The organism is Paenibacillus sp. 1A_MP2 (assembly GCF_052244825.1).
GTDB lineage: Bacteria > Bacillota > Bacilli > Paenibacillales > Paenibacillaceae > Paenibacillus > Paenibacillus vandeheii.
In genome coordinates, this window is the sequence record NZ_JBQQCS010000001.1 from 3,919,304 (window position 1) to 4,149,989 (window position 230,686).

The 230,686-nt window shown below is 45.4% G+C and carries 188 protein-coding genes, 22 pseudogenes and 3 riboswitches (2 of these 213 cut by a window edge); of the genes and pseudogenes, 47 read left to right on the plus strand and 163 right to left on the minus strand.

Translation table 11 applies throughout. The annotated features are described in order from the left end of the window. From ACTWJ7_RS19280 to ACTWJ7_RS19300, 5 genes are all read right to left on the minus strand, one after another. Nucleotides 1-1,349 carry the 5' end (the start) of a CHASE3 domain-containing protein gene (locus ACTWJ7_RS19280; protein ID WP_301878553.1) on the minus strand. 1,396 nt of this gene lie to the left of the window's left edge, so the window shows 1,349 of its 2,745 coding nt (coding positions 1-1,349); it begins with the start codon at nt 1,347-1,349; its stop codon lies beyond the left edge, outside the window. Between the two features lie 178 nt (nt 1,350-1,527). Then, complete coding sequence (gene fumC / locus ACTWJ7_RS19285; RefSeq protein WP_301878554.1) at nt 1,528-2,916, minus strand: class II fumarate hydratase; 1,389 nt, start codon at nt 2,914-2,916, stop codon at nt 1,528-1,530. A 231-nt stretch (nt 2,917-3,147) separates the two neighbouring features. Next, a complete protein-coding gene (locus tag ACTWJ7_RS19290; protein ID WP_079344590.1) occupies nt 3,148-4,152 on the minus strand; it encodes an aldose 1-epimerase in 1,005 nt (334 codons plus the stop codon). 213 nt (nt 4,153-4,365) lie between these two features. Next, nucleotides 4,366-5,175, minus strand: coding sequence for an MBL fold metallo-hydrolase (locus tag ACTWJ7_RS19295; RefSeq protein WP_024632020.1), 810 nt, complete (start codon nt 5,173-5,175; stop codon nt 4,366-4,368). A 184-nt stretch (nt 5,176-5,359) separates the two neighbouring features. Continuing rightward, nucleotides 5,360-5,626, minus strand: coding sequence for a hypothetical protein (locus ACTWJ7_RS19300; protein ID WP_024632021.1), 267 nt, complete (start codon nt 5,624-5,626; stop codon nt 5,360-5,362). A 214-nt stretch (nt 5,627-5,840) separates the two neighbouring features. On the opposite strand from ACTWJ7_RS19300, the gene ACTWJ7_RS19305 reads away from it, so the two are divergent. The 5 genes and pseudogenes from ACTWJ7_RS19305 to ACTWJ7_RS19325 all read left to right on the plus strand — a co-directional run bounded on the left by ACTWJ7_RS19305 (nt 5,841) and on the right by ACTWJ7_RS19325 (nt 10,148). Continuing rightward, the gene (locus ACTWJ7_RS19305; protein ID WP_301878557.1) at nt 5,841-7,073 is read left to right on the plus strand and encodes an aminopeptidase; all 1,233 of its coding nucleotides are present in this window, start codon (nt 5,841-5,843) and stop codon (nt 7,071-7,073) included. Nucleotides 7,074-7,171: 98 nt separating this feature from the next. Beyond that, nucleotides 7,172-8,403: pseudogene (locus ACTWJ7_RS19310) on the plus strand (aminopeptidase). Between the two features lie 212 nt (nt 8,404-8,615). Beyond that, nucleotides 8,616-9,206 carry an RNA polymerase sigma factor gene (locus tag ACTWJ7_RS19315; protein WP_024632024.1) on the plus strand — a complete coding sequence of 197 codons (591 nt, stop codon included), beginning with the start codon at nt 8,616-8,618 and terminating at the stop codon, nt 9,204-9,206. After that, entirely contained in the window at nt 9,184-9,705 is a 522-nt protein-coding gene (locus tag ACTWJ7_RS19320) for a hypothetical protein (protein WP_443145777.1), read from the plus strand. Before ACTWJ7_RS19315 ends, ACTWJ7_RS19320 begins: the two co-directional genes overlap by 23 nt. Beyond that, nucleotides 9,687-10,148, plus strand: a complete 462-nt coding sequence (locus tag ACTWJ7_RS19325) for a hypothetical protein (protein ID WP_443145778.1) — start codon at nt 9,687-9,689, stop codon at nt 10,146-10,148. The genes ACTWJ7_RS19320 and ACTWJ7_RS19325 overlap by 19 nt, the downstream gene beginning before the upstream one ends. Before the next feature lies 1 nt (nt 10,149). Here ACTWJ7_RS19325 and ACTWJ7_RS19330 read toward each other — a convergent pair whose 3' ends face one another. Together ACTWJ7_RS19330 and ACTWJ7_RS19335 are read right to left on the minus strand one after the other, a co-directional pair. Beyond that, nucleotides 10,150-10,644: a hypothetical protein gene (locus ACTWJ7_RS19330; RefSeq protein ID WP_079344586.1), complete on the minus strand. Its 495-nt coding sequence runs from the start codon at nt 10,642-10,644 to the stop codon at nt 10,150-10,152. Nucleotides 10,645-11,052: 408 nt separating this feature from the next. Continuing rightward, nucleotides 11,053-12,369, minus strand: a complete 1,317-nt coding sequence (locus tag ACTWJ7_RS19335; protein WP_443145779.1) for a hemolysin family protein — start codon at nt 12,367-12,369, stop codon at nt 11,053-11,055. 871 nt (nt 12,370-13,240) lie between these two features. On the opposite strand from ACTWJ7_RS19335, the pseudogene ACTWJ7_RS19340 reads away from it, so the two are divergent. Continuing rightward, nucleotides 13,241-14,604 (plus strand): annotated as a pseudogene (locus ACTWJ7_RS19340) (alkaline phosphatase). A 162-nt stretch (nt 14,605-14,766) separates the two neighbouring features. Here the strand turns inward: ACTWJ7_RS19340 and ACTWJ7_RS19345 are convergent. From ACTWJ7_RS19345 to ACTWJ7_RS19380, 8 genes are all read right to left on the minus strand, one after another. Next, nucleotides 14,767-16,281, minus strand: a complete 1,515-nt coding sequence (locus tag ACTWJ7_RS19345; RefSeq protein ID WP_443145780.1) for a sigma-70 family RNA polymerase sigma factor — start codon at nt 16,279-16,281, stop codon at nt 14,767-14,769. 272 nt (nt 16,282-16,553) lie between these two features. Beyond that, the gene (gerQ, locus tag ACTWJ7_RS19350) at nt 16,554-17,075 is read right to left on the minus strand and encodes a spore coat protein GerQ (RefSeq protein WP_443145781.1); all 522 of its coding nucleotides are present in this window, start codon (nt 17,073-17,075) and stop codon (nt 16,554-16,556) included. Nucleotides 17,076-17,093: 18 nt separating this feature from the next. Beyond that, nucleotides 17,094-17,516, minus strand: a complete 423-nt coding sequence (locus tag ACTWJ7_RS19355) for a cell wall hydrolase (protein ID WP_063563952.1) — start codon at nt 17,514-17,516, stop codon at nt 17,094-17,096. A 158-nt stretch (nt 17,517-17,674) separates the two neighbouring features. Further along, entirely contained in the window at nt 17,675-19,360 is a 1,686-nt protein-coding gene (locus ACTWJ7_RS19360; protein ID WP_301878567.1) for a hypothetical protein, read from the minus strand. Between the two features lie 203 nt (nt 19,361-19,563). Beyond that, entirely contained in the window at nt 19,564-20,313 is a 750-nt protein-coding gene (locus ACTWJ7_RS19365) for an SDR family NAD(P)-dependent oxidoreductase (RefSeq protein ID WP_301879531.1), read from the minus strand. A 184-nt stretch (nt 20,314-20,497) separates the two neighbouring features. Next, nucleotides 20,498-20,890, minus strand: a complete 393-nt coding sequence (locus tag ACTWJ7_RS19370) for a DUF2500 domain-containing protein (protein ID WP_024632039.1) — start codon at nt 20,888-20,890, stop codon at nt 20,498-20,500. 218 nt (nt 20,891-21,108) lie between these two features. Beyond that, entirely contained in the window at nt 21,109-22,344 is a 1,236-nt protein-coding gene (locus ACTWJ7_RS19375) for an exo-alpha-sialidase (RefSeq protein WP_301878568.1), read from the minus strand. A 19-nt stretch (nt 22,345-22,363) separates the two neighbouring features. Further along, nucleotides 22,364-22,732, minus strand: a complete 369-nt coding sequence (locus tag ACTWJ7_RS19380) for a hypothetical protein (RefSeq protein ID WP_301878569.1) — start codon at nt 22,730-22,732, stop codon at nt 22,364-22,366. Nucleotides 22,733-22,989: 257 nt separating this feature from the next. Between ACTWJ7_RS19380 and ACTWJ7_RS19385 the strand changes: the two genes are divergently transcribed. Continuing rightward, complete coding sequence (locus ACTWJ7_RS19385; protein WP_301878570.1) at nt 22,990-23,436, plus strand: hypothetical protein; 447 nt, start codon at nt 22,990-22,992, stop codon at nt 23,434-23,436. Nucleotides 23,437-23,479: 43 nt separating this feature from the next. Further along, entirely contained in the window at nt 23,480-23,932 is a 453-nt protein-coding gene (locus ACTWJ7_RS19390; RefSeq protein ID WP_079344579.1) for a hypothetical protein, read from the plus strand. Between the two features lie 488 nt (nt 23,933-24,420). Here ACTWJ7_RS19390 and ACTWJ7_RS19395 read toward each other — a convergent pair whose 3' ends face one another. Beyond that, nucleotides 24,421-24,915 (minus strand): RrF2 family transcriptional regulator, encoded by a 495-nt coding sequence (locus tag ACTWJ7_RS19395; protein ID WP_079344578.1) that lies wholly within the window; start codon nt 24,913-24,915, stop codon nt 24,421-24,423. A 200-nt stretch (nt 24,916-25,115) separates the two neighbouring features. Between ACTWJ7_RS19395 and ACTWJ7_RS19400 the strand changes: the two are divergent. Next, nucleotides 25,116-25,756: pseudogene (locus tag ACTWJ7_RS19400) on the plus strand (FMN-dependent NADH-azoreductase). Between the two features lie 382 nt (nt 25,757-26,138). Here the strand turns inward: ACTWJ7_RS19400 and ACTWJ7_RS19405 are convergent. The 5 genes from ACTWJ7_RS19405 to ACTWJ7_RS19425 all read right to left on the minus strand — a co-directional run bounded on the left by ACTWJ7_RS19405 (nt 26,139) and on the right by ACTWJ7_RS19425 (nt 29,022). Further along, nucleotides 26,139-27,011 carry an IS3 family transposase gene (locus tag ACTWJ7_RS19405; RefSeq protein ID WP_301878573.1) on the minus strand — a complete coding sequence of 291 codons (873 nt, stop codon included), beginning with the start codon at nt 27,009-27,011 and terminating at the stop codon, nt 26,139-26,141. Nucleotides 27,012-27,112: 101 nt separating this feature from the next. Continuing rightward, complete coding sequence (locus ACTWJ7_RS19410; RefSeq protein WP_443145782.1) at nt 27,113-27,277, minus strand: hypothetical protein; 165 nt, start codon at nt 27,275-27,277, stop codon at nt 27,113-27,115. A 123-nt stretch (nt 27,278-27,400) separates the two neighbouring features. Further along, nucleotides 27,401-27,610 carry a hypothetical protein gene (locus ACTWJ7_RS19415; RefSeq protein ID WP_301878576.1) on the minus strand — a complete coding sequence of 70 codons (210 nt, stop codon included), beginning with the start codon at nt 27,608-27,610 and terminating at the stop codon, nt 27,401-27,403. Nucleotides 27,611-27,745: 135 nt separating this feature from the next. Beyond that, nucleotides 27,746-28,759: a WD40/YVTN/BNR-like repeat-containing protein gene (locus ACTWJ7_RS19420; protein WP_443145783.1), complete on the minus strand. Its 1,014-nt coding sequence runs from the start codon at nt 28,757-28,759 to the stop codon at nt 27,746-27,748. Nucleotides 28,760-28,803: 44 nt separating this feature from the next. Continuing rightward, nucleotides 28,804-29,022 (minus strand): hypothetical protein, encoded by a 219-nt coding sequence (locus ACTWJ7_RS19425; protein WP_443145784.1) that lies wholly within the window; start codon nt 29,020-29,022, stop codon nt 28,804-28,806. Between the two features lie 312 nt (nt 29,023-29,334). Between ACTWJ7_RS19425 and ACTWJ7_RS19430 the strand changes: the two genes are divergently transcribed. After that, entirely contained in the window at nt 29,335-30,264 is a 930-nt protein-coding gene (locus tag ACTWJ7_RS19430) for an L-lactate dehydrogenase (RefSeq protein ID WP_094939858.1), read from the plus strand. Between the two features lie 346 nt (nt 30,265-30,610). On the opposite strand, the gene ACTWJ7_RS19435 is transcribed toward ACTWJ7_RS19430, so the two are convergent. The 5 genes from ACTWJ7_RS19435 to ACTWJ7_RS19455 form a co-directional block, all read right to left on the minus strand. Then, the gene (locus tag ACTWJ7_RS19435) at nt 30,611-31,543 is read right to left on the minus strand and encodes a tyrosine-type recombinase/integrase (RefSeq protein ID WP_301878580.1); all 933 of its coding nucleotides are present in this window, start codon (nt 31,541-31,543) and stop codon (nt 30,611-30,613) included. 27 nt (nt 31,544-31,570) lie between these two features. After that, on the minus strand, nt 31,571-32,644 hold the full coding sequence (locus ACTWJ7_RS19440; RefSeq protein WP_301878581.1) for a hypothetical protein: 1,074 nt from the start codon (nt 32,642-32,644) through the stop codon (nt 31,571-31,573). Between the two features lie 323 nt (nt 32,645-32,967). Continuing rightward, nucleotides 32,968-34,407, minus strand: a complete 1,440-nt coding sequence (locus tag ACTWJ7_RS19445) for an amino acid permease (RefSeq protein ID WP_079344571.1) — start codon at nt 34,405-34,407, stop codon at nt 32,968-32,970. Nucleotides 34,408-34,943: 536 nt separating this feature from the next. Continuing rightward, nucleotides 34,944-36,311, minus strand: coding sequence for an amidohydrolase family protein (locus ACTWJ7_RS19450; protein WP_301878582.1), 1,368 nt, complete (start codon nt 36,309-36,311; stop codon nt 34,944-34,946). A 226-nt stretch (nt 36,312-36,537) separates the two neighbouring features. Next, nucleotides 36,538-37,098 carry a CGNR zinc finger domain-containing protein gene (locus tag ACTWJ7_RS19455; RefSeq protein ID WP_079344569.1) on the minus strand — a complete coding sequence of 187 codons (561 nt, stop codon included), beginning with the start codon at nt 37,096-37,098 and terminating at the stop codon, nt 36,538-36,540. A gap of 136 nt (nt 37,099-37,234) precedes the next feature. Between ACTWJ7_RS19455 and ACTWJ7_RS19460 the strand changes: the two genes are divergently transcribed. From ACTWJ7_RS19460 to ACTWJ7_RS19485, 6 genes are all read left to right on the plus strand, one after another. Beyond that, nucleotides 37,235-37,732 carry a DinB family protein gene (locus ACTWJ7_RS19460; protein WP_079344568.1) on the plus strand — a complete coding sequence of 166 codons (498 nt, stop codon included), beginning with the start codon at nt 37,235-37,237 and terminating at the stop codon, nt 37,730-37,732. A gap of 82 nt (nt 37,733-37,814) precedes the next feature. Beyond that, a riboswitch (FMN riboswitch) is annotated at nt 37,815-37,967 on the plus strand. Nucleotides 37,968-38,110: 143 nt separating this feature from the next. Continuing rightward, nucleotides 38,111-39,091: a DMT family transporter gene (locus ACTWJ7_RS19465; protein ID WP_079344567.1), complete on the plus strand. Its 981-nt coding sequence runs from the start codon at nt 38,111-38,113 to the stop codon at nt 39,089-39,091. 138 nt (nt 39,092-39,229) lie between these two features. Beyond that, complete coding sequence (locus tag ACTWJ7_RS19470) at nt 39,230-40,735, plus strand: amidase (RefSeq protein WP_301878584.1); 1,506 nt, start codon at nt 39,230-39,232, stop codon at nt 40,733-40,735. A gap of 136 nt (nt 40,736-40,871) precedes the next feature. Then, the gene (locus tag ACTWJ7_RS19475; protein WP_301878585.1) at nt 40,872-41,489 is read left to right on the plus strand and encodes an urea carboxylase-associated family protein; all 618 of its coding nucleotides are present in this window, start codon (nt 40,872-40,874) and stop codon (nt 41,487-41,489) included. 127 nt (nt 41,490-41,616) lie between these two features. After that, nucleotides 41,617-42,243 (plus strand): LysE family translocator, encoded by a 627-nt coding sequence (locus ACTWJ7_RS19480; RefSeq protein ID WP_079344564.1) that lies wholly within the window; start codon nt 41,617-41,619, stop codon nt 42,241-42,243. A gap of 82 nt (nt 42,244-42,325) precedes the next feature. Further along, a complete protein-coding gene (locus ACTWJ7_RS19485; RefSeq protein ID WP_301878587.1) occupies nt 42,326-43,087 on the plus strand; it encodes a YqcI/YcgG family protein in 762 nt (253 codons plus the stop codon). A 104-nt stretch (nt 43,088-43,191) separates the two neighbouring features. Here the strand turns inward: ACTWJ7_RS19485 and ACTWJ7_RS19490 are convergent, their stop codons facing one another. From ACTWJ7_RS19490 to ACTWJ7_RS19580, 19 genes and pseudogenes are all read right to left on the minus strand, one after another. Next, nucleotides 43,192-43,428 (minus strand): hypothetical protein, encoded by a 237-nt coding sequence (locus tag ACTWJ7_RS19490; protein ID WP_443145785.1) that lies wholly within the window; start codon nt 43,426-43,428, stop codon nt 43,192-43,194. A gap of 77 nt (nt 43,429-43,505) precedes the next feature. Further along, a complete protein-coding gene (locus ACTWJ7_RS19495; protein ID WP_443145786.1) occupies nt 43,506-44,522 on the minus strand; it encodes an amino acid permease in 1,017 nt (338 codons plus the stop codon). Nucleotides 44,523-44,735: 213 nt separating this feature from the next. Then, entirely contained in the window at nt 44,736-44,924 is a 189-nt protein-coding gene (locus ACTWJ7_RS19500) for a hypothetical protein (protein WP_443145787.1), read from the minus strand. Continuing rightward, complete coding sequence (locus tag ACTWJ7_RS19505; RefSeq protein ID WP_443145788.1) at nt 44,885-47,596, minus strand: glycoside hydrolase family 2 TIM barrel-domain containing protein; 2,712 nt, start codon at nt 47,594-47,596, stop codon at nt 44,885-44,887. Before ACTWJ7_RS19505 ends, ACTWJ7_RS19500 begins: the two co-directional genes overlap by 40 nt. Before the next feature lie 280 nt (nt 47,597-47,876). After that, on the minus strand, nt 47,877-50,306 hold the full coding sequence (gene helD / locus ACTWJ7_RS19510) for an RNA polymerase recycling motor HelD (RefSeq protein WP_301878590.1): 2,430 nt from the start codon (nt 50,304-50,306) through the stop codon (nt 47,877-47,879). 359 nt (nt 50,307-50,665) lie between these two features. After that, complete coding sequence (locus ACTWJ7_RS19515) at nt 50,666-51,097, minus strand: hypothetical protein (RefSeq protein WP_443145789.1); 432 nt, start codon at nt 51,095-51,097, stop codon at nt 50,666-50,668. A gap of 2 nt (nt 51,098-51,099) precedes the next feature. Further along, nucleotides 51,100-51,945, minus strand: a complete 846-nt coding sequence (locus ACTWJ7_RS19520; RefSeq protein WP_079344558.1) for an AraC family transcriptional regulator — start codon at nt 51,943-51,945, stop codon at nt 51,100-51,102. Nucleotides 51,946-52,282: 337 nt separating this feature from the next. Then, entirely contained in the window at nt 52,283-53,290 is a 1,008-nt protein-coding gene (locus tag ACTWJ7_RS19525) for an ABC transporter substrate-binding protein (protein ID WP_079344557.1), read from the minus strand. Nucleotides 53,291-53,431: 141 nt separating this feature from the next. Continuing rightward, nucleotides 53,432-54,622 (minus strand): glycoside hydrolase family 5 protein, encoded by a 1,191-nt coding sequence (locus ACTWJ7_RS19530; RefSeq protein ID WP_301878591.1) that lies wholly within the window; start codon nt 54,620-54,622, stop codon nt 53,432-53,434. A gap of 194 nt (nt 54,623-54,816) precedes the next feature. Continuing rightward, a pseudogene (locus ACTWJ7_RS19535) lies at nt 54,817-54,935 on the minus strand (tRNA-binding protein); the annotation flags it as partial. Between the two features lie 41 nt (nt 54,936-54,976). Next, complete coding sequence (locus ACTWJ7_RS19540) at nt 54,977-55,969, minus strand: aldo/keto reductase (protein WP_301878592.1); 993 nt, start codon at nt 55,967-55,969, stop codon at nt 54,977-54,979. 238 nt (nt 55,970-56,207) lie between these two features. After that, nucleotides 56,208-57,116, minus strand: a complete 909-nt coding sequence (locus ACTWJ7_RS19545) for an AraC family transcriptional regulator (protein ID WP_079344554.1) — start codon at nt 57,114-57,116, stop codon at nt 56,208-56,210. A gap of 16 nt (nt 57,117-57,132) precedes the next feature. Then, a complete protein-coding gene (locus ACTWJ7_RS19550; RefSeq protein WP_301878593.1) occupies nt 57,133-58,134 on the minus strand; it encodes a LacI family DNA-binding transcriptional regulator in 1,002 nt (333 codons plus the stop codon). A gap of 128 nt (nt 58,135-58,262) precedes the next feature. Then, a pseudogene (locus ACTWJ7_RS19555) lies at nt 58,263-58,397 on the minus strand (gfo/Idh/MocA family oxidoreductase); the annotation flags it as partial. A gap of 350 nt (nt 58,398-58,747) precedes the next feature. Beyond that, complete coding sequence (locus ACTWJ7_RS19560) at nt 58,748-59,464, minus strand: amino acid ABC transporter ATP-binding protein (protein ID WP_373456367.1); 717 nt, start codon at nt 59,462-59,464, stop codon at nt 58,748-58,750. Between the two features lie 4 nt (nt 59,465-59,468). After that, nucleotides 59,469-60,914 carry an amino acid ABC transporter substrate-binding protein/permease gene (locus tag ACTWJ7_RS19565; protein ID WP_301878594.1) on the minus strand — a complete coding sequence of 482 codons (1,446 nt, stop codon included), beginning with the start codon at nt 60,912-60,914 and terminating at the stop codon, nt 59,469-59,471. 351 nt (nt 60,915-61,265) lie between these two features. After that, entirely contained in the window at nt 61,266-61,973 is a 708-nt protein-coding gene (locus ACTWJ7_RS19570; protein ID WP_443145790.1) for a hypothetical protein, read from the minus strand. A gap of 8 nt (nt 61,974-61,981) precedes the next feature. Next, nucleotides 61,982-63,406, minus strand: coding sequence for a M1 family metallopeptidase (locus ACTWJ7_RS19575; RefSeq protein WP_443145791.1), 1,425 nt, complete (start codon nt 63,404-63,406; stop codon nt 61,982-61,984). Between the two features lie 271 nt (nt 63,407-63,677). Next, nucleotides 63,678-65,063, minus strand: coding sequence for an MFS transporter (locus ACTWJ7_RS19580; protein ID WP_301878596.1), 1,386 nt, complete (start codon nt 65,061-65,063; stop codon nt 63,678-63,680). A gap of 111 nt (nt 65,064-65,174) precedes the next feature. Here ACTWJ7_RS19580 and ACTWJ7_RS19585 point away from each other — a divergent pair. Further along, nucleotides 65,175-66,066: pseudogene (locus ACTWJ7_RS19585) on the plus strand (LysR family transcriptional regulator). A gap of 69 nt (nt 66,067-66,135) precedes the next feature. Here ACTWJ7_RS19585 and ACTWJ7_RS19590 read toward each other — a convergent pair. The 3 genes from ACTWJ7_RS19590 to ACTWJ7_RS19600 all read right to left on the minus strand — a co-directional run bounded on the left by ACTWJ7_RS19590 (nt 66,136) and on the right by ACTWJ7_RS19600 (nt 68,073). Continuing rightward, the gene (locus ACTWJ7_RS19590; RefSeq protein WP_079344549.1) at nt 66,136-66,507 is read right to left on the minus strand and encodes an iron chaperone; all 372 of its coding nucleotides are present in this window, start codon (nt 66,505-66,507) and stop codon (nt 66,136-66,138) included. Nucleotides 66,508-66,614: 107 nt separating this feature from the next. Further along, complete coding sequence (locus ACTWJ7_RS19595; RefSeq protein WP_301878598.1) at nt 66,615-67,208, minus strand: YdeI/OmpD-associated family protein; 594 nt, start codon at nt 67,206-67,208, stop codon at nt 66,615-66,617. Between the two features lie 184 nt (nt 67,209-67,392). Next, nucleotides 67,393-68,073: a hypothetical protein gene (locus ACTWJ7_RS19600; protein ID WP_301878599.1), complete on the minus strand. Its 681-nt coding sequence runs from the start codon at nt 68,071-68,073 to the stop codon at nt 67,393-67,395. Between the two features lie 286 nt (nt 68,074-68,359). Between ACTWJ7_RS19600 and ACTWJ7_RS19605 the strand changes: the two are divergent. Together ACTWJ7_RS19605 and ACTWJ7_RS19610 are read left to right on the plus strand one after the other, a co-directional pair. Beyond that, nucleotides 68,360-68,733 (plus strand): annotated as a pseudogene (locus ACTWJ7_RS19605) (BlaI/MecI/CopY family transcriptional regulator). 9 nt (nt 68,734-68,742) lie between these two features. Continuing rightward, nucleotides 68,743-70,095, plus strand: a complete 1,353-nt coding sequence (locus tag ACTWJ7_RS19610; RefSeq protein ID WP_301878602.1) for a M56 family metallopeptidase — start codon at nt 68,743-68,745, stop codon at nt 70,093-70,095. A gap of 198 nt (nt 70,096-70,293) precedes the next feature. Here the strand turns inward: ACTWJ7_RS19610 and ACTWJ7_RS19615 are convergent, their stop codons facing one another. From ACTWJ7_RS19615 to fba, 16 genes are all read right to left on the minus strand, one after another. Continuing rightward, entirely contained in the window at nt 70,294-71,592 is a 1,299-nt protein-coding gene (locus tag ACTWJ7_RS19615) for a glycoside hydrolase family 16 protein (RefSeq protein ID WP_443145792.1), read from the minus strand. Between the two features lie 20 nt (nt 71,593-71,612). After that, nucleotides 71,613-72,344, minus strand: coding sequence for a hypothetical protein (locus tag ACTWJ7_RS19620; protein ID WP_443145793.1), 732 nt, complete (start codon nt 72,342-72,344; stop codon nt 71,613-71,615). Between the two features lie 199 nt (nt 72,345-72,543). After that, nucleotides 72,544-74,115 carry a response regulator gene (locus ACTWJ7_RS19625; protein WP_079344544.1) on the minus strand — a complete coding sequence of 524 codons (1,572 nt, stop codon included), beginning with the start codon at nt 74,113-74,115 and terminating at the stop codon, nt 72,544-72,546. 3 nt (nt 74,116-74,118) lie between these two features. Continuing rightward, entirely contained in the window at nt 74,119-75,093 is a 975-nt protein-coding gene (locus ACTWJ7_RS19630) for a sensor histidine kinase (RefSeq protein WP_443145794.1), read from the minus strand. Nucleotides 75,094-75,146: 53 nt separating this feature from the next. Then, nucleotides 75,147-75,956 carry a hypothetical protein gene (locus ACTWJ7_RS19635; RefSeq protein WP_443145795.1) on the minus strand — a complete coding sequence of 270 codons (810 nt, stop codon included), beginning with the start codon at nt 75,954-75,956 and terminating at the stop codon, nt 75,147-75,149. 75 nt (nt 75,957-76,031) lie between these two features. Continuing rightward, entirely contained in the window at nt 76,032-77,603 is a 1,572-nt protein-coding gene (locus tag ACTWJ7_RS19640; RefSeq protein ID WP_443145796.1) for an extracellular solute-binding protein, read from the minus strand. 345 nt (nt 77,604-77,948) lie between these two features. Continuing rightward, nucleotides 77,949-79,496, minus strand: a complete 1,548-nt coding sequence (locus ACTWJ7_RS19645) for a right-handed parallel beta-helix repeat-containing protein (protein ID WP_301878607.1) — start codon at nt 79,494-79,496, stop codon at nt 77,949-77,951. Nucleotides 79,497-79,544: 48 nt separating this feature from the next. Continuing rightward, nucleotides 79,545-80,501: a carbohydrate kinase family protein gene (locus ACTWJ7_RS19650; RefSeq protein WP_301878608.1), complete on the minus strand. Its 957-nt coding sequence runs from the start codon at nt 80,499-80,501 to the stop codon at nt 79,545-79,547. Further along, nucleotides 80,498-81,802, minus strand: coding sequence for an alpha-galactosidase (gene melA, locus ACTWJ7_RS19655; RefSeq protein WP_301878609.1), 1,305 nt, complete (start codon nt 81,800-81,802; stop codon nt 80,498-80,500). The genes ACTWJ7_RS19650 and melA overlap by 4 nt, the downstream gene beginning before the upstream one ends. Before the next feature lie 18 nt (nt 81,803-81,820). Next, nucleotides 81,821-82,645 (minus strand): carbohydrate ABC transporter permease, encoded by an 825-nt coding sequence (locus ACTWJ7_RS19660; protein WP_079344538.1) that lies wholly within the window; start codon nt 82,643-82,645, stop codon nt 81,821-81,823. Between the two features lie 21 nt (nt 82,646-82,666). Then, nucleotides 82,667-83,374 carry a carbohydrate ABC transporter permease gene (locus ACTWJ7_RS19665; RefSeq protein ID WP_443145797.1) on the minus strand — a complete coding sequence of 236 codons (708 nt, stop codon included), beginning with the start codon at nt 83,372-83,374 and terminating at the stop codon, nt 82,667-82,669. Nucleotides 83,375-83,615: 241 nt separating this feature from the next. Then, nucleotides 83,616-84,500, minus strand: a complete 885-nt coding sequence (locus ACTWJ7_RS19670; RefSeq protein ID WP_443145798.1) for an extracellular solute-binding protein — start codon at nt 84,498-84,500, stop codon at nt 83,616-83,618. A gap of 56 nt (nt 84,501-84,556) precedes the next feature. Further along, a complete protein-coding gene (locus tag ACTWJ7_RS19675; protein ID WP_443145799.1) occupies nt 84,557-84,907 on the minus strand; it encodes an extracellular solute-binding protein in 351 nt (116 codons plus the stop codon). 70 nt (nt 84,908-84,977) lie between these two features. Beyond that, nucleotides 84,978-85,778, minus strand: a complete 801-nt coding sequence (locus ACTWJ7_RS19680; protein ID WP_301878616.1) for a DeoR/GlpR family DNA-binding transcription regulator — start codon at nt 85,776-85,778, stop codon at nt 84,978-84,980. Between the two features lie 184 nt (nt 85,779-85,962). Then, the gene (locus tag ACTWJ7_RS19685) at nt 85,963-86,925 is read right to left on the minus strand and encodes a 1-phosphofructokinase family hexose kinase (RefSeq protein WP_301878617.1); all 963 of its coding nucleotides are present in this window, start codon (nt 86,923-86,925) and stop codon (nt 85,963-85,965) included. Then, entirely contained in the window at nt 86,889-87,755 is an 867-nt protein-coding gene (fba, locus tag ACTWJ7_RS19690; protein ID WP_301878619.1) for a class II fructose-1,6-bisphosphate aldolase, read from the minus strand. Before fba ends, ACTWJ7_RS19685 begins: the two co-directional genes overlap by 37 nt. Before the next feature lie 326 nt (nt 87,756-88,081). On the opposite strand from fba, the gene ACTWJ7_RS19695 reads away from it, so the two are divergent. Further along, complete coding sequence (locus ACTWJ7_RS19695; protein ID WP_301878621.1) at nt 88,082-89,125, plus strand: SIS domain-containing protein; 1,044 nt, start codon at nt 88,082-88,084, stop codon at nt 89,123-89,125. A gap of 765 nt (nt 89,126-89,890) precedes the next feature. Here ACTWJ7_RS19695 and ACTWJ7_RS19700 read toward each other — a convergent pair. Next, nucleotides 89,891-90,807: pseudogene (locus tag ACTWJ7_RS19700) on the minus strand (arginase family protein). Between the two features lie 105 nt (nt 90,808-90,912). Between ACTWJ7_RS19700 and ACTWJ7_RS19705 the strand changes: the two are divergent. Beyond that, nucleotides 90,913-91,275 (plus strand): winged helix-turn-helix transcriptional regulator, encoded by a 363-nt coding sequence (locus ACTWJ7_RS19705; RefSeq protein WP_301878625.1) that lies wholly within the window; start codon nt 90,913-90,915, stop codon nt 91,273-91,275. 284 nt (nt 91,276-91,559) lie between these two features. On the opposite strand, the gene ACTWJ7_RS19710 is transcribed toward ACTWJ7_RS19705, so the two are convergent. From ACTWJ7_RS19710 to ACTWJ7_RS19720, 3 genes and pseudogenes are all read right to left on the minus strand, one after another. Then, the gene (locus ACTWJ7_RS19710) at nt 91,560-92,267 is read right to left on the minus strand and encodes an ABC transporter permease (protein ID WP_301878626.1); all 708 of its coding nucleotides are present in this window, start codon (nt 92,265-92,267) and stop codon (nt 91,560-91,562) included. Next, complete coding sequence (locus ACTWJ7_RS19715; RefSeq protein ID WP_443145800.1) at nt 92,242-93,186, minus strand: ABC transporter ATP-binding protein; 945 nt, start codon at nt 93,184-93,186, stop codon at nt 92,242-92,244. Before ACTWJ7_RS19715 ends, ACTWJ7_RS19710 begins: the two co-directional genes overlap by 26 nt. A gap of 92 nt (nt 93,187-93,278) precedes the next feature. Next, nucleotides 93,279-94,843: pseudogene (locus ACTWJ7_RS19720) on the minus strand (FAD-dependent monooxygenase). 117 nt (nt 94,844-94,960) lie between these two features. Between ACTWJ7_RS19720 and ACTWJ7_RS19725 the strand changes: the two are divergent. Further along, on the plus strand, nt 94,961-95,596 hold the full coding sequence (locus ACTWJ7_RS19725) for a TetR/AcrR family transcriptional regulator (protein WP_301878629.1): 636 nt from the start codon (nt 94,961-94,963) through the stop codon (nt 95,594-95,596). 135 nt (nt 95,597-95,731) lie between these two features. On the opposite strand, the pseudogene ACTWJ7_RS19730 reads toward ACTWJ7_RS19725, so the two are convergent. Then, nucleotides 95,732-96,570, minus strand: a pseudogene (locus ACTWJ7_RS19730) (formylglycine-generating enzyme family protein). 199 nt (nt 96,571-96,769) lie between these two features. After that, nucleotides 96,770-97,405: a glycoside hydrolase family 11 protein gene (locus ACTWJ7_RS19735; protein WP_024631692.1), complete on the minus strand. Its 636-nt coding sequence runs from the start codon at nt 97,403-97,405 to the stop codon at nt 96,770-96,772. Nucleotides 97,406-97,741: 336 nt separating this feature from the next. Between ACTWJ7_RS19735 and ACTWJ7_RS19740 the strand changes: the two genes are divergently transcribed. The 3 genes from ACTWJ7_RS19740 (at nt 97,742) to ACTWJ7_RS19750 (ending at nt 100,691) form a co-directional block, all read left to right on the plus strand. Beyond that, on the plus strand, nt 97,742-98,404 hold the full coding sequence (locus ACTWJ7_RS19740) for an MBL fold metallo-hydrolase (protein ID WP_301878634.1): 663 nt from the start codon (nt 97,742-97,744) through the stop codon (nt 98,402-98,404). 274 nt (nt 98,405-98,678) lie between these two features. Then, nucleotides 98,679-99,584 carry an ArsR/SmtB family transcription factor gene (locus tag ACTWJ7_RS19745; RefSeq protein WP_301878636.1) on the plus strand — a complete coding sequence of 302 codons (906 nt, stop codon included), beginning with the start codon at nt 98,679-98,681 and terminating at the stop codon, nt 99,582-99,584. Between the two features lie 39 nt (nt 99,585-99,623). Then, nucleotides 99,624-100,691: an MFS transporter gene (locus tag ACTWJ7_RS19750; protein ID WP_443145801.1), complete on the plus strand. Its 1,068-nt coding sequence runs from the start codon at nt 99,624-99,626 to the stop codon at nt 100,689-100,691. Nucleotides 100,692-101,051: 360 nt separating this feature from the next. Here the strand turns inward: ACTWJ7_RS19750 and ACTWJ7_RS19755 are convergent, their stop codons facing one another. From ACTWJ7_RS19755 to ACTWJ7_RS19765, 3 genes are read right to left on the minus strand one after another with little or no spacing between them, the layout of a single operon-like run. After that, nucleotides 101,052-101,537: a nitroreductase family protein gene (locus ACTWJ7_RS19755; RefSeq protein WP_301878639.1), complete on the minus strand. Its 486-nt coding sequence runs from the start codon at nt 101,535-101,537 to the stop codon at nt 101,052-101,054. Between the two features lie 21 nt (nt 101,538-101,558). Further along, a complete protein-coding gene (locus ACTWJ7_RS19760) occupies nt 101,559-102,125 on the minus strand; it encodes a nitroreductase family protein (RefSeq protein ID WP_301879533.1) in 567 nt (188 codons plus the stop codon). Nucleotides 102,126-102,154: 29 nt separating this feature from the next. Further along, nucleotides 102,155-102,478: a MarR family transcriptional regulator gene (locus ACTWJ7_RS19765; protein WP_443145802.1), complete on the minus strand. Its 324-nt coding sequence runs from the start codon at nt 102,476-102,478 to the stop codon at nt 102,155-102,157. Between the two features lie 379 nt (nt 102,479-102,857). Continuing rightward, nucleotides 102,858-102,938: riboswitch (ZMP/ZTP riboswitch) on the plus strand. A 50-nt stretch (nt 102,939-102,988) separates the two neighbouring features. On the opposite strand from ACTWJ7_RS19765, the gene ACTWJ7_RS19770 reads away from it, so the two are divergent. The 3 genes from ACTWJ7_RS19770 to ACTWJ7_RS19780 all read left to right on the plus strand — a co-directional run bounded on the left by ACTWJ7_RS19770 (nt 102,989) and on the right by ACTWJ7_RS19780 (nt 105,678). Continuing rightward, a complete protein-coding gene (locus tag ACTWJ7_RS19770) occupies nt 102,989-103,840 on the plus strand; it encodes a bifunctional 5,10-methylenetetrahydrofolate dehydrogenase/5,10-methenyltetrahydrofolate cyclohydrolase (protein ID WP_094936611.1) in 852 nt (283 codons plus the stop codon). 168 nt (nt 103,841-104,008) lie between these two features. After that, the gene (locus ACTWJ7_RS19775) at nt 104,009-104,773 is read left to right on the plus strand and encodes a DUF817 domain-containing protein (protein WP_301878643.1); all 765 of its coding nucleotides are present in this window, start codon (nt 104,009-104,011) and stop codon (nt 104,771-104,773) included. A gap of 92 nt (nt 104,774-104,865) precedes the next feature. After that, nucleotides 104,866-105,678 (plus strand): undecaprenyl-diphosphate phosphatase, encoded by an 813-nt coding sequence (locus tag ACTWJ7_RS19780; RefSeq protein ID WP_301878645.1) that lies wholly within the window; start codon nt 104,866-104,868, stop codon nt 105,676-105,678. Nucleotides 105,679-105,762: 84 nt separating this feature from the next. On the opposite strand, the gene ACTWJ7_RS19785 is transcribed toward ACTWJ7_RS19780, so the two are convergent. The 8 genes from ACTWJ7_RS19785 to ACTWJ7_RS19820 form a co-directional block, all read right to left on the minus strand. Then, nucleotides 105,763-106,467, minus strand: a complete 705-nt coding sequence (locus ACTWJ7_RS19785; protein ID WP_301878646.1) for a hypothetical protein — start codon at nt 106,465-106,467, stop codon at nt 105,763-105,765. Nucleotides 106,468-106,500: 33 nt separating this feature from the next. Beyond that, nucleotides 106,501-107,133 carry a hypothetical protein gene (locus tag ACTWJ7_RS19790; protein ID WP_301878647.1) on the minus strand — a complete coding sequence of 211 codons (633 nt, stop codon included), beginning with the start codon at nt 107,131-107,133 and terminating at the stop codon, nt 106,501-106,503. A 286-nt stretch (nt 107,134-107,419) separates the two neighbouring features. Beyond that, the gene (gene bshB2, locus ACTWJ7_RS19795) at nt 107,420-108,094 is read right to left on the minus strand and encodes a bacillithiol biosynthesis deacetylase BshB2 (protein ID WP_029881110.1); all 675 of its coding nucleotides are present in this window, start codon (nt 108,092-108,094) and stop codon (nt 107,420-107,422) included. Nucleotides 108,095-108,117: 23 nt separating this feature from the next. Continuing rightward, the gene (locus ACTWJ7_RS19800; protein ID WP_079344516.1) at nt 108,118-108,462 is read right to left on the minus strand and encodes a YojF family protein; all 345 of its coding nucleotides are present in this window, start codon (nt 108,460-108,462) and stop codon (nt 108,118-108,120) included. 101 nt (nt 108,463-108,563) lie between these two features. After that, nucleotides 108,564-109,481, minus strand: a complete 918-nt coding sequence (locus tag ACTWJ7_RS19805) for a deoxyribonuclease IV (protein ID WP_301878650.1) — start codon at nt 109,479-109,481, stop codon at nt 108,564-108,566. Between the two features lie 183 nt (nt 109,482-109,664). Beyond that, complete coding sequence (locus ACTWJ7_RS19810; protein WP_301878652.1) at nt 109,665-112,133, minus strand: family 43 glycosylhydrolase; 2,469 nt, start codon at nt 112,131-112,133, stop codon at nt 109,665-109,667. Between the two features lie 344 nt (nt 112,134-112,477). Next, complete coding sequence (locus ACTWJ7_RS19815) at nt 112,478-113,392, minus strand: poly(ethylene terephthalate) hydrolase family protein (RefSeq protein WP_301878653.1); 915 nt, start codon at nt 113,390-113,392, stop codon at nt 112,478-112,480. Nucleotides 113,393-113,413: 21 nt separating this feature from the next. Beyond that, entirely contained in the window at nt 113,414-113,833 is a 420-nt protein-coding gene (locus ACTWJ7_RS19820; RefSeq protein WP_301247146.1) for a MerR family transcriptional regulator, read from the minus strand. Between the two features lie 152 nt (nt 113,834-113,985). Between ACTWJ7_RS19820 and ACTWJ7_RS19825 the strand changes: the two genes are divergently transcribed. Further along, entirely contained in the window at nt 113,986-114,306 is a 321-nt protein-coding gene (locus ACTWJ7_RS19825) for a carboxymuconolactone decarboxylase family protein (RefSeq protein WP_079344512.1), read from the plus strand. A gap of 19 nt (nt 114,307-114,325) precedes the next feature. Then, nucleotides 114,326-114,720: pseudogene (locus tag ACTWJ7_RS19830) on the plus strand (cupin domain-containing protein). 210 nt (nt 114,721-114,930) lie between these two features. On the opposite strand, the gene ACTWJ7_RS19835 reads toward ACTWJ7_RS19830, so the two are convergent. From ACTWJ7_RS19835 to ACTWJ7_RS19855, 5 genes are all read right to left on the minus strand, one after another. Continuing rightward, nucleotides 114,931-116,154 (minus strand): RNA polymerase sigma factor, encoded by a 1,224-nt coding sequence (locus ACTWJ7_RS19835; RefSeq protein ID WP_301878654.1) that lies wholly within the window; start codon nt 116,152-116,154, stop codon nt 114,931-114,933. A 200-nt stretch (nt 116,155-116,354) separates the two neighbouring features. After that, entirely contained in the window at nt 116,355-116,909 is a 555-nt protein-coding gene (locus tag ACTWJ7_RS19840; RefSeq protein ID WP_301878655.1) for an NADPH-dependent FMN reductase, read from the minus strand. Between the two features lie 44 nt (nt 116,910-116,953). After that, a complete protein-coding gene (gene murB, locus ACTWJ7_RS19845) occupies nt 116,954-117,844 on the minus strand; it encodes a UDP-N-acetylmuramate dehydrogenase (protein ID WP_301878656.1) in 891 nt (296 codons plus the stop codon). Nucleotides 117,845-117,958: 114 nt separating this feature from the next. Beyond that, on the minus strand, nt 117,959-118,315 hold the full coding sequence (locus tag ACTWJ7_RS19850) for a HesB/IscA family protein (RefSeq protein WP_301878659.1): 357 nt from the start codon (nt 118,313-118,315) through the stop codon (nt 117,959-117,961). A 46-nt stretch (nt 118,316-118,361) separates the two neighbouring features. Beyond that, nucleotides 118,362-118,700 carry a hypothetical protein gene (locus ACTWJ7_RS19855; RefSeq protein ID WP_301878660.1) on the minus strand — a complete coding sequence of 113 codons (339 nt, stop codon included), beginning with the start codon at nt 118,698-118,700 and terminating at the stop codon, nt 118,362-118,364. A 272-nt stretch (nt 118,701-118,972) separates the two neighbouring features. On the opposite strand from ACTWJ7_RS19855, the gene ACTWJ7_RS19860 reads away from it, so the two are divergent. Next, a complete protein-coding gene (locus ACTWJ7_RS19860) occupies nt 118,973-119,632 on the plus strand; it encodes a helix-turn-helix transcriptional regulator (RefSeq protein WP_301878662.1) in 660 nt (219 codons plus the stop codon). A gap of 227 nt (nt 119,633-119,859) precedes the next feature. On the opposite strand, the gene ACTWJ7_RS19865 is transcribed toward ACTWJ7_RS19860, so the two are convergent. Further along, on the minus strand, nt 119,860-123,924 hold the full coding sequence (locus ACTWJ7_RS19865) for an S-layer homology domain-containing protein (protein WP_301878664.1): 4,065 nt from the start codon (nt 123,922-123,924) through the stop codon (nt 119,860-119,862). 296 nt (nt 123,925-124,220) lie between these two features. Here ACTWJ7_RS19865 and ACTWJ7_RS19870 point away from each other — a divergent pair, with 296 nt between their 5' ends. After that, nucleotides 124,221-124,898, plus strand: a complete 678-nt coding sequence (locus ACTWJ7_RS19870) for a MurR/RpiR family transcriptional regulator (protein WP_443145803.1) — start codon at nt 124,221-124,223, stop codon at nt 124,896-124,898. A gap of 171 nt (nt 124,899-125,069) precedes the next feature. Here ACTWJ7_RS19870 and ACTWJ7_RS19875 read toward each other — a convergent pair. The 14 genes and pseudogenes from ACTWJ7_RS19875 to ACTWJ7_RS19940 all read right to left on the minus strand — a co-directional run bounded on the left by ACTWJ7_RS19875 (nt 125,070) and on the right by ACTWJ7_RS19940 (nt 143,284). Beyond that, a pseudogene (locus ACTWJ7_RS19875) lies at nt 125,070-125,785 on the minus strand (N-acetylmannosamine-6-phosphate 2-epimerase). 5 nt (nt 125,786-125,790) lie between these two features. Next, nucleotides 125,791-127,364 (minus strand): annotated as a pseudogene (gene ptsG, locus ACTWJ7_RS19880) (glucose-specific PTS transporter subunit IIBC). A gap of 256 nt (nt 127,365-127,620) precedes the next feature. Further along, nucleotides 127,621-129,591: a hypothetical protein gene (locus ACTWJ7_RS19885; protein ID WP_443145804.1), complete on the minus strand. Its 1,971-nt coding sequence runs from the start codon at nt 129,589-129,591 to the stop codon at nt 127,621-127,623. Beyond that, complete coding sequence (locus ACTWJ7_RS19890; protein WP_443145805.1) at nt 129,573-130,877, minus strand: hypothetical protein; 1,305 nt, start codon at nt 130,875-130,877, stop codon at nt 129,573-129,575. The genes ACTWJ7_RS19885 and ACTWJ7_RS19890 overlap by 19 nt, the downstream gene beginning before the upstream one ends. A 24-nt stretch (nt 130,878-130,901) precedes the next feature. Further along, nucleotides 130,902-132,911 (minus strand): glutaminase family protein, encoded by a 2,010-nt coding sequence (locus ACTWJ7_RS19895; RefSeq protein ID WP_301878670.1) that lies wholly within the window; start codon nt 132,909-132,911, stop codon nt 130,902-130,904. Between the two features lie 142 nt (nt 132,912-133,053). Beyond that, nucleotides 133,054-134,706, minus strand: coding sequence for an extracellular solute-binding protein (locus ACTWJ7_RS19900; RefSeq protein ID WP_301878671.1), 1,653 nt, complete (start codon nt 134,704-134,706; stop codon nt 133,054-133,056). Nucleotides 134,707-134,767: 61 nt separating this feature from the next. Beyond that, a complete protein-coding gene (locus ACTWJ7_RS19905; RefSeq protein ID WP_443145806.1) occupies nt 134,768-135,001 on the minus strand; it encodes a hypothetical protein in 234 nt (77 codons plus the stop codon). A gap of 255 nt (nt 135,002-135,256) precedes the next feature. Beyond that, a complete protein-coding gene (locus tag ACTWJ7_RS19910) occupies nt 135,257-135,661 on the minus strand; it encodes a hypothetical protein (protein ID WP_443145807.1) in 405 nt (134 codons plus the stop codon). 12 nt (nt 135,662-135,673) lie between these two features. Beyond that, the gene (locus ACTWJ7_RS19915; protein WP_024631735.1) at nt 135,674-136,600 is read right to left on the minus strand and encodes an ABC transporter permease; all 927 of its coding nucleotides are present in this window, start codon (nt 136,598-136,600) and stop codon (nt 135,674-135,676) included. A gap of 44 nt (nt 136,601-136,644) precedes the next feature. Further along, complete coding sequence (locus ACTWJ7_RS19920; protein WP_301878672.1) at nt 136,645-139,728, minus strand: alpha-mannosidase; 3,084 nt, start codon at nt 139,726-139,728, stop codon at nt 136,645-136,647. A 43-nt stretch (nt 139,729-139,771) separates the two neighbouring features. Then, nucleotides 139,772-140,638 (minus strand): hypothetical protein, encoded by an 867-nt coding sequence (locus ACTWJ7_RS19925; protein ID WP_443145808.1) that lies wholly within the window; start codon nt 140,636-140,638, stop codon nt 139,772-139,774. Between the two features lie 59 nt (nt 140,639-140,697). After that, nucleotides 140,698-141,714: a hypothetical protein gene (locus ACTWJ7_RS19930; RefSeq protein ID WP_443145809.1), complete on the minus strand. Its 1,017-nt coding sequence runs from the start codon at nt 141,712-141,714 to the stop codon at nt 140,698-140,700. Further along, complete coding sequence (locus tag ACTWJ7_RS19935) at nt 141,620-141,973, minus strand: hypothetical protein (RefSeq protein ID WP_443145810.1); 354 nt, start codon at nt 141,971-141,973, stop codon at nt 141,620-141,622. Before ACTWJ7_RS19935 ends, ACTWJ7_RS19930 begins: the two co-directional genes overlap by 95 nt. A 163-nt stretch (nt 141,974-142,136) precedes the next feature. Then, nucleotides 142,137-143,284 (minus strand): annotated as a pseudogene (locus tag ACTWJ7_RS19940) (GntR family transcriptional regulator). 307 nt (nt 143,285-143,591) lie between these two features. On the opposite strand from ACTWJ7_RS19940, the gene ACTWJ7_RS19945 reads away from it, so the two are divergent. Beyond that, nucleotides 143,592-145,646: a GxGYxYP domain-containing protein gene (locus ACTWJ7_RS19945; protein WP_301878675.1), complete on the plus strand. Its 2,055-nt coding sequence runs from the start codon at nt 143,592-143,594 to the stop codon at nt 145,644-145,646. Between the two features lie 206 nt (nt 145,647-145,852). Here ACTWJ7_RS19945 and ACTWJ7_RS19950 read toward each other — a convergent pair. From ACTWJ7_RS19950 to ACTWJ7_RS20020, 15 genes and pseudogenes are all read right to left on the minus strand, one after another. Next, nucleotides 145,853-147,009: pseudogene (locus tag ACTWJ7_RS19950) on the minus strand (glycoside hydrolase family 76 protein). 163 nt (nt 147,010-147,172) lie between these two features. After that, nucleotides 147,173-148,060, minus strand: coding sequence for a carbohydrate ABC transporter permease (locus ACTWJ7_RS19955; protein ID WP_079344493.1), 888 nt, complete (start codon nt 148,058-148,060; stop codon nt 147,173-147,175). A 10-nt stretch (nt 148,061-148,070) separates the two neighbouring features. Beyond that, nucleotides 148,071-149,021, minus strand: a complete 951-nt coding sequence (locus ACTWJ7_RS19960) for an ABC transporter permease (protein ID WP_443145811.1) — start codon at nt 149,019-149,021, stop codon at nt 148,071-148,073. A 108-nt stretch (nt 149,022-149,129) separates the two neighbouring features. Continuing rightward, nucleotides 149,130-150,767, minus strand: a complete 1,638-nt coding sequence (locus ACTWJ7_RS19965) for an extracellular solute-binding protein (RefSeq protein WP_301878678.1) — start codon at nt 150,765-150,767, stop codon at nt 149,130-149,132. Nucleotides 150,768-150,985: 218 nt separating this feature from the next. Further along, on the minus strand, nt 150,986-152,638 hold the full coding sequence (locus tag ACTWJ7_RS19970; RefSeq protein WP_301878679.1) for a sensor histidine kinase: 1,653 nt from the start codon (nt 152,636-152,638) through the stop codon (nt 150,986-150,988). After that, nucleotides 152,607-152,792, minus strand: a complete 186-nt coding sequence (locus ACTWJ7_RS19975) for an AraC family transcriptional regulator (protein ID WP_443145812.1) — start codon at nt 152,790-152,792, stop codon at nt 152,607-152,609. The genes ACTWJ7_RS19970 and ACTWJ7_RS19975 overlap by 32 nt, the downstream gene beginning before the upstream one ends. Before the next feature lie 11 nt (nt 152,793-152,803). Further along, complete coding sequence (locus ACTWJ7_RS19980; RefSeq protein ID WP_443145813.1) at nt 152,804-153,361, minus strand: response regulator transcription factor; 558 nt, start codon at nt 153,359-153,361, stop codon at nt 152,804-152,806. A gap of 251 nt (nt 153,362-153,612) precedes the next feature. Next, nucleotides 153,613-154,494 (minus strand): carbohydrate ABC transporter permease, encoded by an 882-nt coding sequence (locus tag ACTWJ7_RS19985; protein ID WP_024631746.1) that lies wholly within the window; start codon nt 154,492-154,494, stop codon nt 153,613-153,615. 15 nt (nt 154,495-154,509) lie between these two features. After that, entirely contained in the window at nt 154,510-155,400 is an 891-nt protein-coding gene (locus ACTWJ7_RS19990; protein ID WP_024631747.1) for a carbohydrate ABC transporter permease, read from the minus strand. A gap of 52 nt (nt 155,401-155,452) precedes the next feature. After that, on the minus strand, nt 155,453-156,727 hold the full coding sequence (locus tag ACTWJ7_RS19995) for an ABC transporter substrate-binding protein (RefSeq protein WP_301878682.1): 1,275 nt from the start codon (nt 156,725-156,727) through the stop codon (nt 155,453-155,455). 85 nt (nt 156,728-156,812) lie between these two features. Next, a complete protein-coding gene (locus tag ACTWJ7_RS20000) occupies nt 156,813-157,469 on the minus strand; it encodes a helix-turn-helix transcriptional regulator (RefSeq protein WP_443145814.1) in 657 nt (218 codons plus the stop codon). After that, a complete protein-coding gene (locus ACTWJ7_RS20005) occupies nt 157,448-157,690 on the minus strand; it encodes a hypothetical protein (protein ID WP_443145815.1) in 243 nt (80 codons plus the stop codon). Before ACTWJ7_RS20005 ends, ACTWJ7_RS20000 begins: the two co-directional genes overlap by 22 nt. 176 nt (nt 157,691-157,866) lie before the next feature. Further along, nucleotides 157,867-158,286: a TetR/AcrR family transcriptional regulator gene (locus tag ACTWJ7_RS20010; protein WP_443145816.1), complete on the minus strand. Its 420-nt coding sequence runs from the start codon at nt 158,284-158,286 to the stop codon at nt 157,867-157,869. 205 nt (nt 158,287-158,491) lie between these two features. Continuing rightward, the gene (locus ACTWJ7_RS20015) at nt 158,492-158,785 is read right to left on the minus strand and encodes a DMT family transporter (RefSeq protein WP_443145817.1); all 294 of its coding nucleotides are present in this window, start codon (nt 158,783-158,785) and stop codon (nt 158,492-158,494) included. A 20-nt stretch (nt 158,786-158,805) separates the two neighbouring features. Further along, the gene (locus ACTWJ7_RS20020; RefSeq protein ID WP_301878687.1) at nt 158,806-159,126 is read right to left on the minus strand and encodes a DMT family transporter; all 321 of its coding nucleotides are present in this window, start codon (nt 159,124-159,126) and stop codon (nt 158,806-158,808) included. 233 nt (nt 159,127-159,359) lie between these two features. On the opposite strand from ACTWJ7_RS20020, the pseudogene metE reads away from it, so the two are divergent. After that, nucleotides 159,360-161,651: pseudogene (gene metE, locus ACTWJ7_RS20025) on the plus strand (5-methyltetrahydropteroyltriglutamate--homocysteine S-methyltransferase). 78 nt (nt 161,652-161,729) lie between these two features. Here metE and ACTWJ7_RS20030 read toward each other — a convergent pair. The 3 genes and pseudogenes from ACTWJ7_RS20030 to ACTWJ7_RS20040 all read right to left on the minus strand — a co-directional run. Beyond that, a pseudogene (locus ACTWJ7_RS20030) lies at nt 161,730-161,948 on the minus strand (alpha/beta hydrolase); the annotation flags it as partial. Between the two features lie 27 nt (nt 161,949-161,975). Then, on the minus strand, nt 161,976-162,830 hold the full coding sequence (locus ACTWJ7_RS20035) for a hypothetical protein (RefSeq protein ID WP_301878692.1): 855 nt from the start codon (nt 162,828-162,830) through the stop codon (nt 161,976-161,978). Then, nucleotides 162,827-163,333, minus strand: coding sequence for a sigma-70 family RNA polymerase sigma factor (locus tag ACTWJ7_RS20040; protein WP_328285965.1), 507 nt, complete (start codon nt 163,331-163,333; stop codon nt 162,827-162,829). The genes ACTWJ7_RS20035 and ACTWJ7_RS20040 overlap by 4 nt, the downstream gene beginning before the upstream one ends. A 673-nt stretch (nt 163,334-164,006) precedes the next feature. On the opposite strand from ACTWJ7_RS20040, the gene ACTWJ7_RS20045 reads away from it, so the two are divergent. Continuing rightward, nucleotides 164,007-164,939 carry a stalk domain-containing protein gene (locus tag ACTWJ7_RS20045; RefSeq protein WP_443145818.1) on the plus strand — a complete coding sequence of 311 codons (933 nt, stop codon included), beginning with the start codon at nt 164,007-164,009 and terminating at the stop codon, nt 164,937-164,939. A gap of 58 nt (nt 164,940-164,997) precedes the next feature. Then, a complete protein-coding gene (locus tag ACTWJ7_RS20050; protein WP_443145819.1) occupies nt 164,998-165,279 on the plus strand; it encodes a hypothetical protein in 282 nt (93 codons plus the stop codon). A 109-nt stretch (nt 165,280-165,388) separates the two neighbouring features. Here the strand turns inward: ACTWJ7_RS20050 and ACTWJ7_RS20055 are convergent, their stop codons facing one another. The 9 genes from ACTWJ7_RS20055 to ACTWJ7_RS20095 form a co-directional block, all read right to left on the minus strand. Further along, nucleotides 165,389-165,889 (minus strand): GNAT family N-acetyltransferase, encoded by a 501-nt coding sequence (locus ACTWJ7_RS20055; protein WP_301878695.1) that lies wholly within the window; start codon nt 165,887-165,889, stop codon nt 165,389-165,391. Nucleotides 165,890-166,115: 226 nt separating this feature from the next. Next, nucleotides 166,116-166,424 carry a hypothetical protein gene (locus tag ACTWJ7_RS20060; protein WP_301878697.1) on the minus strand — a complete coding sequence of 103 codons (309 nt, stop codon included), beginning with the start codon at nt 166,422-166,424 and terminating at the stop codon, nt 166,116-166,118. Between the two features lie 15 nt (nt 166,425-166,439). Continuing rightward, nucleotides 166,440-167,624, minus strand: a complete 1,185-nt coding sequence (locus tag ACTWJ7_RS20065) for an aminotransferase-like domain-containing protein (protein ID WP_301878699.1) — start codon at nt 167,622-167,624, stop codon at nt 166,440-166,442. Between the two features lie 187 nt (nt 167,625-167,811). Next, nucleotides 167,812-168,276: an NAD(P)/FAD-dependent oxidoreductase gene (locus ACTWJ7_RS20070; RefSeq protein WP_443145820.1), complete on the minus strand. Its 465-nt coding sequence runs from the start codon at nt 168,274-168,276 to the stop codon at nt 167,812-167,814. After that, complete coding sequence (locus tag ACTWJ7_RS20075; protein WP_443145821.1) at nt 168,273-168,962, minus strand: NAD(P)/FAD-dependent oxidoreductase; 690 nt, start codon at nt 168,960-168,962, stop codon at nt 168,273-168,275. The genes ACTWJ7_RS20070 and ACTWJ7_RS20075 overlap by 4 nt, the downstream gene beginning before the upstream one ends. A 56-nt stretch (nt 168,963-169,018) precedes the next feature. Then, the gene (locus ACTWJ7_RS20080) at nt 169,019-169,744 is read right to left on the minus strand and encodes a methyltransferase domain-containing protein (RefSeq protein ID WP_301878701.1); all 726 of its coding nucleotides are present in this window, start codon (nt 169,742-169,744) and stop codon (nt 169,019-169,021) included. A gap of 229 nt (nt 169,745-169,973) precedes the next feature. Beyond that, nucleotides 169,974-171,068 (minus strand): Ger(x)C family spore germination protein, encoded by a 1,095-nt coding sequence (locus tag ACTWJ7_RS20085; RefSeq protein WP_301878702.1) that lies wholly within the window; start codon nt 171,066-171,068, stop codon nt 169,974-169,976. Further along, a complete protein-coding gene (locus ACTWJ7_RS20090) occupies nt 171,065-172,135 on the minus strand; it encodes a GerAB/ArcD/ProY family transporter (RefSeq protein WP_301878703.1) in 1,071 nt (356 codons plus the stop codon). The genes ACTWJ7_RS20085 and ACTWJ7_RS20090 overlap by 4 nt, the downstream gene beginning before the upstream one ends. Next, nucleotides 172,128-173,474: a spore germination protein gene (locus ACTWJ7_RS20095; protein ID WP_443145822.1), complete on the minus strand. Its 1,347-nt coding sequence runs from the start codon at nt 173,472-173,474 to the stop codon at nt 172,128-172,130. Before ACTWJ7_RS20095 ends, ACTWJ7_RS20090 begins: the two co-directional genes overlap by 8 nt. A gap of 151 nt (nt 173,475-173,625) precedes the next feature. On the opposite strand from ACTWJ7_RS20095, the gene ACTWJ7_RS20100 reads away from it, so the two are divergent. Both ACTWJ7_RS20100 and ACTWJ7_RS20105 read left to right on the plus strand, forming a co-directional pair. Continuing rightward, nucleotides 173,626-174,102 (plus strand): MarR family winged helix-turn-helix transcriptional regulator, encoded by a 477-nt coding sequence (locus ACTWJ7_RS20100; protein ID WP_301878707.1) that lies wholly within the window; start codon nt 173,626-173,628, stop codon nt 174,100-174,102. A gap of 153 nt (nt 174,103-174,255) precedes the next feature. After that, on the plus strand, nt 174,256-175,509 hold the full coding sequence (locus ACTWJ7_RS20105) for an MFS transporter (protein ID WP_301878708.1): 1,254 nt from the start codon (nt 174,256-174,258) through the stop codon (nt 175,507-175,509). Nucleotides 175,510-175,644: 135 nt separating this feature from the next. Here the strand turns inward: ACTWJ7_RS20105 and ACTWJ7_RS20110 are convergent, their stop codons facing one another. From ACTWJ7_RS20110 to ACTWJ7_RS20140, 7 genes and pseudogenes are all read right to left on the minus strand, one after another. Further along, entirely contained in the window at nt 175,645-177,660 is a 2,016-nt protein-coding gene (locus ACTWJ7_RS20110; RefSeq protein ID WP_079344785.1) for an alpha-L-arabinofuranosidase C-terminal domain-containing protein, read from the minus strand. Nucleotides 177,661-177,693: 33 nt separating this feature from the next. Next, entirely contained in the window at nt 177,694-178,587 is an 894-nt protein-coding gene (locus tag ACTWJ7_RS20115; RefSeq protein ID WP_024631781.1) for a carbohydrate ABC transporter permease, read from the minus strand. Nucleotides 178,588-178,602: 15 nt separating this feature from the next. Further along, nucleotides 178,603-179,564, minus strand: a pseudogene (locus ACTWJ7_RS20120) (ABC transporter permease). 33 nt (nt 179,565-179,597) lie between these two features. Beyond that, nucleotides 179,598-181,166 (minus strand): extracellular solute-binding protein, encoded by a 1,569-nt coding sequence (locus ACTWJ7_RS20125; RefSeq protein WP_079344463.1) that lies wholly within the window; start codon nt 181,164-181,166, stop codon nt 179,598-179,600. A 124-nt stretch (nt 181,167-181,290) separates the two neighbouring features. After that, the gene (locus tag ACTWJ7_RS20130) at nt 181,291-183,024 is read right to left on the minus strand and encodes a response regulator (protein WP_079344462.1); all 1,734 of its coding nucleotides are present in this window, start codon (nt 183,022-183,024) and stop codon (nt 181,291-181,293) included. A 3-nt stretch (nt 183,025-183,027) separates the two neighbouring features. Then, on the minus strand, nt 183,028-184,827 hold the full coding sequence (locus ACTWJ7_RS20135) for a sensor histidine kinase (RefSeq protein ID WP_079344461.1): 1,800 nt from the start codon (nt 184,825-184,827) through the stop codon (nt 183,028-183,030). Between the two features lie 75 nt (nt 184,828-184,902). Beyond that, nucleotides 184,903-185,757 (minus strand): AraC family transcriptional regulator, encoded by an 855-nt coding sequence (locus ACTWJ7_RS20140; RefSeq protein WP_079344460.1) that lies wholly within the window; start codon nt 185,755-185,757, stop codon nt 184,903-184,905. Nucleotides 185,758-185,879: 122 nt separating this feature from the next. Here ACTWJ7_RS20140 and ACTWJ7_RS20145 point away from each other — a divergent pair. From ACTWJ7_RS20145 to ACTWJ7_RS20155, 3 genes and pseudogenes are all read left to right on the plus strand, one after another. Continuing rightward, nucleotides 185,880-187,415 (plus strand): annotated as a pseudogene (locus tag ACTWJ7_RS20145) (sulfatase family protein). Between the two features lie 43 nt (nt 187,416-187,458). Then, nucleotides 187,459-188,061 (plus strand): chromate transporter, encoded by a 603-nt coding sequence (locus ACTWJ7_RS20150; protein ID WP_301878710.1) that lies wholly within the window; start codon nt 187,459-187,461, stop codon nt 188,059-188,061. 24 nt (nt 188,062-188,085) lie between these two features. Next, nucleotides 188,086-188,616 carry a chromate transporter gene (locus tag ACTWJ7_RS20155; RefSeq protein ID WP_301878711.1) on the plus strand — a complete coding sequence of 177 codons (531 nt, stop codon included), beginning with the start codon at nt 188,086-188,088 and terminating at the stop codon, nt 188,614-188,616. Nucleotides 188,617-188,762: 146 nt separating this feature from the next. On the opposite strand, the pseudogene ACTWJ7_RS20160 reads toward ACTWJ7_RS20155, so the two are convergent. The 9 genes and pseudogenes from ACTWJ7_RS20160 to ACTWJ7_RS20200 form a co-directional block, all read right to left on the minus strand. Beyond that, nucleotides 188,763-189,742: pseudogene (locus ACTWJ7_RS20160) on the minus strand (aldose 1-epimerase). Between the two features lie 41 nt (nt 189,743-189,783). Further along, nucleotides 189,784-191,565, minus strand: coding sequence for a glycoside hydrolase family 2 protein (locus tag ACTWJ7_RS20165; RefSeq protein ID WP_301878713.1), 1,782 nt, complete (start codon nt 191,563-191,565; stop codon nt 189,784-189,786). A gap of 50 nt (nt 191,566-191,615) precedes the next feature. After that, nucleotides 191,616-193,382, minus strand: a complete 1,767-nt coding sequence (locus ACTWJ7_RS20170) for a glycoside hydrolase family 2 protein (RefSeq protein ID WP_301878715.1) — start codon at nt 193,380-193,382, stop codon at nt 191,616-191,618. Nucleotides 193,383-193,432: 50 nt separating this feature from the next. Then, complete coding sequence (locus tag ACTWJ7_RS20175; RefSeq protein ID WP_301878716.1) at nt 193,433-194,239, minus strand: carbohydrate ABC transporter permease; 807 nt, start codon at nt 194,237-194,239, stop codon at nt 193,433-193,435. A gap of 130 nt (nt 194,240-194,369) precedes the next feature. Beyond that, nucleotides 194,370-195,128, minus strand: a complete 759-nt coding sequence (locus tag ACTWJ7_RS20180; protein ID WP_443145823.1) for a carbohydrate ABC transporter permease — start codon at nt 195,126-195,128, stop codon at nt 194,370-194,372. 88 nt (nt 195,129-195,216) lie between these two features. Next, a complete protein-coding gene (locus tag ACTWJ7_RS20185) occupies nt 195,217-196,281 on the minus strand; it encodes an extracellular solute-binding protein (RefSeq protein WP_443146396.1) in 1,065 nt (354 codons plus the stop codon). Then, entirely contained in the window at nt 196,182-196,391 is a 210-nt protein-coding gene (locus tag ACTWJ7_RS20190; protein ID WP_443145824.1) for a hypothetical protein, read from the minus strand. The genes ACTWJ7_RS20185 and ACTWJ7_RS20190 overlap by 100 nt, the downstream gene beginning before the upstream one ends. Before the next feature lie 314 nt (nt 196,392-196,705). Continuing rightward, entirely contained in the window at nt 196,706-197,635 is a 930-nt protein-coding gene (locus tag ACTWJ7_RS20195) for an ArsR/SmtB family transcription factor (RefSeq protein ID WP_079344450.1), read from the minus strand. 254 nt (nt 197,636-197,889) lie between these two features. Next, entirely contained in the window at nt 197,890-199,152 is a 1,263-nt protein-coding gene (locus tag ACTWJ7_RS20200) for a cytochrome P450 family protein (RefSeq protein ID WP_301878718.1), read from the minus strand. Between the two features lie 368 nt (nt 199,153-199,520). Between ACTWJ7_RS20200 and ACTWJ7_RS20205 the strand changes: the two genes are divergently transcribed. Beyond that, complete coding sequence (locus ACTWJ7_RS20205) at nt 199,521-200,117, plus strand: TetR/AcrR family transcriptional regulator (protein WP_301878719.1); 597 nt, start codon at nt 199,521-199,523, stop codon at nt 200,115-200,117. Nucleotides 200,118-200,208: 91 nt separating this feature from the next. On the opposite strand, the gene ACTWJ7_RS20210 is transcribed toward ACTWJ7_RS20205, so the two are convergent. From ACTWJ7_RS20210 to ACTWJ7_RS20225, 4 genes are all read right to left on the minus strand, one after another. After that, nucleotides 200,209-200,679, minus strand: a complete 471-nt coding sequence (locus ACTWJ7_RS20210) for a GNAT family N-acetyltransferase (RefSeq protein ID WP_301878721.1) — start codon at nt 200,677-200,679, stop codon at nt 200,209-200,211. Between the two features lie 119 nt (nt 200,680-200,798). After that, nucleotides 200,799-201,149: an MmcQ/YjbR family DNA-binding protein gene (locus tag ACTWJ7_RS20215; RefSeq protein ID WP_094936533.1), complete on the minus strand. Its 351-nt coding sequence runs from the start codon at nt 201,147-201,149 to the stop codon at nt 200,799-200,801. A 139-nt stretch (nt 201,150-201,288) separates the two neighbouring features. Further along, a complete protein-coding gene (locus ACTWJ7_RS20220) occupies nt 201,289-201,618 on the minus strand; it encodes an antibiotic biosynthesis monooxygenase (RefSeq protein WP_024631801.1) in 330 nt (109 codons plus the stop codon). Between the two features lie 172 nt (nt 201,619-201,790). Further along, nucleotides 201,791-203,170, minus strand: a complete 1,380-nt coding sequence (locus ACTWJ7_RS20225) for a DEAD/DEAH box helicase (RefSeq protein ID WP_443145825.1) — start codon at nt 203,168-203,170, stop codon at nt 201,791-201,793. A 507-nt stretch (nt 203,171-203,677) separates the two neighbouring features. On the opposite strand from ACTWJ7_RS20225, the gene ACTWJ7_RS20230 reads away from it, so the two are divergent. Continuing rightward, nucleotides 203,678-204,046 (plus strand): hypothetical protein, encoded by a 369-nt coding sequence (locus tag ACTWJ7_RS20230; protein WP_079344444.1) that lies wholly within the window; start codon nt 203,678-203,680, stop codon nt 204,044-204,046. A gap of 85 nt (nt 204,047-204,131) precedes the next feature. Here ACTWJ7_RS20230 and ACTWJ7_RS20235 read toward each other — a convergent pair whose 3' ends face one another. From ACTWJ7_RS20235 to ACTWJ7_RS20250, 4 genes are all read right to left on the minus strand, one after another. Then, entirely contained in the window at nt 204,132-204,446 is a 315-nt protein-coding gene (locus ACTWJ7_RS20235) for a DMT family transporter (RefSeq protein WP_079344443.1), read from the minus strand. Continuing rightward, on the minus strand, nt 204,443-204,784 hold the full coding sequence (locus ACTWJ7_RS20240) for a DMT family transporter (RefSeq protein WP_079344442.1): 342 nt from the start codon (nt 204,782-204,784) through the stop codon (nt 204,443-204,445). Before ACTWJ7_RS20240 ends, ACTWJ7_RS20235 begins: the two co-directional genes overlap by 4 nt. A gap of 96 nt (nt 204,785-204,880) precedes the next feature. Then, nucleotides 204,881-204,979: riboswitch (guanidine-I (ykkC/yxkD leader) on the minus strand. Between the two features lie 77 nt (nt 204,980-205,056). Beyond that, entirely contained in the window at nt 205,057-206,034 is a 978-nt protein-coding gene (locus tag ACTWJ7_RS20245) for an aldo/keto reductase (protein WP_079344441.1), read from the minus strand. A gap of 196 nt (nt 206,035-206,230) precedes the next feature. Continuing rightward, nucleotides 206,231-207,217 (minus strand): aldo/keto reductase, encoded by a 987-nt coding sequence (locus tag ACTWJ7_RS20250; RefSeq protein ID WP_301878723.1) that lies wholly within the window; start codon nt 207,215-207,217, stop codon nt 206,231-206,233. A 182-nt stretch (nt 207,218-207,399) separates the two neighbouring features. Here ACTWJ7_RS20250 and ACTWJ7_RS20255 point away from each other — a divergent pair, with 182 nt between their 5' ends. Next, complete coding sequence (locus ACTWJ7_RS20255; protein WP_301878724.1) at nt 207,400-208,317, plus strand: AraC family transcriptional regulator; 918 nt, start codon at nt 207,400-207,402, stop codon at nt 208,315-208,317. A gap of 177 nt (nt 208,318-208,494) precedes the next feature. After that, nucleotides 208,495-208,953, plus strand: a complete 459-nt coding sequence (locus tag ACTWJ7_RS20260) for an OsmC family protein (protein WP_079344437.1) — start codon at nt 208,495-208,497, stop codon at nt 208,951-208,953. A gap of 90 nt (nt 208,954-209,043) precedes the next feature. On the opposite strand, the gene ACTWJ7_RS20265 is transcribed toward ACTWJ7_RS20260, so the two are convergent. Continuing rightward, nucleotides 209,044-213,096 carry an S-layer homology domain-containing protein gene (locus ACTWJ7_RS20265; protein ID WP_301878725.1) on the minus strand — a complete coding sequence of 1,351 codons (4,053 nt, stop codon included), beginning with the start codon at nt 213,094-213,096 and terminating at the stop codon, nt 209,044-209,046. Nucleotides 213,097-213,322: 226 nt separating this feature from the next. Next, nucleotides 213,323-214,735, minus strand: a complete 1,413-nt coding sequence (locus ACTWJ7_RS20270; RefSeq protein ID WP_443145826.1) for a glycoside hydrolase family 30 protein — start codon at nt 214,733-214,735, stop codon at nt 213,323-213,325. A 446-nt stretch (nt 214,736-215,181) separates the two neighbouring features. On the opposite strand from ACTWJ7_RS20270, the gene shc reads away from it, so the two are divergent. After that, nucleotides 215,182-217,077, plus strand: coding sequence for a squalene--hopene cyclase (gene shc / locus ACTWJ7_RS20275; RefSeq protein WP_301878727.1), 1,896 nt, complete (start codon nt 215,182-215,184; stop codon nt 217,075-217,077). 123 nt (nt 217,078-217,200) lie between these two features. Here the strand turns inward: shc and ACTWJ7_RS20280 are convergent. Together ACTWJ7_RS20280 and ACTWJ7_RS20285 are read right to left on the minus strand one after the other, a co-directional pair. After that, nucleotides 217,201-220,580 (minus strand): annotated as a pseudogene (locus tag ACTWJ7_RS20280) (discoidin domain-containing protein). A gap of 525 nt (nt 220,581-221,105) precedes the next feature. Next, complete coding sequence (locus ACTWJ7_RS20285; protein WP_079344432.1) at nt 221,106-222,161, minus strand: YeiH family protein; 1,056 nt, start codon at nt 222,159-222,161, stop codon at nt 221,106-221,108. 182 nt (nt 222,162-222,343) lie between these two features. On the opposite strand from ACTWJ7_RS20285, the gene ACTWJ7_RS20290 reads away from it, so the two are divergent. After that, entirely contained in the window at nt 222,344-223,231 is an 888-nt protein-coding gene (locus tag ACTWJ7_RS20290) for a LysR substrate-binding domain-containing protein (protein ID WP_079344431.1), read from the plus strand. A 39-nt stretch (nt 223,232-223,270) separates the two neighbouring features. Here the strand turns inward: ACTWJ7_RS20290 and ACTWJ7_RS20295 are convergent. The 7 genes and pseudogenes from ACTWJ7_RS20295 to ACTWJ7_RS20325 all read right to left on the minus strand — a co-directional run. Next, a pseudogene (locus ACTWJ7_RS20295) lies at nt 223,271-224,892 on the minus strand (glycoside hydrolase family 13 protein). A gap of 63 nt (nt 224,893-224,955) precedes the next feature. Next, nucleotides 224,956-225,849, minus strand: coding sequence for a carbohydrate ABC transporter permease (locus tag ACTWJ7_RS20300; RefSeq protein ID WP_079344428.1), 894 nt, complete (start codon nt 225,847-225,849; stop codon nt 224,956-224,958). Nucleotides 225,850-225,862: 13 nt separating this feature from the next. Then, entirely contained in the window at nt 225,863-226,777 is a 915-nt protein-coding gene (locus ACTWJ7_RS20305; RefSeq protein ID WP_079344427.1) for an ABC transporter permease, read from the minus strand. 61 nt (nt 226,778-226,838) lie between these two features. Further along, the gene (locus ACTWJ7_RS20310; RefSeq protein WP_443145827.1) at nt 226,839-227,840 is read right to left on the minus strand and encodes a hypothetical protein; all 1,002 of its coding nucleotides are present in this window, start codon (nt 227,838-227,840) and stop codon (nt 226,839-226,841) included. An 11-nt stretch (nt 227,841-227,851) separates the two neighbouring features. After that, the gene (locus ACTWJ7_RS20315) at nt 227,852-228,562 is read right to left on the minus strand and encodes a hypothetical protein (protein WP_443145828.1); all 711 of its coding nucleotides are present in this window, start codon (nt 228,560-228,562) and stop codon (nt 227,852-227,854) included. 329 nt (nt 228,563-228,891) lie between these two features. Further along, nucleotides 228,892-230,565 (minus strand): extracellular solute-binding protein, encoded by a 1,674-nt coding sequence (locus tag ACTWJ7_RS20320; RefSeq protein WP_301878732.1) that lies wholly within the window; start codon nt 230,563-230,565, stop codon nt 228,892-228,894. Between the two features lie 50 nt (nt 230,566-230,615). After that, nucleotides 230,616-230,686, minus strand: partial view of a response regulator transcription factor gene (locus tag ACTWJ7_RS20325; RefSeq protein ID WP_301878733.1) — the final stretch only. It continues 1,336 nt past the right edge of the window; 71 of the gene's 1,407 nt are visible here — the last part of the coding sequence; its start codon lies beyond the right edge, outside the window; the stop codon is at nt 230,616-230,618.

Consider the following 230,686-nt stretch of genomic DNA (forward strand, 5'->3'; position numbering starts at 1 on the left):
TGTACCTGGAGCTTCTCCGATTGTGTCTGCAATTCTTCATTCAGTACCTGGGACTCATCATACAAATGCTGTAATTCCATCCGTGTGACGGTGGAATGAAGCGACACTCCGAAGATTTCAATTAGTTCAGTTAGCAGCTTAGTCTCCGTTGATTGGATCGGCTTCATAGAAGCCAGTTCAATGACAGCTATTGTTTTACCTTCAAATACGACTGGAGCTACCGTGAGTGATGCAGCTGAAGCATCACCCAACCCCGATGAAATGCGAATATAATTTTGCGGCAAGTCGTTCATCTGCAAAACTCGCTTCTCAATCGCACTCTGCCCCACTAATCCCTCACCCGGTGCAATGGATACTTTACCGAGGGAACGCTCTTTCTCTCCATCTGCTGCATAGGCAGCCACACGAATGAGACGATTCTCTTTCATTGCATATAACACGCCATAAGGAGCTTCCAGCAGAATCGCGACCTGGTTGAGGAACAACCGTGACAGTCCCTCCAGACTTGTTGGGTTCTGAAGGAGTGTAGCTATGCTCGCAACACGATCCTTAAGCCGATTCTGTTCCTGTACTGTGTCCAGTAATAAATTCGTTTCTTGACCCAAATCACCGACTTCATCATGTGTTCGTACAACAATACGCTGTGTAAGATTGCCACCTTGAGATATATCGCTGATGGTTTGTTTAACTTCACGCAGGGTCTTCACAATATTGCCCGAAATCACAAGAGCTGCAGCAACAGATAGTCCGGCTACGACAGCCCATAAAGTATACATTATCGTCAGCAGTGTGGAACTTCGCTCTGCAAGCTCGCTTACCCGAATTTCTGTCAGGCCCATTTCCGTGTTGCGGAAGGTTTGGAACTGAGACCTCAACAAATCAATTTCGCTTTTCCCTGGATCGGACTGGAAAAATTCAATAACTTTCTCCTGATTCCCTTGCTTTTTCAGCGCTACCGAGGCTGCTCCGGCAACATCAATCCAGCGGTTAATATGTGTTTTGATGTTTTCCAGACTCATCTGCTGGGATGGGTTATCGCTGATCAGCTCGTAAAGTTCAGCATAATTGGAGTTCCACTGGGTCATTGCTTGCGTGTATGGCTCCAAATAACTTTCTTCACCAGTAAGCATGAATCCCCGTTGTCCTGTTTCCATATTCAGAACATTTTTTTCAATTGCGTTGGTCAAGTTATGCACTTCCAGGTCGTGGTGAGTGATAAAATCAATTTCCTTCTGCGAGGCATTAATTTGGGCGGACAGAATCATCAAAACAGCCCCAAATAACAGCACCACCACGAGATAGCCCAAGACGATTTTGGAGCGTATCGTAAATCTTCTCTTTTTCGACAACGCAGAAACCTCCAATGAAATAAACAATTCCGCTCGATTAATAAAATAGTTGCATATGTAGTTTATATGTATACGTATATACTGACAAGCATTAGTTCACGAACCTCCGAGCGAGAAAAACGACCTGCGGATGCAGGTCGCTTGTTTATTCGAATGAGGTTCACTTAATGAGGATGGATTAGGCTTTCGGGGCAATCATCTTCGCCGGATCAACATACTGATCGAATTGCTCTTCCGTAAGCAGACCTGTCTGCAATGTTGCTTCTTTCAGAGACAGTCCTTCCTTGTGTGCAAGCTTGGCAATTTTGGCTGCATTCTCATAACCGATATGCGGATTAAGCGCAGTAACCAGCATAAGCGAATTATTCAGATTGTGTTCAATCTGACCGAGGTTAGGCTCAATGCCCACCGCACATTTATCGTTAAACGCCACAATAGAATCAGCAAGAAGCTGAACAGATTGCAGGAAGTTATAGATAATAACCGGTTTGAACACATTCAACTCAAAGTTCCCCTGACTTGCCGCGAAGCCAATCGCTGCATCATTCCCCATTACTTGCGTAACTACCATGGTCATCGCTTCGCTCTGGGTCGGATTCACTTTACCCGGCATAATGGAACTGCCTGGTTCGTTCTCCGGAATGCGAATTTCTCCCAAACCACTGCGCGGGCCACTAGCCAGCCAGCGAACATCATTAGCAATTTTCATCAAGTCAGCTGCAAGCGCTTTAACTGCACCGTGAGCGTACACCACTTCATCATGACTTGTAAGCGCGTGGAATTTGTTTGGCGCTGATACAAAATCCTTGCCGGTATGCTTGCCAATTTCCTTGGCTGTATAATCACCAAAGTCAGGATGTGCATTAATTCCGGTACCCACAGCAGTACCGCCAATAGCAAGTTCTTTCATATAATTCACACTATCACGAATCATGCGTTCACTCTTGTCCAGCATCGCTTCCCAGCCGCTGATCTCCTGACCGAGTGTAATTGGCGTTGCATCCTGAAGATGGGTACGTCCAATTTTGATAATGTCTTTGAATTTTTCCGATTTGTCTGCAAAAGTGGCTTTCAGCACCGCAATCGCCGGCAAAAGCTGATCTTCAACAGCAAGTACGCCAGCAACATGCAGAGCCGTTGGGAATGTATCATTAGAGCTCTGGGACATGTTCACATCATCATTCGGATGCAGACGTTCTTCCTTGCCCTTCTGTTCAAGCAGCTGATTGCCCAAATTGGCAATAACTTCATTTACGTTCATGTTGGACTGCGTTCCGCTACCCGTCTGCCACACCACGAGCGGGAAATGATCATCAATCCGTCCTGCAATAATTTCATCAGCTGCATAAGCGATAGCATCCGATTTGGCAGCTGACAATTTACCCAATTTATGGTTACTTGAAGCAGCGCTTTTTTTCAAAATGGCCAGGGCACGTACGACTTCCATCGGCATATGCTCGCGACCAATCGGAAAATTCTCCTTGCTGCGCTGCGTTTGAGCTCCCCACAGCCTGTCGGCTGGAACTTTCATTTCACCTAACGTATCTCTCTCAATGCGGTATTCCACTTGCTTGTCCTCCTCCAAAAAGATGGTTTGGGTCTCTACAACATTACGTATACATTCTTTTCTACATCGCAACTTGCATCTGTTAATTCCAAAGTCGTTTTTGAAATTTATGCAAAATGCTCTTCATGAACAAAGCCTGTGTATCTCGTCATATTATACATGATTGCCTGCTAGATTTTCACCTTTTCGACAAAATTGTAAGCGTGCCGCAAAATGTGCGGACGTTTATTTTTACGGCTTGATTGGGTACAGACGACTGGTTTGTTCGAATAATTCACCCGGCTCAAGACCGATAAGACCGATCTCTTCAGCAGGAATGCCTTGTACATTCGGAGCATTAACCAGGTTCATCTGTGGCTCAGGGCAGAAGAAATCACCAGCCATGTTGTTATTCCAGATCATCCAGTGCTTGTAGGACGTCCCTACATCGTACACCAGCTTGTCACCGGTGCGATGATCGGTAAGCTCCATATAGTTACGCCCATTCTGCGGTTCTGCCGTATAGTGGTTGTCCATAGCTGCAAAAAACGGACTAACCCCTTCACCCTTTAATTGCTCTTCCTCCGGTGTAAGCGGTTGAAATTGTCCCGTAGGCAAAGAACGTTCGTTCAATTCACGACGCTGACCAATTGTTACTTTGGCCGTGTAATCGGATGCCTGGCTTTCCGGTGCAAAAGGTACGCTAATAGCTGTATGGAATGCGAACAAATTCGGCATACGTTCCTTTCCGTTATTGCGGACATTCAATTGCTGCTGAAGTCCCAGGCTGCTCAGTGAGTAACGGAGCGTCACAGTGAAAGTGAATGGCAAGTATTTGTAGAACTCATGTCCATCCTTCACTTCCTGACTAAGCAGAACGTAACTCTCCAGCTCGTCAGATCCATAGCCCTCCACCTTCCACTCGACGTTATGCAGGAATCCGTGCAAATGGTTGCCTGTAGCCGGTTCGTTTATAGGTAGTTGATAGACTTCACCATCCCAGGGGAAGCGACCATCCTCATAACGATTGGGTGGGGAAAGAATCGGAATTCCGTATACGGCAGGTGCAGCCATAAACTCGTCCATACGTTCCAGGTCTGGCTCACGCAAATACCGGAATCCTTGCTCTGTATCACGGAACGCGACAAGGTTAGCACCCACGCTCGGAAGGACTGCCGCTTCGAATTGATTAAAGCGAAGCCAGACGGCAGGTATACCTCCAAATTGTTCTTCGAAAGCTGCATTTTGCTGTGTCATCGTTATATGTACCTCCTGCATACTAAGGTTATATTATACGGCTCGACTATATCATGACCGCGCATAAAATACCAATCTATGATAGAGAACAAATTCATGATGGAATGACAAAAAAGACAGCTACGAAGCTCCGTGGCTGTCTTCATCCATGTATACTGCCATATTGGAATCACACCAGATTATACTGGAATGCCATGTCTGGCATCGGCTTTATTAATCCACATATTTGCCGTGATCCGGTACGGCGGTCTGTTCGAAATCCAGATCGAGTCTCTCCAGCGAATCCTTCAGCATTTCGCCAGTTAAGGAATGCCCGTGCCCGGTAACGGCGACTAATGGCTCCAGTCTTCGAATAATCTGAACCGATCGATGGGCTGCTTGCCAATCCGTTGTAAAATATGCGGGTGGACCGTGCAACTGTTTGTCCTGAAGCAGCACACTCCAGAGCGACTCCTGCTTCACGGTGACAATCGCGTCTCCGGCAATCAGGATACGGTCTTCTTTCCGAAATAGCGAGACATGCCCCGGTGTATGACCGGGTGTATGAAGCCATTCCCATCCAGAGACACCTGGAATTGAATGGTCTTCAGGCAGACTGAATATCCGATCATCCAGATTAATAGCTTCATTGGGATATGCAAATGACAATCGTGCCATCAAACCGCCACCTACGGAAGGATCGGCAGGAGGGTAATCCTTTACACCTGTTAAATAAGGTAATTCCAGCGGATGTGCATACACCGGAACACCCCAGAATTGTTCCAGTTCAATGACGGTCCCCACGTGATCAAAGTGACCATGTGTCAAAATAATCGCCGACGGCGGACCTGGAAAACGCTCTGATGCCACATGAAGTATCTGATCCGTGAAACTTGCCATTCCAGTGTCCACGAGCACCCAGTTCCTGCTTCCCGGCTCACCGATGAACACAACATTAACGAATAGTGTACGCAGACTGAGGATATCGTGCCCGACTGCTTCAAGTCCCGTCATTCCTGCTGTAATCAAATTGTCAGATGCCATTCACGGTTACCTCCCATTCAGGCGGATTGTCTCTCTGGTTCCATTCATCTGTCGTAGACTTCCCTTTTTCTGGAGCATCTATTCCTTCATACCAATAAAATAGACGGTGGACACCCTGTTTCAGGCATACACCGTCTAGTATAATCAGCTACATTCCATAATAGAACAACAATATCTCGGACAGTTACGCCGGATATGCTTCCAGTGCCGCATCAAGCAACTGATTGTACATATCATCATCGTTTTCCAACAGCTCGTCCATACGCAGCAATTCCTCTTCATCACCGGATTGTTCAGTGAAATGAAGACTATAGTCCCAATCCTTGCCGTTCTTGCTCATAAACGTAATTTCATAAACTGACTTTTCGCCTTCTGCACGAAAAACCGTATTCCCTACAAAATTCTTCTCATCTTCACGACGCATCTCTGCACGAATAATCTCAATATTCACAATCGTTCTCTCCTTTAAACTTTCATCTGTTGCAGGTCTCCACAATTTATGGTAAACCTAGTTTGGTAATTATTATTGGTTAATTGTACAATATATATCGTAGCAACGTATACCTTATTCAATGAGGGAACCATACTGACTCCTTACATACCTGTAATGAGGACTATAATAACAAACAGCTACGATATTATAACAAACGGGAGGAAAAAATAGCATGAACAATTTCGAAACGAATTTACAACAATATGCCGAACTGGCTGTCAAAGTTGGTGTCAATGTCCATCCTGGGCAGACTCTCGTCGTGAACGCACCAATCTCGGCAGCACATTTTGTGCGCCTGATTGTCAAAGCCGCTTATGGCACAGGTGCCAAGCTGGTCAAAGTAAACTGGAGTGATGAAGTTATCACACGTCTTCACTATGATCTCGCACCAGAGGAATCCTTCTCCATTGAACCAAAATGGTTTGCAGGCGAAATGACCGAACTCGTAGAAGAAGGTGCCGCCATTCTGCACGTTATCGCAGAAAATCCGGACCTGCTTGCGGGTGTTCCTCAAGAGCGGATCGTGACTAGTCAGAAAGTTCGCGGTAAAGCAATGGAGAAATATCGTTCCTATCAGATGGCAGATAAATTCAGCTGGTCCATTGTGGCAGTTCCTTCCCCTGAATGGGCAGCGAAAGTATTCCCTGATCTTCCGGCTGAGCAGCAAATCGATAAATTGTGGGATGTTATCTTCAAAACCGTTCGCATTGGTGAGCAGGATGCTGTCGCGGAATGGAAAACACATTTGCTGAATCTCGACTCCCGTGCTGATCTGCTCAACGAGAAGAAATACAAAAAGCTACACTATACTGCCCCTGGCACAGACCTGACTATCGAGCTTCCAGAAGGACATCTGTGGGTATCCGGTGGCAGCATTAATGAGCAGGGACATGTGTTCGTTGCCAATATGCCTACTGAGGAAGTGTTCACCGCTCCACTAAAGACCGGAGTTAACGGTACAGTTCGCAGCACCAAGCCACTGAGTTATGGCGGTAACCTGATCGACGGCTTCTCCATCACTTTCGAGAATGGTCGGATTGTTGATTATACTGCTGAACAGGGACTCGATTCACTGAAAAGCTTGATTGAAATGGATGAAGGTGCGCATTATCTCGGCGAGGTAGCTCTTGTTCCACATCAATCGCCGATTTCCGATACGAATATTTTGTTCTACAACACCCTTTTTGATGAAAATGCATCCAACCACTTGGCGATCGGTAATGCGTATGCCTTCTGTCTGGAAGGCGGCAAAACGATGTCCAAAGAGGAATTGATCAACCATGGCATGAACTCCAGTCTCACTCATGTGGATTTCATGATTGGATCAGGAGAAATGAACATTCACGGTGTCACTTCTGAAGGTAGTGAAGAGCCAATCTTCCTGCAAGGCAACTGGGCTTTCTAATTTAAACAGTACAATTAAATAAACGGTGAATTGAGAGAGAGGATCACTCCTCTCTTTTCCTGCGTATGCGGGTCATTCATGATATGGAGGAACCTGATATGTTGAGTTTTGAACAGAAACTGGATCGTTATGCTGAACTAGCCGTAAAAGTAGGCGCTAATGTTCAACCCGGACAAATCTTTGTTATCAGCGCCATGATTGATACAGCTGAATTTGTGCGTTTGTTGGTACGCAAAGGTTACGAGGCAGGAGCAAAGAAAGTCATCGTCAAGTATGGAGACGAAACAGTCAATCGGCTGCGGTTTGAAATGGCGCCCGAGGATTCGTTCCAAGACCCGCCGAAATGGCATGCCGCTGAACTTGAGGAGCTGGCAGCGAACGATGCTGCGTTCTTGACCGTTTTGTCATCCAGCCCCGACCTCTTGAAAGGCATCGATCCGGAGCGTATTTCCACCCACCAGCGTACATATGGTCAGGCCATGTCCAAATACCGTCAGTATCAGCAGGCCGACAAATGAGCTGGACAGGAGTGGCCTGTCCTTCACTGGATTGGGCCGCAAAGGTCTTCCCTGATCTTCCCCCTGCCGAGCAGATGAAACAGCTCTGGGAAGCCATTTTTGCCGCTGTAAGAGCCGATCTGGAAGATCCTGTTGCGGCTTGGGAGCAGCATATTGAACGTTTGGAGCACAAAGCAGTTGCCCTGAACAGTAAAAAATATAAAGCTCTGCATTTTGTCTCACCGGGGACCGACCTTACCGTTGATCTTCCTGAAGGGCACATTTGGGCGCAGGCGGGAAGTATTAACGAACAAGGTACCCGTTTTGTGGCCAACATTCCGACAGAGGAAGTGTTCACTGCGCCAGCCAAATATGGAGTGAACGGCACAGTTTCCAGCACCAAACCGCTTAGTTACGGCGGAAGCATCATTGATCGCTTCTCCCTTACGTTTGAGAATGGGCGCATCATTGATTTCCACGCCGAAGAAGGTCAGGATACACTAGAAAGACTCATCAATATGGATGAAGGCTCGCATTATCTCGGCGAGGTCGCTTTGGTGCCCTTCCATTCTCCAATCTCGGAAAGTGGTATTCTCTATTACACAACGCTATATGATGAGAATGCTTCTTGTCACCTCGCGATTGGCAGTTCCTATGCCTTCAATATCGATGGCGGCAAGACCATGTCTACTGAAGAGCTTGCAGCTCGCGGCATGAACTCCAGCATTACACACGTGGACTTCATGATGGGTTCATCGGAAACGAATATTTACGGGATGACGGCAAATGGTGAGCGTGAAGCCATCTTCCTGAACGGCGACTGGGCTTTCTAAGCCATTTATATCTGTTCTACTACGATTATTAGATAACACATAGAGGCTGCCCTTCTGACCATGATTTACTGGTTAGTGAGCAGCCTCTCTCTATTTTGAATATATTTTTTCTGCTTCTGTCGGACTAACCTCCCATTGTATCGCTTCCATATAATGTTGTAAAATGAAATGATACCAATGTTTGTGGATTGTTCACCAGAAAGGAGAACATCATGGCCAATCGGCTCCAATTACTCTTAGCCTCGGATTTCCATAATTTGGGCCCTCAGCTTCAAGAAGAAGTGTACTACGAATACTATAATATGGTTCATGGTCTCATCGTTTACATCATCAAAGAACGTGCAGCAGCAGAAGATATCATCCAGGAAGCTTTTATCAAAATCATTAAAAACAAACCGATCTTCGACAACGAAGTCAAACTGAAAGCATGGCTGAAGGTTGTCACACGGAATACCGCTATTAATTATCTGAGAAAAAATAAAAATAACCGTAACCAACTCGATACGGATAGTGTTTTTATAGATATGGAGACAATTAATCAGACGGCAGCTTCCGTGGAGAGCACGGTGGAAACTCAAATGATGCAGGAATCCATCGAGTTCTATCTGGAACAGCTTAAACCGGAATATCGTGTTCTCGTAGAGCTGCGCTGGAAAGAAGGTCTTTCCTATAGGGAAATGGCCGATCTACTTGATACATCCGAAGAAATTGTGAAGCAACGTTTGTTCAGAGCCCGCGGAAGTATCAAGAAGAAATTACATAAGGAATGGGGTGGAAGTATTGAGCAAAGGCAAGTCCGATAAGCATATTGATTCATTTGATTCAGAGCTGGAAGACGAATTTTTCGATGCCGCGTTTGATATGGCTTTTGACGAAGCTTTCCATCAGGCTGTATCTGCCACCCCGACTGTGTCCAACACCGAACCCATGCGTCAATCCTGGCTCCAAGTTCAAAAGGAAATCGCCCGAATTGGCGCGCGCAAGAAAAGAATGCGCACCATACGATTATCTGTCATTGTGGCTGCGTCCGTGACCATCGGCGCCGTCATCTTCAGTCTGCCTTCCGGGACACAAGCTGTTTCCCCCTTTGTTCAATCAGTTAAGGAGTGGGGTAATGGCGTAAAATCCATTGTTATCGAAGATCGTACAACTCAGTTGGGTGCTGATCCATCTACAGCCAAGACCCCCCGCCTCCTGAACGGGGAATCAATGAAGCTCCCAAATTCTATTCCGGAGACATACCAGAAGATGAGATTGTACTCCCCTTCTATGAGGAATCATACTTGCTTGAACCTATTGTAGTAACAAAGGATATCGCACGCTCAGGATTTAAGGGTGACTTTTTGCTGTCAAAAGCCATACCCGAGCGGTTTACAAAGATTAAATATGAACTTATGCTGGACACCCTCAATCCCGTCAATCCGGAGGATTATTATGAATCTGAACGCATGAGAGTTCGTTATACTGGTGTCGGCAAAAATGGTGAAGAAGAAATCATTCAGTTTGATTATGCCTATGTTATGCCGGGTCAGGTCATTGAGGGGCCCATGCTTCGCGAAACAAGTATCGTCAAATTAGCAGATGGCAGCGATGCTTTTATGTACCTCGGGCCCCCCTATAATACCTTTCAATGGATGATGGGTTCTGTAAACATGAGCTTATTCGGGACTGTCTCGGAAGAGGAAATGACTGCTATTGCCAATGACCTGCAAGAACAAAAATTTCCGGGCAGTACCCAAAAATAAATTAAAATAACACGTTGCTTGAAATATGTGTTGTTGTCTCAGGTTTGACCCCGTCATCGGCCGTGTGAAGACTGACGACTCGATAGTAATATCCGGTTATAACGGTCCAGCTCGATTGGGCATTGAGGGACTGAGTTTGTGTTTTCTTCTTGGAACCGGATTGGAAAAGTATCCAGGCTGATCCCGTCCAGCGCTCAAGTCGATAATCGACTTGCAGTGATTTCATTTCCGAGAAGGTCGTTGTCGTTGTATTTACAATCGCAGTCAACCCGCCTCCAGGTGTAACCGTCCCCACTGCCTGATAGATATATTTTGGAGAAGACAGTGTATTAATACTTGGTTCCAATGGCGGTGGTGGTGGAGTAAGTGCGTGAGGTTTGATACTTGGACTGGCGACAGCTACCCCAGTGGTTGTTGGTATGGCAAGGAACATAGGTGCTGATAGTGCTGCAACAATCATGACTTTCAGCATGGACGTTATTCTCAAATTCCGCATATGTATCCACCTTTCACTTCCAAATTTTGTTTTTGTGTAAATATTAAACGGATGTAGGGGTTTGAAGGTTTCAAAAAAAATAAAAGACGCTCCGACATTCATGTTGGCAGCGTCTTTTGGTTCTTTAATGCATCTTTGGGTGAATACTTCCAGAATGGATGAAACCTAAATATTCCATTCCGTATCCACTAGATAACGTCTATATGAATTGATTCTCGCGTGAAAGTTATACGTCCCATCATCAGCTACCTTGACGGGCTACAAAATGGTTCGTCCCTATGTTCCAATACTCAGGAACCTGCTGCCTGTAACCATTAAAGGGCAAAACAAAAGCCGCACAGTGAAATCATCCACCGCACGGCTTCTCTATAGATCGGAATCTCCTGTCACCCAAAAATGATACCTTGATCAGGCTCCTTCGCCTTCAACCATCAGTTCCAGCTTAATCACATTTACACGTGAAATCCGCTTATGCTCGGTCTCTTGAATAACAAAGACATATCCGCCATACTCTACCGACTGCCCCACTTCTGGAGGGATGGCCTCTACTCTGGAGTATAACCAGCCGCCAATCGTATCATAATCCGCCCGGTCCATATCCAGCCCAAAGCGCTCACTAACCTCTTCAATCAGCATAAGGCCGTCAATGGAGTACTCCATCTCATCCACTTTCTCAATGGAAGGACGTTCTTGGTCAAATTCGTCCTGAATCTCGCCCACGATCTCTTCCATGATATCTTCCAGCGTCACAAGGCCGGAGGTTCCTCCGTACTCATCAATCAGGATGGCAATCTGTGTCTTGCTGCGCTGCATCCGCTTGAGCAGGTCACTGATCGGGGTAGAATCGGGTACCGCTAGAATCGGTCGAATCACCGAAATAGTATCTGTAAGCTGTGACCGCATCAGGTCTTTAATGTGAATAAAACCGATAATATGGTCTTTGTCACCGTTATATACCGGATAACGGGTACGCATGCTTTCACTAGCGATTTCCAGATTTTCCAGCATGGACTGATTGGCATTCAGGCAGATCATTTCCGTCCGCGGAATCATAATTTCACGGGCGGTTGTTGCCGTAAAATCAAATATATTATCAACAAGCGCCAATTCAGTATTGTCAATTAAACCGCTCTTATTGCTTTCTTTCATCAGAATGCGTATTTCATCTTCACTATGCGCCGAGTCATGTTCCGAGGCCGGTGCCATGCGAAACACTCTCAGCAGGCTGTTCGCCATGCCATTCAATGCCCATATAAAGGGATACATTAATTTGTAAAAGAACGTAAGCAGCGCCGCAGACCATAACGTAATCGTCTCTGATTTGCGGATTGCCATCGTCTTGGGAGCAAGTTCCCCGAGTACAATATGCAAAATTGTAATAATAACAAAAGCAATCGCAATGGAAATCCCGTGTACGTATACCGGACCGATTCCAAATGCAGTAAACATGGGCTCTAACAGGTGAGCAATCGCCGGCTCTCCCAGCCACCCGAGTCCAAGTGAAGCAAGCGTTATGCCCAATTGGCAAGCGGATAGGTAAGCATCCAGGTTGCGTACAATATTGGAAGCATACATCGCATTTTTGTTGCCTGTTTCCACCAAAGCTTCAATCCGGCTGCCACGAACTTTGACCATCGCGAATTCTGCCGAGACAAAGAAACCATTCATCAATACAAGCAAAGCAATTAAAAATAAATTTAATATACTCGGTAAGGGGTCACTCAAATTATCATCCTATTCGCCGTCATTCTTCGGCAAATAGGTCCACCTCCTTCGAAAATGTAGGATATTTGCCATTCTGCCGCTCATATGCAGTTTCAACTTCCCAATGCGTTCACCTCCACCTTCTTCTGTCGAATAACAAGGATATGCTTCTTTTATTATATAATTCTACACTACACAGTCAATCCGTGTCCTATGACAACGAAATGATGCTTACGGGCTATTTCGTTAACAAATGTACCGATTTCGCAGTTTTTTTTACGTTTTACTAATAAACATATGCATCTTCTTGCTTATAGTTTAACCTTTTTCTTACGCTCAGATGATAAATCAGCTATATACTTCCAATTAGAACAACAATTTGATTTCGGAGGTATGCACATTGAAAATTAATCATGCAATGAAATGGAACGCGTTGCTGCTTAGTGCAGCTGTCGCAATTACAGCAGTGCCTTGGCAAGTTCATGCAGAACCCCTTTCTTCACAGCAACAGACGGCACCTGCCGCATTTACCATTCTGCCTATTGACCGTGCTCAGATTCTGGCAGGACAAAAACTGGATTTCCGGGTTGAATTGAATGGGGCCAAGCTGAAATCCGGGGATATCAAAATCCAGATTAATGGTTTGTCACCAGACAAATACTTCGGTAAATCCGGTACATGGACAAGCAGTAACGATCTGAGCACAGAGTACACTATTCGGGATGTTACCTTTCATGAGAGCGATTCCATTGTGGTAACCGCCGAAACGACTGCTACAGGTAAGCGCACATATTCACGGGTCGTATACCAAGTGTTCGATCCTTCCAAAGATACAGCCACACTGACAAATGGTGAGCAGGCCAAAAATGTCGTTCTGATGATTGGTGATGGCATGAGCGCGAATATTCGCACCGCTGCTCGCGTGGTATCCAAGGGCATTCACGAAGGCAAATTCAATGGCTGGCTGGAGATGGAACAAATGGAGGCCATGGGTATGGTCACCACGTCAGGTATGGATTCCATCGTCACCGATTCGGCCAATAGTGCTTCCGCTTATGCAACTGGTCACAAAACGGCTGTCAATGCCGAGGGTGTCTACCCGGACAATACGCCAGATCCTTTTGACGATCCAAAGGTGGAAAACATCGTCGAGCTGGTCAAACGGACACGTGGCATGGCTACCGGCCTTGTAACGACTGCGGATGTAACGGATGCCACACCGGCAGCGATGGCCGTACACACACGTAAGCGCGGGAACAAGAAGCAATCGCCAGCATGTATCTGAATGAAGCCAACCGACCGGATGTTATTCTGGGTGGTGGACTGGAATGGTTCCTTCCAGCGAATGATGGTGGAAAACGCAAAGATGGACGTAATATTGTGGAGGAGTTCAAAAAAGAAGGATATACCTACGTTACAGATGCAACGAACTTGGACAAGTCCGCCTCTACCAAATCATTGCTTGGCTTATTCCGCAAAGGCAACATGAACGTATATTATGACCGGGAATATACTCAGCCTAACAACGCAGAAATTGTAGGCAAGGATACGGATCAGCCAACGTTGATGGAAATGACCGACACTGCCCTCCAGGTGCTGGAGCAGAATAAAAACGGATTTTTCCTGATGGTCGAAGGCGCATCCATTGATAAACAGGCTCACACCATGGATTTTGAACGCTCGATATGGGATGCGATTGAATTCGATCAAACGGTCGGTCGTGTTAAGGCCTACGCGAAGGAACATCCGGATACGCTCATTATCGTTACATCAGACCACGGTCATTCCCTTACGCTTAACGGAACGTATAACACGGAAGCTGCCAAAGGAAAATCAGGCGACGAGCTCCGTGAATTGATCGGCACATATGCGGATTCCAAATTTCCGACATATGTGGATGAAGACGGCGATGGCTTCCCGGACAACCCGGACTCCGAGTGGAAAATTGCTGTAGGCTGGGGCAATATGCCGGACAATAATGAGGATTATCTTGCCAATCCGGTGCCAATTAGTCCCACCATTCAGGACCCTAACGTGAAGGACAAAACCTGGTATATCGCCAACCCGGATAAGGATCCGAACGGTGTGCACTATACGGGTAACCTGCCTCATGATGAAGGCCAGGAAGTACACACATTCGACGATGTGCCAATCAATGCCTCGGGACCCGGGTCTCGTCTGTTTACCGGTTATCTCGATAATACGGATGTATTCCGCAAGATGGTAACCGCATTGAAGTTGGATGCATCCAAGTAAAAAAAGGTTGAGTAAACAAAGAGTATCCTCGCTCATGTTCAGGCATGGCGGCGGGATACTCTTTTTCATGACGCTATGGATGACAATTGGACAGCACGCTTATCTGCTGCTCTACGGCTTCTATTGCTTTGCTTTTATTCTGCTTCTACTGCCATCTCACCTCTACAGGATCACTATGGTCTCATTAACGGTGTCCCAGCGCCAAGGCGTGTCATTTCCTTCACCAATCTGAAGACCACCAATCCAGGACTTATCATTTCTTAACAGTGTCCAATCTACTTCTTCATTCAGCACCTGAACACCCAGATCGGTCAGAGACAAGACACTGTGACGGAAATCGTCATGCTGCTGCTGAAAATCAGGAAACGCTTGTACACCGCTTAATTGAAGTAATGCATGAGGTTCCTCCGTCATTCTCTTCAGATGAGCCCAGTACTCCAGATCACCCATTCCCAGAATATGCAGTTGGTCTCCAACATGCTTGAACAATGGATAAGGGCTGTTCACGCCCTCTCTCACGGCCTCCAGTGTGGATTGCTCAATTGTGCCCAATCCGTTCGATACAGAAGGCAGACGGGACAGGTGGGCCTTGAATGCAGCATGTGCAAAAGGGAGCACCGATGTGTTTTTCAGCAAGTAGTCCCTATGATCCTGAATGTCAGATGATGCATACGCTGTCCAAAACTCGCTACCAGCATGGATTTCCTCTGCCCCCATCACGTGCCAGGTACCTGATAAACGTCCGATCTGTGATGGTGTGAGTTGCCCCAGGCCCCGAAAATGTTCAATATCCGGATAGGCATCGATACATAACAGATTCAGCTTCGTGTCACGTAGATCCTTTTCCTTGAAATAGTGCAGCAAGTACGATAGCATCGCCTGATCGTAGAGATCATACTCAAACCACAGAACGATCTCTTTGTATTGATGGAATGATTGTAACGTTTGCTCAAGTTCCTTAATTTTCAAATATTCAGTCTGTGGTATACCCAAGTGCTGCTCCAAACACTGTGCACGTTCACTTCGTGCCGTCTCATTCCCCATTTCTCTCGTTAACGGTCCAAATGTATAGAGCTCTCGCCAGACCAGAATCTCACCTTTAATCCCGCTTTGTCTTAATCGATCTGCCGCATGGTCACCATTCATAATGTGAAGCATCCCTTTTCCTCCTTCATATAGATCACTAAATACTGAAATTACATCCGCCACAGGCAGTGAACGTCTGAGCCTGGACCTGGCATCATACAGCCGTTTTTTAAGCGCCGGAACGTTGACCCCGAGGTATTCCGACATTTCCTTGAGTGAATAGCCTTGAAAGTAAAACAGTTCAACCGCAAGCTGCATGGAAGATGGCAAAATCGAAATTGATTCTCGCAGGAGACGATGCACCTCACCTTTCAAAGCCTGTTCTTCAGGATTATGAGCCTGATCCTCTTCCTGGAATAGATCCTGAATTTCCATAACCGGAACAGTGGCATGTTGTTTACGCCTGAGCTGACGATAACACTGTCTCTCCACAATGACTTTGAACCACCCGGGAAAAGCATCCGGATTGTCCAGCTTGGACAGATTGGCAAAGGCCTCTGTGAACGCCTCTTGAACGGCATCTTCGGCCAGGAACATGTCCTCTAATTTTTGATAGGCGACAGCCAGTGCCATTCCGCGAAATTGCGTCATCAGCTGTTCGTAAGCCTCGGCTTTCCCCGAATTGCTCCATCGATCAAGTTCTTCAATGTGTTTGCTCCTTCCTTTGTACTTGCTGCATGATGTATTTATCTTTAAGTGCCCTGATCTGAGAAAAAGGTTACTTTCAACTGTGTTTTTATTTTATTTAAATTGATGTTCTATATCATAATATAGGAAAAGCCGTCCCGTTTGCGGAATAACATCCACATTCGAGACAGCCTGTGTAGGGTCATGTTATATTATGTTTTGTTTTTCGCTACAGATTAGCGTCTGCTTGGTTGTTGCGGATAGTTCCCGATCACACCTGGATATTGATACAACAACGGCTCATCGAATGTAGCGTAGTCGAAGTTGACCATCAAAAGTATAATCCGTTTTCCATTGTTCGGGTCACTGATAATGATATGGTCACGACCAGCTGCTTCCAGTATGCCTTGGAAAATACGGGCGTTCCACTCTTTGTTACCTTCGTAAGTCATGTAGAATGTTCCACATTTGCCCAGGTTGAGCCGCAGGATATTTTCGATATAGGACTGTTCAAACTGCGGCGCAGTTGTTGTTACTACACCACCCGTTGGAGTCATTGGGGCACCGCTAGATACGAGCGGAGGTACGCCGCCTGTGGAGCTAGGTGAGACCATGCCTGGTGTTGGCGACATCATGGGCATACCGTTACCGATTTTATAAGACGTTCCTTGCACTTGCGAATTGGCCTGTTGGCCCATAACTTGCGAATTGGCCTGCTGGCCCATAACTTGTGTTTGTTGATAAGGCTGATTAATCATTGTGATTCCTCCCAAAATTTAATATACGGTTGGACAGTCTTCGCCTGTTGGACTGAAGAAACAATGCGCCTTGAAGCGGCCTGTATTTTGCTGGTCATACCAAGTTGGTGGACATTCTCCCACTGGACGGAAAAACCACAGAGAGTTGCTGGCTGGCCAGAAGCGTTCGCCATTAATGACACGCTGTGCCAGGCGTATTTCCGATTGTCTTGCCCGTTGGTAGAAGTACCCTTTTTGCGTGGACTCGAAGCCACCCGGATTCTGAAATACCATTCGATTAATATCCCGAATATCACCGAAATCCAAGCAATCACCCAGCACCCGGTTTACACCTACATTGCCTACAAGCAGCATGCCTTGTTCGCCGTCACCTTCAGCCTCCGCTCTCATCAGCCTAGCGAGCAGCTTGACGTCTTCCGAGTTGGCTTTAATAACAGCCATATCCTGTTTCCTCCCTTGTTGAACCTCTCATCACCGTATATCGTATTGTGCAGACGCCCATTCGGTGACACAATTTCACATTTTGTTATAAAAAAAAGCCCGGAACCTCACCCTATGTGAAGTCCCGAGACAAAACATTTCCTATATAACCTGCCTATTCAGGGCTTGGCTTGAATCCAGTAATCGTAAGCATGAACAATATTGCCTTTGTAGGCTTTATACTCGCTCAACAGATCTGGAAGCAGAGCGAGCTGACGTTCCATTTCCGCTGCTCCTTTATCATAAAATGAAATATGTCTGCCTTCAAAATTCTCTTTCATCTCCACCGAGATCAAAAGTGATTTACCCAGACGGTCCGCGATTTTCATTTCCTGACTAACGACGTCCGCAATTCCATTGGAGCCTTCAGCAATGTTACGGAATGCCATTAGAGATACGTGATCCAGTGTTGTGATCATGTATTCACTGACAGACATGTCTTTCCCCGGTAACGGGAACGTATCGAGCCAAACGGCCAGATCGGCACTCGTTTCCAGATCACTGTCCTTTTTCGTCTCATCATGGAAATAAGCAATATTGGCCGCCCATTCGGTCAGCAATGTATCCCGATCATATTCCCATTCAGGTAGGGTGTATGGCTCGATATCAAGATGGATGCCCTTAAAACGTTCATCCGGTTCAGATTCAGCATTATAATTTTTCACATAATCGATCAAGCGCTGTATCCGTGGCCGGTTCTCCTTTTTGCCCCAGATCGGATGGCCACCCATGGCATGGACCTCAATCCCTTGAGCCTGAGCACGTTTCACAAAACTGCGATAACTGGAATACGGTTGATCCAGATCAAGCCTCACGTATAACCAATTAATGTTTTGCGCTTTGGCGAACTCCAGAATGTGGTCTCCCCCGTCATGCGTAACCTGAGAAGCTTGCCAGATGTAGGTTCCCCGAATTTCCGGTTGATTGGTCGGTTTCTCGGGTTCAGGCTGTTCCTCTGGCTCCAGCTGCCCCCAGTACACGATGTCATGCACAGCCGAACCTGCGTAGGAAGCATGATTCGTGAATGCCGAGGCTACCTCCTTTACCACACTCTCCAATTGCGTTGCACCTTTGCCGGCAAACGTAGTGAACTCTTCCCCAGGCATCGGCTTGGTGTTTACCCCAACGGTAATAGAACCATTTCTGGCGTCGGCCCATATCATTTCCTGTTCTACCAAACGTATAATTCCATTGTTTCCTTGCGCACTATCACGATAAGCGAGCAGCGTAATATGATCAAATTGCCCGATAAACCAGTGTGACAATGACTCGTTATCCGCATCATCAGTCGTTCTGCTGCCCGTCACGGTGTAAGAATCCAGCCAAAAAGGCAAGTCAACATTCACTTCAACCGCCCCGGCCTGGTTCACGTTTTCCTGTAATAGCTTCATATTGGCAACCCAGGATTGCACCAGCGGCTTGGCATCTTCTTTCCACTGTGGCAGTACATAGGGCTTGATATCCAGGTGTATGGCGTCAAATCGCTCTTCCGGCTCTGCAGCCAGATTATAATTGCTCACCCAGGACGCCAGCTTGAGCATCGGACCTTCACGACCACTCACTGCCCAGGACGGATCTCCTCCAAGAGCTTCAACTGCAATTCCAGCCTTGCTGGCTTTGGATATAAACGTATGATAGACCTCCTGTGACAGATTCATATCCACATTCACATACAGCCTGTTAATCTTATGTTTAGCTGCATTCTCCAGCAGCTCATTTCCTCCATCACTGACAGACTTGGCCTGCCATACCCAGGCTGCTCGTATATCTGCGTCAGCATCAGCAGTAGATTCAAAGCCTGTCATTATAATCCCTCCAATCAGCAGTAATAGCCAAAACACTTTCCGGGATGAGTTCCCGAACATATTCTCCTCCATTCCTGTACTGTGGTAAAATCACATTTATTATAGCAACCGAGTTATCAAAAACAAATAAGCCCAAGTGCTTAACTTGGGCTTATTTCTGCTATGTTTTCAAAAGTTTACAATCGACCGGATAAATCCCGGTACTAGTCCTCATATATCATTTTTCGAGTCATGCCCCCGTCAATAATCAGGTTGGTCCCCGTGACAAAGGTATTGCTTGGATCGGACAAATATAAACAAGCGCGGGAGATATCCGAAGGAACGCCCACACGTCCTGCCGGGTGTTGTTCATGGTCCTCTGGCTTCAATTTCTCAACATTTCCTGTCTCAATCCATCCCGGACTGATACAATTGACCCGAATTCGGTCCTTGCCCAATGAGACCGCCATCGCATGTGTCAACGCCACGATCGCACCCTTGGAAGCGGCATAGGCCTCTGTTTCCGGCTCTGACATAATCGCACGTGTTGAGGCCATGTTCACGATTGCCCCACCATTTTCGTTGTGCTTCATATGTTTGGCCGCTTCCCGGCTTGCGAGAAAGCAACTTCGCACATTTGTATTGAGTATATCGTCCCACTCTTCCAGCGTTAGCTCATAGGGAGACTTCCATCTGGAAACACCTGCATTGTTGACGAGCACATCAATCTGTTTAAATTCGTCTATTGTAGTTTGAATGAGATTCGTTATATCCTTCTCTTGACGTACATCACACTGGACAAAAATGGCTTCTCCGCCTTCATTACGAATGGAAGCTGCCGCCGCTGCCCCTTCCGCTTCCTGATAGTCGGCAAGTACGACTTTAGCCCCTGCAACCGCATAGGCCTCAGCCACGCTTCGCCCGATTCCCTGGGCTGCTCCAGTCACAACCACGACTTGATCTGTAAATGACATCATCATTTCCTCCTCTATTGAGATAGTCCTTTCATCATATAAGTTTACATACAACTCACTGATTATGGACCATAAAATTGAACTAAGTCTCTTCTTATATAAATACACGTTAGCCCCATTAAGAAACGCTTGTCCCTAAAAGAAATTAAAAAAGCTTACGCCACTGTGGCGCAAGCCAGCCGGTTTATCCGCGTACACGCTCTGAATACAAACGATTGTAGCGTTCAAAGCCTACATAACGCGTTCCCTTGAAAGAGAGTCGACCTTCATCTCCCTCAGCGCACAAGCCGTACTCATCACCATTCACCTTGAATTCGAGACGATCTCCGCTCTCCACTTCAAAAGTGATGTAATAAAGCGTACGGGCTGTACTTCCTGGTTCGGAGTGCGACTGACTCATCTGTATCCTCCTGCTGGTAATACGTGAAGGTACGGTAAGCAGAGGTTCTGAGTTATTGCGGCCCCATCTCCATACTTCTTTCCCTACCGACAGCAGAACAATACCTATAATCAGGACAAATACTACCGGAAAGACGGTTCCAAAAAAATCAAACATCCAGGATGATTCAATGCCCATATCTCTCCCCTCCGTTCATCAAACCTAGGACAGCCGGAGTCTTGACCCGTCTTCTGTAATATATATGCGCATGAACAAGGAAATTGTTATTTGGAGTTCAAATTAACCGGGGATAAAAAGACTATTCCAGTTTTCGTTATTCAACAGATAAAAATACCCAGTCCATTGAACCAGGCATCCTCTGTTTTATTATTTTTTTGGAGAGATAGCTCCTTAATTCAGGTTCCGAAATATACATCCAATTTTCCGGTTGGTGGCGTGGTAGCCATCCAAACAGCGGCAAGATTGTCTGGTGCAGAGGTTGCAGCAGTAATATAATCCCCAATAAGCACAGTAGGTACGGGTGATATTCCATTGGGATTAAACGAAGTCGTAGTCAATCTACGATTGGTAAAGGTAATCCCTCCATCAAAAGACTCTGCAACATATACATCCAATAAAAAACCGTCAATACGATTGGAGTAATATATAACCCTAATTGTTCCAGCAAACGGAGATACGGTGATCGATGGAAAGAAATTTTGTGAACCTGCTGGTGCTCCTGTAATACTTATAGGATCGGACCATAACAACCCATCCGGAGATTGGCATAACAGTACATCTGTGTAGCCATTTCTGGCATCATTCCACACAGCGTAAACTGTCCCGCTGTTAGGTCCGACCGATATGTCTGCTCCTAGACTCAGATTGGTCTGCACTCGAAAAGCGTAATTCGGTACAGGTAATGGGGATGGGGCTGGTACAACGGAGGATATGAATGTAGATTGTCGATTTATAGGTGGTTCGTAGTTAATTCCACCGTTATAAGAGATACGTAAAAGGGCAGATGGGCTATCGGGACCAGTGACGATATATCCGGCATAGACCTCTCCAGAGAAACCAATTGCAATTGATGAGCGATCATGGATTCCCCTCGGATCGGATAAACGATTAGGGGGTTGTTCCCAACTCGCTCCCTGATCAAGGGTTCTCTGGACAAAGGTTGCAGAAGATGTCGTTGCAAGCGGAGTGTAACCTACATAGGCATTCCCTCGATAAGGGCTCCCGGGAGAACGATCTACGGCAATGTAAGGTTCATCGTTATGAACAACGGTTCCGTAACCTCTTTGCACAATAACTGGCGCAGCCCAAGTTTCTCCGTTATCTACTGAAGTATAACTTACTATGGTACCATCTAAATCGCCGTTAAATACGTGTGCAGTTACAATAAATGTGCTTGGGAAGGTGTAATCTATAGTTGGAGCTTCCGCACCTGCAAATCCCGCAGGCAAAGGAAGTAATGATGTGGACCAGGTATTTCCCGCATTCAAGGAACGATAAAATCCAATTAAGGTCGGTCCGCTACTTGTATCCACTGCAACAACACACATGATATTAGTATCCAGCGTATTGACTGCAATTGAAGGCTCGAATTGGCTACCACCCAAAGCTCCTGTAATATTAACAACGGCCAACGATATCACCTTCCTTTTATTATGGAATATTAGTAAATCGGTCTATTAACGACATTTCTGACTGAAGAACACGTTGTATGACCTGACCTGTAGAGTCGACGCCGTAAACATTAATAATTGTACTGGTCGCACTGAAATAATCGCTCTGGATTTCGTAAAAAGCAGCATTGGTAAGCCCATAAATTAAACTTCGAGTGGCTTGAGGAAGAAGTTGAAACAAATCATGTCCTATAGGTATCCGCATGGATTGTGTTGTGTCCCATTTAAAAACTTCAATCTCAATATTAACTGGGACATTAAGCGAGTCGTTTATACAAGTGACAATAATCTGAGTCGCCATATTCATACCTGTTGGTGAGTTATAGAGCAAGCCTGTTGAGTTTGGCAATAGAATAACTCTCCTCTCAGAAAATGATCTTGTCTATATACTATGATTGCATACTATATGAGTGCATGGCATTGAAAGAAATAATTAAAATGAAGAAAAGCCCATTATTCTAATTCCCTATAGAATAGACACTGTAAAAAGTCTATCCGCAGGGTGTTTTTGTTTAATAGTTCACAGAAACTTCTTACCACTATGCGGACAACACTTTCAATCTAGCTACATATGATATTCAAAATAATAGATTGGAGGAAAAAACTATGGTTCGTACACATGATGCCAGAACCTCTTTAGGATCCAACGGAGTTAATCCGCTTAATGTCCCCCTCGCTCAGAACACGCCCACCTTGGTAGGCATACTAGGACTTAATATTTCAAATCCAGGGACATTGATTCGAACTCAATTTAATGGCACATATCGAATTTCGGTGGCCAATTTGTCTTCCCAACCTTCTTCAATATTGATTGAAATTTTCAGAGGCTCCACCCATACAGGCACGCCAATCTATGTCGTTTCTCAACCTATATTCCCAGCTGAAGCTAGCATATTAGCAAGTTTTGAAGGCTCCGATTATAATGTCTCCGCCCCACCGTCTGGACAACTTATCTATTCTTGTTATTTGACATTTGTTCCCGTGTCACCAATGGAGCAAGCCACACGTGTTGGACCAGAATGCTTCAATGCGGTCACTTACAGTGACGATTAAATCTGTTTAGTACCGGATCTCATCTGAGAAAGGAGGGCATCCCATGGTTAAAACATTAGATGCAAGGACTTCTCAAGGTTCCAATGGTCAGAACATTGTTACTCCAAGCTTTACCAATGGAGTCCCGCTCTTGTTTGCACAGGTAGGCCTGCAAGTTAGCAACCCGGGAACATTGATTCGAACTCTTTTTTCGGGCATCATTGAAGTCACAGCAAATCAGCTGCCTGTTAACGGGAATCTCGTCATAGAAGTATACCGAGGGTTAAGCAGTTCACAACAGCTTGTTTATCGTGCGGGTACAATCGTTCTGTCCAACCCATTTTTTAGTCCTTGCGTATTCAGATTTAGCGGTTCGGATTATAATGTGATGCCACCAGGGAATGGTCAGCTTGTCTATTCTGTGTACGCTACATTCACCTATAATCCAAGTTTCAATGTTAGTAACTTGCGCCTGGGTCCCGAAAGTTTCAATGCTACAGTTTATTCCGATGATTAATATAAATTTCTCAAAATAATCGTGGATTAATTTCAGGTTCAATGTCAATCTTTGAATTCATTAAACGCCATTAAGGAGGGCTAGAACTCAATAGCTCTCCTTAATGGCGTTTGTTATTTAGCAAACAAATTCCTTACTTAACTCTATGTCTTTTCAAACTTCCACCCCCAGTGTGGATGCTTTGATCTTAATTGGTTCGCACTTCAACCTTCTATATGTGCTATGGCTAACCCCATCTCTCCGCAACTAATATAATCGAACTCTTCCTCGTTATCCAGGTAACACCTCCAAAAACAACTTCGTCAATAAGAGTCGTACCTATAGACGAAGCTATAAAGTGTATGTTAAAAGGTCTCAATGTTATTGTCTATGTAATTTTTCATATAAAAAAAAGCCCACTATTGGTGGTATTATCCCCTTTAAGTGCCTACTTCAAGGGGATAATACCAGAGCATCGCAATCAAAGGTTTTTTAATTACTTATTTGTTTTATTTCCCAAAATATTCTTGACTATCTCTTCGCGATTTTTCAGGAAGTACACGGTTCAATTCACTATTTAACCACGATAGGGTTTTACCTCGAAAGAACTCTCGCATATAACTTTCTCCCTCAAGCATAGTTACATTTATAGTGCAAGATGGATTGGTGGAACATGAAGAACACGCTTGATCATCACGATATGAATAATGATTCCTCAAGATATTTTTACACTGAAATATAGGTTTTACTCCTTCTACCGCCTCTATAACATCCCAAAATGAAATTTCTTCAGCAGGCCTAGCAAGTTTATATCCTCCCTTTACGCCTGGCACAGAACTCACGATTCCAACTTTAGACAATTTCCCAAACACTTTTGAAAGATAAGTCTCAGAAAGACCTTGAAATTCGGAAAGTTCTTTAATTCCAATACTATCTGTTGTTGGCGCATCTACTAAGTAAACGAGACTATGCAGAGCATACTCGACCATAACACTATACTGCATATATAATCTCCCACTTTCAATTCTTTTTTATTTCCTTCAAAAACAATATTATAAGCATCTGAAGTAACTTTGTAAAACTACCACCTAAAAATAACCAATTCGAATAATTTGACAAAAGATTGTGAACGATATATATTAGCTACTGTATTAATCGTCGATTAACTTTGTCGACAATAAAACAAACTATTGGGGAATATCTTATGAGTAAACTTTTAGTTATCAATGCACATCCTTTAGTAAATTCAACGTCTTCTTTCAGCTTAAATGTATTTAATAATTTTTTAAAAACATATAAGGAGAACAAAGCTAAAGACGAAGTCATCGAACAGATTAATTTGTATGAAGATGTTATACCTATGATTGATAAAACAGTTTTAAGCGCCTGGGCAAATCAGCTAAAGGAGAAGCGCTATCTACCGAAGAGATAGAAGTTACTGTACGTATGAACGAAATACTTCAGCAGTTCAAAAATGCCAAGAAATATGTCATTGTTTATCCACTTCACAATTTCAACGTTCCCTCAAAGTTAAAGGATTATGTGGATAATATTATGATTGCAAGAGAAACGTTCAAATACACAGACACAGGTTCAGTTGGTCTACTCAAAGATGGAAGAAGCATGGTAGTCATCCAAGCCAGTGGATCCATTTACACAAATAACGACTGGTACACTGAAGTCGAATATTCACATAAGTATTTGAAATCGATGTTCAATTTCATCGGTATTGAGGACTTTGAAAGCATCCGTGTTCAAGGTACAGCTATTCTTAACCATGATGAAATCCTTCAAAATGCATATAAAGAAGTAGAAGTAGCTGCCAAGTTACTAGCCGCTAAATAAATGGAGATGGAGTTTCCAGTTTTGTATAAATTACTTATGCAAAATATGCCCGGAAAAAGGGCGAAACTGAACAGCGGGTTTGATTGTAGCGAAGAAGGTCCCATTAAGCACTTTACAAGAAGTAAGACAGCTCTTCAGTGAAAAGGAATAAGTTGATTTGTTCTTATTAATCAATCAGATCAATAATTAAGAATTGATTTGCTATCCAAAGGGTACAATTATCGGACAAATTTTTCAGGCGGTTGCTTTTGCCAACCGCCGATTCACTTATTTGAGTTTCACCCTGTGCTGCATGAAATGTGATTTTATAAATAAAAAAGCCACCAATTGGGGTGGTCAAGACCCCATTTAGTAGACTTTAAAAAAGAACCTAGGCCGCAAACTAGCGTCGGTACTCTACCGGCGTCAGTTTTTTTAGTTTCCGTTGTGGCCGTTTTCGGTTGTAAAAACGGATATATTTTTCGATTTTGCTTTGTGCTTCGCTAAGCGTTCGGATATGATAAGGATAGAGTCCTTCCGTTTTGAGATGCGAGAAGAAACTCTCCATCGAGGCATTGTCATAACAATTTCCTCGGCGAGACATGCTGATTCGGGCGCCAACCTTTGGCAGCATGTCGTGGTAAGCATGAGACGTGTACTGGAATCCTTGGTCGCTATGAACGACCAGTCCGGTCACGTCTTTTTGCTTCGCAAACGCCTTGCTGAATGTGCGAAGCACCAGTTCATTGTCGTTGCGTTCGCCTATTTCGTAAGCCACAATTTCGTTATTAAACAGATCCTTTATGGCTGAAAGATATATCCAGCGCTCTCCCACACGATACTGGGTAATGTCCGTTACCCATTTCTGATTCGGTTTTTCTGCACTGAAATCTCGCTTCAAGAGGTCCTCTGCTACACGCTGCGCAGGTGTATACGAGCTGCTGGAGCGCCGTTTACGACGGATTCGAGATTGAATACCGAGCATTTGCATCAGGCGGAGCACCTTTTTGTGGTTCATCCAAATCCCCTGATCTTGCCAAAGGAACAACTGGAGCTGCCGATAACCATATTTGCCTTCATATCGTTGATACGTTTGAAGCACTTGTTTCTTCGCCTTTGCGTCGCGATCGAATCGTTTACGTTTTACATAGGCATAAAATCCACTCCGTGACACGCCAAACACATTACAAAGTTTCTGGATATCACCGTATGCCGCTACTTTTTCTATGATCTGAAATCTTTCTTGTTTGCTTCCTCCTTCCAGATGACCAAGCACTTTTTTAGCAACTCATTCTCCCGTTTCAGTTTTTGTACAAAGCGGTCTTGATCCAAGTATTCTTTACGTCGACCTCGCTGATCCATCAGTCCAAACTCACCTTATTCCCGATATTTTCGCATCCAGCGCTTCATTCGTCCTGGATCATGAATCCCCAGATGTTCATTAATCTTTCGATAAGTCCACCCCTCAACCGTATGCAAACGAATAGCCTCATTTTTTATCTTCTCCGAATACGTTTTAAACTTTTGTCCCTTAATCGCCACAAAAAAATACACCCCCTAGAATTTCATCGGCTAAACCCAGGGGTTTTTCCAATGTCTATTCTAAGGGGTGCACTTCAGGGGCAAAACGTTGATATATCAGCTTTTTTTGATCTGTTTTGATAACTAAGCGTACATCAGGTCCATGTATCCGCGTGTTACTTCTCCACCATCCGTCTGTTCAGGTTCATCTGCCTGTGCATATTTTGTCATGCAGGCTTTGACTTCTTCCTCGGTTGTACAACGGTTGGCATCATCACATGTGTAGCATAATTGGAGCATGTATCTGGTTAACTCGTCCGCCTGCGTGAATTGAGCTTGTTCATTCGTTCTCATGTTCATCACTCCCATCTCTTCTTGAATTCAATATAACATCATTTGAAGGGATTTATTGTGATTTAATTCACAAAGTAATTAAAATGAAAAGAAACCCGCAGGTTCCTCTTCAAAAAGCGTTGTAATTCAACGCAATTATAGTACTTTCCAACGTACTCCACCGTCCATGGTTTGTAGCAACAGTGATCTTTTGGCATCCGTATTTTCGACCAAAATCCAGCCTAGTTTCGAAGAAACCATCTGGAGCTTGACGATCTCCGGGTAGTCTTCGAGAATGTTTTCCAATACTTTACTTACAGGAAGTGCCTTCCAGGTTTTACCTGAATCTTTGGTGTAATATGTCTTGCCTTTCTGCATGACCCAGCCTTCCAAGGGGTTCAGAAATGTAGGAGTCAGACCACGATTGATTCCGGTTTGTTTATTCAGACTGAACGTTGATAATTGCCAGCTCTCTCCGCCATTGGTTGTGAAAAACCCGTTGAATTTGGTACTTTCCCCCTGAGAACAGGATAACGACATCCAGGCTGTCTGGGCTTCCCGACCAAAAAACTGCGGCGAGCTAATGTTAAAATTACCACACCCGTTAAATTTGTTTCGGTCAAAGAACGACGGTCCAGCCTTCCAATGTTGGCCACCATCAGATGTAACATACAATTTCGGTGTACCGAACTCCAGAGCGGTCAAGAACCCGTGATCCGAATCCGAGAAAGTCATGCCTGTCGTATAACCCCGTGTAGGAATCTCTGCAGATGCTGGTTTGCCGTCCTCGTCACTCGACGTCATCTGATTCCAGGTAATACCGCCATCTTCGGTAACATACAATTTCTTGTCTTGCTTGCCAATCGAAGTATCCACTGTGGTCAGTATCCAGCCTTTTTCAGGAGATACAAATGTGATGGCAGTCACCTTATCCGTCTTCGACAAGGAGGACAGGCTCCAGCTTGCTCCTCCGTTGTTGGTCCGGAGAACCATCGTATCGGTTCCGCCCATTCCTTCACGAACAATCCATCCATGTGTACTGTCAACAAAATAAATGCTTTGTCCATATTGCGGGTTCGCCGGAAACTGTACGTTTTCCGAAGGTGAGATGTTAATCCAGGTACTCCCCTGATCCTGAGTATAATACAGACGCAGGGCATTCCGCGTCACTCCCCATGCTAATCCGCCGTTCCCGTTCAGCAGCTGGAAATCGGTTAAACGGGTCTGAATTTGATATTTTGCTGTATCCGCAGCTTGTGTACTGTTTGCAGGGGGACAACAGTTAATGTCTGGCCCATATTCCCGTTATCTTCTTGCTCCTGTGGCGGCTCTGACACCTGGGGCTGTTCCGAAACGGTGCAAGCCGCCAGCAGAGCAGCTATACCGATAGACAGCAGTACTGTCTGCGCGATTTTGATCCATTGCGAACGCAAGTGGTTTCCACCTCTCTCAAACAATAAGCAGGCGCGCATGCCTGTCCATTCATGTTGTTTTTACGATTCATCTGAATCCACTGCTCCTATTCTACCACAAACGATGTCGAAAAGGATCATCTCCACTCTCTGGAAGGTGAAAGCGATCTTTTGGCTGCACCTGCTTCTTCTGCGAAACGCTAACCAGGTTTTCGACGAAATCTTCCGCAAATAGACATCAAATGTGAGAAAGTTTATAGACGCGGCTCGCTTTTCACACGCTTATCCCTTAATATGGATGGAAGTATACCCCAAAAAGGAGAGGATATGAAAATGGTAAACAGTGCAGCGCTCAAACCAAGTCGTGTCGTTATTGTAGGCATGGGTGCGGTGGGAACAACAACGGGATACACGCTGATGTTAAGACAGCGTTCGTCCGAGTTGGTATTTGTGGATGTGAATCATGATAAGGCTACCGGCGAAATGCTGGATATGAACCACGGACTCCCATTTACCGGAGGCGTCAAAGTATGGGCAGGCGATTACGCGGACTGCAAAGACGCAGATATCATTATTATTACTGCCGGTGCTTCCCAAAAACCAGGAGAAACTCGAATTGATCTGCTGAAGAAAAATGCAAGCATTTTCAAAGAGATCATTGAACGTATTACCGAGGTGAATTCCCATGGAATTCTGTTGATTGCTACCAACCCTGTAGATATTTTGTCCTATACTTCGTGGAAACAAAGCGGTTGGCCCGCTTCGCGTGTGATTGGTTCCGGTACGTTACTAGACAGCGCACGTTTCCGTTATCTGATTGGTAAAAACAAAGGCATTGATCCACGCAGCATTCACGCTCATATTATTGGAGAGCATGGTGATTCCGAAGTACCGGTATGGAGCCTTGCTAACGTTGCAGGAACCGACCTGGAGCTGGATGAAGAAACACAGCAGGATATCTTTGACCGGACCAAAAATGCGGCGTATGAGATTATTAATGCCAAAGGTGCTACTTCCTATGCAATTGCGCTCGCCTTGGACCGTATCGTGGCTGCTATTCTGGGCAACGAAGGCTCCGTACTGAACGTTTCCACATTGCTGGAAGATTATAATGGTGTATCCGATGTATATCTGGGCGTTCCATGTGTAGTTGATCGCAATGGTGTGCGTGAAATTCTGCCACTTCCATTGAATGAGACGGAGAAAGTCGCTTTCCAGGCCTCCGCGAACAAATTGAAGGAACAGATTGCCGGACTGGAATAAATCCAAATCCTGGATTTTGACTTAAGGTTGTATAACTAAAGGACCACTTGTATCTTCCTTGCGAAGATGCGAGTGGTCCTTTGGTCTTAATGGAAATATGAATTTAAGTTTACATAATGATTATTCCGTCAATAAAAAACGAGGTATTGAACTAAACATTTACACGTTAACGGAGAGGACAGAAATAACCTGAAGAAGCGGAGCGTTCGCCTTTATCCATGGATTCCCCCTTTATATAAGGGATTCAAAAAAATCTAGGGATAACAGCGATCGGAAGGTTGTTCTGTCATCGGAGTGGCAAGTGGAATTATTCTTTAGTTCAATATATATAAACGAAGCTTACCTTTTACATATCAGCCACAAACGCAGGAAGTTTGACATCCAGCAAAGCCATCGCTTGCTCCTTCTCGCGGCTGGTTACATGAGTATATACTGTAGTGGTCTGAATGGAGGAATGTCCCAGCAGCTCCTGGACCGTTCGCAGGTCTGCTCCGCGTCTAAGCATCATGGTCGCGAATGAGTGACGCAGTTTGTGACTGGAATAGTTTATACGCTGATTGGAGGCGGATTCCTGCTGAAAACGTTCAAAGGTTTCCGTCGATATGAGCTGAATACTGCGAATCGACAACCGTTTCCCTTTTTGCGAGACGAACAATGCCTCTTCCTTCGCCCGCCACGGATCCAGACGCTCCTGAAGAGCTTGGGATAACAGGTCAGCAACCGTCTCAGGCACAGGGAGTGTACGCCATTTCCGGCCCTTACCGAACACATCCAGCGTACGCCGTTCCACATTATAGTCTTTGCAATTCAAGGCATGTACCTCTCCGACCCGCAATCCCATGTATCCCATTAACAGAAAAATAGCCAGGTTTCGTGTACGGTACTTTCCCTCGACCGATTGCAAAAATCGTTCCAAACCGTTTTCGTCAAGAAAGACGGGGGCACGGTTTTGCTCGGTTTTGGACTTCTTGATCCCGAAAGCGGGGTTATTGGTCACCAATTCAAGTTCAATTAATGACTTATAAAAACAGTTCACAGCTGCGTGTTTCCGATTCCGCGTCGAATCACTCACCCCGCGTTCCCGAGCTCGGGACAAAAAGGATAACACATGAAGCTTTTTAACCTGTTCCAGTGACTTTCCATTAATAGAGACGAGAAATTCAGCAACGTCCCCTGTGTATGATTTTACCGTATGTTCCGTGTACCCTGCATCTTTCATCCATATATGAAAAGCTTCAAGCTCATCGGCGTATTGCTCCTGAATCTCTTCGGTCAACATCTGTGTTCGTCACCACACTTCTATTTATTAATCTACAATTACGACATCGATTAGTGGGGTAATCGCCTCGGGCTGTCCTTTACTACGAGTGAGTACAAATGAAGGCAACGGATTCTCATGCAGTCCATTCACAGATTCACAGATCTGAACATACAGATCCATACGCAGCGTCTCTCCTTCACACGCAACCTCGATTACAGGCCATTCTTTCTTTGAACAGGATGACCAATCAGCCAATTCGTTCACGGGCACGATGCTTAATTGTTTACTTTCGGGATGTACACGGTATATTCCCGTGGCCTGAGGTTCATCACCCAGCTTGTCTATCGAAAGTTTGGCTCTGGAATCTTCATCCGGGGCCGAAAAAATTGAATAACACCATGGCGTAACTCCCCAGACAATCGCCATTAGACCTTCTTCCAGCAAGGTGTCCGAAAGGTCGCCCTCACCGAATTGTTCAATCAGATTATGGTTTCCAGAACCGATCAGCTCTTCTACACGCTTCTCCATACGAGGCAGATCTGCGAGAATGAAGCCACCCCTTCCGTAGGAGTCAAATATATGATTCTCCCGTGTCCATACAGCTTCCGGTGCTGTACTCATCTGCGCAGCTTCGGCTGGAAACAGACAGATCGCTACGGTTACGACCTGAGCATATTTCACCATGGCTTGCTGCTCGGGCTCCAGCTGCCCCTCTGCAATACGTGGTGTTTTAATGTGCAAGGAAATTCGCAGTTCGTATTCTCCTTCTGCAAAATCAGCCCAATTCAATATGATCGGATGATCTATTCCTTCAATAGGAGCGAGTGAACATGTACTGTTTGGTCCCAAGGCAACCGTATATTGTACAAACCCCAGCTCTTCTCCATATACGATAATGGCATCTTGTCGATCCAGCGGTGTATCCATATGTTGCGCAACAACCGACACTTTGCGTCCATCCTTCAAACGACGCTGCGGATCCAGCTCTAACTGAAATACGTTCTTGTCTTCTGGGTGTGAAATGATTAGCTTTGTTTCAGCAAGCACGGATGAGCCAGCCAAAGCAAAGCCGAAATTCGAATTTCGGTGATACTGATTGATATGTAATGGTGTGTCCATGATACATCCCCTCTCCTATGTCTGATGGCATGTCACACCCCCAAATATATGTCATATTTGCCCTGACCGCAACCCTGTTTCCGCTGACAATGACAGATCTATCACGTATTAGACACCCATAGCTCTCTCTATCCATCCCTGCTTTCTTTCGTAATGCATGATCTGCTTTTACAGAAAAAGCCCCATACCACGTCGCTTTGGCGACGCAGCATGAGACTAATTTCAGCTAACTACATTTACTATAAACCCAGTTATCGATAAATTTAATAACTCATCACGATGTCTCCCACGATGTTTCTACAATGTGGCTTAAGCTATGACTTCTACTTTCTTTTTGTTATTTTGAACGTGTCCGAAATTCGCCGTGCCGGATTCAAATGACTGTGATGGCGACCGTAGGCAAAGTAGATGATTAAACCAATAATTAACCAGCCAAAGAACGTAATCCAGGTCAGAGCCGCAAGACGTGTCATGAGATACATACAGCCAACAGCGCTCAGAATAGGGATCAGTGGAACGAAAGGCACACGGAATCCTCTTTTCAGTTCCGGGTTGTTTTTACGCAGCACGATAATGCCCAGACTCACAACCGCGAACGCAAACAGTGTCCCAATGTTGGTTAACTCCGCCAAGTGGCCAAGTGAGATGAAACCCGAGAATAAAGCGACGATGATCCCAGCAACCCAAGTTCCCATAGCAGGCGTTTGGCTTTTGCCACTGACTTTGGAGAATACCGGAGACAATAGACCGTCCCGTGACATGGAATAAAGCAAACGTGTCTGACCATACATCATAACAAGTAATACAGTGGTAATCCCTGTAATGGCCCCAAGTGAAACAATCCATGACAATCCTTTCAATTGAACAAATTCAAAGGCAAAGGCAACCGGATCACTCACATTCAGCATGTGATAAGGTACAATCCCTGTCAGAATCAAAGATACAACAATGTAGAGAACGGTACAGATCGCAAGGGACGCGATAATACCGATGGGCAAGTCCCGTTGTGGACGTTTCACTTCTTCCGCGGCTGTAGAGACAGCATCGAAGCCGATATAAGCAAAAAACACTGTTGCCGCCCCTGCGGTTACCCCTGACATTCCAAACGGAAGGAACGGCTGCCAGTTATCCGGCTCGACATAGAATACACCCACACCGATAAAGATCAACACCACAATAATTTTAATCGCCACCATGATTCCATTGGCACGTGCAGCCTCTTTTACGCCTCGGGTGAGCAGGAATGTAATAATTAACGTAATCATCGCTGCGGTGATGTCAAAATAGGTTCCCTTTTCCGGATTAAATGCACTGGTGAGCGCATGTGGTAATTCCAATCCGAATCCGGACAATAACGTTTGAAAATATCCTGACCAACCACTGGCCACAGCCGCACTCGCAAATCCATATTCCAGAATAAGATCCCATCCGAGAATCCAGGCAATGACTTCACCAAAAGCGGTGTAGCTATATGTATACGCACTTCCCGAAGCAGGCACACTGGATGCAAACTCGGAGTAACACAATGCAGCGAAGGCGCAGATTATACCTGCCAGCAGAAAAGACAGTACCAGACCGGGACCTGCATATGTTGCAGCAGCAACACCTGTTAATACAAAAATTCCCGTACCGATAATCGCTCCTACCCCGAGAGTCATCAGATCTAGGGGGCCCAGTACCCTTTTCAAAATGTTGCTTTCGTTATCACCGGTGGCAATCGGCTTTTTTCTAAATAGGGAAGATCGATTCTGGTTTTGATTCATACACAGTTTCCTCTCGTATTGAAAATGATGAATGTGTCTCTTTACTTCAGATATTTTTGTTGGGTTCATCTGTTCTATGAAAAAGTCGTTTGTTCTATCTTAACGACCAACTATAAAAAACTATCGATTTCTACACTTTGTCGCGTTGCTTTGTTAAATTAAATCATAGTATATTTTGTGCGTTACAGACGAAATTTATCATGATCTGTTGGACAGGGATGAATATGAAAATCGATTTAAAATAAAACTGCGTATAATTTATATTATGCGCAGTTTTTTTAGGGTTCTTTTCTCAGTCTTATCATTGTTTGTTCGTTGTTAGATGCACTGATGCAATCGAAGGATCTTTTCGCCTTATTCCGCTGTCCTTTCCTAGCTAACTTTGCGTGGTTTACAATAAACACGCAAGTTAAAGAGCCGCATATCCCTATGCAGCCCTTCGATTGAAACGCTATCAGATCTATTACACAGATGAGAACATCTACTCTTTTCATTCCGTAAGAGAATTTCTCTTTCATTCACATGGGACACCAAACTTATGAAAATACAATTCGCTCTGCATCCGACATCCGATATTGAGATAGCAAATATTCCTTGCTTGCCAAAGCCTTTCGACGGACCTCATTCAGATCGACATGCTGCAGCTTACCTTCGCGCTTCACCAACCGACCTGCTACAAACACAGTGTCCACATTGGATGGATTGGCAAATTGAACGACGGCTCCAACCGGATCATGCACCGGGAACAGGTTAAGGTCTGTGGTTCGGATCATAATCAGATCGGCTTCTTTACCTGGAGTAAGCGTGCCAATCTTCCGCTCCAGTCCCAGAGCCTTCGCCCCGGCAGAAGTTGCAAATCTCAGAACTTGACTGGATTGCAGATTAAGCTCACCAGGCATTTCACCCTGTAGTAAAAGCTGTTCATTCCCCCTGGAACGCTCTGCTTGAAGAGCAAATTTCATCTGGGAGAACATATCCCCACCCGTTGATGTTACAACATCGACACCAAGCGTTGGCGTTCCTCCGTTTTCAAGAAAGTAACCCGTTGCCGGATACCCGTGCCCCATCATCATTTCCACTTCCGGTGTGACGGACAGTGAGGCACCGCTATCGGCCAGCATTTTATACTCATCCGTATCCATCGTATTTCCGTGTACAACGTTCAGACTCGGACTCAGTAAACCAGCTTCATACATTTTACTTATCGAACGATCTACAGATCCCCAGCTTCCAAAGCCAACATGCATCGAACATATCGCATCCAGCTCTTGGGCAAGCTGAATTTCCTTCACCGTGGTATCCCAATGGCTGAACTCCGGACCACGAATGGCAAGACCGAACGTCAGTAACTGATCCTGTGAAGAGAAATACTGTTCCTTGACCCTTCTCACATCATTCGAATAGGTTAGGTGACTCTCTCTGTTCCAGTAGGGTGTCTCACCGGGTACGCCATGAGCGAAAACCGCCCGAATACCTGCATCCTGAAGTCCGTGAATCAGTTCATCCGTGTGCTCTGTTGAATACGGCATACTCCAGTCAAGCACCGTGGTTACGCCTGCATTAAGCGCTTCCAAAGAACCCAACAAATTGGCGATATAGCCGTCTTGTGGGCGGAGTTTGCTTCCCATTGCCCCATAGTAGAGGTTTTGCAGATAGACCGGCAATGACCAGTTGGTTCCCGCTGTTTTTACGAGCGACTCCCACACATGCCGGTGTGTATCCACAAGTCCGGGAAGTATGATCATCTCCGATGCATCTATCACTTCCGCTTCCATACAACTCAGATCGGGCTGGATGGCAGTAATAAGAGAATCCTCAATTAGAACATCCGCCCTCTTATACTGCCCTACCGACGAATCCATAGACAATACACAACCGTTTTTCAGTAGATAACTTGTCCCCACAAGACACATCTCCAATCATTGTTTTTTGTTGGATATACGCTTGAATCCCGGATGTTGATCTCTGACTGACTGAATGACTAACTGAATAAGCTACTAAATTATTTTAAGTACATATACATTATATAGCAATAAATGGAAACATGCAATTTTGAATTCATAGAAATCATTTCGAATAATTCCCTGTCTACCGCAAAGTTCAGCAAATGATACATTCTGTACATATACCTTACTCTTTCTGCTGATCCACCTTCCGTTTTGCCCGAAATCTTCTAACTTTCATCAGGTTACCGCACATCTTGTCATCACAATATCTCTGGGTCCGACTACGCGTATCATCATAAAAAAACCATCGGCAGTCCGAATTATCACAGATTCGAATCCTTCCTGCATCCCCTTCAACCACTGTGACGGCAAAATCAGCTGCGACCTCAGCCATAACCTGCTGCCAATGAAATTTTACAGGAACCAGCGAAAGTTTCAGTCCTTCTTCTCCAGAGTACAGCCTTCTGGTAACCTGACCTTCTCCCATCATGGCGTTAAGCCATTCCCGGTCCTTGTCCGGTAATGGGTTTCCGGCAGATAAACGAGTTGCAAGAGCCTGCAATTCGCCTCTGAAGCTTCTCAAAGCCCTCTCTTCTTCGGAAGAAGCAGGTATAGGCGCGTTCAGTTGCCATTGTTTCAGAAATCCTTGCTGCCATTCCGTTCTGCCAAGCCTGTCCTCCGAACGATCTCCGCCACGCCAGTCATGATAATCACTGTTCACAAAATCAGTCCATAGTCTATCCATAGTACCTCCGCTAAAATGTAACTACTTAAATATAAAAAGATAGTTACATCCATTCAAGTTTGGGTTATATTAATTGTAACCACTTTTAAGCAGTTTAGCTAGTTACCATGAATTTATTTTAGGGAGGAAAAAATCAATGACTACCTCAACAACAGAACTATTGCTCATTCAGAAAGATGACACCTGGGACCAATGTAATTGGATTGTGCCTTTGTCCAAAGCGCTCGATGGGTTGACTGCCGAACAGGCAGCCTGGGTTCCATCATCCGGTGGATTAAGCATCTGGCAGTTGGTTAACCATATGTATTATTACAATTTTCGTTTGTTGAGTCGCATTCAGGGCACACCTCCCTCCGGTACACCTGCCGAAAACAATGAATCTACCTTCGGAGACTCCGGGGACCCTTCCGATACCGCTGGCTGGAGTACGCTTATGCAAAATACAACACAATTAGCCGAGCAGCTTCGTGATCAGCTCGCTTCATTAAAGGATTCCGACCTCGAAGCCCCTTACATGGATACGAATGAAAAATGGGCACATGAACTTGCCCGCTGGATACTCCACGATGCCTATCATGCAGGTCAGATTGTATTACTACGCAGACAACAAGGAAGCTGGAATATCATATTCTAAAAAAACACTTGAACTGCTAGCGCTTACAGGAATAAGATGAAATTATTAATGTTACAGCTTGTTCAATACACATATAATTGAATAGGATCTTCGGGGTAGGGTGCAATTCCCAACCGGCGGTGATGTTCTTCGGAACCAGCCCGCGACTCGCTGTTTGACTCAACTTAGGTCATTCAGCGACTGACTTGGTGTGACTCCAAGGCCGACGGTACAGTCCGGATGAGAGAAGATCAACACATTGGCATGCCTTTACGGATAGGCTTCTTTCCGTATGACATGTCAATGATTGAGCCCCGTTTATTTGGTGTATACCAAAACGGGGGCTTTTGTCGATTTTGCCAACTGAAGATTCCGTGTTCTGACGAAGGAGTCCTGAATATGGAAAAGACCCAATCTGCATCAACCGTTTACCGTAAGGAACGAAGCAATACCGGATTTTGGCTCGTCGTACTCGGAGCCGCCCTCTGGGGTGTAGATCCACTGTTTCGTATTATTTTGCTCAAAACGATGACCTCTACTCAGATTGTGCTGGTGGAACATATTATTGTTAGCCTTGTGGCGATTCCCGTCCTGTGGAAGTTCCGTGCTGATCTGAAAAATCTGCGCGCACGTCACTGGATTGCCGTAATCTTTATCTCCTGGGGAGGATCTGCTCTCGCTACGGTATTATTTACTCTTGCGCTTACACATAACGATCCCAATACCGTCTTGTTATTGCAAAAGATGCAGCCGTTATTTGCGATTGTTCTGGCTAAGTTACTCTTAAAAGAAACATTGCCACGCCGCTTCGGTGGACTATTTATTATAGCACTTGCAGGAACGTACCTGCTTACGTTCGGATTCACCCTTCCTCTTGGGAACTGGGACAACTGGGTTCATGCTGGCAGCCTGTTATCGCTGGGAGCCGCTGCATTGTGGGGCGGTTCAACGGTTATGGGGCGGCTGATGCTGGGGCAAACCCGTTATGAGACGGTTACCTCCCTTCGCTTTGTCGTCGCTTTGCCACTGCTGATCTTTATGACGTGGAACGAAGGTGCTGCCTGGACATTCCCTTCCGGTACAGGTGAGCAGGCGGCTGTGGCACTCAATATTCTAGGCCAGGCATTGCTGCCAGGGTTGCTGAGTCTTCTGTTATACTACAAAGGCCTCTCTTCTACCAAAGCTTCTGTTGCAACGCTTGCGGAACTGAGCTTCCCGATGGCTGGTGTGCTGGTAAACTGGATTGCATTCCGTACGCTAATTACATGGGAGCAACTGGTTGGGTTCATCCTCATCTGGATTGCCCTGTTCGCCATCTCCAAGCAGCAGGAACGCTCAGCGAGTCCGGCTGACGCAGCACCCAAGATTCGTACGAATTGATTGAATTTCTTACAATATAATTAGTCAAGGCACTGCACATCCATTGAGATGTACAGTGCCTTTTGTCTTTTCACTATTCCGGTGGTACGATGACATATGGAATAGTAGATCAAGTCAATTTAGAGAGGAACGATCATTATGTCTCCATCTTCATCATTTTCATATACATCCTACGATGCCATAGGTTTGGCTGAATTGGTTCGCGCCAGGGAGATATCTCCGGTCGAATTGCTGGAAGCGGCATATGCTCGCTTGGAAGAAGTGAATCCGCAGCTTAACGCAGTTATTCGTACATATGAAACACGTGCACGTCAGGAAGCGGGGATGGTTCGCCCGGGAGAACAGCCTTTTGCAGGCGTGCCTTTGCTCTTAAAAGATATATCCCAATCCATGGAGGGTGAAATTCTCACCTCGGGTTCACGTCTTCTCCGTGAGCATCGTGCACAACGGAATTCCAATTTCGTTTCCCGCCTGCGTGATGCAGGATTCATTATCATTGGTCATACCAACACGCCGGAATTCGGTCTGAAAAATATTACCGAGCCCCGTCTTCACGGCCCAAGTCGTAATCCATGGAATACCAATCACTCGCCAGGTGGTTCAAGTGGAGGTGCTGCTGCCGCAGTAGCCTCGGGTATTGTACCGCTTGCGGGAGCCAGTGATGGCGGCGGTTCAATCCGAATCCCTGCTTCATTCAGCGGATTGTTCGGACTCAAGCCTACACGTGGACGTACACCCGTAGGGCCGGGGGTCGGTCGTCAGTGGCAGGGTGCATCGATTGATTTTGCCCTATCCCGCTCTGTTCGCGACAGCGCTGCTTTACTGGATACACTGCAAGTCATTCAACCCGAGGCGGCATTTCATGCTCCCCTCTTTCCGGGAAGCTATTTGGCTGATATGAACTATCCTCATCAACGCAAACTGAAAATCGCTTACACGACAGCTTCACCTGTAGGTACACCTGTGAGTGATGAAGCCAAAGAAGCGGTATATAAGACGGTTCGCTGGCTGGAAGAACAAGGTCACGAAGTTGAAGAAAAACTGAGTCCGGTGAATGGTGTCAAACTGATGGAGAACTATTACATGATGAACAGCGGCGAAATGGCAGCGATGATTTCTTCCATGGAACGTTCAATGGGCAGAGTATTAACATCGGATGATATGGAGATCGAGTCCTGGGTTTTGGCCGAAGCCGGCAAAAAAGTATCCGCTGCCGAATTCGTACATAGTCTGGCGGAGTGGGATGTTGCCGCAGCCCAAATGTCCACCTTGTTTGAACGGTATGATTTTTATGTCACACCCGTGAATGCTTTTCCAGCACCCAAAATCGGAGAACTGACGCCTCATGATGAACAGATTCAGTATCTGATGCGCATTAGCGATTTGGACAAGAGCCAGCAGCAGCAGTTGATTTACGAGATGTTTGAACCAAGTCTCACGTACACACCGTTCACTCAGCTCGCAAATCTGACGGGTCAACCTGCCATGAGTGTTCCTGTGCATCTGACTCCTGAAGGGCTGCCCATGGGTGTACAAATTATGGCAACAAAAGGCCGTGAAGATTGGTTACTTCATCTGGCTGGCCAGCTGGAGTCATCCAAACTTTGGGTCGGAATGAAAGGTAATCCACTGTTTCCAGTATAAAATTTAGTTTTTAACATTTTTGCAATAAATTCAAGATACTCACACCCTTTAGAAGCATCGGCTACATCACTCATTAAGTGCATGAAAGTAACGTCATTTCCGCATACTGAGTTTAAAAACATCGGAGGAAATACGGATGAATTCTACGGGTTTATATAAGCAGTCCATTCATATTCCTGCCAAAACAGGCTATGCGCTTAGAGTGAAAAAAGGGTCGCGGATTCGTATAACCGATTTGGAGGGACAGCAGGTGGTTGATTTTGTCGCTTATGATGCGCAAAATATCAATAATCGGCTCGATCCCGGCGTAACACTCGATGTGCTACGCACTTACAGGATTAAACCGGGGCAATGTCTGTATTCCAACCGGTATGAACCTCTCATTTCCATTGTCGAAGAAACTGTAGGTATTCATGATTTTTTCAACTCGGCCTGTCGTCCGGAAATGTATGAGGTCTTGTATGATAAAAAAGACCATCCCAGTTGTTATCATAATCTGAATACGGCCCTGGAACCGTTCGGCATCGTCCCCCCGGATCAACATTATCCTTTCAACCTGTTTATGAATTCTGTTGTAGACGGTGAGGGGAAAATTGATGTGATTGCCCCCGAATCCAGTGCCGGAGATTATGTTGAGATGGAAGCCTTAATGGATCTGATCATCGGTTTGTCTGCTTGTCCATGCGAAGAGAGTGTGTGCAACGGTTACCATTGCACTCCTGTTCAATTAGATGTGGAATCTCCGAGCCTTTAATGCAATAACATTATAATGTACGGACAGCTTGTTCTAATTGGCTCCAAACGGGAATACGATGACTTGTACCCATATGTGTGTGACTTACGGTACAAGTCGTCTAACCCGTTAAGGAGTGAACGCGTATATGTCTGTACTGTTCAGTTATATTATTCTGGGAATTTCGCTATCAGCTCCGATTGGTCCGATTAATGCTGCTCAGCTGGATCGAGGGGCCCGCCATGGATTCATGCATGCCTGGATTTTGGGTCTCGGAGCCATGTTTGCCGATCTGGTGTACATGCTCCTGATTTATTTTGGAGTTGCCCATTTTCTGGACACGCCGTTCATGCGCTCTTTTCTTTGGTCTTTTGGCAGCTTTATTCTGGTGTATACCGGTGTGGAAACACTGTCCAAAATAAAAGACGGCATTCAGACCTCTTCTACAGCAGAAGCGAAAGTTGGAAAATCCTTTGTCTCTGGCTTCCTGATGGCCTTATCCAATCCGCTGAATATTTTATTCTGGCTCGGAATTTACGGCTCTATTCTTGCTACAACCGTGAAGCATACCGATACGGCTCATCTGCTACTATACAGCTCTGGTATATTCATAGGAATTCTTGTATGGGACGTTATCATGGCTGGCATGGCCAGTCGATTTCATAAACACAGCAACGAAGCCGTGTTGCGCTGGATCTCCATCATCTCAGGCATCTGTCTGATCGGATTTGGCCTGTACTTCGGATATGAAGCTGTACGCTCCATCTTTTTCTGACATAAAAACGACACTGGACAGTCACCCAACGCCATCCGCAGTAATACGTTAACGGTATCATGTGGAATGGAGTTGGGAATTCATGGCAGAGCTGTACAGTGCCGATGAAATAAAACCATTATTTAAAGATCTGCCCGAATGGCAGCAGGACGCTTATTCACAATTCGCCAATATGATAGCAGATGAGGGGAATACGTATCCATGTGTACCCGGACGGATGGGTTTTCTCTCCGGCCATCTGAGATACGGATTCACATGTGATCCGCGTACACAAGCTGCTGCCAAGGACATGGCAGAATTACTTAGTCAATATGGACCCGTTTCCCGGAACACGGGACAATACGCTTCCTTGGTGGTCATTTGCGAGACACCGGATGATTTGAAAAATAACACAACAGTGGAGCAGTATCAGTCGTTGTTCTGGGAAATGCTTAACCGGGTGAGCACACTCGATGAAGCTGCTTGGCCTGAACATATTTCGACGGATCCGCATGAAGCCACGTGGGAATTTTGCTTTGGCGGGGATCCTTATTTTTGTTTCTGTGCGACTCCCGCGCACGAGCTCAGAGCCAGTAGGCACTTCCCTTATCTGATGTTTGCATTTCAACCACGGTGGGTGTTTGAATCGATTAATGACAACACACCTCTTGGTCGTAAAATGAAAACCTTGATTCGTAAACGCCTGGCAGCTTATGATGCCGTTCCGGCTCACCCATCACTCATGTGGTATGGACAGCAGGATAATCTGGAATGGAAACAATATTTCCTGCCTGATGACGAGCAGACCCCTTCCAAATGCCCGTTCTTGCGCATGAAGCAAGCCATTGGCAAGTTGACGAAATAGCTGAAACAAGGCATTTCAGTAAAGCCATTCAAGAACCTATCACTTAGCAGATTGGCTATGACGCATGGAAGAGCTGTGCCCAAGAAAGATCAAAACGTTGACGGTTAAGTGGATGTTGATGATCGTGGTTTCCGTAATTTGTTCACAATGTAGGTAATTAAGGCAATCAATATAACAAGACCTATACTTGCCTGCAGACCTGTTCTGCTGGCTTTTTCCATGGCGGTCCCTGCTACTGCTGCAACAATAAGAATCATGGCGATCCACACTTTGACACGATTCCATTTCGTCGGTTTCATTTTCTTGATATACGTGATGCAAATCAGAAGCCAGGTATACATTAATACCAAGCTGCCTGCGGTAGTTATATATTCAAACAGGCTCTTAGGCATCCATAATGCCAATAGGGTAGAAAGTATTAATCCGGCCGCAGTGCATCCCAATGCATGAAGAGGCATGTTCTTTTTCCCCATGTCTTCGTAAACATCTTCGGTGCATCTCCGTCTTCACCCAGTTTAACCAACATGGACGTTATCGCATAGATTGAAGCAACCATCGTGGAGAACCCGGCTATAATCAAAATTCCGTTGAGAATATGAACCACGACCGTAAATCCAATCGATGACATCGCTTTGACGAGGGGACTCTCGTCTGGTGTTAACTTCGCGGCTGGCACCAGCAGCAGAATTAAAGCAATCGCTACAACATATAGCGCACTGACGGTTAACAGCATGACTCGGCCTGACTTGACTGCATCCTTTGGTTCCTTCAGCTTGGCTGCCATCAAACCCATGATCTCAATCCCTGCAAAAGCAAAAAAAGCATAAATAAATCCGGTCCACACCCCTTTTATTTTGTGAGGAAACCATTCATTAGTTATTTTCTGCGGGGTAATCTTCACATCTAACCATCCGAGGCAAGCCGCTGCCGCAATCACAATAAAAGCAACCGTTGCAGCCAGCTTGATCACTGCGAGCACATTCTCGGTTTGGGTTAACCCTTTGGCTCCCAATGCGGCGATGAACAATCCAATGCATGCATATACCGCTACAAACGCCCATAATGGAAACTTGGGAAACCAAAATTGAGAGAACAACCCGAGTGCCGTTAATGAACTCCCCATAATTAGCATTTCGGAAGACCAATACATCCAGCCGCTACCGAAACCGGCCCATGGCCCGAAGGCTTCTCCGGCATAGGTTCGAAAAGCCCCTTCCTTCGGATCTTCTGCCGTCATTTGAGCCAATGCACCAAATACAAAGTAAGTCCCGGCAGCAGCCAGCACCAAAAGGATAAGCACCGATAAACCGGCCCAATGAATAGCGAGACTTGTCCCAAGGAAAAAACCCGTTCCCAGCGTACATCCCGCTCCAAATAATGAAAGACTAATCCAGCTCAGTTTCTCTCCTTCTTTTCGATGCACGTGACTTTTCATATGTATCCTCCTTCGTGCGTTCACCATTACGATTTACATATGATGGAGGTTTTATGTCATTTTGGGAAAAAGAAATGAAAGTGATTGCAATTAGTTTACATAACAATAATTTCGTCAACTTATTTAAGCGTCTGAAATTAAGGAAAACCCTTCAAACTGAAAAAACAGCTTGAAGGGTTTTAATGTTAGTTCCTTAGAACAGACTTTCGTTGATTATGGTGAATCTATTTTTTTGCCCAACAACTGCTGCAGCTCCTCCAGCCCTAACTTGGCTTCCGGGTTAAACTCTTCACTTTTTACATATTGTGCTAGGCTGTAAAGTAATTGCCGCCCTTCCGCCTTGTTAATCAATTCATCATAATTTAGCGCCCCAACCAGCAGCTTCCCTTTCCAACCTGGCATTCAAACAGCAGACCCAGCTTATGATTACGTTCAAAATTATCGATGGTTTGAACGAAAGGCTGAACATTCGTGGATACCTCATCCAGAATTAAAGATCGTGAGTTCATGACGATATGCCACCACGGGTAAGTGGAATGGGTCTCACTTGGAAAGTGCTTCAATGCCGGGTGCGAATTATCAATAAGCAAGCCTAGCGTACCGACAGGAACGGGCTTGTTCATGCTTTCCGAGATGGATCGGAACATCGGATAACACCAGAAATCGGTACAATATGTACCTTCGGCTGAACTATCGTTATGTTCCAGTGTTGGAAGCAGCAGCACGCTCTCGCCTTTTTTCAGTAAATTAATAACTTCATCGGACAATTCCTTATAAATAGGCTCATGTTCCATAGCTGTCACATCATGATCAGGATATACCCAAAGATCATATTGTTTCCGGATATCGGTACCTGGAATATACAGGGATAGAACGATGGACGTCATCTTTTTCACAGCAGGGAGCTTGAGCTTTATTGGGCTTATCTCAAACCAAGTTTCTCCAGCAATAAAGGGGATCTCTTCTGTTCCTGATGTAATCAGATGATCCGAATCACGCATCTCCCACTCCACGGTATGACCTTTCAATGATTGTGATCGGAAGTACCTTAATTGAATGTGGGCATCAAAATCTTCTCCCGAAGTGTAGTTATATTTCTCGAATCGAGCCAGAAGTACGGCATCGGAGCAAAATGTTCTCCACTCCTCGGGAGTAACCAATCCTTTGGAATCCATGAAGGCATCCAAAATGCCTACCAGTGCTGTCCCCTGTCCACTGAAGTCCTGAAGATCAAGCAATTGAAATCCTGCCAGATGTTTGGATCGAAATGCCGCTTCAAGCTCTTCCTTATAACAGGCTACAGCAAGCTTGCCAGAGCTTTGGAAAAATGGTTCAGCCAGATGTGCCATTCCTTTGGCTTGCAATCGCTCACGAAACACCTCGAAGTTTTTTGCCTTCAGCGACCCGGTGTACTTCTCGATCTCTTCGTAGTTGGGGTACATGGCATATTGTCCAATTTCATGGGATATGACGGGTAGATGTGGAATAAGCTGTTGTTCAGCCGAAGCGGCTTTCACGGTCTTGGCTTCCGTACCATATTGAATCTGAATTTCCGATTCAGCTGCTTGAATTCCCTCTTTTTCCGAAACCATCCCATCCGGCAAGATCATGTCGTCGTAGTCCTTTAGGGTACCAGGCACATCCGTTTGCACATGACCCAACGGGGCATCACACATGGCATAGGACCCGCGGAAAAGTCTATCTTTGGAGAATCGTACGCCACAGTAAAAGTCTTCTTCCTCCAGAATAAGCGGAGTGAACTGAAAATTGTTTGAACCCTGGGTGTACAGATGGCGTGGATCAAATGCTTTATACGCTTTTAGAATGGCATTAAGTCTTTCTTTACTGCCCCAAAGTTCATTACCGAGTGACATCATTACAAAAGAAGGATGATTCCCATACGCCTTCAGCATGGCGAAGCCTTCACGAATAAGATAGTCCTGTTCAGCCTGATTATGCTGTGGATCAAGTTCATCCGTAATCGTACCCCAGAATGGAAGCTCAGGCTCCATGTAGATACCAAGCATATCTGCCGCAGTGAACGCTGCCTCCGGCGGACAACAGGTATGGAAACGATAATGATTTATGCCATATGATTTGGAAATGCTCAGGATTCGTAGCCACTCTTCCACATCGGTTGGCGCGTAACCCGTAAGCGGAAATAGGAGACCATCATGTTTTCCACGAAGAAAGGTCTTTCGGCCGTTAATGGTAAAAGCATCTCCCCTGGCTTCAAAATCTCGTAGTCCTGTTATGATTTCAGTTGTATCCAGCACATCTCCTTGTTCCCCTAACAGAGTGAGGGTCAGCACATAGAGATTGGGGTCCGAATCACTCCAGAGCAATGCGTCGTCACCCATCTTGTAGAGCACATTAACCTCGTTCTGGTTGCATGGATAGGTTTGCTCAATCACCACATGCTTTCTGTCGGAAGGCACATATCCATGAGTCTCTTTTAAAAGGGGATTGAAGGTTTGTGCAGTAACGGACAGTACCGTACCTGGTATGGATTGAGACAATGTACTTGTGATTCTGAATGTTCGCTCTTTAGCATTAGGATAGATCTGTACCTCACCCATGTGCAGCTCGTGGTATAAATGAAGCTCCAGCTTTCCGGTAATTCCGTTCCAGTTGGTTTGAGTATCGACGGATGTAAGATGACCGCCTTTCGTCGGATAGTCCGTATTATCGACCCGGATGGTGAGGGTGTGTTTCCCCTCGGAAAGCCCTTCAAACAAGCTATACACATGAGGGGTGTTGAGACTATCCTGTGCTCCATACTCTCCAGCATCAACCCACAACTTGGTTATACGCGTGCGTTCCAGATACAAATCGCATTTCTTTCCAGCAAGCGCTGCGGGGATATCAATCTCCCGTTTCAGCCAAATCCAGCCTTCATAGGAATATTCATCGGTCAAAGACCCGATGTGAGCCGCATCACTCTTTCTTCCTTTGCGTGCATGAGAGGTCGTATTCGGCAGTGTTATGGTGTCGCCAAATGGGCCTTGAACGCCTTGTTTATGTTCATCCAGTTGAAGCTCCCAGCTTCCCTGCAAGTTAATTCTGGTTAACATGATTTCAACTCCTCTATGAATTGATGTATGTAATCTTTACTTCTGTCTCTATGTTTCAATAAATAGAAGTCCCAAAATTAATAGTACGTATTCCTATTATATAACTGTAATCTTAGTCCACCCATATAATAATAATTATGCTGAGTATAACAATACGGAAATAATTCAAAGAAAGTTGCTAACCAAATTTCACCTCTACAATGACTTAGAAATGAAAAAAAGTCGCCAGAAAGGCGACTCGTGAATCTTTATTGGATTACCTCCGTCAATGTCGACATGTTTATTCCGATGTATGGGAGTTCCATTCCTCATACAAATCCGCTGCCAATGCCTGCACGAAAGGCGACCAATCGCCTGTCGTGTACAGATGAAGTCGATGCATACCTCGTGTACATGCCGTATAAAGAAGCTTGCGTTCATTTTCTTGACCATACATCTCAGACGAAGCATCGTAGATCAAGACTGCATCGAACTCAACACCCTTGGCGAGATAAACAGGAATGACCATTACGCCTTTTTCGAAGTTGAACGTCTCTTTAGTAATGAGCTGCAAATCTTCACCTCCTTGAATCCGTAACGATTCATGGGCCTTCTGGCTTTCGGCGGCAGTCTTCGTAATGACGGCAATGGAATCAAAGCCCTCTGCCTTTAGAGCAGCGATATTTGCCACCATTTGTGCAATTAGGTCATCTTTGTCGTTGAGATTCGTCAACAGTGGCTTCTGGCCTTTTCTTTCAAATGGTACAATTTCATCTCCGTCTAGAAGCATCACTCTTGTAAATTCAACGATTTCTCTGGTTGAGCGATAACTGCGTACAAGGGAGATCAGATTGGTTTCGGCTTCGCCAAAGAGGCGGATCAGGGGTGAATCGGCTGCGGCCAAATTTGTAGCCTGTGTGAAGATCGCTTGCCTGAAATCGCCAAGCACCGTCATACGGGCACGTGGAAACAGCTTTTTGAGATATTCATATTGAAACGATGAATAATCCTGACCCTCATCAACGAAGACATACCGAATTTCCGTGTTTGTCCGGATGCCTTCAATCATTTCTTTTACATACAAATAGGGAGTCGCATCCTCATGAAACAACTCGTTCCGGAGCATGCTTTCCCTCGTTTGCTTGCATATCTCAGGCCACAGCGTGGGGGTAACAGCCCCATTTGTTTTCTCCCGATAAGCAGCTTCGTCTACAAACAATTGTTCATATATACCTTTGACATCTACAAATGAGAATTTCCTCACACTTTTCCTTAGCGGTTTAAAGCTTTCTTTCACGATCTTCCGGCGGAGCATATCTTCTTCCTTCCCGGCAAAGCCAAAGTCCCCTTCATCTTGCCGGCGCGTCTTGCTCATTATCTCACGAACTTTAGCATATTGCTCCGCAACGTCGAATACTTCCCTATCCTTATGCAGCACTCCGAACACTTCTGCATATTGCTCGGTGTCGAGATAATTCATTTCTTCCTGTACCCAAGCCGCCTCCAGTTCCATGCGTTCCAACATAGTCAGTTCATTTTGCAACCATTCCTGCAAGAGAACGACACGATTGGACAGCGGCAAGGAAAGATCATAACCGTAAAATTTTGCTCTGATCTGCTCTGCGGTAATCAAATCGTGGTCCCGAAACCGAATACTTTTGAATTGCATGCCTTCCCGACCCAGCCATATTCCATAGTTCTGCAAAGCGTGCAGGAAAGCATCGGAAGCTTTATACTCAATTCCCTGAAGACGAGCTTCATACCCTGGCGTTCCTTTTGCAGACAGTACATACTCAATCTGATCAAAGGCATCCTCTGGCCGTAACGAAGATCCTAGCCAATAGTCGAGATACTCTTGAAACGTGGTCTGCTGCATATTCTCTTCACCGAGCTCCGGAAGGACGGTGGAGATATAACTCGCAAACATCGGATTCGGTGAGAAAAGAACAATCTGATCAGCACTGATCGTCTGACGGTGTTTGTACAGCAAGTACGCTACCCGCTGCAGGGCTGCGGAAGTTTTACCGCTGCCGGCCGCCCCCTGTACGATAAGCATCCGGCTTTTATCATCACGAATGATGGCATTTTGTTCCTTCTGGATGGTTGCGACGATACTCTTCATTTGCGAGTCGGCTCCTTTGCCAAGCACCTGCTGCAGCAAGTCGTCTCCAATTGTTTCACTCGCATCAAACATGTTCCGAATCTGGCCGTATTGAATTTGAAATTGCCGTTTGAGCTCCATCGTTCCGTCGATTCGTCCGATCGGCGTCATATAAGACGCCAGACCTGGGGAGGAGTCATAATACATGCTCGCAATCGGCGTACGCCAGTCATAGATCAGAAAGCTCAAGCCGTCTTCGTCGACGAAAGAGGATACCCCGATATAGATCTGCTCGCTGATGCCAAGACCCTTCTCCTGGAAGTCGATTCGTCCGAAATAAGGAGACGGGAGCAGACGTTTCATGCTATTCCATTGCTGCGTCAACCGCTTGTGACCTCTTTCCCGCTCGGCCAATACCGCTGACTGCTGGTTAATCGTGTAAAAGGTCTCTTCGAAATCTTCATGAGTGCTTGTGTTAATCGTAACTTCTTCCCAAAACCGCTTGCGGATGTCCGAAGCCTGATCGTGCATTCCCGCAACCTCAGGCTCCAATTCGGTAATTCTCGCCTGAAGTTTCTCTCTTACCCATTCCAACCGTTCCTGTTCCAATCGCCAATCCTTCGTTTCCATCTCTCCCAACACACTCCTTCCTTTTTTTGGGATAAAAAGAAGCATTGACAAATCAAAGTTCCAGATGTACAATTAAATTAGGAATTAAAATGTATACACCTTTTATGTTGAATTGTCGATGACGCTAATGATTATATCATAGCGTTATTTCTTGTTCAATTTTATTTTTGTATCCCTGCCAGTTGGAAACAAAAAAGGCAAGCGATCGCTTATGATCGCTTGCCCTTTTGTCTTTTATTGGGCCGAAGATTACTGGTCTTCATTGCGCTGCAGAAACAATGAAGCTAGAGCTGATAGTCCGCTAATTACGCCGCATGCCAGGAAAGCAGCATGATATCCGGCCAGCTGTGAAGCTGCAGTTATATCACCTTGATTCGTTTGTCCCCTGCGGCTATATGCGTCACCGTTACAAGTACCGCAATTTCGAGCGCGCCGCCGAGCTGGCGGGCTGTGTTTTGAAGTCCTGCGGCGATGCCGGAGTCTTGCGATGGAATGCCTGCAAGTACGGCATGAGTAGCTGTCATCAACATCAACCCCAAGCCACCACAAATGAGCAAGCTCGGAAGAAGTAATTGAGTAGCGTAGTTCGGATGCATTGGCAGCCCATTTAACCAGATGAATCCAGCCGCAGCCAGAAGACCACCGAAGAATGGAAGCTTATGAAAGCCTGCATCTTCCAAACGCCGGGAAAGAATCGCAACAAGAGAAATAAAATTGCCCCTGGAATATTTCCAAGGGCATTTCGTAACAAGCTGAGCACTGCTGGAACGCAGTGTGGCACTATGTAGCATCTTTATTTAATCGGAATCCAGATTTGCGGAGGGTGACCCGGACCTGGATATACTTCTAGTTCGGGTATGCCCGCATGCTCATATGGATTCGAAGGGAACCATTCGGAAATAATTTGTTTCCATAGGCTCTGCATGCTCTCGGGCATCGGTCCTTGCACTTCAAATACACTCCATTTGCAAGAAGGGATCGTGAATGAGGCTAGCCCTTCCGGCACTTTACCATCATAGGCTGTAGCAATCCAGTATTCCATTTGTTTCTCCTGGATTTCGCTCTGATCCACACAGATACCAAGTAATCCTTTGATCCCATCATTGTTCAATTCAAATAAACGATCTTCCATACCACTCGTATAGGCTTCTTGCCACATCTGCCCGATTCCTCGTAAATGTTCACCCTCTACATAGGAGAAAGTTTGCTTTATTCCAACTAACGTCATTCCGGGATGTTCAACAATTTTGTAATTCATGGGCTCTGCTCCTTTCAGAATGACTTGAATAACCAGACGATTATACGCTTTGACGGAGGTACTATTTTTACGTGCTTCACTAGGTGAAATTCCATGTAGTCTCCGAAAAGCTTTGGAAAAAGATTCAGGAGTGTCATAGCCATATTTGTACGCCAGATCAATGATTTTTTGATCGGTCAACAGAAGATCATTTGCTGCCAAAGTCAATCGTCTCCGCTTTATATATTCGCCGACAGTAACATCCGTTAACAACGCAAACGTACGTTGAAAATGAAAAGGAGAGATATGCGCTTGAGCCGATATCTGCTCGATAGTTATATTTTCCAATAAGTGATCTTCCATGTATTGAATAGCTTGTTGTAATGATTCGATCCAGTTCATACGGTTAATCACTCCTTAATTTCAATAATAGACGAAGGGGTATCCACGATCCTGTCAGGATGTGCTTTGTTTTGTCCGGTAAGGGTCTGTGGATGAGAAGAACTTCACTTTATTATAACTTTATGGAGATTCCTTTTGGAAACTATGGTGGAGATCTGAAATTCAGGACAAAAAACAAACAAAGAAAGCCGCTGTTTTAGCGACTTTCCATTGAAGTTGATAGATAAATTTAAACATTCTGATGAGTTCTGTACAATCGTGTTCTGAGCAATGGTAACTATCAACGTTGCCCCTGCACGAATTGCTAAATAGTTTTGAAGCTTCTTGGGTACAAACCTTACTTCACCGAAAGAAGGCTGTCCGAGATAAACTTCAGCTGGCCTTCCAGTGATACAGGGTCGTTGTATGTGTCGGATGTCGGATCAAGCTGGAACACATTACCTGCCTTGACTGCAGGTAGATTTTTCCACAGAGCATTATCGTAAACAATCTGCGGATCGCTTGTATCTCCCGACCACGGGCTGGTGAAGATGATGTCACCGGCATAATCCGTCAGCACTTCCATCGAAATGGAGGCCCAACCTGTACCACTGTCAATCGCCTCTGTCTGAGCTTTGGCTGGGGCTTTAAGGCCAAATTCACTATAGATGATCTCGCCGCCACGACCGAAATTATGGCCGAAAACATACAGTCCCTTGGTGTATGGATTCAAGATCGAGACTGTGCGGTCGCCTACGACCTCCTGCACCTTCGGCTTCAGCTCGTTAATCTGTGCTTCCCATTTCGTGATCCAGTCTTTCGCCGCATCTTCTCTATTCGTCAGCTTACCCAGTTCAAGCATGAGGTCTTTATAGTTGCGCTCACCATACTTGATCTGTACTACAGGTGCAATTTGTGACAACTGATCAATTCCCTCTGCACCTGTATAAACAATGATCAAGTCAGGCTTTAAGCTGACCAGTTGCTCGGCTGTTGGCTTCTCACCCAGATCTGTTGCACCTTCATTAGTCAGCTGATCCTTAATGTACTTGTTGTCCATCGCACCTGACAGCGCCCCGACTACCGGAGCGTCCAGAGCAACAAAGTATCCTGTCGAAAATGCAGTTAGATCAATAATTCGCTTGGGGTTTTTAGGAACTTGTACTTCTCCTGCATCCGATTGATACGCAATGGTTTCTCCTGATTCATCAGCTGACGCTGCATCAGTCGTTGTACCTGTCTCCCCAACTGCATTTGTGCTGGTCTCAGTCGCCTTATCCGTCGTTGCAGACTGGCTGCACGCACTCACTATGAGAAGGGCCATCAGTGCAAGCACAAGAAATATCGAATTAGTTCGTTTCAGCAAAATAACCCATCCTCTTCATTGATATTGATAATCGTTATCAACGATATCATGATACGGATGGTTTGACAAGATTATTTTACTAGGAACGCACCTCCTTTAACTATTGCTTTGCTTGCCTGTAATTACCACAATAACCGAGGTTCACTTCGTCAAGCTTCCCTTTATTTCATTCCAAATTGGATTATCTGCCTTACTGCGGGCAGGCAGCGCCCCTTTTTCAATCGCATCCCAATACTTCCAGTTCGGCTTCTCACTGCCTAATTCATAGTCCATCCCGTCCCACGTATCTTCACGAAATGCGTAGAAAGCCCAATGCCATCCATACTCATTAAAGATAGAAATCAGATCTGCCATGTAGCGATCTGCACATTGAACCATTCGGTTCGTTCCGAATTCCGAAGCGATAATACGGTTCGCAGGTACGTCATGATCTGATGCCCACTTGGCAACTGGCTCGACAAATTGTTTGAGAGCCTGGCGGTTAAACTCTTTTTCCGTCTGGTCATTCCCGACCTTTACATTCCCCGGATAAGAGTACGTAAATCCTTTTTTCTTGTTTTGGCTTGTCATTTCATAAGGCTCGTACATATGAAAAGCATACAGCACGTTAGGATCATCAATCGGCTTCAAATACGCAAAGGCCCAAGGCGTTGCATAGAGTCCTGAATCTACAATAATGGGGGTCGTCTGGTCGACCGTTCGGATTTCTTTTACGATTGTGTCATAGAGTGAATTCAGATCCGCTGCGGTATGTTCCACTTTGGTATACCACTCCAAATAATCCTGTGTCCAGAAGTCGTGGAAGCCCGTTGCCGTTTCCGGATGAGGCTCATTAATCAGGTTATAGCCGATGACGGCAGGATGATTTTTCAATCGTGTCGCAAGATCCTTCCAGAACTGAGCAGCTTGCTTGTGATATTCAACATCATTCCAGATCCGATCATCATTTTTGGCTCCATTGAACTGCCGCCAACGGTCTCCCGGCAAACTAAGCACTGTAACCACAACCTTCATCCCTTTAGCCTCGGCGGCATCCAGATCCGCTTTGAGTCGGGCAAAATCCGCTTCCACGATACCTTCGTACTTATCCGAGCTCCCGATCAAAAAATCTGCATTCATATGTTTATCCGGCTGATCGTTAAACAAAAAATCCCGATCTTTGCTCCACTTATCCGGCGCGAGCCGGACGAACGCTATGCCTTCATCCTTGGCCGCTTCATAGTTTTCCGGAAGAGACGTGGAATTCATAAAATTTGTCCCTTTCCGCTGTTCATTCCAATAGCTCATTTTCTCTGAAGGAACTGCTGCCTTCTCCTCCTGATGACTGTTCATCCCTGAAACCTCCAATGGTTTTGGAGAGGCTGTATTGGAACTGCAACCAGCCAATGCAAGCATAATGACAGCCGAGAGTAAAACATTTTTTCCGATTGGCCAACTCGATTTCGTTGATATTTTCTTCATAATCAATCACCTCGATAGCCATCTTACCCGTTGTCTGTTACGCCAATATGACAAAAAACGCTCTGTTAACCAATCGGTGTCCCATCGGGGAGTTCGATATCTGGTTTTAATAGAACAACATCACCTTTTTGGGTATTCCTCCCAGAACCAATACTTCTGAATTGAAACCGGCGATTCGACGAGGCACGGATTTTGCCCAAAAATAGACAGCCATTCCAACCGCTATTACTTAAAACCAACATTAAGTCCATATACCGGATGAGGTACATAATGCTCTTCCAGACATGCAATTTCTTCAGAAGTTAACGTAATCGCCAGAGCTTCAGCAGCATTTTCGAGATGGGATATCTTCGTAGCGCCAATAATCGGAGCTGTAACCGGATCCTTGTGCAGCAACCAGGCAAGCGCGATTTGGACCCGGGGAACGCCGCGTTTTTCTGCGATATGTGCAACCTGCTCAACCACCAACTGATCGGTACTGGCTGTTGCATCGTATTTTGCTTTTTGCACCTGATCCGTCTCAGAACGTTTTGTCGTTTCCTCCCAATCTCTGGTCAGTCGACCAGAAGCAAGCGGACTATATGGAATCACACCAATTTTCTCTTCCTGACAAAGAGGCATCATTTCCCTTTCCTCTTCACGGTAGATCAGGTTATAGTGGTTTTGCATCGATACAAATCGGGTCCATCCATTTTTCTCAGCGACATATAAAGCCTTTTGGAATTGCCATGCGGACATGGCAGAAGCGCCAATATATCTTGCCTTCCCTGCTTTCACCACATCATGTAATGCTTCCATAGTCTCTTCGATCGGGGTATGGTTGTCCCAACGGTGAATTTGATACAGATCCACATAATCGGTTCCCAGTCTCTTGAGGCTCTTGTCGATCTCACTCATAATTGCTTTTCGAGAAAGTCCAGCGCCATTCGGACCATCATGCATGCGGGAAAACACTTTTGTCGCAAGGACAATTTCATCCCGATTTGCATAGTCCTTGAGAGCCCGCCCCAGGATCTCCTCACTTGTTCCACCTGCATATACATTTGCTGTATCAAAGAAATTAATGCCGATCTCCAAGGCTTTTTGAATAACGGGACGACTATCCTCCTCATCCAATACCCATTGATGAAATCCACGCCCTGGTTCACCAAAACCCATGCAGCCAAGACAAAGCCGAGATACATCCATACCTGTATTTCCTAATTTAACATATTCCATTAGTTAATCCTCTCCTCAGTCTTTTTGGTTGCTACAACGTCGTACCCATGAGTCAAGAATAACAAGAAAAGAGATACGTTTCTTTGCTATTAAGTTCATCTGATTTGTTTATTTAGCCCATTTGTCTCTATAGATAAACAAAAAAGCGCTTCACGACATTTTATCGCGAAGCGCTTTACACAAGAACGTTATATAACGATAACTATCTTTTCTAAAGGGTGAAGAGGTCCAGATGAGCTTATTTTATCTTTTCCTCACTGTGCTTGCATTGCAGCCTATACTCCGACGGTGGAAGCCCGAACTGAAGTTTGAATACTTTGGAAAAATGGGCAACGTTTTCGAAACCTGTTGAAAAACAGACATCCGTGACAGACAGAGACGTCTCTGCCAGCAGTTTTTTGGCTTTATCCAGTCTCTGATTACGAATATATTTCAGAGGAGAAGTATGGTATACAGCCTGAAAGTCCCTTTTGAAGGTAGACAGGCTTCTGCCGGACAAATAAGCCAGATCACTTATGGATATGGGATTGGTGATATTCTCCTCTATCATTTTGCCGAAGTTACTGTTTTTATCATGATTCTGCTGCAGGAGTTGCTGTAAGAAATGCTCATTGGCATTCGCCAGATGAAACAGGAGTTCCATGAATTTGATCCGTACCAGCCCGTCATTTACCTCTTCCGGTGTTTCAAAATAGGGTTTCAATGACGTTATATAAGAGCGAGTGAGCTCATTGACCGGAATAACGGATACTGGAATAAACTCATTTACGATCTCTGTCGGTTTGAAACCAGAGAACTGAACAAATTCCTCAAGCATATTTTCGTTCAGGAAAAACATCATGTAGTCCAGCATGAATTCAGAGCCGAGTTCTCCCGACTTTATGTAATCAATTCGAATGGATTTATGAAGAAAAACCATTTCATTACTGCGCACGGTGTATTCCTGATCCTTGAATCGAACCGTGTACACGCCAGATATGACGAACAGCAACATGTGTTCTTTCAGAAAATAGGAACCTGTTGTCCCTTGTGTGTGCAAACAAAATTTAATGACGGATAACCCGTTCTGCTTTAAACTTCCTTGCTTGTCTGGTGCACGTTCCAGCTCTTGTGGTGCCTTGATTACTTTTTTGCTTCTCACGGACATGAGCAGACCCGCCTTTTTAGCTTTTCATTATAGAATAACAGGAAACAGAGTCACGTTCGACACACTGTATATTGACCTTATAAATCGATTCTACAGCCTCACCTTTTAACATTTGAAATAATACGTGTCCGGCAAGGGAACCGGCATCTGTTTTGGGTTGTCGAAAAGTGGTAAGCGGTGGATTCAGGTATTCGGATAAATGTATGTTGTCAAAACCGATGATGGATAGATCTTCGGGTATGGAGACCTGATTTTCTTTAAATGCCTCCAAGCCTCCAATGGCCATTTCATCATTCGCAAAAAAGACCGCGGTTGGAAGTTCTCCTTCCATTAACATCTTGGCTGCGTTGTAGCCGCCTGTTTTTATAAATTGTCCACCTAATCTCCAATTCTTATTCTCTTCCATTCCTGCTTCATGCATAGCTCTCAAATAACCCTGATATCGCATTAAATTGCACTCCGAACTTAAAGGTCCGCTGATATACGCTATTGCACGGTGCCCTTTATCCAGCAGGAAACGGGTTGCCATATAACCACCCTGCTCATCATCCATCAGAACATTTACTATATGCTCACTGTGCAGTTCACGATCCATCACAACAATAGGAAACTCCGTGTCAGCAGCCTGCAGCAACAATTCATCTTCAATATTTTCAGCGATTATAATTACGCCGTCCAGCCTTCTCTCCCTGATGAAGCGTGCGGCTGTCGATCGCTCTCCACCTAAAGAACTGCATACGATCAGGTCATATCCCTGACTTATGGCGACGGATTCAATCGCACTGACCAATTCAGAAAAATAGGGGACGGACATATCATGAACAATAATACCGATGGTTTGTGTCTTTTTTCGCTTTAATTCGGATGCGGCTCCATGCTTGATATAATTAAGCTCATTTGCCGCTGCAAGTACTTTCTGTCTTGTGTGCTCACTTACATATTTCTTGCCGTTAAGTACACAGGATACGGTTGAACTTGCGACACCCGCTAACCTTGCTACATCTTTAATCGTTATCATTAAATACTCCCCAAGAAGACTGTTATTGGTTCACTGGTAAATGCATTTTATCTCATTCACCGCATTTTAACACGTCATCTTGGGAAATGCACAAAAAGATACAATCGATCAAAAATTTCAAGGATATATTATAGATCAGGTCCAAATACAAGATTTGCGGATTGTTTGGCTTGTTCAATAACCTCCATCACCTTCTCACTATGCTTAAGCATAGTGGTAACCTTCTCCAGATCTTGCTCACGGATTATACGCTCGAATTCAATCGCCTTCGATTACGTATTAAACGTGATTTACTCCTGTATTTTTCAAATCGACTACACCAAAAACATGCAAATGACTGCAAATTCGTTGGAGAATTTCCATTTGGAAGAGTGATCCGCATTCATGTAATACGCCTGCGTTGCATCATAATGCTTCTGGGAGATGGGAGATATCGCCCTCCCCTCACTTGTCCGCAACCGATTGGTTTATGCGACGGCCGAAAAGGCCAGTGTTGATTGAGAAGAATGCCAAATACACCCCTCAGAATTTCATCGGTATCCTGACGGTTTATCCAATGTCTATTCTAAGGGGTGCATTTCACTGATCTTAAAAAGGGTTTTAATTTGACGTTTTAGAGTACTTTTTCTAGGAAGCTGATCGTGCGCTCATTCTTCGGATTTCCGAATATCTCTTCGGGAGTCCCTTGTTCTACGATAAATCCACCGTCCATGAAGATAACCCGATCCGCAACTTCACGGGCAAACCCCATCTCATGGGTGACGATCATCATCGTCATGCCTTCGCTCGCAAGGTCTTTCATTACACCGAGTACTTCGCCTACCATTTCGGGGTCAAGCGCCGATGTTGGTTCGTCGAATAACATAACATCCGGGTTCATGGCAAGCGCTCGTGCGATAGCTACACGTTGTTTCTGTCCGCCTGATAGTTGATTTGGATAGCTGTCTGCTTTATCCGACAAACCAACACGATCAAGCAAACGAAGTGCGGTATCGCGGGCTTCTTTTTCATTTAAGATCCCCAGTTCTCTGGGTGCAAACATAATATTTTTAAGCACGCTGAAATGAGGAAACAGGTTAAAATGCTGAAATACCATGCCAATATTCTCCCGTGCTTTGTTAATGTTCGTTTTGGGATCATTCAGATCCCGATCATCCACAATAACCCGTCCAGCCGTAATCTCATCTAATTGGTTAATGCAACGCAAAAACGTACTTTTACCCGAACCTGAAGGTCCGATGACACAGACAACCTCACCCTCGAGGACGGACATATCAATTCCCTTTAGAACCTGATTCGAACCGAAACTTTTCTTTAATCCTTCAACCATAATTTTACCCACGACGAACCTTCACCTCCAGATAATCAGCGATTTTAGTCAATGTGATAATGACAATCAGGTACATGACCGCAACAGTCAACCAAATGTCAAAAGAGGCGAACGTTCTTGCGATGACAATTTTACCGGATTGCGTCAACTCCACAAGGCCAATGACGGATAAGATCGACGTATCTTTCAGTGTAATGACCATCTGATTAATAAATGAAGGGATCATAACCCGTATGGCTTGAGGAATTACGATCTTTATCATTGCTTTACGATAAGGAAGACCCAGTGAACGGGCGGCTTCCATCTGTCCACGGTCAATCGATTGAATCCCGCCACGAATAATTTCGGTTACATATGCCCCTGCGTTCAGACTTAGTGTAAGAATGGCGGCCAGAAACAGCGGCATCGTAAAGCCCATAGCCTGCGGAATTCCGAAATAGATAAAGAACGCGAGGACAATCAATGGTATCCCGCGGAAAATATCCACAAATACGGTTGCAACACCACGAAGGAATTTATTTTGCCCCACTTTCATAAAGCCAAATATCAAGCCGATGATAAAGGCAAAAAACAGAGATACAATCGTATATAAGAGTGTGTTTCCCAAACCTTTGAACAGCGAAGGAAGCGATTTCTGAATCAATTCCCAACGACTTTGGGTTGCCACTAGGGAATTTTCACCAAGGTACTTCTCTTTAATACGTTCATACTCACCGCTTACCTTAATATTCGTCAAACCCTCGTTAAACATCTTAAGTAGTTCCTGATTCTTACCCTTACTTACCGCAAATCCGTAGGAAGCCCCATCTTCTCTATCAGTAACGATTTTCAAACCGTTATTCTGATTTACCCCAAATCTTAAAACAGGTTCATCTTCAAAACATGCAACCGAATTACCGGTTTTCACATCATCATACATCTGCGAAGAATCATCAAACGGAACGATGGTAAAGCCATATTTAGAGGAAATGGATTCAGCAAAGCTGTACCCTTCTGTGCCCGTTTTCACAGCGACCTTTTTACCGCGAAGATCTTCGTAGCTTTTTACAGTATCATTATTGGCACTTATCCCCATCACTACGCCTGATTGATAATAAGGCTCTGAGAAATCAAACTTTTGTTTACGTTCATCCGTAATACTCATTCCCGCGATGACGCCATCTACCTGATTGGACTCAAGCGCTTGCACTGCTGCATTAAATCCCAGGGCTTTGATTTCATAGTTGAAATTCTGGTCTTTGGCGATGGCATCCAGCAAATCCATATCAATGCCTACATAATCCCCATTTTCATCTTGATATTCAAACGGTGCAAATGTAATGTCCGTGCCGATCACATACGTTTTTCCTGAATTGGAGTTTGCATTGGCATCCCCCGACCATCCGGATAACCCCGCTACTAGGAGCAGAATTAGTGATAGTACAAAAAATGAGACCTTGGTTTTTTTCATATGTCCTCCTCATCTCGGTGTTCTCCGAATTCTGATCATTTTCTTGTCGTTCATGTTACTCTCGTACATTTTCAGGTGTCTTCACACATTATATTGTTATTATTTGCAGGATATTAACAAATTAACAATCAATGCTTTCCCTTACATTCTTCACTTTCCTCCGCAACGTTATATTTTACATCCATTTAAAGATCCACGTTATATTTACCCTTCAGGACAGCTTTTAAAAACCTAAATTGAACTTAAATAAAAAAGTCGCCATATAGGCGACTCTATAACAGACGATATTATGATCTTCCCATGACAATTGCCAAAGGATTAATCTTTCTTTATTAGATTGAACACTTCGAATTATTCTTCAGCAAAAAATTTTGAAAGTGGATTTTCCACTTTTTTATCCAGTGTTACCTTGCCAGTCTTATCAAGTACATAGTACTGATAATAAGCATTCGTGAATCCAATGGATTCCTGCATTTTCATCATAAACGATTCAAGACTCCCACCGCTCAATTGATCTTCATTCCAGAAATAGTGCAGCATTAAGCGATTCTGATTATAAGGATGTTTGATTATATACGCTCCCGCTGCCGACGGTTGATTCATGGTCGTCTTCCATTGAAAGCCGATACGGGTGGCACGGTCCATGATGCTGGGTTTCAAAGCTTGTACAAAACCATTGGATTTGACATTACCAATTACAATCAGATTGCTGGTGGCCAGCTCCTTTTTCATTTTTTGCTTTAATACCGAACGGTCCCTAATCACGTCATACTTCACTCCGCTCAAATCCAGAAGAGTTGTCAATTGGTTAACCATAGCTTCCTGTTGTTTGCTCGCTGACTTGCTCACCTGATCACTCAGCACAATGGCTAATGGCTCACCTTGAAGGGTTTTATCCATCACGCGGCTCATGGTTTCAAAAGGCAAATTCGGAACCTGAGTTAAGGCTGATTCATACAGCAATTGAAATTGATCATGCAGATATGCAGCTTTTTCCTCCTTGGACAGTTGATATTCAGGCTTCAGCACAAAATTGGGCTCATACAAAGCCGTCTTCATTTCCTTTCTCACCTCTTCCCCAGTACATCTTCTATAGTTTGGAGAAATCCGTCAATCGTAGCGTTTTGATACACATAGCGTTTAAAATACACTTTCATAAATGCATCAAATTTCTCTTCCCCGACAGAGCGGTACAATTGGTATATCGCTTGGCGGCCTTTATCGTAATAGACAGGACTTGCCAAATCTCCTACCTCGTCATTGGTTGAAGCAATGGCCTTATCCACCGTGGAATCGTCAAATTGGATGGATTTGAAACCACTCAGCTTATCCCCCTGCTTCTCAGCAAAATAAACTTTGGAAAAATCCGCAAAGCCTTCATCCAGGAAGGACTCCGTCTCCGAATCATTTCCGATTAACGCATGGAACCACTGATGTGCAATTTCGTGGACAAATACCGTGTCCTGTTCAGGAGCCGCGTTTATTCCGATTTGTCCCATTTGAATGGCCCTAGAATATTCGATAGCCACACCTTCCACATACGATTCAACAATGCGGAATTCAGGATAAGGGTATTTACCGTATTTGTCGCTGAAAAAATCAATGGCTTTGAATGCTTGGTCAATATATCCATCAACGATCTTTTTCTTACCTGGCTGGTTATCAAAATAATAATACTCTACGGTGAGGCCATTGCGGGTTACGCTGTCCACTTTGAAGTTTGGACTGGCAAAGAAAACAAACTCCCTTGTATTCTTTGCCACGGTGGATACCACTTTCCGTCCTTTCTCCACGTCATCTTGTGTTGTTAACGCACCGGGCATCATTACCTGATATTGATCGGGAACATTGAACTGAACTTCATAATCCGCGGACGTATAATAATCCGTTTCAAAGGTTTGACTATATGGTTTGCTATCCCATTCATGCTTGGCCTCGTTATACACTGACATTACAGGGAACCAGTGAGCCCCATTAATAATATCTTTGTAATACGACAAGCGCTGTGAGCCATAGGGAATCTTCAGATTGAAATGGACTTGAACCGAAACGGATTTTCCGGGCTGAAGAGGCTGCTCCAGTTTCACCGTCAAGGCTTGGTTTTTATTACTGAAATCAAGGGCTTGCCCGCCGGTCGCCACCTTCTCAATATCAATGCCTCCAAGAAAATCTTCCGGCTTCTTATCAGGATTATTTTTGCTGATTTCTTCATTTGAACGTGTAAACATGCTCGTCTGGGTTGATTTCGAAAGGTTGGCATCTGCGTAAGTATGAAGAACCAGCTGATTCAATGTATCTTTGCTTGTATTTCGGTAAGTAATGGATTCATTGCCCTGAATCGTCATCTTCTTCTCATCCAGCCGGGCTTGAATTCGGTATTGAATAGGCGCCTGAGCATTAACGTCGTCTGTGGCTTGTGAAATAGCAGATACAGGAGATGCTTGAGCAGCAGCACTACCTGTACTTATTAATGGGCATGCGGTCAGAATCAAAGCGAGTGCGGTGACTGCTGTTATTTTGACTCGATTGGATGTTAAGGAACGTGAATGATTGATATAAATCTCTCCCTCGAATGATTTTTGAAGCACAAATGCAAGTATAGGAGACCAACCTTACACTGATTTAATGTGTATCTTAAATTTCGTTTAAAAAAAGTGGCTATTTGTATTAAATGAGCATGATGAACGATTATCCAGGTTGGGAGAAGTCGGTTTTCGTTATGCTCCGTCCTTTTTTCAGTTACTCATAATGATTAATTTAACGCTATAATACCTGCGTTCCTGACATTCTCTGGCGTCGTACGGTCATCAAGATTAAAGATGCAGCTAATATCGTCAGGATGATTCCGAGCGTTTGGAAACCGATAAAACTGAAAGTATCTCCCATGACAATGCCAATCAACAATGACGACAAAATAGTACCCAGATATCTCGATGTATTAAAAATACCCGATGCGACACCAATCATTTCTCCGGGTGTGCTCTTAAACAATGCCGCCTGCATACCGACACTGTTCAACCCGTTACTTATACCAAATACAGCTAGGGGCATGATTACATTCACAACCGGCGAAGCTTTATCCAATACCACAATCATGATGGACCCGAGCGTCATTAACACGGCAGAAACGATCAAGGCGGGTCGTGTCCCTGATTTGTCAATCCACCGTCCTGCTAGAGGAGAGCTGATGAGTGAACATAAACCGAGGGTAAGCATGATTATTCCTGTATGAACTTCGTTGAGATGGCGAACCTGCTGCAAATAAGATGGTATGCCAAAAAACAGAGCGTAAAACAGAGTGTTAACCAGCATAAATTGTACATTTACCCATGTCATCTCGGGATGTTTGGCAAATACCCGCAGCGGAATAAAGGGGGACGCCGTTTTCCATTCATGCCGTATAAAAGTCGCTAATGCAATCAAACCGACTCCGCCTGCCATAAGGTGCCATGTTGAAAGATGTCCGGTTGATTTAACTGAAAGCAAGCTCATTAGCAGAGTTACCAAAGCGATTGTGAACAAAAGTATGCCTGGCGCATCAATCAACAGGAACCATTTCCTGATGGATATGTCACCATGGTTGGATATGAGTGCCCCATCTTTGGGAATCGTTTTCCAGGCGATTATAAAGCTTGCGATTACCAATGGAATATTCACAAGGAAAATGCTTGGCCAGTCCCACCAGTGAATCAATACACCACCAATAAAAGGGCCTACCGCTGCTGCACCAGACAGAAACATTGCGAGGACTGACAAGGCGGCAGCCTGTTTCTCAGTAACATGGATTTTTACAATCGCCATCCCAACGGCTACCATCATGCTTGTGCCAACAGATTGAATGATGCGGATTACGATGAGCCACGAAAAGTTTGGAGATAACGGAGCTAACATGGAGGAAACGAAGACAACAACAAGACCAGTAAGGAATATCTTTCTGCGGCCGAACAGATCACTGCACTTGCCCATGACAGGTTGAGCCACAGCACTGGCAATGTAAAAGGAAAAAATGATCCACGAAACTGCCGTAACATCAAGTAGATATACTTGTTGAAGTCTTGCAATCGCTATAGATATCATGGAGGAATTTAACGGATTCAGCATGATTCCCAAGCCGACAGCTATCATTAACCATATATTTCGAGTGTTCATTATGTGTGCACCTCCTTCTTCTGTTGTCATCTTAATGGAATTCCTTTATTTATTCCAACGCATTTTATGTTATGATTTGATGAACTAAAAAGAATAAGAGAGTGGTGCGAAATGGAGCTTCTTCAACTACGCTATTTTTTGACGTTAGCCCGGTGTGAACATGTTACGGAGGCAGCGGGTAAGTTGCATGTCACTCAATCTTCATTGAGTAAAACGATACAACGATTGGAGGATGACTTGGGAGCACCATTATTTGATCGATTGGGCAGAAAGCTGCGTTTAAACGAATTTGGAAGAACATTCCTTCGAAGGACCGAAAAAGCCCTATTCGAATTAGAACAGGGAAAACAGGAAATAGCGGATCTCTCCAACCCGGATCACGGCAAACTTCAGTTGGCGGTCACTACAGCAAGCACATTACCAGGGATCTTGCGGGAATTCCGCAAAAATAAGCCAAATGTACAGTTTCATGTACAAATGGTTACTTTGGAAGACATGTCCACACTTCTTCATCGAGGCGAAATTGATTTTTGCCTGTCCTCCCCTCCAATCCAAGGTGATGACATCGAATGTCAGATGCTGTTCTTGGACCCTGATTGTCGTAGCTGTGCCTCTGGGTCATCGATATGCGGATCGAAGCAGCATAACATTAGCAGAGCTTAAGGATGAGTGGTTTGTGGGGGTGAAAAAAGGATATGGTATTCGTGATCTGGTGGACTCCAAATGCCTGGCGGCCGGGTATGTACCGAAGTATGTTTACGAAGGAGATGAACCTGCAAGATTAACTGCACTTGTGGAAGCCGAGATTGGGCTTGCCTTTATACCAGGTACAGCAAGAAATCCACAGGAACGCATTGTATATCTTCCAATCGAAGATCAGAACCTTGTGCGGGAAATTGCTTTATTGTCGCTTAAAAACAGATATATCTCGAAAGCAGCTGTCGCGTTTCGCAGCGTTGTTATAGATTATTTTGGTGCAATGTCCCAACCAATTCATGATTGACCATTGCAAAGACCCCGCTCATCATTGAATGTCTGAGCGAGGTCTTTTTTGATGTAGTATCCGCGATGCCTATTTCCGCCAAAAGGTTGAACAGTCTGCCTTTTCCGTAATATTGAATTCAATCATTTTCCCCAGCAATGAGAAATCAACCGGGCCATCCCACCGGATACGCACTAATTCTTTGGTATGATCATAGCCAGCCTTTACAATTTCGTCGGAAAAATGATTAATGCCAGCCTTTTCAGGCGCCACAGCCAAATGATGCTTCGATACACTAAAACCGATAATAAATGTGCCATGATCGGTAAACATGGGCTGATTCCACGCTATCTTTGGCACTAAATTTGGGTACTCCTTGGTAATCCATTCTAGAATTTCTTCCGTTCGATCCCGATGTCCAAGGTTATCAATACGTGCTAAATATTCTGCAAAAACTTCCATCATATCTTCTCCTAACCCAGATTTATTTCGCATACTTCATCTCATATTATCATGAAAATGATTTTGAAAAACCCTTTGTCCTACATTCACCAAAGGGTTGAAGTACATTAATCATTTAAACCTTTTCCGTCCAGAATTTGCTGCGTATATTTCTCAACCCTTGATACCCGGGTTTTGGATTGCTTGGGTTGGGAAAAATAAAATAAGTAGGCTCGTTGACGTCCAGGCGTCAATGCTTCAAAAGCCTCTTTCAGAGCAGGACTTTCATCCAATTGATGTTGAAACTCTTCTGGAACATCATAATCTGTATGCTGTTTAAGAGTTACTTTCAAGCCGGCCTTTTCAACCTCAATGGCTTCATGAATATACTCTTTCAAGATGTTTTCCATTTCAACGATCTGTTGAATATTGGTGAACCGAATTTGCCGGGCGGACTGTACATTCTCTGTTTGTTGGACTAGGATGCCCTGCTTGTCCTTTAATAAGGCACCTTTGTGAAACAGCAGCGCACAATATTCTTTAAAGCCATGAATGATCACGACGTTTTTATTCTCCAATGTGTAACAGGGATGCATCCACTTAAAGTCTTCGGTCAGATCGCAGTCAAGGATAATCTCTCTTAACTTTACCGATTCTTCCTTCCACTTCTTTGCTTTGTTTAAATATCCATCAACTTTGGGGTTTGTTTTATTCGTTGTCATCAGGGACCATCCTTCATCATTCTAATCATATGGCGACAAACACATCCAGCGAATGGTTATTCTCGTTCGTAACCTGCTCTCTACATATGATTGCCAAGAAAAAGCCGTTCATTTCATTCAACACCATGTAGCGTCGCTTAAATATTATGACACCATTCGCTGTCTGGTCAAGACTAGCTGTGATTCAGCTTTTATACAAAGTGTCCTTTTCCCACCGTATGCCGCCAAGCCCTAATCTCTCGGCTTTTGCATATTGCAAAATTGCCGTCGCTGCACGAATTCGCAGGTCTTCTTCTTCGCTCTGCAATGCCTTTTTCAGAACATGGAGTGCTTCTTGAATTGTGTCTTCACCTACCCTAACTGAAGAATGATTTTCTTCTCCAGTCGTTGCGGAGGGGATTGAAATCCAGGGGTCCAGTTGCGCCTGAGTAATTGCATGTTCGAATTTCGCAATGATTGAATCATGATTAACTAGTGCCAATACTTTATCATTTAACTCTGATAAGGGAAGACGACCTAGCCAGGTAACTCCTCGTCGGTGGCATATGTATTCCTCTCCGGTACCATTGGAATCATCGTAAAAATAATCGCCCAAATCTCCAACGTATGCCCATTCATCATCGTTTACCAAGACGTAGTCTCCATCCTGCATGATATATACAAAAGTATGGAGAGTTTCCAGGACATCACTAAGTTCCGTCTCTCCTATCCCATAGTGTTGAACCAGTTGCTCTTTCCATTCTTCTGCAGGCTTATGCTCCAAATCTCCTGTTGCAGGCCAACCAATGCCGATAAAGTTATTCTCCAGAAACGAAGCATTCCAGTCGATCTCTTGCAGTATGGATTGTATATGAAACAGATTCATGGGGTTCCTCCCTATTGTGATTTCAGGATGTATGCCTAAGTATATACTCCAGACATTCGTCTCTGCATTAAAATAAATCGCTGATTGAGCTTACTATGTACACTGATACTCCCCTGACCGTACAACCTTCCGATCGATATTTATAGCTAGTACAATCCATCATCTGTTGCTCCTCAACATTTTCGACACTTGACTATCTACTACGTGATGTAGTAAATTAATCGTACTACGTAGTGTAGTAATACCCATTCGTTATGGACGCATAGCGATGTAAGGAGTGTTCACCGTGAACCAACTTCAAAAATTATCAGATACTGAAATGGAGCTGATGGAAGTCATCTGGGAGTGTGAGCCACCAGTCACCTCCACCGAACTATTGCACATGTTTTCCCAAAGAGGTAAAGCATGGAAAGCACAAACAATCTCCACGTTTCTTTCTCGGCTGGTAGACAAAGGGGCGCTAACCGCTACAAGGCATGGACGTACCAATAAGTATGTCCCCGTATTTCCCCCGAAGATTACAAGCTGTTGGAGACACAACAAGTCCTGGATGGATTATATCAAGGCTCGGTAAAAAATTTGATTTCAGCTTTGTATGATGGCGACAAGCTCTCTGACCAAGACATTGCAGAGCTGAGACAATGGTTTTCGGAAAAGTAGGTGTAGTCTATGAATACCCTTCTTATATTACTGTCTACTCTAACTGTTGCCGGAAGTGTCATCGTTGCTTTCATTTTGTCATTACGCCTTGTTCCCTTTCAAGTCTTCCCTGCAAAATGGCGTTTTGGAATTGGGAAAATGGCTTTAGGTCTATATCTATTGCCCGTCTTTCTTGTATTTAACTGGATTTTTTCATTATTCACTTCTAGTACTACAGTAAACGAGTTACCCTTAAATGTTGATCATGTATTGCCTGGAGCATTGAATCCGGCTCCTGACATTCAGGTACAGACCATTTCGGTAAACGTTGCTCTCGCTTTTATATGCTTATGGGTAATCGGAGCCATAGCTTTTATAGCATGGCAAATCTATTGTTATCGCAGGTTTCTCAAGAAATTAAAAATTACGCGAACCACTGTTCCGAAAAACAGTGAAGTGGCTATGCTGCTCCCGGTAATCAAGGGAAATCTGGGTCTCAAGAGCGAGGTTCGGCTTGCTTACAGCTCCTTGATTCGTACTCCTTTTCTGATTGGGTTGAGAAAACCTACTATTTATCTGCCATTGAAGAATTCTGCAAATGTGGATATCGGTATGGTGTTCCATCATGAACTGATCCACCTGAAAAGGAAAGACATATGGGTCAAGGCACTCATATTAATAGCTCGTGCATTGCATTGGTTCAATCCATTGGTTCACATGCTTTCCAAAGATATTCACACATGGAGTGAACTGTCCTGCGACGAAGAAGTTGTGAAGGGAATGTCCTATGCGGATCGTAAACGCTATGGTGAAACGATTCTTAACGTAGTGGCCGGATCAAGGAGTTTACCTTTACAATTCTGCTCCTCTTTATCCGGGGATGGGAAACAACTAAAAAGGAGATTAACTATGATGCTTAACGTAAAGAATGTGAATAAGAAAACCTTTGTTATAGCAATATCAACACTATTTCTAGTAACTGCAATTACTACGGTGTCAACGGCTTGGGCTTCCAGCAACACTCCCAGGGTGGTTGCGAGTGAGGAAGCTTCCCAGGTAACACGTTCAACGGAACAGGCGGTTGTCCGCGAAGAAACTCCTGTAGTAACACGTTCATCGGAGCGGGCGGTTGTCCGCGAAGAAACTCCTGTGGTAGCACGTCCATCGGAACGGGCGTTTGTCCGCGAAGAAACTCCTGTGGTAACACGTCCATCGGAACGGGCGGTTGTCCGCGAAGAAACTCCTGTGGTAGTACGTCCATCGGAACAGGCGGTTGTCCGCGAAGAAGCTTCTGTTGTAGCACGTCCATCGGAGCGAACAGTGGTCCGTGAGGAACCTTCTGTAGTTCGTAGTCCAGCGACAGAAGCTTCTAATAGTCATTAAAATCATTTTTCACCGAATTGCAAAATAACTAAGCATTATATACAAAATTGAAGCAGCCTTCGTTCAACAATTGAACGAAGGCTGCTTCATTATTTTAAAAAGAGAAATAGTGATTGAAACGAATAAATTCCCTTCTCAAACAGTAACCGTTATGGTGGATAGCCTTAACACGACCGCATCGTGGAGACGTCTGTCTTATTACTGTGCTTTATACACACGTACATAATCCACTTGCATCGTTGCTGGGATATCGGACGCGTTTGGCGTACGCCCACCGTCGAAGTTCCCGCCGATTGCCAAGTTCATAATAAGGTAGAACGGCTCATCGAAAGGTGCGTTCGGATTATTCGGTGCAGCTGCGGAATACCACTGCTGGTTGGTGACTTTATAGAAAAACTTGCCGTCGACATACCATTTAATGCTGTCCTCTTCCCAGACCACCGAGTATACATGATAATCATTGGCAAAAGTTTGCCCATCTGGGAAGTGGTAATCACCACCCGAAGACTGGTTCACAGGCCATTGTCCGCCAAAGTGTATGGTGCCGCTTACAGATCCTGGCAAACGTCCTCTCGCTTCCATGACATCGATTTCACCCGATGCTGCCCATGTGCCATATACAGAATCTTTAGGAAGCATCCATAGTGCCGGCCAAACTCCATCGCCCGTAGGCAGCTTGGCACGAAAATCTACTCTGCCGTACTTCAAGGAGAGTTTATCCTTGGTGTTAATCTTACCAGAGGAGTACTGTGCATACCGATTCGGATCCTGCGGGAAAGATTTGCTGTCGTTCATGGCTTTGATATTCAGCTTTCCGTCCTGTACAAATACATTTTGGGTGCTGTTCGTGTAATGCTGCAGTTCTGCGTTGCCCCAACCCCAGGTAGCAGGATCGTTATTGAGATAATAGCCTGTTTCATAGTTCCATTTACTTGTATCAAGCGTAGTTCCGGTGAATTCATCCTGCCAGATGAGATTCATACCCGAGATAGCCGGGTCGGTTGGAGTCCCGATGGAGATATCCTCTTGATCCGATACATCCGGGCGAGGAGCATTTGGATTACCGATGAAGGTATAGTTTACGAAGTTGTTGCCGATATTTCCACCCGCCTGTCCGTTCAACGGATAGCCGATACGGATTTGCATATTTTCCTGGATTGGCTGGAACCAAAGGCCATAGATATAATCAGCCCAGTATCCCCACTGATTGGCATCAGACATATTGTTGTAGCCATTACCGGAGTATGCAAATTTGCTCTGACTGGAGTTACTCAAATCCACCCATTGACCATTAATGTTAATCTGGTATACGAAATTGCCCAGTTCCTTGGCGATTGCCGCACCCCCGTCAATTTTAGGAAGCGGTAACCCAATGGAACCATTTGCATCTGCTGTAAAAGTTGTTCCTTCGTATGGCGTAATGACATATGAATTTCTTGTCGGTTCATTAAAGGTAATTGTATAAATGAGGTTAGCGGAAGAAGTCTTTGATTCCAATTTGACATTGATCGACTCCGTTACGGTAAACCAGTATCCGCCCCACCATCGGTGAATTGGCCGAAGTTGTGATCATAGATCCAGCCACTGGCTGCGTTATTGTCAATATCAATCCATGTGCTGCTGTTTACAGGTTTTACATACACCTTCAGGTCATCAGCTACGGCTTCATAGGTTACCGCAGAATCATTATTGAACGTTGGATATGTAAAGCCTGCACCGCCTGTGAAACTTGCTGTAATCTGCGGCCCTTGTGTTGGGCTCATAGCCGTAATCGTTGTTTTGTTAATGTTTTGGAATACAAGCTGATATTCTAGCTTAACACCATTGTTGGCTTTGGAGTACAGTTGAATTTCGGTTGTTGCGGAAAGCGTGAACCAATAACCATTGAAGCCGCCATCGCTCCAGTGCCCCCAGTTTTGGTTATAGATATAACCGCCTGCCTGGTCAATATCAACCCAGTTGTTACCCACTTTCACATTGACACCCACGTCACTGTATACATCGTTCCACGTAGCGGAGCCTCCATTGAACTTAGGCATAACAAATCCGTAGCTGGCTTTGCCAACCCCAGATTTTGAAATAACAGGTCCATCTGCTGGTGAGAAGTACTCCATTGAAGTAACTGTGGTTCCAGCTGCTTGAACTTTCGAAGTTGGCAAAATGCCAACACTAGCCAGCATCACAACCACTAAGAACAAACCAAAAACCTTCTTCATCAACCGTTTCTCCGCAAAGTGAGATGGTTTCATAATTGCCCTCCTTTGATAGAATCATAGTTTCTCCCAATCTATGCGTATAAAGGAAATCGCTTACATGGGGAATATCTTTATTCTATCGAATAGGATAATCTGCTGAAAAGGTACATTTATTTTTGTTGTATCCCATTTTTTTGGGTTTTGATGCATATGCATACTCACCCCATGGTATTTCCCAAGTAAGCATGCTACCTCAGGGTGTTGAGCTGTGGTACTGCACTTCACGTTCTGCCTTTTGCCTCATCATTTGTCGGTACTCTGAGGGTTGGATCTGCATCACGAGGCGAAAAGCCCGTGTAAAGCTTTTGTAGCTTTCGTAGCCTACCATAGAAGCTACCTCAACAATTTTATAATCGGTTTCGGCTAGGAGCCGCCGCGCTTTATCCAGACGCACATCTCGCAAGTATTCGGCAAAGCCTTTGCCAACATTCTTCTTGAACAGATTTGAGAAATAGGCATAATTAAGTGAAACATGATTGGATACCATTGCGAGGTCCAGCGGCTTATGGTAGCTCTCATGTATAAAACGTATGGCTTCATTTAAGTCCTGCGAATTGCGATAGCTGCATTTATATTCAAAATAAAACTGATTTAACCGAAGCAGCTGCTGCTGCAGTGCTTGAATATAATCGCGCATCCCCGGATAATCAAAGAGATTACGCAAAGACTCAAGATCCAGCGCCTCCTCCCCCATATAGGGGCGAATAACACGCTCATATTCTTCCATCATCTGCACGGTAGCGCCACAGAGCTGCTGCGTATAGCGAATATGATAGCGCTGCAGCACATTTTTGTGAAATATTATGGAAATGCCCTGAGCGATTTTACCACTGTTGTCGGTCCCAACGGATTGGAACAGATCGTAGAGCTCCTCATAGGGAAGTTGCCACTGCTGCTCCATATGCTCAATATGTGCTGGCAGGATGCTGTACTGATCTGGAAACAGGTAACTATGGCGGTATAGCTCAAGCACTTGTGTATAGCTGCCAGGCAGCACCTTTAATCCCTGCTGAGGGTCAGTCATAACGGTTACGGCATTGATCATTCCTTCCTTAAGCGCCGCTGACAAAGCATCCGGGTCTATGGCTGCATCCACTGCGAGGATCAGATAAGGGCTGTGTTGCAGACAAATACAACCTTGTCTACCGAACACACCATAGGCAATAGCTTCCATGCTATGGACGTTGCTCGCTCCGGGCTGATTAATCCAACATTTCTCCCGCAGCAGGCATAGACGATAATGGGACCATAAGGAAGGATATTGTTCCTGGATTTGCAGAATCCAAGTCTCCTCGTTTAATGCTCCCTGCATAAACATTCGTAACTCTTTACGATCTGTCTCTCGGGCGAGACGGGATACATGCTGCATGTTATGCCTAAGTACCAGCCGTGTTTGGAGTTCTTGCCATATATGCTCTAACGAAGTTTGCAGATCCTCCCGTTTCAAGGGTTTTAGCAAGTAACCCTTTGCCCCCAGTTCAATAGCTTTTTGGGCATATGTAAAATCACTATAACCGCTAATAATGAGGTATTCCACCTCAATGCGCTCCTCTTTGGTTTGTGCCATAAGGGCAAGTCCATCCATATCCGGCATCCTAATATCGGTAATAACGATGTGGATGCTGTGCTGGCGCAAAAGGTTTAGCGCCTCAATCCCGCTCGCGGCACAGTAAATGTTGTTCAGTTCCAGAGGAAATTGAAGCAGCATCGCCTGCAGACCATCACGTATATGCTTTTGATCATCCACAATCAGAATATTCATCATTTCCTACCACCCTCCAAGATTTACATTTTCCCAAGGCAGCCGTATTGTGACACACGTATCATTGCCCTGCGTGCTATCAATCCAAAGCCCGCAATCCTGGCCGTAATGAAGCTGCAACCGCTTATTCACGTTCTCCAGACCTAGTCCGTTCTTACTGGTAACAATAGGCGTATCCAAATCTCCCCGGAGTGCCGCTTGCAGTCGGACTAACATCTCAGGGTCTAGCCCCACTCCATCATCTTGTATCTTAATAAGGAGTACGTGGTCATTCTCCACTGAAACCGTAATCTGAATACACACCTTACCGCCCGAAGGCGCTGCGTGATGAACTGCATTTTCAACGATGGGCTGCATGCACATCTTCGGAATCGCATAGCGGAGCACTTCCTGTGGGAGATCTGCCGTCAATAGGATGCTGCCGCCCTCCATTAGATTGATGAATTGAATGTAGCTTTGGATATTAGCAAGCTCCTCATGAAGGGCAACCGTATCGCTGCGCCATTGCATACTGTACCGAAGTTGCGAACCTAACGATACCAAAGAGTTGGCAATAGCAGGTTGCCGTTGAACCTCAGCGAGCATACGAATAGATTCCAGTGCGTTATACAAAAAATGAGAGTTGATCTGGGAATGAAGGGAGTGCAGCTGCGCGTTTTTGGCGATTAACTGTTTATCCACAACCTGTGTCATCAGACGTTTGACCTCATATAACATTTTGTTGTAGCTCACAGCCACCTCGTCGATTTCATCCCCTCTTTCGTTCTCATCAAGGCCTGTATCAATCATTGCATCCAGCTCACCTTTCCGTACCTGGCGCATTGAAGCCAGTACGCTGTCCAATCGTCGGAAAATGCGCCGAGTTGTATGTGATACAAGTAACATCAGCAGCAGCAGTACACACAATGTAATCGTTACCACAAATGCATACCAGCTGCGCGGCCCCTTCATCAACGCCTGATGGGAGACAATATCAACCACATAAGTATTCAGCGGAGCGATGTAGCGGTATAGTGCATAGTAGCTCTGATCACCTACCTTAATCTTAACGGGACTTTCCTGCGGAAGTACATCCAGTTGACGATGAATACTGCCAAGGATTTCGTCCAGACCATCCCCGGCCTTTCGAGAAAGTCATGCTGGGAATTGTATACATATTGCGGAGGGTCGCTTTCATTCATCAAAACAGAGAAGAAGTCTCCCTTGCTCTCCTGGAGCAGGTCGTTGAAAAACATACTGTGCTGAACACGAATTTCCATAATACTGGGACGCTTCTGCTCCTGTCCCTGAAGGCGAACCAGCCGGTAATAGGATAACGTATGTTCACCATCCCTAAAGGAAAATAAACGATAAGCGGCCCCGCCTTCATCCCGAAGCTTTGCCCAGTAATCCTGCGGCCAAAATTTCTTGTAATGATAGATTTCAGGCCAGATTTCATACAAGTTCGGATTATCCACGTAAAAGCTGAGCTCACTGATCATCGCATTGCTTTGAATGATATTTTGCATCTGCTCAAATTGGTTTTGTTTGAATTTCACCAGTCGCAGTCCATCCACAATCATGTTGGAATGAATAAAATCCACAAATGCCTTTTGAGTAAGTGCAGTTGTGGAAGCGTTCTCAACGATGTCCATTCTGCTGCGTAATTGTTCGTTTAGCCATGAAACATGGCTGTTGCCCATCGCCATAGCGTCCTTGTATAGCTGGGTTTCCTGCATGCGAATATATAAAAAGGATACCAAAATAACAGGTATGGCAATCATCAGGCTAAACGCAAGAAACAGCTTTTGGGAAATACGGGAATTGCGGTAAAGCTTCCTCAGTCTAGTCCGTAAATATTTCATACTGATGCCCTCCCCACCTTTGTTATACCATATATTACAAGTTGTCTGATAGGTAACGAGGCTGATAGGGAATGGTTATTCCGACATCTTCGCTTTTCGCGCATCCAGCTCGGCTTGACGGTATTCCATTACCTGATTAAATCCGTAATTCACACGGCGGGCTAGGAAATTTTCGAATATCTTATCAAAAGCAGCTTCATCCTTGGTGGTTATCAATTCAGGCAGTACTTCCTCCCAATTCTGTGAAATACGGGACCAGGCTAACGCTATATCGGAATCTCCTACCGGATCTATTCCCTTATAGATGCCGCTGTCCATATCAGCCTGTTTGTTAGCGAACTCCTCCATTTGCTTAACGGATGGAGCCTTCTCTGGTCTCCATGGGTTAACGAAGGCCGGGTTTCGCAGCATCCAGTAGGTATCCATGATGCCGTATTCCTTTTCCAGCCTCTCCCTGTCCGTATCAAGCAATTGGACCATATCGGCTTTCAACTGCGGCTTACCATTCCTCATCACCCATGTTTCGCCTTCTTTGCCAAGGAATATATCCCTTTGGCCTTCTTCACTAGCGAGATAGGTCAAGAAGCGGATGGCTCGTTCAGGGTTTTTGGTGGATTTGCTAATCATCGTAACCATCCAGCCGTCCATATTGCCCGGGAACAGTGTTGCGGAATCACCATGTTTGTTTTGTGGGCCATCCACAGCGATGTAGTACGAATTCGGATATGCACCTGCGGCCAATATCGGATTGATCGCCGCCATGCCATTCCACTCACGAATCATCATAAAATAGCGGGCATTACTGGTTTTTTCCTCTACCTGAGCATTCGAGTCCACCAGAAAATCTACATTAATCAAGCCACGCTCATAGGCTGTGCGGAAGGTTTTCAGCCAGGTGATATAGTCCGGGTCGGTCATTCGGTCGTTATATTTGCCGTCCTTTTCATGTGGAATAGCCAGCAGGTTCTGCAAGTACTCGGTCATCCCGTAAGAGACAGTACCCTGAGCAAAGAAGGGACTGATGAGCTGACCTTTATACACAGAATACTGATCCTTTAACAATTGCAATGCGTTCAGAAAACCTTCCGGAGTGCTCAAATCCGGTCTGCCCATAGCCTCATACAGATCTTTTCGCACCAAAAAGGTTTGGTTGGCAGCCGTCAAACCAGTTACTTGCATCTGGCTGGGACTGTATGAATCATTTGGAATGCCATATGTATTTCCGTTTTTCTGACGATACCACTTCAATGTACCGTCGCCTGCGACCTTGAAAAAGTAGGGATCATACTGCTCCGCCAATTCATTTAAAGCATATACCTGATCGCTCTCCAACAACTTATTAATCGCACTTTCCCACGAGCCTATTGTCATCAAATCCGGCATTTTGCCGGAGGTCATCATCAGCGTAATTTGTTCGCCCGCTTCCCCGGATGGCACTTCAAATTTGATATGAACGCCTGTTTTTTCTGTTACATACTTGGAGGTCATACTTTCACCCCAGGTGTGACCATACCAGTTCGCGCCAACAAACCAGGTAAAATCCACAGGCGTGGTATCAAGCTTCCATGCAGGTTCATCGGGGTTTCGGCTTATGTTCACCTGGCTGTTGTATAGGGTGAGCAGGTTGTGGGGGTGACAGATTTTCACTTTGCTCTGACCCGGAACACGCTGCCAAGACTAGCATCAGGATTATGCTCCAATAGATGAGCATACAGTGCTTGATGAAACTGGTTTTCATTCCATATATCCTCCTTTCTTTGTTACAGTTATGAATTAACCTTAGCCTTAATTATGCTATAACCGATTTTACTATCCCTGGATCCAAATGGAAATGCAGCTCCTTACCTAAATATTGTGGTTTAGGTTGGGTCTAACACAGGCACAGCCATATAAAGAGGGTTATTTATATTTAAATAGAACAAAGACAGCTGAGTAATCAGCTGCCTTTGTTGGATTGGCTTCAGGTAAAAATATTTTGTTAAATTATACGTCTCACTCGTAGGCGCCGATATTTACAGCAGCTCCCTGTACTCTCGGTTTTCCCTCAATGTCCAGTGTTCCAATGATTGCATTGTCCGTGTTCCCGGCATCGATCGCTGGAGACGAAGTTTGGAGGTGGAAATCGTAAGCTGCAGCATTCACAAATTTGGGATCGACGAACAAGGAGTGTGCGTCATTGCCTGTTCCTGCTTTATAAGCGGAGAAACCGGTGTAGTCTTTATTTTTCCAAGTCCAGTTCGCCCCAGTGCTGCCCGCAGGAGCAAAATAGAGATTGTAATCCACAACGTTTCCAGAATTTTTGGTGTATTCATTGTAAATCAACACATCTGTGGAACTGGCTACAAAAATGTTGTTCTTAATTACATTATTTTGTGTATCAAACTGAACGTAAAGCTGGCCGCTGCCATCGCCAAGCGTGTCATTTTTGTAAACCGTATTGTTGACGATCTTGCAGTTTACTGTGGAGCCACGTTTGGTATCATAGCCACCCATAGCAATGCCAGTGAGTCGGTTGTTGTAGACTGCATTGCTGCGCACCGTAATATTGCTGGTGGACTTACCGGCATGCTCGGATGCGATCTCGATACCGATATCGTTGTTATAGCTGTAGTTCTGCTCAATAATACTGTCCTTGCCGCCATCGACATAGATACCATCGGCCGCATTACTGTTATTCGGAAGTGACTTCCCGTACGAAGGATTATTATTGGAAGAAATATTATATACCCGGTTACCCTTCACGAGTCCGTTCCGCACCTGATCGTAAGCCGTATTTGGCGCTTTACCCTCATAACCGATGAGATCAATACCGATGTTATCGTTATCGTGAATGACATTATTGGTCACCGAAAAGGTATCTACGTTACCATTCAGAACCAGTGATTCGCTGGAGCCGAGCACGAGATTGTACAGTTCATTACCGTTAATCGTAATATCGTGAATGGAGTCCGGCGCTTTTGTGCCATATACGGCAATTCCATGCGCATCCCGGCCCAGCAGGTCACTGCCGGTTGGTGTAGCCGTATTTTTGATATCATGAACTTTGTTGCCGGACAAATTGATAAAGCTGCCTGATCCGTGAACATAGATGCCTACGGGCATAACGTCCTTGGTTGCCGTGGTATAATTGCGAATCTCAAAACCCTGAATGGTAACGTAATTTACATCGGTCAGGTCAATCAACCCTTCAATCCCGCTAACGGAAAGTCCGGTGCCGTCAATGATTGGAGTCTCTGTGCCGTCGTTAGTGAATACAATCGGTCCCTGTGAAGCAGAGCCAGAGCGGGTGATCTTCAGCTTCTGGTTGTATACACCGCCACGAACATGCACTGTACTGCCTGCAGGAACAGCATCAGCTGCGTGCTGAAGTGTCTTCCACGGCGCGCTGCTCGTGCCCGCATTGGAGTCATTTCCACTTGTCGCCACATAGTAATCCGTGCCTGCTGCGGCAGCGGATGAGGACCATTCAATCCCTGAAACCATTCCTATACCTACTGCCATACTTAATCCTACCAGCAATGTTTTACCGAATTTCAACATACCCTCAACTCCCTTTGATTAATGGGTCGCGCAGAATAAAGCCAGACTTTACGATTTAAGCCCTTCTTGCAAATGAAGTACAGCCTCCATCGTCGGCAGGCTGCCTGTGCCACCGATGCCTAGCGTGGACAATGCACCACATGCATTGGCAAAGCGCAGTAGTTCGCCCCCTCGCATTCCCAGTAAGTATCCATATATGATCCCAGCATTGAAACAGTCGCCTGCTCCCGTCGTATCGATAGGAGACAAAGTGTAAGATCCAGCAGATATTGTACTTTCGTCCAGGTCACGCAGTGTAGCACCTTTTGACCCTTGTTTGACTGCTACAATTCCCGCCACGGCAGGAAGCATGGAATCAAGCACATCGGCTACCCCATCCGCAGGGAAAATGTGAAGCAGTTCATCCTCACTGGGAATAAACAAATCAGTCTCCGTCAGTAGTGCACTTATGCCCTCGCGGTCCCATTGATTGGATACATCCCAGCCTGTGTCAAAAGATGTGCTGATCCCATTGGCCCGCAGCTTTGCAAAAAGCCCAGCCCAATGGGGTCTCATTCCATCCTGTAAATAATAAGAACCAAAATGAAGATGCATGGCCTGCTGCAACAGTGACTCTGGTATATAATCCGGTGTCAACAACGGGATGCTGCCAGCGTACGTTAACAGTCCGCGGTCCACAGGTGTGGAGAGAGATAGGGTTACACCTGTTTTGATGCGAGACAATCGGGTTACATGCTCTGTATTTACGCCCATACGTTGTAACTCAGCTATACAGAACTTTCCGAAATCGTCATCCCCCACGACGCTGACGAATCTCACATCCGCTCCCAAGCTTGCCAGAGCACATGCGGTGATTGCCGATGAGGAGCCCAGTACCACCTCGAAGCCGTCGACCATTTTCTCCCGATTCCATTCCGGCATCACATCCCTTCCGGAAACAATGACGTCTACATTTAGCTCACCAGCAATGACAACAACGGGACTTGTTTCCTGTCTCTTCATCATTTCAACACCGGAACAAATCCCTGTTCCGCCTCGTACAGTTCATCGAACATGCTTCCGATCTCCTCTAGGGAGCACACGGCAGCAGTTAGCGGGTCCAACATCAGTGCATGGCGTGCCATTTCCTTGTCATTTCTCCGTACAGCTTCCACAGCCAGATCAAAAAAAGCCATATTCGAGCGGCACAAGGCAGCCAAATGTTCAGGCAGTCTTCCGAAGCGGCAAGGTTGAACGCCTTTCCCGTCTACGAGGCAGGCCACTTCCACCACACCGTCAGGCTGCAAATTTTCAATCAACCCTCGATTTGGAACGTTACCATAAATGACCTTCGGCTCATTTTTCAATACCGCTTCGATGATAATGGCTGCATATTCATTACTCGATTGAAGCTCAAGCGGTACTGTACCTTCAAGCTGCGATACGATCTGCTCATCATTTTCTCTCCGCCAGATCGGCCAGTTGTCCGCATAGAACCCTGTGGCTCCGTTATAACCTGAGCTGCAGTGTTGATCGATAAGCGATTGGCGTTTTCGGTAATACGGGATATATTCCGAGAAATGGCCGCTGGATTCCGAGACAAAAGCGCCTAAATACTTCATGGCATCCAAGCGGACCGGGTCCTGTCGCAGCAGTTCAGGAGTGGTTTGTATTTTCTCCAAAAGAACAGGGTACAGATCTCTCCCCTTGTGAGACAGCTCCACGAACCAGGACATGTGGTTAATACCTCCGGCTTTCCATGACATCTCTTCATAAGGAACTCCGGCATATTCGGCCAGTTGAGCCGATGTGTTCTGGATGGAGTGACATAATCCCACTACCGGAATGTCCGTAATGCGGGAAGTCAGGAGTGTAACCGCAGACATCGGATTGGTGTAGTTTAGAATGATACAGTCTGGACAGAGCTCTTCAATGTCCCGAACGATCTCTATCCAGCTGGGAAGGGTTCGAAGTGTCTTGAATAGTCCTCCCGGTCCCAACGTATCGCCAATACATTGCTTTACCCCGTATTTCAAGGGAATTTCATATTCATAACGAACCGTTTCCAGCCCGCCCACTTCAATTTGGTTAATTACGAACTGTGAACCTCCGATTACCTCTCTGCGATCCGTGGAGGCAAGCACTTCCCACGTCTTTCCTGTCATTTCAACGATCTGGAGTACCAGCCTGCGTGCCAACTCAAGCCGACGTTCGTCGATATCAACCAGGGCAATGGTACCACCCTCCAAGCCTTCAATCAGCAGAATATCCATAGCGATCTCGCGCGTAAATGCACTGCCTGCTCCGATAATTGAGATTTTAGTCATCACTTTTCTCCTCGCCCGTTATTTCATGCCTGTCATCGCCAGGCCTTTAATGAATTGCTTCTGGAAGATCAGAAATATTATAATAACCGGTATCGTAATCAGCACCGCAGCTGACATGACGACGTTGTAGTTGACCTGATGCGTTCCGTTAAAATAGACCAATGCCAGCGGAACGGTCATTTTGCTCTCATCATTTAATACAATCAATGGCCACAGATAGTTATTCCAGGAGTTCATGAACGTGAATATCCCCAAGGCTGATAGCATGGGCATAATAAGCGGCATAACGATGCGAAGCATCAGCCTGAATTCGCCCGAACCGTCTATCCTTGCTGCTTCCAGCAGCTCTTGTGGAATCTCTTCAATGAATTGTTTAGCCAGAAATACACCATAGGAGCTGACCAGATTGGGCAAAATGATCGCGAGCAAATGGTTAACCAGTCCAAGCTCAGCGGTAATCAGATAAGTTGGAATCATAATAACCTGAAAGGGAATCATCATCGTTGCCAGGATCAGAATGAACAGCAGTTTCTTGCCTTTAAACTGATGTTTGGCAAATACATATCCGGCTAGAGCACTGGTAAATAAGGTGACTACCGTTATGATGACAGATGTCATCAGGCTGTTAAGCAGCCACGTAACAAATGGCGCCTCGCTAAAAACCGTTCGGTATCCGTCGAGGCTCGGCTTGCTTGGAAACAACCCGCCAGAACCCGAGACGATGTCCATGTTGCTTTTCAGAGATGACAATACCATCCAGGCATAAGGCAAAAGCATAATACAGGCTATGACTGCAAGAACTGCGATCGTGACGCCTTCCCATAGACTTACTTTACGTCGCATCGGCTTCTCCTCCTGTTCTCCTCAATGTTCCCATTGTGTGCGTCCCCATCGCAGCTGCAGCAGTGTCACAAGCAGGATGATCATTAGAAACACTGTGGCCATAGCGGAAGCGTACCCCATGTTGGAACTGGAGAATGCCTGCTCATAAATTTGCAGTGATAGCACTCGTGTTTCGTTGAAGGGTCCGCCCTTGGTCATAATCTGAAATTGCGGGAAGGCCTGAAAATAGGAAACAACTGTCGTGATAGAAACAAATAGCGTCGTTCTGCGCAGTAAAGGCAGTGTGATGTGAAGAAAGACATGCCATCGGCCCGCCCCCTCCAGTGTCGCTGCTTCATAGTACATATCCGGGATGGAATCCAATCCGGCAATCAAAAGAACGATGTTATACCCAATATCAGCCCACAAGGTCATCATAATGACGGAATAGAGCGCATAATGTGGATCACTGAGCCACTGGATTGGAGCCATATTCAGCTTGGCAAGAATCATGTTGAACAAGCCGTCATTGTAATTGAACATGGTATTCCATACGATGGCCGTTCCCGCCAGCGGAGCGATTGTGGGAAGAAAGAATATAGTTCGAAAGCCATTTTTGAGCCACGGGATGCTAATTCGTTGAATCGCTGAAGCGATCAAAAGTGTAATGACAATGTTGATCAGTACAGCGATAAATACAAATTTGAAGGTTACCCATAGTGACTTCAGAAATATGGAATCCTGGAACATACGGATATAGTTCTCCGCCCACGAATATCGCGTTTGAGCTGAGCGGGTCATACTTGAATGCGGACAAGCCAAGGCTCCATGCGATGGGAAGGAAAGCAAACACCCCGAACAGAAGCAAGATCGGTACGAGTGAAATGATGATGAACCTTCGTTTTGCCCTGTAAGCTGTCGACTTTACCGCTGGGTTACCCTTTTCGGCCTTTTTGGTAGATATAGCAGTACTCATGCCCCAGCACCCCTATCACTTATGTTGATCCTGATTATCGTTGATCGTCCGTTCAATGTTCGTCAATCCGTCTTCAACACTTTGCTGTCCACCAGCCATCAGTTGAAAATTGTCGTTGATCTGCTTGAAGAAGAAATCCCGGTCTGCTATAGGACCAATCCATTGACCTAACGCCAATATAGCCAGCGAGGGCTTTAAATGGGGATTGTTCTTCAGGAATTCCGGATTTTCAGCAATTTCCTTTTTGGCTGGAACGGTAAAGGTGTCCGTATTCCATGTCGTAAGGTTGTCCTTCTCCGAGATGAATTGGATGAAATCAAGTGCAGCCTCCTGCTGTTTGCTTTGCTTTGATACCGCAAGCCCCCAACCGGATTCGGCAGCAAAAACAGGAGGATTCTCCGTAAAGGAAGGCACGGAAACATATTCAAAATCATCTACCTTATAGTTGTTCTGCCCTGCAGCAATGGTCCAAGGGCCGCGATAGGTCATCGCTGATTTCCCCTGAAAAAAATAGTCAGAGGTATCCAGCTCACCACCGAAAGTGGTTAAATCCGCAACTTTGTCATCAGCCACGAGCGAAACCAAGGTGGACATCGCTTTCTGAGCCTCCGCCGTGTGAAAATTAACATGTCCGTCTTCACCCATAAAACTTGCGCCCTGCTGCAAAATGAGCGATAGGAAAGTAAACGTAATATTGTCTGCCGATACAAAATCGAAGCCTTTCACTTTGATGATAGCGCTTTCACGCACGGTTAGTTTTTGGGCGTAATCCACAAGTTCTGTCCAGCTTGAAGGTGGATGATCCAAGCCTTGTTCTTTGAGCATTTGTGGATGAATCAGCATGCCACCGTTCTCAATGTTATATTCGAGCGGCAGCCCATATAACTTGTTGTCTCGCAAATATCCCCCAGGGGGCATCATAATATGCTTTTTTTACATTTTCACTATCAGGAATTTCAACAAGCAGGTTGTTCTTGGAATATTCGGAGTACCCAGGTGCCGAAGAATTCGGCAATGTCGGGTGGTTTCTTCGCGGAGAATGAAGCTTTCAGTTTCTGGCTGTACACATCATACGGAAAGGTCTGATACTCGATCGTTACATCGGGGTGTAAGCTCTGATATTTGGATATTAATTTCTTGTAAGCGCCCACTATGGCGTCTTCCTGATGACTCCAAAAAACCAGATTCACCTTGCCTTGCGAGTCTGCAGATGGATCGCCGCCGGAAGTGGAAGAACTGGAACAGCCCGCTTCAGCGATTACAACGCAAATCATCGCAAGGATCAGCATAAACTTGGAAAAATGCATTTGCATATCCTCCCTTGTTCTGCAAATTAGCCAGCATCTGAAGAGAGGGTCGTTTGAGAATCAGTCGTACTTATATAGAAGCATTGTGATCTGTAGTTGTATGTATAGCAATCTGCTGCTCCCTGCACGCTTGCTCAAACCATCCCTCCGGCTGCTTATTCGTAATTACCCCTGTCACCTGATTCAAGGGAGCAATGGTAAACAAAGCACTTTTCTCAACCTTGCTTTGATCGAATACAGCATAAACCTCGCTGGAACGTTCCATTGTTAATTGGGCTATACGGGCTTCAAGCTCGGAATGCATCGTAAAGCCGAAATTCTGTGTTACTCCATCCACCCCGAGGAACATTTTCGTAATGTTAATTTTATCAATTACGCTTTCCGCCAGCGGACCGCATAATTCGTAGCTTTTGGACCGCATAACGCCACCAATGACCACGACCTGAATATCTTCGGCATCAGCCAGTTCATAAGCAATATTCACCGCGTTCGTGACAATCGTAATATTACGGTGCTTTTTGAGTGCTTTCGCAATAAAGAACGTCGTTGTACCTCCCGTCAGGCAGATAATGTCCCCCTCTTCAACGAGGGCGGCGGCCGTGGCGGCGATTCGTTCCTTATCCAACCGTCTGTAATCGCGTTTTGCTGCAAAAGGCAGCTCCGATACCGCCGACGTCAGACTCCCTTCATAAATGGCTCCCCCATTTGTTCGAATAATCTCGCCCGCTTTTTCGAGCGCATCCAAATCCCGTCTTGCGGTTGCTTCCGAGCAACCGACCGTCTGGACAATCTCTAGCAGCGATATTTTCCCATGCGATTTAATCAGTTCCAATGTTTGTGCTCTGCGCAGTTCACCCTTTGAATATTGCATAAGTCTCTCCTTTATTATGTCTGGGCTTGTAAGATATCCGTTAACTACAGCCCGTGCTAGCTCTATTGTGTAGGATGAAAGGATGGATTGCAATATGCCGACGTGAACTGCATTTCATCAGAAAAGCATCTCTCTGGCGATTATTCATGAGGGATATGAAGCTGATTTGTACAACCTTCACCTTTTATAAAGGTATAATCTGCACCTGTTGTTCGTACTCCTCAAAAAGACCATAGTCGATGTCACCTGCTTTGGAAGACATGGCATTCGCAGCTGCCGCCGTGACAGCTGTTCGCAGCCTCGACTCAGCCGAATCGCCGCGCTCTGCCGCATACGCCATGCCAGCAACAAAGGCATCCCCGCATCCTACCGTGTTTACGGGCTGAATGGCTGGCGGCTTCACCATATACGCTGTTCCGTTTAGAATGGCCAGAGCACCGTTACTGCCTAGTGTTATGCACACCTCGTCAATTCCCTGATCCGCCAGCATATGTGCTGCTCGAGTCCACTCACTTACGTCTCTCGGCTTCTGTCCCAGCCATTCGGCTAGCTCGTGCTCATTAGGCTTCACGAAATGAGGCGTTGCACTCAACCCAATGTTGAAAGCTGTTCCACCTGTATCCAGAAAGGCTCGCGCGCCTGCTGAACGGACAATGCGAATCAGTTCTGCGTACAATGTGTTCGGTGCGCCTGGGGGTAAACTTCCAGACATGACGACCACACTGGACTGGATGGCAAGCTCCTGTACTTTGTTCTTGATCGCTTCAACTTCGGCTTCTGACATGGTTGGACCCTGCCCAAGCAGCTCGGTAGAGCTCCCACTGGAATCGTCCAGAATGTTAAGGCAGACTCGCGAGTCTCCTGCGGATTGGATAAAAGCAGTTCGTATCCCCCGTTCAGTCAGACTGCTCTCAATAAATCCGCCGTTATTGCCAGCAATAATGCCTGTAGCTGTGACTTGACCGCCAAGCTGCCGAATCACTTTGGCTACATTATTACCTTTGCCACCCGGTTCATTAACCTCCCGTGTAACCCGATGCACCTGACCTACGCCAAACTTGTCAACGTACAACGTCCGGTCAATGGCCGCGTGGAGTGTGACTGTGGTAATCATCGGGCCACGCCGGCTCTGCCAGTGCATCCGCATAATCGCATTTTCTCCATGGCAAGCCGTTTAACTGCTTCCTTCGCCGGAGCCATGTATTTGCGTGGATCATTCTCTTCCGGGTGAATTAAGAACACATCCTTGATGGCTTCGGAAAACGCAATACGCAGCTCTGTAGCTATGTTTACCTTCGACATTCCCAACGCGACCGCCCGATGAATTTGCTCGGCTGGAATGCCCGAACCACCGTGCAATACCAGAGGAACTGCTACACGATTCGCAATGGTTTCGATTCGTTCGAAATCAATGTTCGGCAGGCCTTTGTATATACCGTGCGCAGTTCCGATTGCCGGAGCAAGGGTAGTTACGCCGGTACGTTCAACAAACTGTACGCAATCTTCGGGATCAGCCAAGGACGCATGCTGTTCCTCAACGACAATATCGTCTTCAACGCCTCCGACTTTGCCAAGCTCCGCCTCAACGTTTACACCAGATGCTTGGGCAACCTCCATCACTTTACGGGTTAGATTCACGTTTTCTTCAAAAGGGTACATGGATGCATCGATCATAACGGATGTATAGCCTGCTCGTATGCATCGAATAATTGTCGAAAAATCAGTGCAGTGATCCAGATGAAGTGCGATGGGAATATCCGTCAATTCCGCTGCGGTTTTAGCCGCATGGGCGATGTATTCCGGACCCAAATGGTTGACTGTGCCCACCGTGGTTTGAATAATCAGCGGTGATTCGGTTTCCACAGCCGCTTCAACGACAGCCTGAAGCATCTCCAGAGTGTGTACGTTAAATGCAGCAATGGCGTAATGGTCCCTGCGAGCTGTTTGCAGCAGTTCAGTGGACGAGATCAGTGGCATATCCATTCCCCCTTAAAAGGTTGCGCCGCTCCCTGCTTCTAGGATTCAATGGTTACCCTTTATCAGCAGGCTACATAGCGACGATTAGAACGATCCTGCACCTCCCTTCACGGGTCAGATGAGATTGGAAATCTTTTTAACTTTTCTTGCTTGTGATCATAATAATCTTTTTATTTGATTAAATCAATCATTATTTTGGAAAACTATTGCAATTTCGTGGGTTATAACGGCATAATTATGATTAACACAATCATACAACTATATATTTGATCAAAAAGATCACAAACTGATGTTATCAATCTAAAACATTCCCGGGAGGTATTTTTATGAGTTTGACGTATCGTGAAGTAAAAGAACAATATAAGGCCTTGCAGCAGACTTACAACTATTTACTGGCCAAACGCACGGAATTTACTGCCTTTGTCCAAGCTCAAGCAATTAGCTCCGTAACCTTTGTTGGCGCCGGGTCCAGCTATTGCTTGAGCGAAGCGGCCGCTTTTTCCTTCCGTTTGCGTGCTGGCCTACCCTCAATGTCACTTGCCGCTGGTGATCTCATGCTCCATGCAGATCGGTACCGTCCCATGTTGGAGCGCAGCCTGATCATAGCGCCGTCTCGATCTGGCAGCACCAGTGAAGTGGTTGAAGCGCTGCGTTTACTCCAGTCCGATCAACGTATTCCATTATTAACAATCTCTTGTGTAACGGACTCGCCATTATCTAAAAGCGCCGATTTCCCTTTGGAACTGCCCTGGGCTTTCGATCATAGCGTTTGCCAGACCCGGACAGTAACCAATCTGTATGCAGCCAATCTCCTTCTTGCCGCTTTTCTTGCTGGAGATGAGGACCTGATTATCGACATGCAGGAGGCGATTCATCAAGGCGAAGCCTACATGGAACGTGTAGAGGACAGCATCCGCCGAGTCTCCGACTTCAACTGGACAAACGTGGTCCTGCTTGCAGACGGTGAACTACAAGGAATGGCAGCCGAGGGCGCCATCGCTTTGACCGAAATTGCGAAGACACAAGCACACGCATACCATCTTCTTGACGTACGGCACGGGCCGATGGTCACAGTGGATTCGAATACGTTAGTGATCGCAGCTTTGTCAGACAGCGGTATTGAGCATCAGCGCAATCTGTTGAGGGATATTAAGGAGCGCGGAGCCACCATTATTACGTTTGCCGATCGGGCGAAGGACATTCCGCAGGAGTTCTTTGACCTTGAGATCACGACAGATCGCCCACTTGATACAGCGGTGCGGGGTATCCCTTTCATTTTCATTTCGCAGATCGCTGCTCTTGCCAATGCTGAACGCCATGGGATTAACCCGGATCAACCCGATGGGCTGGTGGCCTGGGTCAAGCTGTAAGAAGCAAGCTTATTTCTTCCGATCCGCTTTAACGGTTGGCTATTTATATAAAAAAGTCGCCATTTCTGGCGACTTTTTTTTCATGTTTATGCCCTTTTATCCAGTATAACGTCAGGGGATACTCAAGACGTTAGATAAACTGTTTACTACAATCCAATAAACATATTTCTGCTTAAGGGTCCCCAATTTCCACCTGTGTATCCGGATCTCCCTTCCAAGTTCACAAAGCACGGAAGCAAAATATAAAGAACTCCCATCGTCGCGTTAACATTGAAGGTTATAACAAATCTCGTTTTGGAATTATTGATTGGAGTTATCATTCCCCGATCAGCACGAATCGTATTTTCTTTAGTAATGGCCTCTCCCATTCCTACACTGGCTATGTCTGATGGACTAGACATATTACTTCTTATCCAATAATTCGAAATGTTTGTTGCTGATGCTAAATCCGCTGGCTGATCATACGTCACCACAATTTGATTGGATGCGACTTGCCTAACCTCCACAACAACAGGGTGAGGCATCACGGCTTCCCTGTCTCTTCCCCCATGTTCTCGATCCAATAAGGATGTGTTGTATTGGAATGATTATTAACTGACATTAGATTCCCTCCATGGCTGACTTCAATAGTCATTTGTCCTGAGATAATGTATGTAGGTGAATGACTATTGGTGCTTTGCAAGGCATCGCGAATCTAGCTTTCCCCTATGGGTTCACCATGACTTCCTAAAATTCAACTGTGGTCGAACCTCACTTTAAATGACATCATCGATTATTTAAAATAGGTATCTCTCCGAGCAAATTCTTCAAGTTAATCGAATCCCATGGCATATGCTCGGTTATACCCAAACCAACCACATCTGTTTCTTCCGATAGCTCTTTGAGCAGATGAAGAAGCTGAGGAATTTGCAAGGCTCCCGCAGGAGAAAAGGTGTAGGGTCCTTCAGGATTCGCAAATAATAAAGAACGAAAAGCTTTAGGGTCCAGCACATCCAAGTCAAGGTGAATAGCCAAATGCTTAATATCGCTTTCTTTGATCCACTCTTTTATGGATTGTGTACTTCTCATTAGTTCTTCGGCTCCGGCTGTTCTGATGCCTAGTCTTTGAATCATTTCTGTATCGGACTCTGCAGTAGTTATACCTAATCTTTCTAATGCTTCTGAGATGACTTCGCTTTCTTGCTCCGTAGGCGTTGCCAACCCCGCGATAAAGATATTTTCAGGTTTGAGAGGAATTTTTACATGTTTTGCAAACTCTTCATCCCCTTCTCCCAAAAGGTTCCCCAGGGGAAGCGTATGTCCGTTGTCATAACCCACGTAACCAACCAAATCACTGTGCGCATCAATCCAGATCAATCCTAATTCCCCGTCATATCGTTCGTTTAAATAGGCAAACGGGGCTTGTTCGACCAAGCAGTCCCCACCAAACATGACGATGCGATCCGGCTTGTGAGCACGAATAATATGTTGGGCTGCTTCCAATTGTTCAATGAGCTGTTTTCTGCCATGTACACCATTCTCGTTTTCCAGTGGAGTTCCATCATATGCTTGAACAGGCACTTGAATCAGTGGTTGATCATTATCAGGAGCCAGCCAGGCAAGCAGTTCCGCCCCAAAAGAGTAATTAGGATTGTTTCCCCCTGCCATTGTGGCATTAACAGACGTATTGTTTTTTGATTCATGTTTTTCTCTCCTTTACTTCAAAGTAAGGTTAGTATAGACTGAACGCAAATCAAAAAGTAGTACGCACTATTATGACAGGTACTACCCGAAAGGATAGCATAAATATGAGCATGGCTGAATATCAAGGTAAGGTGAAACATATTCAAGATACGCCTTTTGGCTACACATTGTCTGTCATTGGCGGCAAGTGGAAGATGGTCATTATTTATCTTTTGGCAGAAAATCAACCGGTGCGCTTTAATGAACTGAAAAGACAAATTGGAGCGATTACGTTTAAAACATTGAGTTCACAACTCAAAGAGTTGGAAGCGGATGGGATGGTCGAACGGAAAGAGTATCCTCAAGTCCCTCCTAAAGTGGAGTACAGTCTGACTGATAAAGCGGAAACGTTACTACCCGTTCTAGAAGGCATGTGTGAGTGGGGAGTTAAAAATCAAAGTGAAAGAGGTGTGCTCGAGAATGATTAACTTTTTTTTCGACGAAGTGTAGTGCGATAATGATGACTCCCGCAGTGACATGGTTAACGTAAATAAAGTTGTGCATATGGACAGCAGCAGTCTGAACGGTTATGCTGCCGTCCATTATTCTGTTACGAATCATTTAAAGTACTACAACACCAACTCCAATGCGCGCCGCCTGTGCCTTATGCTCAACATCTGCCTTATCCTTCAAAGCCAAAGAGCCAAGCGGTAACGATGACACATCTCCGGAGATAACCAAATTGGGGGCCGCCAACATTTTGTTAAAATCATCACTGCTCCCTGTTTTGTAACCATTTAACCGTCCCAATGAGACCTATGAGTCCTATTAAGAAAACCAGTAAATAACTAGTACCCAACAAGGGAAATAAAGCGACTCCGCTTTCTTGCAAATGCAAAGCAGGTACAGACCAAGGGAGATAAGCTCCAATGGCGGTAGGTCCGAACACCAATGCCAACATTAAAGTTGTAAATGCAAAGCCGATCGGAACCAGATAACCACGCGATATACAGGCCAATAGGGCAAGAGGTGCACTTAATAATAGGTGGAGAGCGCCAATTATAAGTATTAGGAACAAATAATGTTGTACAATCGCAAACGAAAAGCCAGAAAGTCCAATAGCAAAACCGAGTATTAAGGCATAAGCAAAGCTGATCAACATCATTACAAAACACCAGAATATAATTGCGACATATTTGGCAATCGCAATTTTACCACGCGATACAGGCAAAACGAGCAAATCCTTGAGCGTCCGATCGGAATACTCACGGCCAAATGTCCAACTTGTTACCAGTCCAAACCCCAGCAGCCCAAACACGGATGCATACAAAAACGCAGTCTGTTCAAAAAAAGAAGGCCAATTGGGCTGTCCTAAGAACAACGTGATGACAAACAATATAAACAGAAGCGTGCCCCATAAAACAAAGGATCGACGCAATTTGTAAACTTCAACGCTACAGGCTGTCAACAAAGGTCTCATTCCGTCCCCCCTCAACTCCGATTACTTTGAGAAAGTAATGTTCCAAATTCTCTTCTTCAATTTTAAGCATGGTGAGCGGTACTTCATGATGAGCAAGCAATCTCGCAATATGTTCGGGATGCTTAACGGCATAATCATCCGGTAGCGTAAAGCAGTTATTCGAAGTCGAATGTACCGCAAACCCGGAGTCTGAAAGAATAGCTTGAGCCTTCCGATCATCCTTCGTTCCGATCATCAACTGCTTTCGGCGGATTGTTTCAAAGTCTGTTGTTGTCAGTTCTTCAAGCAACACGCCTTTGTGAATAATGCCGATTCGAGAAGCCAATTTGGACATTTCCTCAAGGATATGGCTCGATATAAACACGGTAACCCCATGTTGGGAAGCCAGAGCTTTCAGCATTTCTCTTACCTCGACAATTCCGGCTGGATCAAGTGCATTGGTTGGTTCATCGAGAATCAGAACGTCCGGCTTATGAATTAACGCTTTGGCCAATCCAAGTTTCTGCGCGTTACCAAGTGACAAATCTCTTGCCTTACTATCCGCATATTGGGTCAGATTCAATTGCTCCATAATCTCGTTAACTGCCCTTGGAACAGATAATCCTCGCAACTTGGCGATCAAATTCAAGTTTTCCCTAACCGTAAAGTTAGGGTAGGCATAAGGAACTTCCACCATATAGCCTAGTCTTCTCGACAAATCGGGATTCCCGTTCGCCCAGCGCTGACCAAATAAATACACTTCTCCGGAAGAAGGCTTGCTCATGCCGAGAAGAGCTCGGATGGTTGTCGTTTTCCCTGCACCGTTCAACCCCAAGAATCCATAGATTTCTCCTTTCTTAACGGAAATCGAAACGCGATCTACAGTGACTTTATTTCCGTATTGCTTTGTCAAGTTAACGGTTCGAATAATATCTTCCATAGTAACAGTCCTTCCCATAACCTAAATTAAACGAATATAAGAGCCGGCAGCCTTATGAGATGTTGAAAAGAATCCTGCCGGCCTTGTCCAAATCAGTTTGCGCCATAGATGGAATTCAAGTAATTCGAAATCGATACGGTATCATCAATGGATGTACGCAGTGCGATGTAACCGTCGGGACGAATCAATACGAATTCATTACTTGCCACATCGTAAATTCGATAGGCATTCCCTGCTGTGTCTATTATGCCTTCCGCCCCCTCCACGTTCGATGGCAGGATATAATGCACGTGGAGTTCGTCGTTGGTGAAGTTCTTCAGCGAAGGATCGATGCAGTTTGCAAAAGCCAAAAGCGTCCAGTGTGGGCCGCGCAATAGGTCAAAGACACTTCCTGCAAACCCGGTGCCTTGCAGGCCCGTAGCATTAGGAGCACGATCCCCAGGAAATGAACAGGTAGCATTTGTTAGAGCAGACGGACGGATAAGAGAACTTGACCGATAGGAAATGAGAAGCCCACTCGTCAGGTCGTCGGATATGGTGCTTAAAGATTGGGACAACCCTCCGCCTTCAGTCGCCGTTCCTATGACCCCTCCCATCTTCTTCGTGCTGTCCTCAAGCACGGCTTGAGCCACTGGGCGGCGCTCCTCATCGTACGTGTCGAGTAAGGCAGTGTCCGCTCCGTGTATGACAGCCGCCAGCTTCCAGCCTAGGTTGTACGCGTCCTGCATCCCCGTATTCATGCCTTGACCGCCGGCCGGCGAATGAACATGAGCAGCATCACCGGCAAGGAAGACCCGGCCGTTGCGGTAACATTCAACCATACGAACGTTGACGCGGTAGATGGACAGCCAGGAAGCATCCGTGAGCTGAACACTTCCTGCCCCGGCGCGACGGTCAAACATGGCTTGATACGCCTCTAGCGACGGTTGCTCTGGTTCTTCGATGTCTGCCGGAATGGTAGCCTGCAGCTGCCAAATGTCGGATTTCGGCAGCGGTGTCAACCCGACCATCCCCTCTGAAGATGTCCAGATATGGATATGGTCACGATCTAACCCTTCCAATCGTACATCGCCAAGATACCATCGCTCATGATCGTGTGTTTCCCCAACCAGCGGTAAGTGAATAAACTTGCGGATATTACTTTTGCCCCGTCAGCGCCGACGACATAACGAGCGCGAATGTGCTCTTCTCCTTGCGGTGTATTCACGGTTACGGTTACACCATCCGAATCCTGAACAAGCCCTACAGCTTCCACGCCCAACTCAACTTGACTGCCAAGCACTGCATATCGGTCTCGCAGTGCTTTCTCCACATCAAATTGAGCAATCCAAACCGGATCACGGTAGGGTGTCTCAAGTTCGGCGCTGGCTGCAACGGTAATAGCCCGCTTATCCACACTCCTGCCATCGGCAGAATAATAACGAACAGGTAAATCCACGGTACCTGTGTCAATAATGTAGCGAACGGCCTCCAAATCATCGACGACTTCAAGCGAGCGAGGCTGGATTCCTTTGGCGCGAGATGCAATGTTATATACGGTACTTCGTTCAATAACCCGGTGGTTGACTTTTCGACGGGCAAGGTCACAGGCAAGTGTAAGTCCTGTAGGTCCGGCCCCGACAATGAGAACCTCAACAAAAGACGCCATGGTTGTCATGGATTTTCCTCCTTGATTAATGATTTAATATGTTGCATTAGTTATACTACACCGTGCAGTGTAGTTTGTAAAGTGGAACTCATTTTTGATAGTATACCTGTAGGGGGAAACGTAAGCATGGATAATACGGAAAACAAAAAAATCCGCAAAGGCTCTTCAGACAAACGAGCTAAAATTATTGCAGCGGCACGAGATCTGTTTCTTTCAGATGGGTTTGATCGTTCCAGCGTCGATGCGGTCGCAGCTAAAGCGGGGGTTTCCAAAAGGACCGTTTATGATTATTATGGCGACAAACAGAACTTACTACTTGCTGTTGTGGAAGAAACCAGTCAGGCAGTTCTGGACATGATCAAGCAAGGGATATCAGACTACCTCTGGGAATTCGAGGATCTGGAGCAGGCGCTCATCTTATTCTGCGAACAATTCGTAGCTTCTGCGAACGGTTCGTCCGATTACAGCGCTCTGATCCGTCTGGTTACAATGGAAGCCGCCAACCTGCCAGCCTCATTTTTAGAAAAGCTGGATAACGCAACGGAAGAGGGGATTATCAGGAGGTTTACCGAGTTTGGACAAACCGGACTGCTCGATGTGCCAGATCCTATAATGGCTACAAAGCACTTCGCTGCCTTAACGTTTTTATTGGTATTTGATCAACCAAGAAAAACCGGTACATTAGAGGAGGAACAAACCAAACGTATCATCACTGAAGGCGTACGCGTCTTTCTTTGCGCTTATGGAAAACGTACCGTTTAAGAGGAAAATCAAACAACTCAAAAGAGATGCCCTGGCTAATCTACATTAGCGTGGAGCATCTCTTTATGTTCAACGAATTACTTTGCAGCATATGAGGCTTGCTTAAATTGTTAGGGCACTTTACGATGTTCCGGCTTATTCTCCGCGAACAACACGAAAACCCTGATCGGGACCAAATCCATTGGCATCGAATTTACCTCGAAAAGCGATCTCGTTATTGTTGACACCGCCGATCCAGCCTCCGCCCTTAACCACCCGAAAGGAAGCAATTTGACTCTCCGCGTCGATGTACCAGTCCCAGCACCATTCTCTTACATTACCAGACATATCGTATATTCCAAGCTCGTTCGGCTTTTGTGTACCAATCGATTTGGTTTTGTTTTTATTGCTCTCTATGGCAGGCCAGTTCCAATCTCCAGTTAAGATTTTGTCCCGGCGTTCTTCCAATACCATGCTACTTCGTCGGCGTTATTGCTGCCGCTGTATGTGTAATTCTTGCTCTCCTGACCTCCGGCTGCGGCATACTCCCACTCCGCTTCTGTAGGCAGTCGGTAACCGTTAGTTCCCTCATTAATGGTTACTGTCCACTTTAAATTATCGTTATCATTCTTATTATTCAGGTCTTGGGTATCCTTATCGATGTTGTAATGCGGCTTCAAGCCCTCTTGTATACTTCTTTGGTTACAATACTCTACCGCGTCATACCAACTCACCATTTCTACTGGCAATTGATCTCCTTTGAATCCGGAAGGATTATTTCCCATGACATCCTCCCACTCTTTTTGAGTTACCTCATATTTCCCGATATAAAAATTCGACAGGGTCACATTTCTTCCAGCAAAATTGGACTTGTTGTTCTTAAACGTCCCGCCTTGCACGAATACAAGGTTATCCTTCGGTTCGGGTTTATCCTGCGAACAAGCGCTGATCACTATCATTGTTGCTATTAAAAAGAACATTAATAGCTTTCTCATTGAACGATCTCCTTTAAGCTAATGGGAAAATAACAGGCTATGATACCTGCCATCCGTTAACGTTGAAGGCCATTTGCTCGATAAGAAACGGCCTTCAACGAATTAGGACGGACTGGTTGGATCTGAGGGGAAGGCCATAGGCCTGCCCTAATGTATAAAAATCTGTTTTACTTTCATAGAAAGGCTTACCGTGGATTGGTTACCACACCGTTACGTTGGAACTTCCGCTGCTCTGATATCCTTCTGTCGCTAACACCTGATAAGACCAACTGCTACCCAGATTCATGCCTTTGCTTGCCCATGCGTTCACATGGTTGCTGAATGTAATAGCAGAGTTAACCCCGGTCGCTCTCTTCGACTGTCTTACACTCCAGTACTGCGCAAAGGTTTGTGTTCCGTCAATGGAAGGTGCGTTGTATCGCATGGTTGTATAGATGTCATAGGTACCCCCATCACTGGTTACGGTACCTTTAAACGTTCCGGTTGGTCGATACGTACCCCAGCTATCCACAACGTAATATTCGATAAGTGCATTTCTCGTCCATCCGTAAAGGGTCAAATACCCATTGCCAGATGGTGCAAAGACACCTGCATTATAATTAATAGTCCGGTTTGGAGAACCGACGTTCCAACCTTTACCAACTACAAAATTCCCTGTATTCTGCCACGTTACACTGTAATTACCGCCTGATCCATTAACAGCATTGACTGTTCCGCCGCCATCGGTCCAATTTTGCCAATAATCTGTTGCCGCACTTGAAGTTGCTGCAAACACACCAAAACTCATAGAAGCCGCAAGAACGACCGTCAACAATTTTTTACTGAATTTAAACATACTCTACCTCCCGATATGATTGTATTTTCACTATAAAACTCGTTTAGTTTGATTCTCTGGGATGTGTCCGGTTTACCCATTGGTCTTTTTTTTACTTTTACCTCCTTTCTGACTAAATTATAGAATGATAGCGTTTACATAAAAACCTGACAAACTATAGAATAATCTCTAATATGTTTAGATATAGCGATTCATGTCGTTGGAATTAAGGTGTATATATTGGTCTCAAAAAGAGCACTACCTGAACAAGTCAGTTTACCGTATCTTTTTACGTACTTGGTTCGTTTATAAAGAGATACCTTATTTATATATTTCTTTCTATGGAGGACTAATAATATGGAAATTTCAATGGGAGTCGAAATGCTTCATCTGGATTATCACGGGAATGTCATCCACCCCATTCTTTTAAAGGATCAAGAAATGACTATTCTAATAGACACTGGTTTTCCAGGTCAATTCGAGGATTTACGTGCGGCGATAGAAATGGCTGGTGTCTCGTTAGACAAACTAAATGCAGTAATTTTGACCCATCAGGATGTCGATCATATAGGGAATCTTCCGGAGATTTTGCAAGCCTGTCGAAACGAAATTAAAGTATATGCACACGAACTGGATAAGCCGTACATCCAGGGAGAGCTACCTCTTTTAAAAGATAGTCACCTGGAAAATCCCCCGAAGGGTACAGTGAACAATACCTTAATAGATGGTCAGGAATTGCCGTTTTGTGGCGGGATTCGTGTTATTCACACGCCTGGGCATACGCCAGGTCATATCAGTCTTTATTTGAAGGAAAGTAAAACGCTCATTGCAGGGGATTCGATGTATAGTGTAGACGGAATGCTCGGGGGAATTCATGCACCGACCACACCGGACATGAATTCAGCACGGCTCTCGTTGAAAAAGTATTTAGATCTAGACATCACATCCGTGATTTGTTACCACGGGGGATTAAGTGATGTTAATGTAAAAGATCAGATATCAGACCTCATCCAAGGTTGATCTTTTGAAGAATCAATGTTGTGCATTAACTCTAAATATTAGAAAAAATTTATATATCAGTGATTTTAAAAGGAGACACCTTAGCTTACTGAGATTATAAATCAAAGAGACGATTCTTCAGGTGCTCGTCACCAGTGGAACGTCTTTTTTCGTTGAAGAGAATAAGTAAATCATTGGACATTTTTGTTGCAAATCCATAATTGTTCGTATAAAATAAAACAAATTAGTTGTTCTATAAATATAGAACAATAAAAACAAGGGGGAAATTCGAGCTATGAACTACAAAGTGGAAGTTGATTTTGCACCCATTTATGAATGTGTGAGTAGCCTGACGGTTTTCATGAGCAAACAGAATCATAATGCTCTGGATGCTGGAAAACTATGGGTTAGAGAAGTACAGGATCGATTCGCCCCCGCCAAACTCCAACAAATGCGGGAGACGATGAAACTTGTAGACGATTTTAGCCTTGCGCCTTATATATGGAGTTGTCCTGGAGAACGCTCAGTGAGTGACTTTTTGGATTGGCTTGAAGACCTGTCCACAGGCCAGCTGTATGACATCGCTGCTAACGTGAAGTTGTCCGTCCCCTCCAATCTCCCGGAACTGCGCACTCGGACGTCCGAAGCGCTGCGTGAATGGAATGCCCACTATTTCAGTCAAATCGATTCGGCGATTATCGAAGGTCTTGCCTTAGAAGCTGAAGCAAGAAGGTCCAGTCTAAACGGAACCAATGACCTAGAGGTCTATGAGGAGGCAACGGAAGGTATGCGTCTATACCCTACCCCTCTGCTCAAACAAGTGATTCTAATCCCTCAATATCATGCTCGTCCCTTTGTCACCTCAGCCATCTTTGATGAAGTGATTTTCACCAGTTACTCTGCAGATATTCTCCCACCAGCAACGGGCCGGCCTGAACATAGGTTGTTACGTCTAACACGAGCATTGTCCGACGAGACCAGATTATACATCCTCCGCCTGTTAGCTGGAAGGCAGTTAACATTCACCGAGATCGTTAGCGAGGTTAAACTTTCTAAGAGCACAGTACACTACCACCTGATTTCATTGAGGGCAGCAGGGCTTGTCATCGTACATTATAACCAGAAAACTACCTCTTACAGCTTGCGTGTAGAAGCTCTCAACAAGCTTTCGGAACAGATTTCAGCTTATATTGAAGAATGATGATAATTCCCTTTAGCCTACACACACGGAGGAATACTCATGCTTAAGCGCAGTTATTATGGTTTACTAGCTACTGTCACTCTGAGTTCATTTGGTGACGTATTTGGTCTTCTGGCTATGGAATGGCTTGTCTATGAAATAACTGCATCTAAGATGGCCATGGGTGCGATGGCACTAAGCTTTAGCATTCCAGAAGTGGCCTTTCGATTGCTCGGCTCGCCATTATCCGATCGGTTACACCGAGGGCGGTTCATGGCAGTGCTTGCTGCTATTAGGTTGCTTGCTCTCTTATTACCGCTGAGTCTGGGACTCGCAGGCCACTTGCAATTATGGCACCTTTTTCTGGCCGCAGGTCTGAGCGGGGCATGTTCTGCCCTATTCATGCCCACCGCAATGGCAATTGTTCCGGGAGTATCAGATGAACGCAAGCTGGTGCGAGCATTCGCGGTAATCGACGGCTGCCGTAATGCAGCTGCCCTGTTGGGCCCAGCCTTGGCCGGAGCACTTACAGCCGCCGCCGGGGCGTTGCCAACACTTGGCATCAACGCTGTTTGTTACACCGCCGCCATTGCCACGTTGCTTTATCTGCCCACAATGCAGAAGCCAGTTGCATCAAAAGCCTCCTTTTCAATTAAAGCTTATCTCAGAGATATCCATGAAGGTTTCTCCTTTTATCGTCGCTTCCCGGCCATGCTTTCGATTATGGGAATGGTTTCGATCAGCAACATGTCTTCTGTAGCCATCTGGACCATGATGATTCCTTTTGTTCGTGAAGTGTTAGATCGGGATGCCACTGCAATGGGCACACTCACCACTGCTTCAGCATGTGGAACATTGGTAGGACTAGTGGTCATCTCGTGGATGGGTGAAATCAAAAAACGACGATCAGTCATGCTGTGCAGCCTAGCAATCATCGGTCTTTTTAACGCTTTACTGGGCCTATTCCCAAGTTACCCATTTGCGCTCGTTGCCTTATGTGCCGCTGGTGCAGCAGGACCTTTCTTTGGTTCTCTCAGTTCTTCTTTGCACGGCACACTTGTCCCTGGACCTCTGCAAGGCCGAGTCAACTCCATACGGTTCTTAATTGGGGCGGACTGCAGCCTTTAGGTGCTTTTGCAGGTGCAGCAATTGCAGAACTCTATGGTCTGCCTTTCTTATTCTTGTCTTTGGGTCTTCTTCCCTTGTTTTGTTCGGCCGCAGCAGTATTCATTCCAAATTTGAAGAATTTAGATGGTGATTTATCTACTTTACAGAATAGCACACAATTAAATTCTCATAACAAGGTAATTAACACATTATAAAAAATCATTTTTTAAAAGAAGTGAAGTTCTGGATTAATCGTGTGTATCCGCCTTAGCTGACTTGTATTCTTCCAAACGGATACACAGCGCATAAAAAGAAAGACAATTCCTTTCAAGGTATTGTCTTTCCTCATTCATTTTAATTCTCTTCCCCACATCTTCACCACTACAGCAGTTCGAACTGAAGCTGAGGTTCAGGTACCTGAGCTTTCCCTTTGGGCTGTTCACCAGCGTATCCCAATTCCAGAACCGCAGCAATACGCTCGTTGCCAAGTACGCCAAATGTTTCAGCACGGCTCCGGTCGTACATCCAGTCATGCAACGTGCTACGTACCCCGAGTCCCTGTTCATAGGCAAGCAAGCGAAAATTTTGGATTAGACAGTATACGGCTGCAAAGTCCTCTTCCCGCTTATGGTGATCCGCCTCTTCCTTCACCAAGACCAGAAGATACGCTGGCGCGTGCTTCTGCAATCCCTGCATGAGTTTCCCATTATGGTTATCGGCAAAAATAAACCGCCATGGCTCACGGAGCCCATCGTTCGGTGCCCATACGGCGTGATTGAGCAATTTAAGGATTAGCTCTTGCGATACCGGTCGATCCAAAAAATCTTTCGGACTATGCATGTCCCCTTCCAGCTCAGACAGTTTCATTTTTACATCTTCCCCTTCCTTTTACGTAGTCTGGCCCTGTAAAACAGTCCACTTCTGCTCAGCGGGTGTTCTTTTCCGGCTTCTTGGCGCTTTGTCAAAGTATCCTATATGAAGAATGCCAACAAATCTTTCATTCTCGCGCAGACCAATTCCTTTAAAAAATCCTTCATGCTGAATCATGGACTCTGTATCCCACAGCATGCCTAACCCTCGTTCCCATCCCAGCAGTTGGAAGCTCTGCATCATTTCGCAGGCAGCGGCATAATTGCGGTCATTAGTCAGACGATCCGGCCCTACAGCAGACATAACAATGACATGGGCAGGAATATCAGTGAATCTCTTTTTAAACACATCCAGCAGTTTTCCCGGAATCAGCTTACCGAGCTTGCTCTGCGACATCTGTTCCAGCATACAGTCCACCAGCCGTTTGCGTGCTTCTGGAGTTCCGGCATATACAACACGCCACGAACCAGCGTCAACGATTGGTTGAAGCCTTGTTGCCCTGTGCAGCAATTCAACAACCAGCTCCTGTTCCACAGGGGTTGCATTACATTTACGAATACTTCTGCGTTCCCTGATCAATTCCACCAGACTCAATCGCTTCACTCTCCTTTGGTTTATCTGGATTCCATATCCATGCTGCTGTCTTGAAGAAATTGATGTATTATTTTCAGCTCTGGTTCCGAATATTTGTCCAAAGAACGATAGAACCGTTCAGCCTCAAGTACATGCAGACGTTCATGCAATTCAAAAATCTTCTTTCCTTGTGGGGACAACCGGAAATAGCTTTCCTTCTTGTTGTCATTCATTTTCGTACGTTTGACGAATCCTTCCTCCAGCAGTTTGTTGCCGATCTTGGTAATACTTGCTTTGGACAAATTCATCGCCTCGGCAATGCCCGTATTGTTAATGGGCTCATGCCTGCCAATGCAATCTATCATATGAACTGCAGTCAAATGCTGGGGATTTTCTCGATGCTTTCCCGCTGGGCGATACTTAGAAAATGTTCGATTTCCGTATCCTTGTGATTCTCATATACATGTAAAAACCGGATAAATTGGTCATACAGTAACTGTTTTGTTCGATCTTTTGAATCCATTCTGCAATCGCCCCTTATTTACTTGTAAACAATAAAAAAACCTTAAATAATCTATATTATTCACTAATTAAATCTTAAATAGTTTACTTGTTAACAATATATCATGATTGATAACGGTTATCAACTATATTCTCTGGCTATGGAAATTTGGAATGTTAGAGAGATCCATTACCTATTGAACATTTCTTCTTTTTCAAGTACTATAAATTTAAACAATTCAAACGACCATATGTGACTGGCGAACACGGTGAACCGTGAGGGAGCATATGGTTTGTAATAAGCCGTACGCCTGGGCAGAGGTAAGGAATATTTATTTCCTTGCCTCTTTTTATGTTGAAAGGGCGATGTGAAAATGAGTACAGACACACTGATCTTGAATGGACAAACGGTAGCAGATTTTATGAAGGAAGACATGGCCACAAAGGTTGGCATCCTTAAGGAAAAAGGCATTCAGCCTTGTCTCGCTACAATTCTCGTCGGAGATGATCCTTCCTCAGCGACCTATGTGCGTATGAAAGGAAATGCTTGTGCTCGCTTAGGCGTGCATTCCATTAAGGTCGTTCTTTCTGCGGATACCACCACGGATGAATTGATTCAAGAAATTAACAAACTAAATGATGACCCTTCCGTACACGGTATTTTGCTTCAGCACCCTGTCCCGAATCATATTGATGAAAGAGCAGCTTTTGACGCCATTCGTATCGAAAAAGACGTTGATGGTGTAACGACCCTCGGTTTTGCACTTAATGCTTTTGGAGAAGCCGAATTCCCTTCCTGTACACCACAGGCTATCATGCGTATTCTGGATTTCTACAATATTCAAATTGAGGGCAAACACGCGGTGGTCATCGGAAGAAGTCCAATTCTGGGCAAGCCGGTCTCAGCCATGCTGCTAAACCGGAATGCAACGGTGACAACCTGCCACTCTAAAACTGTGAATCTGGAAGAGATCGTGAAGCTTGGTGATATCGTCATTGCAGCCGTGGGTAAACCCCTGTTTGTCAAAGGAGACTGGATTAAACCGGGTGCTGTCGTTATTGACGCAGGTTATAACAAAGGGAATGTCGGAGATGTGGACTATGAAGCTTGCTTTGTTCCTTCTTCGGCTATTACACCTGTACCGGGCGGCGTTGGACCTGTAACAATCGCAACGCTCATCGAACATACGATTAAATCTGCCTATAAGCTATCTGAAAATGCATAATGAAATAGCCCAAAAAACAAGGTTCCTCCGATTGACGAGGGGCCTTGTTTGTCTTTGAATACGGCTATAATTGAAAATAAGAACATATATATATCTTTTTTTCTCTTTTACAAACGGTTCATATCTATATTATTATGAACAAGGCATGGGGAAGGAGATAAACATAACTTGAAACCTTTAGTACAGCTGCTGCATTTTGGTTATCATCAAGCGATGAGTTGCATTTTTCCTGTGGCGATCTTTGGAACGTTGGCCCTCTCTAGCGTAATTCAGATCCCCTTTCTTTATCGCTATGATGCCATTCTGCTGATTTTATTAGCAGTGCAATACCTTATGTACCGGAGCGGATTGGAAACACGTGATGAAATCAAAGTCATATGTATATTTCACGTGATTGGTTTGGTGCTGGAGATGTATAAAGTGTGGATGGGATCCTGGTCATACCCTGAGCCTGGATATACCAAGCTCTTTGGTGTTCCCCTTTATAGTGGATTTATGTATGCAAGTGTAGCAAGCTTTATGTGTCAAATATGGCGCAGATTGCGTATGGACATGACTGGATGGCCCGGGTTCACATCTTCGGTTCTGTTAGGTGGAGCCGTCTATATCAACTTTTTCACACATCATTTTATTCCCGATTTTCGTTGGTGGTTGACCGCTCTTGTATTTATTGTTTTTCGAAAAACGTGGATTATCTATCGGGTACGATTAACGACCTATCGCATGCCGCTTACACTCGCTTTCATCATCGTAGGTTTCTTCATCTGGACGGCTGAAAATATAGCTACCTTTTTTAATGGCTGGAAATATCCTGACCAACACGACTCCTGGCAGCTGGTTAGTTTTAGCAAGATCAGTTCGTGGTTCCTTTTGGTTATCATTAGTGTCATCATTGTTGCCCAGCTTAAATATGTCAAAGCCAATCGAAAGTAGGTTCTATACATTTGCAAGTTCTGAAAGATAACCGTTATGATTGTATGGAATGCTGAGTTGGTAAATGAAGAAAATATGAGTAGGAGGATACAATGGAAGACGTTATTTTGTGGTTGAAATATGTATTATTAGGTATCGTACAAGGGGCTACTGAGCCTATTCCGGTTTCTTCAAGTGGACATTTAATTATTGCTCAACGATTGCTTGGCATGAAGCAGAATGGATTATCCTTTGAAATTTTGACAAACACGGCCTCACTGATTGCCATTATGTTTATCTTTCGGGAAGATATCAAAAAACTTATTGTCGGAGGCTGGCGATTCCTAATCTCTCGCAATGCAGCGTACAGAGCAGATTTCATGTTTTGTCTATACATAATCATTGGTACTCTCCCTGCTGCGATCGGAGCTGTGCTATTCAAGGATAAAATCGAAGAAATTTTCACTTCTGTTTATACGGTTGCGATTAGTTTACTGATCACCGGGGTTGCTCTGTGGCTCATTCGAAACCTTCGCGGGCGGAAAAGAGATGGCGATTTGTCGGTGAAAGACGCAGTACTGGTAGGTCTGGCTCAGGCCGTGGCTCTTATTCCGGGGATAAGCCGCTCTGGTGCAACAGTCATTGCATCGATCGCTGTCGGGATGAAACAGGAAACGGCTTTGAAATTTTCCTTTATGCTCTATATTCCAATTAGCATCGGCGGGGTAATATTAGGTGCATCTGACATCGTAACCGATCCGCAGCGTACACAGCTAGCTATACCTTACATTTTAGCGTTCATCACTACGCTTATCGTTACCTACTTCTCAATGAGATGGTTTATGGGAATTATGGCTAGAGGGAACCTGATTTATTTTTCATACTATTGCTTCGCAGTCGGAATTCTTTTACTTATTTTTTTGTAAAACAGGAGATCCATTTAACGTAAAAGGGAACAACCTCTAATCAAGAGGTTGTTCCCTTTGTATTGTCCTCCACACGTTCATTTCTTAACTCTCTCCAAGAACCATGGAACCCATATCATTCGGATCTTCAATTTGTTTATGGATTACAAGCTCTCCTCTGTCGTTGAATCCCTTGATTTCATACGGAATAGTTGCAGACGAGGGCAGGAATATAAACCAGATTGTGCTGTCAGGGCCCACCTCCACCAGCTTAGCTTCGGTAGCCACTGGTTTCTCATTTTCTTTGAACTCGACGGCAACACGCTTAATAGAGGGGTCTAATATATGTCCGAACAGCATAGGAAAAGGTTTCGATATATGACTTAATTCAGGTATGCTCATATAATCCAGCGCTGACGTGAATTGAGATGATTCACCAATGGAATATCCGCCACCCCACCCCCACTTCCAGCCGAATACTATTTTCCTCGCATACTCCACCTGAAGATTGCTGCTATTTGCCTGACTCGTTTTTTGTTTAAACAAAACCATTCCCCCGTCTACCGGTTCTTGATGAATGATCTGTAATGAATCATAATGACCTCTAAACCTCTCAATCGCTTCTTCAGGAGTTTTTCCTATAGGAATATGCATGGCTTCACTCATTCCCATTGCCTTGGACATGCGCCAATCGGACAATCCACCAGCCTTGTCATTAACATAAATAAATGCGATGCACAATATGAGGAAAAGTAAGATAGCTATCACTGTAATTCGTCGTTTGCTTCGTTTGCTTCGCATTGTTTGCATTACTACGTCCACTCCTTCAGATAACGCTAATTACTATTCTCCCTGAACAGTAGATAAGGAAACAAGCACTGGACCAGCGAAATCGGAGGCTTCTTCGCCTTTTGGATTGTGAAGACGGAATAAAAAAGCATCACCTTTTTCAGATTTCCAGACCATATAATCGTTTATCCCGTTTTCACCCGAGGCTTGAAGATAAAGCTCAGCGAAACCAAGCGGATGCTCGATCAATTCGCCACTATAATCAGACACCTTGCCCGCTTTTTCCAAATCCTCTCGCCCTGTTGTCTCAAGTTTACTCAGATCATAATCAGAGGGCAGTGGTTCAATATCCACATAGTAGTCCGGATTGCTTGTCAGCGACAAGCGGCCTTTGGCAGCGTCAAAAGAAAATTTCTCGAACACGTACAGTGAAAAACCTTCTCCTTGATACAACGTTGCCGTTTGTGATGTATTGCCCTCCCCTGTCATCAAATCAAAACGTTCTGTCTCCGGTCGTGGCGTTTCAGAGGTTACCTCATTTTCTGTCGTGGGAGTTGAAACCGACTCATTGGTTACAGCGGATGGTTCAGGGTTTGCCGACGGCTCTGTTTCCCCAGAGCAAGCTGTAAGTGCAAGTAACATGACAAACATCGGGATCTTCATATAAACAGAACGAAATTCATTCATTTGTAGTACTCCTTCCAAGTTAATTGTTAATACTTTATTACCCATGGAAGCGGCTGGAAACCCGTATTTATACTTTATAGATTTATACACATACTGTAAATCCCTTGAACTTACTTATAAAATATTGCAAACATCTCCCTGTTCTCATGATATGACTCTCCCCTCCTTCTCCATTCACCACTTGGAAAAGACTCTATTGGGAGAACAAGACCTGCTTATAACAAAAAAAGTCGCCATAATGGCGACTTTTAAGCAAATTAGATGTTGGCAAACTGTAGTAAAATAATTAATTGAATTTATAGGTCCAGAATGCTTCTCTTCCAAATCGATTCCGGATTTGTTCATCATCCAATTCCCGCTTGCCGACAAGTTCCGGCGCCTGGAATTGCGAACGGTGAGCTCGAATCGACGCCATTTTCTCGGCAAGGAATCCGCTCACATCTTCAATCACATCCGCTTTCCCGATGCTCTCCTCATGATTGTTGGAGAATGCACAGCAGTATACAATAGGTCTCTCTTCTGCGGGCAGTCGACCAATCGTTCGCGTAACCGCAGCTCCGGTTGCATCATGATCGGGATGCACACTATACCCCGGATAGAAAGTAATGACCAGTGACGGATTAAGCTCTTTGATCAGCGCCAAGATATGGCCATCTAGCAGTTCAGGGTCTTCAAACTCGATCATTTTATCGTGAAAACCGAGCATCCTTAAATCTTGAATGCCAATTGCGTTGGAGGACTCTATGAGTTCATCCTTACGAATTATTGGCAAGGTGACACGGTTGGCAAATGGAGGGATGCCCATATTACGTCCCATCTCCCCTAGAGTCAGGCAAGCATAAGTGACTTGAGCTCCGCCTTTTATGTATTTCGCCAACGTTCCCGAAGCAGTGAACGCTTCATCGTCAGGATGGGGAAACACAACTAAAATGCGTTGATGTTCAATCTGTTTGTTATTCATGCTTATTTGATCCTCCGCTTTCATCAGAACAATTCCCGACTAAGTTGTAAGGCTACAACCAGCTTTCCTTGACTATCGTGACCAGCCAGAATGAGTCGTTCTTGTTCCAGCTCGTCAATGTGTGTAAGTCCCTCAGCGTATATCCAGCCGTGAGTAGTCTTTAAGCCTACGCGATATGGCCCCGTGCCGGAGATCGATCCTTGCGTATATCGTATGACCGCATTGGAAATGAATGCCGACCCCGGGTGCCTGGTGCTATCGAAGTGACTTGCGTAAGCACCTGACGTGAGTTCGAGGTGTAAATATAGGTCCTGATCCAGAAGTTGATTGATCCGGGATTGGATGTCTTGAGGCTCTATTGGCTGCATGGCGGCCTCCTTTTTAGTAAAAAGTAACGTGCTCCATCCATTTTAACATATGTCCTATGAGAATAAACATGGAATGATTAAGCGATTGTTTTTAGGACTCTCTACTTACTGCTTTCTAAAGAGTCCTCTTCTTTTTGCACAGGTTCGGAGCATTCTCTTCTTAACAGGGCGATCTCATGTCGATAAGGAGCATTCTTATATTTTATTTTGCCAATCGACGGCGTCTCAAGCAGTTTTGGAAGTGACACGAGCTGGGGGTGATGCACGATATAATCCAAAGCTTGAAGCCCGATATGCCCGTGCCCGATGTTCTCATGGCGATCTTTCCTCGATCCCCGCACATTTTTGGAATCATTGATGTGCAGTACTTTCAATCGCTCAAGGCCAATAACCTTATCAAACTGCTCCAGTACCCCGTCAAAATGATGAACAATGTCGTATCCTGCATCATGAACATGACAAGTATCCAGACATATGGAGAGTCGTTCATTCCGTTGTACACCATCGACAATCTGTGCCAGTTCTTCAAAGCTTGTTCCGCATTCTGTCCCTTTTCCGGCCATCGTCTCCAACGAAATCTGGACCTCAGGGTAATTGTCGTCCTGTAATACTTCGTTTAATCCCTGGATAATTTGCCGAATGCCGATGTCTACCCCAGCGTTAACATGGGCACCGGGATGAAGAACAAGCTGATTTGATCCAAGCGAAGCCGTTCTCTCAATCTCATCCCGCAGGAATTGTACGCTAAAATCAAATACCTCTCGTTTGTAGCTATTAGCCAAATTTATCAGGAACGGAGCATGCACAACAATGTTGGAAATGCCCTGCTGCTTCATGTGCATATGGCCTGCTTCTATATTATATTGCAAAATAGGTTTTCGTTTCGAATTCTGCGGTGCCCCGGTGTACATCAGAAAAGTAGATGCACCATAAGAAGCGGCTTCCTTACTCGCCTGCAGAAGCATCTCTTTCCCGCCAAAGGATACATGAGATCCAATGAGCAGATCACACTTTTTCATTACCAACCACTTCCTCTTTGGATTCCATCATTTCATTATCAGTGAAATCTGATGAATTGGCTATTGGGAAATGGCGGTGGTGAAGGAGATCTGAGGAAGGCAAAAAAGCTGCCGATTGGCGACTCTTTTATACACCTCAATTCTCGTAACAACTGTTTCATTCTTGATTTTCATGCTGCTTTCTCAAGGAGAAACGGATACGTTATCGAAATGCGTGTGCTTATTTGCGGTTCTGACACCGATTTTGCCATGTGTGAACGGATTCAAGCTGTTGTCGGTATAGTCGATCTTCGGATTGACCATATCGTCGACAAACACCTTGATGTTGGTGCCCTTAACGACAACTTTCATATGATACCAGGTATTGGTTGAATACGATTGCGCATTGCTCTTGAGCAGCGCCCAATTATAATTCATCTTGCCCAGACTGACTCCGCTTGTAGTCAGATAGGCGTAATATCCTTGTAAAGCATCATAATTGTTCTGGCCTCGCTCCGTACCGTGGGATGCATTGGATACTCGGACGAGCAAGCCCCCGTCACCCCCTGTATCGATCATCTTGATATCGGACTCCACCGTATAATCTGCCCATTGCGAATCCCCGATTGTAGATTTGGCAGGCCCAGTGCTCGCTGCACTGTATTCACCGTTCTCTACCGCCCAGGTTCCTTCAAACCGGGTCCATCCATTATCGCCCCCGTCGTTAAAATTATCGCTTACGCTGGTCACATCGACATTTTTATGAAACGTCATTCTTGAGAAATCGGCCTCACCTGTTACGAATTCAACCTTTAATTCCCGCTGCCCTGCATTTAAATAGACCTTTTTCTTGGATATGTTTCTCCAGTTCTCCCAGTCACCCGTATTAGGTACATTGACGATACCTGTCAAGTCGGTCGCACCATCCCACAGCCGAATTTGAGCCCCGTCCAGCGCGGTAGCCATGCGAAAATCAATATCATAATATCCACTTGTCTCTACGTTCACTTTGTATTTATACCATTCTCCGGTCTGGTTCCAGCCTAAGTTGAACAGTGCTTCACTATTTAGACGAATATCACCGGCATCGGTCCGATAAGCCCCACCAAGATTAGCAGGCGTTGTATCGTGATAAGCGACACCTTCGCCACCTTTCATATAATGAACAGCCTCGATCGTGCCCGGAATCGGCTTGGAAGCGTTCCATGCACTGCTTCCATTCACATCGTTATTAAAGGCAGTGTAGCCGAAATCCGCATGCGTATCCTCTGTTAGAACACCGATTTTGCCTGCTCCTACATTGGCGGAACGCATTGCTTTGAACATGCCGTCTACATAGTATTTAAACGTAGATCCCGACTTCTCTATGCGTATGTTATGCCATTTCGAATAATTGAAGTCCGCGGGCAAATTGAATGTTTGCCAAGCCTGATCCACTCCGTTAACCCGGAAAAATGTTTCCAGTCTCTTGTTCTTTGAACTGATCAGTGCAACACCATAATTGTTCTCATCCGTATAGGAGAATGTAGCGCCATATCTCGGATTGGTGGAAGTTCCCCGATTCATTTCCTTCATGTTAAATTCTGCCGTATAATCGGACGCGCTGGTTGAAGCAGTCACTTGTTTGTACCAAGTTGAGCTGCCCAATGAATTTTGCCACATGAGCTCCTGATTGAAGATGCCCCAATTACCACCGTTCACGTTGTTCCAATTGCTCCCGATGGCAGAACGATCGAAGTAGTCGTAGAAAACAGGCATTTCCGGATTGGGTTGATCCGTTGAAGTTGGACCAAGCACGATCATCTTATCGTTGTTCCATACAATTCGGTCCATGTTCAGATGCCGCAGTGGTCCAATTATTCCGTTACCTTCCAAATTATGATACATCATATAGTGAGTGTCCAGATTGGGTCCCGTTACTACGGTATTGTGTCCCAATCCCACGGTTGGGCCTTCCGTACGTATTAATACCGGGTTGGTGCTATCAGTCACATATCCGGATCTCGGACCTGTGGTGCTAACCGCCACATCCACCCGATATCCTTTGCTAAATACGTGGTTGCCTGTATAGGTCATATAGTATTTTCCATTCCGTTTGAAGACAGTCGAGCCCTCCGTCCAGCCTCCCATGCCCACTCCTGTTGACGCACTCGTTCCGATCTGAGTGGGGCTGCTCATCGGTGCAGCATCGATGCGGCCTTGCGCGGCATGATAGAAGCTGAACGAGCCATCATCGTCAATGAACACATTACCGTCAATCGACTTTCCAAGATTGCCAGTCACTACATTGAAAGGTCCGGTAGGACTCGTGCTGCTCAGTACGTAATGCCCCTTTCCGGCAGGAGATGTATACATGTAGAACATTCCGTTCCAGTAAACGACTTCAGGAGCATAAGCTCCATGCGTAATGGGATCTGTTGCAGCCAAGCCGCGGTACGACCAATTCACCAAGTCTTTGGAGCTCCATACTTTGACACCATCGTCCGTATCTCTTGTACTTACATACAGATAATAGTATCCATTAAATTTCAATACATAGGGATCTCCCAATCCGTATTGTCCCCATTCATCCGGTAACGTTTGTGGATTTTGATACGCTGTGGCTGTGATCGGCACCGAAGAAACCATTAATAAAATGACCATCAGCGTGAACATGAATCGACTCTTTCTCACGTTATTTCCTCCTAGTCCGTGTTTTGTTATCGCTTACAAATACATCGAAATTCTCAACATGCGTTTGCATTCTTACGTCTTGAAGGTCTTGTTCTCATCTACCATCGATTAACCGTCATAGCAGTAAGCGCAGAGAAAATTCAGACTCTTCAGTCGGTGTTAAAATCTAGCATAAAGTAAGCCGTTACAAATAGAAATAACATTTCGTTGTCATTCATTTGGCATTTTGTTGGAAAAAAGTGCTTATCTTTAATTTAAAGCTCGCTCGTTCATACAAACAAAAAAGGACAGTCCCTAGCCATTTTATGACTTGGGACAGCCCCTTCGAATGATGTGAACGATAACTATTGCAAATTTGCGGTGGTAACATCCTTCCAATGATCATTCGTTTCTATTTCAGCATTATTGCCAACAAAAGCACCCCTTGCCTCCGAATCATCCATTAATTGATATCTCATCCAAGCTGTCAAATAACCTCGATGCTGACCGCCATCCTGCTCTATCGCTGTATGTGCAGCGCCTTTAGCCATAGCCATTAAGGCCGGAAGATCCGAGTTGGCATTACGTAAGGCCAATTGGTTGGAAGCTGACGGGGAGATGATAAAATCTCGGGTCCCTCCCATAACAAAAAATGGAACCTTCAGCGCTGAAGTATTATACACGTCCTCTGGATCACAATATTTCAGGTCGGGCAGAGCAATCGATACAATCGTTCTGATGAGATTACCGTTCTCAAAATTCGTATGAGCATTAATGACGCCCGTTGACCCCTGCGAATGTCCTGCCGCTGCAATTCGATCCTTCTGAACCCTCTTGTAAAACGGGCTGACAGCTGCTTCATTTTCACTGAGCATATATTCAATGGCAGCCATAATTTCTTTACCTGTGCCCGTGGTTTGGCTGTATGTATCGATGACAATAAATCCCCAACCGGCCAGGTGTCTTAACAACTCATCATAATTATCAGGCAAAGCTCCCGTTCCGTTGCCCCAAGCAATGAGTGGGTGCGAGACATCCGTTGATTGCGGAGAATAAATCCTGTACAGCTTCTCGCCTTGTTCGTCCTTGACCTCCATTGTATCTACCTCGTACGTACCGGGTAGAGCATATCTCTCTTCAACACTTCCGGTTTCGAAAGTAGCCGATACCGAATTTACGAGGATGAAGGATAGTACGCAAAAAGCAGCAATCAAAATAACGACAACACCTGTTATCCATAGAAACCACTTGCTTCGGATTACCTTTTTCACTTGTGGCATACAATCTCCTTTAAAGATGCGTTAGGTGGATTCTTCTTTAGCATCTTCCTTCTGTTCTGAATAAAGAACGAATTCATATTTATCCCCATTGATCTGATCGTGATAGAACATAATCTTTCGATTTAAGATATCCAGATTCTCTTGCAATGCTTGAATTTCCTGTTCTACTTTGCCCTTACGCTGTTCAAGCAAATGAAGTCTATCATACATCGTCTCCTCACCCATGGCACGCCATTCAGTATATTGTTTTAGCTCTACCATCGACATTCCCGAATTTTTCAAATGTAGTAAAAACCGAACCCATCCGATATCTTGATCTGTATATTCCCGTAGATTATTTCCATCTCGCTGGGGAGTAAGTAAACCTTCCATTTCATAATATCTGAGCGTGCTTTTATTAATACCAATAATTTCAGCAAATTCTCCAATGGAATACGTCATAGCATCAACCTCAGTTTCCTAGATTCGTTTCTCCCTCTAGTATACACTTCTACAGTTTGAACAAAACTAAAAATAGTGTCTTGACTTAAAGTTCACTTTAAGGCCTATACTTCGTCATGTGCACATTGAAATGAATTGGAGGTAAAGAGCTTATGCCCGAAAAACAAACCGCCGGCCGAGAATTACTTGGAGAATTTGCACCGAAATTTGCTGAACTTAATGATGATGTTTTATTTGGTGAAGTTTGGTCCAGAGAGAAGGAATTATCACCTCGCGATCGCAGCATGATAACCGTATCCGCATTGATTGCTGGCGGGAATTTCGAACAGTTAACTCCTCATTTTCAAAAAGCAAAAGCAAACGGAGTAACCAAAGAGGAAATTGCGGAAATTATCACTCATCTTTCATTTTATGCTGGATGGCCGAAAGCTTGGTCAGCATTTAATATCGCAAAAGAAATCTACAAACATTAAGAGAAAGCAGGGTTCAATTATGACAAATGAAGAATTACAGAAGACCGCCATCTTTCCGTTAGGGCAAAAAGTTGATGCAAACTTTATCGGGGATGCATACTTACAAATGATCTTTACTGACCCGACTCCACTTAATGCACCCATTGGAAGTGTAACCTTTGCTCCAGGAGCTCGCAATAACTGGCACTCTCATAAAGTTGGGCAAGTTTTGATTGTAACTGGTGGCGAGGGCTGGTATCAAGAAGAAGGCAAACCAGCACAATTACTTAAATCCGGGGATGTAATTAATATTCCCCTACTATAAAACATTGGCATGGAGCTACAAAAGACAGTTGGTTTGTACACTTGGCAATTACACCCGGAGAAACGGTTTGGTTAGAACCAGTCGATGGTAAGTCGTATAATCAGTTGTAAAAATAAACGCATCGAGTCCATGGATTCGATGCGTTGTTCTGTATTCTTTCAAGACACTCGTAATTTTATTTATTTTTGCTCGACGAAGTAGTGTTCAACTGCAGCTCCCTCCAAGAACTGAAATATGTTTATATAATATTACAATAACCATTTCTCATATAGAAAAAAGCCCGGTTCATCACCGGACTTAACATTTCAAAGGTATTCAAATTATATTTTGATATATTCCACCCATTCCTCATGCAACTCAGTCTCGCTACATTGAAAGATCCCTTCGAAATCTTGAGGATTACGGATCAGTTTGTTTAATGCCTCTATTCCGTATCGCTCAACCACAAATTCCACCATCATATAAGAGAACTGAAAGCCTTTCATCGTTTCAAAATCCCACGTATCGTTATTTAATTCATCAAAAGATGGAATCGACTGGTTGCAAATGCTATCTTCCGTCGAACCTTTAATGAATTCTTGGGACATCTGTTTAGCTTCATATCCACCAATGCCCTGTCTGATCCATTTCGGAGCTGCAGGATTAATATCGCTGATTAGCCACATGGCGAACAAGTGGACTGTGCCTTTCAGAATGGATTGATACGTATGCTCCGGTCCAGGGTTCAATGGAGAGACAATTTTCAGAGTACGCCCTTCATATGTGCCCATAAACCAATTGGGGGCATCAGTTTCTCCGACAGCTTGATGGAACGTTGGCAAATCGGGATAAATTTCAATGACTACTTTTTGTGATGGACGATGTTTGTATTTGGTAGACACTCGTTCAACACTACTGTTGAGTTCATCGAACAAATCTTGATGCACTTTCTTCGTACGATCATTCGTTTCGTGGCTTACACCTTTATTTACAATAGAAATCAGGTCTTGAATAGACATGATGGCAATGTCCCCCCACTCTTTCAGTTCTTTTCTTAATTTCTCCAAAGCCCGGTATAGTCTGTTCTTTACTGCACTCTCCCGCCTTCCAACAATCTTGGATATTTCAGGCAAGGTGCAGTCAACGAAAAAGCGTAATGCAATAATTTCTTGATCAATCTCATCCAGCTTTTTTAACGCGGAGCCAATATCAATTCGGATATCAACATGTTTCGTAAATTCAAGGGAGATGGATTGGGATTCATAATCTGTAAAATCATAAGGAGATTCTTTTTGTCGAGATAACCTGCGATATTCGTTTTTCACCGTATTCTGAGCAATCTTAAAGATCCAGGTGAATAAGTTTGAGGACCCTTTAAAGCTATGAATATTTTCGACCGCTTTCAAAAACACCTGTTGGGTCAAATCATCTGCAACCAACGGATTCAATTTCAGTGAGAAGTATTTACTGATTCTTTGACGATATTGTTCATACGTGTTCTCAAAGATGGTGATGCTTTCCTGTTCATCCGGATAAACAGGTTTCGTGTCATGAGCTCCTGACATGGTGGTGAACCTCCTCTTGATTTACATTTAATTAGACACCGGAGGAAGCGAAAAAGCCACGCGTTAGAAAAAATAAATTTGAGGACTCCACCTCTTATGTATAAATTCTGCTAACTTTTGAAGTTGTAGAATAAACAAGGTAGCCGCTCGCACTGAACGGCTACCTTTGTTCTTTTATTGAAGTACAACTTAGTCCTTGCTTATTTCAGGACGGAAGACGCTTTTAATTGAGTCTGCATGAAGACCAGTTCTTCAGCCAATTTTTCCAGCCGACTTAGTGCTTCAGTATCTTTAATGTTATTCTCAGCATCAAAATGATCACTATTCAGATAAACATAGCTTGGGGCAACATAGGAGCGGAAAAAGCCTGCAATCGGTTTCAATTGATTTTCAACAACCAAATAATGCTGATAGGTGCCCCCGGTTGCTAGAAAACCCATCACTTTATTGTAAACGCTCTGCACAGGCAATAGGTCGAATACATTCTTTAGTACACCTGTCAGAGAGGATTGATATATTGGTGTGCCGATTACGTAAAAGTCAGCATCAATCAATTTTTGAACCACCGACTGGGTGTCTTCATTATAATCCTCCAATTTGCGGCCATCGCAAAATTCGATCCCTTTATAATCTCTTAAATCTATGAGCTCCACTTCAATTTCTGGATGATTATTTTTCACGAATTGGAGTACCGTATCCACACCCACTGGTGTCTTTGATCCAATCAACGACCCGGACAATCCTATTAATTTCACAACATAACCTCCAATAAGTCGTAGTCATCTGTTAAATTTCCTGCCTACTCTCCCAAAATAATGACTTCCGTCTCCAATTCAATATTAAATTGATCGTACACTCTTTTTTTAATTAATCTAATTAATTCCAAATAATCCTCAGCAGTGGCGTGATCTGCATTAATGATAAAACCCGCATGTTTCTTCGAAATTTCAGCTCCCCCAATGCGAGTACCTTGTAGATTACATTCTTGAATAAGTTTCCCGACATAATGTCCCTCTGGACGTTTGAAAACACTTCCGCAAGAAGGGTACTCAAGCGGTTGTTTGGATTCCCGTTTAAACGTTAAATCCTGCATGACACTGGAGATAACATCCTTATTGCCTTTTTTGAGATTAAATTCGACTTCAAGTATGATGTATTGATCTGTTCGGAAGATACTGTTTCGATAACCAAGCTGCATATCATCTCGGGCGATGTTAACCAGTTCTCCATGTTTAGTAACAACAAGCGCTTGCTCGACGACCTCTTCCATCTGACCGCCATAAGCTCCCGCATTCATATATAAAGCACCACCTGTGCTCCCTGGTATTCCACATGCAAACTCCAGACCCGTTAGACTGTTTTCCAAAGCGATCTGTGAGACGTCGATAATATTGGAACCGCTTTGCGCGACAATCTTGTCACCATAGACCTCAATTTGATCGAATTGGCTCAGAGAGAGCGTGATTCCACGCAGCCCCTGATCTTTAATAATGACGTTTGATCCTTTGCCAATGACAGTCAGAGGTATTTGATGTACTTTTGCAATGTTAACTATGTTAATAATTTCTTCTTTCGTAGTAGGATGAATAAGTATGTCTGCTTTACCACCTAGTCTTATATAGGTATGGTCCTTTAATGGCTCATTCAATTTCAATTTTTCCAAAGGTATGTGATTCTCAAAAATATTCATGACATTCTCTCCCTGAGTTGAAAAGACGTGATTGCACAATCGGCGAACAGAAAACTCCTTCATTGTATGTTTAATATGAGATTTTACTTGGAATTATTCCGAACATCATATCATTTAATCACATTTTTTAACCTCGCCACGGTAATTCGCCATTCTGAAACTGGCTCCGCAGCCACATGACACTTTTGCATTAGGATTATTCATGGTGAATCCCCCTAACATCCCGCTTTCTTCATAATCAATCTCAAGTCCTTCAATATATGGAACCGTATTTGAGTGAACCAATATACGAAATACACCTTTATCTAATAAGATATCCCCTTCTGCTTGCTGTTCATCTACGATAAGGGTATAGGACAGACCACTGCAGCCCCCCTCATCCACCCCTACTCGAAGAAATGAATTCCGGCTATCCGCACTTGCCAGAATTTCAACGATCTTTTCGGATGCTGTTTCACTGACCTGAATCATCGTTTATACCTCCTTGAAACGTATTTTTGGGTTAGACTGGTGTTGTTCAAACGCTGCCCATTAAAATTCTAATGATTTCTTCTGGACTCGTATAAGCATTAAAACATCGATATTCTGCTGCTTGCAGATGGTTAGGAATATCCATGATTTCAAGAGATCCGCTATATAAAACGATCCTATATTTCCCGGAAAATTGTTCTATAAACGGCTCAATATTCTCCAAATTCATATCTACGATGATCACAGTATTATCCGGAAGATGGTTAATGTCACAGATCACATCACGCGTAGCGTCCAGAACATGCAAGGAGGACTCGGTTCGAATCAACAAACTTAAACTTTTAACGATGTGATGCGTGTTTGACAAGACTAACACATGGTTCATTCAGAAAACCTCCGGATAAATGATCGCAATCGCAGGATATTTCTCTTCCTAAATTCATGTTTTTAGTACACCAGTCCATCAAACAGGGTATGAGAGCGGCTAGAGCGGCCCCGTGAATTTAAATTCATACATGATTTGTATAGGATACCGGATACTTAGTAAACATTTTTATTTATAAAGTATAAGCTACAGCTCGCCTTTGACTTTGTCAATATTTTTGTTTAAAATGTATGAAATCATGCAGATTCTGTTGCTTAAAAAGGAGGTTCACCATGAGCCAGGACCAAACGAAAAAGGCTGCCTCAACCAGTACCCGAAAAGCAATCATTAACCTGCTTAAGCAGCAAGGTGGAATGGATGTTGTGGCACTCTCCTCCCAATTTGCGTTATCTGGAATGGCTATCAGGCAGCACTTAAATGCACTGAAAGAAGAAGGATTGGTTACTTTCGAAGAAGAGGCTCGTCCCATGGGTCGACCAACCAAGCTATGGAGACTAACCCCCGCGGCTGATCGTTTTTTTCCTAGTGGATATTCAGAGTTATCCGTCAGTCTGATTAATTCCATGAAAGAAGCTTTTGGAAATGAAGGGCTGGACAAGCTGCTGAGTGTTCGAAATAAGAACATGCAAGACCAATATCTTCAGTACATCGGTGATGTAACTGGCGTGAAGGAAAGACTGGAGAAACTGGCTGAAATCCGAACAAATGAAGGTTATATGGCTGAGGTCAGGGATCAAGGCGATGGTAGCCTCTTATTTATAGAGAAGCATTGTCCCATCTGTGAAGCCGCCGCCGTATGTACCGGGTTATGTAAGAGCGAATTACATTTATTTAAAACGGTGCTTGGAGATCATGTTCATATTGAACGGGGAGAGTATATTATGGCAGGCGGAAGAAACTGTATATATACCGTAAGAGAAAATATGCAGTGACAAGACTGTCGACTTTCCCCTTCTATAAAAATGTGCATCGTTATAACAAAAAAGAACCCCGAGATGAATCTCAAGGTTCTTTACGTTCAGAATGGAAAATAAGTCTAGAAAATGGTTGGCACCATTCCACCATCCATGGGAATTGGAGAAATCTCCAAGTCTTCTAAATAAGCAAGAAACCAATGCGGAAAGTTCCACATTGGTTTCTTGGAGGCATTATTTTGGCGTTATTTTGTTTGTTCAAGAAGACCGATAATAAGCGTAACGGCCTCACCCCGGGTGGCTGTCTGCATTGGGGCAAATCGATTGCCACCAATACCGCCTACCAGACCTGCCTCCACGGCAGAAGCTACATGGGATACTGCCCATGCCGGAACATCCTTTGCATCTTTGAAATCCAGCTTCGCATTGGAATCCGTTGGGATCCCGCCAGCGCGAGCAATCATGGTCACCATCTCCGCACGGCTCAGCGTCTTGCCAGGACCGAACGAACCGTTAGCGTAACCATTGATAATGCCAGCAGATGCCGCTGCTGTAATATATGACTTCGCCCATGAAGGAATCTTGTTATCATCCGTATAGTGAATGCTCTCGCTTACGGTATTCATATTCAGGGCACGACCCAGCATCGTTATGAACTCGGCGCGTGTGACTTTTTGATTTGGACGGAAAGTCTGATCGCCGTATCCATTTACAAATCCAGCCGCCAAGGCTTTATCAATTGCAGATTTTGCCCAGTGCCCGGCTGTATCTTTTATCGCTGGCGTAGTCCCTGCGTTCCCGTTATTGCCTGATCCAGTACCCGGCTCATTGCCAGACTCAGTTCCGTTGCCGGTACCGTTGTTTGAACCGTTACCGGTTCCTGTGTTGCCGCCGGTGCCTGAGGAGCCATTACCGCTGCCTGATCCGTTACCGGAGCCTGAGCCAGAACCCGGATTGGATGTTCCCGGATTGGATGGATCAGTCCCAGGATTTGTCGTTCCCGTTTTCTTCACGATACCGAACTGATCAATAATGAATGGGGCTGCTCCGTTCAGATTTTGGTCAATTTCATACGTGATAGCTGTCAGTTTACTGCCGTCAATCGTAATGCCCACAAAATTCTGGACCTGACTGCGCATTGGACGGCGGTTGTCGTTCGGATCCGGGCCATATTTCTCTGCATGATTTTCCTCTGCACGTTCAAAAAGACTGTAGTAAGCTTCTGCGAGACTTTCACTCTTATTTTTGTAATACACTTTTGGACCCGCTGTTGCCGGAATCAGATAGATTGAGCCATTCGGATTCACAGAGTACTCGATTTTCTCTCCATTTTGCATCTCCGTGATGATCTCTGGCTGACGTGCTTTTCCATTCTGATCGATCGGTTTTGTGCGGGCATAGATATGATCATGTCCCTGAAGAACAAAATCAATGCCCAGCTCCGCCATGATCGGTGCAATCTTGGTACGTAAACCGTTTGCTCCCATGATGTCGGAATCCGTTGCGTGATTTGAGGTCGTGTATGGTCCCTTGTGAATGTTCACAATAATCCATTGGGCTCCATTTTTCTTGGCAGCCTGGACATCTTTCTTCAGCCACTCGACCTGCTCTACTGAAAAGTTGTCATACTCGTCCGAATCCTCATTCGAATTCAGCACAACAAAATGTGCATTGCTGTAATTATATGAGTAGTACGCTCCCGTCTCCGTTGCTGAATTCTCTGGTGATTGGACATTAAAATGATCAATAAACGCATAATTCTTGTCTTCATGGTTTCCTGCGGATGGAACGATGGTTGTGTTCAACAGGCTTTCCTGCGAATGCCCAAGCAGCCAATTCCACTGTTCCTCTTTGATACCATTATCCACGATGTCACCGTTGTGTACGACGAACTGTGCATCCGGTACAGTGGCGAGCGCTTTAGCCAGTGTCTCGGAGGAAAGGATGGCTTCATCTTCTTCCTTGGCTTGTGTATCGGCCAGATCGATGAAGGTAAATTTGCCTTTTTCCGGTGCCGTGCGGAAGGTTCCTGTCTCGCTCCATACTTGCCGGGAAGCATCCCCTACCCGGTAATAATAGGTCGTATTCGCTTTGAGTCCGGTCACTTCCGCTTTGTGCATCAGCTCCGATGGAGCATTCGCAGGCTGGGCAGAGCGCCCTTGAACCGATTTGGCTTGTGTAAAATCAGGTGCTGCAGCTGTTTTCTCCACAACTTGAAGGTTGCTCTCTGTCACTTGATCAGAGGTATACCAGGTAAAACCCTTGCTATTGGTCGGATCTCCATGGAACGTTACCGTTACTTTGCTGACTTTCTCAGGAACAGGTACCGTATCCGATTCCTTGATAATTCCGAAAGTATCCACGATAAATGGTTCTGCATTATATTTATTTTGGTCAATCTCATATGTTATGGCTGACAGCTTGCCTCCATTAATGGTCAAGGAGACAAAGTTCTGTACATGACCTCTGGCCAAACTTGTAGTGTCACCATATTTCCGTGCATGGTTTTCTTCCGCACGCTCGAACAAGCTGAAATATGCTTCACCCAGTTCTGGCTTTACGTTTTTGAAATATACTTTGGCCCCGGCGGTTGCGGGAATCATATAAATGGTTCCATCCGGTTTGACCGAGTATTCAATACTCTGACCATTAAAAGTCTCTGTTATTTTGGACACATCTTCAGCAGTGCCATCGCTCTTGATTGGCTTGGTGCGAGCAAATATATGGTCATGTCCCTGGAGGACCAGATCAATTCCCAGTTCGTTCATGAGCGGGGCGATTTTTTTTCGTTCACCGTTCGCACCAATAATGTCGCTATCTGTGGCGTGATTCGATGTCGTGTACGGACCTTTATGGATGTTAACGATAATCCACTCGGCTCCTGCGGCTTTCGCCTCCGCAACATCCTGCTTCATCCATGCGACTTGCTCGTTTGAGAAATTGGCATACTCGGTTGAATTCTCGTTGGAGTTCAGTACGATAAAGTGGGCTTTACTGTAATCATAAGAGTAATATGCGCCTGTTACTGTTGCGGCACCCTCTGGCTGCTTCACGTTAAAATGCTCGTAGAACGCATAATTCTTGTTCTCATGATTACCAGCGGATGGTGCAATGGTCGTGTTCATCAGACTGTCTTGTGAGTGACCAAGCAGCCAGTTCCATTCTTGCTCTGACGTGCCATTCTCCACAACGTCTCCGTTATGGACGACAAATTCAGCATTCGGAACAGTCGCGAGTGCCTTGGCAAGTGTAGAGCCGGACAGAATCGCCTCATCTTCTTCCTTTGCTTGCGTATCCGTCAGGTCAATGAAGGTAAAGTCTCCATCAACCGGAGCCGTTTTGAACGTTCCAACCTCACTCCATATGTCCAGGCTCTGATCACCAACGCGGAAATAATAAGCGGTATCTGGCATAAGACCCGTCGCTTCCGCCTTATGCACCATTTCTCCCGGGGAGTTAGAGGCTACGGATTCACGTCCGTTGAAGCTTTGGGCCTGACTGAAATCTGCAAGACCTCCCTGGTTAGGTACCACTTGAACAGTGCTCTGTGCAGATGCAAGAGGAGTATACCAAGTGAAACCTTTGGCACTTGTCGCATCACCATAAAAAGTAACCGTAACTTTGCTGATATCCAGCGATGGCGCATTAGCCAATGCTTTAAGCTCCATGTCAAAATACAGGTCAGAGCTACTGTCGCTTTGCTGATGAACTTCGACCGCAATTACGTTCGTTCCATCTTGCAGCTCAGCTTTCAGCGGCTCCGTCAGATCAACATTTTCATACATCACAGGCAAGTCCTGACTCGATGCTGCTTTGGTAGAGTACTGAACCTCACCTTCCGGCATGCCAAATCGGCCAATTTCCACACCATTGACATAGATAACTGCCCCGTCATCAATGCCGAATGTACCGAGAATTTGTCCGTAGCTGTTGATTTGATCTTTGTTAACGTTTAGATTTGTGCGGAAATAAGTAGTGCGGGGTTTTAATTTTTTGTCCAGACCGTAGCTGACTTCTGTTTTGAGAGGTCCAAAATAGGAAGTGCTCACGCCATTGCCGTTGTCCTTATACCCAAATGGAGCCTGTCCCGTTTTCCAGGAGGACAAATCATCGTAGGTACGCCATTCTGTCAGTAAATCCTGACCCTGATCAAAATAAGTCCATTCGACGTTGCGCTGTAACAGAATATCCGGCTCGGAAGACGATGCGGCTTGGGCTGAATTGGCTCCCCCAAATCCCGCGAACCATCCGAATACCAAAGAAAGCGATAACAGGATGGGTAAACACTTTTTGTAGAGGTGACTGATCATAATTCTCTCCTTTTTATGTAAGATTAGTTGGATTATCAAAATCCAAACAGGCCAAGCATAGCAAATGGAAATCAGTTTCCAGTCAGCTTGAAGTAAAACGGTTGTAAACTCTGACATTTATTTATTCTGTTCACGAATGATATTTTAAAGTTAACATAATAATTAATATGGTTCTTAATATCATCGAATGAAACGATACGTCTATTTATAAAGGTTTGATGATTTGGCTTTTAGGAAGTAGACTAATGAGGATAGACTATATAGAAGTTAACACGTTCTGGGAAAGGAGAATCCGAATGTCCTCCAGTGTCATTGATATGCTACAGCTTGAATACCAGCGCTTCTCAGCAAAAGAAAAGGAAATAGCCGATTATGTTATGCGCAATAAATCATCCATTAATAACATCAATATTAGGGATCTGGCTACCTACACCAATGCTTCCATGTCCACCATTACTCGATTTTGCAAAAAAGTAGGTTGTTCCACCTTTGTCGATTTTAAAATTCGGCTTAGCCGTGAAGTGCACCAACCCCGCAATGAAACGGATTTTTTTATACGAACACAACAGATTCACAATGATATTATAAATGCGACCGCGGAAATGCTGGATACCGACAAAATTGAACAAGTGGTCCAGTACATAAAAGAAGCTCGCAAAATTTATGTCTATGGTTTGGGAAGTTCAGGCTTGTCTGCTTTGGAATTCAAATACAGGCTCATGCGGATGGATATCGTAATCGATGCGGTAACCGATTCTCACATGATGATCATGAGTGCTTCTCTTCTGGGCGAAGACGATCTGGTTATTGGTTTATCTAATTCTGGACGAACGTTAGAAGTCAGCGATGCATTAAACGCGGCCAAAAAAGAGGAAGCAAAGTCGTGGGAATTACTAATTTTGATCATACACCCCTGTCTGAAATTTCGGATTTGTGTATTTTTACCCCGGATATCGGGCGAAACGGAGATGTGAACTTCATCAACAGCCAATTGGCCATTATTTACATCCTGGATGTAATCTCGCTTCTATTACTTGAGGATGAACATTTACTGCATGCACGGCAGCAAACGTTAAAAGCTCTTTATTCTGCTGAATAAACAAACAGCCAACTTGATTCGTTGGCTGTTTTCATGTTTTCTCCTCTTATTTAGCAGAAGGAGAAGACTCCTTCAATTTTGCAATTTCAGCGACAAAACGTTCCGTAATTTGTTGAGGACGCGTAATGGCCCCACCGACAACAACACAATAGACTCCAGCTTCGAGACACGTTGCTGCCATCTCCGGCGTCATGATATTCCCTTCCGCAACAACAGGCGTTTGCACACTTGCCAGAATTTCCTTCAAGGCCGCAAATTGATTATCGTACAGCTTAACCCCTGCTGTCTCCTCTGTATATCCGACTAATGTAGAAGAAATCAGATCAAAGCCGAGCCGTTCTGCATTTATAGCTTCCTCTTGGGTCGAAATATCCCCATTAATAGAAGTTGAGGATGTTTGGTACGAATTTCATGCACGAATTCATCCAGTGTTTTGCCATCCGGCCGTGCTCGCAGCGTCGCATCAACCGCAACGATCTCCGCATGCACCTCGGCAAGCTCATCCACTTCCACGATCGTTGGTGTAATGAACACCGGATTGGTTCCGTAATTTCTCTTCACAATACCTATGACCGGAAGATCAACCTGTTCCTTAACCTCTTTCACATCAGCCGCCGTATTGGCACGAATACCTATGGCTCCACCTTCTTTTGCTGCGATTGCCATGCGTCCCATGATGAACGAACTATGAAGCGGCTCATGCTCCAATGCCTGACATGATACAACGAGACCGCTTTGTAAACCCAATTTATCTATATTCATTGCAATTACTCCGTTTCCATAATTTCTTCGATTTCATTTTTGATCACCGTTACCTGAGGGCCGTAAATAACCTGCACTCCGTTACCGACCAGGACGACCCCTTTGGCTCCCGTAGCTGTAAGTGCATCCTTTTGAACCTTCTCGATATCCTTCACGGATACGCGAAGCCGCGTTGCACAGCAATCCAATTCATTGATATTGTCTGCACCGCCCAATCCATTCAGGATGGCTATCGATCGTTCTTCCCCTTTTGCAGATGACGGTGTATTCGTTTGCTGACTTTGTGTTTTGGCTTCTGGCTCCGCTGTTCCCTCATCCTCACGTCCTGAAGTTTTTAAATTGAGCTTAACGATCAGAATTCGGAAGGTAAAGTAATACAGGAAGAACCAGACCACACCAATGATAGGAACGATAATCCAGTTGGTTTTCGCATTACCCTGAAGTATCCCGAACAGAATAAAGTCGATTAATCCGCCTGAAAAAGTCTGACCGATTGTAATCTCGAAAATATGCGATAACATAAATGCCAAACCATCAAATACAGCGTGAATCACATACAAGATTGGAGCGACAAACAGGAACGAGAATTCAAGTGGCTCCGTAATTCCTGTCAGGAACGAGGTGAGTGCCGCAGACAACATCAGTCCGCCGACTACTTTTTTACGTTCAGGCTTGGCCGTATGATAAATAGCGAGTGCGGCACCCAGCAGACCAAACATCATCGTGATAAAACGACCTGACATAAATCGGGATGTACCCGAGAAGAATTTCTCGGTTGCAGGGTCTCCCAGTTGAGCAAAGAAAATATTCTGTGTTCCTTCGTAAACTTTTCCCGCAACCTCCATTGTTCCTCCGACTCCAGTCTGCCAGAAAGGCAGATAAAAGATGTGGTGCAACCCAAGTGGACCCAGCATCCGTAAAACAAATCCGTACAACAGTGTTCCGATATACCCAGTTCTATCGACCAAACCTCCAAGCTGCGTTATGCCGAGCTGGATGGTTGGCCAGATCAGGAACAACGCAATACCTATAAAAATGGCCGCAAAAGATGAAACGATAGGAATGAAACGTGAACCTCCAAAGAATCCAAGGAATTGTGGAAGTTCTATTTTGTTGTACCGATTATGAAGCCATGCGGTAACCAATCCGACGACGATCCCTCCGAGCACACCGGTTTGCAGTGTCTGGATACCGAGTACCATACCTTGACCGGCACTAGCCAAATGATCTGCGGCAAGTTTCCCGAATTGACCAACATCGCATTAATGGATGCATTCATCACCAGATAGGCAAGACCTGCAGCCAAACCTGCTGTACCTTTGTCCGCTCTGGCAAGTCCAACCGCCACACCAATGGCAAAGATCAATGCCAGATTATCAAACACAATACTTCCTGCACTGCTCATCACTGTAAACACTTGCTGCAGCCACGTGATCTGCAAAAACGGATACGAATTAACTGTATTGGCGTTGGATAAGGCGCCTCCAATCCCCAGTAATAGACCCGCCGCAGGTAAAACAGCAATAGGAAGCATGAACGATTTACCAAACTTCTGAGCCTTCTCAAAATATTGCTTCACTGTGATATCCACCTCTCTAAAACTATTTTCATTTACATAATAATTATGAAAATGGTTTTCGTCAACACATATTTAAATCGCTTTCATAACGTGTGAGGTCTAAGGATTTAATGAATAACCTGCTTTAAATATAATTATTTCCAGCGTAGCAAACTTCAGTCTTTCCTGTTCAATGCCAAAAAAGCCGCCAATATGGCGACTTTTATGTGTACGTATTCTTGCTCAACAGTTACTTGCCCAGAACCGGAATATTGCATTATTTTAAGATTCTAGTCACCAGTTTTACTGACCCGTTCATGCCTGAAGGCAGTGATGACTTTCCGTATACATTTTCCAGTGTATTGCCCACTTGAATGGCGATTACATTAATCCCCGGCAAAATATAAGACATGACATTCCAATGATAGGGAGGCCATAAGCGGATGCCAGCATCCTCCCCATTCACATAAAGCCGTGCCGTCTCTCTAATATCTTCCGCTTCCAGCCACAGTTCATCTGCCGGATTCAAGCTGACATTGGACAAGTCCACTTGCTGCGAGTACGATGCTGCTCCCGAATAGAATGGATAACCGGCGGCATTCCAAACTCCTGCCAGTTGTTCCGATTCCACGGTTAATGTAGTCTGATTTTCTATAGCAAATGAACCAATCAGGTAAGCAGGAAAGGAAATGGCAGGCATAGGCTCCAGCAATGAAACCGTGAGAACTTCAAGCTCATTCTCGCCTTTCACGAGGTGTTTGCTAATGTCCACACCATTGTAATGAATATCTTGCCATAGCGATGGTCGGAGTGCTTCCATCCGTACTCCATTAACAAAGATTTCAACATTACGTCTGCGCTGAAGAAAACCGATATGGGATGGAATCTTCTGCTCAATCTCGTCAAGAATCAGCTCCATTTTGGTGAATCGGCGTTCCTCTCCTGATTCGTTTGCATGTTCTGAACCCTTCTGCGAGTTCATAAGCTCGATCCATTCCTCTGTCACGACAAATGTTGTACGGTACGTATTGACTTGACCTGGCATCGCTGCATTCATCCTGGACTTGCGGTCATTCAACGTTACCTGCCATTGATCCAGTACAAGTACGTTGGGTTCTACGGTCTGAAACTGCCAATAATCACCTAAAACCATCACCTCAGTGGAACACTGAGCTTTACCCTTCCCGTGCTCTTGCGGTAAGGAAAATCTATGATCATCGGGGTCAAATGAATCGGTCGCTTGATCATATCTAACCGATAGTACAACTAGCTCCCCCGGTACCAATGTTAGAACAGCATCATGACTTAGCGGGTTCACACTCCTGTTTTCCAAATCCCATTCTTCCATGTAACCGTTCATTCGAATCGGATCGAATTGAATGGACACGGGCTGCTCCGACCAATTCATCAGCCATGTATACACGTGGGCTTCGAATGTTCGTTCAACACGAATTAGATCCTCGCTGTGCCCTTCAACTTGTGTCCAAGCAATGGTCGGTTGTACCGTCAGTAACTCTTTTAAAAGAACACAAAACTTCATAAGGGTATCATTATGATGTGGGTCCTCGTCCGCTTCTTCTTCCACTCCCTCATCTTCATGGACTGTATTGTTCATGGAATAGAATAGGCTGTGCCCTTTGCCAACTGCTTGTAATTTTCCGTGCTGAGGATTGGAACCAAATAGTACATTCATAGGTTTCAATATTTCCGGATCTTGCCGCAGGACTCCACTATCACGAGGAATTGCCCCAACCGCAATAAGCGTTCCGCCATTGTTGACAAAGGATACAAGCTGTTCTGCGATATCCGTGGACATAACCGTAATTTCAGGCAAAATCAAAATCGAATATGCGTTTAGATTACCGGCATACGGATATCCGTCAGCATGAGCATTCTTTACCTCTCTCAACTGGCACTCATCTACATAATCGTAATCAATGGAGCTGCGCAGCATACGATCAGACAATAAGGAGAACAATTGATCCGCAGTTGGATGCTTGTTCGATTCACCGGATACGAACATATGCTCATACACCGTATGGATCGGTGACAATAGCAGCACTTCCGGTATGCGCTTCGTGGAAGCCCCCAGTACACTCAGACGCCCAAGATAATCGGCAAAAGCCCGATAATGAGGCCAGTGCGGAGCATGCTTGAATTCAGTAGGCGGGAAATCCGTTTTTCGATATCCTGCAAACGAATAATAGAATGCATGCGGAATAAACAGATTCACACCCAGAAATGCCATGAAATTGGCATCAAGCCTCCTTTGTCGCATCGCGTAGGCATGACCACTCGCACCAAAGGACTCGCAGATGACTCTCTTTTCCCATTCAGCTGAGCGACAGACGCTGCGGTCTTTACGGATACGATACGATGCGGATTCTCCCTTGTACCGATCCCATGTGTCAGGTAGTCCACACCTGCATAATGGAATTGTTGCAATACGCGGGTTTGATTGCCCTGCGACCGAGCCTGCCCCCACACTGGCTCCTCCAGTGTATGGCCAATATACAGCAGACTGTGTGACTCGCACCACGTACGAATAGCCGCATGATACCCTTCGACATACCAACGGGTAATCGTATCATAATAATCTTGCCTCACAGATCTGTTGCCATCAACAATCCCATATAACAAAGCGCCTAAGCAGGGAATTAGCTCATATCCGTTCTCCTGTTGATAGCGTCCCGCCATCCCGTGTGTCCACGCAAACACCATTCCGGGCAAAGTTGCGTTCACATCTTGAACCGACGTTCGAATGGCTTCTACGCCAAAAAAACCATCGTGGATCATGAGTCCAGGTTCATCCGTAAATACGCCTTGAATGGTCGCACCGAAGTGTGGCTGTAATTGCTGAAACGGCTCATAAGCCCATTGAATGAAAGCCTGAACGGCATCCGGATTCAAGGTGTCCAGGTAATAGCCTTTTGCAAACGTGATCCCTTCGGCAATTTCACAGGACCAACAGGCGAGTATGATATAATCATCGTCCGAATCCGGTTTCCATTCCTGCCCATATAACGCTGTAATATCTTCCGGTTGATCATATATCAGCCATTCCCCATCTTGCTGGATGGCACGATAAACGAGAATAGCGATGAGTTCATTGTTACCGTAGGAGACAAAATCGAGAGGTAACGTTCCCTGTTGTGCTTTGTATAAGTATCTTCGTTCCTCGACCCTCAAGTATCTCATCCGATATTCGGGATGCCGCCTTGTCAGCTTACCGCCAAGCGTTCCGCTCGGCCAATTGTCCTCATCATACAGCCAGACCACCATATCGCGCTTCTCGCATTCCTTTGTGCAAAATTCCAGCGTATCCATGAACTCTTCGGACAGGTACGGGGTTTGCATTCCATGACGTGCATGCAAAACTACGCCGCCAACACCCGCTTCATACATGGATTGAATTTGGCTTTCAAGCTCAGCCTTGGTGAAATTATGATTTAGAAACCAAAAGGGTTGCGGCCGGTACGTTGCGTCAGGATTCTTGAATTGCTGTTGTAATTCATCAATGTTCGTGATTTTCATTTCCACATTCATCACCTGATCTCATCATGATTTTGATGCAGATGCTGTGGTTAGTAAAGGAATGAAAAATCCACCCACGACCGAACGATTTTGGAAATTCAACTGCTTTCCAGTGATGGTATCATACCAGTCCGTTACGGGCACACGGCTCGATGTCTCATTCATAAAATCCCAAAGTGGTGAGATCATCTGCCCAAACTGGGCTTGCGTTTCACTCATGGAGGCACACCATACGAGCCAATCGGACTTGGTATACGTCTCACGGCTATCCAGCGGTATGCCGTATCGATTCTGTTTTAGCTGATAATATGCCAACTCTTTGGCAGCTACTTCTTTCGGAAAAAGATTGAAGTCGAGCAGACGGTCCCATACCAGATTGTATTTCATGCTCCACGATTCATTCGAGCTGTCAAAAGTCAGCTTGTAGTGATCTTCTGCATTTGCCATGGATTCCCACTCATCTGCCATTTTCTCTGCTGCTTCACGGTAAACGACACCATCGGGCAAACCAAGTTCGGCGCTCATGTAGGCATAAGCGGCAATACCCAAAATCGCTTTAATCGACAGGTTCGCATTGTGCGCAAGATGTCCAGCAAAGTCGTCGGTGCACAGCTGATTGTCCGGGTCCAGACCATGCTGCAGCAAATACGAAGCCCATGTGGTCAGAAGCCCCCAATGCTCACGTGCAAATTCCACCTGCTGCTCATATTTGCATACCGCTGCTGCCATCAGGAGCATATTGCCACATTCCTCGATAGGCATCTGATATTCAAGCTTGTTCTCTCCGTAAACCTGACCATTGGCTTGAGGATAAGTTCCGACGTCATGCGGAGCAAAATCAAATGTCCAATCCGTGCTCTCCGCATACCTATAGATTGGGCGCATCATTCCTTTGACCAATTCGGGATTATACCTCAGGAACAACGGAATCGACGGGTAGCTCACATCCACCGTAGCGATGCAGCCGTTACTGAAATTCTCTTTGGAGAAAAATAATACTTCTCCCGCTTCGTCAGCAACCAATTTATGTGCAGCAATCGCTTGCCGATAGGTCAGTGCCAGGATGTCTCTATATTGGTTCCCGCCTGCGGCCTGACTTTCCGCTAAAAGCTCCTGATTAAAGCGATTGCACCGCTGTACAATCTCTTCATATTGCTCCGCTGCTTTTGCCAGCATTGCATGGAATGTCACACCATCTTTCTTCCAATACGCATTCAGCGGTTTGTGAAAATATTCAATCGCATGAATATCATCATAGGCGAGCATCAGATAGCGTGTGGCTGACTCTTCATGGATAGATCCCATATCCATTTCGGTTGCCATAACAGGCATATCGCCAGTGATGGACCGCGGCTTACGAGAGTCATCTTCTGTCTTCAAACGACCCGTTCGGGCATACTGTTCACGGCTGGATACCGAATGAATGACCGAATGACTTTGAGAAGTCTGCTGAACCACCAGATACATATGTCCCCAGTCTATTCTCGTATCATCGCCGGCACGTTTTAATACAGGCTGTTCCACTGTTCCCATGGACAATGCATGCAACTGCTCATTGATTACATGAGATGCCCAGGTAACCTGCTGATCAGGGGAATGTACACACCATTCACCTGTCACATCAAAATAGATTTTCACGTGATGGCCCTGACCGTCTATCGCTCTAACATGGAACGTAACATAGGTCACAGGTCTGGATAACAACTCCAGATCATCGAGCAATAGTGGCGTGGTAAAATGAACCTCCAGCTCGATGCCTTCTCCTTCAAAGGTGTAACGGGTAGTTACAGGCTCAACGGTAAGATTCGTCTGCATGAGCGCATCCGGCTCGTCAACGGCTGCATCTTCACGAATACCTATTTTTCCCATAAACCTTCTGATTTTGCCGTCAATGGCAATCATGCCGACCATGCCCTGCGGATGGTTCGTCCAGTGCCGAGTGGTATCATCATAGAGGTGATCGGCAGCAGACCATACGCTAAAATAAGGGTCTACCGTGATCAACGGAACCGATGGTGGTCTAAACGTCGTCATTGGTTACATCTCCTTCAATTCATTTTTTCCAACATAAACGGTGCTCCTGATTCAAAAGGGATAGGCTTTGCTCGACTTGTTGACCAAGGCGCTGCAAAGCCTATGTGACTCCCGTGCTAATCGGTAACCTGCCCCTTCGGCATTAGTTCGGCATTTGAACAGTTACGATATCTTTTCCTTTCAGGTTCTCATTGGTGAACTGCATCGCTTGATCGTATCCGGTCTTCCGAAGCTGATCCCTGAGATCGTTGATAATGCTAAGGGCCGCTTCATCTGATTTTGCGAAAATGGCTTCCTTCCAGGCATCTCCCATCCGGTCCATGGAAGGCTTCAGCATTTCCCATTCCGGTGACTTGGTAATCACATCGCCCGGGTTATAGGCTGTTATTACGTGAATACCATTGGGACGCAGGATTTTCCGGGCATTTTCCATGGCATCGAGCCGATCCTGATCTGCCCAGATGTCTCCGCCTGCTGCCGAGTTGATGCGATCTAAACCCGTGATCGATTCCAGTCCGATGCTGATGCCCACACTCTTGCGAACTTTACCGGATTGATCTGCTGTAAACTTGTCGAACCATTCCTGGTTCGGTACAGGTTTGCCGTCCTTCATATCCCAATGAACCCCTTGAACTCCGTACCGGGCCAGCATGAAGCCTTCGTCAGATGCCATGTAATCGAGGAACTTGAGTGCTGCATCTACACACGCACCCTTGCAGCTACTGGTGATAGCCGTTACGTTGTTTCCTTGAATGCCAAGATCGACAGGCCGACTCGGATCAACATCTGCCCGTTCCAACGGTCCGATCGGGATGTAATCGCTTCCAGGATGGGAAGTAACATATTCTTTGGAGGCGTCCAAAATGGCCGGGTAATGTGCAGCAAGGATAGCAATGCGTCCTTGATTGATTTTTTCCTTGGCGATGGGATCGGTCTGAGTAAAGGCTTCGGGGTCCATCAGCCCTTCTTCAACCAGTTTACGATAGAACAGCGTGTATTCTTCATAACCTTTGGTGAAAAAGTTATGCTCTACCGTTCCGTCACCTTTGTCTACATAGCCTGCGCCCGAATAGAACATCGTGTTGCCGATACCCACGGACCATCCGTTACTGAAGCCGCCCAGCGGAAAAACGGGCTGACCGCTCTCCTTCAGATTGGCATCTTTAATTTTTTGGAGGAAGTTATAGAAGTCTTCCTTGGTCACGACAGACTGTGGATCAACGCCGACTTTCTCGGCAATGTCTTTGCGAACATAGAAGCCATACAACCAATCCATGCCATCTTCGTTCGTCGCAGGCTGATTTTGTAAGAGTAAATATTTCTTACCGTCATACGCATCTATTGCTTTTTCATAGAGTGCTGGCGGTACATTCTCTTTCGCAATGGATTTGGCCAGGTTCGGATAATCTCCCAATTTATCGGATATATCAACCAGCTGCCCTTCTTTGGCAGCCTTGATGATTCCGTCCAGCTCACCTCCCCATGCAGGCCCGGTGTAGATATCCGGCAAATCTTGTGTAGCGAAGATCTGGTTTACTTTCTCCGTCTCGCTGCCTTTTGTATATTCCCACTCCAAGGTAACACCCGTTTTCTCTTTGATCACTTCCTCCACAGGTGTCATTCCATTATCCGATCCGCCCGAGCCATTCCAATTATGCAATATTTTGAGTTTAGTACCGTTCTCCCCTTCTGTTCCTTCCCCGTTCCCGGATGAACTCGTACAGCCGCTCAGCAAACCTCCAACCATGATGGACACGAGCAACATGGATACACCTTTTGACCAAATGCTGTTCAAACCAATCGCCTCCTTGAATATATGATCTGGTCAAGCTCTAGCAATTTCAGGCCAAGATGATCTACCCTTTAACCGAACCGATCATAACCCCCTTCACGAAATATCGTTGCAGAAACGGATATATACATAAGATCGGGAAAACCGTAATGACCAGCAAAGCCATGCGAAGGGACTCAGGGGTTGCTCCAGCTCCGCCGACACCACCAACGGTCTGCCCACCCTGCTGTGCTGCACGCTGCATCGAATTGGATAGCGCCTCTGCTTCGGTCAGCATTTCTTGCAATAGAGTCTGCACCGGGATCAAATCTTTGTTGGATACGTAATAAGCGCCTGAGAACCAGTCATTCCAGTGGGCAACCCCAATAAAGAGCGAGATGGTTGCCAGTACCGGTCCGGAGAGAGGCAGAATGATTCGTATAAAAATTTGAAAATCACCATACCCGTCAATTCGGCGGATTCCTCCAGCTCTTCCGGTATGCCTTGCAGAAACGTTCGAATAATGATGATGTGCATGAAGTTGAATAGCATAGGCAGAACGTACACCCAGAAGCTATTGATCAGATGCAGCTTTTGGAGTGTAATGAAGAACGGTATGAATCCCGCACTGAAAATCGTGGGCAAAAGATGTAAAAGGTAAAAAGGAGCGACCAGGCAATGATTTTTTGGAAAGTGCATAGGCCATGAGTGTACACAGCACAACGTGGAGGAAAGTACCGAGCACGGTGCGCATAATCGTAATTTGATATGCCTTCCAGATTCGTGCGTTATCGAATACCTGGGCATAGTTATCCAATGTGAATTGGCGAGGAAGAAAATAAATTGCCCCTTGCATCGAGTCCTTACCGTCATTCAGTGAATAAGCCAAAATGTAAATAAACGGGTAGATCATGGAGAATCCAACTAAAGCAAGAAAGGTATAGTTAAGCACCGAGAATAAGGACCATTTTCGTTCCATAAGGTCACCTCCTTAGAACAGGGATACATCACTGACTTTGCGGGCGATGCGATTGACGGTTACAACCAGAATGAGTGCGATAACACTTTGGAATAGTCCGACAGCTGCAGCGTAACTGAGACGCCCTTCCCGGATACCGGAGTTAATGGCGTGTACGTCCAGTACACTGCCCAGACTTGCGGTCGCCGGTCCATTCAGGAGAAGCAGTTGTTCATATCCCGCGCTCATCAGACTGCCCACGGCGAGTATGAATAATATGATGGCCACATTGCGGATACCCGGAAGCGATATGTGCCACATCTGCCTGAAGCGTCCTGCACCATCCATTTTGGCAGCTTCGTAAAGCTGCTGATCAATACCCGCAATAGCAGCCATAAAAATGATGGAATTCCAACCGATATTCTTCCAGATGTCCGAACCAACGATCATCTGATAGAACCACGTTGGATTGTTCAGGAACTGGATCGACTCCGCTCCAAATGACCCCAATAAGTCGTTGACTGGACCCCCATACGGCGTTAGAAGCCGTTGCATCAGAGTGACCACAACGATCCAGGATACGAAATAAGGCAAGTAGGAAAGGGTCTGAACCGTCTTTTTGAATTTGATCATTCGGACTTCATTTAACAGGAGTGCAAGAATAATCGGCATCGGAAAACCAATCAGCAGTTTCATGAGACTGATAATGATCGTATTACGGATGATGTCACCGGATTGGTAATAATTGAAGAACTGTTCGAAGTACTTTAGGCCAGCCCAAGGACTTCCCGTGAAACCACCAATGAAGTTGTAATCCCTGAAAGCAACCTGGATTCCATATAGCGGCACGTAAGAAAACAGGAAAAACCAGACGATGCCGGGCAGCATGAACAAATAAAAGAGCTTATGCTGCCAGATTCGCTTCATCAATCGATTGTTGCTCTCTCGTGTCTTGATCACATTCCCACCTCTCCTTTCTTATAAGGGACGGAGAATCGCCCCAGCTATACCTGGCTTAACTTCAGTCTTATCGTAATGATTTCAAATGGTGTGAAGGACAGAGCGATCTCGGATGCTTCTTCAATTGGAACGGTTGAAATCATATTTTCCATAAGATCCGTCGTCCAAGCATCTGCTACCTGAAATCCAAGTTGTAATGCTGTGGAGGCATGGGTTCCTGAAGTTTCAAATAGACGGACGATGATGTCGTCACCCTCTTCGGCTTTTTTGACCGATTCCACCATGATGTGCGGATGATCTGGTTGAAGAAATGCTTTGGAATACGGGAGCTTACCGTTCTGCTTCGCAGATCCAGATGATAAGGAAAGCGTTCGAAGCGGGATGTTCAGTTCATTACCTCTTCGATAGACCTCAGCCTGAACATGATTGCCTTGATGCGGATATAACGAGTAGGTGAACTTATGCTCCGCATGATCTGCTTCGGGGTCTGGGTATGAGCTGCTGCGCAGCAAATTCAGATCAAGCACATTATCGATGGCTCGATGACCATATTTACAATCATTCAGCAGTGCGACTCCATAATCCGGCTCCGATAAGTCAATCCACTGATGAGCGCATATCTCATCCTTGGCGAAGTCCCACATGGTATTCCGATGGGTCGGTCTGGTCAAACTGCCAAATTGGATCTCACAGTGAACCTGGTCTGTACGGATATTCAGCGGGAATGAAGTACGGAGCATTTTCCCATGCTCTCTCCAATCGACAGTCGTCTCAAAATCAATGCGTCTGCTTCCTTCTGTCAGAACGACAGTCTGGACCAGAGCGGATTCTCCATAGTTATACTCGAAAATCAACCCAACTTTGGGACCATCACGAAGCTCGTGAATGTCATGAAGCGTTAATGGCATACCCGTATGCGCTGAATAGTCATGACTGAAATCCCAAGCATCTCCCTCGTCGTGATACACACGAAGTGCATTTCCCGGATAGCCTTGCGGAATGACTTCTCGAGCTTCTGCCTTGTCCCGGATGGAGATGATAGCTCCGTTCCGATCAAACCTTACGATGAAGGTGTCATTCTCCACGACACGCTCATTAGCAGAAACCTGAAATCCCGAATCCCGCATTCCCGGGACCACCTCAGTGGAGGATGCAATTTCATCCATAGCATCCTGGCCCACATGATTAGATATCACGGTATATCCCATGGACGGCACCTGAATTTGGCGCCAGCTTCCATTCGTGTGAAGCCACTCCTGACGTTCCCAAGGCAATGAATTGAATATCACCACGGAGGAGTTGGGTAAGGAATCGACATTTGAAGAGATCTGGTCTGCCAAATGACTGTAGGTTGCATTGATCATATTTTCAGTCTGCTCCAAAAGTTCTTCGTATCTTAGGAGTGACTCATCGTACACTCTCTTGATTGAAGACCCGGGAAGGATATCATGGAACTGATACAGGAGGACTTCCTTCCATATCGTTTCCAATGTCTCGGACGGATAAGACTTACCTATCTGGGCAGTCACCAGTACAGAGGCGAACTCCAATTCGCGCAGCGCCTTCTCCATCTTTCGGTTATATCGTTTGCTTCGGGCTTGACTGGTCAACGTTCCTTGATGTTTTTCTAGGTAAAGCTCCCCGCGCCACGTCTGGAATCGCTCACGCTCTTCATTAAGTCGTTCAAAAAATTTCCACGAAGGTTCCTGTATAACAGGAGACAAGCCAAGCAGGTTCTTCTCCCGTTTCAGCCGCTCCAAATGTTCCTCACCTGGCCCACCGCCCCCATCTCCTATACCAAAGAGCATCAGTGCATGGCTGGATACATTTTTGTCCAGGTATTCCCGCTCAGCTTTGACGATCGAACGCGGAGCTGCCGGACTATTGTAGGTATCCTCAGGCGGCATATGTGTTAATACCGCTGAACCATCAATCCCCTCCCACAGAAAGGAATGATGGGGATGTCGGTTGTACTCGCTCCAGGACAGCTTCTGGGTCATCATATAATCCACACCTGATTTCTTTAACAACTGAGGCAAACTTGCCGAATAGCCGAATACATCAGGCATCCAGAGTGATTTCATTTCCAGACCGAATTCCTGTTGAAAATAACGCTTGCCATACAGAATCTGGCGTACGAGTGATTCACCACCAGGCACATTGGTATCCGACTCCACCCACATGGCCCCCTGCGGTTCCCATCTACCTTCACGTACTCGTTCCTTGATCTGATCATACAGCTTGGGATAATGCTGCTTCATCCAATCGTACAGCTGCGGTTGGCTTGCTCCGAACACATAATCGGGATAACGCTCCATCATGCGGAGCACTGTGGAGAACGTTCTAGCTCCTTTCCGGATCGTTTCACGGATCGGCCATAACCAGGCCAAATCAATATGGGCATGACCGACAGCGCTTAGGGTTAAGACCGGATCGCCTCCCTGCATGCTCAGCTGTTCATTCAGTCGTTTCTTCGTTTGCTGGACATAATCTTCGGAGAATTCTGTCAACTTCAAAGAAATGTCATATAGCGTTTGAAAAATTTTCTCCTTACGAGCGGAACCTTCATGGAGCTGCTCTGCCGTTTCCAAAAGCACCTCGGTATCATAATAGAGATCCCGAATATCTTCCCTGCAGTAGGCGATGACGGCCTCTTTCAATGTTCCACCGCGATACTTGCCGAACAGATCGTTATTGCCTGCATCTGCCCACACTTCAACTTCCTGCCCATTCACAGACATCTCCTGGAGCTGCACGACTCGTTTACCAGGCAGACCTAGTGAAAAATCAAACTCAGAGTTAATGGTAGTTAATCCCTGGATCGGTGAGCCTTCATGGTCAACCAGACACAGCTCACCGCTGACATCCAGCAAGAGGACTGCATTCTGATGTCGTTCGCCTGCCCGTAGACGGCCCGCAAAGCGGAACCAGGCACAGTCCCATAAATCCCCCCATTGTTCTCCTTGCGTAAGAGTCACTTTTGTACCGGACATCCGTTCCTCGTATGATACGGGCTCTGGGGTAACCCATGCCGTCACTTCCAACTCGGCAATCGGCTCATATATGGCTTCCCGAAGTTTGTTTAACATCTGTTTTAACCGTTCAGGCCTTATCGGTTCGTATGGCATGCTAGTGTACTCCTCTCTGTTACATCAATCAGGTTATATAAAATCAGGAAGTCCAGCGGACAGAAACCTCTGCGTTGTTCTCATCACCATGTTCGTACTGAAGAAGAACGGTCTTTGAATCCGGGTCCCATTCCCACACAGCGGGTGCCGTCCGCTCTTGAACAACATACTGGGCAGATAAGGGTCTGGCCCTGCAGTACAGCCTTGCCGTTGCCTTCATATTGGCAGGACCTCTCGCAATGAATCGAAAACCTGCGGCAGACAGTGACAGACCTTCTATTCGGGAGGAAGCAGCAATAACAGATACTTCTCCATCTGTTGGACGGCCTGCTTCAATATCGTAAAGCAGGGCTTGCTCTCCCGGTTTTAGAGCCACTTGACTCAGAACGGAGAGCTGTGAATCAAACAAATCCACCATCAGACCTGAAATGTCCACCTGCTCTTCGCTGACCGACTCATCCAGAATCGATACGATTAGATAAGGACCTCGTCTAATTTTGAAATATGGCTTCGATTTCCACTCTAGTTCTGGTCCGTGGAGGGTCTCCATCGTTTCTTTGACGGATTGGCGCAACCGATCAGCCCCTGCCTTGGATAAAGTGAAGTCAGCCGGATGTTCATTCAGCCAGCAAACGATCCCTTTTCCAACCTTATTGATCCCTTCCCTCTTATCTTTCAGACCTAGCTGCTCAAACAAATGTGCTCGAGGAGAGTTATGCGCCGGATCTGACTGCCCTTCCTTGCGGTCAGGGTTCCACCATGCACGAATATTGTGATACGGATCACTGTCGTCGCCAACGTAGATTAACGCTCCGCCATCCTGCACCCACTGTGCAAGGGCATAGTGAATGTCCGGATATTCCGGTTTGATGAATTCATAGCTTAGTATGAGCACACGATAACTTGCCAAGTAACCCGGATACCGCCTTACATTATCCAGTTGAAGGGGTCTCACGGGAATCCCGTGTTTCAATAAAGGCAGTGTAAGTCCATAAAAGGAGAGAAATCGAGCAGTTCGGTATCGCCATCCTCCTGAAATCCTTCAGGGTCTGTTCCATCGTATTTACCGGCGTGGAGGACATTGGGATCTGACTTCATTCGTTGATACATCGCCGAGTCTGCAATGAAAACGCCCACTTGTAATGGTTCCTCGGCTGTTTCAACCACATCCTGATCCATGTTACCAAGGGTGTGCATGACTTGAAGTAAAGTTGTGGTATAGTCTGACGGAATTTGTTCCTTGCCAGTGCCATCCTCGGATGGGTAAGTACCTTGAAAGATTCGTCGAGGCCAAGGTGAGACTTCATAATGGGCCACCCCGGGATGCAAGAGTGAGGCAACCACAGTCTTTAAATAGTTCTGTCGGTAATCGGCCCAGGAATAATTCGGGTTATCTTCGATCGGATCATGCAGGAACCACATCCGTCTGTCCGTACCACGAACCAGTTCTTGCATTACGCCATATTCAAGGTAAGCGGTTTCAAATGTACGTTCTTTACGCTTGCCTTCATACACATTAGGGGTTTGGGATGTCCCGGTCCAGATCTGTGCAATGTATCCATCGATGGAAGGCAGCTCTAAAAGCTGAGATTGTGGGCTGACAATTCGCCACTGTGTGTAATTAATCAGACTATGGGTCGGAACATAAAAGCGAAGAACACGACTATAACGTTTTAACGCGTAGTCCTTCATCTCGGCACATAATCGGTCCAGGACGCGTGTATATAAATACGCTTTTAATTTGGATGCTCGAAATTGTGCGTCTGGCGAAGCATGGGGCGGAATCCAGGGTTCTTTGTAATACAACTGCCATTCCCGTTTAAAAGCTTCCGAATATCCTCCGTTCACCCAGAATTCGGGCTCCTCCAGATGGATAGCCTCTACACCGGCGTCAACAGCGATACGTATTCGCTCCGCTATGTAATAGCCAAAGGAAATGGTAGGCACCATGTATGGAATGACCGGTTTGTCCCCGTGAAGAATCATGTCCCCTGACGGTCCGTTTGAGCTTCATCCCAATGCGTTGCGCCATCGATCTCGCCATCAAGATAGTTGTTGTAGTTCCCCACGCAACTCCTGTCATCAGATGAACGATATACCCTTTTTCTTTCCACTTCTGAATACGTTCCTGCATCGACTCGTCAATCCCATAAACCATTACAAAGTCAGTCTGCAAATCATAGTTGGCATGATAAGGAGCGGCTTCTTGAAATCCGGTACGCTCTTCCTTTCGATCTCGTGCCACATTCTTAGCCTCCCCTGCTCGTATTTCATTTGGGTTGCAATGTATGACTATCCATCATTTTCTAGACTATAATATATGATATGAATATATTCAATATGTTTTTTATATAAACATAAAAAAACCTTTCCCGTTTCTGACGGAAAAGGTTTTCTTTTTGTGAAATTCAGGCTTGAGGAACCGTTCCGGTGGTTTGACGTATGACCAGTTCGGGTTCAATCAGAATTTTGCTGTAGCTTTTCACTTCCCCATGACCGCGCAATACTTCAAGTAACTTAACAGCTGCCTGATACCCCATATTGCGCTCAAACTGCTTCACATGGGTAAATATGCTGAATTCCTCCACGATGGATGTTGGGTCATCGAAGCTTACAATCGATACATCTTCAGGCACCCTAAGCCCTGCTTGCTTGGCCATTTGATAGATTTGTACACCCAGTCTACCGTTAAGCGAAACATATGCCGTGACCATTCGGTTTTGGATATATCGGTACAAGGGGTGCGCCTCCGCATCCTTCAGTTCGCTTAGCGGTTGGAAATCCGTAATCATATGCGCAGGATTGATTAAAGCCCCTTTGCCTTTTAAAGCCTCAATATAACCTTCAATCCGCTCCTGAACCGTGACCGTCTGCAGGGAGAATCCGAGCAAATGGCGATATCCCGGTGTCCAAGCTCCCACAGATGCTCCACGGCTAGTCGCGTGCCCCGCCTACCATCTGCCGCAATATAATGCGTCTCCACCCCTGGCAAATAGCGATCCATCAGTACAAAAGGAAAACCCGAGAGCTTCATACCGAGGATCTCCTCGTTGTAGTTCTCCTCATCTACAGGAAAGATTAACAGACCCTCTGCCCCAAGTGCCTTCATCTCCTTGATGACATCTTTCTCTTTATCCAGCTTGCCATGGGTAAACATGATCATGCTGCGATATCCTTCCTCGCGCAGTGCTTGCTCAATTCCCTCAACGAGTCTAATGGCAAAATAATCATGAATTGAGGGCATAATGATGCCAACCATTCCACTAGAAAGTATCCCTTCTCTGCCCTTCATCGTGGCAGCTTGCGTTGATGTCACAGAAGCACTATCGGCTTCTTCTGCAACAAAACTGCCTTTCCCCGGCACACGCGCAATTAATTTTTCATTTGCTAATCCGGTCAGCGCATTGGCAACCGTAATTTTACTGACCTGAAACTGATCCATCAGTTCCTTCTCTGTCGGTATGCGATCACCGGGTTTCATATTTTCTGATGTTATGACATGTCTGATATAGTCCTGGATTTGTTGATACAACGGAATTCGATCGTTTGTACTCATTTTGATCACATCACCAATTCATTCATAATATTTGAGATATATAATATATCCTTTCACATACAAGTGCAATAAACAAGCTGGGCTTATCTGCAGTTGTAAAGATCATTCTCCTGATATCACCCCATTTATTATGCCTGATTTCCAGGAATGATGGGAACTTTTGTCGAAACCCTTGTAAAATTATATATGAATATATTTAATATATATTGGATAGAGATGTGTTGATCGGCTTTCGGCCGCAAAAGGAGGATGGGTATTACGAAGGCACACGCTCTAATTTCTGACTATAACAAGGAGTGAATTCGCCATGGCTCGTAGATTCACGATTCTCTGTTTAGCCTTCCTATGCGCTTTTTCATTAACAGCCGGTGCAGCTTCCGCTTCGGAAACAGATGTACAAACAGCTAAACCTGATGGTTCCAAACACCGTGAACTTCCAAGCTTCAAAAAACCGAAACACCTGGATGCAGCCGACATCTATGATGCGCCAGGTGACATCAAATTGTTGATGGGAACTTTGCAGGGAATCGTTAACAGGGAACAACCCCGAATCTATCTCATCGAATCCCAGGAAGAAGGGAAATTGACCTGGCTTAAAGATATCAACGTGCCGTACACGCTCCATCCAGATTATTGGGAGGTATTCTCTGCTTATCGCAGCGAGGTCAAAGGCATGATCGTATATGATCCCAATGTACCGGATACGATTAACGTAGCAACCACGCTCGCAGGACTGAAGAATGCTGTTGTGGCAAGCCCCGAGCTGGCAGCCAAATTGTCCAAATCACCTTACAAATTAAAGATTATGGATGATCTGCGAGGTAAATTCAATAGTCGGATGGATGCTTATACCTGGCAATATGAGAATCTGTGGAAGAAAACGAGTCATCAGATGTTAGTTGGACTTGATCCAGATACAGCGATTCGCATCCCTTCCGGAATGCCAGAATCATTTGTGACGATTGCAGAGGAAAAGCAGCAGATCCGGGATGCAAGCAACCGTGATACGTATTCTCTGGACCTCTCCTCACTTCTGGGCAAAACTTCGGTATATTTGCGATTTGATGATGCCTTCACTCAGGATGGCTGGGGACCAGCTGTGCATGAGATTACCGTTAAGGCTGATGGAAAAGAGATTGCAAAATTCGTCGCAGGAACACCGGAAGAAGAATCATTTCTTTACGACAGACAGAATTCCAAGGTTAATGAAGGTCAAGGTGGCCACCGTTTCGCCGATAATGGCAACTATTTTGTATATGAATTCAGTCCTCCTGCGGGAACTCAGAACCTGACGGCTGAGGTGGATATGTGGAACCAGTACAAAGTATCAGCGGGTAATATCCGTCCACTCTCCGCTGAGCAGCGGGAACCCTATGCCTATTTAAGAGATTATGCAGTCGCGAATAAAGCGATGGTGTTCTGGTTGGATTCCAATGTGCCTGAGCAAAAGACACTTTTCGAGAAGATCATGTCTGACGTAAAACCGGGAACTCCCTACCTCGGCTGGTTCAGCAATGATGTTGAGGGTGAGTTCAGTTCTGTTGAAATTGCTTCACGTTATGGTGTCTATGTTCTCGCCGCCGACTGGTTCAGTAACCTGACCGTTTTCTCGGGAACACAGCCTCAGCTCACTCCGGTGAAAAAATCTCCGCGACCTGCGCTGGAGAACAAAATCTATGTAACGTATACCTTCACGGAAGGTGATAATTTTCAGTATAATCAGCATCGCATGCGTGTGATGTGGGATGATCCGGCCAGGGGAAAGGTTCCGATCAACTGGACTTCGAGCCCGCTTCTCTACGAGGCAGCCCCGGCGATCCTGAATTATTATGTGAACACCGCAACACCGAATGATCTGCTGATCGCAGGGCCATCCGGTGCAGGATACTTCTATCCGGGGGCATGGCCCGACTCAAGCTTCCGACAATTCTTGCAGCAGACCGAGAAGTATATGAAAAAGACAGGTATGACGATCCCTTATGTTTTGAATCGTGCAGACAGCGAGAATGTACCTCTCACGCCATTTAAAGCAAGCGCTTACGAGCAGGATTATAAGGCGCCTGGCTTATTCATTAGCTATGAAGACAAGTATGGTATTGAGATTGTTGGCGACAGTCTGCCGGTATCCACGATTCGTGGGATAAGTACCGTGCAGGACGGATTACAAGTGCTGAATGACGCAAAAGCAAATTGGGATGGCAAGTCCCCGTTGTTCGTTTCTCTTGGATTGCTTGCATGGAGCACGACCCCATCCGATGCCTTGGCAATCACGGAAAAGCTCGGATCGGAATTTAAGGTTGTCCGTGCTGATGACTATTTCTCCTTCATTCGAGAAAGTTACCACTTGCCCGCTAGCAAGTAATAACGATACTTACAGGAAATGTGCAGACGCATAAAAGCATCGTACCCCCGTGATGTCGGGTACGATGCTTTTTTCATGACGGAGCCGGGTGCAATTACAGACATCATAAGTCAGCAGCATATAGTTTATCTCTCGGAAAGATTATATGCTGCTCCCGCTGATTTCTAACGATTGTTATCCCGTTGACGATCCTCAATTTCAAACAGCTACTTCTTCACTGGTTTAGCTGGTTTATCTGATTTATCTGGCTTATCCACTTTGCCTGCTTCCAGCTTTGCAGCTCCTTCCAGAAGAAATACCCCGCTGAGCTGAGCGGAAAGGTCGAGCGGATTCTGGGCGGGTTTGCCCCAAGCCTGACCGAATAAACCGTTATCCCGGCTGCCCTTCAGCAGGGCATCGGCGTTGCGATAAATCGCCTTTTTCAGGCTCTTGTTATGCCCGGTTTCATACAACTCAACCATATAGCGGATCAATATGCCTTTGAACAAAGCGCCATCTCCGTCGCCGTCCTCTTTAAATATGCCCGTCTTCTCATCTGTTAAGGCCTTCAAAGAACCGGCTGCCGTTTTCTCGGCATCTCTCAGATACGCCTTCTCCCCCGTTATCCGGTAGAGATCGACACCCGCTCCGATAAACGTGCCTTGATTGTATGTGAAGATCCATGCTTCATTTACATCCAGTGTACCATCCTCACGCAGCACCAACCCATCCGCTACCAGGCCTGTTTGCGAATGAACCAGATATTGTTTCTCCCAATCGTATATCTTCTTGGCCCATTCCAGATCCCCCGTATCGCCAAAACGTTCGTACAGTCTTGTAGCCAAGATGGCGGCAGGCCCGTTGGAGCACGCATTTCGGTTATCACGCTGATCCTTTTCCAAGCCATACCGCCAAGCTCATCTTCCCACCAGGCGGTCTTGATGTCATCCCACAACTCCAGAACATATCCCTTCATTTCTTCACTTCCTGTTGCATCATACAGACGAAGCCCGGCAAGCGCGAGCCATTCCATATCATCGTAGAATTCATTATGAAGTGAGCCGTTGCGGGCAATGATACTGCGAACGAGTTCCTCTGCGCGCTCCGTGTATGCTTTGTCTCCTGTACGTTCGTAACCGTCCACCAACGCGTCGACTGCATGAGCCTTCCACCAGTAATTCAAGGCATGCTCACCTTCAGGCGTTGAAGGATAAGCATTATTCATCATTTTGGATGCATCGTTCCAGTAGTATTCATGCAGCTTCCCTTGCGCCCACTGCGCCTGATCCGCATAACGATTCTTACCGCCGCTTGTTGCCCCCATTGTAGTGACCAGAATAATACTGAGTACCAGCGTGAGGCTCACTATTTTCCTTTTGCTCATCAGATCCCTTCCCTTCTCCAATCGACTTATAACGAACGGTTCACTCGTAAAACAGGGACATTCATGTATGCTCCAGCTCAGATTGTCCCTCTCCCCTGACAGTGTGTTCCTTCACCTCCTTTCGAACCAAGCCAAGGCGGCTAATCATGCTTGATAGCCCGAGCTATTCCTTCACAGCACCCAGAACGATACCGTGGATTAAATAACGTTGGAGAAAAGGATAAATCAGCAGAATGGGAATCATGGAGACCAAAATTTTGGCAGAGTTCAGTGTGGTGTTAGAGATTTTATTAAACTGCTGCAGCTGTTCGACCGAAAGATTCTGCATCTGATCACGTGTGAGGCTGAGCCTCTGCAGATAGGTCTGAAGTGGTATTTTGGAGCTGTCGTTGATCAGAATAATGCCGTCAAAGAAATTGTTCCAATGCCCGACAATGACAAAGAGCGTAATGGTTGCCAGACTCGGCATGGAAATGGGAATGAAGATTTTGAGCAGGATTTTAAGCGGACTGGCTCCGTCAATAAATGCGGCCTCCTCCAGCTCCTTTGGAATCCCCTTGAAGAAGTTCATCAGGAGAATAACATTAAAGACAGGAACGGCCCCCGGGAGAACCAGCGCCCAGATGCTGTTGATCAACCCCAGATTGCTAATCACCATATACCAGGGCACGATTCCTCCGCTGAAAAGCATCGTAAACACTATAATCCACATATATGTGTTTCTCGATCTGAATTGTGTAACGCTGCGAGATAACGGGTACGCCATCAGAATGGTCAAAATCATGTTGATGGCTCCCCCAAGCACTACCCGCTCGACGGAGATGAGAAAAGCTTTCCAAAACTTCGTATCATTCAGAATCTGCCCATACGATGAGAAATTCAGCTCTACTGGAAAAAAGTAGACCCGGCCTGCATTAACAGCCGTGCTGCTGCTGACCGACACCATAATAGTATTAACGATCGGAGCCAGGGACATGAACGTAATCAGGATCAACGCAATCATAATCAACAGGCGGGATAGCCTGGAGCCGAGCGATTTGGATTGAATCATGCTAACCCTCCTAGAAAATTCTGTACCCCGCATACTTCGAAGCCAGCCTGTAGGAAATCACGATCAGAACAAAGCTGATCACTGATTTCATCAGTCCAATCGCTGTTGCAAATGAATATTGCATGTTGATCAGACCCATACGGTACACAAAAGTATCGATAATATCGCCTGTTTCGTATACCAGCGGATTATACAGGTTGAACACCTGATCAAAGCCCGCATTCAGCACATTGCCAAGGCTTAGCGTCCCCAGCAAAATAATCGTCGGGAACATACCCGGCAATGTGATGTTCAGCGTTTGCTTCCAGCGACTCGCGCCGTCCATTGCGGCGGATTCGTACAATGCAGGGTTGATCGCCGTTAATGCAGCCAGATAGACAATCGTCCCGTAGCCAAATTCCTTCCAGGTATCCGTTACAATCAGCAGCGGCCTGAACCAGTCATTGCTCGCCAGAAACATAATCCGCTCCAGGCCGAGAAATTCAAGTATGTTGTTTACCATGCCATCAAAGGAAAAGATCATGGTCAACATTGTGCCCAGAACCACCCATGACATAAAATGCGGCAAATAGACGACGGTTTGAATCGTGCTTTTGAATGCCTTCAGACGCACCTCATTAAGCAGCAGAGCGAATACGATGGGTACAATTAACCCCAGAACAATCTTCCCAACCGCGATAACCAACGTATTCACGAAGATCTGCTTCGCATCCGGCAGTTGAAACATATACGTGAAATTGGAAAGCCCTGCCCATTTGGACCCGAAAATACCTTTGGCGGGAATGAACTTTTGGAATGCCATCACAACCCCGAACATCGGTACTATAGAGAAAATGAACAGCATGATCATGCCCGGCAGCAGCATAAAATGATAGGTCATTTCGTCAAAGGTTTTACGTTTCTTTTTCCTCGGGTAACGCACTTTCCGCTCTGGATTAACGGCTGTCTCCATCTGTGCCATTGTCTGTTCCACCTCCATCATGTGACTAATTGGACAGGCATTATCGGCGAAAGGCCGTGCAGAAGTCCACCATCATGCTTGGCTTCCGCACCTAAGCTCACGCAATCGTCATCTGCTGCTCATATCGTTGACTTCTTCTGTAATCTCATCGCCACCCGTATGCTTCCAAGTGTCAACAAACGTATCAAATTCATCTACAGAAGCTTCACCCATAATGATCTTGAGCATGGTTTCCTCTTCGAGCTTCTGCAGATTCGCCCACTTCAGCTTCATCGTCTCGGTTGTTCCGTAGAAGCCTGCGGGGATCACTTCCAGATTCGGGTTGTTCGCCTCTCGCTGTCCCTCGATCCGGGAGAGGTATTCGCCGTAGGTGTTTGCATCGATCGCATTGCCTTTTTCTTTGAATTCTTGATAGGCCTTGAAAGAAACCACTCGATCTTCCTGAACAGCGGAAGCATCTCCTGCCTCATCCGCCTTGATCAAATCATCGTAATAACGCTTCAGCACATCGTCATAATCCACTTGCATCGGAATTTGGGTAGGATCATTGTTCCAGCGGCTTGCATCGGTCAGCAACTCGTCGGGATGCTCTTTCTTATAATTGATTGCGTCCTCCGTTAAGGAGTAGAGGAAATCCGTTGTTAAATTGATGGATTTCATAATCGCTTCAGGATGCGCAAAGTCCTTCTTCACAACGACGATACCCCCGCCCACGGGGTCCTGCCGGGTCGTCTTGAATTTTCCATTCTCATCCACCGGTGCAGATACGGCCACCCAGACTGCTTCAGGATCTTGCTTGATAGAATCCTTGTAGTTGGTGTAGCCGATCCACCATGGGTTAAACAGCATTCCGGCCTGTCCGTTGATGACGAGGGCTTCCTTCTCTTCATTGGAACGGACAGCAAACTGTTTATCGATCAAGCCCTCTTTATACATCGTGCTTAGCTCCGTCAGCGCTTGCTTCACTTCAGGCTGAACAGACCCATATTCAACCTGACCGTCCTTCTGTATCCAGTTCATAGGAAAGGCTCCATGCGCAGCGAAGATTGGTGTAAAATTCATGGCATTGGAATCCATCACCATGCCTACCGTCTTGCCTGTTCCCGAAACGTCCTTCTCCACAAACGTTCTGGCCAGATTCCATACATCCTCGACGGTTTCCGGCAGCTTCGCGCCGACTTTATCCACCCAGTCCTTCCGGACCCACAGCAATTGGTGCTGGTTTCCGATATTCGTCATGGGCAGACCCATGATTTTGCCGTCTACCTTCACCTGATTCAGCAGCAAATCTCCGTATGAACCATAAATATTTTTAACGCCTTCGGATGCTGTCTTCTCGTACACTTCCGTCATGTCGGCAATCAGATCGTTATCCACCAGCTGATTAAATATTTCGCGGCTGACCAGCATGACATCCGGCAGGTCACCTGTGGTCATCGAGAGTGACAGCTTCTGATCCATATCATCTGTTTCCCATGCCACCTTGGCCTTGACGTTCACCCGGTCTTCTACATAGCGTGTAGCCAGATTGTCCTCAATGGTATCGCCGGAAGGCAAGTTGTTCACATGATTGGTATTCCGGCCGATCGTAAATTCCACTGGCGTCTCGTATTTACCGTATGGTTCATAATCCTGATCTGAAACTTGGGGCTGTGCACTATCGTTATTGCCCCCGGTACATCCGCTGAATACAGCCATCATCATGCTGCCAATCAGCAGCGTAGCTATCGTTCTGCGCTTGCTCATCCTGTCATCCCCTTTATCTGATTTGCTCTTGATAACCAAATTGTATGCGTTTTCAAAAATGGCGTATATGCCACATTTTTCGGATATGTATCACTTTTTTTATGACCTCCTATTTAACTTTGAAGCTCGCATCAGAGATCCTAACAAGAACCAAACAAGCGGTTGCTCCAGCAACCGCTTCAGTATTCAAGCTATGTTTTTAGTATATGTTGACACACTCATGAGGCAGGAAGGACAATGGACACTTCCGTTCCGCTGCCCGGTTCACTATGAATCACAAGCCCGTAATCCCGCCCATAATACAGCTTAATCCGGTCATTCACGTTCCGGACACCACACCCGCCATTCTCCCCCGTTAGCAAAAGAGCCGCCTGCACTGGCATCATGCCTACACCGTTATCACGAACCATCAATTTGATGCTCTCCCCAATCCGACTAACCGCAATGTGAATGCAATAATCTCTCGCATCTGCCTCCACAAAACCGTGCTTGATGGCATTTTCCACAATCGGCTGCAAAATAAAATGAATCACCTCGGTATGTAATACCTCGTCATGGATATGGTAATCCACTTCAAATCGGCCATCGTTCATAATGAGCTGCAAATCAAGGTATGCCTTAATATGCTGGATCTCAGCTTCAATCGTAGCCATATGCCTCCCCTGATTTAGTGTTGTTCTATAGAAACGGGCTAATGCAGATACCATATAACTCGTCTCGATATCCGCTTTTTTCTCGGCCCTCCATCGTATAAATGAGAGCGTATTGTACAGAAAATGAGGGTTAATCTGGCTAATCAACTTGTTATACTCACTTTCCTTCTTGGCAATTTCGGCGTGATACACCTGGGAGATCAGGCTGTTGATCCTTTTCAGCATTTTACCGATACCGTTAGTCAGTTCACCGAATTCATCTCTGGATGAACTTCGGATAATTACATCCAGATTGTTCCGCTCCACCTTGTCCACCTTGTTCTTGATATGGATAATTCGTTGCGTAAAGTTATTGGAAATGACATAAATGAGCAGGAAAGTAATGATCAGACTGAGGATGATGACAAACAGCGTAATTTGAAAAATGCCCATTGCATTTGCGTACGCATTCGTATTCAGCAGATTATAGTGAATTGTCCAGCCATTATTGGCGAGCGATCGGCTTAAACTCAGATCACCAGGATCACCAACGTTCAAACCTGCGGCCCCAACAGCACGCTCGTGGTTTTTCTGGAAAATCACATGCTGCTTCGCATCCTCAATATGAACGGCTACATGCTCCGACAGATTGTCCAGGTCTGCAAATATGCTATCATGCTGAATGGAGATCACCATAAAATTGCTGTCTTTCGGATTGCTGATCAGTTCCTGAACGAGATAGAGCTTCTCTCCATCCACAATCCAGCGCCTGCCTCGAAATCCGTCATACCAAGCCTTGCTCTTGAGATCCCCAATAGGCAAAATATTGTTGCGAATTCCCAATAACTCCCCGGATGTATAAAAGGTAATGGCTTCAATATCATCGTCCATCAGCCGGATGTTCGAGATCAGTGGTTCCAGAATGTCCCGGAAATCGAGGTACATATGATAATAATTTTCTTCGTAGTCTTTCGTAAATATTTTCGATAAATCCCGGTTAAGCACCATGAACTCACTCAGCGTATTGTACCGATTAATCTTATAATCCATAATGTTAGCCACCTGCTCCAGACTTGCTTCTGCTTCGCTCCGCAGCTCCTTCATTTGGATACGGTAGGACTGAATGAAGGAGAGCAGTCCAAGCAGAAGAATCGGAATGAGTGCAATCACCAGATGGGACAGCAGCAGCTTGTTTCTGAACTTGATATCATTGAATTTGCTCTTGATCCATCCGATCATGTAGCACCCCGCACTCTCTGAACTGTAACGGACTGACGCCGAACCTATTTCTGAACAGCTTGGCAAAATAAGAATGATTGTCGATGCCAACAGCCCCTGCAATATCATTGATTTTCATATTCGAGTGAGCCAGCAGATGGCTTGCGCGCCGCAAGCGATAATCCGTTAAATATTTCGAGAAGTTTTCCCGGTCTCTTTTTTAAACAAAATGCTTAAATACCCTGGAGATAGATACACATCGTGAGCGGCCTCTGACAATGAGATATCTCTCTGATGATTATCCTTCACATAATCCTTCACCTGTCGGATGACCTTCGATTCCATCGATTCCGGTTCAGGACCTCCGCCATAAGGACGGATCTGCGTGATATCCTCCATCACCTGTAGAAACTCTTCCTTGACCAGCGGCTTGAGCAAATAATTCACCACACCCAGCCGAATCGCACTACGGGCATATTCGAATTCATCGTAGCCACTGCAAATGACGATCTTTACATTCTGCTGGGTCTTACGGGCTTGTTTGCTAAGCTCCAGTCCGTCCATCAGAGGCATTCTGACATCGGTGATGAGGATATCAATCGCGTTTTGAACCAGAATCCGCTCTGCTGCTTTGCCATTCTCGGCCTCCAATACGTGAAAGGGAAACCCGTAGTGAGAGATCCAATCCTTAATGCCTTCTCTTTGAACGCACTCATCGTCAACAACAAGAACATTAAACATCATGACATCTCCTTTGCATGTGAAGTGAAGGAAACTTCAGGGTGGAATATCATATTATGCATTGCTATTTCCAGTCATATGGTAGTATAGCATAGATTTTAGAAAGGGCTTTCAAAATGGTTTTCCTCTTCTTTTTAAGATATAGAGATCAGTGATTTAAACGCCAATGACATAAACACGATCGTGTAAAAAACAAAAAGAGCCGCCATATGGCGACTTTTTCCGTGGTGTTTTGTTAACGTGTACCTGTACACTTACCCTTTCACCGCACCCAGCGCAACGCTGCCTATAATTTGCTTGGAGAATATCGCAAAGACAATAATAATAGGTAAAATCGAGATCGCAACACCCAAATACAACAGTCCATAGTCCATTCCGTAATATCCTTGCACCAGTGCAACGAGTACCGGAAGCGGATATTTATCCAGGGAGAAAAACAGGACGAGCGGCGTGAGAAAGTTATTCCATGAACCGATAAAGGTAAATATGCCAAGGGCCGAAATGGCCGGTCCCAGAATGGGCAAGACAATCTGATTAAATGTGCGAAACTCCCCTGCACTATCCACACGTGCCGATTCGATGATTTCGTCGGGAATGCTGCTCTCCATGAATTGTTTGATAAAAAATACATTAAATGCATTCGCTGCTGCAGGCAAAATGATCGCTGCATAGCTGTCCAGTAAGCCTAACGTACTGAACAGACGATACATCCCGATTAGAGCGAGCTGCCCTGGCACCATCATGGTTGCAAGCAAAAATAGAAATAGCCAGTTGCGACCTTTGAATTTGAACTTGGCGAAGCCATATGCCGTCAGGGAACCGATATACAAGGATAACACCGTAGACGTCCCGGCAATGAAAAAGCTGTTGGCAAACCCGCGCCAGATATTGATTTTGGAGGCCATGTTCATATAATTATCCACCAAGAAGGGTCCGGGCAGAAACGTAAATGTCGATGCAATCGTTGCATTGTTATGCGTGGAATAGATGAGCATGAGATAAAATGGAATGATACAGATCACGGCGAGGCCAATCAAACACAGATAAATCATAACTTTGCCCAGTGTCAGACGCCTTACAGTATCATATTGCTGCAGAGTGACTTTTTGTTGTTCAACGGGTTTGACGGTTTGCATTTCATTTCCCCCTCCCTATGCACGGCTCTTGCGCTTCGTCATCATGAAGGATACGACCGATAGCAGGATAATGATGATGAACAGACAGAATGCAATGGCCGCTCCATAACCAAAACGTGTACTTTGGAATGCCACATTATACAGATACATAATACTCGTCATGGCTGCACGATCCGGACCACCCGTTCCATTCGTCAATGTAAACGGCTGATCGAAAATCTGAATGCCTCCAATAATGGACGTGATCATCTGAAACAGTATGATTGGGCGAAGCATTGGGACGATGATATGAATGAAAATATGTTTCTTTTTCGCTCCATCCATTTGAGCGGCTTCCTGCAGAGCGGGATCAATACCCTGAAGTCCTGCCAGATAGATGACCATGGAGTAACCAAAGTATTGAAAGAACAGAATGGATGAAACGATCAGTCGCATAAACCAGGGATCATTTTTCCAGTTAATCGGATCGTCGATGAGTCCAACCTGGACGAGAAAATGATTCAAACCGCCGGATTGCCAATCAAAGATCAGACTCACGAGCAGACCCAATGATGCAGCAGTAACGATATTGGGAAAGAAATAAACCGCTCTGAAAATGTCTCTTCCCTTAAGCAACTTATCATTGAGAATAAAGGCGAGGACAAGCGAAACGGTTAGCTGTGGGACTACGGAGACACCCCAGATAAAAAGGGTATTAAATAACGTTTTGTAGAAAAGAGGATCTTGTAGAACCGCAACATAATTGCCTATTCCAACAAAGTCGGGCGTTGTGATCCCGTCAAAGTTGGTAAAGCTGATATAGAGCGAATAGAGGATTGGATAAAGCCCAAAAATGGCGAAAAGAATGAAAAACGGAGCAATGAAATAGTATCCGTAATGGTCTTTGCGGATTGACTTGGCAAACATGATTTGTACCCCCAGTCATCGGATGATTAAAAGGCATTCGCTTACTTCTAAGCTAATCCACTTCCAGCTCCGGAAATCTCAATTTGACATCACGTTTTATTCGTTTTACCGCCTCTTCTTGGGTCTGAATGTCGTTATTGAGATACAACTGGAGTACATTTTTGAAGATGTCATTGTTAATAATTGAATCATACTTGGTTCGCTCATATACAGGAACCTGCTTGGCCGCTTCCGAGAAAAACTCAAAATGCTTCTGCCCTCCCAAATACGCTGAAGATACAGATCCCGCAAGCTGATCATTCACGACCCTATTACTTGTGAAATAATCCTGTTCCTTTGCAAGCTCGGACAGAAAATCATGATCAAAGTTATAAAACTCAATAAACTTCCAAGCCAAATCCTTTTTGTCACTTTTACTGTACATGGCAATATAAGTTCCACCGGCACTAAAAACGGATGGCCCCGGTGCGAGACCCCACAACCCTTCGGTATCCGGAGCGTTCGCCTTAAACGTGTATTGCAATGCCCAGGTAGCTCCCGGATAGAACATCACCTGGCCTTTTTGCATGGAAGCCGCATATCCGGCACTCCCATCATCCAACTCTGCAAGCACATGCCGCTGACGCGCTTCGCGCACAAGGTCAAGCACTTTCATGTAAGTGGGATCGATAACTAACTTCCCATCCTTAACCCAAGGAATACCATCATACGAATTCGATATCGCGTTCCAGTTGGCAAGGGCATGAACTTTATTTCCACTTTGCTGAGCGACCCTCTCTCCAATCTCAAATATTTTCTCCCAAGTATCAATCTGCGGCGCTACCTTCTCCGGGTCGTCCGTACCCAAATATTCTTTGGCCAGATCTCTTCGATAATAAATGCCTCCAGGCGTTCCCTGATAACCGATCGCTCTAATATTTCCTTGGCTATCCTTCTCATTTGCTTGCACAAAAGCATACTGCTCCGGAATCAGCTCATTGGCGTTATACGGTGCTTCCGATAAATTCTCCAGATAAGGCACATCAATCAGCTCTCTGATATTTGCATTCTCGATCATAAACACATCCGGAGCTTTGGACGTCGTCTGAAGCGCCGACTTTAACTTGGTGATATAGAAATTGCCCGGAATATTAACAAAGTTCACCTTGATGTCCGGGTACTTCTCCTCGAATTTCTCAATGGCATAGCCCGCTTCATCCGTAAAACTCCATACTGTAATCTCCTCCTGCTTGGGTTGATTCGCTCCACCCGGCTGGCAACCGGATACCATCATCACTGCGCTTACGAGTGCAATCATGGAGATATATTTAAGCTTAAAGTTCTTCATAGGCCCCCTCCTTCAAAAAGGAAACGCTTACAATTTATTAGAGTATATGGATTTTGGAGAGGGCTTTCTCCATAAATATTGTGAATCATCCTTCATATGTTGTGATATTCGTACGATGCTTTTTCCGAAATTCGGACGGAGTACAATCATTATATTTTTTGAAAAGACGATTGTAAGAGTTCACATTGTTAAATCCATGACCAATGGCAATATCCAGAATGGATTCTTCACGAAACAATAACGCCCATTCCGATTTGATAATTCGAAAATGATTCAGATATTCCATCAGCGTGATTCCCTTGACCTCTTTAAACAGTTTACATACGTGAAACTTGCTGAATTTAATGTGCTCCGCGACCTGATCCAGCTTGACGGGTTCTGCATAGTGCGCTTCCAGGTATTCACAGACCGATTCGAGGAATTCGAATTTTTTGGAAGGAGTACAGTGCCGTCCTGAGTTGAATGGTTCTGTAATGGGTTCCTTTGTACGTAACATATGAACGATGAGATCATATAATCGGGCAACCATTAACCAGCGATACCCCACCTGTTGATCATTCTCTTCATTCGCTAATGCACCTATATATTTCTCCAGATTTTTCTCCGTGGAAAGCTTGGATGGGATGATCGTGGTTTTGTTGAAAAGCTCTCCCAGTTCCTGGGTTTCTCTTTCCGTTGTGAAGCTTCCTGTTAACAATTCCAGCCGAAACAATATAATGGTTAAATGATCTGTACCCGGCAAGAAGCAGTGAACGTCCCCGGCTTAATAAGCAGTACGTCTCCATGTTCGAGGTCAAAGATATGGCTATTCACGCCCATTCTCGCGCTTTTCCCATTGACTACAACCAATTCAACCTCTTCATGCCAGTGTGCGGCAAAATTAAATTGCTCATCTGTATGAATTACGCGGATTGGAAAACCTTCGGTCATATGACCTGTTTCAAGAAAAGTAGGTACACCCATCAAATCACCCTTTCCTCATTTTCCAGCTCAACAATTCTCTAAGTATCCTTATTATGCATCAAATGAACCTGTCCCTTCTAATGGAGTAAAAAAACAGTTGATATTGCATTGCATCAAACAAAAAAGAAAGTCGCCTGAAATGGCGACTTCTTAAAAAGGAGTTGATGCAGATATTGTCATTTCGCTTCGAAAGACATTTTTATTAGTCTTTCTTCTACTTGATTTCGAATATCCTGATCCAAAATTCCGACTCCAAAAATCTCTGAAAACCATAGCCCATCTGTGGCTAATTTGATAATAGCAGCATTCACGGGATCAATGCCATCATTTAAAATATCTTCTTGAAGAATGTTATGTTTTTTATTGTATGCTGCAAGTAATTCCGGCTTCGAGAATAACACGGCCAAAAGCGCTGTACACAAGGCTACCGTCGTTTTGGAGTCATGGAAGGTCGTTTCAATATAAGCCCTGCTCCATTTCCCGGCTTCATCTATGCTTTCGCTTGATTTTTGCTGTAGTTCCGAGAAAAACGTATCCCCAAATTCCTCGATCATGGCTGTAACGATTGCCTCTTTATTCGGAAAATGATGAAGCAATCCCCCTTACTTACTCCCGCATGTTTAGCTACAGCTTCCAACGTTAATTTTTCCATGCCCAGATGTTCGACAATATATGATGCTGATGCCAAAAGCTCATGACGTCTTGAATTACTTCTCAAAAGATAACCTCCTTCATATACGTTTATTTATGACTGACTTGTGTTTGATGATTTGACGGGACTTTTGGATAAGTTTAAAAGCACTACTCCCCAATGACCAAAATGAGTCCAATTCCCGACAGAATGTTAAAAGGATCGTTCCATAAAATGACGCCAAGCAGGGCGGTTAATGCTGTTCCTGCACCTGCCCATATGGCGTATGCGGTGCTCAAAGGAATGGTTTTCAAACACATCGTCAAAAAATAAAATGACAACGACATTCCAACAACAAGTCCGATTGAAGGAAGCAGATTCGTGAATCCTTCCGACAATTTTAGCATGGTTGTACCGAAAACTTCAGTTATAATGGCAATGCCAAGTGCAAAATAACCTTTCATTGTTCATCCTCCACTCTTACTCAGCTATGAGCCAATTTCATAATCACGACCCCAGCAATGATTAAAATTAAAGCTGAGATTTTTCTGATGTTCACGCTCTCTTTATAAAATACAATTCCAACGAGTGCCGTCAGAGCAGTTCCCACACCCGACCACGTTGCATAAGCGGTCCCTAGCGGTATGGTTTTTAAAGCTAGAGAAAGACAAAAGAACGCTGTGCCCATGCCCAAAATCAGCCCTATTATCGGAAGTTTCTTTTGGAACCCATTGGATAACTTCATCATGGAACTTCCAAAAACTTCAGATACGATCGCCAAACCCAATAAAAAATACGCACCCATGCAAGCATTCCTCCTAAGTATACGTAAAAAAATTCATCCTAGTTAACTATACCGTCTGGACGGTTTATTTGCAAAGTTTTTATAGTATCTTTATGCATGCTTGCCATTATCAATGTTCTCACGCAGCTTTGATATAGCTATAGGCTATAGCTAGATATAACTTAATGGAATTACTTTATAACCCCAGATATGTGATAACTTTTTGGTAACATATTGTAGAGGAGTTTTACTTAATGGTGAGAAGCAGTGTATTGGGATATCCACGAATTGGTGTCGATCGGGAATGGAAGAAAGCTTTGGAGGCATTCTGGTCAGGCAAGCTGGAAGAAACAGAGTTTCAAGCACGATTACAGGAAATCCGCTTAGATCACTTGCGCAAGCAACAAGAAAAGGAATTGATCTTATTCCTGTCAATGATTTCAGTTATTACGATCACATTCTAGATACAGCCGTTATGTTCGGAATTGTACCAAAACGGTTTGCATATAATGGTGGCGCTGTACCTTTGTCTGTCTACTACGGAATTGCCCGGGGAACGAAAGATGCAGCAGCAAGTGAAATGACAAAATGGTTTAACACCAACTATCACTATATCGTGCCTGAACTGGACGGAGCCTCCCCTGCACTTACCGAGAATAAGCCCCTTATTGCTTATCGTGAAGCCAAAGAGAAGCTCGGTATTGAAGGTAAACCGGTTCTTGTCGGACCGTTAACTTTCCTGAAGCTGTCCAAAGGATACGATAAATCCGAAACGAATGCTTGGCTGGACCGCCTGCTTCCGCTCTATGTACAAGTGCTTCAGGAGCTTGCAAATGAAGGCGTTCAGTGGGTACAGATTGACGAGCCAATCCTTGTTACCCAAACAACTGATGCTGACCAGCAGTTGCTGAACAAAATTTATGAGACGTTTGCAGCCGCTGTACCAGGTCTGAACATTATGCTGCAAACCTACTTTGAATCCGTAGAGAACTATAACAACATTGTTGCCCTACCAGTTCAAGGTATCGGACTTGATTTTGTACACGGGGCGACGGGCAACATTCAATCCATTCAGGCGTCCGGTTTCCCAGCGGATAAAGTTTTGGGTGCTGGGGTTATTGACGGCCGCGGGATCTGGAAAGCCTCATTACCAGGAAAACTGAAGCTGTTGGATGAACTGGCTGAACTCGTAACACCTGAGCAATTAATCGTTCAATCCTCATGCAGCTTGCTTCATGTTCCGGTAACGACAGCACGTGAAACTAAACTCACATCCGAACTTAAGAATGCTCTCGCATTTGCAGATGAAAAGTTGGACGAGATTGTTCTTTTGACGAAAGCATTGTCTTCAAGAAGCACTGAAATTATCGCTGAGATTGAAAATTCAGATCGTACGATTCAGGCTCTCCAGCAATCCGAGGAACGCAATCGTGTTGCTGTTCAAGAGGCTGTTGCATCACTCAGCGTTCAACAGCCGGAACGCTCCCGTCCGTTTGCCGAACGTCATATCGAGCAGCAGGAGAAATGGAAATTACCACTTTTCCCGACAACAACCATTGGCAGCTTCCCACAATCCGCTGAAGTGCGTAAAGCACGTCAATTGTGGCGTAAGGGTGAGTTGAACAATGAGCAGTATGCTGCCTTTATCCGGGATCAAATTGATATCTGGATCAAAATTCAGGAAGAGATCGAGATCGATGTTCTCGTACATGGTGAGTTTGAGCGTACCGACATGGTAGAGTTCTTTGGCGAAAAACTTGCAGGTTTTGCCTTCACTCAATTCGGATGGGTACAATCATACGGTTCCCGTTGTGTCAAACCACCAATTATCTTTGGAGACGTTGCATTTACCGGGGAAATCGACCGTAGAAGAAACCAAATATGCACAGTCCCAGACACAGCGTCCTGTAAAAGGAATGCTCACCGGACCAATTACCATCATGAACTGGTCGTTTGTACGTGAAGACATCCCGCGCGAGCATATCGCTTATCAATTGGCGTACGCACTGAGACAAGAAGTTGAAGCACTGGAGCAAGCAGGTATTGGCATGATCCAGGTCGACGAGCCTGCGGTTCGCGAAGGATTGCCACTGAAGGAATCGGAGCAAGCCGATTATCTGGCATGGGCGGTCAAAGCATTCCGCATTTCCACTTGCACGGTTCAAGATACAACTCAAATTCACACGCATATGTGCTATTGCGAATTCCATGACATGATTGATTCCATCGAAGCGATGGATGCCGATGTTATTTCGATCGAAACATCCCGCAGTCACGGGGAACTCATTCATAGTTTTGAGTTGAACACGTATAAACTGGGCATTGGACTTGGCGTATACGATATCCATAGCCCACGTGTTCCAAGTGTAGATGAAATGACGAGCATGATCGAACGCGCCTTGCGTGTATTGGACCCTAAACTGTTCTGGATTAATCCGGATTGCGGTCTCAAAACACGTGGCCTCGAAGAAACTGTTGCTTCCTTGCGCAACATGGTTGATGCAACCAAGATTGCCCGTGAAAAGCACGTGGCAACAACGGTTTAAGTGGAGTAAATTAAGAATTCAATAATTCGTTTGTAAAAGGCGGACATTCCTACGCTAAGGAATGTCCGCCTTTTAATATCACCTTTTCGCTGTCTGCTCAGCAAAATGATGATCTACTGCATATTTAAATGTTCGAATGCAATGTTCACCTACCATGAGCTGATCCTCTCTGATCCCATGTCTTTTTGCGTGTCTTTTTATCCATAAAAGTGTGTCATAACAATCATCCAAAGCTGCTGGATAAGGAGCGTCAATGGATAATTGATAATCAAGCGCAACGACTACACAATGACTTGCTTCCGTGCTCGATCGGGAAGGCTTCTGTTATTTTTGTGGATTTTCATTACTCATCCAGCTGTCGACATGCAGGGGGCCACTATAGTCCTCCCGGTCAGTAAATTCTTTCAACTGTTTCTCTGCATCTGCTTGATTGTCGAAGGCACCCATGACGACGGTGAATTTTCCATTTTGGGTTTGCACAACGCTGCTGCCATCTGCAGAATACTGTTCAGCCAGCATGGCCAGAGCTTCGCCCTGCTCCATGTCTTCACTCCGCACGAAGAAAAGTTCATGCGCTTGCGTTGACTTCCCGTTGGAAGAAAGCTTCAACTGAATATATCCAGGTTGCTGATACTCTGACACGGAATAATCCACACCATCCCTGAGTTCAACCACAAAGCCAATCGCGGAATCATCCAAAATGATATTTTGATAGACATCTTTTACATTCTTAAGTGCTTTGATATCCTTCTCCAGCTTGTCATAATCCAGATGACGTACACCATTGAAAGTGAAGATCAGACGATTCGGCCCTTCTTTGTGATCAACAGTGTACGATGGAGCCGAGCTGATCTGTTCTCCATCCATTTGAAAATGAATGTTCAGCGTATCCGATTCTTGGCTTGTGGTAACCGAGACACCATCTGTCTGCTCCCCACCGCTACCAACTTGCAAAATCTTGACGACGGAACCGATAACAGGCACATCGGATAATGCCTTAGCTACACCGGGTACGTTAGCTGTTATCATTACCGCAGCACAAGCAGCCACCAGGGAGGAACTACGCCAGATTACCATTTTTCTTCGTTTCTGGTTTCGTGCCCGCTGGCGAGCTTGCTGAATTACTCCGGAAAGGCCGGATGGAATCTCTATCTGTTCATATCTTTCTTTCCCTGTCATGTGAAATCAACCTCTTCCTTGGTTAAATGTTTTTTGAGTTTGTTCAAGATCTTATAAAACCTGGTCTTCACCGTGCTTTCCGGTAGGGACAGTATCTCTGCCATATCCTTGAATCTCTGATCTTGGAAAAATTTCAGAACGATAAATGCCTTGTCTTCGGGATGCAGGTGATCAAGTGCTTCGTATAGATCCCATTGCTCTTCAAGCCCCATGGAACTCTCCTGTGCCGCAAAAGGTATTGTACTGTCTTCCATGTACGTGTATTTCTTCTTCCGTCTGATGTGGTCAAGGGAACAGTTGATGACGATCCGGGTCATCCAGGTTTCAAAATAATCTGGACTGTTCACTTTTTCATAAGATAGAAAACCTTTATAAGATGCCTCGGATATAATTTCCAATGCTTCTTGTTCATTTTTTACATAAGAGAACGCGAAGCGATAAAGCTTTTCTTTACATGCCTCCAGACGTTCACTGAACTGCTGTTCAGTTAGTGCTGTACTCACCTTGCTCAGTTGGTCCACCCCCGTTGCGACTGTATAGTTTGATTATTGCCGCATTTTTAGTAAAGCTTACTTTGAATGTTGTTTCGCATGTTAGACAGCGGAAAGTCTAAAAAAGTTTTAAAACAATGATTTTTTTTATCTGGGAACAAAAACGTATATCGTCCCAAACCAAAAAAAGCCGCCCATAGGCGACTTCTTTACTTTTACTTTTGAACTTGTATGGCTAAGGCTCGCACCTCAACGATGTGGCACTCTCGCAAACAATTTTATTTGTTCATATTGTTACGGAGCTCTTACCTACGGTGTTCACTTTTTGAAAATGGCTTATGCCTGGACGCTGCATGATGTTAAATCCGTCGCAGCCATACTCTTCAAACCATTGTTGCATCAAATCAGCCAATTGCTCATAGGTCCTGTTGATCCTTCAAAAGGTTTCTGGGTGACATAAACATCCTCCTCCTATTAACCAAAATTAATACAACCAGGTAATTATTACTCTTCATAATATCATTCGCTATAACTCCAGCCTAGAAAAACAAAGGTTCCTGTTCGAACGTACAACAACTCTTATAATTGGAATTCTATGAAAATTTTGCTATACTATTTCGTGATAGATTACCGTTCAGATGAACTGCAATTCTACTATATTTAATGAGTTGGAGGAACGCATAACATGTTACATACACGAATAGGAAAGACAGCTGCTGCCACTATTCTTGCCCTATCCTTGCTTGGCACCACTCCAAACCTTCATGATGCCTATGCCGCACCCGCCATTTCAGTCATGCTGGATGACGTTCCGTTGAAATTCGATGCAGAACCTCGGATCGACAAAGGCGTTACCTATGTTCCGTTCCGAACAGTTGGCGAAGCCCTAGGAATCAGCATTACATGGAACAGCAAGACACAAACCATAAAAGCGAATGGAAATGTGAAAGGCCAGGCGACGGAGGTCCTGCTTCAAGTGGGAAGCACCACAGCAACCGTCAATGGAGAAAAAGTCAAGCTTGCAGCTCCACCGGTTCAGCGGGAAGGCCGTGTGCTCATTCCACTCAGTTCGTTCAGTAGTCAGTTCGGTGTTGATGTGAGCTGGAACCAGTCAACTCGTACCATTTCCCTGGTTTCACCTCAACGAGAAATGCATTTGAGAGCTTTCTATGCGCTGCAATCCTATAAGGAAATCGATTTGGTGTCATCCATGAACTCCATCGCTTTTGGTTGGAGTCGCATCGATCGTGAAGGTCAATTTACGCTTCAGGGTAAGGAGTATCAGCTCCCTGCTGCTGATGGCGACGTTACACCTCAATCCATCGTTGCTAATACAGCAAATCAGAGCATTAGATCGTATCTCATGGTGTATGCTTTGGATGGAAATGGAGAACTGACCAAGGTGCTGAGTGATAGCAGCATGCGTCAGAAGTCCATTGAGGGTATAACGGCTGCAATAGCTGAAAATGGTTTTGGCGGCGTTGTTCTTGATTTTGAAGGACTGGGTTTCAAGCTGGACGCTGTAGAGCAACAGAAGCTGCTTAACAATTACGTCAAGCAATTGAAGGAATCCTTGCCTAAAGACATCGCTCTATCCTTGGCTGTCCCCACTAAATAGTGCCTATAAAGGTTATGATTACAAAACGCTCGCTTCGTTGGCAGACGACATCATCATTATGGCATACCAATATAATCCTGTCGGTACCAAATCGCAGGTCCCTGAGCCGAACAGTCTTGTGGATAAGGCCATTCAGCTTGCGTTAGATGCTGGCGTCTCCAAGCAAAAGCTTTTGCTCGGGATAAGCTTAAATAGTGAAACCTCATCTTCCATAGATGATAAACTGGGTCTTGCCAAGCGTTATGATCTCAAAGGAGCTGCCTTCTGGCGCCTTGGATTATTCCGTACCTACAGCAATCAGATGGAAGACGCTGTAAATGCCTCCGTTATAAAAGAGTAAAGATTTAAATTTCTGGACTCACCAGACTTTCTACACACCAAAAAAAACGAACCGGAATCTCTGATAATTGACAAGAGATTTCGGTTCGTTTGTTATACAAGGATATAATCTATGCGTTCAATGAGGAATGCTCGTTTCCGTGGGTTGCACTTAGCACCAGATCTTTTTGATAGGCGAGTACCTGATCCCAGTCCCCGTGAAAAATCGGTATCCGATAGTACCCAACTCTTTCATAAAGGGCCGCCGCCTCAGGCTGTTTCGGGCCAGTCTGCAGCTTCAGATTGGTGTACCCGAATTCGAGCGCAAGACGCTCCGCTTCGGCCAGAATGGCCTGAGCCACACCTTTGCGACGGAAATCAGAACGTGTGTACATGCGCTTAACCTCCACGGAAGTATCATCAAGGGGTCTGATGGCTCCGCAGCCTACCGGATATCCATCCAAACGCGCGACAATAAAGGCCGCTCGAGGTGTCTCCACGTCAGATGGCTGAAATCCCGCCGTCCCATCGCCGCCATATAACAATCCCAGTTCTTCGCTTAGCTCCTTGATTAAAAGTTCCGAATCCTTGCTTCGTATATCTTCAGCGGCAGCAAGCACAATCGACGACATTGCGCAAAACCCCTCTCCCTCATTGGATTTATAGGCTTTTGTGATTTATATAAATTATCACGAACAGGTCCTGAGCGTCAATTCCCCTATCGATTGAATATTTCAATAAGCATATTAACGAATAGGTTCACAGCAAAAAAGCCGCCAGATTGGCGACTTCCCCGACACTTATATGGTTACAATTAGACGAATGCATTTTGCATTTCATTTCATTCCACGACTCAGCTTACCCTTCAACCACATCGGCTCGCAAATCCGTTGCAACCTCCATCATTTGCGGAACGACAGCTTCATTAACAATGGCAACATATAGATCTCCCATATACAGACGAAATGGAATCTGCAGGTTCTCATACGTCCACATGAAGAAATCCCCATCGATGGACATGACGCTCTCAGGTCCTTGGACGGTAAGGACAGGGGAGTAGGCAAAGTCGGGCTTGGATGAAAAATACTGTTTGCATTCTTCCAAGGAGATGGATTGCTCTAAGTTATTTTCTTGCATGGATCGAGTGATTCGAAAACGTTGATTCATAAAATATGCCTCCAATCAGAATTTGTTCAGAACTCGTCCCAAAATTTCGATTCCCTTCACAATCTGCTCATCGGAAGGTGTTGAGAAATTAAGTCTGATCGCATTACAAGGTTCGTTCTCATCAACGAGGAAAGCAGTACCCGGAACGACCGCCACGCCTTCTGCAGCAGCTGTTTTGGCATAATCCAGCATCGGGATATGAGCCGGCAGATCGCACCAAAGGAACAGCCCTCCATCCGGATGAGTAAAGGTAATGGACTCGCCCACATACTCCTGCAGTTTGTCAATCATCAAGGCAGACTTCCTGCGATAAATCGCACGGATGCTGCTGATATGCTCTGCATAGTTATACTCAGTCATGAACTTGTATGCCAGAATTTGCGGCAGCATGGCTGTATGTACATCCTCTCCCTGTTTGGCAACAACCATCTTCTGAACAACCTCGGAAGGAGCCAGAACATAACCAACACGCAGACCAGCAGACAGAATCTTGGAGAAAGAGCCTACGTAAATAACCAGACCTTCATCATCCATCGATTTAATCGTCGCTACATCTTCTCCTTGAAACCGAAGTTCTCCGTACGGGTTATCTTCCAGGATCATGACACCATATTTCTTGGCAAGATCATAGATCGCTCTGCGCTTCTCCAGGCTTGTGGTAATACCTGTGGGATTTTGAAAACTCGGAATCACATAGATCAGCTTTACATTCTGCTCGGTTTGCAGAGCATGCTCCAGCTTCCCGATATCCATACCGTCTGTCTCCATCGGAACACCAACAAGCTTTGCCCCTGAAGCCCGGAAAGAGTTCAATGAACCGATAAAGCTTGGGCTTTCACAGATAATCGTATCCCCTTCATTACAGAATACTTTACAAGCGAGTTCAATTCCCTGCTGTGCTCCAGATACGATGAACAGTTCATCCGACGCTTTGCCCGTGTCAAAGCCTGAACTCAGGTGTGTAGTCAATGTATCCCGCAGCGGGACATAACCTTCGGTAATTCCATATTGCAGTGCTGTTACCGGGTCCTGTTCCAAAATCGATTGGGTGAATGTCCGAATCGCCTCAATAGGGAAAGTTTCCGGAGCGGGATTACCCGCAGAGAAAGGAATTACATTTTGACCCGAAGAAGCCTTCAGGATCTCACGAATAATGGATGGCTGCAATGCAGCAATCCGGTTGGAAAATGAATAGTTCATCTTAGAATAATCCTCCCGAATTCAAATCTGAATGTTGTCTCAATAACTACAATTAGATTCTATTATACGAGTATTTGGCAGATTTCTAAACGGTCTCGTCAAAATTAACAGAGAACAACAAAAAGAGGCCGACGTACGCCTGACATACGCCGCCCCTTTTCTATGGAATTCACATTCCTTCCATGTATTATCGATGGATCAGATTAATCTCCGATAACCGTGTTGCCTTCACCAAATAAGTTGCCAATCCTGGGACCATCCGGGCTAAACCGGGATAGAATTTGTTCGCCTTGGCAAAGGCCAGCTTCTGGATTCTCCGCGCCCTCCGGAGCAGGCGTGTGAATTCGCGATTGGCTTCCTTCGAATATTCGTACTGCCACTGCTCGAAGCTGATCTTCCCTTGAAGATACTGGTCAGTCCATTCAGCACACAGCAGCGCGGAGCGAAGGGCAATGGACATTCCATCACCACACAGGGGAGGTATCATTAGCATGGCATCACCAATATGAGGATATTGGGACCAGGGTTCAGGAACATTGGATAGATGGAGTGGTGCAATCGAGACCTGCGTCCCTTGGACCGGACTTCCCTCGGCAAGCCTCACTGCCAATCTTTCGTTGGTCAAGGATGCCGCCTGCAAAATATCCTTCACAGACTTGCCGCTCCCCGCACCGTATCGAGTGTCAGCAATGCAGCTACATTGGCAATCCCATCTTCAATTGGTGAAATGCCGACGTACCCTCCTTTGCAAAAATACAACTCTACCCGTGGCGGAATGGTGATTCCCCGAAAGTGCGATTTGACGCCAACATATGCTGTTTTATCCCGCAGCTCGACTGGCGAGGTCATCCCGCGTGGCTTCTTCGAACCATGGGCTCCGATAACGGTTCTTGCTCTATATTGAATCTGGTCATTTCCTTGTTTGACTTCAACTTCATAGCTATAATCGTCAAACCGCTGAATGTTGGTTATCGTTGCTCTCGTAACAATTTCAACACCTGCGGCTGCGGCCTGTTCGTGTAAAAGTCGATCCAGCTCATATCGGCTGATGCCATAGGCCAATCCCGGCAAAGGCGCTTCAATTTCCCCACCTTGAGGCATAATGATCTTGGCATGATCCATGGTACTCGGTTTTAACTCTTGTTCGCCAAGGTGAATACCCAGATAATTCAGCATCTCCGTTGTTTCAGGCGACATAAATTCACCGCAGGTTTTGTGACGTGGAAATTCCTGCCGATCCAGCAGCAGTGTCTGATGCCCTTGCCTGGCAAGCTGCAGCGCAAATGTACTACCGGCAATTCCCGCTCCGATGACTATGGCATCCATTGGTTTAGACACCTAAGAACACCCGCCTTTCATTGTCCATTATGATACCAGCCTATTGATCTAACGAGTTATGCTAACGTCCTATGATGGGGAATCACAACGGAATAGCGGAATAAAGGCTTCCATTCATAGGTCATGTTGTCATGATTCAACTGCTGTTTCAAATCCCGCCAATCCCTGCCCGTGAAGCCTTTTGCAACAGACAGTGGTCCATCATGACGAATATACCGATTGCGAGAGATCATTCGAGTGGTAATCCAGACGGCTGCATAGGATACGGGATGCCTATGGATATCGTTAATGACAACACCATATTTGGAGGCGCGCAGCATATGCGAGACCATATCAATCAGTTGCTTTCCCTCGAAATGATGGACAAATTGCGAGCCAGTCACGATATCTGCTGAGGCATCTGGCAATTCCCTGACATCGATACGCCGAACCTTGATTCTGGGTTCATTTCGGAAGAGATTTCTAGCTTCCTCACATGCCTCCTCTGTCAGGTCGACCAGAGTAATTTCAAGCTTAATTCCCTTTTGGTCTGCCCAATGCAATAACTTCTGGTTTACATCACCTGAACCTGCTCCCACATCAAGAAGGGTTAGCGTAGTTGGACTGCCAATCGCTCTCCATAACTTCTCCACCCCTGCACGGGTTGGACCGGGAGCAGCAAATATTTTGTTCAGCCGTCTCAAATGTTTGAGCGCTTCGCTTAATTCTTCTCCACCCATGGAAAAATCGTCCATCAACTCGTCTTCTCTTGCCCGTACCGATAGTGTTCTAAAGAAAGACATGATCCCGCTCCTTTACAGCTATACATTGGGAGTGATTTTCTCTAATTAACCATTATCCCCTCTAACCAATCCTTATACTCGTAAGAACGGCGATATGTTATTTTACTAAGCTATCCCAGATCTCAGACTCCTTAATTCCATGGCCCTGTAGAACAAATCCATTCGATGCTGCATCACCGGATGCAAACATGAAAAAAGTCGCCAATATAGGCGACCTCATGGGTTAGCGTTATTTCTTGATCAATTTTCCCTGATCCTCATTATCGTTGGCGTTTTCTTTAAAATAGATCTCGTTTAGAATGTTCACACGGACGGTAATCTTCTGCTCCAGCATCGGAAACCATTTGGTCTTCCATTCCTTTAACCTTTTCTCCGAAAGTTGGGGACGGAATATCATTCCTATGCCCAGTACATCCGATTTGTAGGATTGGATCTTTCTCACGGTTTTATTGAACTGTTCGCTCAGCTGCTCCTGCATTTCTTTTTCAATTACGCCATTGCCTTTCCCTTCAGGACTTTCCGTAATGTCTACATCGAGAACAACATTGGTCTGAATTGACGGGCCTTTCTCCGACCACCGGGTCTGATGTTTGATATGCGCATCCTGAATAAGAACACTTGTGTTCTGTGCCACTTCAATGGTTCCCCCTGTATATTTCCCTTTGAACAAATTAAACAAAAGCGTCTCTTCCTTACTCAGCGTTCCTACCATACGGTCCTCCCGCATGACGGCTGTGCCCCTAAAGGTAAACAAGGTTCGCTCGCCGTTTTTGAGCATTGGAATGGCCATATCTTCCGTATAAGAGTTTTGGTTTTGATAGGCTTCCCATATTCGGACGATCGATTGATTGGGTGTCCATCCGGCATCCTGGCTAAAAAAGTCGTAGGAAGAAATTTCAGGTGTTGGTGAGATCTGATGATACATCGTCTTCTCATAATCACCATCAATTACCCCTACCAACCCCTTAATCGATATATCGTTTGCTCTCACCGCAAAATTGATGATGTTCTCAATCCCCTGCTCTGCGACCTGTCTGTCGATTAACAGCAACCTCAAATGTACCAATTCAATGCTTTTTTCAGAATCGGTTCTCATCAGATCGATGGCTTTACTAATTGATTTTGCCTCTTTTTCAAGAATTTGGGTTTTACCTGATGCATCCGGTATTTGGAGAATGACCTTGTATTTTTCGGTAGCGCCTTTACCCACCCCCATGACAACAGGCAGATATTGTTTGTTAATATCCTTTGTATCCCAACATCCCGGAAGCAACAAGAGCATAGCTAGGGTTACAATTAATGTGCTTGCAATACGCATGTTCATGCACCCACCTTCTTTCGCCGCCATTGCGCCGCCAGGAATACAATGATCGGAAAACCGATCACACTGTAAACGCAAAAGTAAGAATTCAGATACAGATATGTATTCAATGCGTTCATATCCGGTATCCACAGACTAACCAGGTACAAGGAGACGCATGCCAGAGAGATAATCCATAATCTGTTGATCTTCGGTATGAATAACTGTTGCACTAGGGAGACCAGAATCCAGAGTAAAACCGAAACCTTCAATACGCCCAGTGCACTTGAGGCCACCACGTAAAAGCTGGGGAGCCAGTCAAATACAACCCACTCCAAATCAATGGTATCTGATGCCATAAGCATCGGATACTGCAAGTGCACTACCGTTTCCTGCCCGAATACAAGCAGTGGAACATATACAGATCCCAAGGCAAACACAAATATAATGCCGACAGCAGCAGCAGCTTTTCCAAAGCTAATGCGTTTCTTGGAGGGAATCATGCCCAGGAATAAAAACCCGGCTGAAATAACCGTGCATACATAGAAATCCGAATTGGAGAAAAATGAAAATTCGCTATCCCAAATCGGAAATATGTAGCTAATTCTGAAATTCTGGACGCTAATCATCATGGAGAAAAAAATGAATGGCATCAAAAGGATACACAAACCGATGCTCGCTCGGATGATTATATTAAGCCCTTTCCAAACAGCATAGAAACAAAGCAAGATGAACAGAGCCCCTGTCGCTGCTGGCGGTGTTCTTTGTAGAAGTACAGCTTTAATCTCACCTGACTGGAAATACATAAGCAAAAACAACTCGATATATAGAAAGATGAGCAAAGGCAGAACGATTAGCCTCGTTCCCCATTTGCCCAATGACTCATTACAGATGTCGACTACTGTTTTTCCTGGGAACTGGGACAACGCTTTTAAGTAGAGCCACAGAACCAGCAGCTCAGCCAGAAAAAGGATTGTTATGGGAATCCAGTGCCCTTTTGAAGTCGCAGAGATGATGCGTTCAGGGAAGATAGCAAAGATCGAAGCGAGATGAAGCAGAACAAACAGAGTCAAAATCTGAGCTTTATTCATCTGAAGCTTTTCCTTTCACACTTAAACTTAAGTAAGGAACGGAGCAAGTGCTCAACGAGGCAAAATACAAGATAATCCAAATCATTGCCGCCTCAAGACCCCATATCCCAAAAAAGGAACTGATGAGCATGACAATGTATTTATACATTCGTATCCCCGTCGTATTCATGTAACCTGCCAGCACAAAATTAGCAATCGCTGAGGCAACAAGGATAATAATCAATAGATTACTGACGAGTTTAGCCTGAACTATCGCTTGTCCTAACAGAATACCGCCAATCATCGTTATCGTAGGACCAATGTTCTTGGGAAGTCGAATCGTAGCCTCAATAATCATCTCCAGCAGCAGCATAACCAGGAGCATTTCGATCAACGAAGGATACGGAACCCCTTCTCTGCTCTTGGCTACCGTTATGGCGAGTTGTATTCGCAACAATTCCGGATTCACCGAATTGAGCACGATATATAGACCCGGAAGCGTGACAGCCAAAAGTGCGCCAATTGCCCGTACGGTTCGTAAAAACACTTGAAACAGATATGGATAGTTAACGTCCAGCGTTGTTGACCACAAATCCGTTATGATCACCGGGAAAGCAAAAGCAAACGAAAACTGGTCAATCAATATGACCACTTTTCCGTTCATCAAATTCTGTACCATCTCTCCTGGCAACTCCGAAGAGATATACGTTGGTGTTAATGAGAATTTCGGATGCCCCAATATACTCATCAGGTCCCTTACCGTAGTCAATTCCTTGTCCTTATTTTGATCCAGCTTATCCCGGATAGACGCAATGACCTTGGCTTGAGCAACACCCTCCAGGTATACCATGGCAATTTTCTTGGTAGACCGCGTTCCTGTTTCTCGTTGTTCAATAACCAAATCATCGGAGATCATCTTTTTCCGCAGCAATCCGATGTTTTTATTAATATCTTCTGTAAAAGCATCGTACGCAGATTGAAGGGGATTCTCACTCTCCGGTGCACTGACAGATCGCGAAATGTCAGTATGCTCCGGTTCTATGACAGCTGCCATTCCTTCTGTGCTGAACAGAACAAGCTTTCCATGCAAAATATGATCGGATATCTCATCCATTGACATGGAGGCCTCTTCTTCAAACGGACTGAACATATTTTGAAATGATCCGTTCTCTTCGCTACTCGCCGCCTGGTTAATTGCTGACAATGTGGTTGGAAAATCGACAAGGCTCTCCATGTAATATGCTCTGAATTCCTGATCGGCGATAACCACGTTCTTGCTTAAGAAATCCGAGCTCTTTTTGAAATGTTCAGAGAGCTGCTTTTCTATATCCTGAAGATCTTTTTCATGGAATCGCTGCAAATTTTACCACCTCTTTTGAAGTAGTATGTCGTTCAGAAAAAAGTTTATTCAGAATGGCATCTTGATTTATGCAGTAGTCAGAAAGGCTTTTGTACTGGAAACCAAAATTTAATATAATGTTATCATGCACCAACGGGTGGGAGGATAAGACATGAACAAAGAAGAACAGGTCTTAGTGGGTTTCAGGGACTTATATAACAAGATCGTTCGGCTTAATAAGGATAAGATGGAAGACAGTCTTAAGGGTTATAAGCCCTCTGAAGTGCATTGCATCGAATACATTGAAAAAAATGTAGATTCCAATGTGACTAAACTTGCGGAGTCCTTTTATATGACTCGCGGTGCCATAAGTAAATTAACGAAAAAGCTCATACAAAAAGGCCTTATCGAAAGCTACCAGAAGTCGGATAACAAGAAAGAAATCTACTTTAGGCTGACGGAGCAAGGGAAAGCCATTTATCAAATTCATGAGGATCTGCATAACGAGTTTCAAGAGCGAGATAAAACCGTATTTGAACAGGTAACCGAGGAACAATTCGACAGCATGCTTCACTTCGTGGACAAGTATAATCGGCATTTGGATGCAGAGATCAAGAAGAAACTGGGTGCAGATATCAAGTCGGAATAATCCGAATGATGAAAGTAAATTAAAAGCAGCCGTGCTCGATAAAGAGCAGGCTGTTTTTTTATCGTTATTATTTTGTTGACAAGGAAACAAAGTGATTGTACGCTATTAATGTTTCCAAGGAAATAAAACCGCCACTCTGGAGAGGAGAATTTAATGTTTAAATTTCGATCACGATCACACCATAAACAGAACATCGAACAGAAAACCGAACCAACCATAGATAAACATGCTTTATTATTCGGTCTTATTTCTGTGTTTCTTTGCGGAATAGGCTTCAGTATCATAGCGCCTGTCGTCCCGTTCTTAGTACAGCCTTATATAAGCAGTCCGGGAGAACAAGCTATTGTTGTTACGCTGTTGACCTCTGTGTATGCCTTCTGCGTGTTTTTTGCATCCCCCGTACTTGGCGCTCTGAGCGACAAATATGGCCGTCGTCCATTGCTCCTGATATGCCTTTTGGGTTCTGCAATTGGGTACTTGATTTTTGGCATAGGAGGTGCTCTATGGGTACTATTTGCGGGGCGCATCATCGAGGGAATAACAGGCGGGAGTATAGGCACGATCTACGCATATTTTGCAGACATCATTCCTCCAGAACAGAGAACCAAATACTTTGGGTGGGTGAGCGCAGTTGTAGGTGTAGGTACCGTCATTGGTCCGACTGTAGGCGGATTACTGGCGAAGATTGATTATGCTGCACCCATGTATTTTGGAACATTCATCACTTTAGTGAATGTTATATATGGATTCTTTTTTATGCCTGAGAGCCTTGACAAGAAAAATAGACTGAAAGTAATTACTTTTGCAAGACTTAATCCATTCATACAGCTTGCAAACCTGCTTTCCATGAAAAATTTAAACAGGTTACTTATCTCAGCATTCTTACTTTGGATACCCAACGGATCATTACAGGCCGTTTTTTCACAATTAACAATAGATACTTTCAGTTGGAAGCCAGCACTAATTGGACTTATGTTCTCGATAATGGGTGTTCAGGACATCATCTCACAAGGCCTCATCATGCCAAAACTTTTGAAAAAACTTGGTGATAAACAGATAGCCATTCTTGGAATGATCGCGGAGATTATAGGCTACGGTTTTATTGCGCTGTCTACTTTGTTCTCCTTCTATCCTCTTTTTATCGCTGGCATGTTTATATTTGGTTTTGGCGATTCGATCTTCGGGCCTTCATTCAACGGGATGCTCTCGAAGTCTGTTGATTCCAGTGAACAAGGAAGGGTTCAGGGAGGTAGCCAATCCATACAAGCTTTAGCAAGAATGATCGGTCCTATCATTGGAGGTCAAATCTATGTATCCCTTGGTCATGCCGCACCCGCTGTCATGGGTGTAATCCTTATCGCTGCAGCAATACCCGTGTTGTATAAAAGAACGCTGGTGAATATTTAAAATGCCTATTTTTATTAGACAAGTAACTTATTGATCTGGTGGTCAAGACACCATCTGGATAGATCAAAGGGTTTCAGAACTTAGGTACACTTTCTGAAACCCTGTTATCTACATTCCGGGACGTCAACTCATTGGTTAGTCTGCTTTTCCAATCTCCAGTACATAGATGGATGAAGGACGTAATAAGTAACCACGCTGCCAATCCTCGGTCAAAACACTACGCTCTGTGCAAATGATATGATCTGGTTGAAACACGGAGTTGATATGATTGTGCGATTCGCTGGTAATCTCATATAAGGTCGCCTCTTCGCATCCATCGTAAGCTTGCAAATCCAGCTCAACCCGTACCTCCTCCAAGCTTCGGTTCACAACAAACAGGGTGACCATGCTGCGATCATCATTCGTCCCGGCTACAATGTCCAGATCGGGAAGAGCGTCCAGCTCTATAGGTGTTTTTTTGTTTGAAGCTACAGAGAATGTTCCACATTCGGTCTTCACGGGTAGAAGATGATGAATATCCCGATTCGCGTAAAGCTTTAACACTTCATAGGTCGGAGTTCCATAAATCGTGAGCTGGCGTCCACTCCATCCAGCCTGCTTGCCCCGATATTGATCAGCATAGAAATCCCCGACGCGAATGCATCCCCCTAGCCAACCATTAACCAGATCGGAGAAACTTCCGATGTGCACGCTATCACTGCAACGAATCATTTCATTCAGATTAGCCGCATTCGCCACGGCAGCGCCAAGGGTGTGTTCGTCTGGCAGTCCTTTTCGCACAGTGTTAGGATAATACATCGTGTTATACTCGGTGATCGCCAGCTTCACATGTTGATGTTTGACATCGGAATGGATGACCTCCGTTGTCTGGTGGATATAGTGGCGGGTCCACTCGGGATAACTCGCCATTGCTTTGTACCGCTCCTCAGCCGGCGTATCCTGATTCATGCCAAAGGGACCGTAGCCATGATACAGATGTAACGTTAGATAATCGATATGCTCTCCTGCCAGAGCAAGCACGGTTTTATTCCAATCCTGCTCATAATGTCCACAGGCCAGCAACACAATGGAAGCATCCACTTCCTTCATCGCCTTTGCAAACTGAACGGTCCGCTCCGCAAATTGTTCCGCAGAGCATGCACCCACTTGCCATTGCCCCCAAACCTCGTTGCCAATCTCCCAGTACTTGACGTGATAAGGCTCCGGCGATCCATTCTTCGCCCGAAGAGCCCCCATCGGCGTATCCACACTACCATTACAATATTCGATCCATTGGGCGGCTTCTTCAGGTGTACCCGAGCCATCATTCACGCAAATCAGAGGTTCTACCTGCAGCTCGTGGCAAAAGCGGATAAATTCATCCGTTCCGAAATATTTGCTGGTCCATCCTCCCCATGCCTCATTGTACATGACGGGTCTCTCCAGAACAGGGCCGATGCCATGCTCCCAGTGATAAGCACTAATGTAGTTACCTGCGAGTCTCATCATGCCTGCGTTTAGTGCTCTCGTCATCTCTACCACTTCACGTTTCACCAGCGCAATATGATCGACAGGCAATAGAGACACATGATCCAGCCAGAGCATTCCAGTAGAGACGTGGTCAATCCATCTTGGATGCTCGGCCGGAATATACACCCGAATTTCTGCATCGGGGCAAGCGCGCACGATCGTCAGCCGTCCTTCATAATCCCGCCAGTTATGGCTGTCCAATTCGACTTTTAACTGACCAAGCACTTCTTCCGTTCGTCTATCGACTGCTTCGAGCATCAAATATTGTAGTTCGATGGAAGCCCGCGCAACAACATGGACGGTGTAATCCATCGGCCCTTTCAATGCAGACCTCTGTACAATCCCCGCGTACGCTTCATCATCACTTAAGATTCGAATACGCTGAGCGCGACCCGAATGTCTGAGAGCCGGGGGTTCCATCGCATATTGAGTATTTCTTCCGTTGGTGTAAGCCTGCCAGCTCCCCGATACAGAAATTCTTGATTCAGCTTCGCTTTCAAAGTCCATATCCCTCAATGGAAATGCAAGCATCGCCTCCATATGGTCCCGAATGTCTTCCACAAAATGTCCAAACAAATAAGGGTTGACCGTGTGTTCGCTTAAGCTATTACAATTGATACTGATCCTTGCGTTTGATTTCAACATAGCTCCTCCATCATTGTGATTGATATGGATTTAACCTTTAATCGATCCAATCATGACCCCTTTAACAAAATGCCGCTGCACAAAAGGATACATCAACAGCACAGGCAAACTGGAAACGATAATCACCGCATACTTGATGCTCTCCGCGAGCAGGATTTTGTCCTCCAGTCCAATGTTACCGTCTACGGCATCGGATTGGCTGATCAGCAGAATTTCGCGTAGTACCAGTTGAAGCGGATGCAGATTTTCGTTGCGAATATAGATGAGCGCGTTAAAAAATGAATTCCAGTGTCCTACAGCGTAGAACAGCACCATCACAGCAAGAATCGGCTTCGACAGGGGCAGAATAATGCTCAGAAGCAGCCGCCAATTGGAGCACCCGTCCATGTGGGCAGCTTCCTGCAGTTCCCAGGGGATACTCGACTGGAAATACGTTCTCATCACGATCAGATTGTATGTGGCGATCGCGCCGGGTACAATCAGAGCCCACATCGTATCCACCATGCCCAAATTTTTGATCAATAGATACGTTGGAATTAATCCACCACTGAAAAACATTGTTAGCGTGATAAAAACCATGATTATATTACGCCCGGGAAGATCAGGTCTCGAAAGGGGATATGCGGCCAACACGGTCATGATAATGTTAATCACGGTGCCCACAACCGTATAAATTATCGTATTGCGATACCCCATCCAAATCTTCTCGTTATGCAAAATGTTCGTGTAGGCGTCCAAAGTCAGTCCTTTGGGCAGCAACCACACTTCTCCATTCAATACTTTCGTGGGATCACTGAACGAAGCGCTGACGATAAAAATCAACGGATACAGCACAGCGATGATAATAATTGAAGCTATGATGTATATGATTACATCGAAAATTCGTTCATTGGAACTGGCTTGTAGTGTCGCCTGCTTGGACATGGGCCTTGCCCTCCTTTACCATAAACTCGTCTCAGACGTCTTGCGCGCAATCCGATTGACCAGTAAAAGCAACACCAGATTAATGATTGAATTAAAGAGTCCGATAGCAGCTGTATAGCTGTATTCTCCCTTTAAGATCCCTGTCGTATAGACAAACGTTGAAATGACATCACTCGATTCCAGATTAAGATTGTTTTGCATCAGCAAAATTTTCTCAAATCCCACGTTCATGAAGTGACCAATATCCAAAATGAGCAAAATGATAACAACTGGAGCAATACCGGGCAGCGATATATGCCAAATACGCCGCAGTCTTGACGCTCCATCCATCTTGGCAGCTTCATACAGATGCGGGTTCACACCGCTCAAAGCTGCAATATAGATAATGGATTGCCAGCCCATGTTCTGCCATATATTCGAGCTGATAAAAATGGTCTTGAACCAACCCGCTTCCTCTAGAAAACGGATCGGTGTACCTCCGAATGCCTCAATCAGCAGATTGACCGGACCCGTATGGGGCGAGAGAAACACATTCAATATGCCAACGATAACAACCACTGAAATAAAGTGGGGAATATACGTAATATTTTGCAGCCACTTGCTGAAGGTTTTATTGCGAATTTCATTAATAATCAGTGCCAGCAGGATCGGAATCGGAAAGGCAATCAATAAGGAGAACAGGTTAATGGACAGTGTATTCCATAGTAATCTCCAGAAATAATATGAATTGAAAAATCGTTCGAAGTGACCGAAGCCTTCCCAGCTGCTGCCGAGATCCCTCTGGCCGGATTGAAATTTTTGAACGCAATTTGCAGTCCATACAACGGAGCATAGTGAAATACCACATACCAAGTGACTGGAAGAAGCAGCATAAGGTATAGATCCAATCTTTTGCCCATTTGCCTTAAGAGGCCTGAACTCTTTTTTGAATGACTTCGTGGCATCGTAATCGTTGTATCCGTTTTGGCGCTTTTCATGGGCATCTGCTCCTCATCCATGATGTTTCAGCATTACTTCTGCATCTTGTCATAAGCATCCTGATATATCTTCTCCAGCTCCTCGATTCTCATCTTTTTGAGCGTAGACTGGAATTGCTCCCATTTGTCAAAGCCAAGCGCACCTACGATAAATTTCGTACTTTGTTCTTCGTAATATTTGTCGATATCATTTCGCAAAATATTGACTTCCTGGGCGGTTTGCTCATCAAACATTGGAGCAGCATAGCGGACTTTTGGCATGAACGGATCAAGCTTTTGCTGAGCCTCCTGCACCTGCGGTGGATTAATAAAAGAGGCAACCTGTTCGCTGATGAGATGTGGCGCGCCTCCTCCGGCATAAGGCGTAATTTTGGCCTGATTACTGATTTCCTTTAAGAAGTCCTCTGTATAGTAGGGAATACCATCCTTTATCTCGTAATGCTCGCCTTCTCTTCCAAATCTCAACAGCGTAGAACCCTCATCACTGTAGAAATAATCAATCCAACGCATCGTGACTTCAGGATATGGATTGACGGATGTGATCGCAAAGGCTCCAAAATCTCTGGCAATGGGCAAAGCCTGGCTCTGCAATCGATCACCTTGCGGACCTTCCAGTGGGGCGATACCCGTATATTGGTCTATGATCGACAAAAAGTTATTGTTTGTCTGGTCAAAGAAAAAGCCTGTATTTCCCGATCCCTGCTTGGCCAGATACTGTGCTTCCGTGTGTGTGAATATTTCCTGATCCAGAAGCTTCTCCTTATACAGCTTGTTTAAATACATCAGCATTTCTTTATTCTGGTCACTGCCCATCCAGATGCTTACTTTGTCATTTTCAATATTAATGTTATATCCGAGCTGTGAATCCAAACCGAAGGATCCGCTCATCGCGCTCACAACAGCCAATCCCACACGGGCTGTCATCGGTAGTTCATCCTGTTTACCGTTTCCATTCGGATCGCCATCACGGAAGGCAAGCAGCACGTTGAACAGTTCTTCGGTCGTCTCCGGCACTTCCAGATTCAGCTTGTCAAGCCACATCTGATTGATCCATTTCTTATCCGTCCGGGCCGCACTCAGCGTAACAATCCCCGGAATCGTATAAATGTGACCTTCCGGTGTAGTGATGCCTGCGCGAATCTCGGGGTATTCCTCCATTAATTTCTTCAAATTCGGAGCGTACTCATCGATAAGTCCTTCCAACGGAATTAACTGGCCTGCAGAACCGTAACGAATGGCTTCTAGCGGGGAAAGACCTGAACGGAACAAGGCATCAGGCAGCTCATTCGATGCAAACAGCAGATTTTTTTTCTCTTGAAAACCATCTGTCGGCGCTTCAATGAACTCCACTTTCACGTTGCTCAATTTCTCGTAATCCTGGAAAACCGGCATCTCCTTAAAAGGGCCATTTACGGGTGCAATTCGGGTAAACATCTTGAGGTTTACCGGTTGGTCCACAATTGGAAACCCGGTCGTATGAACGTCGTTTTTCGATACCTCTGATGCAGATTCGTTAGCGGTTCCACCGGAACTGCATCCAGCCAGCATCAAACTGGAAACGATCATTGTCATAATCACATTTCTTCCCCAGCGTTTACGCATAAGTTGTGCCCCCAATTCTTATCACCAAATGTAAATTGTAAGCGTTTGCTATTGGTGTGTGCTCATTATAATTCACTAGGCATGGAAGGCAATTACAATAATATGACCCTTTACTCCACATATTTTACAAGTTTTGAGTTTTGCTCTGATCAGCATCGTTCCCCGTAAGTATGTCAGGATCCTTTATATCGTTCTTTCTTTTTCCCGGATTGCTCAAATACGCTTGCGGTGTCAAACCCGTTATTTCTTTGAACACTTTGAAAAAATAGTTGTGCGTCGTAAAACCCACTTGCATGCTTATTTCCTTAATTGAATATTGACCGCTGTCCAGCAGCTTGCACCCTTCATCAATCCGAACACGATTCAGATATTCCGAAAATGTCCGCTGCGTCTCCTCCTTGAATATTCTGCTTAAGTAGGAGGCATTCAGCCCAATGACATTTGCAGCAAGCTCTAATGTGACATAACCTGGATACTTCTCCAGGATGATATGAATGGCCTGCGTGACATGCCGAGAATAGGACCCCACCACACGATGCTGATTCAGCAAATGAAACAGGCTGGAGAAGAAGGATTGCAGGCCTTGCTCCAGCTCTCTTATGTTTTTCATTCGACCAAGCTCGCTTCTTGAAGGCAGCTTAGCTACCGCTGGATCTGTGGAAGGCAAGCAGCTCTTCCATGCTTTATCACCCATTTGCATGAGCTCGCTGACCATCATCTGAACCGTATGTGAGTGGATAGGCAGGTGGTCTATCGAAGCAAAAATAGAGGAAATCAATTGGTGCACGCCTTCCTTATCAAACCTTTCTATGGATAACAGAAGCTGTTTGTGCTCCTCAATGGTCAGGGAAAGACGCTGGCGTTGATGGAATTCATCTGAACGCTTGTCCGATGGATGTTTGTCCGAACATGGGCTTTCTTCGTGGATGATAGGACTACTGAACGTTTTCGACGAAGATCCATCGAGTGTACTTTCGGCTGAGCAGTAGCTGGATGCCAACTGGGACAGACTGGTGCATACATGTCCCACAGCGGTAACACATTGCAGATTCAGGAACAGTTCCAATGCATGCTGAATCTTCCGCAGTTGTCCATCTACCTCACGCTGTATGACGTGCTCGCTTCGTTCCTTGAAAGAAAACACGATAACAAATCGCCCTTCCTCTACGTACACCGCTGTCCGTTCATGGATATCACCCAGGCTCTGCTGCATCATATCGACGACCTGATGAATCAGACCATTGGTCTGCACGTCACTATATGACTCTGTCAGCAGCAGGAACGGAACAAGCTGTAAAGCTGCTGCTGCATATCTGGACGCATGCGGATACAGATTGTATTTCCGGGGAAAATCCTCAAACCCATACGTTGCTTTCGTCTGTCTTTTGAGCAAATACAGCAAATAATCGCGCATAACTTCGGAATTCCCTTTCTCTGCTTCTGCCTTCTCAGCGACGTGTTTCTCACGCAACCGATCTGCCTGCTGCAATTCCGATACGGCTTTATTCAAAATGTGGAGCAGCGTTGAATCGTCCAACCGATGCTTGAGCAAATAATCGATGGAGCCATTGTTCAGGCAATCCCGCACGTAGTCATAATCATCATAACTGCTAAGCATAATGGTCTTTATCCACGGAAAACGTTCCTTGATGGTCCGATTGAGCTCTACACCATTCATTTCAGGCATATCTACATCAATAATCACAATATGCGGTGGCGACTGCTCAATCATCGTTAAAGCAATTAACCCATTATGCGCCTGACCGCATAATTCGAATCCATAGTTTGCCCAGTCCAATAACGTCCATAGATTATGGCGTACCAACGGTTCATCATCGACGAGTAGTACCTGAAACATGGCTTATGTCACCTCTCGTTTGGTATTTTCCATACGTTTCTCGAGTTTGGGCAGCCGAATCTCGGCTTTGGTGTAAAACCCCGGTTCACTGCACAAATGGACGCCATAGGAGTCGCCATACATGCGAACAATTCGTTCGTGTACATTACGTACACCCATTCCACTAAAACGTGATGTTTCGCCTTTTGTGCCCGTACCTTCCAGTGAATTCTTCTGTTGCTCCTCCGTGATCCCCTTGCCGTTGTCCACCACATCAATATGGAGATGGTTTGCATCCTCATACACCCGTATCAACACGAATCCATCCTGTTCGAGTGGTCCAATACCATGAATGATTGCGTTTTCAACCAAGGGCTGCAGCATCAACTTCAATACCCGGCAATCCAGTAATGCGTCATCCTCAATCTCGGTAATCAGTCGAATCGGCTTCATATATCTGTACTTCATGATGGAGACATAGTGCTCCACATATGCCAATTCCTCCCGTAGTGTAAGAAATTCGCTTGAATTTCCGAGGACACTCCGCATGAGCTCAATCAACGATCCCGACACCTCTTCAATGTTCGGCACTCCGTTCAATCTGGCCAAATACTTGATTGTATTGAGCGAGTTGTACAAAAAATGAGGATGGATTTGTGCTTGAAGCGCGGTCAATTCAGCTTCCCGCTTTTCTTTCTCGCTGAGGCGGATTCCTTCGAGCAGTCTTTTCAATTCTTCCATCATACTGATAAAGACAAGATACAGTTGCCCTGTCTCGTCTTCGCTTTTGATCTCTTTTTTGGGTAGCGTAAAATTGCCATCCTTCACAAACATCATCAGCGATTTTAGTTTTCGAATATTCAGGGTAATTCGGGAAGAGACTTGCAGTGAAACGATCAGCACAACGACAAATACGATCATGGACACCTCTGCCAGCAGTTTGCGCAGCCTTACAGATTCGGTCAGAAGAGAATCTATTGGAGTTAAAGCTATAGTGCTCCACCCAGTATAGTCGGATTGACGACAAAGAACGATGTATTCTTTTCCATCCATATATTTCCTGACCGCGTCACCATTCCTTCCGAATTGCTGATTAATGTCCTTAATTTCCTCGTATGAAGGAGCAAGAGATGCGGTAGCTCGGGTTTCATAGACGAAGCGATTTTCCTTGTCCAGTACATAGATCATGCTATCTGTAGTCGGCCTCACGTCATATGTTTTCTGGATAAATTCATAATTCACGTCAACCATGACAACCCCAATGGGGGCACGGTCATAACGAATCTCCCGACCAATAGTGACAGCATCTGATACCCCTGTCTGTTTGAAATATGCGTGCCTTGATCCATTTTGCAGCATATAGTCCATCACTGGCGTACCCAAAATCGTTCTGTCCAGCCAAGGCCCACCCGAGAAGAACACCTTCCCGTTCAGGCCCACAACGGCGATCCGTGAAATGTAAGCCTTATAATCAATCAGGGACGATAGAAATTCATCCATCCGCTTCTGCTCCTGAAACCACTCATAACTGATCTCCTCATTCGGACTAAGCAAAGTGTCAATGACCGTGTTTTTATTAGTCACCACGACGGTATTTAGACGATCAATCTCTTCCAGCATCATGTTCAATGATTCATCCGCCTGCCTTATGCTGTCCGAAACTGACGTGATGGCATTTTGCATGATCGTCTCACGCATGCTCATATAAACAATGACCGTAATCGAAACGATGGATACAAGCGTAACGGCAATAAAAGAGATAAAAATTTTCCCCTGAATGCTGCGTTTCGGTGAAATCCATCTTTGCATTGTAGAGAGCTTCATTGTCGGAGTCTCCTTTTTCAAGATCCAATCAAAAAAAGTAAGCGTTCTCCAAACTGGACAGCAGTATGTTCAGGATCAGCTTGAGGTTCTCCGCATCATGATTGGAGGAACTTTATAATAGATTTTGAAAGCTCTTGTAAATGAATATAAATTCGGGTAACCCAATGACAAAGCAATCTCCGTAATGGTTGCATCGGTATCTTTTAGAAGCTGTTTGGCCTTATCCATTCGTATTCGCTGCATGAATTTTAACGGAGGCAGACCAACCTGACTGGTGAACATGTTGGAGAAGTACGAACGATGCACCCCCGCAAAGTCGGCGACCTGCTGCACGGAAATGCCCTCTGTTGCATGCAATTCCATGTAATCCATGCATTCATGAATCCAACTCGCCAGTTCTGTAGGCTGTGTATAGTTGGTGTCGGGAACAAGACTAGCCAACAACCCGTATACCAACCCGTGCAACTCCAGTGATACTGCAGGCTTCCACCGTTCCACACATGCCAATGCATGAATCAGACGATCAGACGTTTCTTGGACCCGAGAAGTAATCATCTGTTTGCCGAACGGGCTTTCCGGAGTCAAGCCAGCCAGCTCCAATAATGGTTTGACTTTAGCCCCATCCAATGCCAGCCAGTTCATTCGCAGCGGAGATTCCGAGGGAAGCATGTGATAGTAATAGGTTCTGCCGGGAAACAGACAAAACAGATCATTCTTCTGCAGGTCCACTCGCTTGCCATCAAACTCAAACCTGACCATGCCTTCATGCACAAAATGAAGACTGTAACACTCAATACGCTTGGGACCAACCCGGTAATTGGATTTGGCTACACTTCGTCCTGCCCGGACTGGCCAAATGTGCTCCTCTTTATCCAAATAACCCGGCTTATAGTAGATGAATTCTGCATACTCGTACTCATATTCCTGCATTTTGGCGAGTCCCCTCCTTCTCTTTTTTGTTTGATAATAACAAAATGACAACAAAAATATAACACCGGGCTATTTTTATAACTCGTTTTTTTCAATATCATCATCCTAGGAGGCGATTTCATTTGTCGAGAACACCTAACATTTTGCTAATCACCAGCGACCAGCAGCACTGGAACACGATTGGAGCTTTTCAGTCTGAAATTTCCACACCCAATCTGGATCGACTCGCCCGGCAAGGAACAACGTTCGAGCGGGCATATTGCCCGAACCCTACCTGCACTCCTAGCCGTGCTTCCATCATTACGGGCATGTATCCCAGTCAGCACGGGGCCTGGACGTTGGGCACAAAATTGCTTGAAGACCGTCATACCGTCGGGGAAAGTTTCAGTGAAGCAGGCTACCGCACCGCACTGGTGGGCAAAGCACATTTTCAGCCTTTAAAATCCACAGAAGTCTACCCGTCGGTAGAAGCCTATCCCATCCTGCAGGATTTGGAGTACTGGAGACATTTCCATGGACCATTTTACGGTTTTGACCACGTTGAGCTGACCCGTAATCATACGAATGAAGCGCATATCGGTCAGCATTACGCACTGTGGCTAGAAGAACGGGGATGTACCAACTGGAGGGATTACTTCCTTCCCCAACAGGAACGATGGATCCTTCCGTAACGTATACGTGGCCCATTCCTGAGAAATATCACTACAACACCTGGATCGCCGAGCGAACCAATTCCCTGTTGCAGCAATATACCGATGCCGATGATCCCTTCTTTATGTGGGCCAGCTTCTTCGACCCGCATCCGGAATATCTCGTACCGGAACCGTGGGATTCGATGTATGACCCGGATGATCTTACGATCCCCTCCATAACACCCGGGAGCATGATCGTAATCCGCCCCATTTTCAATTGACCCAAGAAGAAATCCGAATTTTGAAGATTGGGTTGAAACCGGCTTCGGCATTCACGGCTACCGTTCGCATCATTATTATGAATATGGCGACAAGTCCCGCTTAACAGAGTATGACAAGAAAAAATTGGTCGGCGTGTATTACGGGATGATCAGCATGATGGATAAATATATTGGCAAAATTCTCAATAAGCTGGATGAGTTGGGCATTGCAGATGAGACTATCGTCGTTTTCACAACCGATCACGGTCATTTCTTCGGGCAGCATGGTCTTCAGGCCAAGGGCGGATTCCATTACGAGGATCTCATCAAAATCCCTTTTATCGTAAGATATCCAGGTGAGGTGCCTGCTGCGAGAAAATCAAATGCCATACAATCGCTGGTCGATCTGGCTCCCACCTTTTTGTCCCTTTGCAACATTGCAATTCCTCACGCCATGACGGGATTGGATCAAAAGAACGTGTGGCTTGGCATTGAGGAAGCCGTTCGGAATCACGCTCTCTGTGAATTTCGACACGAACCCACGACGATTCATCAAAAAACATATATTGAAGAGCGTTACAAGATCACCGTTTATTACAATCAAACCTATGGTGAACTTTTCGATCTTGAAAAGGACCCCGATGAACGATTCAACCTATGGAATGAACCAGAATACACCCATCTCAAGACAGAGCTGCTGCTCAAATATATCTGGGCTGAGCTTGGCAAAGAGTCCATGCCGATGCCTCGAATTCATCATGCCTGATGGAAAGGATGAGGGTAGCATCAAAAACCTGAAAGAACAATGTATGATACTGGCACAGCTTTTTTGGATTTTCTTCCGCATCGGTCCTTCCACCTTTGGAGGCGGATATGCAATGCTGCCCATTATTGAACGTGAAGTGGTGAACAAGAAAAAATGGATGCAAGAGGACGAGATCGGTGAGCTTATATCGCTTGCCGGCTCGGCTCCTGGAGGTGTTGGCGTAAATGCCGCTGCGATGATCGGACATCGCCAGGCAGGCATCGCGGGAGCTGTTTCAGCCGTCATCGGCGTGACATGTCCCACGTTTTTGATTGTGATTCTGATTAGCGTGTTCGCCATTATATTTCGTAACCAACCCAAAGTTGACGCCGCTTTAAAAGGAATGAACGGTGGCATTATTGCCCTAATCAGTATGGCAGCTTATCGGACGGCCAGGTATTCCATCTTAGATACCACAACAACGATAGCTGCTATTGTGACCGTAGCTGTGCTGTTGTTTGCAGGTATCCATCCCCTCTATCTTATTGTGTCGGGATTGATAAGCGGTATGGCCGTAATTCGGATCAAAAAGCGGTTAGGGCTTCAAGTGAAAATGGAAAAAGAATCTGTAACAGGAAGCTACCCGGAACTGGAATATTACATTTAAGAAAGACGAATCGGAGCGATCGACATGTACTGGGACCTGTTCATGATGTTTATACGTGTAGGCCTCGTTTCGTTTGGTGGCGGTTATGCGGTTATCCCGATCATTCAGCACGAGGTCACGGAAAAAGGTTGGCTGACAAGTTCAGAATTCCAGCAAACCGTAGCGCTGGCCGGCATGGCGCCCGGCTCGATTGCAACCAATGCGGCAACGTTGATTGGCTATAAAACGGCAGGTTATATCGGAGCCGCGGTCTCTACGGCGGGTATGATTTTGCCTTCATTAGTTGTCATTGTGTTACTCTCTTCCCTATTTTATCGGGTGCATGACAATTCATGGGTCAAGTCATCTTTATACGGCTTGCGTCCAGTAACGACGGGACTCATCATTTATGCTGCCATTCATTTTGGTTATCCAGATGAAGATACAGGCATAAGCTGGGTATGGATTGCAACACTGCTCATTAGCGGAGTATGTTTGTTTCTCCTGTTCAAGTACAAGCTTCATCCCCTGCTGGTTCTTATTGTTGCCGGAGCCGCTGGCATTATTTTATTCTAAAGTCAGCATGGCGACCAAGGAAGATTCTCCGCCGACAAAGGTAGGTTGCTACCCTTTTTTTCAAACAGGTCACTCCCTTCAATGGTTTTAAAAGGAGCAGCGCGATCACAGCAATAGCTGTCCTGGCTGCTCCCCTTCATTTTATTTTACGATTGACGCAGGTATAATCTGCTCGTTTCCTCCCAGATCTCTCCGGGCTCCAGACTAAATAATCCAGCTTCTTCGGCCTGCATATCCAGATTAGGTGCATTCACAAGATTGATCTGGGGTTCAGGACAGAAAAGCCTTCTTCCGCATTGTTGTTCCAGATCATCCATTGTTTATAGGAGGTTCCCACATCGTAGATCAGTGTCATTCCATGCTTCGTATCCTGAAGCTCCATCCGGTTTCTTCCGTTCTGCGGTACAGCAGTGTAATGGTTATCCATTTCTGCAAAGAACGGATATACCCCGGAGTCACGCATCAGCTCTTCCTCCTGAACCAGGGGCTGAAAACGTGTCGTTGGCAGCATACGTTGATCCAATTCCCATCTGTCTCCGATGGTCAGCTTGAGCTTGTAATCAGAAGCCGATCCTCCCGTATTAAACGGTGCGTTGATTGAGGTATGAAAAGCGATCAGGCATGGCATGCAGGAATCTCCGTGATTGCGAATCCTCACATGCTGCATAAGTCCATCACTGCTCAGCGAGTAGCGCAATGTAATCCTGAATTGAAAAGGAAAGGTCACATACACCGGATGAGTTTCATCAATGGTAATGGACACCGAGACATAGCTTTCCTTCTCGGTATGTCCATACTCATCCACAACCCAGGGCGTATTATAAAAAAATCCGTGCAAGTGATTTCCTGTTGCTTCCTCATTCACCGGGAGCTGAAGTGTCTGCCCGTTCCAGGCAAACCGCCCATCCTCATAGCGATTTGGCGGAAAAAGGACGGGGATCCCATGAATCATCGGTTTTGCTTTGAATGATTCCATTTCTTCGGATGACGGCTCATGAAGGAAGCGTAGCCCTCGCTCAAGATCACGAAACGCGACCAGATTACCTCCAATCTCCGGCAGCATCACAGCCTCACTGGAACCGAAACGAAGGTAAATGGCCTTTTCCCTTGAAAATCGCCTTCCCAGGAATTACTTGTCTCCCTTGTGTTCAACATGCGTTCCCCTCCTTATTCGCCAGCAGACGATGGATAACGCCCTTCAATAATGGCTCTTATCTGTTCCATCGGCATCTTGGGCTGTCGATCATACGTCAACAGACCGTTAATCTCCTGTTCTACATCCGTCAGCTGTGTGTAACAAAATCCTTCGACAACTGGTGAATCCAATAACGGCTGTACTACGGCATGCAGCCGCTGGGCAAAATCCTCGTCATTTTCCGCTCCGGAGTAACCCCAGCCTTCCCATTCACTTTTCTTATACCCGATTCCACCGAATTCGGTAATTAATATAGGCTGTCCTTCATAACGGTAGCCACCCACGCTCAGATTCCGACTGCCCGGAAGGGCACTTACCGCGTTTTCACGAGTTCGATACCTTTCCTCCAGAACTTCCCTTCTCCATTCATAATCATGAATGTTATACAAGTCGGTCTGTACCATCTCCCAGCCGTCATTGGAAATGACAGGACGAGTGGAATCCAGCGATTTGGTCAAATAATACATCGACAAGGCGTGATACTGCTGCTCCTTGCTGGTCAGGATATGGGGAACGCCCCAGCTTTCATTAAGAGGAACCCAGACCACAACACAGGGATGGTTGTAATCCCTTTCCAGCGCCTCCTGCCATTCCCGTGTTACCTGGGCGATATATTGTTCCGAGAAATCGTACGCATTCGCCATCTCTCCCCATACCAGCAGCCCAAGCTGATCACACCAGTACAGGTATCTTGGATCTTCAATCTTCTGGTGTTTTCTGGCGCCGTTAAATCCCATTTCCTTCGTTAATTCCACATCACGCCGGATAGCCTCATCACTCGGCGGGGTCAGATTGCCATCCGGGAAATACCCTTGATCCAGAACAAGCTTCATATAATATGGACGGTTATTCAGAAACAGCTTGCCTTGTTCAATGGAAATCTTGCGCATGCCGAAGTAACTGTCGACCTCATCGACTGGCACACCATCCACCAACACAGTGAAATGAATGTCATACAGATTAGGATGCTCTGGTGACCACAGCCTGCCAAGGCCATGCTCGTTAAAGGTATGAAGCCCAATGGTACGGGTTTCTGTTTTGCCGCTAATTCGATATTCGTCCTCAGACAGCTGCTCTCCCTGATAAGCAATGTGTACACGCAGTCTGACATCTTGAGCATCCCAATCCCTTGGATCAGTTTCCCTTTGAAGATAAGCCGTGACTTCGATCTTATTGCGATCAATATCGGGAGTCAGGCGCACCTTCTGCAGATGAACGGGGGCAACAGCTTCAAGCCACACCGATTGCCATATTCCAGTCGTGCGGGTATAGAAAATTTGGGCAGATTGCTCCTGCCAGAACTGTTTCCCGCGCGGCAGCGTTACATCCCTGCTATAATCAATCGCTTGTACGGTCAGCACATTGTTTCCTTCCAGAAGAGCATCCGTAATATCGGCATGAAATGGCGTATGCCCGCCCTCATGCCGGACCACCAGTTTCCCGTTCACCCATACAGAGGCTTCATAGTCCACGGCTCCGAAGTGCAGCAGGAGCCGTTTACCGGGGAAGTTCTCTGGAATGTCAAAAGTCCGTTTGTACCAGACATTATCGTGAAAATCCGGATCTGCTATCCCGCTGAGCTGACTTTGAAAAGCAAACGGTACCTGGATTCGGCGGCTGAATGCTTGTTTGCCTTCATTCCAGTTTTCCGAACGTCCCTTGTTATGATCATCGAATTCAAATTCCCATTCCCCGTTCAAACTCATCCAGTCCTTCCGCACAAATTGCGGCCTTGGATAATCCTGTCGCAGCATGATGTTCAGCTCTCCTGTTCTAAGTTGATCTCTTGCATATAGTCCAGGCTTCATCCCAGATTGATTTTTCGAATCTCTTCCAGTGGTACCTTCGGTTTGCGGTCTTCCGTCAGCAGTCCGTTGATCTCTTGCTGCACATCCGTAAGCTGTGTGTAACAATAACCAGAGATATAGGGAATGGATTGAATTGCCCCGGTGATGGATCTGAAACGTTCGAGAAAAGCCTCTACCGAATCCACTTGGTTACCGTACCCCCAGCCTTTATCCGATTGAAAAGCGATTCCGCCGAATTCACTAATGATGATAGGTTGGCCTTTGTACGTATATCCTTCTGCAAAAGCAAATTTCCATCGGTTGGATGCGATCTGGTTCGTTACAATCAGATCCTTATCCTGATAACGCTCCAGAAAAGCGTCTCCCGTCTCCACATAATCATGGAGACTCAGAATGTCGGATACCGTATGCTCCCAGCCATCGTTGGTAACCACCGGACGATACGGATCAATCGCTTTTGTCAGATGATAGATGGTTTGAGTGAACTGCTGCTGCCTTACATCATGGGCAATGGTCTGTACACCCCAAGATTCATTGAAAGGAACCCAGGTAATTACGCATGGATGATTATATTGCTGAGGTACAATTTCCAGCCACTCTTTGGTGAAGCGGGTCACAGCCTCGTCATTGAATTCGAAGGTCGCCGCCATTTCTGACCAGACCAACATGCCCTTCACATCACACCAATATAAGAAGAGCGGGTCCTCCAGCTTCATATGTTTACGGATTCCGTTGTATCCCATTGCCGCAATGTAATCGATATCCTCAATCAGTGCTTCCTCAGAAGGAGGTGTTAGATGAGTCTCTGGCCAATAGCCCTGATCCAGAATCAGCCTTTGATAGAGTGGAGCGTTATTCAGCAGAATCTGCCCATTTTCAATCGATATCTTTCGCATGCCAAAATAGGACTGAACCCGGTCGCTTTCTTTCTCGTCCTCGTACAGAACAAACTCAATATCGTACAGGTTCGGTGATCCTGGTGACCACAACGACTGTTTCCACGGACCGCCAGCCTCATGTTTTACACTGGCTTCTATCGTCATCCAAGGTCTGTCTGGAGACAGGCTGATGGTTTGCACATGCTGCCCCTTAAGCTCAATGCGCGTCTCCAGACGCAAGTTGTTTCTGCCTTCAATTCCATGCAGCTGAAAGTCCAATCGAATCATATGTCGATCAATATCCGGTGTCATTTTGATCGCATCAATTCTTGCCTCATTCACATATTCCAGCCATACACTTTTCCAAATCCCGGTGCTCTGTACATAGAAGCATTCAAAATTTTGATCCACCCAGCGTTGTTTTCCGCGAGGCTGCACTGCACTCTGACTGTCCTCTATCTCAAGCACGATATTATTCTCTGAACCGTACGTAATGTATGGCGTGATGTCGAAGGAAAAGGCAGCATAACCTCCTTCATGCTCTCCAACAACTGTCCCGTTCACCCAGCATTTTGCCTTGTAGTCTACACCCTGAAAATGAAGAATCGTTCTTTTCCCTTGAGCCTCCTGCGGGATCAGCACATTTCTTCGATACCAGACCCGTGGATGAAATGTCTCGATCCCGATTCCGCTTGCTTTGGTTTCATAGGTGAAAGGAACAATGATTTGGGTCCCTTTCGGAAATTGTTCTTCATCATACCAATGCTCGCTTTCGCCTACTTTGCCATCATCGAAGGAAAAATCCCATTCCCCGTTCAGATCCAGCCACTCCTTGCGGACAAATTGTGGTCTTGGATAATGTTTGCTATAAGATTTGGTAGTCATATTGTTCTCCCCGATCTCCTCTATATTTGGCGCGTTGGCCTGAAAAAGTGTTAACCTTTAATACCAGACATGCTGATACCTTTGACAATCTGCTTCTCAAAGATGATAAATAATATAATGATAGGAACAGAAGCGACGGCATTGATAACCATTGGTTTAACATAATCCTCTGAATACTGCCCCATCAGCGTGGGAATTCCCATTGGCAGTGTAAACAGATTGTCATCCGTGATCGAAAGAAAAGGCCAGAGAAAATTGTTCCATGAACCAATAAACGTCAGGATCGCCATGGAAGCCATCGCTGGCCGGGTCAGCGGCAGTACAATGCTTGTGAAAATCCGCCAAAAGCCCCCACCGTCAATTTGCACGCTCTCCAACAGATCATTGGGAATACCGTCGAAGAAGCTTTTGAGTACAATGACTGCTACAGGCGAAGCCAACGCAGGAATGATTAATCCACTGTATGAATTCAGCAAATGAAGATCCTTGGCCACCTGATAGAGTGGAATAATGGTAGCCTCACCGGGAATCAACAGCCCGCCAAGAATGAAGAAGAAAATAAATGTACGGAAACGAAACGGTACTTTGGACAGGGCAAATCCGGCCATGGCGGCGAAAATAACAGTCAACACGGTCACAATCACCGCGACAAACAAACTGTTAACCACCCACTGTGACAGCTTTGTCGTCGTCAGAATCTCGTTATAGACGGCAAGCGAGTAAGGAGGTTTAAACCAGTCCAGCACTGTAATAATCTTCATGCCTTCTTCTTTAATGGAGACCATCAGCATCCACACAAGTGGGGCCGCAAACATAACCGCCATCAACGCAGAACCTGTGCGATACAGCCATTTCATCAGTTTTCCGCCCCTTTCCGGTTAGTCATCCAGTATTGCAGCGCAGACAGCACCAGCAGGATTACGAATAAAATGTAGGACATCGTTGCGGCATAACCCAGGTTGTTATTCTTGAATCCGGTCTGATAGATTAACTGAATAATCGGGCGTGTCTGATCCAGCGGTCCCCGCCCGTAATGACATAAATTTGCATAAAGACTTTGTAGGAAGCGATGATCTGCAACATCGTTATGGTTTTGGTCAATGGATTTAGATATGGAAGAGTAATTCTCCAAAATATTTGATTATCACTTGCACCATCCAACCTCGCCGCTTCGTAAATCTCATCCGGAATTTCCTGCATGGCGGAAAGATACAAAATAAAGTTAAATCCGACTGTCCACCACAAGGTAATTACGGTAATAACGACCCAGGCGAGCCCGGTTTCCGTCAGCCAGAAAACCTCAGAATTTTGAGGCAATAATTGGACAAGATGCAGGACGGAATTGACCAATCCCGTATAAGGCTGAAATACGAATAAACCCAGATAAGCTGCGACAGCGACGGAGAGTACGCTTGGTATAAAGAAGATAATGCGGTAGAACTTCTGCAAAGACGATTTACGGTTGGCAATCATAGCCAGCAAAATCGCGAGTATAATCATGGTCGGTGTACTCAAGAAAACAAAAAAGGTAGAATGCCAAATCGCTTCCCAAACCTCTCTGTCCTGAAGAACTTTTCGGAAGTTATCCAGGCCAACAAAATCCATTTTCTTAATCAATGTCCATTTGTAGAAGGTCATCTCCACGCCTTTAATCATGGGCCAGATCGTAAATAAACCATAAACAATTAAGAATGGAAGCAGAAATACCAGTGCCTGCAAATCCGCTCTCATTTTTTTGATCTTCATATGCGTCTCCCCTTTGATTGGCACACAAGCCGGCGATTTCTTGTCTACAGATGATGACTACGCACGGCTTGCGTGACCCGTCTTACTTCTATTCGCTTAGAATTTTCTGAATGGCTGTCTCCATGTTGTTCATGGCATCCGCAGGGGTCATTTTGTTCATCCATACCTCATTCAAAAATTTAAAGGCAGCTTCATCACGGATTTGTGCATTCTTGGTGGAATGTTTGCTGAATTTAACTACACTTGCCACTTCGGAATAATCGCTGCGGTATGGCAGATCCTTGAATTCCTGTTTTTCCAGGACGGATGGCTTGGATGGAATATGTCCGGCTTTCGCCCAGACCTGACCATTGTCAGCAACCCAGTCGGCAAAGATCATCGCTGCTTTGCGTTTAGCCGAGTCCTCATCCTTAGTCAGCGGCAGAACAATCGTGTGAGAATCTCCCCACGTTGCTTCCTGATCGTAGAATTTCGGAATTGGCATGGCTCCAAACTCAAGTCCTTTGGTGGATTCCCAGGTTCCAGTCGTCCAGACCCCTGTCATGATAATGGCGGCTGTGCCACTTTGGAAATTTTTATAGAAGTCCGGATCATTTTTCTTGATATAACCTTCGGTATAGAGCTTCTGGATATAGTCTGCGGCTTTGATGCCTTTCTCCTTATCAATGGCTGCGGATTTCAGATCATCCGATACGACGTCGTTGCCACCCAACTGGGAGTACAGTGACCACCACAAGCGGTAAGGGTCATCATTATTATTGGACAATGCAAACGGGGTAGTTTTGGCAGGCAGCTTCTCTTTTAACGTTTGAAGGAAACTTACAAATCCGTCAGCAGATTGCTCCAGAATCGGTTTCCCGTCTTCCCCAAGCAAGCCTGCATCTTTTAAAAGTTTTTTGTTGTAGAACATGATAAAGGGATGTGTGTCAATGGGTACAGCATAATGTTGGCCTTCTACGGTAACCGCATCCAAGAGATTTTGGTTATACGTGCTCCAATCCACACCTGCATCCGTAGCCGGAGTATCCAGCTCTGTGACGACCCCCTGATTGATCAGGTCGGGCAGTCTGGAAGAATGGGAAATCCCGATATCCGGTCCATTACCGTTACCAACAGCAGTAACGAGCTTCGTATAGTACTCGCCCAGGCCAATTTGGTATTCTTGACTTCAATGTCCGGGTGGGTTTTGTTGAATTCATCGACCAATGTCTGCATATTGGCGCCATCACCACCATCGAACAGTGTCCAGAAGGACAATGTCACTTTTCCATCACCGGAGCCACTATCCCCAGCGTCGTTACTGCCTCCGCTACATGCACTTAAAACGGTAGAGAATGAGAGTAATAATGTCAGTGCTAACCTGCCGATCTTCTTTTCATGCGAGTATCCCCTTTACTCTAATTTGTAGATACAAACGATATAATTGTTTTGTTACATTATTACTGTATCTATAGGGGATTATATAAGGGTATTTCTCTTGTGTCAACGCTTTCAAACATATTTAATGTAATTATTAATTAAAAAAAGGCATTAGTTACATAATATCTGCAACCAAGGCCTTTCTCCCTTATAGCATTCTAATGAATAGCATAATGTACAGTCATTTTTATATTTTGGTCATAATCTCCAAATTGTCTCCCAAAGAGATTAACTCCTCCTTGATGAACAGCATCCGGTTTAATGCCAATCCGTACCCTTAACTTGTGGCTGTTCTGAAGGTTAAGCTGAGCCAGATCAACTGCTGAGATTTTCTCCATATCCAGTGTCGTTTTATTTTTGTCCACTCGCCATGTCTTTAATAACCCGTACTGTGTGGACCATTCAAACCACCAAGCCGGGTTGAGCTTTCCGCGCCGATCTCCAAAGTCACCAGGACATGTCCACATGCCAATTTCCACACCGTTAATCCATACGGAGATATCGGAAGGCCAGTTATGATCATAGTTTGGGGCTTCAGAACACATCTCCATGGACAGTTCCAGTGATTCGATTACCGCTTCTCCCGGAATTTCCAGCGGCATCAAATATTCCACATATCCTTTGCGAAACCACATAATCTGCGCGCCAACATGCTTTGGATGAAAAAAGCTGGCAGGTTCATCCTCTCGAATGATCATGCCCTCACCATTCGCCATGCCGCAGGTTGGTGATACTTCACAATCACTATAGTGACCAATAGGCATATCCACTTCGTATACCTGAATATCGCCTTTGGGAATTGCTTTCTCCAGATTAAGAGCAATATGAATATCATCGTAATTGCGGCTGCATACCTTCATGGCCCCGCGAGAGGCGGGCAGCAGTTCCGTATTAATCAGCCTCGCCGCTTCCAAAACCTTGATATTACTGGCTACTGTCGATACCGGAAGTTTGAGAGCTTCCGCGATTTCTACTATATTCAGGTTTTGGGAAATCAATAGTCTCAGGATATCCACTCGTGAGCGGGTCGATAAAGCATGCGTGACCATGACCAGCTCATCCGGATTATCAAAACTCAACTCAAGCATTCATTCACCACCTCTTATGTATTTATGGAACAACAAATGTAATCGAATAGTTTAATTCAGTCGATAATATTGTAACAAAACATTTATTTTGTATCAAATTGCTTTTTACTTCATCATTAATCTTCGTTTTCATACAATTTCTGTGTGTTTCCTATCGGAATGAAACCATAGCTCCAAACCAAAAAATCCGCCATGTTAGGCGGATTTTGGGGTGTACAGGTTCCTCTTGCCAATAAAAGCTCCAACACTTTGTGCTAAAATGCGACAGGCAAGGCTGCCAGGCTCTGTGAACTTAGCGCCAAATGCCACTCAATGTTTTCCCGAGGAATATTAAGTCGCAGATTAGGCATACGTCTTAACAATGTTGTAAAAGCGATATCTCCCTCCACACGAGCAAGTGGAGCCCCCAAGCAGGAATGAATGCCATGACCAAAAGCCAGATGACGATTAATATGACGTGTAACATCCAGATCCTCTGGCTGTTCAAACTGAAGCTCATCCCGATTGGCAGATTTCAACACGGGAATGACCATATCTCCCTTTTTAATCCGTTGTCCTGCCAGCTCGATATCCTGAGTTGCAAACCGCGGTCCAGCAATGGTTGCAGGTCCATTAAAACGCAGCAATTCCTCGACAGCAGACGGGGCCAGACTGAGATCAGCCTTGAGCTCCTCCAATTGTTCAGGATGATCCAATAACATCATTGCACCTGTTGCAATCAGATTGGATGTCGTCTCATGACCGGCAAAGATCAATAATGTAATCATGGACAGCAGTTCAGGTTCACTGAGTCGATCGCCCTCTTCTTCAATAGCAATCAATTGACTAATCAAGTCATCCGCAGGATGTTTGCGTTTCTCAGCTACCAGCTGTGCGGTATAGTCCCCGAAGGCTCGAAGATGCTCCTCTACTCCCGGATCACGCACTCCCAAACCCAAACCGTGTGCAATCGCGGAGGACCAGTTCTGGATCTGAGGGCGATCTGATTTAGGCACACCCAGCATATCGGATATCACATGGATCGGTAACGGATAGGCGTAGTCCTTGACCAAATCCATCTCACCCTGGGCTTGAACCTGATCCAGTAATTCATCAGCAATCTGCTGTACACGCGGGCGAAGACTTTCCATATATTTGGGCGTAAAGGCTTTGGAGACCAGTCGACGTAATCGCCGATGATCAGGCTCATCCACGGAGAGCATCGATTTTCCGGTGAAGAACGTCGGAGGGGCATCTGGATCTATATTGCCTACATAGGCTTTCAGGGCATTCTCATTACCGTCGATGGATTGCGGGTCTACTGTGAAGTGTGCATGATCTTTAAGTACCTGTGAAGCTTCTTCCATTCGTGTAACCAACCACTGTCCCCGATCTGTGCCACCCATTGGCAGAGACACTGGAATAACAGGACCTGTTTCACGCAACTGCTTGATAAGGGAAAACGGGTTTTCACCACTATCCCCACTAAACAGACTTAGCGCTGCTTGTTGTGAAGCATTAAGATCTAACTCACTCATTATAACCACCCTTTCGCTTCGACAATTTTATTAGGTTAAACTATTGCATATTGGAGGGACTTCCTGGCGATGACCAACCTTCACAAAAATCACGGGTACGTTATGTCTGCGAGAGCTGCTTCTACTGCTTTCTGAAACGGGAACAGTGCGTTCTCGTGCTTCGCATACTACGATACAATGATGTTCTGCATATCCATAACCAGAAGCAGAAGTGCAGCTTTGTTATGATCACTCTCCATGAGTTGCACATCCCTCTCGTTTTGATTAAGATTAAGGGGAGAACTCTCCGCTTAACCTCTTCTTGATATTAAACGGAGAGTTCTCCCCTTGTCAAATTTTGGAGGTTGAAGGATAGGAAGTGACAGACAGTGGATAAAACCAACACAACCTCTCGTTCGGAACGACGGGATGCAGCCGAGAACCGCCAACGTATTCTGAACGTGGCTTTCAGATTATTTGAGCTGCACGGCGTCGAGCGGGTCAGCATGAATCAGATCGCTTCCGAAGCGCAGATTGGAGCGGGCACTTTATACCGCAGATACCGCAATAAGAGTGAGTTATGTATGGACTTGATCAAAGATAACGCAGCGTTGTTCTTCGAGGATGTAGAGACATACCTTCAGGAGAACGCATTGCATCCCCCATTTGAGCGGTTGCGTGGTCTGCTGACGTTATTTATCCAGTTCAGAGAGAAAAATGCGGAGCTGCTCTCGGGCATCGAGAATGCGGTATATCAGGGATCAGACTCCAGAACCTCAAGTCCCCTATATGACCAATTGCACCAGCAGCTATTCGAGTTATTCGAAGAAATAGCAACAGAGACCGACGAATCACAGGCCATCAGCTTGTTCAAAACAGACATGCTCCTGACCGCCATGAGCAATGATTCCTATCTGTTTCAAAAAAACGTGCGCGGCAACTCTCCCGACCGCATTGTGGAGCAGCTCTGTTTAACGTTTCTTTAACGTATATGGGTATATGAAAATACCAAAAAGCCTAATTCATCGTCGGCAATCTGCCGCTTGAACTAGGCTTTTTTTAGCTTGAGATCTGATTTTATAATGCTTTCATATACCATGCATCACAAGCAAAATGTTCCGTTGCATTTAACGGTGCCTCTAACGGAATAAAACCGTTCTTGATATAGAACTTGTTAGCCGCGACCATGTTGCTAAGCGTTTCAAGATAACATTGTTCATAGTAGTCTTTGGCAAAATCAAGGGAAATCCGAAGCAAATCATATGAAATCCCGGTTCCTCGTGCTTCTTTCAATGCATACATCTTCTGCAATTCACAAATATGAGGAAATCCTTCCACGGGTCCGATCCCGCAACCAGCTACAATGGTTGAGTTATCCTCAACCACCCAATATTTTGAGCCTTTCCGTTGATAAAGGTGATAAAAATCGCCCAAATTTGGATCAGCCCACGCCGTTCCTGTCTTATTGGCCTCAAATTCAATCAGACAACTTCGAATCAGAGACTCTACTTCTTGATTATCTTTTTCCTCTATTTCTCTAATGAACATGCAGTAAGCCTCCACATCATGAAATAACCGACGCTCTTAACGATATAAATTATACTACGATTAAGAACGAAATGCCTTATTCACTTGATGTGATGACCATCTCTTTTCATGTGGCCTACTTACGAGATGGTTTCCATAAGACTCTTAGACAGGGTTTTGACAACCATGTCGTACGAATGGTCAATCATGACATAAATATCTTGCTCCGACAAGGAACCATCAAGAATAATGGTATTCCAATGCTTTTTGTTCATATGATACCCCGGTTGAACGGATTCATGCTGCTCTCTCAGGTTTTCTGCAATAATCGGATCACATTTTAGGTTCAAGCGAACGTTATCCGCCTTGCCCTCAAAAATGAGTGCAAACATTTTCCCTCCAATTTTGATCACAACCGTATCGGCTCCGAAGGGATAATCCTTGATGGCACCTTTTTTCTTCAAACAGTAATCAATGATCTTATTCTTCAATTCAGTACCTCTCCTTTGCGCGGAAGACAAACTTTCCCTGCCCAATTCAATGATACCGAATGTACGTTTGCATGTAAACCAGCATGTTGAATGTACCTATCACATGATAAATCATGTGATAGGCTATACATCATTCAAATTAAGTATTAGATACCCTGGCTGTCTTCACTTTCTGGACCTCGTACATATTCACGGTAGTGCTAATTAAATATTCTGGTTTCTCCTGTCCTCTTTTCTCGCGGTGACCCTTAATATGCACATCACTCTTCTCCCAATTCTTCCATGCATCTTCCGATTCCCAACGAATCAGCACCATTACTTCTTCATGTTCTTTACTCTTTTTGTTAACCATCACACTGAAATCAATCAGTCCCGGCATTTCCTCTACAGGGCTAGGGGCACTAAAACGTTCCACCAGTTTATGACTGTGACCTTTTTCAACTACCATAACGCGAGTTTGAATGAACATAAATTACGCCTCCTGATTGCCTCAAGTCACTGCAGCATACAAGACTTGTGACTTTTTTTAACTTTCACTCTATTATTCTATTCTTATTGAAAATGATTATCAATATCGCATCCGTTTTTGTATACAAAAAAAACCTCCTCCACGAAATGGAGAAGGCATTTTGCTCGTTATTTTAAAGAGCTTTATTCACTTTGCTGCTCTTTGGTTTACTGTGACTTGTACTATTGTGGTTTGGTTTACCGCCATTTGGCTTACTACTGTTTGGTTTACTGTGATTGGCTTTGCCACTCTTTTTAAACCACTCGGACTTTGGCTTGCGAGCAGGATTCGCTTTTGCCTTCACAGGTTTATCAGCTGCTGATTTATGGCCTGCAGACTTCGATGTTTGATTCGATTTTACAAAAGCAGGGACACTTGTCATCGGATAAGGATGATTTTTCACTTCAGGAATGGTTTTCTTGATTACCTTCTCGATATCCTTGAGGAACGGAAGTTCCTCCTTCTCACAAAAGGAAATAGCCATTCCGCTATGTCCAGCTCGGCCCGTACGACCAATGCGGTGGACATACGTTTCTGGAATATTAGGCAGGTTGAAGTTGATTACATGTGAAAGCTCTTCAACATCAATACCCCTTGCCGCTATATCTGTCGCTACCAGCACCCGCGTAACTCCGCTTTTGAAATTATTCAGAGCTCTTTGACGCTCATTCTGCGATTTGTTGCCATGAATGGCCTGGGCCGTAATATTCACTTTGGACAAATCACGAGTTACACGGTCTGCTCCGCGCTTCGTACGGGTGAACACCAGTGCCGAAACGATGGACTTATCCTGTAGGATATGATTCAACAGATTCTGTTTTTTTCCATTTTCCAATAAATACACAGACTGTTCAATTCGATCCACTGTGGAGGATACGGGTGTAATTTCTACTTTTACCGGATCCACCAGCAGCGTTTTTACCATTTTTGTAATTTCCGGAGGCATGGTAGCTGAGAAGAACAGCGTCTGTTTCTTACTCGGCATCTTCGCGATGATTCGCTTCACATCGTGAATGAAGCCCATATCCAACATGCGGTCTGCTTCATCAAGAACCAGTATTTGCAAATGTTTCAGATCAATACGCTTTTGATTGACCAGGTCAATCAATCTTCCGGGCGTTGCAATAATAATATCTGCACCTTGATTGAGTGCACGTTCCTGAACTTTTTGCGAAACACCACCTACGATAGCGGCACAACGAATATCGGTGTAACGGCTATAAGCCTTAATGTTATCCGAGATCTGAATCGCCAGTTCTCTTGTCGGTGTTAGAATCAATGAACGAATATGACGTGCGGCTTTGGGGCCGTTCGACTTTTCGCTTAATAATTGAATGATGGGTACAGAAAATGCTGCCGTCTTCCCTGTCCCTGTTTGCGCACAGCCAAGCAAATCTCTGCCTGCCAATACGGCTGGAATTGCCTGTTCTTGTATAGGTGTCGGGGCAGTATAATTTGCTTTGCTCAAGCCTTCCAAAATTGCGGGTATAATATTCAAGTCTTTAAATGTCATTAGGTCTCCTTAATTTACGCAACAAATATTCATTTGACGTATCTCTCATTTCAAAACGTAACACATAAGGATAACATTAAAAAACGCATCTGTATATTATCTTTTTAAAATATTCTAACAAATCTTTTTGATCACTAAGATTAACCCACTCCATCTTCACATCATTACCATTTTCTTTAGCTTCTAATAGCTTATGTTTTCATCCGTTGGATCAAGCTTATTGCTATGAGATTTATCACTATTATATAAATAATATACATATTATAATTCCAAATGACTTAAATATTTCAAACTTTTTCCATTACATAATATGGTATATTATACCTGTTCACTGGTACATATACAGGGAATAGTAAATAGAAAGGAGTTTTATATAAAGTTACAGTTATATTTAATAAAATCTCACTTTCACTTATGTTAGAAGAAATTCCTTTTTGACCACAACTAGAGATTATTAATACTCAAAAAGTAAAGTATTCTAATCCTAATTAAAAAGGAGAATTTCAAATGTTGAAAAAATTCATTGCAGCTTCCCTATTGGCCACAACGTTACTTCCAGCTTCCGGAGCTTTTGCAGCTCAAGATACCGATATCATTCCATCATCTACACCAGCAGTTGTTCAGCAGTTACCTAATTCAGATGTTAGCATAATGGCTTTGTCATCCTACTATAAAGTAAATGATTATTCTAATTTCCGGAAAACTCCGTCACCTACTGGTGTGAATATTGGCTCACATGTTTATGGCGATATGGTCTACGGTGGGACTGAAAGCGTTCTTGTAGATGGGATGACTTATCTATATGTCTACAGTTATAAATATCAGGCATGGGGATGGATACAGAATTACTATCTTGATAAAATTGTACAACCTTAAACTAAACTTTTAAATCTCAGAAAAGCGTTAAGTTCAGGAGTGAAATCTGAACTCAACGCTTTTCTTTTTTTCGTTCATCCATCCATTAACTCACCAATTTCAACCCTACCGCTGATCCGAGCACCATGGCAATAAACAGAATCCTTAACGCATTTCGGGGTTCTCCATAAAATATCATACCAAGAATGGCTCCCCCGGAAGCGCCGATTCCAGTCCATACGGCATATGCCGTCCCCATTGGAAGAGTCTTCATCGCCAGGGACAGGAACAGGAAGCTTAATCCAAAACCTGCAATCAAGAGCACCATAGAAATCAGGTTACGATCTTTGTGCAGTTTATTAATCATCAGAACCCCAATCATTTCAAAGACACCAGCTAAAACTAGAAATACCCAGTTCATGATTCATGGACCTCCTTTGTTTTTCCTTTGCTAAGCATTTTAAGACCGATTACACCCAGTAAAAGAACCCCGATGAGCACCATTTTCCCAGTTTGAACCGCTGCACCAAACAAAACAATCTCTGCCAGTACAGTCCCTGCCGTACCCAGGCCAACAAACACCGCATACACCGTTCCTACATCAAGTGAGCGGGAAGCCGCAATCATCAAGGTGAAGCTGACAATAATGGCGATCAGTGTAACCCCCCATTCCAGAAAACCACTGGCATGTTTCAATCCAATGACCCAACCGACTTCAAATAAAGCTGCAATAACGACGGACAACCAGGTTTTGTTCATCTCTGTCACACTCCTTTTCAAATATTGCTACGTGTATTATTAGTTACATGAAGCCAAAATAAAAAAGCCCGGGAAATAAACTGCATGAAGCAGTTCATCTCCCAGGCTTTTGTCCCTCCGTGACACAACCAACGGGCTGTGAGTTTTCTCGGACCAGACCGACACAACTGCCGCGGAACCCTAGAAAACATTTGAATATTCTAATGTGACTCCAATTATACACATTTCTTTTCGATTGGCAACCCTTGATCGTTTCTAGGGCTAGAAGGAACTTACATGCCGAATATTTTGTGTGGTACGTAGTATTCCTCCAGGCTTGCAATTTCCTGCGCATCCAGCTTCACGGTCAACGCTGCTACAGCATCCTCCAAATGATGTTCCTTCGTTGCACCCACAATTGGTGCGGTGACACCTTCTTTTTGCAATACCCATGCCAGCGCAACGGTTGCTCTGGAAACACCCCGTTTGTTTGCAATATCAGCGACAGTCTCCACTATTTTACGATCGGCATCAACCATTCCCGCAGCAAGTCGATCTCCTGCTTCGTCGTTCGATGAACGGGCTGTTTGTTCATTCCAATCCCGTGTAAGTCTTCCTTTAGCAAGGGGACTCCAGGGAATGACGCCGATTCCTTCTTCTGCGCAAAGAGGTAACATCTCTCTTTCCTCTTCTCTATACAACAAATTAAGTAAATTTTGCATGGAGACAAATGGGGTCCAGCCATTGCGTTCGGCAGTATACTGAGCCTTCATAAACTGCCAGGCGTACATCGAAGAAGCTCCAATGTATCGGACTTTACCCGCCTTAACCACATCATGAAGGGCCTCCATGGTTTCTTCAATTGGAGTACTACTGTCCCAACGATGGATCTGATACAGATCCACATAATCAGTCCCTAGTCGCTTTAAACTATTATCAATCTCATTCATAATAGCTTTTCTTGATAAACCTGCGCCGTTCGGCCCCGGCTTCATGCGGAAGTAAACCTTTGTTGCAATAACAACCTCATCACGACGAGCAAAATCCCTCAACGCACGACCCACGATTTCTTCGCTTGTACCATCCGAATAGACGTTGGCTGTATCAAAGAAGTTAATACCCAAGTCTAGCGCTTTTTGGATAAAAGGACGACTTTCTTCCTCGTTCAACGACCATGGAGCGATTCCGCGTTCAGGGACTCCATAGCTCATGCAACCAAGACATAATCTTGAAACGTCCAGTCCGGTACGACCCAGTTTTACATATTCCATAATCAAACACTCCTTTAATTGGATTTGGATGAATCTAACGTTAATTTTATCCAATATCTGAGGTACATTTCTTTGAAAATCGGATTTTCTTCCCATTTGATCTGGGACTCCAATCTCTCGATTACGATTTGCTTCACTTCGTTCGATAACCGTTTACTCAATCTTTCCACCCAGCTTTCTGGCATACTAAAATGCATCAGAGACCCGTTCTTCTCTCCAGCTCCTCTGTATATCTCGAACCCATCAGGGTAATTTTTGAAGCTGCATCATTAATGCTCTGTACATCTTCGGGTGTGAGCTCAATGTCCGCCGCACCCATATTTTCTTTGAGACGACTCGACTTGCGCGTTCCAGGAATCGGTACGATCCATGGTTTTTGGGCCAGCAGCCAAGCAAGTGCGATTTGTGCAGGGGTGGCTTGGATTTTCTCCGCCTTCTCTTTCAACAGATCGACCAGCACCTGATTGGCCTCCAACGCCTCTGGTGTGAAGCGTGGCAAAATATTACGCAAATCACCCTGATCAAACGTTGTTTTCGCGTTAAAACTTCCCGTGAGATATCCTTTACCCAAAGGACTAAAAGGAACAAAACCAATACCGAGCTCCTCAAGCGCTGGAATCAGTTCTTCTTCTGGACGTCTCCACCATAAGGAATATTCACTCTGGACAGCTGCTACCGGCTGAACGGCATGTGCACGTCGAATCGTGTTCACGCCGGCTTCCGATAGCCCCCAATGCTTCACTTTCCCTTCTCGAATCAGATCCTGCACGGCTCCGGCAACCTCTTCAATCGGCACATCCGGATCAACACGGTGCTGATAAAACAAATCAATCGCTTCGATCTTTAGCCGCTTAAGAGACTCTTCGGCAACTTTCCTGATCTGCTCAGGACGGCTATTCATCCCGCTCTGTTTGCCACCCTGAATGTCAAATCCGAACTTCGTCGCTATGACAACCTGATCGCGTACAGGAGAAAGCGCTTCGCCGACGAGTTCTTCATTGATATATGGACCATAGACTTCGGCGGTATCAAAGAAAGTTACACCGCGTTCAACAGCTTCCCGTATGACCGCGATCATCTCCGTTTTGTCCGAAGCTGGACCATACCCGTAGCTCATTCCCATACAACCAAGCCCAATTGCCGAAACTTCCAAGCCGCTATTTCCCAATGTTCGTTTTTGCATCCTACAAACTTCCTTTCTTCGTTTGATTTCATAATCTGCAACCTAATATTATTATGCCGAACTAGCAGAACGAAACGGTATATCATTTGTCTTAATTGATTGCCTGATCCTCTCACACCCACTTTTGTCTAAGGTCGTTAAGTCTTATAATGAAGCAAGAACAACTCTCAAGGAGGATTTGTATGTCCGATAACGGAGGTCAGCAACAACAGGAGCTCACCGAACTGATCAAGCGTCATTCCATTCATAATAGCTCCAAGGAAACGGAAATCCCTTCCCTGTATGTCTATCAGCATTCCAGCATTAGCGAACCTGCTTACCGGGTTTATAAGCCTTCATTTTGTGTAATCGTTCAAGGCTTGAAAGAAATCTTGCTGGCACAGGAAAGATTCGAATACGGACCCTCCAATTATCTGATTGCTTCCATGAACCTGCCGGTGATTGGTCAGATTATAAAAGCTTCCTCTGCTATGCCTTACCTGAGTCTCAAGCTTGAGTTTACACAGCATCAGATTCTTGAAGTGTTGAACGATTGTGATATTAAGGTCAAGTCCAAAGAAAACGCCAGACGCGCTCTGTTCGTTGGACAGATGGAGCCCTCCATTCAAGATGCTGTACTGCGGTTGGTTCGGCTGTTGGATACACCAGGAGAAATCCCGTTCCTTGCCCCACTCTATACGCGAGAAATTCTGTACCGGCTTCTGCAGGGACCCTATGGAGCCGAACTGGCCCAGATTGCGGTGGAGGGCAGCAGCAGCTACCGGATTCGGGAAGCCATCGAGCATATTGTTCAGCATTGGGAGCAATCGTTTCGGATTGAAGATCTTGCGGAGACAGCCAACATGAGTGTGTCCTCGTTTCACCGGCATTTTAAAGAAATCACCGCCATGAGCCCACTTCAGTTTCAGAAGCAACTTAGGCTCCAGGAGGCCCGTCGGCTGCTCATGGCTGAATCGGCTGATGCCGCTGATGTAGCATTTCGGGTTGGTTACGAGAGTGCGTCGCAATTCAGTCGGGAATACTCCCGCATGTTCGGAGCACCGCCGCGAGCGGACATCAGACGTTTGAAGGAAAAATACGATCAGGCCATGAGTGAATAAGCACATTGGCTCAAAAGTTGAGAAGCCATAGAAATGGATAGCCACAAGGCTATCCATTTTTCAATTGACAGAGAATACCGAATTCTATCTACCTTGTATTGACAGCTTGTGAGACATGGAACTATAATCCATACTAAACCAAGTTACATACCATGCTTTATAAAGGAGAGGTATCGGATGGCTAATGTTCAGACTTTCAAAGCTACCGCACATCTACAAGACGGGGTAAAAGTAATCACCAAAGTGAGACAATTTGAACTGGTCATCGATGAGCCAACAAGCCTCGGTGGTACTGACACGGGAATGAATCCTGTAGAAGCTTTACTTGCCTCCCTTGGCGCATGTCAATCCATTGTGGCCCGGGTTTATGCCTCCAAATTCGATGTCGTACTTGATGATTTCAGAGTGGAGGTTGAAGGTGATCTGGATCTTGACGGATTTTTCAACCGAACTGATGTACGCCCCGGTTATTCCGATATTCGATACACGTTCTATATTAAAACCAGTTCATCTGACGAAAAGATTGAACCGTTTGTACAATTTCTGGAAAGCAAATGTCCTGTAGGTGATACAATCTCCAATTCGGTGAATACCAAGCTCAATCGCGTTATTATAGACAATGGTATATCGTTATAACAAAACGAATTAACCAGACTCCAAGATACAAAAAGGCTGCTCCCCAACAAGTTGTACTTGCTGGAGGGCAGCCTTTCTGAAATATTGAATTTATTTTGTCAATTGAATAGCTCTTTGGATAAGTGTAGCGGCTTCGGCACGAGTCGTATTTCCTTGCGGTTTCAATGTTCCGTCTGGATAACCGTTAACGAGACCATTGGCAATGGCTGCGGCAAGTGCTGAACGTGCCCAACCGGATATTTCAGCAACATCAGAGAAGTGGATATTGCTCTCTGTATCCGCAATTTGCGCTGCACGAACGATCATCGTCGCAATTTGCTCGCGGGTCACCAATTCATCTGGAACAAAGGTATTATCACTATATCCATTAACAATACCCAGACCTGCAGCAGTGGAAATCGCGTCTTGCGCCCAATGGCTGGTGGTATCCGCAAACTCTTTATCAGAAGAGCCTTGTAAATTTAAAGCTTTAATAACAATAGTAACAAATTCGGCTCTAGTCATTTTTTTATCCGGTCTGAAGCTGTTGTCCGGATAACCTTGGATCACACCGAGTTCAACCAGATCCATAATACTGCCGGAAGCCCAATGTCCTTCGAGATCCGTGAAGTTTTTGGTTCCTTCCGGAGTTGGTGTTACCGTCTTATCGGATACCAGAACAGCAAACTTGGTAAAATGATTAATGGTTCCAGATACCGTTTCATTCGTTTGATCCACTTGCAGATGTTCAAGTGCAATCCACTTTTGAGTTTGCTCGTTGAACCAATACAATCCCACAACCGAGTTCTCAAAGTTCACCTTGTTCTTGTCGAATGGCAAGGTAACGGTCACCGGCTTGGTGAAGTCCCCGCTCTTGCTCGCCGTAATCTCATAAACATCCCCAAGCAGTTTCAATGTGGAATCCGAGAACAGATTCGAGGTTTGGTTTACTTTATTAACAGAAATTACGACGCTGCTATCCATCGCTCCGGCTGGCACATTGATTTTAACCCCGCTCAGGCTCAACGATCCACCATTCACAGTAACAGTTCCACTATTGCCAGAAGTACCTGCTTGATTATCATTTGTTCCTCCAGTTGGCGTCGAAGGCGTTGAAGGTGTCGATGGAACCGTAGTGGATTCTCCGGCTTTGACGACAGTTACACTGTAGGTCTTGCTTGATCCATTACGTGCTTTTACCGTAATTGGAATTACATTTTTCCCAACAGACAGCCCAAACGATTGGCTTATACCGTTCACATAAGGGTCACCTTTGGCAGACAAAGTCGCCTGGCTATCGGTAGCCTTCGCCGTAATACGGATGGAGTCTACGGCTTGTTCAACATTCACACTGTACGCCGTAATTGCAGGATCAAATGCTGGACTCAAGGAGCCTTGATCAACGGATAATTCTTCCAGTGTAGAAACGTCAATCAGCTTCCCGGTTCGCATATCCTCCTTCACAAGTGCAAAATCCGCTGCGACCTGATGCGAGTAATCCTCAGCCGCATTAACAATAAAATTCTGCAAATCATCCCAGATCGGTACAATATTCGTTACAAAACGTTCCTCAAACTTGTAGTTCAACTCATCGGATACCTTGTCCAGGCGCGAGCTTGCATACGCGTAAGCTTTGGCCGCATCGACCAAATACTGCTCCAGCTCTTCCTTGTTCTTGAACGGCTTATCTGTATAATCACCTTTAAAAGGTGAGACTTCCCTAATCAGGTACGAGCGATTCATTGCTTCGAGCACACCCAGATAAGAATCGGAATCGACTGCCGTTTTAAGATATGCATCTTTCGAAAGATTGGCGTCCCGAGTCTGCTCTTTCACGTCGAGCAGAATATCGTCCGTGTTGACCTCACTTGCTCCTTCGATTAGCACATTGTAGCGTTCAACCCCAATGCTACCAATACCCTGATGAATACGGCGCACAATATCCTTTATCTTAAAATAGGCATTGAATTCATCGTCAGTCAGGTTTGGGAAATTGCTTCTGACTTGCAATTTGTATGCTTCCCAAGCGGCTTGCAGGGAAGCTTTCTCCGCCTCCGTCGCGGCCTCAAACTTGTCCGAATTGCCAGCGATGTTTAATTTTCCATCAAGCGCCCGCTTGCCCAGCAATTTTTGCAATGCTTCCTCGTAAGACACTTTGGAGACTTTGTCCATAACCTCTTTCGTATATGGCGTTACATTGCTTTTGGTCAGCTTGGTGTCTTTCGGGCTGATTTTGCTATTAATATCAACCAAAGTATCCTTATAGGTCTTAAGAAAAACGCGAGATACTTCCCGGAAATCGGCATCCTGCAGATTGGCAATCGCGGCGCTGTCTTTTTCGTATTTGACTACATAAATACTTGTAACAAAACGAATCAGATCGTCATAAAAGCTGCCGATTCCGGAAGAATCCACATCGTTCAGACTGAACACCATTTGATTGGTACTGTCGTTAAAGGTCCCCACATTCTGAATATGGGCGTCGCCTTGCGTGTAAGTAAGGATGTCCTTCTGATTCCAGCCTGAAATTACTGAATCTGGAGAAGGAATAAGACCCGCAGCAAGATCATCCTTGAATAAGGAATGTGTACCGCGCAGGAAGGTGTATTCGTTCGCTCCCATGGCATCACTTCCATATTTATATTCTTTGGTGGCAGGGTCATTAAAGCCTGTATTGTCCGCTATGATGCTTTCTTCAACTTTCATTTTTCGAGTCTCATCCGCAAGAACCGGTTGACTGTATCGAAGCAGAGATACGTTAATCGCTTCCGAAGCCAGCCAGTCCCTATCTTGCACAGCGTCAGCCATTAACGTCACACGAACCACAGCCGTGTCCATGACAGCGGAAGCGGATGTACCCGAAATGGTAATCGTGATGGTATTGTCACTACTTCGGCCTTCAGCCTGGATGCTCCAGTCACCTTCGGGAAGCCCTGTCAAACTGTAAGCTTCCGGGTCCAGAACCCCATCCACGGGAACGCCGGCGCTAAGATTGAGTTGGATCGTGGTGTTCAGGCCCTTTGCACTTTCCATACGAATGTTGGACGATGAGGCGTCCAGTGCTGCTACAATCTTATTGGATGGCGTGAATTGAGCTATTGTTACGGTATTGCTTCCTTGATACACCGTTAAGGATGAGGCTGGTTTGTGAACTTGATCCCAAGCCCCAGGATGAATCTCAAATGTCAGAAGGCTATCTGAAACCACATTCCCGTTACCATCTCCAGTGATGGTGACTTCGATCTGATCTCTACTCGCACTGGCTTCAGCAGAGAATCCTACCGGGAGGCCAAGCACACTGAAATCATCGGATGTCCAGAGCCCCTGCTTAACCAAGCCTCCAAATGCATTCAACGTAACCTTGTTATGTACAGGATCTACGCTCGAAGCTGATTGCATCTCTATCGTTTGATTAGTTTCCAGAATGACATAGGCGGAAGTTGTGCTTGAATTGCGAGCCTTTGCACCTTTGACCTTCTCAAAGTCATTTCCGTTATTCTGTGTGTCCCAGTTGTTTCCGCGATTCGGAAACGCAGCTGCATTAGTGCTATTCTCCGGATTCAGTGGATCGAACACATATCGTTGCATCGTGTTTTGTTTGCCAGCTTGTGGAGCCGGACTTCCCCAATAAGCATCCGCATTATATCCAACAAAATCAACCACATGTTCCTGTAATGCGTCAGCCATCGGATCATTGGCCGTCAACAGTTGTGTCGTATTCAATAAAACCAGCTTTCCGTTGTTGTTATCTAGTTTGAATGAAGCTTCAGTGGCATCTGGCTGTGGAAGCTGCTCCCCGACATTACCATTGCTGCCAAGCGCAATCAGATAATAACCATATGCCGGAATCTGGGCAGTCGTTGTACCTAGCTGGGCTAACTTCCAGTTATTGTTTTTGGTATCAGCAAATTGTAAGGACCAGCCGTTCAGCGAAACAGGTTCTGCTGTCGGATTATATAGTTCTACAAAGTCGTTGCCGTACACGTCGAGCACGTCGTCTTTCTTGCCTCCATAAAATTGGCTGATGACCACGTTTTTCGCCAAATTACTGGTGTTAAGGTTTTCTGATGCTGCGTATCCAACTCCTGCAAATGTCCAGAATGATTGGATAACCATTACTGCCACAAGGATCATCGCTACCCAGCGTTGATTGATGTCTTTCAAGTTGTCTAACCCCTCCCCATATAAAAGCTCAGGCAAGTATATCAACCCAATGTAAGAGGACAGTTAAACCAAAAAATCATAATATCAAAATTGTAAAACCCTTAAATATGTAAAATTAACAACGAATGTATAGGATGGATGACATTAATAAAAGCAAATGAAAAGAGCCGCGACTGCTCGCGGCTCCTAGCTTGCTGGTTGTGGGAATCTGAATCCCTGCTACCCCTTAAGAAACATTTCCATACCATTTATACGTCATAGCAGACTTGCCTGGAATAGTGACAACAAAGCTTTGGCTGCCCCATTGGATCTTCACATTTTTCGACGAACTGGAAGAGTTGTAGGCGACAACCACTTTGGAACCGTCCGGATTGCGGAAAGCTACATTTTTAACTTCAGATCCGGTGTTGCTATCAATGCGGTATGCATTTGGTACAACAAATTTACTAAAGTGACCCAGCAAATAATATTGTTTGTGATATGTGACATTATTTTCGGGAGCGTCATTACGGTTGTCCGAGTTGCGGATCGTAATCATGCCTTTATTCGTATTGTTCGGTGAAAGCAAAGCTGGACCGTCTTTCTGATCCAGGGCAGCATTCCAGAGAATAATCGATTTGGACCAGTTTCTCGTAATATTAATGAACTCATTCATCATATTATCGAAGCCTGATGAGGTTCCATTCTGCGGATCATTCCAGTTACCAAAACCACCCTCTGTGAACCAAACGTCCTTGTCTGGATGATTGTTATGAATGGAGGTCATTGTCGAGCCGTCACCGCTATCATAGTGGTGGAATGCGCTGCCTGATACGTAGCTTCCCTTGCCTGCGTTCTTCAGATTTGTAATGACCTGATTCGGGAAGTTCCAATCCAGAAAGTTATGGTCAAATGCAATAATTTTGGTGTTGATTCCGGCATTGCGGAGTGTTGGTCCAAGGTAATCACCGATAAAGCCAGTCTGATCCTGTACATCCATCCCCATGGAAGGATAGTGGGATGGCTCGTACATTGGCTCGTTTTGCAACGTTACAGCGTAGATGGGTACGCCTTCAGCCTGGTAGGCTTCGATGTATTTTTTAAAATAATTCGCATATGTGCCGTAGTGCTCCGCTTTCAGTTTGCCACCGTTCAGATTGTTGGAATATTTCATCCAGGCAGGCGCACTCCATGGGGAACCCATCACTTTAATACTGGGATTCTTAGCAATTGCCGCTTTGACCATGGGCAGGATGTAAGCCTTGTCCCGGTCAATTGTGAATTGGTTGAGTGAAGTATCATTTGGCGTATCCGCATAGGTGTAGGCTGCCCAGGCAAAATCGGAGCTGCCAATCGGCTGTCTCAATAAACTGAGCCCGATTCCTGTGTTGCCAAAAAACTTCTCCATCACTTCCGCTCGCTTGCTGTTATCCAGCTTGTAGTTCATGAGCCATGCGGAAGCATCCGTTAATGATACGCCAAATCCATCCATTTGCTGATACGTTTTGTTTTCGTTTACGGTTATGGTAACATCCGCATTGCCTGAGCTGCTGCTGAAGTTTTTGGATGCAATCTTGGTGAGCCTGGCATCCGTTCTTAGCCCTACAGCCGGTTTCGGAATTGGGGTCTGAAGTTGAAATCCATACCTCCACCTGTTCACCCGCTGCATGCGCAGTCTTAGGCACATACGAACCCGTAGTTACCAGAAAAGTGGACAGTAACACTAACACGCTCTTTTTCCATATCTTCATACACATATCTCCTTTGAATGATTTAATTTGAGCTCCTAAATATTGAATTCTGCAAAATGAAATCGATTTCATTTTTCAAAGCAAGTCGTCCATTTTTCAGTTGTTGCATGTTCGTAGTACTCACACCTCCTTTTTGAAGAGTATCGGAGAAAGCAATAGATCAAATTCTTGTAAGCGTTAACAAAGATATTTATACACTTTATTGGAAGAAATTTCAACAGTAAAATTCATTTTTTTATTTTAAGTTGTAAAAAACAAGAGTCGTCTGGATTTACGCTCATTTTCGTCGCCTCCTCATTTCCCCCTGTTTGTCATCATATAATATAAAAATGACGTACTTTGGAGGTATCCGTGAATGGGGCATGTACTGAGCGAAGTTGATGAGGAAATTAGGCGGATGACGACTTCCTTGCTTCAACAGCAGCAACAAGACGGTTCCTGGCATTTTTGTTTTGAGAACGGTACGGTAATTGATGCTTATGTCATCATTCTCTTTCGGATATTGGATGTTCAGAATGAAGCACTGATCCGGCAGTTACATGATCGTATCCTTAACGAACAGCAACCGAATGGATGCTGGAGACTATACCCCGATGAAGAGGAAGGAAATTTATCTGCATCGGTTGAAGCCTACTACGCCCTGCTATACTCCGGATACAGCCAGAGTACGGACGAGCCAATCCAAAGGGCCAAACGTTATATTCAGTCCAAAGGAGGTATCGGGAAAGTGACGAGCATTTTGACCAAAGCAATACTCGCCGCTACCGGACAAATGAAATGGCCTTTATCCATCTCGATGATCCCCCTGGAGATATTAATGTTCCCTACCTATTTCCCCATCAACTATTTCGAATTTTCCGGTTATTCTAGAGTCCACCTCACCCCAATGCTCATTATGGCAGACCTGCGCTTCTCCCTCACCATACCAGATGCTCCCGATCTGTCTGATCTGACCGACTTGCGAATTGTTGCAGATGAATCAACTTCCCGAGAATATCAGGAAATGCAGGACGATATTCAAACCGCGAGAAGCAGACTCTTAGGCAATCCTCGTCACATTCACGACACTGCAAGAACCAAGGCGGAACAGTTTATGATAGAGCGGATTGAGTCTGATGGCACTTTATACAGTTATGCCAGCAGTACCATTCTGATGGTTTTTGCCTTTTTGGCCCTAAAATACGATAAGCAGCATCCCCTGATTACAAAAGCCGTAACCGGACTCGCTGCCATGCAGTGCCGTTCTTCTGAAGGTAAAACGACGATTCAAAACTCCCCATCCACTGTATGGGATACGGCTCTGATTACCTACGCATTACAGGAGGCTTCCATTACCGATGACCATAAGGCTATTCAACGTGCGGCCTCCTATTTGTTCTCCCGTCAGCAAGATAAAACAGCCGACTGGAGCATTCATAATCCGAATACAGTCCCTGGAGGATGGGGATTTTCGGAGTCGAATACGCTCAATCCAGATGTGGATGATACAACAGCAGCTTTACGGGCAATCCGAAGCATGTCCACCACGCTTCCAACTTTTCAGGAATCCTGGAATCGCGGGCTTAATTGGGTTCTGTCCATGCAAAATAAAGACGGCGGCTGGCCGGCATTCGAAAAAAATACAAACAAGGAAGTGCTCACCTGGCTCGCCATCGACGGTGCCAAATCTGCGGCTACAGACCCATCGGAGGCTGATCTAACAGGACGTACTCTGGAGTATCTCGGAAACTTTGCCGGGCTTGATACCAGGCATGAATGGATCAACCGTGGAACGAAATGGCTCATTCGAAACCAGGAGAAGGATGGCTCATGGTACGGAAGATGGGGTGTATGTTATATCTACGGTACCTGGGCCGCATTAACCGGTCTTACGGCTGTTGGGCTACCTGCAAGCCATGATACAGTGCAAAAAGGAACCCAATGGCTCTTAAGCATCCAGAATTCCGACGGTGGATGGGGAGAATCCTGCCATAGTGACCGACTTCTACGCTATATACCCTTAGGGGAAAGCACTCCCTCCCAAACTGCCTGGGCGCTTGACGCCCTTATCGCTGTTCAACCCAAACCCACACCAGAAGTGAACCAAGGCATCCTAAGGCTTATTGCATCCATACGCGAAAACGATTGGAGAACCTCTTATCCAACTGGTGCCGGTCTCCCCGGCAACTTCTATTCCCACTATCACAGCTATACATATATTTGGCCTCTACTTACGCTAAGTCACTATAGAAAAAAATATGGGACATCTTAAATCTTCCTTTTGCAGTTACTGTCTTGCCGGATTTCAGAACCGGGTCCATGTTCACCCTTTCCTCCTCTACTTAACCTAAACAAACAGGGAACTCTTAGAGCTCCCTGTTTTTGTTGAAAAAATTTATTGAATAATCAAATTAAACCCACTTTGAATCTGATTTACATTAGGATTGGCAATGTTGCTGGTTGTCAGATTATTGAATGTGGCAGAGCCATTTCCTGTATAGGTGTAAATGGCTGCACCTTTGTGCGGAGTTGTGAATCTGGATGTCTCAATTCCGTCCAGACCGGTACCATTAATATTGATGTTGTTAAACACAATGTTCTGGAAACCGCCTCCGTATCCGAATTGAACGGCACTGCGCTGCGTATTGAGAATATCGATGTTGGTAAACGTAACGTTCTTGATGGAATCGTTGGAAGCTTCAAGATCAATGGCTCCACGTTCCCCATTGTACAGATCTTTGCTTGTGCCGCTGTTAATGATCGTTGTATCAGAGAACACAATACCTGTGTTATTTTGGAAATGGTATCCAGGGAAAACCGTGTTCATCCGAATCGCCGAACCGCCAACCGTGTCAACAATCAGGTTGTTGGTTGCCTTATGTCCGCTTCCACCGAAAAATGCAATGCCTGCTGCGCGCCAGTTATTCTCAATCGTGTTGAACGAGAAGGTATTGTTCACGCCTGCAGGCGCACCGTTCACGTTGCTGGTCCATACGGCCAGACCATCATCACCATTGTTGCGAACACTGCTGTTGCGAACAGTTGAATTGCTCGTGCCTTGGGCAAAGTTGACGCCGTCCGCAAGGTTATTCCGAATACGGCTGTTCTCGATCACCAGGCCATCGGCAATGATTGCAGGTGTATGGGCGTAATCCCCTACCCAGAAACCGCATTCAAAGTGTTCGACCCATACATTGCTGAACTTTGAATCTTTGCCGAAATTGTCCATAAAACCTTTGTAGACTGCATTTTCGTTATAGCGTGAACGCAGCATGGAATTCATATAAATATTGCTGAAATCCAGCTTGCCCTGAACACGGAACGAAATCCCGCCAGAGGCTGCATTGGGGTTGGTAAACTGGATGTTGGTATGCCAGATCCCTGCACCCACAATGGTGAGGTTATTAATCATATTCGTCGGTGTGCCAATCTTCCACATATTGCTGAGATGGAAGGTGCCCTCCGGGATATATAACGTCTTGCCTGTGGAAACCGCGGATTGGACTGCTGCTTCGAATGCAGCAAGATCGTCTTTTCCATCGTTAGCAATCGCACCAAAATCACTTACAGAGACGGAGTTAGCCGGGCGCGGAATCACAGCCTGAACGGGTTCGATTTCGAGAAAATCCACACCGTACTCCAAGCTATCTCCATTGTTTTTCTGAATACGAATGGTGTCTCCAGCTTTTAGAGGCGTATCCATTTTCCAGTGCACTTCATCAAAACGGAACAACGGACGTCCCGCACTTGGCGTATCTCCCGGATGATCGCTGGAGAAGTACTGCCAGTTGTAATAAGAGGTCAGGGGAACCGTTTTGGCCTTGGAACCGTTAACATAGACGTCAAGGGCACCGTTAAGCCCCATGCCATCTGTGGAATCCGGCATCGTGAAGCGCATGGTTACACCTGCGCCTCCCTCCCCTTGTCTAACTGTCCATTGTGCATAAGAACCGTTGGAAGGAAGAGCGATATATTTCTGCCCAGATGCTTCCGAAGCCGTCAATGCCTGATCAAAAGTCGGTGCGGACTTCAGTGCGGCACTGCCGCCACGCGTAGCATCTTCCGTATCATAACGGGTATAAGGCATGCTTGCACCACGGGCAGAATATACGTTCAAACTTGTTGTAACTACGTTATTCGTTTGTTTTACCGGAGCTTCATTAGTATCCACTGCTACGGTAGTTGTCACATTGTAATTACCGGTGGCAGCAGTCCACGTTCCAGCATTGACATTGACTGAAGCTCCCGGTGCCAATGTGCCGTTATAGGAACCGTTATACGTCTGAAGCGTTGCTCCGGCAGCATTCTTGAGAACAACCGTAACTCCGTGCACACCGCCTGCGGAGGCCATGTTGCCTTGATTTTTCAGATTAACCGTAAACGTTACTGCACTGTTTGCTGTAGGGTTGCTGGGACTCCAAGAGACCGTGCCTATAAGATCAGAACTTGTGATTGGCGCAACCACCAAAGCTGAGGAGTGCGTGTAATTGTTGTTTCCTTCATTCTCTTCGATGATCTGGTTATTCTCATCCACCTTGGCGCTGAGCGTATATGATGCAGCTCCTTTATTACCTGCATTAAGCGAGACCGTTGTTGAAGCCCCTGCTTGCAGAGCAGTTACCGGTGATGAACCAGCCAGTTCGTTGTTTAAATAGAAGTTGACGCTAGAAGCTGGAGAAGCGGCAGAGCCAATGTTTTTGACGATGGCATTAAGGGTAATGGGACTGTTCTCCACTGGAGAAGACGGAGACCAGGACATGCCTGTAATCGTCAGATCAGGATTCGGTGCAGGTGTGCCAAACACTTGAAATTCAGCAATTTGCCCAGCCGGAGCGCCTGAGTTCGCCGTAATGTTCAGTTGCAGACGTTTAACCGTTGCTGATACGGGAATCGTCACAGTGTTGCCGGAAGCTGGGTTGAATGTATATGATTGTGAGGATACCAGATTGCTGAACGTTGTTGTGTCCTGATTATGTCCGAGCACTTGAATGGTCTGTGTACGCGTGCTCCAGACGGAATCCGGGTTCAGCTTCAGCACGATGGATGTAATCTTATGATTGGAACCAAGATCCAGCGTGAGTGAACTTGGATTGCTGCCTCCCTCCCAGTACGTATTGATATTGTTATCGTTTGCATTCGCAGCTACGAAGTTTAAGGTGCTGGACAATGCAGTAATCGACTTACCAATGGCAATGTTGCTTCCCTCTGTAGGGAGTGGAGGCTCCACAGGATCGGGGCCAGGTACAGTTGGTCCCTCACTGCTCGGGCCGTAGATTTCAAATGTGGACAGTTGAGCTGCCGGCCACTCGGAATTACCCGTTACGCTTAAGCGAACGTACCTTGTCTCGACAGCAGGAAAATCGACGGTAACCGAGTTCTCCCCAACGGATGGATTAAATACATAATCCGCGGAACCCTTGATGTCCGTAAAGGTTGAACCGTTCGTGCTGCCTTGCACGGTTATGGTTTGGGTTCTCTTTTCCCATGCTGTCGGAATCTTCAATACGATTTGGTCAATGTTGGTGTTGCTTCCTAGATCCACTTGAATCCATTGGGGAAAGCGCTGTTGGTACTTTCCCAATAGGTTGCTTGGTTGTTGTCAATCACATTGGTCGGGCTGTATGTTTGGTTGTATCCGCTCGCAGTAACATTTTTGCCCTGTGCCAAGTCTGGTCCTCCGGCTGCTGATACAGAAGCTGGGGATCCGACAGTCAGAAATAAATTCGAGACTAGTAGTGTCAATACGAGTGACCATGCAATATACTTGTTGCGCATTAAATTCCTCCTCAGGTTATTAGCAAAATTGTTATTCAATAAACGAACGGTTGAATTCCAGCCTATTTCTCTGCGCCGATCATCACCCCCTTATTAAAATACTCATCCTGCTATCTTACTTGGATCTTCCATCGCTGGATTAGCTTCAGTATAAACCGCTTCCCATTCTCCTTATCGGACCCCTAGATACGCTATTCGGACTTCTAATGTTCCTTTTCGGATGTTTACGTACAACCCTGAATACTTGCGGACATAAAGTACATCGTTATCCAGACTTTCCTGTGTGTATTTCGGACTTTTCAACCATAAAAGGAAAATATTTATATTTCAGGCATGATATTCGCATGATGTTCGTCATTTCATTGGTCGTGTTCTTCTGGATCTGATGATCAGCATCTGTCGAACAACAAAAAGCACACATTGATCCACTAAGAGTCAATGCGTGCTTTTTGTTGTGTTTGGTTAAGTCATTCGGCTTGCCGAAAAGAGTGTACGTGGTGGCCTGCCTGAGTTTAAACAAACGACCTAGTTCAGACCAAAACCACAAACCAGCACGAAGCCGATTACGGATAAAACAATAGAGCCAAGCAGCCCTGCCAAGAAAGGCTTTTTGCCCAGACGGCGGAAGGTTGCAATATCCACACCTAACCCCAATCCAGCCATAGCCATCGCAAGCAGCATATAGGAAAGAACCAGGAGCCCCTCGATCACCTCTTGCGGAATAATATCCAGCGTATTTAATCCACTCATCGCCAGAAAACCGAAAATGAACCAGGGTACGGGCAATTCACGCCAACGGATTCCTTTAGCTGATTTTTGCTCTCCCCCACGCGCCTGTCGTCCACTCCACAAACCGATGATCAGCGTAATCGGCACCAGCATGGCGACCCGGGTTAGCTTCACGATAACTGCCATATCCAGTGCTGCTTGCCCTCCTGGTGCAGCCCCCGCGATGACATGGGCCACTTCATGCAGTGTAGCGCCTGTGAATACGCCATATCCATTCGCACTTAAACCCAATACCGGGTACAGTAATGTATAGGCCAGAGTGAAAATGGTGCCCAATATAGCCACCGTAGCTGCACCTACTGCGGTTTCTTCATCTTTAGCCTTGATCTGTGGCGCAATCGCGACCACGGCTGCGGCACCGCAGATGGCTGTTCCACATGCAGTCAGCAGCCCTATTCGTTTATCGATCTTTAACCACTTGCTCAGTCCGTAGACGACAAAGATCGTAATCGTAACATTGATTGCCGCTAGCGCAACCACTTTGTAGCCTGCATGGACAATATCCAGCAGGTTCAGCTTCAGCCCCAGCAGAATGATGCCGAATCGTAGCAATCGTTTTCCCGAGAAGGAGATCCCGGATTGAGCGGTCTGCGGTACGCCTCGTATGGCCCGGTACAGGATGCCAAGCAGAATGGCAATAACCAATTGACCCATGATATTCAGAAACGGCAGATAACCCAGCAGCTTGGCAATGAACGAGAGTAGTAAGGTCAGTCCAATCCCCTGCAAAAATCCCCGGTCCCTAACCACTTTTATATTTTTGACGAATCTCAACTGTGTCTGTAAGATCATAGCTCTGCACTTCCTTATTGGATAAAGTATATCCTCACTATAGAAGCAGAATGATAAGAAGTGAAATATGAATCTGCGATCTTAATCATTAAAAAAACTTATGATTGGTTGCCTATTTTATGCTAAAATGAGTTCAATAGGCTTATTTCCATGAAAATTTACTATTCAAATGAGGAATTATAATGATTACTGATGCATTAAAGGTCTTCGTTACCGTTGCGGAGCAAAGCCATTTCTCGAAGGCCGCAGAACTGTTGAACCTGTCCCAGCCGGGGGTGAGCCTGCATATCAAAAATCTGGAGAATGAGTTGGGAGCCAAGCTGCTACATCGTTCGCCAAAGCAGGTGTCTCTCACTGAAGCGGGGGCAATCCTCTACAGACATGCCAAGGTCATTCAGGCTCGCTACGATGAAGCGAGGCAGGAGATTCAGATGCTGCGGGATGAGGTGACCGGAAGTATTCAGATCGGTGCCAGCTTCACCATAGGTGAATATATTTTGCCTAAGAAGCTGGCAGAATTCGCAGCTCAATATCCGCAGGTCAACCTTCAGGTTACTATTGGCAATACCCAGGAGATTCTGTTTGCGGTCAGGGGAAATCAGCTGGATATTGGATTTGTGGAGGGTGAAGCGCAAGCCTCGTCAGATCTTGACGTTATCCCTTATATGAAGGATGAAATGATTGTTGTAGCTCCTTCCGGCCATCCCCTCTCCGGTTCCGTCGTGGTAGAGCAGCACATGCTTCAGGATCAGGTCTGGGTCCTTCGTGAGTTGGGTTCGGGAACACGCGCTTTCAGCGATCATTTTATGGAACAGACAGCGATCCGTCCCAAGCGGTCCTATGTCTTCACCAGCAGTCAGGGTGTGAAGGAAGCTGTTGCTGCCGGGCTCGGAATTGCGATGGTATCCAGATGGATCGTTCATAAGGAGCTGGCAACCGGGGAAGTCGAAGAGCTGCGAATCAGACAGCTGCATCTGGAACGCAGCTTCTCCATCATTCGCAACAAGGAGCATTCCCAATCCATGGCACTGGATGTCTTCTTACAGAAGCTTCTTTTCGTCAAAAAATAAGGATTGAAGGCTATTCGCCTTCAATCCTTATTTTTGCGTTTACCCGAGCAGATACATCCTGGCTTCATACGGACGAAGTGCGTTTTCTGAAACAACGTCCGAATAGTTACTAATTAATAATGTTTTATCCCCTGCAAATTCGCTTGGAATCTGGAATGGAACAATTTTGCCATAGAAATTGCACAGTACCAGCAGTTGTGTTCCACCGAGTGTTCGGGTGTAAGCGAAGAGGTTCGTGTCTTCCGGAAACAACAGTTCATAATCCCCATAGATGATCACTTCATGCTCTTTTCGCAGCTGAATCAGTGTTTTATAGTACCGGTAAATGGAATTCGGATCATTAATAGATTCTTCCGCATTAATCTCAGTATAATTCGGATTTACCAAAATCCATGGTTTGCCTTCCGTAAAACCTGCATTTTCGGAAGCATCCCACTGCATCGGCGTACGTGCGTTATCACGGCCTTTGGCATAAATGGATTCCATTACGTCTTCCTTCGAATATCCATTCCCAATCCGTTCCTTATACAGATTCAGCAGCTCAATATCACGGTATTCTTCAATGTCGTAACGTACATTCGTCATGCCTAATTCTTCACCCTGGTACACATATGGCGTACCCTGCATGCCATGAAGAAGAGTGGCCAGCATTTTGGCAGACTCCACACGATATTCCCCGTCATCTCCCCAACGGGACACGATCCGCGGAAGGTCATGGTTGTTCCAGAATAGGCTGTTCCAGGCTTCGCCTTTCAACTCGGTCTGCCATTTGGACAACACCTTCTTTAATTGAAGCAGATCCAGCGGCTGGAGGTCCCACTTGCCTTTCCCCGCCTGCTCATCCAGACTAATATGTTCAAATTGGAAGACCATGGATAGTTCACTGCCGTCCGGGTTGCTATAAAGTTTGGCGCTCTCGGGCGTTGCTCCCCATGTTTCTCCGACAGTTAGCAGATCACCCTTTTGGAAGGTTTCTTTACTGAGTTCACGCATGTATTGGCGCAGATTTGGCCCATTGCCTGTAATTTTGAGGTCAGGCTCCTTGCCTATCAGATCAATGACATCCAGACGGAAACCGCCTACACCTTTATCCATCCACCATTGAATCATATCGTATATCTCCTGCCGGACCTTGGGGTTTTCCCAGTTCAGATCCGGTTGCTTAACAGAGAATAGATGCAGATAATACTGCCCAGCTCAGGGACCCATTCCCAGGCCGATCCACCGAACGTTGAACCTAAATCATTGGGTGGTGTTCCTTCCACACCATCTCTCCACACATAATAATCGTGGTACGGATTATCCTTGCTTTTACGGGCTTCCTTGAACCAGGGGTGTTCATCTGATGAGTGGTTAAGCACCAGATCCATAATAATTCGGATGTCACGCTTGCCTGCTTCCTGAATCAGCAATTCCATATCCTCAAGCGAACCAAACATCGGATCAATATCCTGGTAATCCGAAATGTCATAACCGTTGTCATCTTGCGGAGACTTGCACACCGGTGACAGCCAGATCGCACCGATGCCCAGATCCTTCAAATAATCGAGCCGGGATAAAATGCCTTTCAAATCCCCGATTCCATCACCATTACTGTCCTGAAAGCTGCGGGGATAAATTTGATATACGACAATTTCTTTCCACCATTTTTTAGTTCCCATAACGCACCACCTTTCTCTTGAACAGATCCAGATCTGCTCATCCGAATTCCGCTCCATTCACTATTATTCTTTTACCGATCCCACAACAATTCCGGTCACAAAGTATTTTTGCAGCAGCGGATAAATTAGCAGCAGCGGAATGACAGCCACTACGATTTTGGCTGCATTCAGATTTTTGTTCGAAATCTCAGTCAGATTACTGAGCTGAGCGGAGTTCGTGCCAGCTTGAAGAAGTTCGGCGATATTTACATTAAGCGACTGAATATAGGTCATCAGCGGATAATTGCTGACTTTGGTCATATAGATCAGTCCACTGAAGAAGTCATTCCACGTGCCTACGATACTGAACAGGGATACCGTCGCCAGTGCCGGAATAGACACGGGAACATACACTTTGAACAGAACCTGCAATGCGTTCGCCCCGTCAATGAAAGCCGCTTCTTCGAGCGCTTTCGGCACTGCGGCGAAAAAGTTCATCACAAGGATGACACTGAATATTGGAACAGCACCTGGCAGAACAAGCGACCAAATTGTATTGAGCATATCCAGGTTTTTGATCAGCAGATAGCTGGGAATCATCCCACCACTGAACAGCATGGCAAAAATCATGACATTCATATAAATATTTCTGCCCTTAAATTCCCTTTTCGACTTGGATAGCGGATAAGCCATCAAAACAATAAGAATCATGTTGAGCACAAGAGATAGAACCACACGTAGAACGGAAATGCCAAAGGAGCGCCAGAACTGCGCATCATCAATAATTTTCGAATAAGCTGCTGTTGTAAAATTGACGGGTAACAGACCTACGCTGTTGGCCGAGACAGCCTCGCTGCTGCTGAATGAAATCGCAACGATATTCCATAATGGAAGGAGGCATATCAAGGCCAGTAATATTACGATGGCGTAGATGACAAACCGGCCCATTCGGTCTTTCAGGCTTGCGGAATAAGACACAAGTTTCGCCTCCTTAGAATATTTTTCTGTCGGTGTATTTTTTGGCCAATTGGTTGGCAGACAATAGTAGAACAATACCAATCACTGACTTGAACAGTCCAACAGCTGTACCAAAACTATACTGTCTGCCAACGAGACCAATCCGGTATACATAGGTATCCAGAATATCGCCCGACTCATAGACAACCGGGTTGTACAGATTGTAGATTTGGTCGAAGCCTGCACTCAAAATATTGGTCAGACTCATGACCCCCATGAGCAGGATAATAGGCAGCATACCCGGCAACGTAATATGCCATACTTTTCTCCACCAGCTTGCTCCATCAATCCCTGACGCTTCGTACAAACCCGGATCAATCGAGGTAATGGCAGCCAAATAAACGATGGAACTGTAACCGAATTCCTTCCATACGTCTGTTCCAATAATCAACGGCTGGAACCAGGTGTTGCTCCCGAGAAAATTAATATTATCCAATCCGAAAAAGGCCAAAATCTGATTCACACTTCCATCCAGGCTGAACATGTTAACAACCACGGAGGCCAGAACGACCCAGGATAAAAAGTGAGGCAGATATACAATCGTCTGCACAGATTTTTTAACAAATTTAAAGCGGATCTCGTTTAATAAAATGGAAAAAATGATGGCCATCAGTGTGCCAAGCAGAATCTTGGCGATGGCAATCACCAACGTATTGCTAATCACTTGGCCGATGTCCGGCAGTTTGAACATATAAATAAAATGCTTGAGCCCAACAAATTCGGAGCCAAACATGCCTTTGGCTGGTACATAGTCCTGAAACGCCGTAATGACACCAACCATGGGAATGTAGCTGAATACCAGCAAAAATAAAATGCCCGGCAGCATCATCATATGATACATGGCACCTGTGCCCAATCGGTTTCTTGCTTTAACATTTTCCTGTTTCATGGATGAACCCCTTTCCTGAAGAAAGGCTGCTTATCGCAGCCTGTCAGCAGTGTTAGCCTTATTATTTTTGAGTTTTGGTTTCAGCTTCAATCTCCTGAATCACCTGATCGCCGCCTTGTTTCTTCCAGTTGCTAACGAACGTTTCGAAGTAATCCAGCGGTTCCGCACCCGTTATGATTTTGATGAAAGATTCCTGTTCCATTTTGGTCAGGTTAGCCCACGTCTGTTTCATGCTTGGTGTAGTTCCGGAGAACGCTGGTGTCATCCAGTTGAATTTGCCTTCCTGCGTCAGCTTGTCGATCAGCCCCACTCCGTTCATACGGGAGTGATATTTCGACCAAGCCGTTATATCGTCTGTATCCTGGTCTTTCAAGTATGTTTGGATACTGCCAATATTGTTCTTCGATTCCGTTGTCCGGACCTGATCCAGACCAATCTCGCCTTTAATTCCGCGAACAACATCGGAGTAATCATCCAGCAGCGATGTAGCCGAGTTGACTTCAATGTTAAACGGTCTGGTGGAACCGTCTACGCCGCTCTCCAAATATTTGGCTGCCTCTGGCATGGAGGTTGCCACGTCTTTGTCATTAGCCAGTTTATCGTAGAACAGGTTAATAATTTTAATGGCCAGCTCAGGGTGCTCATACCCTTTTCTCACAACGATAAATTGACCGGATGGATTGGCGTGTGCTACGTTTACTTTTCCGTCTTCATCTTCCAGCGTGTAAGCCGTGAATTTCGCGTGTTTATCCATCTGTTTGACACTGCTCAGTCCCCAGTCTGGAATGTGCCACGGTCCAAAAGCAATCCCGCTCTGGCCGTTGGTGTAAAGTGCAGTGATATCGTCAAATGTACGGGTTCCAAATTGCGGGTCAATGATGCCTCTCTTGAACCAGTCGGCCATAACGCCCAGCATCTGTTTGGTTTCCGCTGTAGTCGAACCATAAACGATGCTGCCGTCCTCGCCATTCATCCAATATTGAGGAAACGCGCCTTTGGTAGAAGCGACGCCCAGCATGGTATAGGCAGATCCGTTATAGTCTGTCGTATTCAGAGTGTTCACAAAAGGGATGCCTACCGGTTTCCCGGTTTGCCCAGGATCTTTTTCAGGAACTCTTCTGCTGTTTTCTCTACATCTTCCAGCTTGATGGCACCGTCTCCGTCAGCATCGAGTTTGATTCCCAGCACATCCAGCCAATCCTGCCGAACCCAGACCATGGTTGGCGCGGAATCCAGCGAAGTCGCCGGAAGACCCATCAGACGTCCATCAATCGTGGCATTGTCCAGTGCACGGCCATCATAGGAGTCGTAAATCTGCTTGATATTATCCGTAGCATATTGTTTGTACACTTCCGTCATATCTTCAATCAAATCATTATCAACCAGTTCTTTGAGCTCATCCTTGGAATCCACACGCATCATGTCAGGCAGTTCCCCGGAAGCGATTGCAAGAGAAACTTGACGGCTGTAATCTTCACCGTTGGCCTCAAATTGGTCCTTAATTTGTGCGTTAAACGATTCTTTGACCAGACGGGTATACGCATTATTCTCGTATGTATCTCCTGCCGGCAATTTCGGGTTCGCCGTCGTAACACGTCCCATCGTTACCGTCACTTCGTCTTTATAGGCACTGAACGGGTCTCCAGGTGTCACCTCATATTGGCCCGCATCCTCAGCGGTCGGCGGATTGGTGGCCCCCCACATGCTGCAAGGATGGATACCATTAAGGCGGACATGGACAGCACAGCCAGTCTTTTCGTCAACTGTTTGCTTTTTATTGACCACTTATTTCTCATCAAATTCAACTCCCCTTCGTTCTGTTTTTTTCTCTATCATGTTGTTTGCGCTTTCATTATAAAACTTGGAGAAGCCTAATCGAGATAGGGATTAAACGCTTGTTTGGATAGAGAAATGTGTACAATTTTTGCTGGGTTCAACGAGCAGCATTGAGGTTGTGAGCATTTATCTTACCAATCGACTTACATTCGTCTACCCTCTCTTCATCAGGCACGTGAAATAAAAAAACCAGCAAGCTCCTTGAACAGGAGAATGCCAGCTATGGATGGGAATTCAGAATCAGTCCTGTAGAAGTTATCGAATCGTCTAATGCTTAGCTACTTCAAGTGTGCACTGTGGGAAGCCAGCACTTCAGCAGTCACTTGGTCGCCGCCCTGTTCCTTCCACTCCTCTACAAATTGATCGAATGAATCCATCGGCGCAGCACCTAAAATAATTTTCAAAAATGTATCATGTTCCAGCTTGGACAGTTTGCCCCACAACCTCTCCACTGCTGGTGTACGCTTGTAAGTAAGACTTCGTACTTTATGGATGTTCGGATCAAAGAAGTTTCTTCCGCCGACGAGAAGAGAGTAACCTCGCATAAAGTTCTCATTGTGCTGGTCCCAATACGAAATGCCAAGTTGGTCATAAGGCTTTAGCTTGGTTTGTTTTATCGTCGAAACTGTATTTTCCAGCAGTTTATATTCGGACTTGTCCTTGAAATCGGCTGGTGTTTTGGTGCCTGCCAGAATATCCTGCACAGCTTTGGATTCATATCGGGCTTCATCTGCCGGAGCAAAGAAATTGCGACTTAGCATAAAACTCGTACCATACTTGAACTCATCACGAAGGTACAGATTGTTTATTTTAATGATCGCCTCCGGATGAGCGTATCCCTTTCGAACCACAAGGAAAGAGCTTGAAGGATTATCGACCTTCACATGATAGGCTCCGTTTGCATCCAGCGGGAGCGCGTAGGCCTGCCAGTTAGCCTTTGGATCATTCAGCCAAGCGCTTGGAAGCGGCCAGTATCCTGCAAAGAAACCTTGAAAGAACATGCCCGCCTGTCCGTTAATGACGGTTTCCTCTGGCTCTTTGCGGATGCCCAGATCTGGATCAAGGAGACCTTTGGCATACATATCACGAAGCCTGACCAAGGCGTTCCTTGTCTCTGGCAGCAGCGAGCCGTACACAGGTTTTCCATCTTTTTCGAGCCAATATCCGGGGAAAGCCCCATAAGCCGAGAAGATCGGCGTTAGATCAAAAGCAAATGCGCTGTTGTTAAAATCCTGAAATAGACCCGTGCTTGAAGCAAGCCCGATCGTATCCCGTTTCCCGTTTCCATCCGGGTCCTGCTCCACAAAAGCTTTTGCGATCGCTTCCAGTTCATCCACCGTTTTTGGTGGTTTCAATCCAAGACGATCCAGCCAGTCCTGCCTGATCCAGAGCATGCTGAAATCTTCCGCCGTGACAGACGGTACAGCCATCATTTTCCCTTCAAAGGTCACTTGTTCCCGAGCCAATCCATTCGTGCTGTCGATAATTTTCTTCATCTCGGGTGAAGCGCTGCTTGCATATGCCTCGGTCAGATCTTCAATTTCTCCTGCTTTGACCATCTCATTCAACTGAACCTGATTAACGATCATTGCATCTGGCAAATCATTGCTGGCGATAGCCAAATCAATTTTCTGACCGAAATTCTCCTTGGATACCTGCCACATGACTTCAACATCCATGTTAAGGTTTTGCTTAATCACCGTTTTCCACATATTCTTCTCTAATGTCTCTCCTTCAGAGAGATCCGTTCCTGTCGGATCGACCACATATCCCAACCGGATGGAGACCGGATGTTCATATTTGCTGAATGGCTCGGTGGCGGCAGTGTCAGATATGGTTGGCGCTTGTCCCATTGACGATTCCAGAGATTCCCGATAGTACGAAATGCTAAAAAATACTATACCTGCAATCAAGCTGACGACAACAAGACACGCAGCCATCTTCTTGATCATCTCTTTCCCTTCTTTCATCCGGATTCTCAGTTGGGTATGCGGAACCTACGCTATTTGTCCCCTCTGCCCAGCTGTCGAAATTCACTAGGCAGCAAGCCAGTCAGTTCGCGAAAAATTCGGC

What these genes read in the sequence shown, in the direction of transcription:
- ACTWJ7_RS19290 (WP_079344590.1), bottom strand. Translation starts at nt 4,152, where the DNA reads ATGACACAGCAAAATGCAGCTTTCGAAGAACAATTTGGAGGTATACCT.
- ACTWJ7_RS19295 (WP_024632020.1), bottom strand. Translation starts at nt 5,175, where the DNA reads ATGGCATCTGACAATTTGATTACAGCAGGAATGACGGGACTTGAAGCA.
- ACTWJ7_RS19305 (WP_301878557.1), top strand. Translation starts at nt 5,841, where the DNA reads ATGAACAATTTCGAAACGAATTTACAACAATATGCCGAACTGGCTGTC.
- ACTWJ7_RS19315 (WP_024632024.1), top strand. Translation starts at nt 8,616, where the DNA reads ATGGCCAATCGGCTCCAATTACTCTTAGCCTCGGATTTCCATAATTTG.
- ACTWJ7_RS19330 (WP_079344586.1), bottom strand. Translation starts at nt 10,644, where the DNA reads ATGCGGAATTTGAGAATAACGTCCATGCTGAAAGTCATGATTGTTGCA.
- ACTWJ7_RS19345 (WP_443145780.1), bottom strand. Translation starts at nt 16,281, where the DNA reads ATGACGCAATTTCGCGGAATGGCACTGGCTGTCGCCTATCAAAAATTA.
- gerQ (WP_443145781.1), bottom strand. Translation starts at nt 17,075, where the DNA reads ATGATTAATCAGCCTTATCAACAAACACAAGTTATGGGCCAGCAGGCC.
- ACTWJ7_RS19355 (WP_063563952.1), bottom strand. Translation starts at nt 17,516, where the DNA reads ATGGCTGTTATTAAAGCCAACTCGGAAGACGTCAAGCTGCTCGCTAGG.
- ACTWJ7_RS19360 (WP_301878567.1), bottom strand. Translation starts at nt 19,360, where the DNA reads ATGACAGGCTTTGAATCTACTGCTGATGCTGACGCAGATATACGAGCA.
- ACTWJ7_RS19365 (WP_301879531.1), bottom strand. Translation starts at nt 20,313, where the DNA reads ATGTCATTTACAGATCAAGTCGTGGTTGTGACTGGAGCAGCCCAGGGA.
- ACTWJ7_RS19370 (WP_024632039.1), bottom strand. Translation starts at nt 20,890, where the DNA reads ATGGGCATTGAATCATCCTGGATGTTTGATTTTTTTGGAACCGTCTTT.
- ACTWJ7_RS19385 (WP_301878570.1), top strand. Translation starts at nt 22,990, where the DNA reads ATGGTTCGTACACATGATGCCAGAACCTCTTTAGGATCCAACGGAGTT.
- ACTWJ7_RS19390 (WP_079344579.1), top strand. Translation starts at nt 23,480, where the DNA reads ATGGTTAAAACATTAGATGCAAGGACTTCTCAAGGTTCCAATGGTCAG.
- ACTWJ7_RS19395 (WP_079344578.1), bottom strand. Translation starts at nt 24,915, where the DNA reads ATGCAGTATAGTGTTATGGTCGAGTATGCTCTGCATAGTCTCGTTTAC.
- ACTWJ7_RS19415 (WP_301878576.1), bottom strand. Translation starts at nt 27,610, where the DNA reads ATGAGAACGAATGAACAAGCTCAATTCACGCAGGCGGACGAGTTAACC.
- ACTWJ7_RS19430 (WP_094939858.1), top strand. Translation starts at nt 29,335, where the DNA reads ATGGTAAACAGTGCAGCGCTCAAACCAAGTCGTGTCGTTATTGTAGGC.
- ACTWJ7_RS19435 (WP_301878580.1), bottom strand. Translation starts at nt 31,543, where the DNA reads ATGTTGACCGAAGAGATTCAGGAGCAATACGCCGATGAGCTTGAAGCT.
- ACTWJ7_RS19440 (WP_301878581.1), bottom strand. Translation starts at nt 32,644, where the DNA reads ATGGACACACCATTACATATCAATCAGTATCACCGAAATTCGAATTTC.
- ACTWJ7_RS19445 (WP_079344571.1), bottom strand. Translation starts at nt 34,407, where the DNA reads ATGAATCAAAACCAGAATCGATCTTCCCTATTTAGAAAAAAGCCGATT.
- ACTWJ7_RS19455 (WP_079344569.1), bottom strand. Translation starts at nt 37,098, where the DNA reads ATGGATAGACTATGGACTGATTTTGTGAACAGTGATTATCATGACTGG.
- ACTWJ7_RS19460 (WP_079344568.1), top strand. Translation starts at nt 37,235, where the DNA reads ATGACTACCTCAACAACAGAACTATTGCTCATTCAGAAAGATGACACC.
- ACTWJ7_RS19465 (WP_079344567.1), top strand. Translation starts at nt 38,111, where the DNA reads ATGGAAAAGACCCAATCTGCATCAACCGTTTACCGTAAGGAACGAAGC.
- ACTWJ7_RS19470 (WP_301878584.1), top strand. Translation starts at nt 39,230, where the DNA reads ATGTCTCCATCTTCATCATTTTCATATACATCCTACGATGCCATAGGT.
- ACTWJ7_RS19475 (WP_301878585.1), top strand. Translation starts at nt 40,872, where the DNA reads ATGAATTCTACGGGTTTATATAAGCAGTCCATTCATATTCCTGCCAAA.
- ACTWJ7_RS19480 (WP_079344564.1), top strand. Translation starts at nt 41,617, where the DNA reads ATGTCTGTACTGTTCAGTTATATTATTCTGGGAATTTCGCTATCAGCT.
- ACTWJ7_RS19485 (WP_301878587.1), top strand. Translation starts at nt 42,326, where the DNA reads ATGGCAGAGCTGTACAGTGCCGATGAAATAAAACCATTATTTAAAGAT.
- ACTWJ7_RS19490 (WP_443145785.1), bottom strand. Translation starts at nt 43,428, where the DNA reads ATGTATACCTGGCTTCTGATTTGCATCACGTATATCAAGAAAATGAAA.
- ACTWJ7_RS19495 (WP_443145786.1), bottom strand. Translation starts at nt 44,522, where the DNA reads ATGAAAAGTCACGTGCATCGAAAAGAAGGAGAGAAACTGAGCTGGATT.
- ACTWJ7_RS19500 (WP_443145787.1), bottom strand. Translation starts at nt 44,924, where the DNA reads ATGCCAGGTTGGAAAGGGAAGCTGCTGGTTGGGGCGCTAAATTATGAT.
- ACTWJ7_RS19505 (WP_443145788.1), bottom strand. Translation starts at nt 47,596, where the DNA reads ATGTTAACCAGAATTAACTTGCAGGGAAGCTGGGAGCTTCAACTGGAT.
- helD (WP_301878590.1), bottom strand. Translation starts at nt 50,306, where the DNA reads ATGGAAACGAAGGATTGGCGATTGGAACAGGAACGGTTGGAATGGGTA.
- ACTWJ7_RS19515 (WP_443145789.1), bottom strand. Translation starts at nt 51,097, where the DNA reads ATGCTACATAGTGCCACACTGCGTTCCAGCAGTGCTCAGCTTGTTACG.
- ACTWJ7_RS19520 (WP_079344558.1), bottom strand. Translation starts at nt 51,945, where the DNA reads ATGAACTGGATCGAATCATTACAACAAGCTATTCAATACATGGAAGAT.
- ACTWJ7_RS19530 (WP_301878591.1), bottom strand. Translation starts at nt 54,622, where the DNA reads ATGAACAGTCATCAGGAGGAGAAGGCAGCAGTTCCTTCAGAGAAAATG.
- ACTWJ7_RS19540 (WP_301878592.1), bottom strand. Translation starts at nt 55,969, where the DNA reads ATGGAATATGTTAAATTAGGAAATACAGGTATGGATGTATCTCGGCTT.
- ACTWJ7_RS19545 (WP_079344554.1), bottom strand. Translation starts at nt 57,116, where the DNA reads ATGTCCGTGAGAAGCAAAAAAGTAATCAAGGCACCACAAGAGCTGGAA.
- ACTWJ7_RS19550 (WP_301878593.1), bottom strand. Translation starts at nt 58,134, where the DNA reads ATGATAACGATTAAAGATGTAGCAAGGTTAGCGGGTGTCGCAAGTTCA.
- ACTWJ7_RS19560 (WP_373456367.1), bottom strand. Translation starts at nt 59,464, where the DNA reads ATGGTTGAAGGATTAAAGAAAAGTTTCGGTTCGAATCAGGTTCTAAAG.
- ACTWJ7_RS19565 (WP_301878594.1), bottom strand. Translation starts at nt 60,914, where the DNA reads ATGAAAAAAACCAAGGTCTCATTTTTTGTACTATCACTAATTCTGCTC.
- ACTWJ7_RS19570 (WP_443145790.1), bottom strand. Translation starts at nt 61,973, where the DNA reads ATGAAGACGGCTTTGTATGAGCCCAATTTTGTGCTGAAGCCTGAATAT.
- ACTWJ7_RS19580 (WP_301878596.1), bottom strand. Translation starts at nt 65,063, where the DNA reads ATGAACACTCGAAATATATGGTTAATGATAGCTGTCGGCTTGGGAATC.
- ACTWJ7_RS19590 (WP_079344549.1), bottom strand. Translation starts at nt 66,507, where the DNA reads ATGGAAGTTTTTGCAGAATATTTAGCACGTATTGATAACCTTGGACAT.
- ACTWJ7_RS19595 (WP_301878598.1), bottom strand. Translation starts at nt 67,208, where the DNA reads ATGACAACGAATAAAACAAACCCCAAAGTTGATGGATATTTAAACAAA.
- ACTWJ7_RS19600 (WP_301878599.1), bottom strand. Translation starts at nt 68,073, where the DNA reads ATGAATCTGTTTCATATACAATCCATACTGCAAGAGATCGACTGGAAT.
- ACTWJ7_RS19610 (WP_301878602.1), top strand. Translation starts at nt 68,743, where the DNA reads ATGAATACCCTTCTTATATTACTGTCTACTCTAACTGTTGCCGGAAGT.
- ACTWJ7_RS19620 (WP_443145793.1), bottom strand. Translation starts at nt 72,344, where the DNA reads ATGAAACCATCTCACTTTGCGGAGAAACGGTTGATGAAGAAGGTTTTT.
- ACTWJ7_RS19625 (WP_079344544.1), bottom strand. Translation starts at nt 74,115, where the DNA reads ATGATGAATATTCTGATTGTGGATGATCAAAAGCATATACGTGATGGT.
- ACTWJ7_RS19635 (WP_443145795.1), bottom strand. Translation starts at nt 75,956, where the DNA reads ATGAAATATTTACGGACTAGACTGAGGAAGCTTTACCGCAATTCCCGT.
- ACTWJ7_RS19645 (WP_301878607.1), bottom strand. Translation starts at nt 79,496, where the DNA reads ATGTTGAAATTCGGTAAAACATTGCTGGTAGGATTAAGTATGGCAGTA.
- ACTWJ7_RS19650 (WP_301878608.1), bottom strand. Translation starts at nt 80,501, where the DNA reads ATGATGAAGAGACAGGAAACAAGTCCCGTTGTTGTCATTGCTGGTGAG.
- melA (WP_301878609.1), bottom strand. Translation starts at nt 81,802, where the DNA reads ATGACTAAAATCTCAATTATCGGAGCAGGCAGTGCATTTACGCGCGAG.
- ACTWJ7_RS19660 (WP_079344538.1), bottom strand. Translation starts at nt 82,645, where the DNA reads ATGCGACGTAAAGTAAGTCTATGGGAAGGCGTCACGATCGCAGTTCTT.
- ACTWJ7_RS19665 (WP_443145797.1), bottom strand. Translation starts at nt 83,374, where the DNA reads ATGTTCCAGGATTCCATATTTCTGAAGTCACTATGGGTAACCTTCAAA.
- ACTWJ7_RS19675 (WP_443145799.1), bottom strand. Translation starts at nt 84,907, where the DNA reads ATGCATTTTTCCAAGTTTATGCTGATCCTTGCGATGATTTGCGTTGTA.
- ACTWJ7_RS19680 (WP_301878616.1), bottom strand. Translation starts at nt 85,778, where the DNA reads ATGCAATATTCAAAGGGTGAACTGCGCAGAGCACAAACATTGGAACTG.
- ACTWJ7_RS19685 (WP_301878617.1), bottom strand. Translation starts at nt 86,925, where the DNA reads ATGCGGATGCACTGGCAGAGCCGGCGTGGCCCGATGATTACCACAGTC.
- fba (WP_301878619.1), bottom strand. Translation starts at nt 87,755, where the DNA reads ATGCCACTGATCTCGTCCACTGAACTGCTGCAAACAGCTCGCAGGGAC.
- ACTWJ7_RS19695 (WP_301878621.1), top strand. Translation starts at nt 88,082, where the DNA reads ATGAGTTTGACGTATCGTGAAGTAAAAGAACAATATAAGGCCTTGCAG.
- ACTWJ7_RS19705 (WP_301878625.1), top strand. Translation starts at nt 90,913, where the DNA reads ATGAGCATGGCTGAATATCAAGGTAAGGTGAAACATATTCAAGATACG.
- ACTWJ7_RS19710 (WP_301878626.1), bottom strand. Translation starts at nt 92,267, where the DNA reads ATGAGACCTTTGTTGACAGCCTGTAGCGTTGAAGTTTACAAATTGCGT.
- ACTWJ7_RS19715 (WP_443145800.1), bottom strand. Translation starts at nt 93,186, where the DNA reads ATGGAAGATATTATTCGAACCGTTAACTTGACAAAGCAATACGGAAAT.
- ACTWJ7_RS19725 (WP_301878629.1), top strand. Translation starts at nt 94,961, where the DNA reads ATGGATAATACGGAAAACAAAAAAATCCGCAAAGGCTCTTCAGACAAA.
- ACTWJ7_RS19735 (WP_024631692.1), bottom strand. Translation starts at nt 97,405, where the DNA reads ATGTTTAAATTCAGTAAAAAATTGTTGACGGTCGTTCTTGCGGCTTCT.
- ACTWJ7_RS19740 (WP_301878634.1), top strand. Translation starts at nt 97,742, where the DNA reads ATGGAAATTTCAATGGGAGTCGAAATGCTTCATCTGGATTATCACGGG.
- ACTWJ7_RS19745 (WP_301878636.1), top strand. Translation starts at nt 98,679, where the DNA reads ATGAACTACAAAGTGGAAGTTGATTTTGCACCCATTTATGAATGTGTG.
- ACTWJ7_RS19750 (WP_443145801.1), top strand. Translation starts at nt 99,624, where the DNA reads ATGCTTAAGCGCAGTTATTATGGTTTACTAGCTACTGTCACTCTGAGT.
- ACTWJ7_RS19755 (WP_301878639.1), bottom strand. Translation starts at nt 101,537, where the DNA reads ATGAAACTGTCTGAGCTGGAAGGGGACATGCATAGTCCGAAAGATTTT.
- ACTWJ7_RS19765 (WP_443145802.1), bottom strand. Translation starts at nt 102,478, where the DNA reads ATGATAGATTGCATTGGCAGGCATGAGCCCATTAACAATACGGGCATT.
- ACTWJ7_RS19770 (WP_094936611.1), top strand. Translation starts at nt 102,989, where the DNA reads ATGAGTACAGACACACTGATCTTGAATGGACAAACGGTAGCAGATTTT.
- ACTWJ7_RS19780 (WP_301878645.1), top strand. Translation starts at nt 104,866, where the DNA reads ATGGAAGACGTTATTTTGTGGTTGAAATATGTATTATTAGGTATCGTA.
- ACTWJ7_RS19785 (WP_301878646.1), bottom strand. Translation starts at nt 106,467, where the DNA reads ATGCAAACAATGCGAAGCAAACGAAGCAAACGACGAATTACAGTGATA.
- ACTWJ7_RS19790 (WP_301878647.1), bottom strand. Translation starts at nt 107,133, where the DNA reads ATGAATGAATTTCGTTCTGTTTATATGAAGATCCCGATGTTTGTCATG.
- bshB2 (WP_029881110.1), bottom strand. Translation starts at nt 108,094, where the DNA reads ATGAATAACAAACAGATTGAACATCAACGCATTTTAGTTGTGTTTCCC.
- ACTWJ7_RS19800 (WP_079344516.1), bottom strand. Translation starts at nt 108,462, where the DNA reads ATGCAGCCAATAGAGCCTCAAGACATCCAATCCCGGATCAATCAACTT.
- ACTWJ7_RS19805 (WP_301878650.1), bottom strand. Translation starts at nt 109,481, where the DNA reads ATGAAAAAGTGTGATCTGCTCATTGGATCTCATGTATCCTTTGGCGGG.
- ACTWJ7_RS19815 (WP_301878653.1), bottom strand. Translation starts at nt 113,392, where the DNA reads ATGCCACAAGTGAAAAAGGTAATCCGAAGCAAGTGGTTTCTATGGATA.
- ACTWJ7_RS19820 (WP_301247146.1), bottom strand. Translation starts at nt 113,833, where the DNA reads ATGACGTATTCCATTGGAGAATTTGCTGAAATTATTGGTATTAATAAA.
- ACTWJ7_RS19825 (WP_079344512.1), top strand. Translation starts at nt 113,986, where the DNA reads ATGCCCGAAAAACAAACCGCCGGCCGAGAATTACTTGGAGAATTTGCA.
- ACTWJ7_RS19835 (WP_301878654.1), bottom strand. Translation starts at nt 116,154, where the DNA reads ATGTCAGGAGCTCATGACACGAAACCTGTTTATCCGGATGAACAGGAA.
- murB (WP_301878656.1), bottom strand. Translation starts at nt 117,844, where the DNA reads ATGAATATTTTTGAGAATCACATACCTTTGGAAAAATTGAAATTGAAT.
- ACTWJ7_RS19850 (WP_301878659.1), bottom strand. Translation starts at nt 118,315, where the DNA reads ATGATTCAGGTCAGTGAAACAGCATCCGAAAAGATCGTTGAAATTCTG.
- ACTWJ7_RS19855 (WP_301878660.1), bottom strand. Translation starts at nt 118,700, where the DNA reads ATGAACCATGTGTTAGTCTTGTCAAACACGCATCACATCGTTAAAAGT.
- ACTWJ7_RS19860 (WP_301878662.1), top strand. Translation starts at nt 118,973, where the DNA reads ATGAGCCAGGACCAAACGAAAAAGGCTGCCTCAACCAGTACCCGAAAA.
- ACTWJ7_RS19865 (WP_301878664.1), bottom strand. Translation starts at nt 123,924, where the DNA reads ATGATCAGTCACCTCTACAAAAAGTGTTTACCCATCCTGTTATCGCTT.
- ACTWJ7_RS19870 (WP_443145803.1), top strand. Translation starts at nt 124,221, where the DNA reads ATGTCCTCCAGTGTCATTGATATGCTACAGCTTGAATACCAGCGCTTC.
- ACTWJ7_RS19885 (WP_443145804.1), bottom strand. Translation starts at nt 129,591, where the DNA reads ATGGCATTTCTGGGTGTGAATCTGTTTATTCCGCATGCATTCTATTAT.
- ACTWJ7_RS19890 (WP_443145805.1), bottom strand. Translation starts at nt 130,877, where the DNA reads ATGAAAATCACGAACATTGATGAATTACAACAGCAATTCAAGAATCCT.
- ACTWJ7_RS19895 (WP_301878670.1), bottom strand. Translation starts at nt 132,911, where the DNA reads ATGACGACGTTTAGACCACCATCGGTTCCGTTGATCACGGTAGACCCT.
- ACTWJ7_RS19910 (WP_443145807.1), bottom strand. Translation starts at nt 135,661, where the DNA reads ATGGAACGAAAATGGTCCTTATTCTCGGTGCTTAACTATACCTTTCTT.
- ACTWJ7_RS19920 (WP_301878672.1), bottom strand. Translation starts at nt 139,728, where the DNA reads ATGCCATACGAACCGATAAGGCCTGAACGGTTAAAACAGATGTTAAAC.
- ACTWJ7_RS19930 (WP_443145809.1), bottom strand. Translation starts at nt 141,714, where the DNA reads ATGATTCTTCACGGGGACAAACCGGTCATTCCATACATGGTGCCTACC.
- ACTWJ7_RS19945 (WP_301878675.1), top strand. Translation starts at nt 143,592, where the DNA reads ATGGCTCGTAGATTCACGATTCTCTGTTTAGCCTTCCTATGCGCTTTT.
- ACTWJ7_RS19955 (WP_079344493.1), bottom strand. Translation starts at nt 148,060, where the DNA reads ATGATTCAATCCAAATCGCTCGGCTCCAGGCTATCCCGCCTGTTGATT.
- ACTWJ7_RS19960 (WP_443145811.1), bottom strand. Translation starts at nt 149,021, where the DNA reads ATGGCACAGATGGAGACAGCCGTTAATCCAGAGCGGAAAGTGCGTTAC.
- ACTWJ7_RS19965 (WP_301878678.1), bottom strand. Translation starts at nt 150,767, where the DNA reads ATGAGCAAGCGCAGAACGATAGCTACGCTGCTGATTGGCAGCATGATG.
- ACTWJ7_RS19970 (WP_301878679.1), bottom strand. Translation starts at nt 152,638, where the DNA reads ATGATCGGATGGATCAAGAGCAAATTCAATGATATCAAGTTCAGAAAC.
- ACTWJ7_RS19980 (WP_443145813.1), bottom strand. Translation starts at nt 153,361, where the DNA reads ATGATGTTTAATGTTCTTGTTGTTGACGATGAGTGCGTTCAAAGAGAA.
- ACTWJ7_RS19985 (WP_024631746.1), bottom strand. Translation starts at nt 154,494, where the DNA reads ATGCAAACCGTCAAACCCGTTGAACAACAAAAAGTCACTCTGCAGCAA.
- ACTWJ7_RS19990 (WP_024631747.1), bottom strand. Translation starts at nt 155,400, where the DNA reads ATGTTTGCCAAGTCAATCCGCAAAGACCATTACGGATACTATTTCATT.
- ACTWJ7_RS19995 (WP_301878682.1), bottom strand. Translation starts at nt 156,727, where the DNA reads ATGAAGAACTTTAAGCTTAAATATATCTCCATGATTGCACTCGTAAGC.
- ACTWJ7_RS20005 (WP_443145815.1), bottom strand. Translation starts at nt 157,690, where the DNA reads ATGGGTGTACCTACTTTTCTTGAAACAGGTCATATGACCGAAGGTTTT.
- ACTWJ7_RS20015 (WP_443145817.1), bottom strand. Translation starts at nt 158,785, where the DNA reads ATGAAAGGTTATTTTGCACTTGGCATTGCCATTATAACTGAAGTTTTC.
- ACTWJ7_RS20020 (WP_301878687.1), bottom strand. Translation starts at nt 159,126, where the DNA reads ATGGGTGCGTATTTTTTATTGGGTTTGGCGATCGTATCTGAAGTTTTT.
- ACTWJ7_RS20035 (WP_301878692.1), bottom strand. Translation starts at nt 162,830, where the DNA reads ATGACAGGGAAAGAAAGATATGAACAGATAGAGATTCCATCCGGCCTT.
- ACTWJ7_RS20045 (WP_443145818.1), top strand. Translation starts at nt 164,007, where the DNA reads ATGTTACATACACGAATAGGAAAGACAGCTGCTGCCACTATTCTTGCC.
- ACTWJ7_RS20050 (WP_443145819.1), top strand. Translation starts at nt 164,998, where the DNA reads ATGGCATACCAATATAATCCTGTCGGTACCAAATCGCAGGTCCCTGAG.
- ACTWJ7_RS20055 (WP_301878695.1), bottom strand. Translation starts at nt 165,889, where the DNA reads ATGTCGTCGATTGTGCTTGCTGCCGCTGAAGATATACGAAGCAAGGAT.
- ACTWJ7_RS20060 (WP_301878697.1), bottom strand. Translation starts at nt 166,424, where the DNA reads ATGAATCAACGTTTTCGAATCACTCGATCCATGCAAGAAAATAACTTA.
- ACTWJ7_RS20065 (WP_301878699.1), bottom strand. Translation starts at nt 167,624, where the DNA reads ATGAACTATTCATTTTCCAACCGGATTGCTGCATTGCAGCCATCCATT.
- ACTWJ7_RS20080 (WP_301878701.1), bottom strand. Translation starts at nt 169,744, where the DNA reads ATGTCTTTCTTTAGAACACTATCGGTACGGGCAAGAGAAGACGAGTTG.
- ACTWJ7_RS20085 (WP_301878702.1), bottom strand. Translation starts at nt 171,068, where the DNA reads ATGAACATGCGTATTGCAAGCACATTAATTGTAACCCTAGCTATGCTC.
- ACTWJ7_RS20090 (WP_301878703.1), bottom strand. Translation starts at nt 172,135, where the DNA reads ATGAATAAAGCTCAGATTTTGACTCTGTTTGTTCTGCTTCATCTCGCT.
- ACTWJ7_RS20100 (WP_301878707.1), top strand. Translation starts at nt 173,626, where the DNA reads ATGAACAAAGAAGAACAGGTCTTAGTGGGTTTCAGGGACTTATATAAC.
- ACTWJ7_RS20105 (WP_301878708.1), top strand. Translation starts at nt 174,256, where the DNA reads ATGTTTAAATTTCGATCACGATCACACCATAAACAGAACATCGAACAG.
- ACTWJ7_RS20115 (WP_024631781.1), bottom strand. Translation starts at nt 178,587, where the DNA reads ATGTCCAAGCAGGCGACACTACAAGCCAGTTCCAATGAACGAATTTTC.
- ACTWJ7_RS20125 (WP_079344463.1), bottom strand. Translation starts at nt 181,166, where the DNA reads ATGCGTAAACGCTGGGGAAGAAATGTGATTATGACAATGATCGTTTCC.
- ACTWJ7_RS20130 (WP_079344462.1), bottom strand. Translation starts at nt 183,024, where the DNA reads ATGTTTCAGGTACTACTCGTCGATGATGAACCGTTGGTACGCCATAAT.
- ACTWJ7_RS20135 (WP_079344461.1), bottom strand. Translation starts at nt 184,827, where the DNA reads ATGAAGCTCTCTACAATGCAAAGATGGATTTCACCGAAACGCAGCATT.
- ACTWJ7_RS20140 (WP_079344460.1), bottom strand. Translation starts at nt 185,757, where the DNA reads ATGCAGGAATATGAGTACGAGTATGCAGAATTCATCTACTATAAGCCG.
- ACTWJ7_RS20150 (WP_301878710.1), top strand. Translation starts at nt 187,459, where the DNA reads ATGATACTGGCACAGCTTTTTTGGATTTTCTTCCGCATCGGTCCTTCC.
- ACTWJ7_RS20155 (WP_301878711.1), top strand. Translation starts at nt 188,086, where the DNA reads ATGTACTGGGACCTGTTCATGATGTTTATACGTGTAGGCCTCGTTTCG.
- ACTWJ7_RS20165 (WP_301878713.1), bottom strand. Translation starts at nt 191,565, where the DNA reads ATGCTGCGACAGGATTATCCAAGGCCGCAATTTGTGCGGAAGGACTGG.
- ACTWJ7_RS20170 (WP_301878715.1), bottom strand. Translation starts at nt 193,382, where the DNA reads ATGACTACCAAATCTTATAGCAAACATTATCCAAGACCACAATTTGTC.
- ACTWJ7_RS20175 (WP_301878716.1), bottom strand. Translation starts at nt 194,239, where the DNA reads ATGAAATGGCTGTATCGCACAGGTTCTGCGTTGATGGCGGTTATGTTT.
- ACTWJ7_RS20180 (WP_443145823.1), bottom strand. Translation starts at nt 195,128, where the DNA reads ATGAAGATCAAAAAAATGAGAGCGGATTTGCAGGCACTGGTATTTCTG.
- ACTWJ7_RS20195 (WP_079344450.1), bottom strand. Translation starts at nt 197,635, where the DNA reads ATGCTTGAGTTGAGTTTTGATAATCCGGATGAGCTGGTCATGGTCACG.
- ACTWJ7_RS20200 (WP_301878718.1), bottom strand. Translation starts at nt 199,152, where the DNA reads ATGAGTGAGTTAGATCTTAATGCTTCACAACAAGCAGCGCTAAGTCTG.
- ACTWJ7_RS20210 (WP_301878721.1), bottom strand. Translation starts at nt 200,679, where the DNA reads ATGTTCATTAGAGAAATAGAGGAAAAAGATAATCAAGAAGTAGAGTCT.
- ACTWJ7_RS20220 (WP_024631801.1), bottom strand. Translation starts at nt 201,618, where the DNA reads ATGTTCATTCAAACTCGCGTTATGGTAGTTGAAAAAGGTCACAGTCAT.
- ACTWJ7_RS20225 (WP_443145825.1), bottom strand. Translation starts at nt 203,170, where the DNA reads ATGACATTTAAAGACTTGAATATTATACCCGCAATTTTGGAAGGCTTG.
- ACTWJ7_RS20230 (WP_079344444.1), top strand. Translation starts at nt 203,678, where the DNA reads ATGTTGAAAAAATTCATTGCAGCTTCCCTATTGGCCACAACGTTACTT.
- ACTWJ7_RS20235 (WP_079344443.1), bottom strand. Translation starts at nt 204,446, where the DNA reads ATGAACTGGGTATTTCTAGTTTTAGCTGGTGTCTTTGAAATGATTGGG.
- ACTWJ7_RS20240 (WP_079344442.1), bottom strand. Translation starts at nt 204,784, where the DNA reads ATGAACAAAACCTGGTTGTCCGTCGTTATTGCAGCTTTATTTGAAGTC.
- ACTWJ7_RS20245 (WP_079344441.1), bottom strand. Translation starts at nt 206,034, where the DNA reads ATGGAATATGTAAAACTGGGTCGTACCGGACTGGACGTTTCAAGATTA.
- ACTWJ7_RS20250 (WP_301878723.1), bottom strand. Translation starts at nt 207,217, where the DNA reads ATGCAAAAACGAACATTGGGAAATAGCGGCTTGGAAGTTTCGGCAATT.
- ACTWJ7_RS20255 (WP_301878724.1), top strand. Translation starts at nt 207,400, where the DNA reads ATGTCCGATAACGGAGGTCAGCAACAACAGGAGCTCACCGAACTGATC.
- ACTWJ7_RS20260 (WP_079344437.1), top strand. Translation starts at nt 208,495, where the DNA reads ATGGCTAATGTTCAGACTTTCAAAGCTACCGCACATCTACAAGACGGG.
- shc (WP_301878727.1), top strand. Translation starts at nt 215,182, where the DNA reads ATGGGGCATGTACTGAGCGAAGTTGATGAGGAAATTAGGCGGATGACG.
- ACTWJ7_RS20285 (WP_079344432.1), bottom strand. Translation starts at nt 222,161, where the DNA reads ATGATCTTACAGACACAGTTGAGATTCGTCAAAAATATAAAAGTGGTT.
- ACTWJ7_RS20290 (WP_079344431.1), top strand. Translation starts at nt 222,344, where the DNA reads ATGATTACTGATGCATTAAAGGTCTTCGTTACCGTTGCGGAGCAAAGC.
- ACTWJ7_RS20305 (WP_079344427.1), bottom strand. Translation starts at nt 226,777, where the DNA reads ATGAAACAGGAAAATGTTAAAGCAAGAAACCGATTGGGCACAGGTGCC.
- ACTWJ7_RS20320 (WP_301878732.1), bottom strand. Translation starts at nt 230,565, where the DNA reads ATGATCAAGAAGATGGCTGCGTGTCTTGTTGTCGTCAGCTTGATTGCA.